The sequence below is a fragment of the Imperialibacter sp. genome (genome assembly GCF_040222815.1).
Taxonomy (GTDB): Bacteria; Bacteroidota; Bacteroidia; order Cytophagales; family Cyclobacteriaceae; genus Imperialibacter.
Map to the genome: position 1 here is coordinate 288,358 of NZ_JAVKCH010000040.1, position 230,686 is coordinate 519,043.

The window sequence follows — 230,686 nt, forward strand, 5'->3', positions numbered from 1 at the left end:
CCCTGCCTAGTAATATTTCCCCCACCGCATTTTTGGTTAGTGATTGTAACAATATCTATATCAGCGGCTGGGGTGGTAGCTCCATCAATCAAAGCAGTAGCTACAATCAGGGAAATACTTTCGGCATGCCACTCACACCAGATGCATTTCAATCTACCACAGACGGGGGCGATTTTTACCTGATTGTTTTCGAGCCGGATGCAGCCGATGTTTTGTATGCCACCTACTTTGGTGGAAACCCCGGCAGAGATCACGTAGACGGAGGTACCAGCCGCTTCGATAAACGTGGAGTGGTTCATCATGCGGTTTGTGCCAGTTGCAAATTGCCAAATAGCGCCGCACATGGCATCTTCCCAACTACAGAAGGCGCCTGGTCGGAAACCAACAACAGCGACAACTGCAACCTTGGCGTTTTCAAATTTGACCTCTCCACTCTTTCGGCAAGCTTTGTTACCAACACACCCGACCTGCAAAACCCGGACATCAAAGAAGGGTGTGCTCCTTTTGAGTTTCTGTTCACTAACGAAAGTGTGGGAGGCGAAACTTATTTCTGGGATTTGGGAGACGGTGCCACATCAACCAATAGCGACACCGTGCGGCACACCTATCAGTCCGCAGGTGAGTACACGATCACCCTTACTGTTACCAACCCAAATACCTGCAAAAACCTTGATGTGACAACCAGGCAGCTGGTGCTCACGCAGGGAACGTACACATTGAGTCCCTCAGCAACTATTTGCTATGGCGAATCGATTCAACTGGAAGCCACCGGAGGTACTTCCTATTATTGGACGCCAGGCACGAGGGGGTTGAGCTCCACCGACATTGGCAGCCCGACGGCCAGTCCCAATGCCACTACCACCTATTTTGTGGAGATTTACAACGACCAAAACAAATGCACTTTCATTGACTCTCTTACCGTCAATGTGCTTGAAGAAATCACTATCAGTTCAGAAATAGAGGCCATCTACAATTGCTCCGGCGTATCGGAATACAACTTTACAGGAAACGTACAGGGCACAGACTTAGCCTACTGGGATTTTGGCGACGGGACACAATCTTCAGTGTTGGTTGGCACCCATCAGTATGCAACGGAAGGAACCTTCGCCACACGACTTATTGCTCCCAACGAGCTTTGCGTGGAGGAAGTGGCTGACGTTGTCAAAGTAGGTGAGCTCATGGTTCCCAACGCCTTCTCTCCCAATGGAGATGGTGTGAACGACAGGTTTGAAATTCAGTACATACAACCGATGCCGGTTACCATAGTAGACCGGACGGGTAAGGTGGTTTACCAAAACAATGAATACACCAACCAGTGGGATGGCGATAACCTGCCAACGGGCATCTACTACTATGATGTGGTGCTACCCGATTTCACCACCTGCAACGGATGGGTACATTTGCTGAGGTAAGGGTTTTAGAACCTTTCCTCGTAAACAGTTTCACTCGAATTGGCCAACTTCACATTGGCCACCTGCCCGGCTCCCTCAAAAGCAAATCGTATACCTATAATATCTCCTATTGAGCCAGACTGATTCTCGGTAAGCAAGGATGTTCCGTTGAGCAAAACTTCAAATTTATCTCCCGTTCTTGATACGTTTAATGTTTGCCATTGCGAAAAATCGCAACCAAATGCACTCAAGTCTTCTGTCTTCCCGTCGATCCACCTGTTCCCGGTTAGCAGCCCCAGATTGGACACACAGCCCTTGTCGGACAAAGGAATAATCACAGCGCTTTCGGTGGCCAGCAAATAAACGATCACATTGCGGCAAACAGACTCTTCGACAGTGGAAGTATTTCTCAAACTTGCTTCAAAGACGAAGTCTGTCCCGTTAACCCCTTCAAATTCTCTTACGTTGTGAAACGTAGCCCATGTCTCATTAAAAACGGCAGCACCTGATTTTTCCCTGAAAACCTTTGATGAAATACCCATCCATCCTTTCCCTTTTATTTCGTCAGGGTGCAGATACACCGGTACCGGCGACTTATCGACCATGGCCTTCCAGCCAAGTGATTTGATGAATACATTGTCCATCGCTTTCACTTCACCGTCGACAATAAGCCGGGCACCAAAATAGCCCGGGTAGTAGTAGATAGAGGTGTGGTAATTGCCTTTTTCATCTACTTTCTCTCTCCGTTCCGGATCCCAGTTCTGCTGGATGTAAACATCCTCCGACTCGTACTGAGCGACGTCATAGTGGAAAATGACGGAGTTGGGCAGGTCGTCGGAAGTTTTCTTGCTTTCGAACAAGGGCTTGGGAAGCTCCTTCTTCTCCGGTGTTTCAGGCTTCTTTTCTTCCTTGCCCATCATCAAAAATGAGGCGATAACCAATGCAATCACACCTACCGGCGCAATCAGCAGCAAGCCATTTTTCTTTTTGTTTTTTTTCGGGCCAATAATTCTATCGGAGTTAATGGAAGCCTGATTGACAGTAGCACCCGTTGGTGTCACCGGAATACCTCCTTTTTGGCGAAACTGCCTCCAATTGTCATATCCAACAAACTGAGCCAAAGCATTTAGCGTGGCCACGTTAGGCGAACTTTCATATTTAACCTTGCCCCAAATACGCTTTAGCGTAGTCACGCTCAGTCTCACCTGTGTTTTCTCGAATATTTTTTCGCTGAGAATTTCAAAGTCTTCACTAGTCCACAAACTGGCATTTCCCCAGCCAAGCTGTGACTCAATTAATTTTCTGCAGTGAGCTATCAAATATTCCATTCTCGTTGAAGATACAATTTTATACGAAAAAGTCGGCTAAGGGTACGGAGTGCTTGTGTGAATGATCTTGAACAAACTTGAACTGCGGTTGGACTTGACCTCATCCGACTGTTAACGACCTTGTTGGCATTGTCAAACAAAACTCAAAACAAATGAAAAGATTGAATCCATTGACATTGCTATGTATCGCTTTGTTTTTTAGCCAATTAGCCGTGGGGCAATCCTACGATCTTCAACAATTGCTAAAGAGTGATGGTCTTACGGTCATCGACCGCAAAGTGACACCACTCAATGACGGCGGAAAAAAGGCGGTTTCCTTTTCCGACAAAAGCGATGCAGGTGGCTATGCCCTGATCAAGGGGTTGGAATTCAGCGAAGGGACGATTGAAGTTGACATCAAAGGAAAAGACGTTCAGGGCAAGAACTTTGTTGGCGTTGCTTTTCACGCTGTACCTGAAGACGGCAAGGAGACTGCCGCCGATATCGTTTATTTCCGTCCTTTCAATTTTAAATCAGGCGAACAAATTCGTCGCAGCCACTCGGTACAGTATGTAAGCCCACCCCAGTGGGACTGGAGCGAGCTGAGGGAGAAGTATACCGGAAAATACGAAAATGAAATCCCCTCTCCACCTGATCCGAACGGCTGGTTTCATGCCCGCATAGAAGTAAAAGGCAAAGAAATCACTGTCTACGTCGACGACGCAAAAGAGCCTTGTTTAAAAGTGACCAAACTCAACGACAGAACCACGGGCAGCGTGGGCATATGGGTGGGTTACGCCACCAATGGTGACTTTGCAAATCTGACAGTCAAAAAGGCAAAATAAACCGGAAAGGCGTTACCCTGGAAAAATAACTGTTCGAAATATTTTAATCCTGGCTATTGACACAGTCAGGGTTACTTCTATATATTTACGTAAGCACTTACGTAATTTAAATCATTTATGGATTTTTATCAAATAGCTGGCAAAATGGCCGTAGGCAGCAGACTACGAAAACTCAGTGACACACTCACTGAAAACGCCGCCAAGGTATACGATGTTTATCAGGTTGATCTGGAGCCCAGGTGGTTCCCGGTATTCTACACCCTGGCGAAAACCGAGGGCCTTGGCGTAATGGAAATTGCACAGAGTATAGGGCAAAGTCATGCCTCAGTCAGCCAGATAATCAAGAAGATGAAAAAGAAAGGGCTGATTGCCGAGGTCAAAGACGAAGCCGATGGCCGGAGAAGTGTGGTAGAGCTTTCAGCAAAAGGCAAAGAAGTGAGTGCAAAGCTGGAACAGCAAATGGTAGACGTCAAGAGCGCATCGGAAGAGTTGCTATCGGAAATGCAATACGATATGTGGAAATCCATCGAGGAAATGGAATTCCTGCTGGAACAGAGAAGCCTTTTCGACAGAGTAATGGCTAAAAGGAAAGAAAGAGAGGTGCAAAAAGTGAAAATCTTCGACTACGATGCTCAATATCAAAACGACTTTAAGCAGTTGAATATCGAATGGATCGAGGCTTACTTCAAGGTCGAGAAAACGGATCTCCTTTATCTGGACAACCCCAAATCATACATCATCGACAAGGGTGGGCATATTTTTTTCGCTGAATACGACGGAGAAATCGTCGGGACGTGTGCCCTGGCAAAGATGGACAATGAAACTTTTGAACTGGCAAAGATGGGAGTAAGCCCCAAGGCCCAGGGTAAAAAGATAGGCTGGCTGCTCGGTCAGGCCTGTATCGATAAAGCCAAAGCCTTAGGCGCAAAGCGTATATTTCTTGAGAGCAATACCCGGCTGGTGCCAGCTATCAATCTTTATCATAAATTGGGTTTCCAAAAGGTGACCGGACCTCCGTCGCCTTATGAGAGAGCCAACATACAAATGGAATTGATTTTATGAGCAGCATTGTCTTTACCACGCCGACCTCTGACGATGATCTACAGCAGATTCTTGATGTCCAGGAGAGAAATCAGCCCCATAATATAACACCGGAGCAGCTGGCCAAAGAAGGCTTTGTAACAGTGCGGCACAACCTGGATTTGCTTCGTTCAATGAATGAATCTGCGCCTCAGGTCATCGCCAAAGATGGTGGTAAAGTGGTGGGCTACGCCCTGGTCATGCTCCAGTCATTTCAGGGTCTGATACCCGTATTAAAACCGATGTTTGTAACGCTTGAATCGCTCAGTTACCGGAACAGGCCTATGCAGTCATACAACTATTACGTGATAGGCCAGGTGTGTGTAGCTGAAGGATACCGTGGAAAGGGTGTTTTTGATGGAATGTACCAACAGCACAAAGCGTTGTATGCCAATCAATTCGACATGTGCATCACGGAGATTGCCTCTAGAAACCCCCGGTCTCTCAGAGCTCACCAGCGGGTTGGGTTCCAAACCATACACACCTTTACCGATGCTACTGACACCTGGGATATCGTTGCCTGGGACTGGAGATAAGACAGATTAAAGAGATAAAGTAATCTATTTGAGATTATCTTATATTGGCTGTTGATAACATCCAACTACCTATGAGACTTTATACACTTGTTTTCTTTTTTACACTGCTCTTATTTGCCTCCTGCGAAAAAGAGGCAACGAAAACATCCAAAAAGCTACGTTTCAACACGCCCGCCAAAGTATTCGAAGAAGCCATGCCCATCGGCAACGGTCGCCTTGGTGCAATGATGTACGGCGGTGTTGCCAAAGAAAAGTTCTCATTGAATGAAGAAACACTTTGGTCAGGTGGGCCTGTCGATGCCAACATGAACCCGGGGGCATACAAGCATCTCCCAGCGGTAAGAGCAGCCCTTTTCAACGAAAACTACCAGCTGGCTGATAGCCTCGTCCGCAATATGCAGGGCTCCTTCTCACAGGCTTATGAACCCATGGGCTTTCTTACCATTAATTTCGACCATGCTGGCGACCCAACTAAGTATAACAGGTCGCTTGACTTAAGCCGGGGCATCGCAACTGTTGACTATGAAATAAATGGCACAGCTTTTCATAGAGAAAGCTTTGTGTCATTCCCTGATCAGGTAATGCTGGTGAGGCTTTCTGCTGAAGGAAATGACAAGCTAAATTTTGAATTGGGCCTCAATAGTAAACTTCCGTTTTCCACTGTAGCAGAGGGAGCACAGGTGACCATGAAAGGCTTCTCTCCCATCAAGTCGGAGCCAAGCTATCGGGGCGATATGCCCGATGCGGTGAGGTATGATAGCTTGAAGAGCATGCGTTTCTGCACCATTGCCAAGGTGCTGTCGACCGACGGAACCTCCACTACCACCGACGATCAAGTAAAAGTGTCGGGGGCCTCGTATGCCATCATTGCACTTTCCGGTGGCACCAGCTTCAATGGATTCGACAAGCAACCTGGCACACAGGGAAAAGACGAGATTGCCGCCGCCATACAGTATCTCACCAAAGCTGAAGGCTCCGATTACGACATTTTATTGACAAGGCACAAAGAAGACTTTGGTAAACTATTCGATAGGGTGTCCATTGACCTTGGGCACTCGGCGGCCGATACGTTACCCACACCTGAACGCCTCAAGCGCTTTACGGCAGGTGAAGCAGACCCTGACCTTGCGGCTCTTTACTTCCAATACGGACGCTATCTGCTCATCAGCAGCTCAAGACCCGGCGGCATCCCCGCCAACCTACAGGGTATCTGGAACGAGCATGTGCGTCCGCCCTGGAGCAGCAATTACACCACCAACATCAATGTGGAAATGAACTACTGGCCGGTGGAGGTGGCTAACCTGTCGGAACTGCATGAGCCGCTTCTACAATTCGTCGGAAAGCTGGCGCAAACTGGCAAAGTCACTGCCAAAAACTTCTACGATGCAGACGGATGGGCGCTTCATCACAACTCAGATATTTGGGCAATGACCAACCCCGTAGGTGATTTTGGGAATGGTTATCCCGGCTGGGCCAACTGGAGCATGGGTGGCCCATGGATCAGCACCCACCTTTGGGAGCACTTCGCCTTTTCCAGAGACACAGTCTTTCTTGAAAACCACGCCTATGACTTGATGAAAGGAGCCGCTCAGTTCTGCCTCGATTACCTGGTAGAAGGGCCCGATGGTTACCTGGTCTCCGCCCCGTCCACCTCGCCCGAAAACGACTACATCACCGACAAAGGATACGTAGGCGCCACCTTCTATGGCGGAACGGCAGACCATGCCATGATCCGGGAGTTGTTTATCGACCTTATTGAGGCAACGAAGGTACTTAACAGGGATGAAGATTTGAGGAAGGAGCTGGAAAGCACATTGGACAAGCTGTACCCCTATCAGGTGGGCCAGAAAGGAAACCTACAGGAGTGGTACCACGACTGGGAGGACAAAGACCCTCACCACAGGCATATTTCCCATTTGTTCAGCATTTACCCTGGGCACTCTATCACCACAAACAGCACACCGGATTTGATGAAGGCGGCCCGTCGTTCACTTGAACTGCGCACCAACAATGGCACCGGCTGGTCTATTTCATGGAAAATCTCTTTGTGGGCCCGGTTGCTGGATGGAGATATGGCGCTGGATGCCATCAAAAAGCTTTTCAATTACATCGGTACAGAGGAAGGCGTGCAATACCAGGGCGGCGGCACCTACCCTAACCTGATGGACGCCCACCCACCTTTTCAGATTGACGGAAACTTCGGAGGCACAGCCGGCATTGCCGAAATGCTACTGCAAAGCCATGAAGGAGTCATCCATTTACTACCAGCGTTGCCTTCTGAGTGGAAATCCGGAAAAATCACCGGGTTGCGTGCACGTGGTGCCGTAACCGTCGATATAGAGTGGAAAGACGGGAAGCTGGTATCGGCAGTCATCAGTCCTGACTATGACGGGGAATACACGATCAGATTCGGAGATAAAATGCAGACTATAGCGGCGAAAAAAGGAAGTAGGCAATCGATAAAATTCTAACAATATGGCGTACGATGAGCACCTCGCTGAGCGAATTGGCCAAAGCCTGAAATCACTCAAGGTTTCGTTTGAAGCCAAAAAGATGATGGGAGGGCTTTGCTACCTCGTCGATGGGAAAATGACCGTGGGTATTGTGAAAAATCAATTGATGGCCCGCATTGACCCTGATATCTACGAGAAAGCACTACAACGAAAAGGAGCCAAGGAGATGGACTTCACTGGCCGACCAATGAAAGGTTATGTGTTCGTGTCACCTGAAGGCATGGATTTGGACGATGACCTGGACTATTGGGTCAGGTTGGCAGTTGAATTTAACCCCAAGGCCAAGGCAAGTAAAAAGAAGGGTGCTTAAAAAATCTCTTTCACCCTCAAATTAAAACCAACAAGCACGTTAGACTGAATTTCGTCCTCCCCAATAAACCGATTTCGAAGTTCGAATTTTCCATTATCACCCAGCACAAAAATTTCGACAATCTCCTCACCTGGATACACTATCCAATATTCCCTAACACCGCTTTCTTCGTACAGGCTGTATTTGTTTTTCAGATCCTTCGCTGCTGTAAAGGGAGAAAGTATTTCCACGACCAGGTCAGGAGCACCTATGCATCCTTTGTCGTCTAATTTGTTCTGGTCACAAATCACCACGATATCCGGTTGAACGACATTGAATATTTCTTTGTCTTCGCTACCTTTCTTGGCTGGGAGTCGGACATCAAAAGGTGCCATGTAAACCTCACATCTCTGACCCTGAAGGAAGTTGTAAACTCTGGCACCTAGGTCAATACTTACCTTTTGATGCTTGCGGTTAGGGCCAGGCGACATATGAAAAATCTTACCTTTGATCAGTTCCACACGGTCTTCAAAAGTCCACCGTAAGTAATCGGCATAGGAATAGACTGCTCCCGAATCAAGAAGCGTAATGTCGTCGATATTTTCCTCTGGTATGTTATATTTTACTGGCATTATATAAATATAAAGACTTAACGCCTCTTTCTAAACAAAAACCCCAACCACTTTGAATGATTGGGGTCAGTATATGTTTAGTAGACTTGCAATTAGCTCACATTCATGTTCGGGTCGAACTCAGCCTTCCAGGCCAAAATTCCACCGGCCAGGTTATAGGCATTATCAAGCCCCTTTCTTTCGAGAAACTCCACAACCGTACCGCTTCTTCTTCCGCTTCTACAGTACACCACCACCTGCTTGCCTTTCTCCACTTTATCGATGTTGTCGGCCATGTTGCCCATAGGTATGTGCAGCCCACCAATATTGGCCTGAGCCACTTCATTGGGCTCTCTTACGTCAATTAGCTGAAAGTCAGCTCCTGAATCCATCAGTTTTTTCAGTTCGTTTACACTTATTTCCTTCATGGCTATTCCCGTTCTTTAATCTTCGAAGATCAAATTAAGTCCTTCAAAAAACAACAATTAAATGCTTAATCAGTATTTAAAGCCACTAATTTTTTTGAAAAGTTCCAAATAAGCCTTCACTTTGTCGCCTTCAATTTTGTAGTTACAGCATATGAGCAGCAAAAAACATTTCGAAACCAACGCCATCCGTATACAGGCAGAACGTTCTTCACAACGAGAACACAGTGTGCCCATCTACGCCACGTCTAGTTTCGTATTCGATAATGCTGAGCAAGCCCGTGCGTTATTTGCCAATGAGGAGCAAGGCAACATATACAGCCGGTTTTCTAACCCCAATAATGATGAATTTATCGAGAAGCTGTGTCTGTTAGAAGGAACAGAGGACGGTATGGCCATGGCCTCGGGTATGGCAGCCATGTTCACCAGCATGGCGGCTTTTCTGAACAGCGGCGACCATATCATCGCTTCCCGTTCTGTCTTCGGCTCCACCCACCAGATCCTGACACAGCTTTTCCCTCGCTGGGGTATCACACATACTTACGTAGACCTGAGCGACCCCGCTGAAGTATGGGAAAAAGCTGTAACACCCAATACAAAAATGGTATTTGCAGAAACTCCCTCTAACCCAGCGCTCGACTTGATAGACCTGGAGTGGTTAGGGAAGTTCGGTAAAAAGCACAACCTGATTGTCAATATCGACAACTGCTTTGCTACCCCTTACCTGCAAAACCCAGCCAAATACGGTGTGCACATCGTTACCCACTCAGCCACTAAGTTTATCGACGGCCAGGGAAGAGCGATTGGCGGTGCTGTGCTCGGCAGCAAAGAGCATATCGAAAAAGTAAGGTTCTTCGCCCGACACACTGGCCCTGCCATGTCTCCATTTAATGGTTGGATTCTCTCCAAGAGCCTGGAAACACTGGCGGTGAGAATGGAAAAACACTGTGACAATGCACTAAAACTAGCCACTCACCTGGAAAGCCACCCCGAGGTGGTTTGGGTGAAATATCCTTTCCTTCCTTCTCACCCGCAACAGGCGTTGGCAAAAAAACAAATGACCCTTGGCGGCGGCCTGGTCACCTTCGAGCTGGGTGGTGGAGTAGAAAGAGGCAAGAGATTCCTCAATGCACTGAAAATGATCTCTTTCTCAGCCAATTTGGGCGACACACGTACCATTGCCACTCACCCTGCCTCCACTACTCACTCGAAGCTCAACGCAGAAGAGAAAAAAGTGGTGGGCATCACCGATGGACTCATCAGGGTGTCAGTAGGCCTGGAGCACCTTGATGACGTAATTGCCGACTTAGAGCAGGCAATTGAGGCATCGAAATAGCAATCAAATACTGGTGGCAATAAAGCATCAACCCCAGCTATCAGTTGATGCAAGATAACTGAGCTGAGGCTGATGACAACTTTGCCGTAAGTGACTTTATATTTTAAAGAACCACGAGCAATTGGGCAGCGGAAAGGAGTACACATCTCCATCTTGAAATACCGTTACGCCAGCCAATGCAATTTGGAAAGCCCTCCCTTCCCTATGCTGAAATCTTACTCCGGGCATCAAAACCAACGCTGAGAATCTTTCATAACCAGACTCATCCGAGATTCTTACCGAAGTAAGCATTCCATTGCTGTCGTAGTTCTCGTGCCATCCGCTGTTTTTGCGGTATTGGCTGGCGACAAAAAACATTGAGTCAAATATGAAGCTTGACTTACTACCTACCGGTGTTACACCGGCAATCGAGAACGACGGCGCCTTTGCCATCCCGTTTTTTTCTGATCGGTAGGGAATGTTGGGGTAGTAGTATCCTCCAGATTCGTCGGCAGTAACAGGGTAAACGCCGGGCTCAGAATAATAGCTTTCCCCACCTAGCTTTATGTACAAATACCCGGCCGAAAAGGTAATATTGCTCCTTCGGTCTCCGAAAGTCACCATCCCCCAGTGGAGGCCTCCTGCACCTTTAAAGCTGTTGAGATAACCGGACGAGCCAAGAAGTGTCCCGACACCAAAACTAACTTTCTCATTCCGTGTCGGAATGGATAACTTGAACACTCCGACGAATGGGCTGGCTATCCAGGTAGACATGATGCCCGCAGAAAAGTTGTCGGCCAGGGAGAAATGAACTTCAGGCCCGTAAAGGTTGAGCATGCCATAGTCCTCCCCTTTCCTGATCGGCAATGCATTGGTAGTGAAATAGTACCTTGTACTAAACGGATCATTGCTCTGGTACTCTCCCGTTAGGGCAATGCGATCCGACTCGGCGAAGGGCCTGATAGTTTTGACATCGCTCTTGGGTATATAAATTTTCCCAAGGTTCTCCGTTTCAAGAAGTATTTCTCTCCCATCATCGCTCACAATAACGCCTACTCTTACAATACCATCGTGAGTAGTGACAACCACCCTTTCTGCCAAGCCATTGGCAGCTGGTTCCTGTGCACATGCTGCAAATGAAATAACAAGAGCAGCCACAAATGAAAAAATCAGTTTTGCTTTCATGGTACGAATCGTTTAAAAAATGATACTGGCCTTATAAAAAATCTTAAGTTCAACACGTGAATTCCAGGTCGGGCAAGCACTATCAGCTATAGCCTCCGCCTTTAAAAAAAAACTCGCATAAGGATGCTGAGCAATAACACGGGATCAAAAAGTAGCGATAGCATGCTACCCGCTATGGTAGGTTCTGCAAAAAGTCGGCCAATTCCTATTTATTGAAAGTCGCTAAACGATCAAAAAGTACTATTCCCATCCCAGTGAACATCAAGGCAATAACCTTCGCCAGGCTATTCCGTCACCCTAATATTATATTCTGGAGCGGATCATATACTGTCCCTTGCCAAATATTACTACTTTTGCAGCTTCCGAATAAACAGCAAAAAAGAATGGATTCTGCAGAATTGAAAAAAGTTGCCCTCAACGATGTTCACGTGGCCCTGGGTGGCAAAATGGTGCCTTTCGCAGGCTACAATATGCCTGTTCGCTACTCCTCTGACCTGGACGAACACCATACAGTTAGAAATGCCGTAGGTGTCTTCGATGTGTCGCACATGGGAGAGTTTATGGTAGAGGGCCCGGGTGCCCTGCCCCTCATCCAAAGCGTGACATCCAACGATGCTTCGAAACTAGTAGACGGACAGGCGCAGTACTCCTGCCTGCCCAACGACAAGGGCGGCATTGTTGACGACCTGCTGGTATATAAAATGGCTGACGAGAAATACCTGCTAGTGGTCAACGCCTCCAATATCGACAAAGACTGGAACTGGATCAGCAGCCACAATTCCTTCGGAGCGAAAATGACCAATATCTCCGACGCCACGTCACTTTTTGCGGTGCAAGGCCCCAAGGCGGTAGGAGTCCTTCAAAAGCTCACCAGCGTCGATCTTTCAGCTATTGGCTACTACCACTTCACTGTAGGCGAAATGGGCGGCATCAAAGACGTCATCATTTCCGCTACTGGCTACACCGGCGCTGGCGGTTTTGAGCTGTACGTGAAAAATGAGGACGCTAAAAAGCTCTGGGACAAAGTATTTGAAGCAGGCGCATCGGCAGGCATCAAACCCATAGGCCTTGGCGCCAGAGACACCCTACGCCTGGAAATGGGTTTCTGTCTCTATGGCAACGACATTGACGACACCACCTCTCCCATCGAAGCTGGCCTCGGCTGGATCACCAAGTTTACCAAAGAATTCACTAACTCCGCAGCCATCAAGACCCAAAAAGAAGCTGGTATCAGCAAAAAGCTGGTTGGCTTCGAGCTGGTTGACAGGGGCATTCCACGAGCCCACTATGAGTTATTCAATGCCTCTGAAGAAAAAATCGGCGAAGTAACCTCCGGCTCACAATCTCCCACTCTCGGCATAGGCATAGGCATGGGTTATGTCAACAAAGAATACAGCCAGCCAGACACGGAAATATTTGTGGGAGTAAGGGGCAAGTTCCTAAAGGCCAAAGTGGTAAAAGTGCCTTTTCTAAAAAAGTAAACTGATGAGGAATATTGACGTCTGCCTTTCTCCGGAACTAATCCATCAATACGAGTTAAAAGGCAAAATTGTGGTGGTGGTGGACATACTCAGGGCCACCTCCTGCATGGTGTCGGGCCTGGCTACCGGAGTAGCCGCCATCAAACCATTGGCCGATGTGGACATCTGCAAAGGGCTTAAGCAGGAAGGCTACTATACGGCAGGTGAACGCAACGGCAGCAAGGTGGAAGGCTTCGACATGGGCAACTCCCCTTTCGAATACATGGAGCCTCACCTGAAAGGACAGAAAGTGGCCGTTACCACCACCAATGGTACCCTTGCCATCGAAAAGTCAAAGTCGGCGGAACAAATCATCATCGGGGCCTTCCTCAACCTGACCGCCGTTGCAAAATACATCCAGCAGCAAGACAAAGATGTGGTAGTAGTTTGTGCGGCCTGGAAAGGAAAAGTGAATCTTGAGGACAGCCTGTTTGCCGGCGCCCTGGTTGAAAGGCTGGCCACTTCGCACCAACCTGAGTGCGATGTCCCCCGAATGATGGTAAAGCTATACCAGGTCGAAAAAAATGACCTCTTCACATTTGTGAAGGCATCGTCGCATGCCCGTCGGCTGAACAAGCTGGAGGTATTTAAGGACATCGAATTTTGCGTGCAGGAAGATCGGTTTGATGTTGTTCCTGTGCTGAGAGAGGGACATCTCGTTTTGCCAGGTTAAAATAGTGCCGACGGGCAACCCCACCGGCACTACATCCTTAGGCTACTCACTCCGCAACGTCTGCACAGGGTTGACGCTGGTAGCTTTAGTCACCTGACTTGCCACCGTCACAGCTGTTGTCACCAGCACAATGCCCATCGCCAGAATAAATGGGAGCGCCGTGGTTTCCTTGGGGTCTGGATAAATAGCGTTGATCATTTGAGTGATAAGAAAAGCACCTGCCGGCGCACCCAAAAGGAAGGCAATAAGAATCGTCCAAAAGTATTGTTTACTGGCAATTCTGATAATCTGTAGCGCATCAGCTCCCAATACCTTTCGTATGCCAAACTCCTTTTTTCTGCTTTGGATGCTAAAGCCAAGCAAGCCGAACAGGCCCAGACAAGCCAGCACAATAGCTAAGCCAGAGATGAAGCTTATGATTACAATATTTCCCTGATTCTCCTTGAAGAAGTAGTCAAAAACATCTACCTGATACTTGCTGTTGTAAGGGTCGTTAGGGGCAATTCCTGTCCATGCTGATGCAAAATATTCGTCCAGCTCTTTTTCATTCCCCGCAGCGGTTTTCACTACGAAATAATTAAAATCCTCCTCGGGAGCAGCAGTGAAAACAGATGGTAGCATTTCATCATAAAAAGCATTGCACATAAAGTTTTCCACTACCCCCACTACCGTGTACCGTGTGCTATCGTAAGTCACCTGTTGACCTATGGCATCGCCCCAACCGGCCTTTTCCACAAACATTTCTGTTACAATGATACTTCCTGATTGGTCAGCTGCTTTGCTGTCTCCAAAGAACCGCCCTTCCTTCAGGCGGAAGCCCATCGTTTCCATATAGTTTTCGCCCACATGAAAGGCATAGGTTTTGACCTCCTTATCAAGCACCTCGGCTTTGGTGAGCTTATTGGCCCTGGCTACATGGTAGTTACTCCCGGCATAGCTCAAAACAGAGGTATTCTTGTTAGCCGCATCCCTCAAGGCCTGAAAGTCCGACGCCTCCCCCAGTGGCATTGAAATGATTCCTTTGGGGTTGTATCCCCAGTCTTTTTCTGCCTGATAAATGGCATTGTCAGTAAAAACAAAGCAAGCGATGATGGTGCTTATGGCAAAGAAAAACTGGAAGCCCAGCAATATTTTGCTAAAGACGTTCTTCGAACCGAGCTTCTCATTTCCTCTGAAAATACTGGTTGGTTGAAACTTCGACACATAGAAGGCCGGGTAGGCACCGGACACCAGACCAATAAATAGCAGCAGTCCAGCAAAAAAGGCAATCAGCATTGGAAAACTTGAAAATTCAAAAGGAATAGTAATTGGGATCATTGTGTTTAGTCCAGGCAAAAAGAAATAATAGCTCATTACGGTACCCAAAGCCAAAGCGAAAGTGCACAGAATGATGTTTTCCAAAATGAATTGGTAAATAATCTGTCGCCGGTTGCCTCCAATCACCTTCCTCATGGCTATTTCCTTCAAACGTCTTGTGGCAGCTGTGACGGAAATGTTCATATAATTAAAACAAGCCAGCAAAACCAACATAGATGCTACCACAGAAAGCCCGATACGCCCGGCTGGGTGCCCAGCTCCACTTATCGAACCATCTATTTCAAATGACCTCAGCGCTAGTTGACTCAATGGCACCATTTCAAATTGTTCGATAGGCCATTTGCTACTTGTCTGATTCTGCAGAGCCACAAATCCATTAAAAGTCTCCTCTAACTCCTGCGACTGATGACCATCTTTCATTTCAATAAAAATAGCGTCAGTGGCATATGACCAGTCGTAGTGATCTTCGAGCTTTAAATCAAAGAAGTTGTCAATAGGCACCATGATTTCAAATGAAAAGCTCGCTTTATCCGGCGTCTTTTCCATTACCGCCCCCACCGTATAGTTCTGAATCAAACCGTTGGAATACTTGATGGAAACGTCCTTGCCCATTGGGTTTTCCTGTCCGAAATATTTCTCTGCGGTATTTTTATCAATCACCACATAGCTCTTATTCTCCAGCGCATTTACATCTCCATACTTGATGGGAAAATCAAACACTTTCAGCAGAGCCGGGTCAACAAACGATACCAACTCACTAAAAACATTGTCACCAAACCGCATATTGCCGTACTGGAATTCGACACGCACCACATTGTCAACTCCAGCGTGCTTGTCCACCAAATCCGGCCCTATCAGCAAGGGAGCATCCGCCCACATCGCAGTGCTGTTCTCGGTTTTCACATGATTGATCAATTGGTAAATATTCTTCTTGTTGGAATGGAAGTCGTCCATATGCGTCTGCATATCCACAAAAATGAAAATGGCGATGCCCATGCCTATCGCTACTGACAAGCCGAGGATATTGATGAGCGATATGCCCCAGTTTTTGGATAGGTTTCTGAAACCTACCGTAAAGTAATTTTTGATGAGTCCCATTTGATTAGTCTTATAATTTGAGTTTGTCCTTTTAATGTTCGCCCACCTAAAAAATCGAAGTACATTCCAAATAAACCTCCGCCTGGCCTTTCGGGTGTCAGCAGCAGCCTCCCTCTCAAAAATCTCATAGATATCCCCTTCGATCTCCTCCAGGAGATCGGGATTGCAATACCACCTCAGGAATTTATCAGCCCATTCAGGCGGCGATAGCTGCTTCATAGTGAAAAGTTGAAGGCCATTTTTGGTATCCTTTTGTACAGCTCGTTCCTGAAGGCAAAAGACTCATCCAGCGCCTTTTTGCCAACAGCCGTCAAAGTGAAGTACCGCTTGCGTCGCCCGCCTCTTTCGTTGGTGGCTCCTCCCATCCGTGACGTTACATAGCCCTTCTCTTCCAGCCTCCGCAACACAGCATGGGCCGCACTTACATTCATGCTTCTTCCAGTCTGCTTTTCTATTTCATCCATTACAGCCACGCCATAGGCCTCATCAAACAATGCCCCAACTGTCAGCAGTATAAGTTCTTCCAATTCACCCAAATACGAGCCTTTCATAGTCACTATTAGTTATACAAACATAAAAGTAATGCATTATGTTGTCTTTTTGTAGAAGAAATAAAATAAAAAGAGCCGGGAGGTTATCCCGGCTCCTGGCCCTATTCATCAATCACTTATGGTTTTTTATATCTCGCCCACGTTTCATCTATGTATACGGAGTCAATTTCTTGTCCTTGTTTCACTGTCTTTTCCGCAAAAAGTGTCCATCTGTTGGCGTTAACAACACCACCAAATGTAATGGTAGCCCCCGTTAGAGTGTGACCAGACGGGTGAATCATTGCCACATTCTCGGTGTACGTCTTCCCGTCATAGATAATTGATCCTGTGCCTGTTCCTGAAATATAGTCCCCGTCATCATTGTATTGAATCCAAACAAAATGTGAAGGAGTCACAAGCTTCATATACTTCACAAAGCCAGGGTAGCTCATTTCAGGGCCTCCTTCCTTTTCGTGATAGGAAACCAGCTCCCAGGTTCCGACGAGAGAAGTGTCGTTTTTTGCCACCGCAGGCACCTTCCTCCACATTTCCTCAATGCGAGACGAATCCACGACAACTGTTTCAGCACTTTCGACATCAAACTCAAAATCTTTCACGAAACCTCTATGATGCCATTCACCGTCAACAAAGTCAGCCGTGAAATTGATTTTTTGCCCGAGGATGCTACTGGTGGCTGGTAGAAAAAATTCAATGTTTTCAACATAATTCTCACCATCGTAGGTATAAGTTCCGCCTCCCATCCCCACCAGTTGATCATTATCTTTCTGATAGCTTATCCAGGTAAAATGGGTCGGGGTCAAGTGCTTTTGGTATAGAATATTGGAGGGGTGATTTATCCATGCCTTTCCACCACTGGAGTCGCTCATGTAAGACACCAACTCCCATGTTCCCACAAGGCTTTTGGGGGCTTCCGTTGATTCCTTACCAGAATCGTTTGAGCAGCCGCTGATAAGCACATATATACTGACAATAAAAAAGATCGAAATATTTTTCATGGCTTGACTATTTTGGGTTGGTTTCTTCATCCTTATATGATCCTCATAAAATATAAGCAATATTTCTGAGGATGTCCGAATTTTCTGCCGCTTAATATCTGCAGCATTGACAAAATCACCATCCATCGCAGGTTGACCTCACATATCGGTCACTTATAATCACTAACTTTCCAACCGATTTCATAAGTTTGCGGCTTAATAAAGAACCATGTCCTCCCATCCCTCTATTATTCTTAAAGCAGGAAAAGAACGCTCCATCCAGCGTTTCCACCCATGGGTATTTTCAGGGGCTATCCAACATACTCCAAAGGAGTTAAATGAAGGCGACCTGGTGCAGGTGCTGGACAGCAGAAAGAAGTTTCTGGGAATTGGCCACTACCAAATTGGCTCCATCACCGTGCGCATGGTGGCTTTCTCCGATGTCACAATCGATCAAGCCTTCTGGAAAGCCAAAATTGAAAAAGCAGTTGAAGCTCGCAGGGCAGTTGGTTTAACAAAAAAAGATAACCTCAATGTTTTCCGCCTGATACACGGGGAAGGCGACGGCTTACCCGGCCTGATCATGGACTACTACAACGGAACGGTGGTTTTTCAAGCGCACTCTGTTGGCATGTATCTGCTGAAAGACACTTTTGCTACTATCCTCGAAGAACTTGAGCTTCCCGTCGCCGCCTGCTACAACAAAAGCGCCGGCACCATTCCCTTTAAAGCGCCTATTCAAGCTGAAGACGGATTTATCTTTGGGGAAGGCGACACCGTGGAGGTGAACGAATACGGAAGCAAGTTCACCATCAATGTGGTAGAAGGCCAGAAAACAGGCTTTTTTATCGACCAGCGGGAAAGCAGACGACTGCTGGAGGAGTTTAGCAAGGGGAAGAAAGTGCTTAACACGTTCTGCTACACAGGCGGCTTTTCAGTTTCTGCGCTCAAGGCCGGTGCCACAGAAGTGGTAAGTGTCGATAGTTCGCAAAAAGCCATTGACCTGACGGAGCAAATCATTGATTTGAATTTCGGGAAAACGGAAAAACATACGTCCATTTGTACGGATGCTTTTGACTATCTCGCAAAGATGCCCGACGATTTTGATGTGATTGTGCTCGATCCACCCGCCTTTGCCAAGCATGTAAGGGTGCTTGAAAACGGGCTCAAGGGCTATCGCACGATTAACGAAAAGGCCATTAAAAAAATAAAGCCGGGAGGAATTCTGTTTACGTTTTCATGCTCTCAGGTGGTGTCACCGCAAGATTTTCGTACGGCTGTATTTTCAGCTGCCGCTGCCACAGGGCGGGAGGTTCGCATCCTGTACCAAGTCCACCAGCCAGCCGATCACCCTGTAAGCATTTACCACCCAGAGGGGGAGTATTTGAAGGGATTGGTTTTGCATATAAGTTAACTTTGGCCCTACTTCAGCTTTTCATTACCCTTGTGGCGGTTCTTGTCTCTGCTGGTCTTTTTCTCCAGGTTCTTTTGAAATGCCTCTGTTAAGTTAACTCCCGTTTGGTTGGCAAGACAAATCAACACCCATAGTACGTCGGCCATTTCATCACCTAAGTCTCTGCCCTTGTCTGATTCCTTGAACGACTGCTCACCATAAGTCCTGGCCATAATACGGGCCAATTCTCCTACCTCTTCTGTGAGTATCGTCATGTTGGTCAGCTCATTAAAATAGCGGACACCAACAGTTTTGATCCACTGATCTACCTGCTCCTGTGCTTGTTCTATCGTCATATGGAAGGATTTAAGCTTTGTTCTTAGTATCAATAATGATCGTAACAGGCCCATCGTTTACAAGCGCCACTTTCATATCGGCGCCAAACTCACCCGTCTCAATTTCACGTTGCAAGTCTGTCTGTAGCTGGGCAACCATTTTTTCATAAAGAGGTATGGCCACATCCGGCCTGGCAGCTTTGATGTAGGAAGGCCTGTTACCCTTTTTTGTGCTCGCATGTAGTGTAAACTGGCTGATAAGCAGTATGTCGCCTGCCACCTCCACAAGGCTTCGGTTCATCACGCCGTCATCGTCATTAAAAATCCGCAGGTTGACAATCTTCCTGCTCAGCCACTCGACATCTTCCTGCGTATCCGCCTCCTCAATACCCAGAAGCAACATAATACCAGTTCCAATTTTTCCTTCGACGGCGCCGTTAATTGTTACCGATGCTTCCGACACTCTTTGAACCACTCCTATCATTACTCTTATTTATCCTGCAAAAAAAACTATCAGCTTCAAAGTACGATTAATGATCAATCCGGGCTAATCCTTTGTGGCGGTAATTTTTTCAATTTGTCGGGAGGGGAAAACATGGAGGCCTGGTAGCCCCTTTTTGGCTGTGACCACCATTCCTTTTGCCACCCTGCTGGCCTCAATAGCAAAAAGCTTTCTACTCGATCCTATCATAAAAAAGGAGAATAGGTTGGAAAAAAACTTGGCAATTTCTTCGAAAGGGCGACGCTCATTCCTTTCACCCAAAAGAAGCGAAGGTTGGTAAATATACAGCGAAGGGAGGCTCAGTTTTTTCAATGCATCCTCCAGCATTCCTTTCACCTTGTTGTAATAAATGACCGACTCAGCATTGGCTCCCAGCGCAGTAACCACATGAAATTGCTCACATGTGGCAGTTTTAGCGGCCACTTGAGCCAGATTGAAACAGTAGGTATAATCCACTTTGAAAAACGCTTCCTTCGATCCGGCCTTTTTTAAAGTAGTGCCCAGGCAGCAAAAAAAATGCTGGGCCTGAATGTCAGCGGAAAGGCTCTCCAAATTCTCAAAATCTGTTATAACAACACGGACTTTGCTGCTTTCAGATAGAAGTTCTCTTCGTGTGAGGACTACAATTTTATCGTAATAATCATCGCCAACCAGCTGATCCAGCAACGATGTACCAACCAGACCAGTGGCGCCAGCTATAAGTGCAGTCTTACCCATATCATTGAAGTTTAATTGTCGGCAACTCTATCTAAAGGCTAGTTAAAACCATTGACGGATACCGCCACTGCGGCCACTCTTTCCACAGACCTTTTTTCTGGCTGGTGCTGGCTGAGAAAAAACACTTACCCGCTTATCTAAATATTAATTGCTGGCATTAAACGGTAAGTCGTTTAAGATAAAGTTATTTCCATCTTGCTTAAGTACAAAATATCCTTTGGAAATTTAATCAAGGTATATGCTGCCCACTATCGGCCAACCCTTTTTAAATCGAAAAATTATCCCTTTCCCATAAAAGATACTCGTCAATATCCTGCTTTAAGCTGCGGTAAATAAAAGCAATCATTGAGATATCATCGATAAGACCCAGCGCTGGGATAAAATCAGGAATAAGGTCAATGGGGGTAATGAAATAAATAAGACCTGCAACCAGGAGGACGATACTTTTCCAGGGCATCACACGGTAATTACCAGAAATATAGTTCTTCACCATTCTGGAAATGACCTTGATCCGGCCAACAAAACCACTGAGTCTCTCACTGCTTTGGGTAATCTCGCCTAGCTTTGTGGACACACTCCCAATTATTTTATCCACACGATCACCATCCCGAAGTACCCGCTCGGCTTTCCTTTCATACGACGACAGTGCTTTCTTTTCCTTGTTCTCCTCCATATGACCTAAAACACCTTTCTGATTTCATCTTTCATAAAACTCAAGGCCTGCTCTACCGGATCACGCTCCTCTTGCATGGCCCTTTGAATAACGGCCTTTGCCAACTCAATGCTCTTCGATTCAGGATTCACTTCCGTAATCGCCTGATTAACTATCATAATCACACTTTCCATGGCACTTTTTATAGACCTCCAGGCGTCGTCTGACATGTACAACTGCTGCGACAAATTATGGTTAAACTCATCCCGAATCTCCTTGAGAAGCACATGCTGCAGTTCTTTAGAAGTGAGGTTGCCGGTGCTCAGCCTGGCAAGCAGGTTACTTGGCGATATCCGTTCCAGAAAAAGGCACATTCTCTCATAGGCCTGGAGCCTGATCGGAAGAATGCTCTCCGTATTCTTCATTTTTAGCTCAAGCATTCGTTTTTCCAACTCTTTGTTCAGAAACGACCGCACCATCAGGTACATAGCATAAAGTACCAGACCAGCCGGAATAATAATTTTCGCAAGATCAACTAAGGGCTCCATTTACCAGGGTTTTGATTTGAAGTTAGAATTATTTTAACGGACTTACCGTTTTCAAAATAAATAAATTTAAATCCCCGAATTGCACCAACTTTGCCGGGGTTCAGGAAAAATTAGCGAATACAGATGAATATACACCCTGTAAGCATTAGCGAGAAAGCGCTGGGGGAGATCAAAGAGATCATTGCCAAGAAGAAGATACCGGAAGGCTATGGGCTGCGCATTGGCATCAGAGGAGCCGGCTGTGCAGGTGTTTCCTACATGCTTGGTTTCGATAAGAAAAAGGAGGGTGACATTGAGTACTCAATAGCGGGAATTTCCGTGTTTATTGAGAAAAAGCACACCATGTACCTGATCGGTTTGGAAGTAGATTTTTACGATGGCGCCGATGCCCGTGGTTTTTCCTTTGTCAACCCCGACCTACCTGTGCCTGACCAGGCTCACTGACGACTCCTCGCACCTGCCCTCCAGCGGTGGCAATATCTTAGCCACGGTTATCTCAAGTATCTTCACCTCGGTGTATGCTTCAAAAAGCTTCTCTGATATTTTATAGGCCAGGTGCTCAAGTAAGTTAACCGGAACCTCCATGATTTCAGCCACTATCTGATACACCTCTTCATAGTCGAGTGTGTCAGCCAGTTTATCTGACAAAGCGGCTTTTGAAATGTCTGTTTGGAAAACCAGGTCAATGCGAAAATCATTGCCCCTTTCACGTTCAAAGCTATGAACGCCATGAAAAGAGTGAAATATCAGCCCCTTCAGTGCAATTTTTCCCTGCATCAATTCAGCTCATCAAAAAATGAGCCTGTCGAGCTGATTTCCTCCAGGCTGTACTCCTCACCTGCTACCTTGATCACCTTTCTGGATTCAGTCACGGTCTTCGCCTTGCTTTCTTCTTTTGCCGGAGCTTTTTGAGCTGGTTTTACTTCAGCTTCCACGGAGAGTTTTCTGACCTCAGTAGGCGACTCAAGCTTCACATCCTCATCCGAAAAAATCTCTTTTTTCACACGGGAGAGTGCCTTTACCTTTTTCAATTGCTCATCAAAGGTTTTTCCGCTTCTGTTCTTTTCGATGCGATCCACCTTCTCCATGATATCGCTGGACGACATCCTCAGGCTATTGATCAAATTGTCACGGTGGTTCTCAATAGACTTATAGGTTTGCTCCAGGGTTTTCACTTCCTCATGCAAATCTTCAATAATTTCTCTTGAATGATCTTCAGCCCTCTCAATCATCGCACGGGCCTTATTTTTTGCCTCACTCATAAGGGCCTCCGCCTTCATTTGCGTCTCCTTCATATGAAGTTCAGCGGCTTTGCTTGCCTGCTCAATGAGGTTAGCAGCAGTATCGTCAGCAGTTTTGAGGGTTTTGAACAGCGAACTTTCAACTTCACGAAGCTTGGCAACTTCTTTTTCGGCGGCCTCCAGTTTGTAGCGCAGCTCCTTGTGCTCATCTTGCATCCTCTCCCACTCTTGTGAAAGCGTCAGCAAAAATGCATTCACTTCATCTTTGTCGAGGCCTCTAAAAGCCTTTTCAAAAGCCTTTTGCCTTATTTCTAATGGAGTAATTTTCATCTGATAGTATATCTTCCTTTCGACGGCGGTATCGCCAAGGGGTTAACTAATAAACCGAAAATGAAGTTGCAGGTGAGCTAAAATAGGGAGGAAAGGTAGGTAAAATCTATTGTCATTCAAAGTGAGAGGGGTTGAAATTCAAATCCCACACTGATATGGACCTATCGTCGCTGGCAGAAACAAGCTGGTCTTTGTAAGACGTCCACAGCATTTTATTCACCGAAGTACCGTGTCCGGCATGGCGTGCTTTATCGATGACCTTTATCAGCTGTAGTGTAAGGGCATCCCACACCTTGATGCTTTTGTCCATGCTACACGTTACAAAATGGCTGCCTGAAGGACTATAGGCAATATGATTGATGGCATACATATGAGCGACTATGGACTCATAAGTCACATAATCCTTCTCCACGTCCCATACCTTCAAATGCGCATCCCTACCACCACTTAGCAACCACTTGAAGTCAGGTGAGTAGCAAACGGAAAACACGGAATTGGTGTGAGAATCGATGGTATGAACCACATCGTAAGTTTGAAGATCGATCACTCTTATGGTAGCGTCGCTATAGCCCACCGCCAGGTGCCTGTCTACCGGGTTAACTGCAATCGTTCTGGCGCTTTTGTCGCTGAATTTAAGCCTTCGAACAATTTTTACGTTTGGCCAGTCAATGATGATTACCTCGCCACTACCGGTGGCTACAAATAATAAATCCCTGTAATACTGAATATCAAATATGGCGGCGTCGGTCAACTTCAGGGAAGCTTTTTCTTTGCCTTTGGCGGTATCAATGAAATGAATGCCGTCGTAGTTATGTCCGGCAACCAAAAAACCAGCCTCACGAATATAACAAAGCGCATAAATTGAATTATCCAGCTTAGCCACCAGCCTCCCATTTTCCGGTGCCTCCAAATCCCAGCTAGCCACCATACCATCGCCGGCGGCGGAATAAAACAGTTGGTTGGTATCTCCAGGAGCTAACGTGTAAATACAGTCCTTGTGCCCGGTAATGGCAGCTAATTTTTTCACCTCCACTTTTGACATTGCACTATCTCTCTTTAGTTTCGATCAACGGATTACAAACATACAAAAGATGCCAGTGGTTCTGACGAAACGTATTAGTGAGGACGAAATTCTGGCGATTTGGGAAATCACCGAGTCGTATGAGGAATTTGAAGAGCGCCTTCACAGAACCCCCTGGATCGACAATGGACAGGAAGGAACCATACACCCCATCAAGAGACTGGAGTACCTTGCCTGCCGTTTTGCTACCGAACACCTGACCGAAGCCATCAACATACCGTTTCACGGAGTTTATAAAGACTTCCACGGCAAGCCTCATCCGAAAGGAGATGAGTTTTTCCTTTCATGGTCGCATGCCTATCCGTATGCGGTAAGCTGTATCCATCTCAAAAAGCCTGTTGGCATAGATATTGAAAGACCAAGGGAACAACTCGTGAGAGCCAGCAGGAAATATGTGAATGACGAGGAATTATCTTTGATTGAAGGAAACAACCTCGATCAGCTATGCCTCATTTGGGCCGCCAAGGAAGCTATTTTCAAAATGAACGGCAGAAGCGGTTTGTCGCTGAAGGACGACATAACAATAGAGAGCATAGAAAATACCAAAAAAAAGGTATTGTCTAAGGCGAGTATTAATGGTAGCATTAAAAAAATATCTCTCGATTTCTTTCGAATGAAAGAAAACTGGGTGGTATATACCCGATAAATAGCTATATTTATATAAAATATTTTATATTTTATCTTCTTAAAAGAATATTAGAATTGAAAAAGACTGCTTGTGTATTTTTTTTAGTTGCCTGCTTACTTCAAACTACTGCGCCGGTTTATAGCCAAACTATCTCGGGCGATATCAACCTGCAGGACGTTTCGTCAGGAAAATCCTTTAGTTTTTCAAGTTTGTCCGGAGCTAAAGGTATTGTCGTGTTTTTTACGAGTGAACACTGCCCTTATGCCAAGCTCTACGAAAAGCGAATAGTCTCGCTGGCAGCTGAACTCAAAGGACTTGGCATTCACACAGTGTTGGTGAATCCCAACGACGGCATACTAAGCCCCGATGATGCTGTGGAAAAGATGAAAGGAAAAAGCTATCCTTTTCCCTATCTGGCCGACAAACAGCAGCAGTGCGTGAAAATGTTCAACGCCCAAAAAACACCAGAAGTGTTCCTTATCAAAGCTTCAGGAAGTAATTATGAATTGGTCTATCAGGGAGCATTCGACGACAATCCCATGTCGGAGGAAGAGGTGACCGAAACGTACCTGGCAAATGCTGCCCGAGCCCTGGCTGCCGGGAAAGCTGTAGCCAAAAAAACCACCAGGCCAACTGGGTGCATGATTAAGAGCCGTCAATAAATCTCCTCATCACCCAGCACCTTCAACAGTATCTTTATTTCATCGGTGCGGTGGTAGTCGCCCAGCTTATCGAAAGAAACGATGAGGTTTCTCATGATACGCCTTATGATTTCGAGGTTAGAGCATGGCTGATAATAAGACTCCTGAGGAACGAGGTGTAAATGCTCAATATAGTTGTTGATGTCCTCTTTACTGAAAACTAACCCTTTGTTGAATACATTGATGTAAAACTGAAGCTTCTCCGTTTTGTGAGTAAGTATAAACAGATTGGGGAGGTTCACGCCTTTCACAGGCATATCGAGCTTCTGCGCTATCAGCATGTAAACCACACACAAAGAGATAGGATTGCCTTTTCTTGACTCCAACACCGTATTAATCATTGAATTGGCCGGGGAATGAAAATGCTTGGTATTGGCGCTGAACTTCAGTTTCCCGAAGATGGCGCTGTTCAACATCTTGACCTGATCAAATGGGCTCAACTCAGGGTTGTGTTCCGTCCAAACGTCCACAAAAAGCTGTTCAAAGTCTCTTACCAGTTTGCTGAGCTCCAGGTCGGGGTATTGGTAGGTCGCTATCAACCACAAGCCTTCAAGCAGGTTGTCTTCCCTATCATTCATCCACGCCTTCAACCGCTCCTGCAAAAGATCGAACTGGAGCGTATGGATCATGTCCTCCAGTCTTCGCTGAACAGTTGGATTGAAGCTTTTTTCCCATTCGCCCTCCAAAAACGGGATAATGGTTGTGCCCAGCGACATTATTTTTCCCTCCACATGAGTGCTAATCTCTGTGTCGTCGTCGTCGAGCAACGACACCAAAGCTTTTAGCTCCCCCTCATTGATCACCTCTACACTCATTTATTCTGAATAACTTTAGTTCTGTTAGTAGAGAAATTTCTCTTCAAAATGCCTCAAAAAAATAAGTAATCAAAAGAGAGTTTCAAATTAATACCTGACCCTGGCGCCTGTTATGTTTGAATAATTCCCACATTGAACTGGCGGGTAACTGGCGCATGATTGGCAGCCTCAATACCCATGGAAATTACTTTCCTGGTCTCCGATGGGTCGATGATGCCGTCTACCCAAAGTTGTGATGCTGCGTAGTAAGGACTGAGCTTCTGATTGTAGCTTTCCTCAATTTCGTCCAGGAGTTCTTTTTCTGCCTCTGGCGTTATTTCTTTTCCCTGCCCTTTGAGCGTTGATACTTTGATTTGCAAGAGAACTTTGGCCGCTGAGCTGCCACTCATCACGGCTATCTGCGCTGTTGGCCAGGCATAAATCAACCTCGGGTCATAAGCCTTGCCACACATGGCATAATTGCCGGCGCCATACGAATTGCCAAGAATGAAAGTAAACTTGGGCACCACCGAATTCGCCACGGCATTGACCATCTTTGCTCCATCTTTTATAATACCGCCATGCTCAGCCCGGCTCCCAACCATGAACCCGCTCACATCGTGAAGAAACACGAGCGGTATTTTCCTCTGGTTGCAATTCATGATAAAACGGGCTGCTTTATCAGCCGAATCGCTATAAATCACCCCGCCCATTTGCATTTCTGAAGCTGCTCCTGAGCCTTTTTTGGCTTTTACTATTTTCCGCTGGTTGGCCACTATACCCACGGCCCATCCGTCCACTCTTCCATGCCCACAAATGAGCGTCTTTCCGTATTCAGGTTTGTACTCATCAAATTCGGATTTGTCTACCATGCACTTGATCACTTCCAGCATGTCGTAGGGCTTGACCCTATCTACAGGAAAGAGGCCATGCAGCTTTTCTTCATCACGTGGTAGTTCGGCCTTTACCCGGTCAAAGCCGGCATTCTCCGGAGCCCCTATCTTGTCAAAAATCTTCCTTATCGCATCAAGGCATGCTTCGTCGTTCGGGTATCTATTATCCGTAACCCCGGATATTTCGCAGTGGGTTGAGGCCCCGCCAAGTGTCTCGCTATCCACATCCTCACCAACAGCTGCTTTTACCAAATAGCTGCCAGCGAGAAAAATAGAACCTGTTCCATCCACAATCAGCGCCTCGTCGGACATGATCGGCAAATAGGCACCGCCCGCCACACAGCTCCCCATAATGGCAGCCACCTGCACAATTCCCATGCTCGACATAAGGGCGTTGTTGCGAAACTGCCGCCCAAAGTGCTCCTTGTCAGGAAATATTTCATCCTGCATTGGTAGAAAAACACCAGCGCTGTCGACGAGGTAAATGATAGGGAGTTTGTTTTCAATAGCGATTTCCTGCGCCCGTAGGTTCTTCTTTGCTGTGATGGGGAACCATGCACCTGCCTTTACCGTGGCGTCGTTGGCCACTATCACACACTGGCGTTTGCTTACGTAGCCGATGCCAACAACAACACCTCCGGACGGGCAACCGCCATGCTCTTCATACATGCCGTCGCCCACAAGAGCACCGACTTCGAGAAACTCCGATTCCGGGTCAATCAGGTGGTGTATCCTTTCCCTGGCAGTTAGCTTCCCTTTGGCATGTAGGGCGTCTATTTTTTTAGTGCCACCACCTTTTTTTACTTCAGCAAGCTTTTGATTGAGTTCACTAACGAGGAGTCTTAGTGTATCTTCATTTTTGTTGAATTCCAGATTCATATAGGCTTTTGGGTTAATAGCTAATACTGACGTGCCTCCATCGCATCGACTCAGGTGAAACCCAAATTACCTCAAAAGGATCAATTTTTGTCCCTCGCCAGGTCTTTTTCGATTTTCTTCCTGCTTTTGCCCAGCGGAGCAAAGAAATGCTTGGGATATGCATTGATGTGAACCACGAGGCTGTCAAGATCCTCGATGGTTTTGTTCAGATTAGAATAGATCGAGTCTTCTTTCAGCAATCTTCCCACTGTGCCCTCACCTTTATTGAACATGTCGAGTGTGGTATTGACATGCGAAAGGAGCTCCTGCGTCTCATCCAGGGTAGCCTGTAGCTCCAGCGCATTTACTTTTTCAATGGCTCCATTGGCGTTGACTAAAATTGGGTCAATCCGCCTAATGGTTTGGCTAAGCTGAGCAGCCAGCTCCTGAAACGAAATCATGACATTGTTGAGTTCTTCCTTATTCTCGCCAATAATACCATTCACCTGGTGGGCCATCACCTGAAGCTCACCAATAGTACTATTGATCTTTTCACCACTGCCCTGAAGCCCAAGAAGTATTTCATTAATTCTTCTTATTGTAATCCCAAGGTTGTCGGCAACCGGTGCGGCACTTTCTTTCAGAAAATCAGTAATGCCTTTGTCTATTTCGGAAATAAGGGTGTCACCGTCTTCTATTGGCATTCCTACATCGTCGATGCTAAGCTCTATGGCCTTGCTCCCGAGAAAGTCGACATTGTACAGCTTTGCCCGTGTAGAGTCGGTCAGAATAATATCCTCATCGATGGTCATTTCTACCAAAACCTGATTATCCCTGTCCTGCAGGATGCGGATTCTACTGATCCTTCCAACAGAGTAACCGTTGACTATGACCGAGTTAGCTACCTTTAAGCCATCAATAGTCTCGTAAAGTGCATAGTACTTGCTGGTATTGGAAAAAAAGTCGGTTCCCTTCAAAAAATTGAAGCCGTAGTATAGCAGTGCTCCAGATACAATAGTAAATAAGCCTACTTTAAATTCTTTAGAAAATCTCACGTAGTCTGGTTTAGTTCATTGACTCAATCTCATCCTTGTAATCTCTGAATGCCCGAAAGATGCCAGAAGCTATATACGATTGTTGCAAGGGATCGTTGAGCTCTTTTTCTTCCTGCTCATTGCTAAGATACCCTGTTTCAATCAAAACACTAGGCATAGAAGTCTCCCAAAGCACCCAAAAACCGGCCATTTTCACTCCCCGGCTATGTTTACCCACCCTTGTTTTGAACTGATGCTCAATTTTTGATGCCAAATTAAGGCTGTTTTGCTGGTAAGCGCTTTGGGTTAAACTAAACAAAATATACGATTCAGGAGAGTTGGGATCAAAGCCTTCGTACACTTCGGAGTTTTCTTCCTGAAGGATAACGGCGTTTTCTCTTTTAGCCACATCAAAGTTAGCATCACTCTTGTGAAGGCCCATTACATAGGTTTCGGTGCCTTGAACTGTTGGATTGGCCACCCAATTGCAATGTATCGAAATAAAAAGATCAGCGTTGTTTCGATTAGCAAAAAGTGCCCTGTCATGCAACGACGGGAAAGAATCATCATTTCTGGAGTAGAGGACTTCTACATCAGGAAGGTATTTCTTGATGGTTTGCCCCAATTCCAGGGCTATTTTCAATGCTATATCCTTCTCTTTGGATATCTTTCCGTGTGTTCCAGGATCCTTGCCGCCATGTCCGGCATCAATCACAACCTTCCTTACCCGATAGTCGTGAACCCCAATAGGGGAATAGGATGCAGCAACCAGAAGCAGTGAAAATGAAAGTAATAAGACAATATTTTTCACAACATTTCGGTTGTTAACCTTAAACGAAATAATTTTACGCAAAATTGAAAATTTTTATCAGAAACTGAAATCTGGTCGTTCATTTCAAATAACCATTTCTTAATTGTCCCAATTTTAAATGCTCTCAATAAAAAATGCCTTACTACTTGCTATCGGCATCATTATATCCACATGGGGGCATGGGCAAAATTTAGGCCAGAAATCGGGACAAGATAGCGTAGCCATCGAAGAGCAACTCCCCATTTTGAAAGGAGATACACTGGTGCCCAAACCAGAGCAACGGTTTTTGGGCAGCGACACATTGAGTTTGCCAGGGAGTGATTTCTTTCAAAATCTGGATGTCGATTCACTGGTTAACAAGCAGTTAGCCGCAGACACTTTGAAACCAGATTCGGCTGACGTGGCCAAAGAAATTCCTAAAAGCGATATCGAAACTGCTATTAAATACGAGGCCGCAGATTCCATTTTTTTGGACGTAAACACCCAAAGAGTGATGCTTTATGGTGGGGGCAAAATCAATTACGGCAAAATCGAGCTTCAGGGAAACAGGATAGACATTGACTGGCCTACCAATACGATCAAAGCCAACTATACGACAGATTCCTTGGGAAAGAAAGTTGGTGTGCCGGTATTCACAGAGGGTGATGAGAGCTACAATGCTCAGGACATGACTTACAACTTCAAAACCAGGAAGGCGCTTGTGAACGGGATTGTCACCCAGCAAGGCGATGCCTATATGCATGGTGAAAAGGTAAAGATGAATGCCAGCAGCGAGCTTTTTATCAGGAATGCCAAATACACCACTTGTAACCTGGAAGATCCCCACTTTCATATAGCCTCCAGTAAACTGAAAGTGATCCCAGGCAATAAGGTGGTTTCGGGGCCTTTCAATCTTCATTTCAGGTCTATCCCAACACCCCTGGGTTTTGCTTTTGGCATGTTTCCGCAGCCTAAAAAGAAAGTGTCGGGTGTACTGGTGCCCAAGTACGGTGAAGAGCGGCGGAGGGGTTTCTTTTTAAAAGACGGCGGCTACTACTTCGCCATCAACGACTACATGGATCTCGCTCTCACTGCCCAGGTTTTCTCAAAAGGAAGCTACGGTGCTACCTCTGACTTCCGATACAAAAAACGCTATGCATTCAATGGCAATATGAACCTGTCGTATAACCGGAATAAAGGAGAAAAGGAAGAAGACAGCCTGTCGACCAAAGACTACTGGATCAGGTGGAGCCACACACCAGAGACGAAAGGAACTTTCCGGATTTCGTCGTCAGTGAACGCAGGTAGCTCCACCTATAGCCAAAATAACTACCAGAGTGTACAGTTCAATACCAACTCGCAGTTCAACTCCAGTGTTAGTATGAGCAAAACGTTCACAGGCACGCCGTTCAATGCCTCGCTCAACTTCAGGCAGAGCCAGAACGTGCAAACCAAATCGATGACCATTTCGGCGCCAGAGTTTACACTGAACACTAACCGGTTTTTTCCGCTGGCCTGGATTACCTCCGGAAATGCCTCTGTGCTCGATAAGTTGAGCGTTTCGCACAATTTTAGCCTTAAAAACGAATTCAACAACACCAACCCAAACTACAATGCCACGGTAGAGGGATCGGAACAATACCTACCCGTCAACTCCGACAATCTGCCCGGCATGCTTCGCAACTCCAAAAACGGAGGGCGGCATTCGGTGCCTATTTCAACCACATTCAACGTATTCAAATTTATCAGCGTCAGCCCCAGCTTTAACTATACCGAATGGTGGTACCTGAAAGAGCTCAACAGGCGATGGGACGATGAGCAAAAAGAGGTAGTGGCTGACACGATCCGTGGTTTCAGCCGGGCCGGATCTTATAGTTTCGGAACGGGTTTTTCCACCAGACTCTATGGCATGGTGTTCGTGAAAGGTGAAAAAATAGAAGCCATTCGACATGTGATTACACCTACTGTCTCTCTCTCCTACTCTCCCGACTTTTCAGAAGAAAAGTATGGCATTTATCAAAACGTACAAAGTGACTCGCTGGGGGCCACAAAGTTGTATTCAAAATACGACGGCTTTGTGTTTAGCGGCCCTGGCCAGGGAAAATCAGGCAGCATCGGTTTTTCGCTTAACAACAACTTTGAGATGAAAGTGAGAGACAGAAAGGACAGCACCCAGGAGTTCAAAAAAGTGAAACTGCTCGACAACCTTTCAATCAGCTCCGGTTATAACCTGCTGGCCGATTCCTTTAATTTGAGCACAATAGGCTTCACAACGAGAACTCTGCTGTTCAACAAGCTGGATATCAACTATAGAATGACGCTTGATCCCTATTTGTATGTGCTCGATAGCACCACCAACACCGGCGGCGTACGTAAGGTATATCAAACAAAAGTGGATGAGTTCACCTGGAATCACGGCCAGGGATTGGGAAACTTAAGTAATGCGAGCATTGCGCTGAGCACCAGCCTTAATCCAAAGGCGCAAAAAGAGCAAAATAAGGACAAAGAAAGTGAGTTTGGCACCGAAGAAGAAAAAGACTACATCCGCACACACCCCGATCAATACGTAGATTTTAATATTCCATGGGATTTACGACTGAGTTACAATGTTGACTTTAGAAAAACAGGGTTTGCTGACCCAGTAGTTACGCAGTCGTTCACAATGAATGGCAATACGTCCATCACCGAAAACACCAAGATCACCTTCAGCTCTGGCTACGACTTTAAAAACAAAGAAATAACGCAAACAAGGCTGGGAATCATCAGAGACATCCACTGTTGGGAGCTGTCCGTCGACTGGACACCCTTCGGGCGCTTCACGTCCTACTCTGTAACTTTGAGAGCCAAGTCGTCACTTCTGCAAGATTTGAAGCTTAGCAAACAGAGAAGCTTCTTCGATTCGTTTTAAAGAGCCGCTGCCCAGCTACGTCTAGGGTTTAAACAACGGGTCGGCAATCTCCATGAAGTTCATAGCCAGCAGCCCTAAAACTCCAATTACCAACAAATAGTAAATAGTAGGGATGATCGTCTTCCTCAAAATGAGACCTTCCTGCCCTAAAAACCCCACAGTAGCTGACGCCGCCACAATATTGTGTATCGCTATCATGTTTCCTGCAGCTGCCCCTACCGCCTGCAATGCCACCATAAGCGTGCCCGGCATCAACAATCTCTCAGCCACTCCAAACTGGAAAAAACTGAACATTAGGTTACTGACAGTATTACTGCCGGCAATGAAGGCTCCCAGCGCACCAATGGAAGGGGCAAATAGCGGGTAAATACTTCCGACGTTAGACGCTACCCATTCGGCCATAACAATAGGCATTCCGGGGATGTTTCCAGGATTGACCCCTGAATTGATATAAATTCTCACCATAGGGACGGTGAATATCAACACAAAGCCTGCTCCCAAAATCATTTTACTGCTGTCGGAAAACGCCTGTTTGACTTTCGCCAGTTCCATTTTGTGCAAAAAAACGGTTAAAAGACCGGCGACGATCAGGATTGTGCCAGGCAGGTAAAACGGGGTGCTGCTGGCTGAGGTATCTGTCCCCAGAATTTGGTTGTAGCTCACTGCGATGCTGGTAAGTATGCCTTTAAAAGGAAGCTGCGGAAGGCGGCTGAGTACCAGAAGCGCCGCCACCAACAGGTAGGGAGCCCAGGCAACTGCCAGCGAAAATGGAGCCTTTTCCTGTTTGTTGTCCGGCCGCACTTCGAGGCTTCCCATCCATAGTTTAGGCCAGCTCTCCCGGGGCGGGAAGTCCCAGCCGGTCTTCGGTACCAGAAACCCATTTTTGGCAGCTGCCACTATGATAACAAGGCCAACGAGGGACCCAAACAGGGAAGGAAACTCCGGCCCCAGCACAAAGCCAGTAATCACATAAGGAATAGTGAACGCCAATCCGCCGAGGATAGCGAATGGAATCATGGCAAAGCCTTCCCGCCAGCTTTTGTTGGCTCCAAAAAAACGGGTCATCATGCAAATCATAAACAGGGGCATCAAAACTCCGGCAATGGCGTGCAACACCACCACTTGACTGGTCACTATGTGCAGGTAGTCGAGGAAACTAATATTGGCGGCGGACAGCTGGCTTTCAAAGTCAACGCCCTGCAGGCCCCCTCTTAACCCCACCAGCACAGGCGTGCCCACTGCACCAAAGGTAACTGCTGTGCTTTGCACCATCATGCCGAGCATAACAGCCGCCATGGATGGGAAACCCATGGCTACCAGTAGCGGCGCCACAATAGCGGCGGGTGTGCCAAAGCCGGCAGCACCTTCAATAAAAGATCCAAACAGCCAAACGATGATCACTACCTGCACTCGCCTGTCGGTGCTGATGTCAGAAAAGCCACGCCGGATGACTGTGATAGCTCCAGAGTAGTTCAAAAGCGTGAGCATCAGAATGGCACCAAAAATGATATATAAGATATCGAACGTAATAAACAGCCCCTGGATAGTAGACGCCAGAATATTAGCCAGTGGGAAGTCCCACGCTAGAAAAGCCACGATTGCTGTAAGCAAAAAGCCTATCGGCATCGAAATTCGGGCTGAAAGCCGGAAGCCCGCCAACATGATAGCGACAACCAGAATGGGAAAAAGCGCAAGAAATGAAAGTAGTGACAAAGACATAGGTATGGTGTTTATAAAGTCGCCCCAGCGGGCTTACCGAAAAGGCACAAGCATGCTTTGAATACTCAATTCAAGTGCCTGATTTGAAGATAGATCAATTCAAAATGTTTAACCAGCCACTCACAACAATTGGTAGGCATCAAGGGTAAGAAAGTCTTTAAAGTCCTTTTCTCGTACCAGCCTGTCAAACAATTCGGCTGCCATCTTCAGCTTGCCTGTGGCTAGTCATCGTTCTCCGAAGAAAAGTAGTATTGAATATTTTCCCTTTCAGCTTTCAAATGATTTTCGCATGTTTAGCCTGTCGTTAGTTTCAACTGCTCACTTTTTGAGCCTGCCTGGTTGGAGCTTCCGAAGCGCTTTATTATTGCACTAATCACTTTTTAAAAAACTATAGCTATGAAAAATGTAACAAAAAAACTGTTTTTGCCACTCATCGTATTATCACTTCTCGCCGGCTGCGGAGGTAAAGACGACGAAGGCGTATCGTCTTCCCTAATTGGCACATGGAAATACAGCTCAGTAGACGTGATAGAACTGTCAATCAATGGACAAGACGTGGTTGCGTACCTTGTAGCGGAATTCGAGTTGAGCGAAGCAGAGGCACAGGAAATTGCCGATGGGTTTTCTATTAACGCCGAGGAAGAGTCCGACATAACCAATGTTACCATTGAATTTAAGGCCGATAATACCTATGTCAGCAGTCAGCCCGGTGAAGATGAAGAGACCGGCACCTGGTCGTTAAGCGAAGATGAAAAAACGCTGACAATTGACGACCAGACTTTTGAAGTTCAAACATTGACTTCAAGCAAGCTCGTAGGTCGCATTAGCCAGCAGGAATCAACTGAAGTTGGAACAATGAAAATCGTGATTGAATTTAGTTTCACAAAGTCCTGATAGCATATCGTCAGGCCATGGCATACTGCGGTGGTCTGACGATATAGTCTCGTATGAAAGACGAAGAGTATTAGTTCAAGGTAGCCCCCTCGGCTCAGCTATTTACCGTTTACCAATTTGCATTACAGAAAGCTTCGCCGTTGGACTGCTTCCGCCATAGGTAGCGAAGTACATGTTTTCCGGCTGCTTCATAGTGTCTGTTTGGAAATAGTGCGTATTCATCATATGCTTCTCCTCTTCATTCACGTAGAAATGGTAAAAGGCTCCAAGCTTCAACATTGAAAACCTTAGAGGAATTTCTGGTAAAATCTTTTCAGCACAGAACGAATAAGTCATCCAATCCAATTGGCCAACGTGGCTAACAGAAAACTCTCCCGTTTCCGGAATCAAAGAGATGGTAAGTCCATTCAGTCCAAATCCATACATGTCGTTGACTGAATCATACTCAAGTGTAAGAAGATAATCGTCAACCCTATTATTGAACGGTAGTGTAGTATTTATACCATAGTACTTTGCTTGCGAGCTCGCATACAGCAACGAATCATCCATTCTAGCCACAGTATCAATCGCCTTCAGCTCTGCAATATCCCGAACCCAGTACCAGCCAGGTAACTGTACGTCTGCATCAAACAGCTCATCGATGTAGTAAGAGCGCCACGACTCACTGTAAATATCAGCCACGCAAGTGTTCTCTCCACCCTCCTTCATGATACTGGCGCATTCACCTAGTAGCAAAGTTTCATTCTTATGTTTGCGGCCCAGAACACAGTGACCCAACTCATGAAAAACAAGCATTTCTCTCTGTCTGTCATTCATTTGCTTCCAAATGAGAGGAGCTAGCTTGATATGGTTGCCGAAAAAAGTGGATTTGGAACTCCCGCCTTTGTTGTCTGGCAGGTCGGTAAATTCGACGGTCAAATTTCGACGGACATCTGAGAAATCATGGCCCAGTAGTTCAGCCTCATGAATAAACGAGTCGACGTAAACACTAACATCGTCAGGTACATTCGTATGGCACCCCGTTAAAGCAAACATCCCAACCAAGCCCAACACTTTTAAAAAGCTGGATTCAGTTGGGATGCTATTTCTTTTCATTGGTTTATTTCAAAGCAGCCTCTATCCAGGCCTTCACCTCTTCGATGGTTGGATTAGTAACGTCGTTCAGCTTCAGTTTCTTGCGCATGCCGCAAACGTCGTTGAAAAGCTTGCTGTCTTTACTATCAGCAATGGCCTCTTTGGTAGACATGTTGAGTTTTTGAAGTATCGGGATCAGCTCGGCCCTCACTCCCAGCTTCTCGTAGTCTTTTTCCATTAGCTCAGCCACTTTCTTTTCCGGCCTCATTTGAGGGAAGAAAAGCACCTCCTGAATGGATGGCGAGTTGGTCATGATCATGCTCAGCCTGTCGATACCAACACCCAGCCCGGCGGTTGGAGGCATACCGTACTCAAGTGCCCTAAGGAAGTCCTCGTCGAGCATCATGGCCTCATCGTCACCCCTCTTCCCAAGCTCAAGCTGCTCTTCAAAGCGCTTGCGTTGGTCAATCGGGTCGTTCAGCTCAGAGAAGGCATTGCAAATCTCTTTGCCATTACAGATCGCTTCGAAACGCTCCACAAGTCCTTCCTTGCTGCGGTGCTTCTTCGCCAGCGGCGACATCTCCACCGGATAGTCCGTAATGAAAGTCGGTTGAATTAGCTTGTGTTCGCAGTGCTCGCCAAAGATCTCATCGATCAGTTTGCCTTTGCCCATGGAGTCGTCAATCGGGACTTCCAATTTTTTGGCAGTAGCTCTGAGCTCTGTCTCATCCATGCTACTGATGTCAATACCAGTAAAATGTTCGATGGCCTCAAACATGGTGAAGCGCTTCCAGGGACGCTGGAAGTCGATAACGTTCTCTCCAACTTGTACCTGCGTGGTGTCATGGAGGTCAAGAGCAATTTTCTCGATCATTTCCTCCACCGTGTCCATCATCCAGTTGTAGTCCTTGTAGGCTACGTACAATTCCACTTGGGTAAACTCAGGATTGTGGAAGCGAGACATACCCTCATTCCTGAAATCCTTTGAAAACTCATACACGCCATCAAATCCACCAACGATCAGCCTCTTCAGGTACAACTCGTTGGCAATGCGCAGGTAGAGCGTCATGTCCAGGGTGTTGTGGTGGGTTTTGAACGGACGGGCAGCAGCTCCGCCATACAGCGGCTGAAGGATGGGCGTTTCCACCTCCAGATAGCTTTTATTGTTCAGGTATTCCCTGATGGAGTTAACCAGCTTAGTACGCTTGATGAAGGTATCCTTCACATGAGGATTCACCACCAGGTCGACATAACGCTGCCGATAGCGTTGCTCCGGATCGGTGAAGGCATCATGAAGTACTTTGTTGCCATGCTCGTCTTCTGTTTCTTTTACAATAGGAAGCGGCTTCAGTGCTTTTGTAAGCAATTTAAACTCCGTTACGTGCACAGATATTTCACCGGTTTGTGTCGTGAACACAAACCCTTTGATGCCCACGATATCACCAATACCTATTTTCTTTTTGAAAACGTCGTTGTAAAGCGTCTTGTCTTCTCCGGGGCAGATGTCATCCCTGCGAACATAAATCTGCATACGTCCCGTAGAATCCTGCAACTCAGCAAAGGAGGCCGAGCCCATGATACGGCGGCTCATGATACGGCCGGCCATGGAGATATTTTTATAATCAGTCTTTCGCTTTTCGTAGAACTCGTGGATTTCGTCTGAAGTGACGCTCACTTCAAATGTTTCGGACGGGTAGGGATTGATACCCGCAGCTATGAGTTCTTCTCTCTCTTTCCGGCGCAAAATTTCCTGCTCGCTTAAATGCATCGACGTTCGTAAGGTTTAATCAGTATCAGCCAGTTAGCTGATTTCAAATGAGGGGCAAAGTTAACTGAATGTGGAAAAAAAGCATGGCTGAGTCCATTATTAGTTGGACGCTTTCTATTAAGCAGATTTCAAACCGCTTCTTCTGTCCAACTCCTTCTTAATAAAGTTAAATTCCCTACCCGTCTGCCCAGCTACCGACGTATTCTCCTCTGCCCGCCTGATCAGATAGGGCATCACCTTTTCCAGCGGGCCGTAAGGCACGTACTTTGCTACGTTGTAGCCTTCCTTGGATAGCTTGAACGAAATATTGTCGCTCATGCCATAGAGCTGTGCAAAAAACACCCCCTGATCATCCTTGGCTATGCCATATTGTTGCATCAGCGAGGTGAGCAAGGCATTCGACTGCTCATTATGGCTTCCCGAGCAGAAAGCAATCCGCTTGTGGTTAGCTGCGCAGAAGTCAAGTGCCCTGTTGTAGTCAATATCTGTGGCTTGCTTCGTCGGTTGAATGGGATCCTTGTAGCCCATCTCCTCCGCTCGCTCACGCTCGTTCTCCATATAAGCACCACGCACCAGCTTCACACCCAGGTAAAACCCTTCTGTTTTCCCTTTTTCGTGCAAACCAACCAGCTTGTCGTAAGCATCCCAACGGTAAAATTGCAGCGTAGTGTAAACAATCGCCCTCTCTTTGTTGTATTTCCGCATCATTTCCAGCGCCAAACCGTCTATCACCCCCTGGTAAGCATAGTCTTCTGCGTCAATAAATATTCTGACATTTAATTCGTGGGATTTGCTGCAAAGCTCTTCAACCCGACGGTGAATATTGTCAAATGCCTTCTGCTCTTTACCATTCAGTTGTTTGCCATCCTGCGATTTCGTCATCAACTCTTCTGAGCCCAAACCTGATACTTTCATCACGGCAAAAGGAATGTGGGCACTGGTCGCAGCGTTCATCACTGTCTGCAGTATTTCCTCCTTATTGGCCTCAAATCCGGCCTCCGTTTTCTCCCCCTCCGCAGAGTAATCGAGTATGGTACCGATGCCTGAAGCACCGAGCTCAGAAATCGTTTGTTTGCACTCCTGGATCGTCTCACCACCACAAAAATGCCCGAAAACAGTACTTTTTATGAGTTTTTTGATGGGCAATTTCATTTTTAGTGCTAATATTACGCCCTGTGTTCCAAAGCGCACTAAAAAGTTACTGTTCATAGCGGCGAAAAGCCAATACATCTTCTTCAATTCCCGGTCCGACTTAGAAGCAAAAGCTACTTCGGTATCTTCGAAGGTAAAGGGATGGGTAACGGGCATGGTTAATGTGTTTAATTGGAGTGCAATAATAAGTAAAAGACTAGTTTGATCGTTTTTAGTTTATAAAAAATAAGTGAGGTGGGTATGGAGCTTACTATTGACAAATTTGAATCCTGGTCTCCGGTAAAAGAAAGACCATTGATTATTTCAGGGCCTTGTAGCGCTGAATCAGAAGAGCAACTCATGGACACCTGTACCCAACTGTATAAGGAAGGTATCAGAGTGATGAGAGCTGGTGTGTGGAAACCAAGAACTCGTCCGGGTGGATTTGAAGGCATAGGCAAAGAAGCACTTGGCTGGATCCAGAACGTGAAGAAAGAGTTGGGTGTCAAGTTTGCTGTTGAAGTAGCCAACCCCGACCACGTAGAAGCTTGCCTTGCTGCTGGCATCGACATCCTTTGGGTAGGTGCCCGCTCTACAGTGAACCCTTTCACTGTGCAGGAAATTGCCGACTCTCTTGTAGGCGTTGATGTACCTGTTCTTATCAAAAACCCTATCAACCCCGATCTTGCATTGTGGCTGGGGGCTATCGAAAGAATTAACAAGGCGGGTATCACTAAAATTGGTGCTATCCACCGTGGTTTTTCTTCTTTCCAGAAGACAAAATACCGCAATGTGCCAGCCTGGCAATTCCCTATCGAACTAAAAAGAGAGTTCCCTGAGATGCCTTTGTTTGGTGATCCTAGCCATATCTGCGGCAACAGAGAAATGCTTTTAGACGTAGCTCAAAAAGGGCTGGATTTGAACTACGACGGTCTCATGATTGAGTCGCACAGAGATCCGGACAACGCATGGAGTGATGCCAAGCAGCAGGTGACACCTGCCCGCCTGGGTGAAATGGTAAGAGAACTGAAACCAAAAAGCGCTCATTCGACAGACGCCACTTTCAATCATTTCATGGATCAAATGCGTGATCAGATTGACAACGCTGACCGTGAAATCCTTGAAGCTTTGGCCAACAGAATGCGTCTGGTCGAGAAAATGGGAGAATTCAAGCGTGACAACAACGTCACTATCTTCCAGGTAGATCGTTGGAACGAAATTTACAAAAGCAGAGCTGAGTGGGGCAAGTCACTTTCCCTTTCTCCTGACTTTGTAGAAGAAACCTACAAGCTTATCCACGTTGCTTCTATCAAGCAGCAAACTGAGATCATGGCGAAAGTACCTGCAGGCGGAGAAAAGTAAAAATGATTCTCGGTAACGTAGAAATAACGAACAACCTCCCCGAGTCATTGGGGAGGTTTTTTTCAGCCCAATCCTATTCTAAGGTGGCTGTGCTGGTGGACGAAAACACCAGGCAGCATTGCTATCCAAAAGTAGTGGCTCACCTTCCCGGGCACTCGGTGATTGAAATAAAAAGCGGTGAGGAAGAGAAAACGCTGCGCACTTGTGAGCACATCTGGAACGAGCTAACCAGGCTGGAATGCGACCGAAAGGCGCTGCTTGTCAACCTTGGTGGAGGTGTGATAGGCGACATGGGCGGCTTCTGCGCTGCCACCTACAAGCGAGGCATCAAATTCCTCAATCTGCCCACCACCCTTTTGGCTCAGGTAGATGCCAGCGTGGGCGGCAAGCTCGGCATCGACTTCCACGGCCTGAAAAACCACATCGGCGTTTTTCAGGAGCCGGAAAGTGTCATCGTATCTTCTGGCTTTTTGGCCACATTGCCGGAAAGAGAGCTCAGATCGGGCTTTGCAGAGGTGCTAAAGCACGCCCTGATAGCAGATGCCAGCTACTGGAAGACCCTCACTGCTAAGCCATTTGAAGAGCAGCCCTGGAACGACCATATCCAGCATTCTATTGAAGTCAAAAGCGGTGTGGTGGATAAAGACCCAAAGGAAAATGGGCTGAGAAAAATCCTGAACTTTGGGCATACCATTGGCCATGCCATAGAAACTGCCCTGCTTGATTCCGGCAATAGGTTGCTTCACGGCGAGGCAATTGCTATCGGGATGATTGCTGAAGCCAACCTGTCGACCAAAAAGACAGGACTTCCGCAAGGAAGCTACGAAGAGATTACGCAATACCTGCTGGCGACGTATCATCCGGCGCAGGTAAGTGAGGCAACGATTAAAAAAGCCGAAAGCTTGATATTACAGGATAAGAAAAATGAAAAAGCTACCATTAAGGGTAGCTTGTTGAGTGCCATTGGTCAATCAGAATACGATGTGATTATTACTTTAGGGGAAGTTAGGGAAGCCTTGGCTGAGTTCAACTCAGTGGTAAATCTTTCTTCTGCTAAATAAAAAAATGATCGTCTTCGTCCCTCTGTTTCACGGGTGTGGTTTTTGTCGATTTTGATACACGAGCTTTGTTAACCATTCCCTTGATAGGAGCAACGCCGAATACTGTAATTGCACCAATAACTGCACCGGCGAGGATGGAAGTTATGGTTTTTGATCTGTTCATAATGAAAAAGGGTTTAAAGCATTTAATCACAACAACGATGCCAGACTGCTGAAGGTTTTAAAAATTCTCTTAAATCACTCTCGTCTGGCTAACATAAAGACAACTAAATCGGGTATTTCCACTAAGCATACCATGAATAAAATTTCAATTAACACCTCCGCCGCTATTCCCGCAGCATCCACCATCAACCTGAGTGCTTCCAAAAGTGAAAGTAACAGGGCCTTGATTATACAGGCACTTTCTGATGAGAAAATTGACCTCAACAACCTTTCTGATGCCCGTGACACCCAAACGATGATGCGCTTACTGGCCTCAAAAGACAAAACGTGGGACGTGTTGGACGCTGGAACAACCATGCGATTTTTAACAGCATTCCTGGCACTAACAGGGGAAAACCAAACAATCACTGGGTCGGAGCGGATGCAACAACGGCCCATCAAATTGCTGGTGGACGCCCTGAGAGAACTAGGAGCCAACATCGACTACCTGAAGAACGACGGCTATCCCCCGCTTAAAGTCTCAAAATTAACTCAGCAAAAAACGGACTCCCTGAAAATACAAGGCAACATCAGCAGCCAGTACATTTCAGCCTTGCTAATGATCGCCCCTATGCTACCTAACGGTCTTACCATCGAACTGGTGGGAGATGTGTTCAGCAGACCCTACATAGAAATGACACTCGGCCTCATGCAGCAGTTTGGGGTAAAGAACGAGTGGAATGGAAATACCATCGCAATTGCACCACAGAAATACACCGCTAATTCCTATACCATTGAGTCGGACTGGTCAGGTGCCAGCTACTGGCTAAGCATGGTATCGCTGTCTAAAAACAGCAAGGTAAACCTCACGGGGTTAAGGGAAAACTCTTACCAGGGCGACATCCGCATCAGGGAAATCATGCACGGCCTGGGGCTTACCACGAGGTTCAGCGGAGAAGAGTTTCTGATCGAGAAAAAGAACAGCGTTTCGCCAATGGTCATCGACTTTAAGACATGCCCCGATTTGGCCCAGACAGTAATGGTGGTAGCCACAGGACTCAAAAGCCCCATTTCGATGACCGGGCTTGAAAGCCTGCGCATTAAGGAAACAGACAGGCTGGCTGCGATGCAAACTGAGTTGGCAAAGTTTGGCGCTACACTAGTAGAGGAAACACCCGGTTTTTGGGAATTGGAACCCCCGACCGCACTTCCTGAAGGCCCTGTAACTATTAGCACCTACGAAGACCACCGCATGGCCATGGCCTTCGCTCCACTAGCTCAAAAAGTGCCTTTGATTATAGAAGAACCGGAGGTGGTGAATAAGTCCTACCCTGGTTTTTGGGAGGACTGCAAAAAATACGGACTGGACTTCAAAGAACTATAATCCATGGACATCATCTATCAGCAAGAGCAGGATTTAACCGTGAAGGACTTCACGGAGCTGCTTATTAGTTCTACCCTCGGTGAGCGGCGTCCCGTGAACGAGCCTGAGCGCATAGAAGAGATGCTCAGGCATGCCAATCTCACCATTACCGCAAGGCACAATGGAAAACTAGTTGGGGTAAGCCGCAGCCTCACCGACTGGGTGTATGCCACCTACCTGAGCGACCTGGCGGTGCACATCGAATATCAGCATAAAGGAATTGGCAAGGAACTCATTCGCCAGACCAAGGTGTTAGCGCCCAAGTCTAACGTGATACTGCTGTCGGCTCCGGCAGCGGTCGACTATTACCCTAAAATCGGGATGACTCACCATGCACATGCTTTTTGGCTGAGGGATTTGAAGGAGCTGAAGTAACAGAACGAAGCCAACTCCTCATTTTTTCACAAAGCTGGACTCCATCAACACCCATGAATGAGGATCAAGGACAATCTTTTCCGGCATTACCTCAAACGGCAATGTAAAAACATTCGTTTTTTCATTCACCTGCAAAGTATTGATCACGGGCCTGGACTGTCCCGGCAGAAAAACACCCACCTGCACGGGCATTTTGAACAAACTGCCATCCGTCTGCACCTGATCAAGTGTGATATTTACTTCCTTCGTTTTCTTATCATAGCTCCAGGATCCCCGATAGACTAGATGGCCCGGCTGGTACAGCCATTGGTCAAAGAATTGCTTTAAATCCAGACCGGACGCTTCTTCCATCTCCCGCCTGAAGTCCGCAGTCGTCGCATTCAGGTTTTGGTATTTCTTGTAATAAGACTGAATCCCTTTCCAAAAGGCGTCTGTACCCATCACGCCTCGCAACATATGCAATATCCAGCTCCCCTTCTGATAGGTTTGCGAGCTGGTCACCTTGCTCATGTCGCTAAGGTTATCATGCACAATGCGATAGGCCGGATTTTCAGCGTAGAAGGCATCAACTCGCTTTTTGCTTGAAGCAAGACCCTCCATGAAGGCGTCGTGCCCGTACTCATGCTCGATAAATAGCAGTGTGAAATAAGTGGCAAACCCCTCACTCAACCACACATCGTCCCAATCATATTCAGTCACGGAATTGCCAAACCATTGATGCGCAATTTCATGAATGACCACATTGCGCCAGCGCTCATTCTTGTCGCCTACTACAGAGTTCTCGCTGTACAGAATGGCAGACGCCGCCTCCATTCCCCCGCTGACGCTGTTCGACTGTATGTTGGCTAATTTTTCATAGGCAAAGGGCCCAATGTAATCGCTGTAAAATGCCAACGCTTTTTTCGTAGGTTCTGCAAAGTCTTCGAATCCCGCTTCCCTGTCCTGGTAGTAAACCCATGTTTCGATCGACTTATGATCAAATTCATCCACGTATTGCATGGCAAAGCGGGCCACCCCCAGCACATACAACCACGAGGCAATCGGAACAGATTGCTTCCAATGGGTTAACCTGCGGCCAGGTGCCACATCGGACACTTCTACCCTCAGTCCGTTTGATACCACCTGATAGTGCGCTGGAGCTGTCACAACAAACTCACATGTAGCTTTGTCGTACGGATGATCCACAACAGCCAGCCAATTCCTCCCCTTGTCAGGCCAGTTGTCGCTGAAAAAGGTTCGGTCTCCGTACTTGTTGTTGCCAATTTTTAACCCCGATGCTGGAGTGCCCACATAGGTGATGGTGTACTGCTGTCGCTCATTGGCCCTTGAGGCAAACGGCAGCTTTATCTTCAGCTCCTCATTTTCATGAGTAAAAACCACTGCTCTCCCATTGGAAACCACGCCAGACACCCGCATTCCTTTATTTTGAAGTGCCGCACTTGCTTTCACTAAATCAAGCCTCAGCCATTCTACCCCATCGGCGAGGTACCTGACGTCTACAGTTTCTTCACATTTGATTTCGTCTGTATCGTCCGAAAGTTCAATTCGAAAAGTATAGTGAAGTACATCGATGTTGGGGTTTTTAGGATAGGTGTCTCCAAAGCACAGAGAGGAAATAAAAATGAAGGCGAAGATTAACAGAATGCTTTTCATAGGGGATATTTAACAGGCAATGGATATCTTGTTACGTTATTTCTTAAGCGGTAATTCAACTGGGGGCAGAAAGTCAATAAGCCCTTTCTCTTTAATCGTCCGTTCCACATCTTCGATGCGGGAAGGAACAAAGTCACTCATATTTTCAACACCGGTTTCTGTGACCAGGGCCATGTCCTCAATGCGAATGTAAAGCCTCTCCTCGTCAATCCAGATCATTGGGTCGATGGTGAACACCATGCCAGGTTGGAGCGGAATGCCATGCACCCGGCCCACATCGTGTACAGCCATGCCAACAGGGTGCTGAAAATGACCCCGAAAAGTCAGCCCTTCCTGTACAGCTTTCAGGTGAGCGGGTTTTACAAATTTTTTACCGACCAGGTACTGTTTCATATCGGCAGCGGCCCCATCGAGCACATCGTTCGAGGTCACTCCCGGCTTAATGTACTTAAAAAGCGCATCCCTGTAAGCCACTATAAAGTTGTATAGCTCCTTCTGTTCCTCATTGAATTTGCCGTTGACAGGCCAAATACGAGTCACATCACTCGTGTAGTTGTTGTAGTCCGGTGCATAGTCCATGAGCACCAAGTCCCCCGCCTTCAATTCATCGGTTTTGTGAAAATAGTGCCCCATGTAGGCATTGGTACCTCCTCCTATAATGGACGGATAACCATCGCCCTGCGCACCGTGCAGGTAGTAAACGTACTTGGCAGCGGCATCAAGCTGGTATTCGTAAACCCCGGGTTTGGTAGACTTCATTGCCTCAATAATCCCCAGACCTGCCATTTGCGTCGCCCGGCGAATTAGTTCGATTTCCTTTGGGCTTTTCACCACCCTCATAGCATCCAGCAAGGGCGACAAATCCTTTATTTCAAATTGCGGTACCCTTTCTTGTAGCTTTTGAATAAAGAGGGATTGCCTCGTCGGCTGCCCGTCCCAGGGGTCAGCAGAAGTCCTTGCCTGAGCAAAGAGCAATTCATCTCGGCTGTCGTTGCCGATTTCAGTAGGGCTGAACTCCGTGTAAAGCAAAGGGGCTGGTGGCCTGATCAAGCCGGTGCCTACTAAATCCGCCGACAAAAACTCTATGCCCTTTACCTGCTCAATGCCTGTGAGCGCTTGAACCAATGCAGCATCCTCAGCCGACAAAACTTTCCCTTGCCCCCTCTCCATGCCTTCGTCACGATGAGGAAGGTAAATGGTTGATGTCTTATTCCTTCCGTTGATCAGCAAATAGGCATGCGGAGATTCAAGCCCGGTGAGGTAGTAGTAAGTATTTGACTGCCTGAAAACGGCAAAACCAGGAATGCCTGCTGCACCCTGCACAAGGGCAATGGCATTATTGCCAATGGTTTCTATTATCTTCTCTCTTCGCTGGCCAAATTCTTCTTTTGAGAAGTCAGTTTGATAGCGGTGTTTGTCTTGAGCAAGGGACAAATGGACTAAACACAAAAGCACTGCAACATGACTGATTCTTCTTTTCATAGGATAGCTTTTTCGACGGTATTAAAGGTAATAGTTTTAATCAATTGGCCATCGCTGCCGCTACTTTACTGTCTGGTTAAGAAGTAATCAGAAGAATCTCACGCTACGGAGTTACCATGATGCCTTATTAGTCCATATTTTTAGCATTTGACGGTCTATCGGCATGGTATTAAAGTTATAGATTTTGACTATAACCATATAGAAAATATAGATTTATACTATCGATCAGAATATTGTAGATTTGAATATCGAACAAAATAAATCTATAACTATGGAAAATAAAACACACGCAGGAGGCGCCTACGATGTAAACGGAGCGGAAATGTGCCCGTTTCTGAATGGCGAACTCAATCAAACCGCAGGTGGTGGCACGTCCAACCGTGACTGGTGGCCTAATCAACTGAAAGTTAACATTCTTCGCCAGCATTCTTCCCTGTCTGATCCGATGGGAGAAAGCTTCAACTACGCTGAGGAGTTCAAGAGCCTCGACCTAAAGGCTTTAAAGAAGGACCTCACTGCCCTGATGACCGACTCACAAGACTGGTGGCCAGCCGACTTTGGTCATTACGGTGGTTTGTTCATTCGTATGGCGTGGCACAGTGCCGGCACATACCGTATTGCCGATGGGCGTGGTGGTGCGGGAGGAGGGCAGCAAAGATTTGCTCCTCTTAATAGCTGGCCCGACAATACCAGCCTCGACAAGGCCCGCAGACTTCTTTGGCCAATCAAGCAAAAGTATGGACGCAAAATCTCATGGGCTGACCTGATGGTTTTAACCGGCAACGTGGCACTGGAATCAATGGGCTTCAAAACCTTTGGCTTTGCCGGTGGTCGTGCCGACGTTTGGGAACCAGAGTTGGACGTATACTGGGGTGCTGAAGACACATGGCTAGGTGACAAGCGCTACTCAGGCGAGAGGGACCTTGAAAACCCACTGGCTGCAGTGCAGATGGGCCTGATTTACGTAAACCCTGAAGGGCCAAACGGCAAGCCTGATCCTCTTGCAGCTGCCAAAGATATCCGTGAGACGTTCGGTCGAATGGCAATGAATGACTACGAAACTGTGGCCCTGATTGCGGGTGGCCACACGTTTGGTAAAACCCATGGCGCAGGCGATGCAGCAAACGTTGGCCCTGAGCCTGAAGCTGCTGGTATCGAAGAGCAAGGTCTTGGCTGGAGAAGCAGCTACGGCTCAGGTATAGCCGGTGACGCAATTACCAGTGGTTTGGAAGTGATCTGGACAACCACGCCAACCAAGTGGAGCAATAACTTCTTCGAGAACTTGTTTGGCTACGAATGGGAATTGACCAAGAGCCCGGCAGGTGCGAACCAGTGGAAGCCAAAGGGTGACGCAGGTGCAGGTACAGTACCCGATCCTTTCGATCCATCGAAGCGCAGGTCACCATCCATGCTTACCACCGACCTGGCACTAAGGGTAGATCCTGCCTACGAAAAGATTTCAAGGAACTTCCTTGAGAACCCTGATGAATTCGCAGATGCTTTTGCCAAAGCATGGTTCAAACTTACTCACCGTGACATGGGCCCTCGTGCCCGTTACCTAGGCCCTGAAGTGCCAAAAGAAGAGCTGATCTGGCAGGACCCGATCCCGGCTGCGACACACAAACTAGACGATAAAGACATTGCTGCGCTGAAAGCCAAAGTACTTGCTTCAGGACTATCGGCATCAGAGCTAGTATCCACTGCCTGGGCCTCTGCTTCTACCTTCCGTGGCTCCGATAAGCGTGGTGGTGCGAATGGTGCACGCATTCGCCTGGCACCGCAGAAGAACTGGAAAGTAAACAATCCGGCTCAACTGGGTAAAGTATTGGGTAAGCTGGAAGAAATCCAAAAGGGTTTTGGTAAGCCGGTATCATTGGCTGACCTCATTGTATTGGCGGGTTGTGCGGGTGTTGAACAAGCAGCGAAGAATGCTGGGCAGGCTGTCACTGTTCCCTTCACGCCAGGACGTGCCGATGCCTCAGCTGAGCAAACTGATGTCGAATCGTTCGCCGCCCTTGAGCCACAGGCTGATGGCTTCCGCAACTACGTGAAGAAAAAATTCAGCATATCTGCCGAAGAGCTGCTGATCGACAAGGCCCAGTTGCTAACGCTGACTGCGCCAGAAATGACTGTGCTGATAGGTGGCATGCGTGTGCTTGGCACCAACTTCGACGGGTCCAAGCATGGAGTGTTTACCAATCGTGTCGGTTCATTGAGCAACGACTTCTTTGTGAACCTGCTCGACATGAGCACTACATGGAAAGCTGTTTCGGCGGATGGGGACCTATTCGAAGGACATGACGCTAAGACTGGCAAAGTAAAATATACAGCCACTCGTGCCGACTTGATCTTTGGCTCCAACTCTGAGCTTCGTGCCCTGGCTGAAGTATATGGCTGCGGCGACTCTCAGCAGAAGTTCATCAAGGACTTTGTGAAAGCCTGGGACAAGGTGATGAACCTTGATCGCTTTGATCTGGCCTAATTATAGTATAACCGTTTGAAGTAAAAGGTGGTCTGGAAACAGGCCACCTTTTTTACTGGCCCACCTATTTTTCGCACACTGAATTCTTCCCTCACAGGTCTTATAAGGACATCAGCACGCAATTAGGGGCTATCTATTCATTGGCAATGTAAATTTGAAATCACTTCCATCTCCCTCCCGGCTTTCAAGCCAAATATCGCCGCCGAGCTTTTTTACAAATTCCTTACAAAGGGCTAACCCTAAGCCAGAACCTTTTTCGTTTGCAGTGCCCAACGAAGATGTGTTTGCAGACATCTCGAACAACTTCTTACTAACTTCCGCATTTATCCCAAGTCCATTGTCAGCCACAGAAAATTGAACCTTGTTTTTCTCCAAGACAACCGATACGATGATGCTGCCTCCGGATTTGGTAAACTTGATAGCATTAGAAATAAGGTTTCTCAATATGGTTTTCAACATCCTTTCATCGGTATAGACTTCAATTTCCTCTGATGCTGTCTGACGCAGAGATATGTTTTTCGCTTTCGCTATCGGACTTGACAGCTCAAATACCTCACGAATAACAGACGGCAAGTCTATTCTTTCTGGTTTATAACTGATCTCTCCAGTTTGCGATTTTGCCCAATTCAGTAAGTTATCCAGTAAGGTCAGTGTGTTTTTAACCGAGGCGACTACGAGCGCCAAATACTCCTCAGATTTTGCTGTTTTAGATTTTTTTACCGATTCGATCAACAGTTCTGAAAGCCCTAAAATATTATTTAACGGGGCTCTTAAATCATGGCCCATTATAGAAAAAAGTTTGTCTTTGGTAGCATTCAGTTCTCTTAATTGCATTTCACTTTTCTTTAGTGCTTGCTCGGCTTTTTTACTAGCAGTGATGTCCCGAACTACACCAACAAGAAATCTTTTTCCGCTGGCATCAACATAGCGTGACTTTCTGGTGGAAATGATCATCGTCTCGGCTCCCCTCAGTGTAAGTGTTTCTTCATTTATGTTTTCCTTTCCATCAGCAAGAACCTGTCTGTCAATTTTCAAAAAACTCTCCCGCTCATCAGGAGGAACATGTTCGGCAAGGGTGTTACCCATAATTTCTTCACGAGGAAGTCCAAACATTTCACAAAAGGCGTCATTAACCAGCACCAACCTACTTTGATCATCCTTTACAAATACGGAGTCACCCATGTTGTCAAGGATAGTACGGATGTAAGCATCAGCCACACTATTTCGCTCTACTAAAGATTCTTTTTGTCTTTTTTTCTGCTGGTTTTGAGGCGAAAGCTGCAATCGCAAAATTTCATTTTGCCTTTTAAGTTCAGCAACCTGGTTTTCCAGTTCCAAGCGGGTTGGTTTGTCGGTCATTTTTTGGGTGGCAGCAGGTGGCAACACAAATGCAATTTTTCATCCTTCACACAGCTGAACTGCTCTTGTTAGCCTCATAGCAAATTAACTCTTGTGGCGGAGATTCCAAGCTTCATGACCTATTTCGTACTCAATGCACGTTGGTCATTACGGTCTTTATGAGCACTATGGGACAAGGTAGTGCACACTAACTGCTTCGATTTGGCGCTACCAGGCGGTCGAAAGGCTAAACATGGCTATCAAAGTAAAAAAGGTGGCCTGAAACAGACTACCCTTTTTTGTTTATAGCACGGTCATGAGTGATTCAAATGAGCACTTCTTGCGCACTGCCTCACCCAACAAAAAGTCTTTCTCAGATACCTGTCAACGGAATTACTCTGCCCCTGCCGTCTCAGTGTTTACAACTGGCCAAACACCCGGTGACGGCACGCTCACTCCTTTGGTTTCTCCTCCAATGCTATTAAGTTAAGAGCATTTTACCCTTAATCCCTAAAGGGCTCTGCTAATGACAATTCACTCGCCCTTCAGGGTCAGGGGTAAAAATAGAATTGGTACAAGGAACCTCTTAACTTAATAGCATTGGTTTCTCCTCGCTGGGTATCTTGACCGAAGTAGTGCAATGCCCATCCCTTGTAAGTAAGCTGGCTTTCACCAAAAACGTCGATTGAACCAAAATCGCTTTTGCTGGCAGCAGAAACAACAGCTTTAAGTTCTTTGGCATACACGGGCCAAATGGTATTGTTAGAAAAATCGGATCAAGCAATAAATCTGGGGAGTAAAACTCAAAAATAGAGTTATCCTATTCAGCAATTGGAGATCATAAAGAAGCAAAAGGTCCAAGCGGGACGCATTGAACCAGTTTTGCTTCTTTATGTAAAGACAAAATACCCTTGTCAAGAAAATCAATCCCCAGAAATGTCGCTTGATCCGAAAAATCGCTGGCAGTGAAAGTATTAACGTCTTTTGAGTCGTTGGAAAGGCATACAGCGTCCTGCTCCTGTATAAATTTTTGGGCATAGCGTTACTGGCATTCTTTTTTCAAATTCAGGTTAACGTACCAGCTTTGGGCAATAATTTAGTTCAGTTGAAAAGTTCTTGAGACATTAAAACCGAAGTGAATTTCGCCTTTGAAAAAATTGTTGGTCGTTTCTGATACGAAGCCCTTCGGCACCATAGAGGTGGCATTGGTGAACTGAAGCTGGAACACGTGTCCGCCCGTTTCAATATCGACCCCTATGGCCAGCGCATTCTGTGTGTTTTCATTGAGGTGTTGAAACTGATAATAATATTCGGCACAAAGCGCCACCCGCTGCGAAAGCTTGATGCGTCCGCCAACACCCAGTGCTAAGATGTCATTGTTCAGATCCGTTTCGCCAATCAGATTCCGGTGCACCCAGGTAGGCATCAGTTGGAGCGAAAGGCCATTGTTAAACTTTCTGGCCAGCAAAAGCTGATGCGTAAAAGCAAGCTTGTCGGTAAACTGTAGATCGTACGTCGGATCCTTCAGGGTCTTCAATGCCATAGAGCTCAGCCACGTGGCAGACAGCGGAACACTCCCTTTGCCTGTCGACTGACGAAGCAGGCGGTATTTGACAAACCCATCATAGGTCTTTTCAAAAGAGCTCCTGCCGACTCCCACATAGAGCCTGTCAGTGAGGGCATACTCCAGCCCGATGCGTACCAGGGCGTTGTCCAGCCCAAAAAGCTCATAGGCTCCACCGTCGATAGTACCAAACCGGTGCGCTATGATAAAATCCATCACACCTTGTTTTCTGGTTTCAATGGAATGACCGTTGATGAGTCTGGTGCCTTTGAAGGTGGCATCCACCAGGGTTTTCTGATCGGCCTGTTCTGCTTCCAGGCCAGCAAGAAGATCATCCTGGGCCAGCAGCGGCATAGCCAATGCCAGCGAGATGAGGGTTGAAGTGATCTGCTTTACCATCATTTTGGACGTGAGAAATTAAAAAATGCCTTTACTTCGACTACCTCCGCAATGTTCTTGAACACAATGGTGGGTATCTCGATATCGAAATCAGCCACCGCCAGATCGAATTCTGTGTTGACTTTCATGTCTTTAGAAGAAACGTCAAATTTGACCATCGTTTTGAGTGGCTTCTTCACTCCGTGGATTTCTATTTCCCCATCGGCTTCTGCTTCAAAGCTCCCGCTTTTCGAAAAGTCGAGTGCTGCGAAGTTGCTGATAACACCCTTGAATGTCGCTCTCGGAAATTTGTCCGACTCAACATAGTTTTCGTTGAAGTGCTCCTCCATCAGGCTCTTGTCAAAGTGGAACCCCTTCATAAGCATCGACACTGCCAATGTTCCTTTTTCAAGGTCTATTGCACCCAGCACCTCCTTGTTAGTGGCTTCAATGTTTTCCAGCGGTGCTTCAGAAAAGAAGGTGGCGGTTCCGCTGCGGTCCACCATAGGGCCCTGCGCCATCGCCAGGCCTGCTGTGATCAAGCCAAGAATGATTGTTAATACTTCACGTTTCATATTTCTTCTGTCTTTACTTTCAACTGTTAAAAAATGGGAGCTACACGATTTTCTCGCATGCCGCTTGTTGGTTATTGATACTGCTGTCATTTATTAATCAATTTTGTAGTGCGCCATCATCCACCCAGCAGGCAATGGCATCTTTTTGCGCCTGAGTAAGTGTCGACCCTCTGGGCATTGATCCACTCGCTGTTCTTGCTTTGATGGAGCCGGCCCTGGCTTGAATAGTGGCGAAAGACCTGAGATCAGGCGAGATGCTGCCGTTGTGGCAACCCGAAACCGCACAGCTGCTTTCAATAATGTTTTTGACAGAGTTCTCGTAGCTGGCGCCCGCCAACACCTCCACACTCTCTATGATCTCACAACCCAGCTGGTCTGTTATTTTCACGGTATAAGTACCCCTGGTCAGGCCAGAAAAAGTCCTCCCCGTCTGAGGCTGGCCTTCGTTGATACTGTAGAGGTAGGGCTCCACGCCCCCGGAGGCCACCACCTCAATTTTTCCCTCTGTTGACCCACATCCCGACTCCTCCACCACAATCTCCTGTAGGTTCACTCCCTCCTGGTTTTGAATCGCAATAGCTACCTCACTTGCGCAGCCTTTTGCATCAGTCACTACCACCACATAGTTTCCCGCCTCCAGACTACTAAATACACCATCCGCATTTGTGCCAGCTTCTGAGGTATATACATAAGGAGGCTCACCGCCAGTCGCACTCACTCTGAAGCTTCCAATGGCGGCACCACATTCAGTTGCAACGCTTTCCAACACGTCTATTTCCACTGGCGACACGGAGCAGTCTACCTGTGGTTCCGCCTGATCCCAGGTACAGGACACGGTGGTGAGAAAAAATAGCACGCTAACAGTGCCAAGAGTTAACTTTGTTGTCATCAGTAAAAAATGTTTTTGCTAGCATCCTCTGTCGAGTTTTTAAAAAAGAAGGATAACCAAAAGTTGCTTTGGCCATTTACCTTCATCTCCAACGTAAACCAAAAACCCGCTGGCAGCACCTAGGAGTAATGCTTCTAGTATTATTTGATGACAAAATTAGATATAACCAATAGGGTGTGGCTAGCACAATACCGCCAATTGTGTTAACATTTCCGACATGGGGTATAACAAAACCGACAAAACATGACAGTTCCGATGCTGATAATCAGCGGCTTAGTAGTAAAAGATCCGAAGGGCTTGATCCAAACTCTTTTTTGAAACATTTAGAAAAATAGGACGGATTGGCAAAGCCTGTTTTAAAAGCCGCTTCTGCAATCCCAAACTCACTACCCATGAGCAGCTCCTTCGCACGGTGCAACCGCACAGAAGTAATTAGCTGATTGGGCGACTTATTGGTCACCGCCTTCAGCTTGCGCTGGAGTTGGCGCTCGCTGATGCCAATTTCCCTACAGAGCATTTCCACACCAAAGTGCTCGTTGGCCAAATGAGTATCGATACTCTGAAGCACGTTTTCCAGGAAGGAGTCATTTTGCAACACCTTCTTCGGCGAAATTTGTCCCGCTTTTTCATCAGCACTGAGCGGATCGGTTACACTGAACAGCAGAAACGACTCGCCGGAAAGTGTTTCGTACACCGCTTTGTACTGCGTAAAACTCACCCCCGCTCCCGATAGGAGGCTTTTCACAGTTTGTGTGACAAGGATCTGGCTGGGTTTCGCTAGCTGAAGCATGGCATCGACAAAGCCCTCGGTTTCGCCACTGATGAAGTGAGCCTCATCTACCGCCCCTTCTCTGATGTGAATACCGATGGCCAGCCGGGCCGGCATGGTCCGAATGGCATCTACGAGATCGATACTACAATGAACGGCCTTGCTTGGCCCTTCAAAAATGGCGATAAATGTCTGGCGATTGTATTGAATCACCTTACCCCGATATTGTTCCACAAATTGGCGAATCAGCTCCTCGGGATTGGTGTCGATATTTTCTAAAGAAACAATGCGGGCGGCAACTATGGTGAAAAGCTGCTCCTGGTAGTTTCGGATCGGCTTCACTCCTAAGATAAAGGTCTTCATCGTTTCCAGCACCTCCTTTGTATTACCTACCCAAAAAAGATGATCCCTTCCGCCAAACTCAACGAACCTGGCTCCCTGAATACGTTCAGCAATGAACCGCCCTTCTTCAATTTTCACATCAATATCGTGGGTGCGCTGCATGAGTAGCGTGGGCACTTTGATGGTGCCCAGAATGTCAATAATATCTACCTCAGTATTCATTTTGGTAAGCACCATTGCGGCACTGGGGCTGGCCCCCGAACGAAAGTAGCTGGCCAGCCAATCCATGAAAACCTGATCATTGGCTTTGGAGGGAGCGAGTGACTCCAGCCCCATGTCTCCACCGCCCCAATTGTTTTCGATCATGTCATACACCACCTGGCGCTCCTCGTCGGTGGGTGCCCAGGGGTAGTCGGGCGCATAGCGGCGCTTGGCAAATACGCCAAAGGTGATAAGGGAAATGGTGCGGTTGGGGTAGGTAGCAGCAAAGAGTGCCGACACGGAGCCGCCCTCTGAATGTCCAAACAAAACGGCTTTTTGCGACCCAACGGCGTCCATTACGGCACGGATGTCGTCCATCCGCTCTTCCAGCGTGGAAAGCTCCACCACACGATCCGACAAGCCGGTACCTCGTTTATCAAACAGGATGACCCTGGCGATCTTGCCCAGTTCCTGTAGAAAGTCGACCAGCTCAGGGCAGGCCCACATCCAGTCAATGTTGGACACCCATCCCGGAATATAAACCAGGTCGATGGAACCTGAGCCAAAAACCTGGTAAGCAATATTGATACGGCCGCTTTTTGTATACTGAGTGGCTGGCTTCATAGCTATTTGAAACTTTGTAACAGTTAAGATTACAATTATAGTAGAAATTAGGCCAAGGACAGAGCCTCGCATTTCCCATTTAGGCCTCTAATGAATTAGTCAGAAGTGTCCAAACATCACCGATAATTACATATTGGTCAGTTATCAACGAAAAAAGGGCAGGTTAAATACTAACCTGCCCTGGAGTCTGATGGTGAAAAAATACAGAAAAATAGTTGAAAAAATAATTCGATCTACCCACAGGATGGGCTCTTTCTTTAAATAGCTTGTTGCGTTTTTGTGGGTACAAAGGTAGTGGGCAGGCAGATGAGGCAACTACAAAAAATCCGGCTAATCCATTCACTTTTCCGACAACGGTGTGGTAAAAAGCCGACGTATTGGAAAATTTCCGGCGCCAACAACTTAAAGAATAAGTAAGGCCGGCCTTTCAGAAGGAGTTGATCAGATCCAAAGTGGCATACTCAGGGTGAATGTGAATAAGCTGCGAAGCGGAAAACACAACTGTCGTCTTTGCACCTTCCTCAATTGTCTTCGTTGGCAGCATACCTCGTCTATCACTTAATCAGCAGCACCCTGGGATTGATCGGGTACAGCCATTCGACGCCTCTGGCAGTAATGATGGCATCATCTTCCAGCGCCACCCGCAACTTCTTACCACCCCACTCGGGCACTTTGGTGTAAGCGAAAAACTCAATAGAAAGCAGGTTGGAGGGCTTGATCTCGTACCCCAACTGCACCGGATTGAAAAAAGCAATGGACGGCCCGATGCCGTGCCCCCAGTTGCCCACAGAGTGGCAACCGATAATCACGTCTGTTTTATCAAGCTCCGTTGGCTTGTTGAACCCGGCCATCTTATTGAAGCCAGCCGCAGTTAGTGCATCATAAACGGCATCTTCTGCTTTTTGTGCCGTCACTCCTGGTTTGATCGTTTTCTTTACTACGTCCCGCACTTTCACGGCCTGTTCGAAGGCGTTTTGGATGCCTGGAGGCACGGCAGTCTCGCCTTCTTTTAGCACATAGGCCATCCGCTTCATGTCGGTGTACATGTTCATAAGCCCTACCCCCCAATCTATAAAAAGCACATCACCTCTCTGGATGATACGGTCGGTAGAAGTTGCGGCTATGCCATCAGGGCCGGTCACATATACCGACGGCATGCCAAACGATGACTCCAGGTTGTTTTTGAAAAGCTGCTCCTTCATCCACCAGGCCACATCTTCCAATGTAGTTACGCCTGGGGTGATTACCTCATTGGACAAGGCCCTTTCCGCAAGGGTATACGACAGTTCGCCAGCCTCGCCATAAATCGCTATTTCGCTGGCCACCCGCCTCGACCGGAAGTCGGACGCCAGCTTCTCTGCCGACACAAACCGCTGCTCGTACTTCTTGCCCAGCACTTCCGCCAGCTCCAGGTAGCCTGAATGACTGAGGCCATCGGCACCACCGATGTTTTTTGACATATTGAGGCCAATCTTTTTAGGATCTCTTGCCTCCACAAAAGCCTTGAGCTCGCTGGCCGACCCGAAGTAATCGTAAGCACCACCTTCTTCCAGCAGATAGCCGTCGATGCCCAGTACGGATCGCTCGATACGCTCGCCCCCACGATCGGTGAAAATGTAGTAGCCCACGCTACCCACATAGCCTTCACCCATATCGGGATACAACGGATCGAAATTTCCCTCCCGGTTCATGATGATCCACATATCGATATTATTTTCTCTCATAGCCTCGGGCAGTACCAGGTCAAACTTATCGTTTCTTACCTGGTTCATTTTGCGCCAGCGGCGCATGGCTTCCTGGCTGAAAGAGCTGGTGCTGAGAAGCAGCATAAAAAAGGCGAGCAGTATTCTCATGGTTGAATGGCTGTTTACGAGTACGGTGCTAATTAGCAATTTCTCGGTTTGTGTGCTAGAAGGAAGTGATGTGTGGGGGATTAGGATCGCTCGCTTCGGAAAGCTACCGGCTAAAATTTTGGCCAGTGGCTTAGCTTCTTCGTCTTATTTGGTTCAAAATGGCACTAGCTTTAACCCCTGCGTTGTCGATTTCTTTGATTATTTCATTTATTTCTGATTCTTTCCAAACCATGTCTGAAAAAGGCTTTGAAGGCTTTGTTTGATATACGAGAATCTGGCTGCCATCTATGTCTGTAGCAGGATGAGCGTGAATTAATGCATTTCTCTTTGCTATCAAGCTTTCAAATTCCTGCTGACATAGTTCAATTTCAGCTTTCGTGACGTTAGACTCTGGAAAGTCAAATCCATTTATGATTTCTTTCAATTTCTGGTTAACCGCACCAGATGTTAAAGGACTCTTACTTGGTCTACTGTATTGCGCAACAAACCCGCTTTCATAAAAAGCGATTATATAAATTATTGTCCATTCGTAGTAGGCAAAAATATAAACAGCCTTTCCCAAAATGGCTGCATATTTATCATCGACAGGAATTGCCGTTGTCGTGTGATGGTTTACATTCATCTTCCAATTAAAGTATTCTATTCTCTACAGAAACAAGGTAAAAAAAACAAAGTTTGTATTTAAATCCGAACTAAGCCATGATCTCACCTCTGTCCCCTAGTAACTTCTGAAGAACGTTTAGAACTCTTTTACTCGACCTCAAAACTGTTCCTATCAATAAGATGTGATACTAAATTAGCCGATTTAACATAGACATTCCGTAGTTGGAGAATTCCGAATTTGCCAACTTTTTCGTTGAGAAGTTCCTCATAAGTGAGATTCATTGAGTACATATCTTCGAACTTTCTAATTTCATAACATATGTCCGAAACCTCATTACTTACTTGATTTTGAATATGGAGGGAATGAAAACCTGTCAACCTTTCAAGGGTATCTCTCAATTTCATGAGCCTTCGGTGCTCATGTGTTACTAATTCATGCTGTTTTGCACTCTCAACCTCCGACAGATCAAGAACAGCACGTTCAAATTTGGCCAATGTAAGCGCATCAAGCAAGTTAGGCCGAAGCAAGGCAACAAATTCCCTTTTTCCTTTCAAGAATATTGCAACACCTTCACCATCCTGTCTTATCCCCTCAGGAATTCTTGACAGGAATTCACATAGCTCAAAGACAATAAACGAGGTTTTGCTATTGATAAACCTGAGGTTCTTCTTTTCAATACCTCTAATAGTAAAATATGGGATCACCCAAACGCTAATAACTATTCCTATAATGAAATATGGAATTGCATTAATCTGCTCTTCCCAAAAAGAAGTCCAGTTAATTTTGTCAATAAGCTCCTCAAGTGCGCTCAAAGTTATTTGTCTTGTCTGCTAAAGTAGAGAGAGAAAAGCCATCGCTTTTCTTTAATATACGAAAATCTGGCAGGAAAGGGCATATTCTTACCAACTCAAAGAAAAAACCGATATTGTAGGTAAGTTCAACAGCTCACAACGCCATTTTACCATGATCAAACTCGTACCTACACTTTCGCTGGTTGTTTTCATTATCCTATTCAGCTGCCAAAGCTCTTCTGAAAAACAAGACTGGCAGATCCTGTTCAATGGCGAAGACCTGACTGGCTGGGACACCTACCTGGGCCAGGAATGGACGCAAGTCAATGATTCCACTTTTCGACCTGCGGGGGAGCCTGTGGGCCTGAACAAAGATCCTAAGGGCATCTTCAGCGTAGCAAAAGTTGACCAGCAAAACGTCATTCGTATATCGGGCGAGCAGTGGGGAGGGGTTTCAACCACCAGCGAATTCAGCAACTATCACCTGAAGCTGCAATTCAAATGGGGAGAGGCCAAGCACCGACCGAAGGCTAACGCCAAGCGGGACAGCGGCTTGCTGTACCACGCCGTAGGTGCACATGGAGCTGACGGCGGCTTCTGGATGCGCTCACAGGAGTTTCAGGTGCAGGAAGGTGACACTGGCGACTACTGGGGTGTGGCTGGCGGCGTGATGGACGTGCCTACCCGTCAGGAGGGCGAAAACTACATTTATGATGCTGCCGCCACAATGCGAGTCTTTAGCGAGAAAAGTGATATTGGCAGGCACGCCACCAAACATCCCGATGCTGAAAAGCCAACAGGTGAGTGGAATACACTGGAGTTGATTTGCTTTGGCGACACAGCCATCCACATCGTGAATGGCCAGGTGGTGATGGCGCTGTACCACTCCCGCCAGCTCACTGACGCTGGCGAGCAGCCTCTGAAGAAGGGAAAGATCCAGCTTCAGTCGGAAGGCGCTGAGCTATTTTACAAGGACATTATGATCAAGCCGATTAGCGAGGTGCCAGAGGGGGTAAATTAAAGAGGTTACTCTCTGCGCTTATGCACATAGTAACCTCTTTAATTGTTAGCACCCCAATCGTCCTCGTTTGCAACGAGGACGGGCGGGATTTGCGTTTCTAACGCATCAAACAACGGTCTTCTTTTCTTCCTGATTTTATGCACTACAAGTGCATGTCTCGCTCACCCTCGTTTCAAACGAGGGAGATTAAAGAGGTTACTTTCTACGCTTCCGCAGAAAGAAGAAATTAAAGAGGTTACTATCTGCGCTCATGCATATAGTAACCTCTTTAATTATTACTTGATATACCTGAAATCGTGCCCAGCAGGAAGCTGCACAAGAAAATCGTGCATGAGCTTGATCACGTTTTCCACGTCGTCTTTGTGGGCGGTTTCTACCGTGGTGTGCATGTATTTCAACGGCAAAGAAATAAGTGCCGAGGCCACACCTTCCGCCGAATAAGCAAAAGCATCGGTGTCGGTACCCGTCGCCCTGCTGGCTGAGGCCCGCTGGAAGGCTATTTTGTTTTTATCGGCCACATCAATCACCATCTTCAGGAGGTTGTTCTGCACTGCCGGCCCATAAGTCAACACCGGTCCCTTACCCGCTTTCAGGTCACCCTGCTGTTTTTTGTCGTACATAGGCGCATGGGTATCGTGGCACACGTCGGTAATGATGGCTACATCCGGCTTGATGCGCCTGGAAATCATTTCAGCCCCTCTCAGGCCAATTTCTTCTTGCACGGCGTTCACCACATACAAGCCAAACGGCAGCTTCACCTTCGACACCGCAATTCTTCTGGCGGTTTCAGCAATCATAAAACCACCCACTCTGTTGTCGAGCGCTCTTCCGCACAGGTAATGCTCGCCCAGCTCGATCAGCTCATCTTCGAACGTCATCACACTGCCTACATGCACGCCCGCCTTTTCCACTTCGTCTTTTGAGGTAGCTCCAATGTCCACAAAGATGTTCTTCAGCGTAGGGCTCTCTTCCTTGGCTGAGTCTCTTACGTGTATGGCCGGCCAGCCAAACACTCCTTTTACAACCCCTTTATCGGTATGGATGTTGACCCTTTTGGAAGGTGCAATCTGGTGATCGGATCCACCGTTTCTTCTCACATAGATATAGCCATCATCGGTAATATAGTTCACAAACCAGGCGATCTCGTCAGCATGTGCCTCAATCACCACCTTGTAAGGCGCATCGGGATTGATCACACCCACCACTGTTCCGTAGGTGTCGGAAATGTAGGTATCGATATAAGGCTTCATGTACTCCAGCCATATATGCTGGCCCGACGACTCAAAACCAGTCGGTGATGCATTATTTAAATATTTGAATAGAAAATCTCTGCTCTTCTTGTCCATTGTCAATTGCTTATCTCTTGTTTTTGTTATTTATATCCAGCAAGTATTCCTGCATACTAAAGCGGAATATTGCCGTGTTTCTTTCTTGGAAGTGTGTCTACTTTGTTCTTCAGCATCTCAAAGGCCTTCATCACTTTGATTCTTGTTTCGTGCGGCATGATCACTTCATCAATATACCCCCTGGCAGCAGCTTCGTACGGATTCGCAAATCGGTTGGTGTATTCCGCCACTTTCTCGTCGAGCTTGGCAGCGGGGTCAGATGCTTTGGCGATTTCACCCTTGAAAATGATCTCAGCGGCACCTTTCGCCCCCATCACAGCTATTTCCGCTGTCGGCCAGGCAAAGTTCATGTCGGCACCAATATGCTTGCTGTTCATCACGTCGTAGGCACCACCATAAGCCTTTCTGGTGATAACCGTAACTCTTGGCACGGTGGCCTCCGAAAACGCATACAGCAGCTTGGCTCCATGGTTGATGATGCCATGCCACTCCTGGTCGGTGCCTGGCAAAAAGCCCGGAACGTCCACCAGCACCAGCAGTGGGATATTGAAGCAGTCGCAAAACCGCACAAACCTGGCAGCCTTGGTAGAGGAGTTGATGTCGAGCACGCCCGCCAGCGACGCCGGCTGGTTGCCTACAATACCAATGCTGCGGCCACCGACCCTGGCAAACCCAACGATAATGTTTTCAGCATAATTCTTATGCACCTCCATAAAACTGTCCTCGTCAGCTATTTCAGCCACCACCTCCCGCATATCATAAGGCTGGTTGGGGTTATCAGGCAGTATCTTGTCCAGTGCGGGCCGCTTCTCATCGGACGACTGGTAGTTAACTGCCGGAGCCTCATCCTCGCAGTTTTGTGGCATGTACGACAGCAGCTGCTTGATATTGTTGATGCACTCCACTTCATTGGCACAGGAGAAATGCGTCACACCACTTTTGGTTGAGTGAGTGCTTGCGCCACCAAGCTCTTCCGAGGTCACGTCTTCCTGGGTCACCGTTTTCACCACGTTAGGTCCTGTCACGAACATGTAGGAAGTGTCCTCCACCATCAAAATGAAGTCGGTGATAGCTGGTGAATACACTGCACCGCCGGCACAGGGCCCCATGATGGCCGAAATCTGTGGTACCACGCCAGAAGCCCTGGTGTTTCGGTAGAAAATATCTGCATAACCTGCGAGCGACACCACGCCTTCCTGTATCCTGGCACCGCCTGAGTCGTTGAGCCCGATCACGGGTGCACCATTCTTCATGGCCAAATCCATGATCTTTACGATCTTCTCTGCAAATGTTTCGGACAGCGACCCACCAAACACTGTGAAGTCCTGACTGAATACATACACCAGCCTGCCGTTCACATTGCCATACCCGGTGACAACCCCGTCACCGAGGTATTTCTCTTTATCCAGCCCAAAATCCGAAGATCGGTGCACCACCAGCTTGCCAATTTCCTCGAAGGTTCCTTCATCCATCAGGAGCTCAACTCTTTCCCTGGCAGTCAGCTTTCCCTTTTCATGCTGCCTGGCTATCCTGCCTTCACCCCCGCCCAGCAATGCCTGCTCGTTCAACTCCTGAAGTCTGCTAAATTTTTCGTCGGTGGTAGCTAAATGAAATTTGGGAGGTCGCTGTTCCATTATGTAGGGGTTAATTGCCAAAGATATTGTGGAATACGCTAAAAACGAACTCAAACGAACGGTATATGACCCACCGGTTAAATTTTGACGGTATATGCTTAGTGGTACGATAAAGTGTTATCTTGCGCCAATTTTTAGCACAGCTGAGGGACTAAATCATGAAAGTCGGAATCATTGACATGGGTACGAATACCTTTCACCTGCTCGTTGCGGAAGTGAGAGATCATGATTTCACCATCCTTTTTAAAGAGAAGCTGCTGGTAAGAATTGGCGAAGGTGGTATTTCACATGGTCTGATTACGGAGGAAGCCACGCAAAGGGCGCTGAAAGCGCTGGAAAGATTCAACGAAGTGCTAAAGGCTGAAAAAGTAGATGAAGTTTTTGCCACAGCCACGAGTGCCATCCGAAATGCAAAGAACGGTGCAGAGTTTGCTGACAGGGTTCAGCGTGAGTTGGGCATCGAAGTCCGGATTATCTCTGGGGACGAAGAAGCCGAAACAATCTATTACGGCGTAAAAAAGGCCATTCCTATGAGCGATGAGCCTGTGCTCATCATGGACATTGGCGGTGGCAGCATTGAGTTCATCATCGGCAATCAGTCGGAGATCTTCTGGAAGCGAAGCTTTGAAATAGGCGGCCAGCGCCTCATTGACCAGTTCCACAGCCACGACCCCATTCTGCCAGAAGAGGTGATACGGCTACAGAGCTACCTGGCCATGAACCTCGAGCCGCTCTTCGAAGCATGCCAAACATACAAACCACAAACCCTTGTGGGCTCATCAGGCACCTTCGATACACTGAGCGACATTTACATGCTCGATAATAAAATCGAAAAGAATCCACTCGACACCGAATTTCCCTTTACGTTAGATGCATTCGAGGGCATTTATGAGAAGATGATCACTTTCAACAGACAGGAAAGAATGAACGTACCTGGCATGATCGAGATGCGGGTCGACATGATTGTGGTAGCGAGCATCCTCATTCACTTTGTTAACCAAAAGCTCGACATCAAAAACATCCGGGTTTCTGCCTATGCTTTGAAAGAAGGCGTCCTTCTGAAGACCATCCATTCTCTCTACAAAAAGAGGGTATAATCCAACGTAGTTTAGTTAAGAGGTTTGGAATCCCATTTCCATTTTTACCCCGGCCTAAAGGGAGACTAAATGATGATTAGCATCCCTTTAGGGAAGAGAAGGGTAGAATGCTCTTAACTAAACGACGTTGAGTTAAAATTCCTTAGAAATTTCCTGGTCAAATATTCTGTTTCTGATTGGGTAGCACCTCTTCTATCTCTATTTTTACCCCCCAGAAATCAGACCACATGTTTACATATCAGCATTTACTTTCCTTCACAGAAAACATACTTCTTGCCATCGGGCATTCTAAGAAAGACGCCACCCTCGGAGCTAAAGTACTCCTCAGTGCCGACCTCCGAGGAGTTGACTCCCATGGTGTAGCCCGTCTTTCAGGCTATGTGAGGCTTTGGGAGGCCAAAAGAGTGAACGCCACCCCAAACATTAAGATCGTGCACGAAACACCTTCAACGGCAGTTGTAGACGGCGACGGCGGTCTGGGTTTGGTAGTGGCTCCCTTTGCCATGAAAGTGGCCATTGAAAAAGCAGAGAAAGTTGGAACCGGCTGGGTATCAGTGAAAGGATCCAACCATTTTGGCATTGCCGGCTACCACAGCATGATGGCCCTGGAAAAAGACATGATTGGCATTTCAATGACCAATGCCAGCCCGCTGGTTGCTCCAACATTTAGCACTACCAGGCTGCTGGGCACTAACCCAATTTCGGTGGCCATTCCTGCCAAAACACAACCTCCATTTGTTGCCGACATGGCAACTACCACCGCTGCCAATGGCAAGCTGGAAATTCTGCAAAGAAAGAACCTTGAGGCTCCTCTCGGCTGGGTGCAGGAAAAAGACGGCACACCCACCACCAATGCCAACGGCGTGAAAGACGGCGGTGCGCTGCTTCCACTCGGCGGTGACCGGGAGCATGGTTCTCACAAAGGTTACTCACTTGGAGCCATTGTCGATATCTTCTCTGCGGTACTATCGGGCGCCAACTATGGCCCCTGGGTGCCTCCATTTGTAGCATTCCTCTCCCCTCCTGCCGATCCAGTGGGCGAAGGCATCGGGCACTTCTTTGGTGCCATGCGAGTCGACGCTTTCCGTCCGGCTGATGAGTTCAAGGAGCATATGGATAATTGGATCAGCACGTTCAGAAAAGCGGAAACGGTAAAAGGTCAGGAAAAAGTGCTGATACCCGGCGACCCGGAAAGAGAAATGGAAAAGGAAAGAATGGAAAGTGGTATTCCTCTTCTGCCACCCGTTGAAAAAGACCTGAGAGAGCTGGGCGAAAAACTTGGCGTGGCCTTTTAGAAGGTAAAGCCAACCCGTAATACTATGGGGCTGTTGTAAGGAGATCGGATGTCGTCGTATAACAGATTGTATAGTGCGCTTATCATAAAGCCACCGCCACTTCTTCCTATTGGCTGAAAAAGCCCACCGCCAGCAAACAAACCAGGCACCCACTGCCTTACTACATCGTCATTGGCATTGTAAAACTGTAGGTTGAGGTTTTCAAATTCACCATGTACAAAGAACTGGCGACCAATATTCCTTCTTACAAAGGTGCGCCATCCATAGTTTGAATAAGAAGCATTATAGTACTTGAAGTTGATGTACTGGTAGGTAACACCCAGCCCTCCTGAAAGCTTCGGTGTAATCATGTAGCCTGCCAGCGGAGAAAGGTCGACAAACGTCACAGAACCAAACTGAGCCCCAAAGTTGCCGCCGAGGTATACCCTGTCAAAGAAACTGCTGTTCTCCTGATCGTATTCCTTTTGGGCAAACGATGAAAACGAAATGAAAAATAGAATGAAAGCTGCGATTAATGATTTCATGCGGTAAACAACGTTGTATTCCGTAATAACACCTGTCTACTCTTCCGCCACTATGATGTATAAGTCCTCGGTGGGCTTTTTCATCATGTAGCGCTCTCTGGCAAACTTCTCGAGCAGGTCACTATCGCTAAGCAGCTCGTGCCTGTCTTGCCTTACTTCTTCAATTTTTTCCAGATAATACTCCTTCTGAGCCTCCAGGTCACTCAACTTCCGGCTCAGGCGTAGCTGGGTAAAAACATCGTTGGAGTCCAGGAAAAGCATCCAAATAAGGAAAAAGAAGGTGAAGAGGAAATAGAAGTTCCTCGTATAGGGGGGCAGATTCTTGAAAAACCTCGAAATCATACTGGAAATGTAGTCTATTTCCCAAAAATAAAAAAATCCCGGCAACATGCGAAGCGCACGACAGCCGGGATTTTATGCAATGGTCTTAATTATTTTTTAACAGGGAAATAAGCTGTTTCTCCCAATTCCTCTTCGATTCTAAGCAACTGATTGTACTTAGCCATCCTGTCGGAACGTGAAAGAGAACCAGTCTTGATCTGCCCGGCATTGGTAGCCACGGCAATATCAGCGATGGTAGCATCTTCCGTTTCACCCGAGCGGTGAGAAATAACAGCTGTCCAGCCAGCTTTGTGTGCCATTTCAATAGCTGCAAGTGTTTCTGTCAAAGAACCGATTTGGTTGACTTTGATAAGAATGGAGTTGCCACACTTCTCGTTGATCGCTCTTTCAAGGAACTTCACGTTGGTCACCAAAAGGTCGTCACCAACGATCTGGCACTTATGTCCGATTTTCTCGGTCAAAAGTCTCCAGCCTTCCCAGTCGTTTTCAGCACAACCATCTTCTATACTGTCAACAGGATATTTCTCAACAAGCTCAGCAAGGTATTCAACCTGCTCAGCGGTTGTTCTTACTTTGCCAGAGTCACCTTCAAATTTCTTGTAGTTGTATTTGCCGTCCTCATAGAACTCAGATGCAGCGCAGTCAAACGCAATCATTACGTCTTTTCCAGCCTTGTATCCGGCTTTCTCAATCGCCTTCAAAATATCGGCAAGGCCTTCTTCTGTTCCACCTGAAAGGTTAGGAGCAAACCCACCTTCGTCTCCTACGGCAGTGCTCAGCCCTTTGTCGTGAAGAATCTTCTTAAGGGCATGGAAAATCTCAGCACCCATTCTAAGCGCCTCGCTATAAGTAGGGGCACCTACAGGGCGGATCATAAATTCCTGGAATGCGATGGGCGCATCTGAGTGAGAACCACCATTGATGATGTTCATCATTGGCACAGGCAATGTGCTTGCGTTGGGTCCGCCTAGGTATCTGAATAGAGACTGTCCTGACTCTTGTGCTGCTGCCTTTGCAACTGCCAGAGAAACACCAAGAATAGCGTTAGCACCCAGTTTTCCTTTGTTTGGCGTGCCGTCAAGCTCAATCATTATCTTGTCGATAAGCTTCTGGTCGAAAACACTAAGGCCAATCAGTTCGCCGGCTATTTTCTCGTTCACGTTTTCGACAGCCTTTAGCACACCTTTTCCAAGGTATTTCGACTTGTCACCGTCTCTAAGCTCCACGGCCTCGTGTGTGCCTGTAGAAGCACCAGAGGGCACCGCCGCTCTGCCCATAATTCCATTTTCGGTGTAGACATCTACCTCAATGGTAGGATTGCCCCTGGAGTCAAGAATCTGCCTTGCGTGAATTCCTTCAATTAAACTCATTATGTTTTTAGTTTAGATGTTCAACGAACTGATCAAATAAATACCTGGAGTCGTGCGGCCCCGGAGAAGATTCCGGATGGTACTGCACAGAAAATACTTTCTTGCCTTTCAATTTCATGCCAGCCACTGAGCTGTCGTTCAAATGTATGTGCGTTAGCTCAGCAACGGAAGAGCTTTTCAGCTCGTCCATGTTTACTGCAAACCCATGGTTTTGCGAAGTAATCTCGCTCTTCCCTGACACCAGGTTCTTCACTGGGTGATTAAGTCCTCTATGGCCATGGTGCATCTTAAAGGTGCTGATACCACAAGCAAGCGCTAAAATCTGATGACCAAGACATATACCGAACAACGGTTTGTCCGCTGCAAGAATTTCTTTTACTGTGGTGACGGCGTAGTCCATCACTGAAGGGTCGCCAGGGCCGTTTGATACAAAATACCCTGTTGGCTGCCATGCCTCCATTTCCTTGAAGGTGGTTTGCGCAGGAAACACTTTACAATATATGCCTCGGGCTGCCATGTTCTTGAGAATCGATTGCTTAATCCCGAGATCAAGCACCGCTACTTTCATTTTGCTATTTTCATCACCGTAGGTATAGGCTTCCTTCGTAGTCACTTTAGAAGACAATTCAAGCTTTTCCATTGACGGCACCTGCTTAAGCTTAGCCATCAATTCTGCCTTGTCAAAAATCTCGGAAGAGATTATCGCATTCATGGCTCCCTTGCTCCTTATGTGCCTGACGAGGCTCCTGCTGTCAAGTCCCGAAATACCGACCGTGTTGTTTTTAATGAAATAGTTGTTCAAACTCGAATCAGCCGTTTTGCGGCTAAACAACTTCGAAAACTCATTCACAACCACCCCGCTGATTTTAGGTGTAGCCGATTCCTGTTCATCCACATTCACTCCATAGTTCCCAATGTGAGAAGTGGTGTTCACCACAATCTGGCCGAAGTATGACGGATCAGTATAAATCTCCTGATAGCCGGTCATGCCTGTGTTAAAGCAAATCTCCCCTCCGCTCGTTCCAATTTTACCGATAGCGTCGCCCTCGTACAAGGTTCCGTCTTCCAGAAGTAAAACAGCACGTGGATTCGGTGTGTATTTCATGTGTATGCAGCGTTTACCTTTGTATAACTAGTGTGATTTATTTGACAGCTTACCAGCTTTCAAAACTAATTAGCCAGCTTGACATTAGAGGCGAATAAGCAGGCACAAAAATAGAAAGAATTTTCTAAGACCCACCGCTTCAAAACAAAAAAGGGTTGACAAAAGCCAACCCTTTCAATTGAAATATTCTATTTTCTAATTATTTCTTCTCTTCTTCGGTTGAGTCGTCAGCGCTGGCCTCATCAGTACCTTCTTCAGGTGCTTCGGCAGCTGCTTCTTCAGTAGTTTCAGCAGCAACTTCTTCAACAGCCGCTTCGGCCACCGGAGCTTCTTCCACAACTACTGCATCCGTAGCAGACGCTTTAGCTTCGTCAGCACCAGCAGCAGCCTTGCTACGACGTGTTCTCTTAGCCTTAGGCTTCGCTGTAGCTTCTCCAATCAGCAATTCATTGAAGTCAACAAGCTCCATCATACAAATTTCTGCATTATCACCAAGCCTGCTACCCAAACGGATAATCCTTGTGTAGCCACCGGGGCGGCTCGCAGTTTTTTCTGCCACGGGGCCAAAAAGCTCCTGCACAGAATACTTATTTTGTAGATAAGAGAAAACAATTCTTCTGTTGTGAGTAGAATCGTCTTTTGTCTTTGTGATCAATGGCTCAACATACTTTCTAAGTGCCTTGGCCTTAGCTACAGTTGTTGTTATGCGCTTATGAAGAATCAGCGAAGACGCCATGTTAGAAAGGAGCGCCTTTCTGTGGCTTGCTGTCCTACCTAAGTGATTTATTTTTTTACCGTGTCTCATGATAAATTAATCCTCCTCTAATTTGTACTTACCCAGGTCCATACCAAAAGTAAGCCCTTTCTCCTGTACAAGTTGTTCCAACTCAGCAAGCGACTTCTTACCGAAGTTTCTGAATTTCATCATATCAGAAATTTCAAGTCTTACAAGATCTCCCAATGACTTAACATCAGCAGCCTTCAGACAGTTGTAAGCTCTAACAGATAGATCCAGGTCGTTCAGCGCCGTCTTCAAAAGCTTGCGCATGTGAAGCAGTTCCTCATCAACGGCATCTGGCTCCTTAGCATCAGCTGTTTCAAGCACCATGCTCTGATCAGAAAACAACATGAAATGTTGGATAAGTATGTTTGCTGCTCCCTTAAGAGCTGCTTCAGGGTGAATAGAACCATCAGTTTCTATGTCAAGAATCAACTGCTCATAGTCAGTCTTTTGCTCAACCCTGGTATTCTCTACGCTATATTTTACGTTCTTAATAGGAGTAAAAACAGAGTCAATCGGAATATACCCGAAAACCTGATCGCCTGATGGCTTGTTCTCATCAGCGGCTACATAGCCTCTACCCTTTTCGATTGTAACTTCTATCTCGAATTGTGCACTCTGATCAAGGTTACAGATAACCAACTCAGGGTTCAATACTTCGAATGAAGAAGTGAACTTGCCGATGTCGCCAGCTGTAAACTTAGCTTGCTTCGATATAGAGACAGTGACTTTATTGTCTACCATGTCAGCAATCTTCTTGAACCTAACCATTTTGAGGTTCAGAATGATCTCTGTTACGTCTTCCATAACTCCCTCAATTGTAGAGAATTCATGCAAAACTCCTGGTATTTTTATTGCTGTAATTGCATAGCCTTCAAGAGAGGAAAGAAGTATTCTTCTCAGTGCGTTACCAATGGTAACTCCGTATCCTTTCTCGAGCGGTTTAAAGGTGAAAAGCCCATGAAAATCATCGGCCTTTTCCATAACCACTTTCTCGGGCATTTGAAATGCTAGTATTGACATAGCAATAGAAAGTGTTTAATTGATAAAATTATTTTGAATACAATTCGACGATAAGCTGCTCCTTGATGTTTTCAGGAACTTCATCTCTCGATGGAGCTTGAATAAACTTACCAGTCATTTGTGAACCGTCCCACTCTAGCCAGCCAAATTTATTGGAAGAACGTGCTGCAAGACTCTCCGTGATAGCCAATAAAGACTTAGATTTTTCACGAACGCCTACAGTATCTCCAGCTGTAAGAGAATAACTTGGGATATTTACTACTTCACCATTTACAGTGATATGCTTGTGAAGGACTAACTGACGTGCTCCTCTTCTCGTTGGAGCAATACCCAAACGGTAAACAGTGTTGTCCAGTCTGCTTTCAAGAAGCTTCAACAGGTTCTCACCAGTGATGCCGTCCTTGCGTTGAGCAGTATTGAATGTCTTAGCAAATTGTCTCTCCAACAATCCGTAGAGGTACTTAGCCTTCTGCTTCTCCAATAGCTGGATCGCATATTCAGACTGCTTACGACGACGGCTTCTGCCGTGCTGTCCCGGAGGATAAGCCTTCTTCTGAAGGGCTTTGCCACCACCCAAAACGGGCTCTCCAAATTTTCTCGAAATCTTGGTTTTTGGACCAGTATATCTTGCCATTTCTTTCTACAGTCTTTAATTAAACTCTACGTCTTTTAGGCGGGCGACATCCGTTGTGAGGAAGCGGGGTCACATCTTTAATCACAGTGACTTCAATGCCAGCATTTTGAATAGTCCTGATAGCAGACTCTCTGCCTGATCCAGGGCCTTTCACAAATACTTCCACCTTGCGGAGTCCTTGATCATATGCCTTAGCTGCACAGTCTTGTGCTGCTACTTGTGCTGCGTATGGTGTGTTCTTCTTCGAACCCCTGAAGCCCATCTTACCTGCTGAAGCCCAAGAAATAACTTGTCCGTTATTATTGGTCATCGCAATGATGATGTTGTTGAATGAAGCCCTTATATGTGCTTGTCCAACTGCTTCAACAGCTACAACACGCTTTTTCGCCTTGTCTTTTCTCTTCTGAGCCATTGCTAAAAGTTATTATTTAGTAGCTTTCTTCTTGTTAGCCACTGTTTTCCTCTTACCTTTTCTAGTACGGCTATTGTTTTTGGTACGCTGACCTCTAACAGGTAACCCTTTTCTGTGACGTAGTCCTCTGTAACATCCAATATCAAGTAAACGCTTGATGCTCAATTGAATTTCAGATTTCAGTACACCCTCAACCTTAATGTTCTCAGTGATGATCAAACGAACTGCGTTCGCTTCCTCCTCAGTCCACTCCGACACTTTCTTGTCCCAGTTGATCCCAGCCTCAGCAAGTATTTTCTGAGCCGTTCTACGACCAATTCCGAAGATGTAGGTCAAACCTATCTCTCCTCTTTTATTATCGGGAATATCAACTCCAGCTATACGAGCCATAATTAACCTTGTCTTTGTTTAAACCTAGGATTCTTCTTATTGATAACGTACACCTTACCATTACGGCGGATTATCTTGCAGTCTACGCTACGTTTCTTTACAGATGCCTTTACTTTCATGACTACTTATTTATATCTGTATACTATTCTTCCTTTTGTCAAATCATAGGGCGACATCTCCATTTTTACTTTATCGCCTGGCAAAATCTTGATGTAATTCATCCTCATTTTACCTGAAATGTGGGCTACTACCTGATGCCCATTCTCTAACTCCACTCTGAACATCGCATTGGATAGTGCTTCTACTATCGTACCGTCCTGTTCTATAGATGATTGTTTCGCCATATTATAAATTACGCTACAGCTACGTTTTGAGATCTGCCTTTTAATCTACCCGACTTCATCATACCCTCATAGTGTCTCATAAGAAGGTAGCTTTCTATTTGCTGTAAAGTATCTAAAATAACCCCCACCATGATCAACAGCGATGTTCCGCCGTAGAACTGGGAAAACTCTCTTGTCACACCTGCCATACTCGCAAATGCTGGCATAATAGCTACCAATGCAAGAAACAAAGATCCTGGCAGCGTAATTCTTGTAAGCACTCCATCTATAAATTCAGACGTTGCCTTTCCTGGCTTAATGCCTGGTATAAAACCTCCGTTTCTCTTCATATCATCACCAATCTGATTAGGATTAATAGTGATAGCTGTATAAAAGAAGGTAAAGATTATGATCAACGATGCAAACAATGCATTGTATTGCCACGACTGAAAGTCAGAAAACGTTGTTCCAATATATTGAGCGATATCGCTAGTGTCGGCCCAGATGCTTGCAATAAGCGCAGGGAGAAACATAAGCGACTGAGCAAAAATGATTGGCATTACACCAGCTGCATTCACTTTTAGTGGAATGTACTGACGCTGACCGCCATATACCTTATTTCCCACTACCTGCTTCGCATATTGAACAGGTATTCTTCGAACAGCCTGTGTCAACATAACAACCGCCATTACTACAAAGAACAGTGCAACTATCTCAAGCACAAGGATAAGCCCCTGACTCATGCCTCTCGACAGAGATTCAGCAATGATTGCTGCGGGGAACCTGGACACGATGCCGATCATGATAAGCATTGATATTCCATTACCTATGCCCTTGTCAGTAATTTTCTCACCCAACCACATACAGAAAATGGTACCTGCTGTAAGAATGACAATTGAGCTACCTGTAAAGAAAGTCCTGTTGGCCATCACAATAGCCTCTGCGGGAATAGTGGCAGTTAAATATCCGATTCCCTGAGCCAGCGTGATAAATATGGTCAATACTCTGGTATACTGATTAATCTTCTTTCTACCACTATCGCCCTCCTTTTGCAATCTTTGAAAATAAGGAACAGCCACCGTTAATAGCTGCAAAACGATAGAAGCTGAAATGTATGGCATAATGCCCAATCCAAATATGGAGGCATTACTAAACGCACCACCTAAGAAGGTATCAAGCAGACCAAATATCCCCTGGGCTTCGCCAGCAAGTTTAGATGGATCAATACCTGGAAGAACTATATAAGATCCCAATCTAAAGATCAGTAGAAATCCAACCGTGTTCAAAATTCGAATACGGAGATCCTCTATGCTAAAGATATTCCTTATGGTGCTAATAAATCGCTTCATTCTATTAAAGTACGGTTACCTTACCACCTGCCTTTTCAATTGCTTCCTGAGCAACTTTTGAAAAAGAACTTGCAGATACATCTACTTTTGCTTTCAACTCACCTCTGCCCAATACCTTAACAGTATCGTTCTTAGAAGCCAATCCATGCTCAATAAGCGTGTCAAGAGTTACCTCTTTTACTTTATAAGTATCGACAAGCGTTTGAAGCACGTCAAGGTTGATTGGTTTTGAAATAACCTTGTTTCTATTCTTGAAACCAAACTTCGGCACACGGCGCTGAAGTGGCATTTGACCACCCTCAAATCCTTTTTTCTTGCTATAGCCAGACCTGGATTGAGCACCTTTGTGACCACGAGTGGAAGTACCGCCCATTCCTGAGCCCTGCCCTCTTCCTATTCTCTTTCTACTCTGGGTAGACCCCTTTGCAGGTTTTAGTGTACTTAAGTCCATAATCTTAAAGAGCTTTAACTTCAACTAAATGAGTAACCTTAGCAATCATTCCTGCGATTTGAGGAGTAAGTTCCTTTTCGACAGAACGATTTATTTTTGCAAGGCCCAAAGCCTTAATTGTCGCCTTTTGAACTGCAGGACGACCTATTGTGCTTCTTATCTGTGTAATCTGAACTTTTGCCATCAGAATTATCCTTTGTAAACTTTTTCTAGTTCGACACCTCTTTGGTCAGCCACGGTGAACGCATCACGCATTTTTGTCAGAGCGTCAAAAGTTGCTTTTACCACGTTGTGTGGGTTTGACGAACCTTTTGACTTAGCCAAACAATCGTGAACGCCTGCACTCTCCAATACCGCACGCATCGCACCACCGGCAATTACACCTGTACCAGGTGCAGCTGGCTTAATCAAAACCCTGCCACCGCTGAACTTACCGTTCGATTCGTGTGGAAGCGTTCCTTTCAATATCGGAACCTTAACAAGGTTCTTTTTAGCATCGTCGATACCTTTAGTGATTGCATCGGTTACTTCATTGGCTTTACCCAATCCGTAGCCTACTACTCCATTGCCATCACCTACTACTACGATAGCTGAAAAGCTAAAACGACGTCCACCCTTCACTACTTTCGCTACCCTGTTAATGGCAACTACTCGTTCTTTAAGATCTATTTCGGACGCTTTTACCGATTTTACGTTTGACTGTGTCATGTTCAATTAGAATTTAAGACCACCTTCTCTGGCTCCTTCAGCAAGTGCTTTTACACGTCCGTGGTATGGGTAACCACCACGATCAAAAACACAAGTTGCCAAGCCGCTTTCCTTAGCCTTTTCAGCAATTTTCTTCCCAACCAATTTAGAAACATCATTGTTGATCTTTCCCTTCTGGCCTACATCCTCCGAAGAAGACGCTGCGAGTGTGTGACCACTCAGGTCATCAATTAGTTGAGCATATATTCCCTTGTTGCTTTTGAAAACCGAAAGCCTGGGTCTGTCAGAAGTTCCGCTAATCTTGTTACGGATTCCTCTTTTTATTCTTAATCTTCTGTCTCCTTTACTGGTGGCCATCTTAATTATTTTTTAGCAGCAGTTTTACCAGCTTTTCTACGAACTTGCTCTCCCACAAAGCGAACACCTTTACCTTTGTAAGGCTCTACTTTTCTTAGTGATCTGATCTTGGCAGCAACTTGTCCAATAAGCTGTTTATCGATACTTTCTAGACTTATCGTTGGGTTCTTACCTTTTGGAGTTTCAGTGTTCAACTTAACTTCATCTGGCAGAGCCAAAAATATATTGTGAGAGTAGCCAAGGTTTAACTCAAGAACGTTTCCCTGATGTGAGGCTTTGTAACCTACACCTACCAGCTCCAGCTCCGCTTTGTAACCATTACTTACTCCCTCAACCATATTAGCGATCAAAGACCTGTACAAACCGTGCATAGCTTTATGACGCTTTTGTTCAGTTGGTCTTTCAACAACCAATTCTGATCCCTCCAATTTAACCTGGATGTCAGGATCTATATCTTGTGTTAACTGGCCTTTAGGTCCTTTAACCGTAACAACAGTTTTATCTATTGAGATGGTTACTCCGGCAGGTACAGTTACTGGTTTTTTTCCTATTCTTGACATGACATCAATATCTTAATAAACGTAACAAAGTACTTCTCCACCAATATTCTGTGTCCTGGCCTCTTTGTCTGTCATTACACCTCTTGAGGTTGAAATGATAGCTACACCTAAGCCATTAAGAACACGAGGAATTTTTTCAACGTGAGCATACTTACGCAAACCAGGCTTACTTATTCTTTCAAGAGATAAAATGGCGTTTTTCTTCGTAACAGCGTTGTATTTCAACGCTATCTTGATAACACCTTGCTTATCATCTTCAACGAACTTGAAGTTCTGGATATATCCCTTATCCATTAGAACCTTGGTGATCTCCTTCTTGATGTTAGAAGCAGGAACCTCAACGATTCTGTGATTTGCTTTTATTGCATTTCTAACTCGTGTTAGATAATCTGCTATAGGATCTGTAACCATACAGTAAAATAATTAAGCCCTTTTTAACAGGGCTGCAAAGGTATAAATTATTTTCTTTCTTAACAATATGCCTTGGGCAAATAATTACCAGCTTGACTTGGTCACGCCTGGTATTTTACCATCAGAAGCCATCTCACGAAATGTTACACGAGAAATACCAAACTTCCTCATATATCCTTTTGGACGCCCCGTCAATTTACAACGGTTGTGAAGACGTACCGGAGAAGCGTTTTTCGGCAACTTATCTAAACCGATGTAATCACCTGCTTCTTTAAGTGCCTTTCTTTTAGCAGCATACTTTGCTACCAAATGCTCTCTTTTTCTCTCCCGTGCTTTAACTGATTCTTTAGCCATGTTATTTATTTTTTGATGCGAATGGCATTCCAAATGCCTTCAGCAATTCATAACTCTCCTCATCACTATTTGCAGTAGTAACAAACGTGATATCCATACCAGATATCTTGTTGATTTTGTCAATACTGATTTCAGGGAAAATGATCTGCTCCTTCACCCCTAATGTGTAGTTCCCTCTGCCGTCGAACCCACTGTCCTTAATTCCTTTGAAGTCACGAACCCTTGGAAGAGCAATTGACATCAAACGGTCAAGAAATTCGTACATCTTGTCACCACGAAGCGTTACTCTCGCTCCAATTGGCATACCTTCACGCAATTTGAAGTTAGATATAGATGTTTTTGCTTTGGTAGGAACTGCCTTCTGGCCAGTGATAGTAGTAAGTTCTTCAACTCCCACATCCACAAGCTTTTTGTCAGCTACAGCTGCACCAATACCCTTGTTTACCGTGATTTTGGTTAGCTTAGGAACCTGCATGATAGACTTGTACTGGAATTTCTCCATCAAGGCTTTCATGATCTCCTCCTGGTATTTCGTTTTTAATCTAGGACTAGCCATTGTTAATTACCTCCCCAGTTTTCTTTGCGTATCTTTGAAGTTTGCCCTTCTTGTCTTCTTTTCTCCCAACTCTTGTTGCATTACCAGTAGATGGGTCTACCACCATCAGGTTGCTCAAGTGAATAGGAGCCTCTTTCTTTTCGATCCCGCCATTTGGGTTCTGCGCAGAAGGCTTTACGTGCTTCGTAATAATATTACATCCTTCAATAAAGGCCTTGCTATCGCCAGGTACTACTTCCAGCACCTTGCCAGTTTTTCCTCTACTGTTGCCGGCAATCACTTTAACAGTGTCGCCCTTGCGGACATGAAGCTTATTAGGCTTTGAATTAGTTTTCATATGTTATAGTACTTCAGGCGCCAATGAAACGATTTTCATGAATTGCTTTTCACGAAGCTCTCTGGCAACAGGTCCGAAAATACGAGTTCCTCTTGGTTCGTCATTACCTGTCAATAACACAGCTGCGTTATCTTCAAATCTGATGTATGAACCATCTTTTCTTCTGATTTCCTTCTTGGTGCGTACAATGACGGCCTTGGAAACAGTACCCTTCTTCAAACTGCTTGAAGAAATGGACGACTTAACGCTCACCACAATCTTATCTCCGATTGAAGCGTAACGCTTACCCGTTCCACCTAGCACACGTATACAAAGTACCTCTTTGGCACCGCTATTATCTGCAACAGATAACCTGGATTCCTGCTGTATCATCTTATTTTGCTCTTTCGATAATTTCTACCAATCTCCAACGCTTCCTTTTACTTAAAGGTCTCGTTTCTGCTATGCGTACAGTATCACCAATACCACACTCGTCCTTCTCATCGTGTGCCAAAAACTTGGTTGTTTTACCTATGAACTTTCCATAGATAGGGTGCTTCACCTTACGAGAAACTGCCACAGTGATAGACTTATTCATCTTATCACTAACAACCTTTCCTGTTTTCTCTTTACGTAGATTTCTGGTCTCCATACTCCAATTATTTTGATAGCTCTCTTGAGTGTAGCTCGGTTTGAATCCTGGCTACAACTCTACGGTTGTGACGGATTCTCATCGGATTTTCAACAGGAGTAACAGCATGGGCGAACTTCAACTTTTGAAGGCTCTCTTTCTCTGCTGCGAGTCGTGCGTTTAGCTCCTCTACAGAAAGCGACTTTAGCTCTGAATTTTTCATTGTATTGCAGCGTAATCTCTTCTGACAATAAATTTAGTTTTTATAGGAAGCTTCTGAGCCGCTAATCTTAGCGCTTCTTTAGCTGTTTCAATGGGTACACCACCTGCTTCGAACATAATAGTTCCCGGCTTTACAATGGCTACCCAATACTCAGGCGCACCTTTACCTTTACCCATACGTACTTCTGCGGGCTTTTTGGTAATAGGCTTGTCGGGGAATATGCGGATCCAAACCTGACCCTCCCTTTTCATTGCCCTTGTAACGGCGATCCTCGATGCTTCAATCTGGCGTGAGGTAATAAAACCAGATTCCAATGACTTCAATCCAAAAGTTCCGAAAGAAAGTGTATGACCCCTTTGGGCAATACCTTTTACTCTTCCTTTTTGTTGCTTCCTGAATTTAGTTCTTTTAGGCTGTAACATTTGTCAGCTAATTAACTAGTTATTATTTTCTTTTACGTTTAGGAGCGCCGTCGCCGGGTCCACCTCTTCTTCTACCACCTCCATCACGTCTGTTGCCAGGGCCTCCACCAGAGTTACCACTGTTGGCGTCGTTTGTTATTCCTACGTTAGGGGAAAGGTCTCTTTTACCAAACACCTCACCTTTGAATATCCAAACCTTGATACCAATCTTACCGTAAACAGTCTGCGCTTCAGAAATTGCGTAGTCAATATCAGCACGAAGTGTGTGTAGAGGAATTCTACCCTCCTTGTACATTTCAGTACGTGCCATTTCAGCACCGCCCAAACGTCCTGATACCTTTATCTTAATTCCCTGAGCTCCCACTCTCATTGCAGAAGCAATCGCTTGCTTCATGGCTCTTCTGTAAGAAATACGAGCCTGCAACTGTTGAGCAATTGACTCACCTACTAAAAGCGAATCAAGCTCTGGTCTTTTAATTTCGAATATATTTATCTGGATATCTTTTCCAGTTATCTTCTTCAGCTCTTCTTTGATCTTGTCGACTTCAGAACCACCTTTTCCAATAACAACGCCAGGACGAGCAGTGTGGATAGTAAGTGTTATCCGCTTAAGCGTACGCTCAATAACTATCTTAGCAATTCCACCTTTGGGAATCCTTGCAGTTATGTATTTTCTGATTTTGGTGTCTTCAACCAATTTGTCAGCAAATGTTTTGCCTCCAAACCAGCTTGAATCCCATCCTTTAATGACTCCGAGTCTAAAACCGACTGGGTTTACCTTCTGTCCCATGCGTTTTACTTTTCTGTGTTTTCGGTTGCTTTTGTTTCAGGCGCAGCTGCCGCAGGTGCCAGGCTGTCTACAATCAGCGTTACGTGGTTCGAACGCTTTCTGATCCTGTGTGCTCTACCCTGTGGTGCTGGTCTCAGTCTTTTCAACATACGACCTGAATCAACAGATATGGCCTTCACGTACAAATCAGCTTCCTCAAGTTTGGCATCTTCGTTGCCCTGCTGCCAGTTGGCAATAGCAGACAGCAACAGTTTCTCCAAACGTGCAGCAGGATGCTTTGATTCATGCTTAAGTATAGTCAAAGCCTTATTTACACGTACGCCTCTGATAAGATCAACAACCAATCTCATTTTTCGTGGAGAGGTAGGAACGTTCTTCAACTTAGCTACTGCTTCCATATCCTTATCTTTTACCTTTATCTTTTTTGGCGATGTGACCCCTGAAATTCCTGGTTGGTGCAAATTCACCTAGCTTGTGACCCACCATGTTTTCAGTAACATACACTGGTATAAACTTATTTCCGTTGTGAACCGCAAAGGTGTGTCCAACGAAATCCGGTGAGATCATCGATCTTCTTGACCATGTTTTGATTACCGACTTCTTGCCAGCCTCATTCATGGTTTCCACCTTGTTCTCCAGTCTGAAATCTATATATGGGCCTTTCTTAAGAGATCTAGCCATTACTTATTTCTTTTTATTAGAGATGATTAACTTATCAGAATACTTGTTAGGGCGACGTGTCTTCTTTCCTTTCGCCAACAGACCATTTCTAGATCTTGGATGACCACCAGAAGCTCTACCTTCACCACCACCCATTGGGTGATCGACAGGGTTCATTACAACACCACGAACTCTTGGGCGTCTTCCCAACCATCTGTTACGTCCAGCCTTACCAAGCACCACGTTCATGTGTTCGCCGTTAGATGCAGTTCCAACTGTTGCCATGCAGACTGCCAAGACCATTCTCATCTCACCAGAAGGCAATTTGATAGTGGCATACTTTCCTTCACGAGCCAATAGTTGCCCGTAAGCCCCAGCACTTCTCGCCATTGCTGCTCCCTTACCAGGCTTCAATTCGATGGCGTGAATGATTGTACCAAGAGGAATTTTAGACATTGGCAATGCATTGCCAACTTCCGGAGCTACTGACTCCCCTGAAAACAAGGTTTGTCCTACCTGAATACCTTCAGGTGCCAGGATGTATCTTTTTTCGCCATCAGCGTAAGCCAACAAAGATATGAAAGCTGTTCTGTTTGGATCGTATTCGATTGACTTTACGGTAGCAGGAATATCATGCTTATCACGCTTGAAATCAACCATACGGTACTTCTGCTTATGACCACCACCTAAATAGCGCATAGTCATGCGACCTCCGGCGTTTCTGCCACCACTCTTCTTTCTGCTTGCCACCAATGACTTTTCAGGCACATTGGTTGTAATCATAGAATAGTCAGGCGCCATTCTGAAACGCTGGCCTGGTGTAATCGGTCTTAATTTTTTTACTGCCATTTTCCCGTTCCTTTATATTCCTGCGTAAAAATCAATTACTTCACCTTCGGCAACGGTCACAATGGCCTTCTTGTAGGCATCGGTTCTGCCTTCAAGCACACGTGACTTTGTATACCTGGTTTTTCTCTTTCCCTGATAGACCATGGTGTTGATATTTTCAACCTTCACACCATACATTTTCTCTATCTCCTTCTTTATCTCTACCTTATTGGCACCCTTCTTCACAACAAAGCCATACTTGCCTTTCTCGTTCATAGAAGACACCTTTTCAGTAACCAAGGGTTTTACTAATACGCTCATGGTCTTTAATTAAGAGTGTTTTCAACTGTTTGAATAGAGCTCTCAACGAAAACTACATGATCAGCATGAAGCAGATCGTAGGTAGTAACGTCAGCTGCAAGGGCGACCTTTGATCTCTCCAGGTTCCTGCCCGACAAAACGATGTTCTTGTCTACAGCAGGCAACACCACAAGGGTCTTCTTATCAGCAAGTGCCAAAACTTCAAGCATCTTTATGAAGTCCTTAGTTTTAGGAGCGCTGAAAGTGAAATCCTCTATGACAGAAATCGATTCGCCTTTGGCCTTGTAAGTCAATGCAGACTTACGGGCAAGTGCTTTTACTTTCTTGTTAAGCTTAAATCCGTAAGTTCTTGGTCTCGGTCCGAATATACGACCACCACCAACAAAGACCGGCGACTTGATGCTACCCGCACGGGCAGTACCTGTTCCCTTTTGCTTCTTTATCTTTCTGGTTGAGCCAGAAACTTCGTTACGTTCTTTAGACTTGTGAGTACCCTGTCTCTGGTGAGCTAGAAACTGCTTTACATCTAAATAGATAGCATGGTCATTAGGCTCGATTGCAAATACAGCATCTGAGAGACTAACTTTCCTTCCGGTGTCTTCACCGGTATATTTTTTTACAACTAGTTCCATGTTACTTCTCTAGGATTACGTATGAGTTCTTAGCACCTGGAACGGAGCCACTGACTACAATTAAATTTTTCTCCGGCATGATCTTCATGATCTGAAGGTTAATCACCTTCACTCTGTCACCACCTGTTCTTCCGGCCATTCTAATGCCTTTGAAAACTCTTGATGGAAACGAACATGCACCGATGGAACCGGGAGCACGAAGTCTGTTGTGCTGACCGTGAGTTGCCTCGCCAACACCAGCGAAACCGTGGCGTTTAACAACACCCTGGAAGCCTTTTCCTTTTGATGTTCCGATCGCATCAAGAAACTCGGCCTCTTTGAACACTTCGCCCACCATGATCTTGTCCCCTATCTTCACCTGGCCTTCGAATTCCTCACGGAAATCACGAAACTCAACTACCTTCTTTTTAGGGGTAGTTTTAGCCTTAGCAAAGTGGCCTTTAAGGGCCTTAGGAGTGTTCTTATCCTTCCGCTCGTCATAAGACAACTGGATAGCTTTGTAGCCATCAGTAGCCTCATTCTTCACTTGGGTAACAACGCAGGGACCAGCCTCTATCACCGTGCATGCAACGTTACGTCCATCGGCACCGTAGATACTAGTCATTCCAATTTTCTTTCCAATAATTCCTGACATCGTATTGGTTATAAGTTCTTTATTAACGTTTTCGGCGTTTATCCGCCAAAAAGGACTGCAAAGATAGTAATTTGCTCTGTCCTACAAAACTGTTAACTCTAAATTTTTAAAATATCTATGCACAAAAAAAGAACCAATAACTCTTATCATTATTGGTTCTTTACGAAACAATACTATTTAAGGTCAGACCTTAATTTCAACGTCGACTCCACTTGGCAATTCAAGCTTCATCAGGGCGTCTACTGTTTTTGTACTGTTTGAATAAATGTCTACCAGGCGCTTGTAAGTACAAAGCTGAAACTGCTCTCTCGACTTCTTGTTCACGTGGGGCGAGCGAAGTACAGTAAAGATTTCCTTCTCTGTAGGCAAAGGAATCGGTCCGCTAACTATAGCGCCGGTTGTCTTCACGGCTCTTACGATCTTTTCAGATGATTTGTCAACCAAATTATGGTCGTAAGACTTAAGTTTGATTCTTATTTTCTGTGTCATGATTTTCTTATTTGGCAGCTACACCTTTTGTTTTTGTGATCACGGCATCAGCGATATTCTGAGGCACCTGATCATAATGAGCAAATGTCAAAGAGGCAGTTGCTCTACCTGAACTCATTGTACGAAGGTCGGTTACATAGCCGAACAATTCCGAAAGAGGAACATCTGCTTTGATTACAGACGAAGTACCTTTTGTATCCATGCCCTTCATGATACCTCTTCTTCTGTTCAAGTCACCCGTCAAAGGACCTGTATATTCGTCAGGAGTAACTACTTCAACAGCCATTATCGGCTCAAGCAACACTGGCTTTGCCTTTCTTGCAGCCTCTCTGAAACCAATTCTTGCTGCCATTTCAAATGAAAGGGCATCCGAATCCACATCGTGGAATGAACCATGGAACAGCCTTACTTTCATTGTATCTATAGGGTAGCCAGCAAGAGGTCCATTCTTCATCGAATCGGCAAAGCCTTTCTGAACAGCAGGAATAAATTCTCTTGGGATTACACCACCAACAATACCGTTTACAAACTGTAGACCTTCAGCTGCGTGATCCTCATCTTTCGGCCCAAGCTCAAACACGATATCGGCGAATTTACCACGACCACCGGTTTGCTTCTTGTAAACTTCCTTGTGTTCAACAGTCGAACGAAGTGCTTCTTTGTAAGCCACCTGAGGAGCTCCCTGATTGATTTCAACCTTGAATTCCCTCTTAAGACGATCAATGATAATCTCAAGGTGAAGCTCTCCCATACCTCTAAGGATTGTTTGACCTGTTTCCTCATCGGTATTTACCTGAAGAGTTGGGTCTTCCTCAATAAGTTTGGCAATAGCCATTCCCAGTTTATCAACGTCTGCCTGAGTTTTGGGCTCAATAGCATAGCCGATAACCGGCTCAGGAAACACCATAGACTCAAGCACTATCTTGTGCTTCTCATCACAAAGCGTGTCACCGGTCTTAATATCTTTGAATCCAACTACAGCTCCAATATCACCAGCATGAAGCCTTTCGATTTGGTTCTGCTTATTGGCGTGCATTTGGAATATCCTAGAAATCCTCTCTTTGTTGCCTGATCTTGTATTGTAAACATAAGAACCAGACTCAAGCATGCCTGAGTAAGACCTTACGAAACAAAGGCGGCCTACAAAAGGGTCAGTAGCAATTTTAAATGCCAGGCCTGCAAAAGGCTCAGAAACAGAAGGCTTTCTCGAAATCTCAGCATCAGTATCAGGGTTGATACCTTTAATGCTTTCTCTGTCCATCGGTGAAGGAAGAAGTTCCATCACGTAGTTAAGCATTGTTTGAACACCCTTATTCTTGAACGCCGATCCGCAAAGCATTGGCACAAAAGCCAGGTCTACAGTAGCAGCTCTAAGCGCCTTTACAACTTCGTCTCTTGTAATAGACTCAGGGTCTTCAAAGTACTTCTCCAACAAAGATTCGTCGTACTCAGCAACTGCCTCAAGCAGATGCTCTCTGTACTCCTTCACTTCGTCCTTCATATCTTCAGGAATAGGAACTTCGCTGAAAGTCATGCCGAAGTCATCTTCATTCCATACCATGGCGATGTTTTCAACTAAGTCAACAACACCTTTGAATTTTTCCTCTGATCCGATAGGCAACTGTAACGGAACAGCTTTAGTACCCAATCTTTCTTTCACTTGCTTACATACTGCAAGGAAGTCGGCACCGGAGCGATCCATTTTGTTTACGAATCCAAGACGAGCAACCTTATAGTTGTCAGCCAAGCGCCAGTTAGTTTCTGATTGAGGCTCAACGCCGTCAACAGCACTGAACAAAAACACAAGACCATCTAATACCCTCAGAGACCTGTTTACTTCCACAGTGAAATCCACGTGGCCAGGAGTATCGATAATATTAATGTGGTAATCGTTGTCTTTATATTTCCAGAAAACAGTTGTGGCAGCGGATGTAATAGTAATACCCCTCTCCTGCTCTTGCTCCATCCAGTCCATAGTGGCTGCGCCATCATGAACTTCTCCTATTTTATGATTAACACCTGTATAAAATAGTATACGCTCAGTTGTTGTTGTTTTACCAGCATCAATGTGAGCCGCAATACCAATGTTACGGGTGAATTTAAGATCTCTTGCCATTACGCCTTTTCAATTAAAATCTAAAGTGGGAGAAAGCTTTATTTGCATCAGCCATACGGTGCGTGTCATCCTTTTTCTTCACAGCGGCGCCTTCGCCTTTGGAAGCAGCGATGATTTCGCCGGCCAATTTATCAGTCATTGTTTTTTCACCACGAGTTCTGGCGTATTTAATCAGCCATTTGATTCCCAAGGAAACCTTTCTCTCGGGACGTACCTCCAAAGGAACCTGAAAAGTAGCACCACCTACACGGCGGCTTTTTACTTCAACAGCAGGAGTTACATTGTTAAGCGCCTTTTTCCACACTTCAAGACCATCTTCGCTTGTCTTCTTACTAACAGCCTCAATGGCGTCGTAGAAAATGGAATAAGAAACGCTTTTCTTCCCGCTAAGCATTAAATTATTCACAAATTTGGTTACCAAAGTATCCCCAAACTTAGGGTCAGGGAGGATGTATCTTTTCTTAGGTTTTGCCTTTCTCATTGCGATTAATTATTTCTTTTTAGGTCTCTTAGCACCATACTTAGAACGACTCTGAAGTCTTCCTGTTACTCCAGCAGTATCAAGGGCACCTCTAACGATGTGATACCTTACACCAGGAAGGTCTTTCACCCTACCACCTCTGATAAGCACAATTGAGTGCTCCTGAAGGTTGTGACCTTCACCAGGTATGTAGGCGTTCACTTCCTTACTGTTGGTAAGACGAACCCTGGCTACTTTACGCATGGCAGAGTTTGGCTTTTTAGGAGTGGTAGTGTAAACCCTTGTGCACACGCCTCTTCTTTGAGGACATGAATCAAGAGCTGGTGACTTGGATTTCCATGTCACGGCCGTTCTACCTTTTCTTACTAATTGCTGTATAGTGGGCATTTAGACTGTATTTTTCTGTGTTCCAAAAAATGGAACGCAAAGATATGGATTTATAATTTTTAGTGCAAAGAATTGATGGCGAATAATTATTCAACTATGCTTCACCGACTGTGCCCCCAAAATTCATTGGAAACTTGGGTAACTCATTGGTTGTTTTAATTGTGCCAAAGGTATCTTCGTATTTTCGGACATTTTCCTCCAAAGCCGCCAGGAGTCGCCTGGCATGCTCTGGAGTAATGACAATTCTCGATTTAACCTTTGCCTTTGGTACACCGGGCATCAGTCTTATAAAATCAATAACGAATTCACTGTTTGAGTGAGCAATCATGGCTAGGTTAGCATATACGCCTTCAGCAATTTCTTCTGAAAGCTCTATGTTAATCTGATTAGGATTCTTTTTAGGGTCCTTTTCTTCTTTTGCCATAGCTACTTACTTGCTGACCTCGAAAGATCTTTCCTCAGTTTGTTGCTCTCTGTCTCTATCCCTTGCAGTCAGTGCCTCGTATTCTTCCTTGGAACCAACAACGTCCCTTTGGAAATTACGCCTTCCTGTACCAGCCGGAATCAGATGACCTACGATTACGTTTTCCTTAAGCCCCTTCAGGTGATCGGCCTTGCCACGAATAGAGGCTTCGCTCAACACCTTGGTAGTCTCCTGGAACGAAGCAGCAGATATGAAACTCTCCGTGTCCAACGACGCTTGGGTAATTCCCTGAAGCGACGGCTTGGAAACAGCTGGTTCAGCGCTGCGCACCTCTACGATCTTAAGGTCACGCCTCTTAAGGCTGGAATTCTCATCTCTCAGCCTGCGAGAAGAAATGATTTGACCTGGCTTAAGATTCTCCGAATCACCGGCGTCCATCACTACTTTCTTGTCGAGAATATTATCGTTCTCCTCACGGAAAGCAAACTTGTCGCAAGTTTGTCCAGGTAGGAAACTAGTGTCTCCCGGATCCAGAATCACAACTTTCTGCATCATTTGGCTCACAATGGCCTCAATATGCTTATCGTTGATCTTCACACCCTGCAAACGGTATACTTCCTGTATCTCATTTACAAGGTACTCCTGAACAGCTGTAGGCCCTTTGATAGAAAGAATATCTGCAGGTGTAATAGCACCATCAGACAAGGCATCGCCAGCTCTCACAAAGTCGTTGTCCTGAACAAGGATGTGCTTAGAAAGTGAAACCAGGTAACGCTTCTTCACTCCGTCCTTAGACTCGATGTAGATTTCACGGTTACCACGCTTAATGCCTCCATAAGTAACCACACCGTCGATCTCACTCACCACAGCCGGGTTGGAAGGGTTACGTGCTTCGAACAATTCTGTTACCCTTGGCAGACCACCGGTAATATCTCTCGACTTAGAAGTCATACGAGGTATCTTCGACAGGATTTGCCCGGCTTTCACCTTCTGGCCTTTTTCAACCGCCAAGTGAGCGCCCACCGGAATGTTATAACCTTTCGACTCGTCTCCCTTTCCATTGACAACAATGGCAGGGTTCTTCGTCTTATCCTTTGTATCAATAATTACTTTCTCTCTGTGACCTGTTTGCTCATCAGACTCCTCTTTGAAAGTAATGCCTTCTTCAATTGCATCGAAATCGATAGTACCATCGAATTCTGAAAGAATTACGGCGTTATAGGGATCCCAGAAACACAGTTCCTGTCCTTTCTCTATCTTCTCTCCATCTTTCACCTTCAGGAATGCGCCGTAAGGAACGTGATTACTGATAAATATTTTATCAGACTTCGCATCCTTTATTTTTATCTCGCCAGAACGTCCCATTACCACATTGATGCTTTCTCCTTCATCATTGGTAGTTTTAACAGAGCGTAGACCTTCGAATTCAACAATTCCATCAAACTTGGCACGAATGCTGGCATCTACTGCGATGTTCGATGCAGTACCACCAACGTGGAACGTACGAAGTGTCAACTGAGTACCTGGCTCACCGATCGACTGCGCAGCAATAACACCAACAGCCTCCCCTATCTCCACCATACGGCCAGAGGCAAGGTTACGACCATAACACTTGGCACAAGCTCCCAGGCGGGTTTCGCACGTAAGTACTGAGCGAATTTCCACTTCCTCAATGCTGGTAGCATCAATTCTGGCTGCAAGCTCCTCAGTTACTTCATCACCTGCTGAAACGATAAGTTCGTCAGTGATCGGATCAAATACATCATGTACCGTCACCCTACCAAGAATTCTCTCAGATAAAGGCTCCACTACATCTTCGTTATCTTTCAAGGCCGTAACAACGATACCTCTCAGTGTACCGCAGTCATCTTCGTTGATAACAACGTCCTGCGCTACGTCCACCAAACGACGGGTAAGATAACCCGCATCCGCCGTTTTAAGGGCAGTATCGGCAAGACCTTTACGAGCACCGTGGGTAGAGATAAAGTACTCGATTACGTCCAGGCCTTCTTTGAAGTTAGAAAGGATCGGGTTTTCGATGATTTCACCAACAGAACCCTGAAGGTTCTTCTGAGGCTTGGCCATCAAACCACGCATGCCACCCAGCTGACGAATCTGCTCACGAGATCCACGAGCACCCGAGTGCATCATCATGTAGATCGAGTTGAATCCCTGATCGTCCTCTTCCAGTTGCTTAAGCAGTGTGCCGGTCAACTGAGAGTTGATACGAGTCCAGATGTCAATTACCTGATTGTAACGTTCGTTATCTGTAATAAGACCCATCAGGTAGTTATTCCAAACCACGTCTACTTCTGCTTTCGCAGTTTCAATCATCGTTTCCTTCTCCTCAGGAATCTTAATATCATTCAATCCAATAGAAAGACCACCGATATAAGCAGACTTAAACCCAAGCTCTTTGATATCATCAAGGAACTTAGCAGTTCTTGCCATACCAGTGATTTTGAACACGGTACCGATAATCAACTGTAGTTTCTTCTTGGTCAAAAGCTCATCCACATAACCCACTTCCTCGGGAACGTTCTGGTTGAAAATAACTCTTCCAGCTACTGTCTCGATGATTTTGGTCTCAAGCTCATTGTTCTCGTTAAGAACTTTCGTTCTCACTTTGATATGAGCATGCTTTGAAAGTCTGTCCTCATTAATAGCGATAATAACTTCTTCCGCATTATAGAAGGTTCTACCCTCTCCCACTACAGGATGATCTTTTGTAGACTTCCGGCCTTTGGTGATGTAGTACAGACCCAATACCATGTCCTGAGAAGGTACAGCAATAGGAGCACCGTTCGCAGGGTTCATAATATTGTGAGAAGCAAGCATCAGCGTTGAAGCCTCAAGAATTGCTTCGTGGCCAAGCGGCACGTGAACGGCCATTTGGTCACCGTCAAAGTCAGCGTTGAAGGCAGTACAAACAAGCGGGTGAAGCTGGATTGCTTTTCCTTCGATCAGCTTAGGCTGGAACGCCTGGATACCTAACCTGTGTAGTGTTGGAGCACGGTTAAGGAGTACAGGGTGTCCTTTCAATACGTTTTCAAGAATATCCCAAACTACAGGATCCTTACGATCAACGATTTTCTTGGCAGACTTAACAGTCTTTACAATACCTCTTTCAATCAGCTTTCTGATAATGAACGGTTTGAAAAGCTCAGCGGCCATGTCCTTAGGCAGACCGCATTCGTGCATCTTAAGCTCCGGCCCTACCACAATTACTGAACGACCAGAGTAGTCAACCCTTTTACCTAGAAGGTTTTGACGGAAACGGCCCTGCTTTCCTTTCAGCATGTCTGAAAGCGATTTTAAAGCTCTGTTACCATCCGAACGCACGGCGTTCACTTTTCTTGAGTTGTCAAATAATGAGTCAACCGCTTCCTGAAGCATTCTTTTCTCGTTACGAAGAATTACTTCCGGTGCTTTGATATCAATAAGTCTCTTCAGACGATTGTTTCTGATGATTACCCTTCTGTACAAGTCGTTCAAGTCAGAAGTAGCGAATCTACCACCGTCCAACGGAACCAATGGACGCAATTCAGGTGGAATAACGGGCACCATACGGATCACCATCCACTCGGGACGGTTTTCAATACGGGTACGAGCATCTCTAAATGCTTCAACCACTTTCAGCCTCTTCAAGGCTTCCGCCTTACGCTGCTGAGAAGTATCGGTTGACGCCTGATGGCGAAGATCGTATGAAAGTGAGTCAAGCTCAATTCTCGAAAGAAGCATTTCTAATCCTTCCGCACCCATCTTAGCGATGAACTTGTTAGGGTCAGAGTCGTCAAGGCTTTGGTTCTCTCTAGGAATTTTATCGAGAATATCGAGGTATTCGTCTTCCGTAAGGAAGTCGAGGTAGTTGATACCATCCTCGGCTTTCAAGCCTGGCTGAATAACTACATATCTCTCATAGTAGATGATCTGGTCAAGCTTTTTGGTTGGAAGGCCAAGAAGGTAACCGATCTTATTAGGAAGAGAACGGAAATACCAGATATGAGCAACAGGCACCACCAGTTCGATATGGCCCATGCGCTCACGGCGTACCTTCTTTTCTGTCACCTCTACACCGCAACGGTCACAGATAATCCCTTTATAACGTATTCTTTTATATTTACCACAGTGACATTCCCAGTCTTTTACAGGTCCGAAAATTCTTTCGCAGAAAAGACCACCCATTTCAGGCTTATAGGTTCTATAGTTGATGGTTTCAGGCTGTGTAACCTCACCATGCGAGCTCTCCAGAATAGATTCAGGAGACGCCAAACTAATAGTAACCTTAGAGAAGTCGCTTGTAATTTTCTTATTTTTTCTGAACGCCATAATGTTATTTATATATGGTTGAGGGGCCTAAGCCCCTTGGGATTTTTTAGTCAAGAGTGATTTCAAGTGCCAAACCACGGAGTTCGTGAACCAATACATTGAATGATTCCGGAATTCCAGGCTTCTGCATGTTCTCACCTTTCACTATCGCCTCATATGCTTTGGCACGGCCAACAACATCATCGGACTTAATGGTAAGGATTTCCTGAAGGATGTTGGATGCACCGAATGCTTCAAGTGCCCAAACTTCCATTTCACCAAATCGCTGACCACCAAACTGCGCCTTACCACCAAGCGGCTGCTGTGTAATAAGAGAGTAAGGTCCGATTGAACGAGCGTGCATTTTGTCATCAACCAGGTGACCAAGTTTCAGTACATAAATCACACCGACTGTAACAGGCTGATCGAAACGAACACCAGTAAGGCCATCGGTCAGGTAAGTTCTACCAAAATCGGGCAAACCTGCTTCCTTCAACTCTGCTGCTACCTGCTCCATGGAAGCACCATCAAAGATTGGTGTGGCATACTTGCGACCCAACTTCAAACCTGCCCAACCAAGTACAGTTTCGTATATCTGACCAATGTTCATACGAGAAGGTACACCCAGTGGGTTGAGAACAACATCCACCGGATTTCCATCCTCAGTGAACGGCATATCCTCTTCACGCACGATCTTTGCAACCACACCTTTGTTACCGTGACGACCGGCCATTTTATCACCTACTTTCAGTTTACGCTTCTTAGCCACGTAAACCTTCGCAAGCTGAACGATGCCAGCAGGCAATTCATCACCTACTTCAAGCGTGAATCTTGCTCTCTTGAAATCACCGGCAACTTCATTCCTTGCCTTCATGTAGTTCTTGACCATCTTCACGATGTTCTCATTCACATGAGCATCGGTTGTCCAATTGTCAAGATTTACATCAGAAATCAGGTTGGCCTCCTCCGGAACGTTGTAGTTACTTTCGTCTCTGTAAACGTTCTTAGGTGGGAACAGATTCTCATCGATGTTACGGCCATTGAACTTCACTCCTTTAGAGATCAATTCGTCACCGAACTTATGCTTAACACCCTGCGAGGTCTTGCCTTCAAGTAGCGTAGTCAGCTTCTTCACCATTCGGTTGCGAAGCTCAAGAAGCTGGTTGGAATACTTACTCTTAAGTACTTCCACTTCCTTCTTAGACTTACTTCTAAGGTCTTTATCCTTCTTGGGGCGAGAGAATAGCTTGGTGTCAATAACAACACCTCTGAGTGATGGTGAAGCTTTCAAAGAAGCATCTTTCACATCCCCAGCCTTGTCACCGAAGATTGCTCTGAGGAGTTTCTCTTCAGGAGTTGGATCTGTTTCTCCCTTAGGTGTGATCTTACCAATAAGGATATCGCCTTCTTTTACGTCTGCACCAATCCTGATGATTCCGTTCTCGTCGAGGTTTTTAACAGCCTCTTCGCTAACGTTAGGGATTTCAGAAGTAAGTTCTTCTTCACCACGCTTCGTGTCTCTTACTTCAAGTTCAAACTCTTCGATGTGAATTGAAGTAAAGATATCGTCACGAACTACTTTCTCAGAAATAACGATCGCATCCTCGAAGTTGTATCCCTGCCATGGCATGAATGCCACCTGGAGGTTACGGCCAAGGGCCAATTCGCCTTGTTCGGTAGCAAATCCTTCACACAGTATCTGACCAGTTACCACTTTCTGCCCTTTGAAAACAATAGGCTTCAGGTTGATACAAGTGTCCTGGTTAGTTCTTCTGAACTTAATAAGGTTGTATTCTACGTTTTCGTTATCGAAGCTGATTAGTTCACCTTCGTCGTCTCTATCGTATCTGACAACTATTTTCTTAGCATCTACAAAAACGACCTCGCCATTTCCTTCAGCTGTTACCAGGGTTCTTGAATCTTTTGCAATTCTTCCTTCGAGGCCGGTACCAACGATTGGCGCCTGCGGACGAAGAAGTGGAACTGCCTGGCGTTGCATGTTCGATCCCATCAGAGCACGGTTGGCATCATCATGCTCAAGGAATGGAATCATTGACGCCGCCACAGAAACAATCTGGTTAGGAGCAATGTCCATGTACTTAAGGGTAGGCGGCTCCACAACCGGGAAGTCACCTTCAAAGCGAGCCTTCACTTTGTCGTTCAGATACTTACCCTTGTCATCAATTGGCGCATTGGCCTGGGCAATATAATGCGTATCTTCTTCCTCGGCTGTAAGGTAGAACACGTCGTTTCCGACGATGCCCCCCTCTACCATGCGGTAAGGCGTCTCGATGAATCCCATGCTGTTTACTTTCGCATGCACACACAAGGAAGAGATAAGACCAATGTTTGGCCCTTCCGGTGTTTCAATGGTGCAAAGGCGACCGTAGTGAGTATAGTGTACGTCACGAACCTCGAAACCGGCACGCTCTCTTGACAAACCACCTGGCCCGAGGGCAGACATCCTTCTTTTGTGAGTGATCTCAGCAAGAGGATTGGTTTGATCCATAAACTGCGAAAGCTGGTTGGTACCAAAGAACGAGTTGATAACTGAAGACAGCGTTCTGGCGTTGATCAAGTCAACAGGCTTGAAGTCCTCATTGTCACGCACGTTCATTCTTTCTTTGATGGTACGAGCCATGCGGGCCAGACCAACAGAGAACTGACTGTACAACTGCTCACCTACCGTTCTAACACGGCGATTAGAAAGGTGGTCAATATCATCAACTACCGCTTTCGAGTTGATCAACCCGATGAGGTATTTCACAATTCGAACGATGTCCTCGGTGGTTAACACCCGAACGTCGAAAGATATGTCAAGACCTAATTTCTTGTTAATCCTGTAACGGCCTACTTCACCCAGGTCGTAACGCTTGTCACTGAAGAACAGGCTCTGGATAATATCCCTGGCAGTTTGTTCATCAGGAGCTTCGGTATTTCTAAGCTGACGGTAGATTTGCTCCACCGCTTCTTTTTCAGAGTTAGAATTATCCTTCTGAAGGGTGTTATATATAATAGCGTAGTCTGTTACGTTCACATCTTCCCTGTGCAGGATGATCGACTTAGTGCCAGACTCCAATATTGTGTCAAGATCTTCCTCTCCTATGATTGAATCTCTTTCGAGAACAATCTCATTTCTGTCGATAGAAACAACCTCACCTGTATCTTCATCCACAAAGTCCTCCGTCCAGGTACGTAGCACCCTGGCGGCCAACTTTCTGCCTACAATTTTCTTCAGGTTCTTCTGGTTGGCTTCAACTTCTTCTGACAAACCGAATAGATCCAGAATGTCCTTGTCAGTACCGTATCCAATAGCTCTCAGAAGAGTGGTTACCGGAAACTTCTTCTTCCTATCGATGTAGGAGTACATGACGTTGTTCACGTCAGTGGCAAACTCTATCCAGGAGCCTTTAAAAGGTATGATCCTTGCAGAATAAAGCTTGGTACCATTTGTATGCTTACTTTGAGCAAAGAAAACGCCTGGTGATCTGTGAAGCTGAGAAACGATTACCCGCTCAGCACCATTGATCACGAAAGACCCCTTCTCAGTCATGTAAGGAATATTCCCAAGGAAAACCTCTTGCTCGATAGTCTCGAAGTCTTCGTTGTCTGCATCGTTGCAGGAAAGTCTTAATTTCGCTTTAAGCGGAACCGAGTAAGTAAGACCTCTGTCGATACTCTCATCTACAGAATACTTTGGAGGATCTACAGTATAGTCAATGAATTCAAGAACGAAGTTCTCTCTTGAGTCAGAAATAGGGAAGTTTTCAGCAAACACTTTGAAAAGTCCCTCCTGGATTCTCTTTTCTGCGGGCGTCTCCAATTGGAAAAAGTCTTTGAAAGACTGGAGTTGCACGTCAAGAAAATCAGGATAATCTATAACTGGCTTAATGGAAGAGAAATTGATTCTTTCGGATGTCTTTTTATTAGCCAAAGCTTTAAAGATTTAGTTCTTAATAGAAGGATAAACCCTGTTGTAAATTTCTTCCTGTAGCTAAATTAGCACAAACAGGAAAAGACCTGACGCACTAGCCAGGTCTATTATCTTGGAGCCACCACCTAAAAGTGGCAAAGTAAATTATTTCAATTCTACTTCAGCTCCAGCTTCTTCCAGCTGCTTTTTAAGGGCTTCAGCCTCATCTTTAGCAACGCCTTCTTTCACTGCTTTAGGAGCACCGTCAACTAGTTCTTTAGCTTCTTTCAAGCCAAGTCCAGTAAGGTCCTTCACAAGCTTAACAACTGCAAGCTTAGCAGCTCCCGCTGACTTAAGGATAACATCAAATGAGTTTTTCTCTTCTGCAGCGGCGTCTCCACCACCTGCAGCAGCACCACCTGCAACTGCTACCGGAGCTGCAGCAGCGGCTGGCTCAATGCCATACTCATCTTTAAGAATTGCCGCAAGTTCGTTAACTTCTTTTACAGAAAGATTAACCAGTTGCTCTGCGAATGCTTTCAAATCTGCCATTTTTGAAAATAATTAAATTGTTTCTACGTTCGTTTATGATTCTTTTTCTGACAGGGTCTTTACGATACCTGCCAGTTTGTGCTGACCACTCTGAAGAGCGCCGATCACGTTTTTGGCCGGAGATTGGAGCAATCCAATTACCTCTCCGATCAGTTCGGACTTAGACTTCAAGCTAATAAGCATATCCAGATGCTGTTCACCGATGAATAAATCCTTTTCTATGGAAGCAGCCTTTAATTTAGGTCGACTTTCTTTATCAGCTTTTTTGAAGTCTTTGATAAGTTTCGCAGGAGCCTTTGCGTCTTCTTTTGAGAAGAGAACGCCTGAAAATCCTTTCAAAGCTGTGTCATTGAGTGGTGAGAAATCACCATCAAGTGACTCAAGTGCCTTTCTGATAAGTGAGTTCTTGATTACACGGTATTCAACTCCGCTATCAAAGCACTTACCTCTGAAGTTGTTTACTTCAGCAACAGAAAGACCGGAAGCATCAGTAATATAGAAGTGACCATTGTTGGAAAACTTCTCTTTCAGCTCTTCAATGAGCACTGCCTTATCTTCTCTTGTCATGATTAAATCCCTCCTATCGTATTTTTATCAATAGTGATGCCTGCACTCATGGTGCTAGAAAGGTGGATACTTTTGAAGTACGTGCCTTTAGAAGAACTTGGCTTCAGACGAGCAATGGTCTGGATCATTTCCATCGCATTGTCCCTGATCTGATCAGCCGGGAAAGACACCTTGCCAATACTGGCATGGATGATACCGGTTTTGTCAACTTTAAAGTCGATTTTACCAGCTTTTACTTCTTTTACAGCTTTTCCAACATCCAAAGTAACAGTACCTGATTTAGGGTTAGGCATCAAACCACGTGGCCCCAGCACTCTTCCCAACTTACCCACTTTAGCCATCACGGTTGGCATGGTAACGATCACATCGATATCCGTCCAACCACCTTCAATTTTCTTAATATAGTCATCAAGACCAACGAAGTCGGCACCTGCGTCTTTTGCTTCCTGCTCTTTGTCAGGTGTGCAAAGCACTAATACCTTCACCTCTTTACCGATACCATGAGGCAGGGCAACAACGCCTCTTACCATTTGGTCAGCCTTACGGGGATCCACTCCAAGTCTGATGTCAAGATCAACAGAAGCATCGAACTTAGTGAAGGTAATGTCCTTCACCAGTTTAGCGGCGTCATCAACACCGTACTCCTTGCTGATATCTATTTTGGCCGCAATGGCCTTTTGATTCTTAGTAAGCTTTGCCATTTCTCTCTGATTAATTATCCCAAGGAGCAGCTCCTGTCACCCTAACACCCATGCTTCTTGCAGTACCGGCCACCATTTTCATAGCAGACTCTACGGTAAATGCGTTCAGGTCAGGCATCTTAGTTTCAGCAATTTGCTTCACCTGATCCCATGTAACTGATCCTACTTTGTCCCTGTTGGGTTCAGCAGACCCCTTTTTAACCTTTGAAGCCTCCATTATCAACACTGGCGCAGGAGGCGTCTTGATTACAAAGTCAAAAGATTTGTCGGTATAGATGGTTACTAATACCGGAAGAACCATACCTTGCTTTTCCTGCGTTCTAGCGTTAAACTGCTTGCAGAACTCCATTATGTTAAGACCCTTGCTACCTAAAGCCGGACCAATCGGGGGTGCAGGGTTGGCTTGTCCACCACGCACTTGAAGTTTCAAGTACCCGCTAATTTCTTTAGCCATTTTATTAATCCTGTTTTTCTACCTGGAAATAATTCAATTCAACTGGTGTGTTCCTGCCAAATATTTTCACCATCACGTTGAGCTTTCTTCTTTCCTCGAATACTTCCTCAACCGTTCCTGTGAAACCACTAAATGGCCCATCCATCACCTTCACTATTTCACCTACTATAAAAGGTGTATCTAATTTCTCTTCGGCCTCATCCATCTCGTCTACTTTTCCAAGTATCCGGTTCACTTCATTCTGCCTAAGAGGTACTGGTGCTTTCGTTTTGTCTCTGGAACCCAGAAACCCTATTACACCAGGGATATTCGTTATTGTGTGAAGTATTTCTCCATGCGACAGGTCGGCAGCGATGATGATGTAACCCGGAAAAAAGTTACGCTCTCTTACACGCTTTTTACCATTACGCATTTCGTATACTTTCTCGGACGGAATTAAAACCTGAGGAATAGTTTCCTCCAGATTTTGTCTGGTAATCTCAGTCTCCAGGTAGGTCTTTACTTTCTTCTCCTGCCCGCTTACCGCTCTTACCACGTACCAATTAATTTCTCCCATCCTTCACTATATTTATACTGCCTATTAAAAGGCGTTATAAAACCATTTCAAAGCGTTTTCAAACGCCAAATCTACAACACCGATGAACAAAGCAAATATTAGTGATGCCACCAACACTAGCACGGAGCTACCCTGAAGTTCAGAGTATTTAGGCCAAGTTACCTTGGTTCTCATCTCGTCATAAGACTCCTTTACGAACGCAACCAGTTTATTCATATATTCTTCCGGTTTTTATAGCACGGGTGGAGAGATTCGAACTCCCATCAACGGTTTTGGAGACCGCTATTCTACCCTTGAACTACACCCGTTTAACGAATGCAGCCCGAAAAACGGACTGCAAAGGTATGATAATGTTTTATTATATGCAAATGCGTTTCACCATTAAGATGAAACGCATTTAGCTATTTAAAAACTTAGTCAAGAATTTCAGTCACCTGACCAGAACCAACGGTTCTGCCACCTTCTCTGATGGCGAATCTTAGACCTTTCTCAAGAGCAACCGGGTTAAGCAGTTTTACCTCGATAGTGATGTTATCACCAGGCATTACCATTTCTACGTTTGCAGGAAGAGTAATCTCACCAGTTACGTCAGTAGTTCTCAAGTAGAACTGAGGTCTGTATCTGTTGAAGAAAGGAGTGTGACGTCCACCTTCTTCTTTAGAAAGAACGTAAACTTCAGCCTTGAAGTGAGCGTGAGGCTTCACAGAACCTGGCTTACAGATGATCATACCACGACGGATTTGAGACTTCTCAATACCTCTAAGCAGCAGACCTACGTTGTCACCAGCTTCACCTCTATCCAAAATCTTACGGAACATCTCAACACCAGTGATGGTAGACTTAAGACCTTCAGCACCCATACCGATGATATCAACAGCATCACCTGTGTTGGTTACGCCTCTTTCAATTCTACCAGTGGCAACTGTACCACGACCAGTAATTGAGAACACGTCTTCAACAGGCATAAGGAAATCCTTGTCGATCGCTCTTTCAGGAAGTGGAATATGCTCATCAACGGCGGTCATAAGCTCTTCTACTTTAGCTACCCATTTAGCTTCACCGTTAAGTGCGCCTAGAGCCGATCCCTGAATAACAGGAATAGTATCACCTGGGAAGTCATAGTAAGTAAGAAGCTCTCTGATTTCCATTTCAACAAGCTCAAGAAGTTCTGGATCATCTACCAAATCGACTTTGTTCATGAAAACCACAAGCGCAGGAACACCTACCTGACGAGAAAGAAGGATATGCTCTCTAGTTTGAGGCATTGGTCCGTCAGTCGCAGCAACTACGATGATCGCTCCGTCCATTTGAGCAGCACCAGTAACCATGTTCTTCACATAGTCAGCGTGACCAGGACAATCCACGTGAGCGTAGTGTCTCTTTTCAGTTTGGTACTCGATGTGCGAAGTATTGATAGTAATACCTCTTTCTTTTTCTTCTGGAGCGTTATCGATCGCTGAGAAGTCTTTAATTTCGGCCAGTCCTTTACCCGCAAGAACTGCAGAAATAGCAGCCGTCAAAGTGGTTTTACCGTGGTCAACGTGACCGATGGTGCCAATATTTACGTGCGGTTTAGAACGATCAAAGTTTGCTTTTGCCATATTTGATAATCCTCGATTTAGTTATTAATATATCAGTTAATAGATGTTCAAAATACAGAGAGCCGTTGACGGGAATTGAACCCGTGACCTCTTCCTTACCAAGGAAGTGCTCTACCTCTGAGCTACAACGGCATAAAAGACTTTGGCTTCCACCACCAAGGCCCGACCCGCTGAGCTGCTACCTGAACCAGAAATTATCAGCGTCACAGGTATCCTAGCACTACGGTTCATAAATTAAACAAGAACATAAATGATGAATGACTCCACCTCTTATGTTCTTTGTCTAGAGCGGGCGACCAGGTTCGAACCGGCGACCTACAGCTTGGAAGGCTGTCGCTCTACCAACTGAGCTACGCCCGCATAATGTACTAAGTTTGACGTCCCTCGCTCAGAGGGCGTGCAAGTTATACAATTACACGTCCTAAACAAAGAACTTTCGCTGTGGGGGAAAGAGGATTCGAACCTCTGAAGACATAAGTCAGCAGATTTACAGTCTGCCCCAGTTGGCCGCTTTGGTATTCCCCCAAATCAAACAAAATGACTAAGAACAACCGTTAAAAAAGGCCTGTTGAGGGCCTGTTTCTAAAAGGAAGTGCAAAATTATACGCTTTTTGGTTTTATTCAAATAATTGATTTAAAAAGTAGAAAATATTCCTGACGAACTTCAACTTCTTTAGTTGCCTTCAGCGGCAAGTAAGCTGTTCATAATAGCCTTGGCTCTCTGATCTTCCTCCTTTGCAGCGATTGAGGCAAGTATCTTCCTGTTTTCGGGGGTCTCAGGGATCACCAATGTCATCGACTGGAAAGCGGCAATTCTATTATAATATTCGTTGTCGTTGGTGGCAATATAAGTGAGCACCTTGGCCGTTGACTCATCCTTGTAGAGATCTGTTAACACAACGTACTCAATATAGTACTGCAAAAACATCCAGCGATCCATGCCATGAAAGCTAAGCAAGTTCTTATTGTACCATTTAAGATGTCCCTCTTTCACCTGCTGATTGTAGTAACCTGCAATAGGTGCTGCTATATTAAGGTGTGTCAAGCCAAGAAACTCCCTGAGCCAAATAGGGTCTTCCACGTAATCTTGCAGCAGCACCTCCAGGCCAGCCCCTATCACACTATAAGAAGAATCAGCAAGCGCCTTCTTCATCACCTCATCGATATCGTTCGATTGAGTTTCGCTGTAAGCACTGAAAGCTGCTGCCCTCACTAGCGAACGGCTGTCCGATGTGAGTTTTTGCACAGCCCTTGCAATGTCATTGTTAGTCAGGTGGCCCCGGCCAATCAAATTGTCCAGCGTCATCTCTCTCAAGCGTGGGGATGGGTCTGCCAATCCGAGCAATGCGGCCTTGCCTATCGTAGTAGAGTCCCCTTCAGAAAAGAGTGTTTCCAACGCCTCTCTTCGAAGAGCAAAGGAACTTCCATTGGAAAAGGCCATCAGCAACTCCTGACTTGTTTTGGGCTGATAAATTTCGGCCAGCAAAACTCTTTCCGGATCCACCTCCACCAGCGTTGGCTCCTTCGGCAGCGGCAAAGTCATGGTAATCTCAGGAGCGTCGACTAGCAATTCATGGGTTGTGCTGGTGGTGCCTTCCCAAATTTGAATATCCAAAGGAAAAACAAAGAGTCCAATCGAATCGGACACCTGCAATTGGTTGATGTTGATAGTGAGGCTATCATTGGCATAAGACGTAGATACCTCCAAAACCGGATGCCCCGGCAGTTCAAACCACTGCTCGAAGAACCATTGCAAATCTTCACCTGTGACAGCCTCAAAAGATTTTCGCAGATCATCAATTTCGACTGACTGATAGGCATTTGCCTTTAAGTAATGGTTGAGTGAAGCATAGAAAGCCTCATTCCCTGTATAGTTGCGAAGCATGTGCAGCACAAGGCCGGCCTTTGAATAGCGGTGGCTATCAAACAGGTCGTCGGGATTTTCGTAGAAATAGTTAATGATGGGGTCGACCTTGCCGTCGGCTACCTCGGCCAGGTAATTGTCTTTCTCGATCCATAAATTATAGTCCGCTTCTTCCTTTCCGTACTTGTGCTCGTTCCACATGTATTCGCTGTAATTGGCAAAGCCTTCATTCAGCGCCAGGTTGGCCCATGACTCGCAGGTGACCAGGTCGCCAAACCACTGATGAAAAAGTTCATGCGCAATAATGCCATCCCAATGATCGTCCAATAGCTCCCTCCTGCTCACCTGGAGGTTCTCCATAAAAACGGATGCCGTTGTATTCTCCATGGCCCCAGACACATAGTCTCTGACAACTATCTGGTCGTACTTAGCCCACGGGTATGGATAATCCAACACCTGCGAAAAGTAAGCGATCATTTCTGGCGTGTTCCCAAAAATATCTTTTGCATACTTTTCAAAAGCTGGCTCGACATAGTAAGACAGCTGGAGTGAATCGGCCCAATCGTCAACCTTTGCAAAGTTGCCAACGGCAATCATAGCCAGGTAAGGTGCATGTGGCTTATCAAGTTTCCAGTGGTCTTTCTTAAGGCCGTTTCCCAAATAGCCGGTCGATTGAAGCACGCCATTGGATAACGTGGTTAGCGAAGAGTCAACGGTCAGGAAAATCTCCTGAGTAAACCTTTCATTAGGCGCATCTATGGTGGGAAACCAACGGGAATTGAATTGAGTTTCCCCTTGCGTCCATAATTGCCTCGGCTTCAATGTATCAGCACCAGTCGGGTTGACAAAGAACAACCCCCGGTCGGAAGTTACTGCCTGCCCGGTTTGCGCTGCCCGGTCGTATGGCTTGGCGATGTACTTCATTCTGATTGACAGTGTGTCCGATCTCTTGTAGTCCTTTTCCAAATTAATATAAATGGCCTCACCGTCGTACTGGAACTCCAAAGGAACCGTGGCTGAATTCTTCACTAAATCACAGCCAATTATTTCGAAGCTTTTCGCATCCAGCATCAGTTGGTTCTGAGGATAGAAGTAGGGCTTTATGGTGATATCGGCCTGGCCGATCACCCATTTGTTTCCCCAATCGAACTCCAGGTCAAGCCGGGTGTGCAGGATATCGAAAAATCTGGGACTGGCGGGTTGGTAGGGGGGCAAGTCTATCTCAACAATGGCGTCTTCAGCGCCAGTGGCGTTTGACGAAGTCTGATAGGAAGACCTGCAGCCAACCATTGTCAATAATAATATACATGCGACTGAGAGCAATGCTGTTCCCGACCCAAGCTTTCCTTCTAAAGTGTTCCTGCCCATATCATCACAAAATATTATGTCGTATTTTGCCAAAAAAGAATTCATGGCGAAGGTACTTATAAAAGGTCAAAAAGAAATCGACGTTGACTACCGAACAAATGGGGAGGTCTACCTGAATGGCGGCTTATTTAATCATGAGGTAGTTGAGGTGAAGCCAAACCACTATCACGTAATAAAGAGTGGGAAGGCTTTTGAGGTAGAAATAGTTGGCACCGACAAGGCTTCGAAAATGGTTTCGTTGTTGGTAAACGGAAAAAAGGTGGAGGTAGCCGTCAAAGACAAGATGGATATTTTACTTGAAAAACTGGGCATCTCAAATACCACGGCAAAAAAAGCTAACGACCTGAAAGCGCCTATGCCCGGGCTTATCCACGAAATAAAGGTGAGCGAGGGCCAGGAGGTTCATCAGGGCGACCCCATCTTGATTCTGGAAGCTATGAAAATGGAAAATGTACTTAAATCGCCTGGTGACGGAATTATCAAGGCCATCTCTGTTGAAAAAGGGCAAAGCGTTGAAAAAAATCAGGTACTAATTACATTTTCCTAAGGCATAGTCGAAGGCTTTCATTTATATTTGCCTGATTTAACCATTCTTTTACCCCATACAAAAGCACGGAAGACCGGCTCTATGAAATACAAACGAATATTACTAAAACTAAGCGGCGAGGCACTCATGGGTGGTCAGAAATATGGCATTGACCCCGCACAACTTGAACAATATGCCCAGGAAATAAGAAAAGTTAAAGATGAGGGCCTTGAGGTCGCCATTGTTATTGGTGGTGGTAATATCTTCCGTGGCGTACAATCATCTACTATTGGGATTGACAGGGTTCAAGGCGACTATATGGGCATGCTGGCAACAGTGATTAATGCTATGGCACTGCAAAGTGCACTTGAGGCCCATGGCATGTTTACCCGCCTTATGTCAGGTATAAAAATGGAGCAAGTTTGTGAGCCTTTTATCAGGAGAAGAGCCATCAGGCATCTCGAAAAGGGAAGGATCGTGATTTTTGGAGCGGGCATAGGCAATCCCTACTTCACAACGGACTCGACGGCCAGTTTGAGAGCCATTGAAATTGAAGCCGACGTTGTACTAAAAGGCACCCGAGTTGACGGCGTTTACTCAGCTGACCCCGAAAAAGATCCAAATGCCACCAGATACGCTCAGATTTCTTTTCAGGAAGTTTATGAAAAAGGATTGAACGTAATGGACATGACCGCCTTCACGCTATGCCAGGAAAACAACCTACCGATTATTGTATTTGATATGAACAAGCCCGGCAACCTTATCAATGTTGTGAAAGGCGAGGAAGTGGGCACTCTGATAAATTAACGTTTTTAAGAATGAACGAGGAGATACAACTATTTCTAGAGGAAGCAAAAGATTTGATGGACAAGGCGATTGTCCATTTTTCGGCAGAGCTTGCAAAAATAAGGGCTGGAAAAGCGATGCCCAACATGCTTGATGGTATCATGGTCGATTACTATGGCGCCATGACTCCCATACAGCAAGTTGCCTCTGTTAATACGCCCGATGCCAGAACACTTGCCATCAAGCCCTGGGAAAAGAACATGATCTCAGAAATTGAAAAATCGATCATCAATAGCGACCTGGGCCTAAACCCCCAAAACAACGGGGAGATGGTAATGATCAATGTTCCGCCCTTAACAGAGGAAAGAAGAAAAAACCTTGTCAAACAAGTAAAAGCGGAGGCAGAAACTGCCAAAGTGAGTGTGAGAAATATCAGGAAGGATGCCAACGAATCGATCAGAAAGCTGATGAAAGAGGGGGCTGCTGAAGACGATGTGAAAAGGGCTGAGGATGAAGTGCAAAAGCTTACCGATTCGCACTCAGTAAAAATCGACAAACTTGTAGATGCCAAAGAGGTGGAGATTATGACGGTGTAGCACCGCCCGACAATACTCAATCATTGGGGAGCTGTGGTATTCAAGCACAGCTCTTTTTTTGCATTATAAATAAAGCTTCTTCTGTCCTATCATTTCATTTACGCTGTCGGGGATAAGGTACTTGACAGACTTGCCCATCTTTATTTGTTTCCGAATGAACGTGGCCGATATGTCCAGTAAAGGGGCATCAACAATTTTTACGTTTGGATTATCTCTGAGATCGGACGGATTCGACTGGGGCCGTGGGTACACAAGCAGCCCGTGGTTTTCTAAAATGACATCAAAGTTTTTCCATTTAGGAAAAGAAGCGAGGTTGTCCTCCCCTATTATCAGCTTGAATTTATGCTGAGGGTGCTTGTCCGTTAAATATGCAAGGGTATCCACCGTATAGCTGGGTTTGGGCATGTGAAACTCGACATCAGTAACTTTGAAATGATAATTGTCGTGAATAGCGGCCTGCACCAGGTCGAACCTGTCAAACTCATGCTCCAGGTTGCTTCGTCTCTTCAATGGGTTCTGAGGGCTTACAACAAACCACACCTCTTCAATTTCGGTATTCTCCAACATAGTGTTGGCAATAATGAGGTGCCCAACATGGATAGGATTAAATGAACCAAAATACAGACCGATATCCAATAGATTGATGTTTTGTTCCTGGCAGTACCTCGTCACACGCCAGCGAAGGTGATTCGAAAGGCTAAGCTAAAAAATCTTTCACAATTTGTAGAGACATGTCTTTCGCCTTCTGCAAGTCGTCATTGAGCACTGTCACGTCCAGTCGTTTTTCGAAGGTCATTTCATATTTAGCCTTCTGAAGGCGTTTTTCGAGTGTGTCTGCAGTTTCAGTATCACGCTTTTGAAGTCTTTCCTGAAGTGTGTTCAAATCAGGCACTCTGACAAATACCGCCAGGGCATCGTCTCCAAAGTATTTCTTAAGGTTCAGCGCACCGTGCACTTCCACATCAAAAATAACATCTTTCCCCAAAGCCCATATTCTGTCTATCTCTTCTTTGAGTGTGCCGTAAAAAGATCCGTTGTAGACCTCTTCCCATTCTATAAATTCGTCTCTTTCAATTTTACTCTGAAAATCGCTAAACGAAAGGAAGTAATAGTCTTTTCCGTTCACCTCCTGGTTTCGAGGCTTCCTTGTTGTGGCCGAAATGGAAAAGGCAAGAGAAGGAATATGATCTAAAAGATGTTTTACCAGTGTTGTTTTACCAGAACCTGACGGAGCAGTAAAAATAATTGCTTTGCGCATTAACCTTCAGGGGCAAGAGAAACAGAAATTTTCGATTTTATTGAGTTGAGCAAATCTGCAGGGACTTCACGCTTTTCAAGCTTAGTACGCAAGATGTTTCGAATCTCCGTTTCAACTTTGTAGTTTTTTAAACAGGGCAGGCAGCTATCGAGGTGACTCCGCAAATAATCTTCCTGAGTTGGCGACGCCTCATTGTCAAGTAGCAGATGCAAAATTTCAATACATTTCACTGACTCCTTGCAGCCTTCCTTTGCAGAACTTTGTTCCATTCTCTGTCAATTTCAATCACGAAAATTACGAAAAAAATTATTTGTAGCCCATTGTCTGAGCATATGATTTTAGCTTCTCCTTGAGTAGATTTCTAGCTCTGTGCAATCTCGATCTCACGGTACCTATTGGAATGTCGAGAATCTTCGCCATCTCTTCGTAGGTAAAACCTTCCAGGTCACAAAGTATGATTACAGTTCTGAAATCGACATCCAGCGCATTCAGCGCATTGGAGACCTCATCACCAATCATGTTTTGTAAAGCGTCTACTCTCAGGTCGACCGTTATATGTTCATCAACATCATCCGAGTTGTAATAAGTTTCAACTTCCTGATAATCAACTTTAGCAGGCTCCTTGCTTTTCTTCCTGAAGTCGTTGATGAAGCTATTCTTCAAGATTCGGAACAACCACGCCTTGGCGTTGGTTCCTTCCTGAAATGAATCTATAAATCGAAATGCTTTGAAATAAGTTTCCTGCACAAGATCCTTTGCCTCATCGTCGTCAAAAGTAAGACGATAAGCAAAATTGTACATCGAGTCAATATGCGGCAAAAATTCCCCGTTAAAGATTTTCATCTTCTTTGAGTCACTATAGCTGTGCCGCTTTGGCCCTTCCATGGTTTCTGTTACGGTTGTTGACATGTCAATGAATTCAGCAAATTCCTTGCCCAACTGGCGGGCTATTTAGAATCAATCTCTTTTTACATAATACGACAAATCACCCGGGTTTGTTAACCAGCCCAATTTGCGAAATACGGACTGTTTTCACCTACTTTCGTTCAAAATATTAAAAAAAGGCCCTTTTTGGGGGCCTTTTCTCTGTCATGAAATTATGTCAGTAATTTTAGTAACGGTAATAATCAGGCTTGTATGGGCCTTCAAGAGAAACGCCTATGTATTCGGCCTGATCGGGGCTAAGTGTATCAAGTTCGCAACCAATCTTAGCCAGGTGCAGTCTCGCTACCTTCTCGTCGAGGTGCTTGGGCAATGTGTACACCGCATTTTCGTACTTGTCAGTGTTTGTCCAAAGCTCCAATTGCGCTAAAACCTGATTGGTAAAGCTATTTGACATCACAAAAGATGGGTGCCCAGTGGCACAGCCAAGGTTTACCAACCGGCCTTCAGCCAACACAAGTATTTCTGATCCTTCGATATTGTAAAGATCTACCTGCGGCTTGATGACAACTTTAGTCTGACCGTAGTTCCCATTTAACCATGCCATATCAATTTCATTGTCAAAGTGGCCAATGTTACAAACAATAGCCTTGTCCTTCATGCTTCTGAAGTGCTCTTCTTTGATGATGTCCTTGTTGCCTGTAGCGGTTACAATGATATCAGCTTCTTTAACGGCAGTAGCCATTTTCTTCACTTCGTATCCTTCCATCGCCGCCTGCAAAGCGCAGATAGGGTCGATCTCAGACACAATCACCCTCACACCACAGCTCTTAAGCGACTCAGCAGAACCTTTTCCTACGTCACCAAATCCAGCAACAACGGCCACTTTACCAGCCATCATTACGTCGGTAGCTCTGCGAATGGCATCCACCAACGACTCACGGCAACCATATTTATTGTCAAACTTCGACTTGGTCACAGAGTCGTTCACGTTGATAGCAGGCATTGGTAAGGTGCCCTTTTTCATCCGCTCGTACAAACGGTGAACGCCGGTAGTTGTTTCCTCAGAGAGACCTTTGATGCCAGGTACCATCTCAGGGTATTTATCCAATACCATATTAGTAAGGTCGCCACCATCGTCAAGGATCATATTGAGAGGCTTGCGATCATCGCCAAAAAATAGAGTCTGCTCTATGCACCAGTCAAACTCTTCTGCATTCATGCCTTTCCATGCGAACACCGGGATGCCAGCCTCGGCAATTGCAGCTGCGGCATGATCCTGTGTAGAAAATATATTGCAAGAAGACCAGGTAACATCCGCACCCAGTTCAACCAGCGTTTCAATAAGCACGGCTGTTTGAATAGTCATGTGCAAACAACCCGCAATACGGGCTCCTTTAAGAGGCTTGGAAACACCATATTCTTCCCGGAGTGCCATCAAACCAGGCATTTCGGCTTCTGCCAGACGGATTTCTTTCCTGCCCCAATCGGCCAGTGAAATGTCTTTTACTTTGTAATTAAGACTTGTTTCAATCATTTTATGATAATATTGATTTATAAATCGATACAAAAGTAGCGCATAACTTTTTGTAAGCCAAACGGAAGAAGTTTTTAAGAAGTAGTTACTCCCACAGAAACTCTATCTCTTTCAAGTCATACTCCTTCACTCCCTCTCCCCGCTCAACCCTAAGCTTTCCAAGCGCCGAAACTCCAAGAATTTCTGCTTCAAACGTTTCCTCTTTGTCACGATACAATCTGCGTTCTCCCCACCCAATCATGGACTTCAAATAGTCTGATTGTAGTTTCTCAGAAGCACCACCTTTGAGCTGAAGATATAAAGACTCAATATTCCGGGACAACTTCTCCAGCACAAGCTCCTTGTCCAGGTCTTTTCCCATTTCAAGCGCCATTGAGGTTGCTTTTTCTGAGGTAAATACCAATTGATTCACGTTTAAGCCTACTCCCACAACTGAAGTTTCGATCATGCTTCCCTTCAACGTGCTTTCAATCAGGATGCCGGTAATCTTCTTGTTGCCTGCATATATATCGTTGGGCCATTTGACTTTTACATTCTCAAGTCCAAATTCGCTTAGTGTCTTTTTAACTGCAATTGACACAATGATGTTTAAAAAAAACTGCTGCGAGGGTTTTAAGAAAGTGGGCTTCAGCACCACAGACATCATGATATTTTTACCTGGCTCCGATTCCCAGGTGTTGCCTCTTTGGCCCCGGCCTGCCAATTGCTCGTCGGCGATCACAACTGTACCTTCGTTGACATGCTCAATTTCGGCCAATTGTGTAGCCACAGAGTTGGTTGAGTGACATTTTGGCAGGTAAACCACCTTTTTGCCTATAAAGAGATTTTTGGAGAAAATTTTGTGCAATCTTTTTTCGTAGTTTTGTAGACAAAGTAAAATGTTTTGAATGACAGTAAAAAAGGGCAAAATGCCAGTTGAACCTAAAACGGTTGAACTCAATGATTTGGTGGTGCAGGGAATGGCAGAAAAGAAAGCCCACGACATAGTAGTTTTGGATTTGAGAAATGTAAAAAATGCGGTAGCTGATTATTTCATTATCTGTTCTGGCAACTCGGACACTCAAATAGATGCCATTTGTGATTCTGTAGAAGAATTCGTTTATAAAGCTTCAAAACAGTCCCCCTGGAAAAAAGAAGGCAAACAAAACAAGGAGTGGATCCTTTTGGATTACATAGATGTGGTAGCCCACATATTCAAAAAAGATAAGCGTGATTTCTATTCGCTGGAAGAGCTTTGGGGAGATGCGGTGATCACTCCGGTGGAAAGCTCGCACAACTAAGGAACATTAGCGATAGAAAAGCGTTTTATCAATCTGTACAATGATTTAGATTTAGAAAGATTAAAGAATGGCAAATCAAGATAGACCGAGGAAAAACCTGATTCCAAAGCCTCCGCAGAGACCCAATTATCAAATTTGGGTGATTCTAACTCTTCTGGCGGTAGTGCTGGGAATTACTTATTTCAACAATAGTTCTTCATCAGTAACCATTTCGCAAAAGAGGTTTGAGCAAATGCTGCTTAGCAATGATGTGAAAGGAGTGGTGTTGTTAAGAACGCAAAACCTTGTTGAGGTAACACTAAAGGAAGAAGCACTCAATAACAGTAAGTACAAAGTAGAGTTGGAGCAGAGGAATCCTTTTTCGCTAAGCCAGGGGCCACATTACAAATTCAAGATCATTTCGGCCGACAACTTCGATGAGAAGTTTCGAGAGATTGAGAAAGGGCTACCTGACAATCAGAGGATTGAGTACAAAATCGAGGAAGGATCTGACATCACCAACATTTTCTTTAATTGGGGATTCTTGTTTCTGATCCTGTTCGGTTTCTGGTTTTTGATGCGCCGGATGACTGGTGGCGGCGGACCTGGCGGACAGATTTTCAATATTGGGAAATCAAGAGCAGCTCTGTTTGATGCAGAAAACAAGGTAAAGATCACCTTCGTGGATGTGGCAGGACTTGACGAAGCCAAAGAAGAAGTAAAAGAGATCGTAGACTTTCTTAAGAACCCAGCCAAGTTTACTAAGCTGGGTGGTAAAATACCTAAGGGTGCCTTGCTGGTAGGCCCTCCGGGCACAGGTAAAACACTTCTGGCAAAAGCGGTAGCCGGTGAAGCTGCTGTGCCTTTCTTCTCACTTTCGGGTTCCGACTTTGTGGAAATGTTTGTGGGTGTAGGTGCTGCAAGGGTACGTGACCTGTTTAAGCAAGCGAAAGAGAAAGCACCATGTATTGTGTTCATAGATGAAATTGACGCTATTGGTCGGTCAAGAGGCAGAGGCCAGGTGCCCGGCTCCAATGATGAAAGAGAGAATACGCTGAACTCGCTGCTGGTTGAAATGGATGGCTTTGCTACCGACTCGGGTGTGATCATCCTGGCGGCTACTAACCGCCCTGACGTGCTTGACAGTGCGCTGCTTAGACCGGGCAGGTTCGACAGGCAAATCAGCATTGACAAGCCAGACGTAATTGGCAGAGAGGCTATTTTCAAAGTGCATTTGAAGCCTATCAAGATGTCGAAAGACGTGGACGTGAAGAAACTAGCTGCACAAACTCCGGGCTTTGCCGGTGCTGAAATTGCCAACGTGTGTAACGAGGCAGCGCTTATCGCAGCCAGAAGGGACAAAGAGGCCGTTGACATGCAGGACTTCCAGGATGCGATTGATAGAGTAATCGGTGGTCTGGAGAAGAAAACGAAAATCATTTCGCCCGAAGAGAAGAAAATTGTTGCCTACCACGAAGCTGGTCACGCAGTAGCGGGTTGGTTCCTTGAGCACGCCGATCCTTTGGTGAAAGTATCCATTGTTCCCCGTGGTATTGCTGCGCTTGGTTATGCACAGTACTTGCCAAAGGAGCAGTTTTTGTATCAAACTGAGCAGTTGCTGGATGAAATGAGTATGGCTCTGGGTGGTCGTGCCGCTGAGGAGATTATTTTTGGTAAAATATCGACAGGCGCTCTAAGCGACTTGGAGAGGGTAACCAAGATGGCCTACAGCATTGTGACGATCTATGGCATGAATGATAAAATTGGCAACGTGTCTTTCTATGACTCAAAGCAGTCAGAATATGCCTTCAATAAGCCCTATTCGGAATCAACTGCTGAAACCATAGACTCAGAAGTGAGAAGCATAATTTCTACTGCCTATGAGCGCACTAAGAAAATGCTAACCAAGCATAAGAAAGAGCTTGAGGTTATAGCCAAAGAGCTTCTGGAGAAGGAAATCATTTTCCAGAATGATTTGGAAAGACTGATAGGCAAACGTCCTTTTGAAAAGCAAACGACTTACCAGGCTTTTACGAATAACACCACCAACGGAGAAACAGTAGAAGCGCTGACCGAAGAAGCAGAAAAAACAGATGACGAAGTCGAAGCTTTGAAAAAATCGGTAGCAGAAGAGGTTACAAATGAAGAGACCTCAGACGTAGTTGAGGATACAACCAAAAAGTAATCTTCAATAAATAATATTTGATTCAAAGATCAGGTTAACGCCTGATCTTTTTATTTTGTACCCATATGCAGTTTGACAACGGTACCGTCCCGGATGGGAAATTGATCTATTTTGCGAGTGATTTTCACCTTGGAGCTCCCAACCAAACAAAGAGCCGGGAAAGGGAGAACAAAGTGGTAAAATGGCTGGGAAGTATCGAAGACTCCGCGGCCGCCATCTTTCTTGTTGGTGATATTTTTGATTTCTGGTTTGAGTACAACCACGTAATCCCCAAAGGCTTTGCCCGGTTTCAGGGAAAAATTGCTGAGCTGGTCGACAAGGGTATTCCAATCATCTTTTTCTCTGGCAACCACGATATGTGGATGGCCAACTACTTTACTGACGAGTTTGGAATACCGGTATATCACGAAAACAAACGCTACGTCGTCAATGGTGTAAAGCTGCTGGTGGGACACGGCGATGGTCTTGGGCCTGGCGACTACCGATATAAATTTCTCAAGAAGATATTCAGGAACAAGCTTTGTCAGTGGGCATTCAAATGGCTGCACCCCAATGTGGGAATGGCCATCGCTCACAAATGGTCCAGCAACAGCAGGATCAGTAACCTGAAGTATGACGAGGCTTTTCTGGGTGATGACGAATGGCTTTGGACGTATTGCAAAGAAATCGAAGCCCAAAACCACCACGACTATTATATTTTTGGGCACAGGCACCTTCCGCTTGACCTGGAAGTTGGGAAAAGCAGCAGATACATTAACTTAGGAGAGTGGATCAACCACTGTACTTATGCTGTATTTGATGGTGAAAAAGTTGAGCTCAGGACGTTTGAATAAGGCAACTAGGGCATGTCTGGCTCTACTCTTATCTGCTGTAGTATGCCAGGCGCAGCTAGCTGTAGAGAAAAATGTGCCGGGGCCTGTAGTCACGGCTCAGTCGGTTGACAGAAGAGGCGATTTCTATCTTGCATTCAAGAACGGGACGGTGGCCAAATACGACACCACGGGCAGACAAATTGTGAACTACTCTCCCAAAAGGCTGGGGCAGGTCACGCTAATCGATTCCTGGAACCCACTAAAGACCTTTCTGTTTTACGAAGAATTTCAGTCTATTGTGATACTTGACAGGTTTATGTCTCCCACTATCGAGTATGACCTCACTGGCAAGTCTCAGAGCTTTATACGCCTCGCCTGCCCCTCTCAAGACAACTCGTTCTGGTTGATTGATGAGTCATACAACGGCTTGATTAAGTTTGACCCTATCGATCAAAAAATCCAGTCGAAAATCCCCTTCAACGCATCAATACCTGTTGATGGTAAGATTCTTTTCATCAGGGAATATCAGAATGTGCTATTTGCCTCTCTGGATAGTGGTGGCATTATTTACTTTGACAATCTGGGGAATTATCAAGGTGTAATTGACAGCCCTGCTTGCGGCTTCTTTTGCTTTTCAAAGAACCAGCTGTACCTGACAAGTAGCGGCAGTGTTTTTATCCAGGATTTATACAGCAATGAGAAAAATGAAATCAGTTTACCTGACACGTATTTAAATGCCCTGTTGATTGGCCCTCGTAAGGTTGGGACAAAAAAAGAAGGAGGCTTTGACCTCCTTCGATGACTTACGTTATTCTTTTGCGATTCCCCGGTAAATATCGAGGATTTTTTTTCGAAAAATGATGCTGTATTTAGCATTCACCAGCTGAATTTCCGCTCGGTTTTTGTTGTTCAAACTTTCCAAATACGTGTAAAAGTCGGTGTTGCCTGAATTATACCTGGTCTCCGAGAAATTATAAGACTGAGTCAGCGCATCCATATTTTCCTGTGCTGATTGAAAGGTACTTTGCGCAGCACTTAAATCAAGGTATACCCGCTGAATTGTATTAACAATTGTTTGCCTTGCCTCCGTAACATCTAATTCTGAATTGTACATTGCTACCTTAGCTGCCTGAACGTTGGCATTAGTTTGTAATCTGGTAAAAATTGGAATCCCCAAATTGAATCCGAGATACCTGTACTCATTCCACCTTAGCTGCTCATTGAAAGTAGCATTCGGGTCCGGCTCCTGTGTCTCCGGATTGTAGGCACCATTAGAAGAGTAGTTTGAACCCAACTGGCCAACTGCGGTAATTCTTGGATAGCGACTAGACCTGACCTGCTTCATTTGGTATGTAGAAGCTCTGAAGGTCAAATTCGACCTTTTAAGTGAGGGTGAATAGGCCAAACTTGCCGCCAGAACATCTTCATAGGGATCTGCCTCCAAAAGAATCTCGTCATCGCTCAGGTCGATCGTTTCGATCTCATAAGGCTGGGTTGCATCCAACTGCAGTAGCTGAACCAAGGCCAGCATATCGCTTTTATAAGTGTTTTCCGCCTGAACTCTTACCAATCTCTCGCTGGCTAGCTGAGACCTGAAATTGTAAACAGTTTCAGGATTGCTCACACCAACAGACACACGCCTTTCTTCTCTCTCAAGCTGTGCCTGCAGAAGAGTAATCCGTTGATCGGAAATTTTTATGTTTTCCCGGTCAAGTATTACATTCAGGAAAGCCCCCAATACATCGGCTCTAACCTGAAGTTTTGATGCCTGGACGGATTCTTCAGCGGCATCAAACTCACTTGCTCGCCTCTGCAAGCCATATGTGTTCGAAAGTCCGTTGAACAGCACCACATTGCTTGTCAGCCGTGGACTCATTTGGGAGGTGGTTGTTGTTACAAGTCTGGCAGCCGTTTGATCAAAGGTATTTCCCTGAAAAAAATCGTAGCCAAGGCCAGCGTTCAAATCTGGGAGATAGTTGGCCATAGCTTGTATTTTGTTTGCTCTGGCGGAAATAGCGTTGTTTTGTGCTCTTTTGATTCCAATATTATTCTCAAGAGCAATACTTATGCAATTATCCAAAGTTAGTATCTGTGCTTGTTCCTGAGCAGAAACAGTACCAGTAATCGTCAGCCCCGCTAGTAAAGTGAGCAAGTACCTCAATTTTCCCCTTCCATTATTCATATTCATTCTTTTCAAGTCCACTTCCAGATTACCAATGAATATGCCATTTATTTAAAAATCTGATTATCAGCTAATTAACATAGATGATTTTTTAGCACAGTGTACGGATACAGTACAGTTGTGTTCAGATTTGAACCGGAGCAGTCGAAAGACGGTCGAGATTCCAGAAGACAATATTTTTGAGGTAAAAGAGCGAAAAAAAAAGGCCACCTTTTGGGCAGCCTCTTCATTAATCAGGGTGTAATTTAAGTAGAAAAGGTATTATCCTAGTCTCTTTGAGTAGATGTAGTTGATCTTTTCTTCTACCATCTCCGTTACTTTCTCTTTGCTGAGCTTAGATTTTTTACTCAACTGCTCAACAAACTCGTCCATTGTAATGTCGTGAAGGTTCAGGTCACTCATTTTTATGTTGGCGAAAGTATCTTTCAATTCAGTTTCAATATCTGCTACAACTGTGTGATTAAGGTGTCGTTCCATATCAATCAATATTTGGGTTAATTCCTATTTCCTCATCAATTATAAGCAGAAGGATTATTATTTCATACAACGGCCTGTTACTCAGTATTTTACAAACAGTCCTTCCCTTGGTTATTTTTTAACCTAAAAAGAGAGGATTTGCAGAAATCAAAATTTTAGAGGGTTGAAATATGCCCGGGTGGTTTGGTGTTGGAATAAATCACGAGGATAGTAAGGGTCAAAAACAGCTGAAAAAAAACTTTTTTTGGACGTGAAAAAATTTCATTTCTTCAGAGAAATTGAAAATTCCCTCAGTTTGGGGGATTACAAACCTCCAAAGCCTGACCATCTTGCTCTCGGTTTTCGATTGATTGTGACCTTCCCTCAACACACACTTAGGTAGTAGAATCCTCTTCACAGTGTTAGGGAAGGTTCTTTTTTTGCTGACACAAAGACTCAACCAGCCCAGAACATGGGCACGGGCCTGTCGGTACTACAGCATTAAGGAACAAGGAGCCAATTGGACGAGTAGTGCCATGGAATTGCTAAGGCACTATGAAGAACCAGCTACTTTGCAATCTTACGCTCGTTCACTATCCGAAATATGAGATTGGCCGCTAGTTTCGCTGTTCGATTGTCCTGATCGAATGCCGGGTTCATTTCTGCAACGTCGCAGGTGAGTACTTTACCAGTGCTCATAATGATGCGCACCAACTCTGCTACCTGCTGCGGTGCCAACCCCATCACAGCCGGAGCACTCACCCCAGGCGCAAATGCGCCATCCATTACATCGAGACATATGGTGAGGTAAATATGATCGAGGGGTTTGGTGAACTTATGAATCACCTTTTCTATCTCAGCCGTAGACAACTGAAAGAGCGTTCCTGCTTCCAGGTATTTTACTTTCTTCTGGTGGGCAGTTTTGTAAAGTGCTGCCGTGTTGCCAGACGGCTGAATGCCTAGGCACATATAGTCGAAAGGCTTTGCTTCCTGACCGAGGAAGTTAGCTATCTGCAAAAATGGCGTGCCTGATGTGGGCGCATGGGGGTCGTTTCGCAGATCGAAATGAGCATCAAGATTGATGATACCGATCTTCTTATCCGGGCAATGCGCAAAAGCTCCGAGAAAGTGCCCATAGGCGATTTCATGTCCGCCTCCCAGTAGAATAGGGAAATAGCCAGTGTCTAGTAATGTTGCCACTTTTTGCCCTAACAGCTTTTGAACCGTTTCCAGATTGCCGTTTGGACAGAGAACATCACCAGCGTCGAAAAGGGAAACAGATGGTTGACTATGCCATGGCAAATTAGCTGCCATTTTTCTGATTGTATAGGGCCCTTCAGAAGCCCCTCTCCTGCCAAAGTTCTTTCTTACGCCCTCGTCGGAACAAAAGCCGAGCAGCGCAAATTTCCGTTGACCAGGAGCTGAAGCAATCGGCCTCGACAGATCGAGCATTTGAATGACATGGTGCCAGCGAGCTCCGTCTGGCCCATCGTATTTGTCAGTTCTTCCTCGCCAAATGTTTCTATCAGGTGATCTGTACATGCCATTCAATCAGAAAGTCAATCGTTTTTTCTGTGGGGCGAAGTTAAAAGATTTAATGAAGGCTTCGATACTGAATATGGTAAGGGATTAAGCAAATAATGTAAATGGGTGGTTGATCGATAAGCATTTAGTCAACTAGTCGCCCATTTTTCCATACTGCCACTGGCTTCACTTTTCCCTGGTGATATAGCACCTCCCGGTAGTCCCCTGTTTCAAAAGCAATAAAATCCGCCAAATTACCATGCACAAGGGTTCCTCTGTCGTCCAAATCAAGGGCCTTCGCTGCCCGGAAGGTAATACCAGCCCAGGTTTCAGCCATGGAGAGTTTTTGCGAAGCACCAAGTACAGCCGCTTGCATGAGCAGATCGCCCATAGGAGCGCTGCCGGGGTTCCAGTCGGTGGCAATGGCGAGACAGCCTCCGTAGTCGAGCAGTTTTCTGGCAGGAGCAAATGGCAAGCCCAAGCCCATAGAAGCTCCTGGCAAAACCACACCAATGGTGTCGCTCCCGGCCAGGTACTTGATATCTGCATCGGTGGAGGCTTCGAGGTGGTCGGCGCTGAGAGCGCCCATGTCTACTGCCAGTTTACTGCCGCCAGAGCTGAACTGGTCGGCGTGCACAGTCAGTTGGAAGCCCATTTCCCTTGCCCTTGTCAGGTACTTTCTGCTTAGTGCGACATCGAAGGCTCCTTCTTCCACGAAAATATCGACCCTGTTGGAAAGGCCTTCCTGTTTTACTTGCGGCAATAGGTCATTCATCAGGAAATCAAGGTATTCGTCAGCCTTGTCAAATTCACCTGGCTTGACATGAGCTGCCAGACAAGTTGGGATAAGGTGGAGCAAATATTCCTTTGACGTGCGACTGATGGCTTCCAGCATCTTAAGCTCGTCGGCCACATTGAGGCCATATCCACTTTTCACTTCAATGGTGGTCACTCCTTCGGTGAGGTGCCGTGTGGCCCGTCCGGCAACCAGTTCTTCTAATTCTGTCAGAGTAGCTGCTCTTGTCTTTTGTACCGTGTCGTGGATACCACCTCCGCCTTTGAGTATCTCCTGATAGCCTGCACCTCCCACCTTCAGCTGGTAGTCTTTTGCCCGAGAGCCCGCAAAGCAGATATGGGTATGGCAGTCGATGAGGCCAGGAAGAGCCACATAGTCGCCTTCCATTTCGAAAACATTCTTGTGCTTTTTCGTTCCTTCTTCGAAATTGACTACTTCTACAATCCGATCGCCTTGGAGCACGATACCCGCATTGGGTACGATTTGGAGTTGGTCGTCAGTCAATGGCCCTTTGGTTGGCAGGTTGGCCATGGTGACGATTTGCCTGAATGGGCCGATAAGTTGCTGGGTGTACATTTTTATGCTGAAATATGTCTTTCCGGTAATTAGCCGCTTTGTCATCATTTTTGCGAAAAGGCAAAAATGATGACAAAGCTCTATTCTATTTGCTTATAGCGATGGGTTTAAACCCATCGCTATAAGATACCGCCCCTACAGGGCTAGCATGTTCTCCTAAATTTAACCTTTACGGTACTACGAACTAGAATTTTAAATGGTGGGTGGCTGCGACGTCGCTGGCAAGTTCGTAACCAGCATCCATGTGTCGGAAGACACCCATGGCTGGGTCATTGAAGAGCACCCGGCGAAGGCACCTTTCTGCTCTTTCGGTGCCATCGGCCAATACCACCATGCCAGCATGCTGGGAGTAGCCCATGCCCACACCACCACCATGATGGAATGACACCCAGGTGGCACCGCCGGCTGTATTCCCCATGAGATTAAGTAACGGCCAATCGGAAACGGCATCGGATCCGTCGAGCATGCCTTCCGTTTCTCTGTTGGGCGATGCCACGGAGCCGCAGTCGAGGTGGTCACGGCCAATGACGATGGGTGCTTTTACTTTGCCTGTTTTCACCAGGTCGTTAAAGATCAGACCGGCCTTTTCCCGCTCTCCCATGCCCAGCCAGCAAATACGGCAAGGCAGACCTTGAAAGGCTATTTTTTCTCTGGCTTGTTGCAACCAATTGATGAGGTGAGTGTTTTCTGGAAAAGCGTCCATTAAGGCCCTATCGGTAGTGTAAATATCTTCAGGATCACCAGACAGTGCAGCCCAGCGAAAAGGGCCTTTGCCTTCACAAAACAGCGGGCGAATGTAAGCCGGGACAAAACCGGGGAAATCAAAAGCGTTGGCCTCACCGCCCTGCCGGGCAAATTCCCGGAGGTTGTTGCCATAGTCAAATACCTGGCTTCCACGTTTCTTCATTTCGAGCATAAAGCCTACATGGCGGGCCATGCTTTTCAGTGACCGCTCCTTGTATTTCACTGGGTTCTTCATTCGAAGAATTTCTGCATCGGTCAGCGATAGCCCATTTGGCACATAGCCAAAGACAGGGTCGTGTGCAGATGTCTGGTCGGTGAGCACGTCAGGCGTAATATTGTCTTTCAAAAGCATTTCCAGCACATCGCCAATGTCGCCCACCAAGCCGACCGAGATGCTTTCCTTCTTTTCTTTGGCTTCCAGCACCCATTTCACCGCTTCGTCATAAGAGTCGGTCATTTTATCAATGTACCGGGTGTGCAGGCGTTTCCTGATTCTTTCGGGGTCAATATCGACACCCAGGAAAGTAGCTCCTGCCATGGTCGCTGCCAGTGGTTGAGCACCGCCCATGCCACCAAGACCGCCTGAAACCAACAGCTTTCCCCTGAGGCCTCCTCCAAAGTGCTGCTTGCCACATTCCACAAAGGTTTCGTAGGTTCCCTGAAGGATGCCCTGAGAACCAATGTAAATCCAACTGCCAGCCGTCATCTGGCCGTACATCATCAGTCCCCGCTCCTTCAGCTCCTGAAAATGCTCCCAATTGGCCCACGCTGGTACCAGATTGCTGTTAGCTATGAGCACTCTTGGAGCTTCTGGATGCGTTCGAAGCACACCGACTGGCTTGCCAGACTGAATGAGCAGGCTATGCTCGTCATCCAACTGAAGGAGCATCTCAATGATTTTCCTGGCCGACTCCACATTTCTGGCTGCCTGACCAGTGCCGCCGTACACTACCAGCTCAGCTGGGTTTTCAGCGACTTCAGCGTCGAGGTTGTTGAGGAACATCCGCAATGGTGCTTCAGTTTGCCACGACCTGGCGTTCAGGGTTGATCCAGTGGGCGCTTTGTAGGTTGGGTGGCTAGCGTAAGTATCAAGAAAGGCTGAAAGATTCATACAGGTCTCCTTTTAAGTTGATATTGTTTGATTGGGCAACCTCAAGTGCGGCACTGGTGAGTTCCCCCGATGCAACTATCTCCCTTGCTACAGCGATGTCATCGCCAAATATCCTGTCTTCCTCTGCGTGGTCTATCTTTTGTCGCACCAGCTCATGACAGGCGTCCAGGATCACCCCCGACTTCATCGGCTTTCGGTAATCGAAGGCCTGGGCGGCACACACCAGCTCTACGGCCAGTATATTCTCCAGGTTATCCAGCACGGTGTTCAGCTTTCTGCCACTGATTGAGCCCATGCTCACATGATCCTCCTGACCGAGTGACGTAGGAATACTGTCGGCACTGGCAGGGAAACAAAGACTTTTGTTTTCGCTCACCAGAGCAGCAGAGGTGTATTGGGGAATCATGAAACCGGAATTAATGCCGGTATTGCGCATCAGCAGCTTCGGCAGACCTTCAACATCCCCTTCTAACAATTGGTACGTACGTCTGTCTGAAATACTACCAATTTCGGCAGAAGCCAGCGTGGCGTAGTCTAACGGCATGGCCAGCAACTGCCCATGGAAGTTACCTCCGCTGATGGTTTTCCCTGCGCTAAAGATGACGGGATTATCGGTGACGCTGTTGATTTCTATTTCGGTCAGTTCTTTAAGATGGAGCCATGCGTTGCGGGAAGCACCATGCACCTGAGGCATACAACGGAAGCTGTATGGATCCTGCACACGCCCACAGTTGGCATGTGAAGCGACCATCTCGGAGTTTTGCAGCATTATTCTGAGTCTGTGGGCCACATGCATTGAGCCCTGAAAAGCCCGAAGCCGGTGCAGTGCCGGGTCGAACGGGCTGGCAGAACCGAGCACTCCTTCGAGGCTCATGGCTCCTATGATGTCGGCCGTTTCCAGCAGGTTGTGTAGTCTGTACAACCCCAGAACGGCAAAGGAGGCAATGAACTGCGTGCCATTGATAAGTGCAAGGCCTTCTTTTGCGCCAAGCTCAATAGGCTTGATGCCCTCTTTTTGGAAGATAGCACCAGTTTCAACCCAGTTGTTTCCATCCCACACCTTGCCAAGCCCAATCAACGGAAGAAACATGTGAGCCAATGGTGCCAGGTCACCCGACGCCCCGACGGATCCCTGAGACGGCACATACGGTAGATAACCTGTTGTCAGATGCCAGATCATGCGTTCCAACACTTCCGTGGAAATGCCGGAATAGCCCTGACTCAGCGACTGCAGCTTGGTGATGAGCATCAAACGGACGATGTCCAAAGGAACGGGTGCCCCTACCCCCACACTGTGGCTGCGTAGTATATTGTCCTGTAACTTTCGGGTGTCGCTGGCGGCTATCTGGGTATTGCACAAAGGTCCAAAGCCGGTATTGATGCCATAAACAACCTTATTGCTTTCTACAATTTGGTCAACATGGCTTCGACTTTGTTCAATCTTTTCTCTGGCGGCTCGGGTGATCTCAACACCAACCTCCTGCTGGCAAACCCTCATGAGAAGACCGACAGATAGCCGGTCTTCTCCAGGGTGAAAATTCACTGACGTGGGCATAATTTGGGTTAAAGTTGCCTATCCGGAACGAACTGACCCCTAGACCTATGAAAATCAATCAGTTCTAACCGATGTAAGCATTTCTCAAATCTACTCACTACCTTTAATTACTAAAAATACCTTTTATATCAACAACTAATGCCTATAAGTAATCAGTTAGAGCTTCGCCATTTTAAGTATTTTCTGGAAGTGGCAGAGGAGCTTCATTTCAGGAAAGCGGCCGAAAAGCTGTTTATCACCCAGCCGGGGCTCAGCCGCCAGATACAGCAGCTGGAAGAAGAGCTGGACGTAAAGTTGTTTGTCAGAAATAAGAGGAACGTAGCATTGACGGCTCCTGGAAAATACCTTCAACAAGAGCTCAAGGGTGTTATCAATAACCTCGATTTCATTGTCAAGCAGCTCAAGATGATTGAGGCCGGAGACGACGGTGAGGTACGGATAGGCTTTGTTGGATCGGCTATGCAAAGAGTCATTCCGAAGGTATTGCTGGAGATCAATGAAAAGTATCCTTCGATCCATACTACATTGACCGAAATGGCTAACCAGGAACAGCTGGAAGGGCTTATGCACGACAAACTGGATATTGGATTTGTGAGACTAGAGCATGTACCACAGGAAATGCAATTGGTGACGGTTTTCGAGGATACTTTTTCGCTGGCGCTACCTCAGGATCACCCAATGAACGAAGACAGCTTTGTGGATCTGCATCAGTTAAAGGAGGAAAACTTTATCCTGTTTTCGAGCGACTATAGCGTCGATTATTTTAATCAGTTCATGAATATATTTGAAGCCAGTGGCTTTCGTCCGAAGGTTTCACATCGCTCTGTGCACGCCAGTACAATCTTCAGGCTTGTAGAGAATAAGCTTGGGATTGCCATAGTGCCGACTACTCTTAAAGAAGGCTTCAGCCTGAAGGTGAAGTTTATCGAGTTGAAAAATGGAAAGCAAACGGCCCGGTTGTCGGCGATGTGGAAAAGGGACAACGAGAATCCGGCGTTAAGGAAGTTTTTGGAGGTGATGTTGGGGGATTGCGGTTAAAGCACAGGGTTGAAACCCAACGCTAAAAACAATAGAATTGATGGAGATTGGATCGCTTGGAATGCAACGAAAATGCGTCGGGTTGAAACCCAGCGCCGAAAAAACCGCCTCGATAGGGCTTGGAACTCCCTGAAACAGCGTCGGGTTGAAACCCAACGCTAAAGAAAATCGCCCCGATGGGGCTTCGGGATGCTCTGAAAATGCGCCGGGTTGAAACCTGCGCTGAAAAAGATCGCCCCGATGGGGCTTGGAACGCACTGAAACAGGATCAAGCGGAAAATCTGGGGGTTGCCCTGTAAATCCAATATCCCAAGTGGTCATAAAAAAGCAAAAGGTCCAAGCCCATCCGACTGGAGAAGCCCGGCCGGGCGAGACGCATTGAACCAATTTTGCTTTTTTATTTAACCACAAACGAAACATTCGATCCCCAGAAATACACATTGATCCCTGAAACAGCGTCGGGTTGAAACCCAACGCTAAAGAATATCGCCCCGATGGGGCTTCGGGATGCTCTGAAAATGCGCCGGGTTGAAACCCAACGCTGAAAAAAATCGCCCCGATGGGGCTTTGAAGTGCCCAAACCAATTACCTTTTTTTGATGCGTGGTTGCCAGCCTGGAAGGACAGGGATGATATCCTTAAATCGCAATCAATCGAAGTTCCAGCTTTCACGTTCGGCTTCGATTTTGGCTACTTTCTCTGCGTATGCTCTTTCGAAGGCTTTGTATTCTTCGGATGGAAGCAGGTCGAGGAGTTGGATCACTCCATTTTCAGCATAGTTTTGGAAACCCATGTCGAGTGCCAGCCAAATGTATTTCCTGATCACTTCCGGGTTGTAGGGATTCGCCTCTATGTTGGCCACAAGCACGTCGTAGGCCGCTTCGTCCTCTTTCATTTCCCGCAGAAAATCGGCAGCAGCCATTGCCAGGGTGGCATTGAACGGATTGGTGACAATTGCTACCTTTAAAGCAGTTGCATTGTTCACCTTCACAGCCTGCGCAGCATTTACCCACACCTGGCCATACTTTGGAGGCAGGCTATTGATCAAATCAGTGCTGTCCAGTTTTGACAGCCCACCCTCTTTGATCGCCAGTTCCAATTCCAAAATTGTCATTTCAGGTTGTGCCCAGTCGTTTAGCAATGGATTGTCTATCAGCTGCTGTGCGGCTTGTGCGTCTCCGGCGTTGAAATAAGCCTGTGCGAGACAAACCAAGGCCGCTTTCTTCATGCTTTCACTTTCGAAAGCGACAAGGAGGTCATTTTGCTGCGTTTCATTCAGTCGCCGTCCAAACCAACGAAGGTACTGGTATCGTTGTTGGTCAGTGGTCAGATCGCTCAAGTCTTTGGTCTCCGACAACTTGAGCATAGATTCAGCAAGTGTTGACGTGCCCTCATGGGTTTCCAACAAAATCCATTTCAAAGTGGCCTGCTCCCAGTTTCCTGCCTCAGACAAGGCAATCGCCTGGTTGATATCAGCATCGGGGTAGTTTTCAGCCGAGGCACTTTCAAAATACTCCGCTGCTTTCATTGCCGCCCCCTGATCAAGCGCCATCACGCTCATTAAATGGAAGCAATAGCCCCTGTAGGTGGGAAACCCTTGCTGCACCCGGTTGAGGATCTGAATGGCTTGGGAAGCCTTGCCTTCGTAGTAAAGATGCAGCGCATGTGCAATGGACAACGGGCCGTAAAAACCCGCATTCGAAGAAGCACCAACCATTGCAGGCAGTCTGTCGGTCAGTGTTCCCCCGGTCTGCCCAAGATCTACCAAGGCACTGTTGTAAACGAAAGGGAAAGTGAAGCCGGATAGCGTTGAGTCGGGTAGAAAAGGCTCCACCACTTCCGGGAGTTGCTTCGTGCCATTTTTAGCCATAGTGGCCAATGCATTGGTCAGGAAGCCAAAAGGTAGCTTGTCCTTCACTACCTCCTCTATTTCATCGGCACCCATTTGCTGGCCAGCCTTGAACGACACATATCCAAGATTGGCATTAGCAGCACGGCGGGAAAATTCCTCTCCGAGGCCCTGCTGTAAATAAAATGCTGCGGAGTCCAGAATATTGGTTGAAGAATAAAGCACGCCCAGGTTGTTGCCGATGTAGCCATTGGAAGGAAATTTGCTCTTCCCTTTCTGCAAAGCGAAAATGCCTTTAAAGAATTGGTCGGTATTTTGATATTGGTTGCTCAGGTTGACAAAAGCGTGGGGGGACGGGTTTTTGGCAGCTGCCAGCTCAAATCTATACAAGGCTTCCCCCAGCTTTTCTTTGCTGTTGGCGATGAAGCCTAGCTGATAGTTAGATTTGTGGTTTTGGTAACCATACAATGCCCCCTGAAGATAGTACTGTTCGCTAAGCAACTGCTCATTTCGTACTTTGTACAAATCGCCCAATGAGTTGTAGTACCCTGCAATTGACTGATTGAGGGCGACACGATTGGACAGCAAAAACAAAGCGGTCACAGCAATGGTACCCGCCAGGCGGTAAGTTGGATAAGGCAGGGTACCTTCTTTGAATACCACCCGGTAGACCGGCAGGTTGCGCATCAACGGAGTGACAAAATTGACGATAATGTACAGGAGAAACATGACTCCAAAACCAAGTTGACTGAAAAGAATGGCATCTTCGAACGCCTCCAGCACAGGGTCGTTGCCCTGCAACAGTTGGTAGCCAATGGTGGTGAAGCTAATGCCGCACAGCGCAATGTAGAAAACAGCGGCGATGGGATAAAAAGGAGCTGTGCCTTCGTACCTGGCCTCTCTGGCTTTCAAACCCCAGAGACCTAAGACGGCTGCAAGGCCGAGCATCAGAAATTCGTTAAGATAGAGAATGTCCCACGTGAGATAGCGGGCGTTATGTGCATAGGCCAAGCCCACATTGACGAGGTAGAATATACTGAACGTGAAAAAGTGCACCCAGTTTTTTGAGCCCGCCTGCGCTTTACCACTGGTGATCATTCGTAAGATGAAATAGACAACCTCGTGGCCTACCAACAAAGCAAACGCCACGACAATAATGACCGGAGCTGTGAAATTGTATTGAGCGAGTGTATAGAAAGGAGTTTCAATTTGCGAGCCAAAGTAGATAACTGCCGCAAGAAGTATGAATGATCCTGTGAAGGCAAAAAACCTTTTGACGAGAGGAATATGGCTTTTGAAGGCATGGAAATAGTAACTCAGCGGCAGAAAAAGCAATATTCCAATTGCCAGAGGCTTGTAGTCGTACCAACCGAAAAGAAGGAGCTGCTCCAGGCGCATCGAAATCAGCAGGGCTATGAAAACCACAGAGGCCACCATGTACCAAAACCTGGGGAGGTAAGTAGAAACGGCCAACAGAAGGCTGTAAAAAAGAGAGATAAGACCAAGATAAACGACACCGGCCCACGGGCGGATGATCCAGGTACTGCCCTCGAAATGCTGCTTGACCAGGTATACATCTGCTGGTATTTCCAGGTCGAAAAGGCCAACTGAAACACGATCCAACGCAAGTTTGACAGTCTCTGTTTCGGAGGTGAGGTACCAGTCAAGCACAAGGTGATGGCCAGCGATTTCGAAACCCAAAACGGTTAGAATGAGAAGGCTGGCGATGGCTGCTATGGCAACAAAAAGCCGCCTGAGTTCGAAAGGCCACTCCTTCCAGAAAGCCCGGCTTTCGTTCATATTATTCGATTACCTTAGGTACGATGAAGAACTTGTCGTCGTGCTGAGGGGCATTGGCAAGACCTTCCTCCCGTGGAAGCTCTTCCGTTACTTTGTCCTCTCTGAAGGCGTTCAATTCATAAGACATGCTTACCAGGGGATCCACATCCTTTGTGTCCAGCTCGTTGAGTTTTTCCACCCAGGTCAGGATTTCGCTCAGGCTGTTGAGCATTTCCTTTTCGTTGGAAGGATCCAACTCAAGCCTGGCCAGGTGGGCCAGTTTGTGTAAAGTGTCTTTATCTATCTTCATGTAGTTTCTTTTGCAAATTCCTCAGGAAAACGACTCCTGAGTTCTTCATCTATCACCTTAAAACACTCATCCTTCAGTTCGTTCACCCTGTCGATTGTCATTCCTTTGGTGTCGATGGGCTCATGAAGCACAATTTTAGGGCGTTTGAAACGAATGACAAAACGATTATCGTCGGGTAAAATTATCCAATTGTATGGAATGGTCACTGGAACAATAGGAATTTGTTTCTCAATGGCCATGCGAAAGGCACCATCCTTGAATGGCGTCATCTTCGGCGAATGCAACACTTTGATACCTCCTTCAGGGAAAATGATCACAGATTTTCCTTCGTCCAAAGCAATGGCAGCCCTTTTGTACACCTCTGCCCTGCTTCTGGCCCTCTCTCTGTCGACCATGATGTGTAACTTCCTAAACATAAAGCCAAACAACGGCACTTTGGCAATGCTGCTTTTGCCTACGAAAACGCAAGGAGAATGCACAAACCCCATCACGGGGATGTCCAGGTAGGAAAAATGGTTTGAGCAGAAGATGTAGTTTTGGCGGCCGTCCCGTTTGAAGCGCCACTCCTCACCAATAGGCAGGCCAATAAGGAAGAAGTACACAATCGCCCACCAGTAGTTTACTTTTAGCACCACTCTGGATGTCGACGGGTAATAGATGCCCAGCAGAAACCACGGGAAAAGAATCAAAAACGTAATAGAAAATATCAGCAGGGCGTATCCTACATACAGCCGGTTGAAGAATAGCTTCATGGGGCAAAAGTAGGGGAAATTTTAGAAAGCCCATGCCCTGACGACATCGCAACACGCCGGCTCCACTTCGCTACGATATAGCCAAGTAAACGACCATATCGGTAGCGACGAAGCGGTTAACTAAACAGGCATTACTTTCTCTTTCTTACCCGAAGCAATTGACTTATAGATCGCTTCTACGACCAGCAAGTCCTTCAATCCTTCGTAGCCGTTGACGGGTGATTCTTTGTTTTCTTTCACACAGCGGCTGAAGTCGTCCATTTGCAGGGCCTGGTGGACAGTGTGGGGAATGTCCATTTCGCCTTTGTTGGTTTTGCCTTTGATGGGGCCATAACCAAAAGCAGGGCGCAGTTCAGCCCAGCCTTTTTCGTAAGCCACATAAAGCCTTTCAGTCGATGCAGCGTAGGTGGTTGTGCAGGTAGCCACTGCACCGCTCGAAAATTCCATTTGCCAGGTAATGGTTTCGTCCACTTCCTTGAATTTGACAGGATCGGTTTTGTACTCCTGGGCAGTAACGGCTATAGGCTGCTCGCCAGTGGCGTAACGTGCGCCATTGATGCAGTACACACCCACGTCATACATGGCCCCACCACCTGCCAGGGCTTTCTTCAGTCTCCACTGGGTAGGGTCGCCAATACGGAAACCGTCAGCCGCTTCAATCAACTTGACAGCCCCAAGGTCTTTTTCTCTTGCCAGGCGCATAATTTCCTGCGTATGCGGCTCTGAGTGCAGTCGGTAGCCAATGGCCAGTTTCACCTTCGCCTTGTCGCAGGCAGCGATCATTTCCCGGCATTCGGCGGGATTGAGGGCCATGGGCTTCTCGCAAATCACATGCTTGCCAGCTTTGGCAGCACGAATGGTGTATTCCTTGTGCATGCTGTTGGGCAGCACCACATAAATGATATCAATATCAGGGTTGTCCTTGATCTTGTCGAACGTGTCGTAGCTGTAAACATTCTTGTCGGCAATATTGTACTTCTCTTTCCATTCAGGAATTTTCGACTGCGTGCCGGTGACGATGCCTGCCAGGTAGCAGTCTTCGGTTTTCTCCAAAGCAGGCGCCAGCAGGTTTTTGGCATAGTAACCAAGGCCTACCAGAGCGATCCCAAGTTTCTTTCCCTGCTTTCTGCGAGGGAATGAGGACACAGAAGCCAAAGCAGTGGCAGATGGAAAAGTGAGAAGAGAAGCTCCTAGTGCTGCACCAGCACCGAGTTTCATTGTATCTAAAAATTTGCGGCGTGAGTAGGTAGACATTGACTATTAGTTTTTTGAACAATCAAGATAGTGAGAATATCAGGTTTTAGGCAACGATGTTGCGTAATAGGCAATTAAAGTAGGAGGCAAAGTTAATCAATTGATTGGCTTTGCCGTCCTCTCACACCACCGTATGTACTTGCGTGTACGGCGGTTTCTTTAGAGTGATTTACGGTGCAAGGTTTGATAGTTGTGATATAGGCTGTAGTAATTTTGTTCACTAAACCATTGGTTGTTCATTCCGATATTAAGAGCCGGGCTGTTAGATAAACGCCACCAGCTTTTACCACTGAGGGCTACTCGCCAGCTTAAGGTTTCTTCTACTCCCAGTTGCTTTAACCATCGTACTATTCCAATGACTCGTTTACATTGCTTGAGCCTAAAACATCGAAGTTTCCGCTTTATCCATCCGTCCAAACGTTCCACCTTCCTGCTCATCATTGCATAGCGAAAGTAACCTAACCAACCTTGCAGGTACTTGTTCAGTTCACTGATGATCTGACTCAAGCTAATCCCTCGTCTTCGACGGGTGATCTGCTTCACTTTCAGCTTCATTCGCTCTGCACTCCTGCGACTCAGTCCAAGACTACCATCCTTCAGAATGCTGTGACCTAGAAAGTTTAGCTCATGACCCCGGCATATCCGACTTTTCTCGTTGTTTACCTTCAACAGCAACTTGTCTTCAATGAAGCTGGTGATGCTCTGCTTAACCCGGTGTGCGGATAACTCGCTTTTCACAAAAATCTTCTCATCATCCGCATACCTCACATAAGAATGGCCTCGCCTTTCCAGTTCTTTATCCAGCTCGTCTAATACAATATTGGACAACAACGGGCTTAACGGGCCTCCCTGTGGGGTACCTTTGATGCGATGACTCATCAGACCTCCCTTCAGTAAACCTGCCTGTAGAAAACGGTGTATTAGGCCTAGTAGCCTAACATCTCCTATGCGACTACTCAACAACCACATCAACCGGTGGTGATTTACTTCGTCGAAGAATTTCTCTAAATCGAGGTCTATTACATATCTTCCCCCTTCTACCACATACTTTCCAGCTTGTTTTAATGCCTGGTGTGCACTGCGGTGCGGGCGAAATCCGTAACTCCTCTCCGAGAATATCTTCTCATACCGAATATTCAACACCTGATGGATGGCTTGTTGGACCAGCCGGTCTCGTACTGTGGGAATGCCTAACTGTCTGTAGCCTCCTTGTGGCTTCGGGATTTCTACTCCTCTCACAAGGTCTGGGCGGTATTGGCCATTCAGTAGTTCTTCTCTTAAGCTGTTAAAGTGATCTCTTAACCATTTGCCTAATTCTTTTACTTCCATGCCATCTACCCCTCCCTTACCTGCATTGGAGCAGACTTTCCTATATGCCTTTTCAAGATTCAATGGATCGGCTACCTTCTCCATTAATCCTACCGTCAGGTTATGTTCTTCTTCGCATGCATAAAGCCATAAAGGGCTTACCTTACCGCTTTTGTCTCGGTATACGACCGCTTCGCCTTCGGTAAGGCTGAATTTGCATTCTACTTGTCCCGCAAGTTTCATCTGCCTATTCATTTCTCTGCCCTTAAGAGTGTCTCCCTCTTGCTTTTTTTTTCCGGCTTTTAATACTCTAAAGAAAACTCCCCCGCTCTAAAGATTCGGTCGGGGGCGCCTAGCCCTTCGCTCCTCTTCCATTACAGAAGATTCTCTGCTACTATAGCCTCTGCTGACTTCTGTGACTACCTTGCTCGGGCATTCGCTCATACCTTGCGCCTCCGCAGCACAGATCTCCCATGGTAAGCTCACTATTCCTTCTTTGAAAACCGCAGGATTTACTACCACTGGTTACGTTTAGCTATTGGGCTTCGCAATCCAATGCTCGCTTGCCCTCAGTGTAAGCCTTTTATCCTGTTTCTGTTCGTCGGCTCCCAAATTTGTCCGCCGCTTCCTTCAGATTCCTCCTCACGGACGACACCCTTGCTTTGGACTAACAGTTCCCGCTAAATGGCCTGTTCGGGACTTTCACCCCAGAGAATAATGGCATGCATGGCGCACACAAAAAACCCCGCCAGCGGCAGGGTCTTTCGTAATGATCACGGTTGTTGTGGACTATCTTGCGATAATCAGTCTTTGTTTAATCCTCTTTCCGGTTGATAGTTCCAGCTCCACGATAACCACGCCAGGCACAAGGTGCGACAGATCGATACTTTCCCGTGTTCGATAATTGTTCACCGTCAGCACCCTGTTACCCGCCAGGTCAAATAAGCGCACAGTATTTATGGTAGTAGCATTGAATGAAATGGTTTGGCTGGCAGGGTTCGGATAGGCAATGATCCCCTGATCAAAAAGGTCGTCACCCACTCCTGTTTCCAGTTCGATGCTTACCTGAGCGGTAGCTTCGCAGCCATTTGCGTCTTTCACTGTGATGGTGTAATCACCCGGTGTTAGGTCAAATAAATTGCTTTCCTGAAAGTCGGTGCCATTGCTGGAGTAAGTGTAGGGTGAAGTTCCTCCTTCGGCGGTAGCTGCTACGGCACCACCTATTTCACTTAGTGAAAGCGATAATACCGAAGGAGAAGAAATAACCGCAGTCGTTTCCACTGTGCATCCTGACCCATTTTTAACAGTGAAAGCGTAGTCACCCGCCGCCAGTCCGTCGAATGTAGCAGCCTCCTGAAAGCTTTCGCCATCCAGGCTGTAACTATAAGAGGCATTTTCAGGGCCAGTAACCTGCAAGCTTACCGAGCCGTCGGTCAGGCCAGAGCAGGTGACATCGGCGGCAGTCGCCTGCACGGAAAATCCCTCCGGCGCTGTGATGACCACAGCTACTTCTACTACGCAGCCATTAGCATCTTTTACCGCTACTGCGTAGTCGCCAGCGGCAAGTCCAGAAAAACTACTGCTTTCCTGAAAATCGGCCCCATCGATGCTATAGCTGTATGGTGCTGTTCCACCCGTCGCTGTGATGGCGATGCTTCCATCGGCTCCATTGGTGCAGGTCGGGGAAATTGATCCAGCCTCGACTGTAAGGACATTTGGCTGCGTGACAACAGCCTCAGAGATAGCCGTACAGCCATTTGCATCTTTCACTGTAAGGGAATAGGCGCCAGCTGCAAGGCCGGTAAATTCGCTGCCTGCTGCAAAGTTGATTCCATCTATGCTGTATTCATAGGGAGCTGCGCCTCCGCTGGGTGAGAGGCTAATAGCACCAGTTGAAGTACCATGACAGGCTACGTTAGTGACTGTGGCCGTTGGGGTAATAACTACAGTAGCACCGACATTTATGTCTGTCAAAGTTGGGCCGCAGCCATTGGCATCTGACACGGCCACTGTATAGGTGCCCGGGTTGAGCTGATCAAACACATTGCTCGTCTGAACTGCTCCACTATTGAGACTAAACGACACCGGAGCCACACCATTAGTGACCTCGATCGTGACAGAGCCATTCAGGCTTCCCATGCAGCTGGCGTTAGTGGCTGTTGCCATAGCTGTTACTTGGTCGGGCTGCGACAAAGTAACATCAGCTGTGGCAGAACATGCGTTGTCGTCTTTTACAGTAACCGTGTAGTCGCCCGCCGACAAACCCGTGAACTCATGAGACGGTTGGTAATTTACTCCATCGATACTGTAGGTGAGGGTGCCGGTGCCCCCCGAGGCGGAGCCAGCAATCGCTCCGCTGCCGTTCTGGTAGCAAGTGAGGTTCGAAGCGTTCAGCGACAACGCCAATGCCGATGGCTCAGAAATGGTGACGGAGGTGGAAGTTCCCGTACATTCGTTGACGTCCTCCGCAGTAACAATATAAGTTCCGGGGACCAGATTGTTGAACGAGAAAGTGCTGGTAACCGGCGTGGCGTCCAACACTGTGCCATTTAGTTTCAACACGAAGCTGCCAGTGCCGCCGACTATTGTCCCGGAAATAGTACCGTCGTTGAGCCCATTGCAACTGATATCGGTGGAACCACTTATCGTTACCGTTACGGCAGCAGGCTCATTGATTATAAACGGCTGGCTAGTTTTACAACCATTGGCATCTTTCGCATATATAGTGTAGCTGCCTGCCGAAAGGCCGCTGATGGTTGGGCTGCTTGCATAGGTGACGTCGTCCAGGCTGTAGGTGATCGGTGTAAAATCACTCAGGGCAGTGACCGTTACCTCTCCTCCATTGGAACCGTTGCACTCTGGGTCAGTAGTGCTGACCTGCGAAATGGTAGTTTTGAGGTGCAGCGCCTGCTCAATCGCTCCAAGGTCAATCAGGTCATTAAATATCCTGGTATTGCCAAGTGCCTCTGTAGGTGAAAATGCTGGCAGCCCTGCTGTGATGCCTGCATCAATTGCAGGAGAGCAATAGTTGAGTGAAAAATCATCGTTTCCTTCGTCTGTGAATTGCGGGTCAAAATCGAACAGGCTATTATTTGTAGTAGGTGTTCCGGAATCGGTTGACTTAAAACCGGCAGCACCCCCCTGCACCAAATTGGTGCTGATCGTCAGTCCCGATGCGAAGCGAAACCATAGCTGGTAGCTGTCCCGGGGTGATGTGTTGCCCCAGAAAATATTGTTTTCCACCACCGGCTTTACGGCAGGCAATCGATAGATAAAAGCCCCAGAGTAAAAAAGGAAGTCAGCCGCAGTGGCGTGATTGGCGCCTGTTTCGCTGTTGTTTGCCAGGGTATTATTATAGAAATCGGTTGTGTACTTATCTGAAAGGTAAACAGCCGAGGCTGAGCTAATTGCTTCGTTTTCATAGAACAAACAGTTGGCAATGGTAGATCGATCGGCGCTTGTTACTGTACCAAGTTCCAAAAACGCTATGGCACCGCCTTGATTGGCCACATTGTGATGAAAAATGCACGAAATAAAATCAGGATTAGAGTTACCGGCATTCCTCACCGCCCCGCCAACACCATTGAAACCAGAAAAACCGGGTGCTGAAGGGAGTTTGGCATTGGTATTATTTCTGAAAGTAGTGTTTCGTACCGTAGGGCTTGCATGGATGTTCTTCATGGCTGCTCCACCATCGGTACTTACACCAGTATCGAAATAGCCCTGCTCAACGACAAATCCATCCAAAACAGCTAACTTAGTGAGTGGTTGAGCAGGAGCGTAATCGTTCAGAATGATATGGTTGGAATTGTCGGTGTTGCTGCCAGCACTTCCAATATTACCCGAAAGAATAGTTTCATTCGTTCGCCAGTCTCTTTGAGAAAGCAATGTCTCCGTACCCGCAAACCCGCCATACAGCTCTACATTTGGCTTCATCACAAAAGATGCACTGCGATCTGTAGCTGCCTGAGAACCTGTCGGATAATAAGAGCCTTGCTTTACCCATACCTGACTGGGCATGGTGCTGGAGGCGCTGGCTTCGGCTGCGTTGATCGCCTCCTGCAAGGTAGTATAGGCGTCAGCCCAGCTGGAACCATCACCTGAGCCCACTGCTGTATTGCTAACAAAGAAGACTCTTTTCCCTTCATTGGTGATGAAAAAACGCTCGACTTTCGTGCAGTTGTTTCCGTCTTTTAAATAGGCCGTGAAACTATTCCCGCTACCCAAAGGAAAAGTGTTTCCTGATTGATAGGTCGTTCCATTCAGGCTATAAAGAAGAGGGGTTAACCCCCCTGATCCGTTAATGGTCACTTCCAGATTGGCGGGTTGTTGCGTGATCGTCAGGCCTATGGCCAATTGATCAGGCTGGGCCACGTCGTAGCTATCACTTATCACACAATCATTGGCGGCATCCTTTATGTAAACGTTGTAACTTCCTGTACTAAGATTTTCGAATAAGCCAGCCGATTGAAAATTAATGCCGTCAATGCTATAAGTGAGAGGACCACCTGTCCCTCCTCCCCCATTTACACTAATCTGCCCATTTGCCTCGCCAAAACACACTGCATCTCCCACTTCCACAGCAGAAAAAAACAGCAGCGTTATCTGATTTTCATAAGCGCCTAGGTCGATGGTTCCGTTAAATATCCTACTGTTACCCGCAAGATCGGTTGTCAATGAAGCGGGGAGGATAGAATTGTCACCCTGATCCACCGCATTAGAGCAATTAGTGATACTAAAATCACCATTGGCTGCATCGGTGAACTGAGGGTCGGTGGTGATGGTGTTACTTCCAAATGTAAAGGCATCCTGCACAAGGTTATTAGTTGCAGTGACGTTCTCGGAAGCATTCCCTTGAACAGTAATGTCCGTTCCGGTATTCTGCCAAAAAATATTGTTGTGAATAGAGCTGGTAATGGGAGTTCCCTGGCTTTGTAAAAACAATCCATTGCCACTGTTATCGGCAAAAGTAGAATTTGACACAGTCACAGTTCCCAGCTGAATGTAGATAGAATGGACGTTTCCGGTGAAAAGTGAATTATACACTTCTACAGCACTTGTGGACCAAACGGCTGTTCCAAAATTGTCCAGAAACTTGCAGGAGTAAAACCTGGCTGAAGGCGATCCATAACCTAGAACGGAGCCAAATCCTACCTCATTATTGGAAAACGTGCAATTGCTAAATGTTACACTAGTGGGAGTTGCCCCCGACTCAGGGGTGATGATTCCAAAGGTGGAGACGTTGGATGGGTCGTAGGCATTTTCTATCACAAATCCATCAAAAACAATCGGGCCGTTTACATTCGCATCTATCAAGAACAATCCCTGCGAATTGTCTGTCCTATCATTTAAAACTCCGATATCCCCTGATATTACCGTTGGGTTTTTACCAATATCCCGCTGACTCAAGGAAGATTCGCTACCATCAAAACCTCCGTACATCTCCACATAATTCTTGATTTCGAATCTAATTGTCCGGTCCGTGCCCGTCGTTGGTTTGTAGGTGTCAGCCCTCACCCAAACCTGTATAGGGTTTGACGAGGTGGCTACAGTGGCAGCCAGGTCAATGGCCGACTGAAGGTCCGTAACTGCATTGGCCCAACTGGCACCATCTCCGCTTCCTGTGGCGTTTCGATCTACGTGAACTTTTTGGGCCCATGCTCCCGAACAAACCACTAACAGCGTGATGACTACCATGACCCGCTTAAGTGCTGCATTTCTTTGCGAATAGGTCTGCGAAAAAGTGTCCATGATGTTTGCCTTTTTTCTTTGAAAGTGGCAAATGTTTCACGGGATAGTACCAGTAATTGATGAGCAGTTGTTGCGGTTTGACGGAGACAGTGTTTCGTTTGACGGGCTACTGCTGCAGCTTCTGCAGAATACCTTTCAGCAGCTCCGGCGCAATAGAAATTGGGAGCGTTTCGTCGCTTTTCATACGAACTTCGCCACGTGACCTGTCTATCTTCTTGATATTATAGATATTGAGAATATAGGATCGGTGTACCCTTTCAAATCCCTGGTCTTCAAGCTGTCGCTCATAGGTTTTCAGGTGCTTGGAAACAACTATCTGGCTGCCGTCTTTCATCTTGAATTCAGTATAGCTGCCATTGGCATGGCACCAAAGGATGTCTGGGATATCCAGGATATGAAGGCCATCCATATCAGATAACACAATCTTTTTGATACTAGCTCCGGGTGTGAGGTTATGAATCAACGTAGTGAGTTGCTTGTGAATCAGGTCTTTTCCAATATTGTCTGTCGCTTTTTTTACTGCCTCCATCAATTCGTCCGGATCAACGGGCTTCAGCAAGTAGTCCACGGCACTCAGCTTGAAAGCATCGACAGCGTATTGATTGTGGGCTGTGACAAAAATGACCTGAGTGTCTTTGTTGCCAAAGTCACTGAGGATTTCGAGACCTGTCTTTTCGTCTATCTGTATGTCGAGAAAAACGATTTGCGGTTGCAGTGTCCTGATAAGCTCCAAAGCTTCGGTTGACCGCTTGGCTGTGCCTACCACCTCTACCTGAGGGCAGTGGACATCAAGGAGGCCTTTCAGGTCATTGATTACCCGTTCTTCGTCATCGATTATTGCTGCTGTAAACATCTAATACACTTCTTTTAATAATGGTAGCTGGTAGGCCACCAATGTTCCCTTGCCGCCCTGCGCCCCAAGGTCTGATACGTCGAATGACAGCTTCATTTTCAGCTGCCTGCCAAGCAACTCCATCCGGTCTCTGAATATTTGAATGGCCCTCGACTCATGGTCTTTGGGCACCTGCATGTGGTCAACACCAATCCCGTTGTCCTGAATCCTGAATACCAGTTTGTCATCCTCTATCAGGCATTTGATAATGACTTTACCACCACCCTCAACACCACGAAAACCGTGCTCAATGGCGTTCTCAATAAATGGCTGAGCCAGCAAAGGAGGCACAAATATTTCGTTTTGATCCAGCTCCGGTTGTATGTCTACCTCAAACTCGAACTTCTGATCAAACCGAAGTTGTTGAATTTCGAGATAAAGCTCCAGGGCTTTGATTTCTTCAGCCAGCGTCACCCATTCCTTGGCGCTTAGATCCAGCACGGTGCGCATCAATCGGGCAAACTTACCCAGATAGCGGATGGCTTCTTTCACGTTTTTCTCTTCAAACAGAAACCCCCGAATGGAAGCCAGGGCATTGAAGATAAAGTGTGGGTTGATTTGTGACCTCAGGAGCTGCTGCCTGTGAATGGCGGTTTGCTCCCGCTGCTTACTCAGCCGCTGCTTATAGTAAAAATAAATGCCTAGCACCAGCAAAATAAGCAGCGCAATCCCTACGCTGAAGTAGAGCATTTGCTGCCTCCCCTGAAGTTCTTGAATCTCATTTTGCTGAGTCAGGTTGGCGATCTGTAGCTCCTTTTTTTCAGTTTCGTACTTCTTTTCCAAATCGTTAATGGCTTCGTGCTTTTCAAGCGCCAGCAGGCTATCCTCTGCTAAGCGTAGTTGTTCCAGTGCTTCCAGTGCCTGCCGCAGTTGCCCTGTATTCTTGAAAGCTTCATACCGGCTTTCAGCAATGATCATTCGGTAGTAGCCTGAGCCGAGCTCTTCATTCAGTATCACTGCCGAGTCGAGATAGCTTATTCCCTTTTCCGATTGGCCCAATCCTGCATATCCATCGGCATACCGCAGATTGGCCTGGATCAGTGTTTCCGCCGGAGCAAAATCCTCATACTGAAAAATAGAATCACAATAGCTGATGCATGCCCCGAAATCTTTGCGAAGAAAATAGATGGCGGACTTGACACTGAACAACTGTGCCACGTTGGTATGGAAACCGTTTGTGCGAGCCACCGCCAAGCCTTCGTCGGCTATTGACAATGCTGAATCAAGGTAGGCAGGCTCCATAACACCTATTTCGGCATATTGCGAGGCACTGGCAGTGTAAATGTTGGCCTTTATCTGATCATCCACCACCTGCCCTAACATTGTCAGTACCTTGCCTGTGTATTCCTTCACCTTGTCGGTTTGCTCCTGCTGGCCAAAAATGGAGACAGTATTCATGTAGGCTTTGGCGGTGCCATCCATATCGCCAATCGACTCGTATTGCCGAGCTGACTTCAGGAAATAGTCGATGGCAGCGTCATGCTGATCGAGACGGTCGTAGACATAGCCTAAAGCATTGTATACACTGGCCAAAACCGTCTGGTTTGCACAAGCTGCACAAACTTGCACCGCCGTCTCAAGCAGAGGTACCGCTTCATCGTAGTTGCGCACCCTGGCCAGTGTATTCCCGTTCGACTCAAGTGCGGCACATTTCAAAGTGAGTAGATGCAGCCCGTCGGCCAGTTCAACAGCCTCCTCCGCATAATAGATAGCTGAATCATATTCCCTGGTGACCAGCTTGTGGTGATTGGCAAGGGCAAGGTATAACTCAACCCTGATCGAATCGCTGGCGCCCGAGAGCCTTGTCGTCAGGCTGTCCAATTCATCCTGCCCACTAGCGTTGAGGGAAATTCCAAAAAACAAAAAGGTACACAACCTGACCATTCCGAAGCGGGTAAGCAGTTTGAAAATTACAGTATTACTCCAATAAGGAAAACTAATACCTTGTTTTCTAAAAGTCCCAGCCGATTGACCAAACCGCCGATCCGATTAACCAATACCTTGTTTGAATTGACGAAACCTACCTAAACATCACCTCCGCCATCACCGGCAGGTGGTCGCTGGGGTACCTTTTCTCTATGGCATCCGACAGCACGGCATATTTTCTCACCAGCACTTTTTCGTTGACAAAGACGTAATCGATGCGGCGGCTGAGGTCGGCGTTGTGGTCGAAGCCGTTCCAGGTACCGTAGGGGCCATACGGCGGGTTTTCGCTCAGGTTGCGGGCGTCGGTCAGGCCTTCTGTAAGCGTTTCGTAGGCCTTTGTTTCAGGCTCCGAGTTGAAGTCGCCGGTCAGGATTACCGGCAGGTTGCCAGCTATTTCTTTGACCTTCTCAATGATCAGCTTTGAAGAATTTGTTCTGGCCTCCACGCCAATGTGGTCATAATGCGTGTTGAAAATATAAAAGTCCTTTCCCAAGTGTCGGTTCTTCATTTTTGCCCAGGTGCACACCCTTACAATGGCGGCATCCCATCCTTTGGAGGGAACGTCGGGAGTATCTGACAACCAGAAGGTGCCTGAATCAAGCACGCTGAAAAGGTGTTTGTTGTAAAGAATGGCAGAAAATTCGCCCTTGGCGATGCCATCATCTCTGCCCACACCCAGCCATTTGTGGTCAGGCAGCCTTTCTTCAAGGTCTTTGAGCTGGTGAAGCAAAGCCTCTTGCACACCCACTATTTCGGCTTCATGGAATTTGACGAGGTCAGCAACGGCGTCTTTTCTATTGGGCCAGGCATTGATGCTGTCATTGGGCGTGTCGTATCGGAGGTTGAACGACATCACATTGAAAGAAGGTATTTCTTTCTTTTTGCAGCCTGTGGCTACTATCGCTAACAGTAAGGCAATGGCTAAAATATTTTTCATCAGTATACGGCGGTGTGTTAACAATGCTAGAAACAGCAAGGTGCAAAATTCATTGACGATGCCCAAGAAATGTAATCCGACTTTTTAGAGCGGGAAGAGGATGGCAATCTTGCGTGGCAAGGACTTTGACACGGTGTTGGCGTGAGGTTGCTTCGACTACTGACCCCAGCCCTCTCCTCCAATGCTATTAAGTTAAGAGCATTTTACCCTTAATCCCTAAGCCGGGCACCCCTAAAGGGCCTGCTAATAGTAATACATACGCCCTTTAGGGTTTGGGGTAAAAATAGAATTGGGATACGGAACCTCTTAACTTAATAGCATTGCCCTCTCCTCACTGGAGAGGGGGGTAGCTGCAAGCAGCTTCCTAATAAGAGATTTACTTCCCATTCGGAAACAACGGCCTTGGAATCACCATGAGCTCTTTTTGCCTGCCATCAATGTAGCGGAAGCCCGTTTCGTCAAAATAGCCGTCTTCTTCCAGCATGATCCTGATCTCTTTGTTCCATTCCTTGATGAACACGCTAGCGTTGAGCTCGATGGAATAGGCTGTATTGTGGTACAAAGGATAGTCTCCGTTGAAAGGTACGCCGTCCTGCTGGTCCCACATGCCAATGGTGGGGCCGCTGGCATGCCCATAGTAGCCAATGGGATGCGTGTAAATCGACGGCTTGAGCCCGGCGGCTTTGGACTGCTCCAATGCTGCCTTTAAGATTTCATTGCCGCTTTTGCCCACCACAAAGTTGCTGGTGAGGGCATCCTGCACTTTGTTGCCCTGGGAAAAAGCCTCCTGCAAAAACTTAGGTGGCTCGGTTTCTCCGGGCTTCAGGATATAGGCATGCTGCTGGGTATCTGTATTGAGGCGAAGGTAGGTGATGCCAAAGTCGGTGTGAATAAGGTCGCCGGGTAAAATGACTTGCTCACCTGGCCTCTCCGAGAAGCTGCGCAAGTGATCGAAGGATTCAGGATCCTGGCGCTGGATGGAGACTGAGGGGTGGAACCAGGTGTCGAGCTTTAGCTCTTTGATGCGCTCCCGCATCCACCACACCACATCGTCGGTGGAGGTAATGCCGGGCTGGATTACCTTGTCGGAGAAAGCCTCCTGAATGATCTGGTGGGCGATGCGCACAATCTGCTGGTACACGATCATTTCGCTTTCGGTGCGGGTTTCCAGCCAGCCGATGGCCAGCTTTTCGGCCGACACTACCTTTTGCTGGAAGTTCTTCGGTAGCACGTTCATCAGCTGGTCGTACTCATTGGAGGTGATGCCATCTGTTTGCGCAAAATGCTCCGATTTGTTGATGCCTATTTTCTTTGGGTTCTTTTCCTGGATGAGCCTGCTCAATGCCTTGAACTGATCGGGCTGAATGGCGGGGTTCCAGGCCATTTTAAAGGCGCTGCCCACATTGTAGCGGGCAATGGCGTAGGTTTCCAGCTCTTTTCCTTCCCCCGGATCATATACTACCAAAATGGTGCGGCGACGGGCGGCCAGCCAGGTGGCAGGCAGCATGGTGCGGATCACAGGGTCTTCGTTGTATTCACGGGCGATGATCAGCCACATATCGAGGCCTTCCCGGCGCATCAGATCGGGAAGCAAATATTTAATGCGCTCTTCCAGCCAGCGGTCGATCACTTCGGCCTGCTCTCTTTGGGTGAGGATTTTGGGGACGGACATGTCCTGCGCCACTAGCTGGCCACAGATCACAATCGAAAAAAGGAGGGTAAGTATTTTCTGCATATTTCATCGTTTTGCGAAAGCTGATGAAAAAGTGCAAATGAGGCAAAAGAAATTGTGTGGGTGGGGCGGGGGGTGGTCAATACTTCACCCATTTCGAAATGCGTCCAAGCTAGTAGTTCGTCGCCAGCGGGGTATCGCGTCACATGATTTTACAGATACTGTCTACGCTTTTTCTGAGCTTTGCCATTTACCAATTCTTGTTTTTCAGTTCCTTTTCTGTTTTTTCTATTTTTTTGATAAAGTCTTTCTCTACTTGTGAAAGTTCGTTTTGATGGATCTCTTTGAATTTCTCGTATTCAGCATGTGCTTTATCCAATGCCTTTTGATGGCTCACTTTTCCGGCATGGGGAGTATTATATTTGGATCATAGTCAATACTCGTTGCATAAATATCAAGCACTTTTCTCCAAAAGATTTTTTCAGAAGAGTTAATATCCCGGATACAGGCGAGCAATTCATCAAAGTAATTGCCACCACCGGATTCTTTGAGCAACTCATCGTTCATGGCGAAACCTTTCACAATGTACTCACGCAAGCGAGCAGTTGCCCATTGTCTGAACTTGGTGCCTTGCAGGCTTTTCACCCGGTAACCGACAGATATAGTGACATCCAGATTATAAAAATTTGTGGTTTTGGTAGAAAAATCGGAAATCCCGATTTTTCTCATGGATGTTTCCCGGGTTAGTTCACCTTCTTTGTAAATATTCAGGATATGCTCGTTAATGGTCGATTTGCCTTTTTGGAAAAGTTCGGCCATTTGCTCAAGAGTTAACCAAACTGTTTCATTCTCCAAGCGAGTTTGAATGCTAGTCCTGCCATCTTCAGTTTGATATATGATGATCTCTGAACTCATTAAGCTCCTATTTTTTTAAGTTCTGATTCTTTCACTGCTTGAAAGTACTTTTTCTTTTCTCTAAAAATACCATTTACAATTCCCAATGCTGAACGATAATAAATGGTTTCACTTTCAGTATGCCTATGCTTTGGAAAGAAACACCTAATTGTCCCTGATCCTTTTTTTGATTACCACTGACGTTTATGATGCCTGCCGTGGTAGGCAGGTGCCATTTTTTCTTCATGGCATAACTACTTCTGCTTGTTTTAGCGTCGGGTTGAAACCCAACGCTGAAGAAAATCACCCCGATGGGGTTTTGCGATGCCCTTCGGAACATGTGGAACAGGGGGAATACCGCCAAAACTGTCTTTTGCTTGTTTTAGCGTCGGGTTGAAACCCAACGCTGAAAAAAATCGCCCCGATGGGGCTTTGGGGCGCCCTCACAATTTTCATTCGGTTGCCCGTCTAAGCGTTTCTCGCTAAGCGATGGCCTTTGGGACATATGGAACAGCAGGAATAACCGGTTTAGTCAGCCTTAAATGCAATCTCGCACCTTTCTTTTTCCAGAAGCGACATCACGTTTTCCAGCTGAAAAACCTTTTTGGTTGCCTGCATCCGTTCGGCGGCTTCTTTTTTCAGGTCTTTCCTGTGAATGGCTTCCACAAACCGCCTCACCTCCTCTTTGTCTGAAAGAATGAGGGCCGGCACTGTGGTGAGCTTATCGTTCTCGTCTTTGGCTACCATGGTAAAGTAGCTGTTGTTGGTATGCTTCACCACGCCCTCCTTCACGTTTTCGGCTACTACATGAATGCCTACTACCATGGAGGAATTGCCCACGTAGTTGATCGACGCCTTCAGCGAAACGAGGTCGCCTACCTCCACTGGCTGAAGGAAGTCGACCGTGTCCACCGACACCGTCACGCAATAGGCGCCGGAATGCTTGGTGGCACAGGCATAGGCTACTTTGTCCATGAGGGATAGCAGGATGCCCCCGTGGATTTTGCCTCCGAAGTTGGCGTATGAAGGGATCATCAGTTCGGTGATGGTCACCTGAGAGTAAGCAACGGTTCTGGGATGTACGGCCATTTTGTGAAAGTCTGATTTGAGAATGCCCAGTGTCTTAGAAGCTACCGTTGGCACTCAACTTTTCACCCAAATTAACCAATATTCCTTCCGTAAAAAATAATTCACTGCGTCGCAAATCAACGGATCAGGCAATCGCATATCTTTCCGCATTTATACACCATCAACCATTGACCCTCGATGAAAAAGCTTGCTCTTCACTGGCAGATTATTATTGGAATGATTGCCGGAGTTCTGGCAGGACTTTTGGCCGGATCTCTTGGCACCTCTGCCTTTATCAAAGTCTGGATAAGCCCCTTCGGTACCATTTTCATCAACCTGCTGAAGCTGATCGCCGTGCCTTTGGTGCTGGTGAGCCTCATTGTGGGCATGAGCAACCTGAAAGACATCAGCAGGCTCAGCAGAATGGGAACCAAGACCTTTGTCCTTTTTCTTCTTACCACCATCCTGGCCATCACTATTGGTTTGGCCACGGTCAACATCGTCAACCCCGGCCTGTCGTTCTCTCCAGAAAAGCGGGAGGAGCTCAAGTCGATGTACTCTTCCAAAGTAGAGGAGCGAAGTGCCATGGCACAGGATTTTCAGACGAAAGGGCCTCTGCAGTTTGTGGTAGACGCCGTGCCGGAAAACCTGTTTATGTCGCTGGGCGATAACAAAAGAATGCTACAGGTGATTTTCTTTGCCTTGCTTTTTGGCGTAGCCATGGTGATGCTGCCGGAAAAGCAGACTGATACTGTCCGTAAGTTTTTTCTGGAAGCCAATGACATTGTGCTGAAAATTGTGGACATCATCATGAAGTTTGCTCCCTATGGTGTGTTTGCCCTAATGGCAGGCATGGTGGCAGACTTCTCAAGCGGCGGCGGGGTGCTTGAGCTTTTTCAGGCACTGGGGCTTTATTCTTTTGCTGTGATTTTTGGGCTTTTCATGATGCTGCTTCTCGTGTACCCATTGATGCTCAAAATTTTCACTAAAATCCCGGTGAAGAAGCTTTATCAGGATATTCTTCCTGCTCAGATGCTGGGCTTTAGTACCAGTTCCAGCGCAGCTGCCCTGCCAGTGACCATGAAGTGCAGCGAAGAAAAGCTGGGGCTGAGGGAAGAGGTGACGAGCTTCTGCCTGCCCATTGGCGCTACGGTAAACATGGACGGCACGAGCCTTTACCAGGCAGTGGCGGCGGTCTTCATCGCTCAGGCATTTGGGGTTGACCTCAGTCTTGGCCAGCAGCTGACGATAGTGGTGATGGCTACGCTTGCATCCATTGGTGCCGCCCCTGTGCCAGGCGCTGGCATGGTGATGTTGATCGTGATTTTACAGAGTGTAGGGCTCAATGCCGAGGGACTGGGGCTTATTTTCGCAGTTGACAGGATACTCGACATGTTTCGCACAGTCGTAAACATCACCAGCAATGTGACGGTGGCCGCCATCGTTGACCGAATGGAATACAAGCAAACCTAAACATCATTTGTTATGTTTGAGGAAGTATTGGCATTACTTTCGAAAACAGTAAAAATGACGCTCAAAAAATACCTTACCATTCTCCAGCTGGTGTACATTTCTCTCATGTCTACCCTGGCCCTTTTCACGGCGGTTTCCTTCTTTGTTTTTTTCACCGGCGAGGGATCAACGATCATTCCCACGGGGCTGCCCAAATATGCCATCCTCGCTGTGGCGCTGGCGGCACTGGCCGGGTGGACTTTCACAGGAAAGCTGCTGAAGACTGATCCCAACATCCCTTTGCAGCAAAGGCTACAGTCGTGGTACAACTACAAGGTGATCAGAGGGGCTGTGCTGGAAACAGTTGGGCTGATTGGCGTGGTGGGCTCTATCGTTACCTACGATGCAATGTATTTTCTGGCTCCTGTCTTCATTTTTGGTATTTTATTCACTGTTTTGCCTTCAGAGCGACGCATTCAAATCGACCTCGGGTTAAGTGAGGAAGAAATGGAAGAGTTGAAAAAACTGAATCAATAAAAGCTTATTGTGGCGGGCAAAGACCATCTGTATTTTATCATTCATAAGCCTTACGGCGTGCTGAGCCAGTTCACCGACGAGGACAGCAACCCGGGTCTGGGCACCATATTCAAGCTGCCAAAGGACGTGTATCCCGTTGGTCGCCTCGATACCGACAGCGAGGGTTTGTTAATACTTACTAACGACAAATCGCTTAATGCAAGGTTGCTCCACCCGAGCAATGAGCACAAGCGCACTTATTGGGTGGAAGTGGAAGGAACTGTGCAGCACAAGGCCTTAGAAGACCTGGCTGAAGGCCCAACGATTCGAATTAAAGGCAAGGAACATCGTAGCCTGCCTGTGGAAGCCAAGATTGTGGACGCATCCGATAAGCTGGCTGACAGAAACCCTCCTGTTAATCACAAAAAATACACAGAGACCACGTGGCTGGAGTTGAAACTTACTGAAGGGAAGAACCGGCAGGTGCGGCGCTTGACGGCGGCAGTTGGGCATCCTACGCTCAGGCTGGTGAGAGTGGCTATTGAGGAGTTGAGTCTTTTTCCGTTGAAATCGGGAGAAATAACGCAGGTGTCGGGGAGTGTGTTGATGAGAAAGTTACATTTGGGGTGATATGAAAAAGTCAGCCCTTCATTCAAAGGCTTTTTTTTGTAAATTTGTTTTGAATGAAAACGATCACTCTAAATAATATACCGGACGATATCGATGAAAAAGAGGTATCGATGATTGTGGCTGCGAAGCTTTTTGATGAAGGGAAGCTATCATCAGGACAGGCAGCGGCACTTGTCGGCATATCTAAAAGGGAATTCATTGAAAAAGTCGGTCAATATGGTGTATCCATATTTCAGCAATCACCTGAAGATTTGCTAAGAGATTTTGAAAATGCCAGCAAGCGCTAGAATCATTATCGCTGATACAAGTTGCCTCATTGCTCTCTCAAAAATCGACCTGCTCCACATCATTCAACAGCTTTTTGAGACAGTATCAATTACTCCTGAGGTTCAGAAAGAGTATGGAGCGAACCTCCCGGACTGGATCATTATTCAAAAAGTAGCGGATTTCTCATTGAAAGCCAAGCTAGACAAAGTCCTCGATTCAGGCGAAGCCAGCTCAATTGCCTTAGCTCTTGAAGTAAGTGATTCTATGGTCGCATTGGACGAATCTAAAGGAAGAAAAGTTGCCGAAGCCTATAATGTTCCAATTATTGGCACGCTGGCCATCCTCCTTCTTGGCAAAGAAAAAGGTCTCCTAAATACAATAAAACCATACGTGACTGCTCTGGTAGAAAATGGCTTTAGACTATCTCCAAAATTGATTGCTACCATTCTGAAAGCCGCAAATGAAAACTAACTTCCCCGCATCATTTTCAAACAGGTTGCAAGCACAAATGGGAGCCGAGGCGTCGTTGCTGCTTGATGCTTTGTCTACCACCTCCCCTACCTCTATTCGTATTAATCCCACCAAGTTTCATGCGCCGGTGCTGCTGGAAAGAGTGCCCTGGTCGTCCCATGGCTACTACCTGGAAGAAAGACCTTCTTTCACGCTCGATCCACTAATGCATGCCGGGGCCTACTATGTGCAGGAAGCAAGCTCCATGTTTCTGGAAGAGGTAGTCAGGCAGTCGGTTGATCTTGAGCAGCCGCTCAGGGTGCTCGACCTCTGTGCAGCCCCCGGTGGCAAATCGACGCTGCTGGCATCGCTGCTCAGTAGGGAATCTTTGCTTGTATCCAACGAGGTAATCAAAAGTCGGGCGGAGATACTGGCGGAGAACCTGACCAAGTGGGGTGCTCCGAATGTAGTGGTGAGCAACAACGACCCCAGGGACTTCGACAGGCTGGAAGGCTTTTTTGATGTGATAGTCGTGGATGCGCCCTGCTCCGGCGAAGGGCTGTTTCGCAAAGACCCCAATGCCATCAACGAGTGGTCGCCTGACAATGCCCACCTCTGCTCCGACCGGCAACGGCGGATTTTGATGGATGTGTGGCCTGCTCTGAAACCAGGCGGCGTGCTGATATACAGTACATGCACCTATAATCCGGCAGAAAACGAAAAGAATATCCAATGGCTTTCAGAACAAACGCAGCTGGAAGCGCTGCCTCTGGAGGTAGATCCTGCCCTGCAAATCAAAGAAGTAGAAGCCGCCAACAACATTGCTGGCTATCAATTCATGCCTCACCTGACCAAAGGAGAAGGCTTCTTTGTCTGCGCTGTGAGGAAGCTGGATGGCGAGGAATGGCAAGCTCCGAGAAAAGACAAGTTTCCGCTGGCCCCGACCGGGAAGAAAGAACAAGCGGAAGTCGCTCCCTGGCTGACCGATGAAAGGGATTATTTTCAGCACTATGAAAATATCCTGGCGCTGCCGACAGGCGATAATGAATCCTGGGGTGCAGTGATCAGAGAGTTGAGGATCGTGCAAGCGGGTGTGCTGGTAGCTGAGATCAAGAAAAAGAACCTGGTGCCTGCTCCTGCTCTTGCGCTCTCAATAATTTTCAAAAAAGACGCTTTCCCAGCCTGGGAGCTCGACCTGAGACAGGCCCTGCAATACCTCCGCAAAGAGGAATGGCCCATCGATAGAGAAAAAGACGGCTGGCACCTGATGTGCTATGAGCAGTTGCCCCTGGGTTGGATCAAACGAATTGCTACCAGGTTTAACAACTATTATCCGCTGCATTGGCGAATCAGGATGGAGCTGCCGGGGGAGTTGCCTGGAACTGGATTATTGTGAAATGCGAACTGGTTGTCCTTTAAGGATAAACTGTCCAACAAACATTAAAAATGCATACCTTTTAATGTCTACCCTGGTTTTGGCATTAAAAAGAAGGTTGGCACCTGATGTGCTACCAGCAGTTGCCCCTGGGTTGGACAAAACAGATTGCCACCAGGTTCAACAACTACTATCCGCTGCATTGGCGGATACGGATGGAGCTACCGGGGGAGTTGCCGCAGTTTGGTTTGTTGGACGTGGGTAACTGAGGAAGGTGAGAATTTGCCGACTTGAGGGCAAGGCCCTGTGTGAAGACACACATGAAAACCGCTATGAAAACACACATAAAAACGGCTTCGGCAGGAAAAATGGACTGCTGGAAGCACTTTGGCTACCAGCAACCAAAAACCGAACAACTATTTGATTGAATCGCCTTTGTAGACAGTCATTTCCAATAGCTCATATTGCTTGCCTATTTCTTCAGGATCAGGGCCTGGTAAGTGCCTTAAATGTCTGTCGAAAAATGAGGTGGTTAGCTTAGTGACAATTTCCATTCCCTGATAGGGATCGATATCGCCGGTGCCCGCAAGAGATTGAACGGGGATCATAAAAGGTATATCCATGAAGTTTGGATGCCCTGATTTCAGGAGCTTGCTTTCGTAGAAGTAGTCGGTACTCTTGTTGAGGTAAATATGTGAGTTAACATCTTCATGTTCCGCTGGCCAATCAGCGGAAACATAGAGGAAAGGGATACGGTAGGTGCTATCGATCGTGTTGCCCCATGAAATGCCATCCAAATTTGCGGCTGCCTTTATCCGGCTGTCTGTAGTGGCCACTACCCCGGATGCCCCACCTCCTACTGAATGCCCAAAAACGCCTATTTGATTCAGATTCAGTTTACCTTTAAGTGCACCTTCAGCGTTCCACTTTTCCAGCAGATCCAACGTATACATCATGTCTTCAGCCCATCGATCATTTACTCCGGCCATGAAATAATTCTTTGACGCCTCCCGCACAATAGGATGCCTTTCCTCATAAGTAAGGTCACTTTTGAAGGCTTCGATCAGTGGCTCCACCACTGGCTGGGATCCAGCGGAAATTTCGTTCTGGAAGTCATAGTCAAAGTATTTTATTCTGCCATCCGGAAAAGTAGCCCCAAGGCTTTCGTAGGTATGGTTCATGTTAATAATCACATAGCCCTGGCTGGCCACCTCGGTCAACAAGGCATAGTATCCCGTTGCTTTTGACCCATACCCATGAGAAAAAATCAACACAGGGAAGGGCCCATCCGCTACCGGAATATTCGGATAGACGTATGTTTTTACCCGATCAAGGTAATTGAGCGCTGAAGGTGGCAGGCCATACTTAACAGAGAAGCCAGCCCGGCTTCCTTCATCTACATACCTCTCGCCTTTCAGCGATGAGACTTCCACATCGCTTGGATACCAGATTTTATACATTAGTTCTCGCTTATCGGTAGCATCTTTGGTGGTGATCTCATCCCGCTCAGTTTGTACGTGAACCAATTCTGCGCCCACGCTGTAAGGGCCCCGTGGTTCGGGCAAGGAGAAAACAGGGAGGAGCTTTGGAAGCGCCCAACCAGGCAGTAGCAAAACAATCAACCCCAAATATCCGACTACCCTAACAAAGGACACCCGGGGAGATTCGGTAGCATCTGCAACTTTCACCCTCCATCCCACAATAAGCGTGAGCAGGTAAGCAGGAAACATCTGCCAGCGCCAGCCTTCTACAATCAGGTGCAGGGCCAGCAAAACCCCGAGGAATACTAAAACGTAGTTAGCCCGAACGTGCCGGACAAGCGGTCTCTTTACAAAAGGCAGTATGGATACAACCAGCAAAAGGATAATCTCGAAAGTTCTCATGCACCAGTTAAGTTTTGTAGGACAAAAATGTTTTTAGCAAAACTAGGGCGAGGGTGGTTCAGATGCGATGTTAAATCCGTGTGCAAACTCGTTATCTGTCGACCAAACCTAACATCTATATCAGCTGTCGCCGAAAAATGGGATTTTGCTGGCCCGGTAAAAAGAGTTTTGGCATTGAGAAAAAGGTTGGCACCTGATGTGCAGCAGCAGCTGCCCCCTGGATGAACCAAACCGATTGCCACCCGTTTTAACAACTATTTTCCGCTACTTTTGAGGATAAGTATTGAGCTGCCGGAACATTTAACTCACTCATTTTTAAACTACCATGCTTAAAAAAATCAACTTCAAGTTTGCTGCACACGCCATGATAGTCACGCTATCGCTTGTTTTGGTGTACCACCTCACCATCATCACAGGACTGATACCCTACGAGGCCACCTGGGGCGGAAGACTTCAATCCAGAGAACAAATGCTGCGGTTTGAAACTGTCAGCATTGTGGTGAACCTGTTTATTCTTACCGTCATTCTGATCAAAGGAGGCTATTTGAAACTGAAACTGCCAGCAATAGTGCTGAAGGTCTTGCTTTGGGCGTTTGCTGTGCTTTTCGCTCTCAACACCGTAGGGAACCTGGCCTCCACCAGCGTGCTTGAACTTATCATTTTCACCCCACTGACAGCGGTTTCGGCAGTCTTTTGTGCGAGGTTGGCGGTGGAGTAGTGAGTGGGTAGAACCCAATTGTGCCTTAGACAAGCAAAGTGGCAGTTTGTCACGGCCACCTGCGAAGCAATGAACTCACCTTGTTAGAAAATGTTCCCGGGCGTGAAGACACGCCCGAGAACATAATTTAATCAGTAGTCCCTCTTTCTTGCCGCCTTGAACTCGCTCCCATCGTACCATTTGGGGAAGTAGTCTTCGTTCGACAGCTTCAGACCGACCTCAAACATCAGCTGCGCATCAAACTGCACGCCGGTCAAATTCGTAGTCGCAGGGTCGTATTCATCGGAGGGCTGGTGGTACCTGTAAGTTTCGTAGTGATCCGCCATTTCTTTGATCTGCTCCACGCTGTAGTCGAAGCCCTCGTAAGTACCCGAGGCATACAAAGCAGGAATGCCGATTTTGGCGAAATTGAAGTGGTCGGAGCGGAAGAAGTAGCCTTTTTCCTTGTTGGGATCGGGTATCACATAACGCCCTTGCTTTTCAGCGGCGGCAGTGGCGTACTCATCCATTTCGGAATGGCCAAAACCGGTAATGGTCAGGTCTTTCATCCGCCCGGGGCTGGAAAGGGCATCCATATTGATATTGGCCACCGTCTTCTCCGGATCATAAATGGGATGCTCAGAGTAATAAGCAGATCCAAGTAAGCCCTGTTCTTCACCAGTCACGGCTATGAACACAATCGACCTCTTCGCAGGAGCCTCTTTTTTGAATGCCTCAGCAATGGCCAGCAAACAAGCAGTTCCCGAGGCATTGTCGACGGCGCCATTATAAATAGAATCGCCATCGATGGGGCGACCTACACCAAAATGGTCCCAGTGGCCAGAATAGATGATGTACTCATCCTTTTGGTCAGTGCCTGGCAGCAGTGCGACCACGTTTTTCGACATGTCTCTTTTGATGCTATTAGTGACTTTTACCGAGGCTGTGAAACCCAGCGGAACAGGCTTGAAGTCCTTTGACCTGGCCAGTTGGTTATAGTCTTTATTCTCCAAAGTAGTAGCGGCAAATAGTTCGTCGGCTGCCTGGGTTGTGATCCACCCCTGCACGTCAGCCACAGGCCGGTCGCTCTCCAGGTTAAGCTGTGGGCCTGTCCAGCCCGACTGTATCACGTTCCAGCCGTAAGAGGCCTTCTCTGTTTCGTGGATAATGATGACGCCAGCAGCACCTTGTCGACCTGCTTCTTCGTATTTGTAGGTCCAGCGGCCATAATAGGTCATCTCGTCGCCTTTGAACAAGGTAGAATCTCCCGATTTGAACCCAGGATCGTTGACCAGCACCACAGCGGTTTTGCCCGCCCAGTCGATACCTTCATAGTCGTTCCAGCCATATTCCGGCGCCACAATACCGTAGCCGGCAAACACCAGGTCAGAATTTTCAAGGCTTACCTCAGGTGTGGGCTTGAGGGTGAGTGCGACAAAATCCTTTAGGTAGCCCAGTTCCATCGTCTTGCCGGGGCCGACGAGCGTCATGGTGCCTGATGGTGTACCAGTGATTTCCACCATGGGCACCTCCTGAAAATAGCTATCGCCATTGCCTGGCTGGAGGCCGAGCTTTGCAAACTCGTCTTTTAGGTAGTTGACTGTTTTGGTTTCTCCTTCGGTAAAAGGCATCCTTCCCAGAAATTCATCGGACGCCAGCTGGCCGATATGCTGACCAATGGTGGCCTCTTCCACTGTGGCGGGAGCGGCAGTTTGTTTTGTTTCAGGACTACAGGCAGCCAGTACGGCTAGCAGTGCCAGGAAGGTGTACTTTTTCATTGTGATCAGGTTCATGTTTGGTTTTAAAGGTTTCGGGGTGAATGTAGCAAATTATCGTGGAGTGTCTTACCAACTGGACAAACCGGATCAGAGATCCTACGATATGCCTTCGGGTTTCTCGCTTAGCAATTACAAATCCAGTGGAGCAGCGGTATTAACCGTTAAGTATACCCGTTTCAAATCCATCGATACTCGCCGTGTTTCTATTCTTCCAGTAATCTTCAATTCCTTCAGTTCCCTGCTTTGCCGACCAATCGTTTAAAGTGGTTCGCTCTTCCTTGAAATCCATATATGGCACGGCAAAGCCACAAGATGTTTGCACCAAATCGACATGCATTTCAATCACTTGTCTGGAGCCTGTGTTTTCAGGAAAATGGCCAATGTATACCCTGAATTCGCTGTCTCGCTTATGATAGATTTTGGCGGTTCCATAAAGCCTCAGAATCAAAGGCTTCCCTTCAAAGGCGCAGAACATCACCGTCATTCGATCATTCTTAATCAAATGAGCAGCTGTTTCGTTTCCGCTCCCTGTTAGGTTGAGCCAGATAATTCTGTTCCCCTCCAGCACCCGAAAAGCGTCGGTACCCTTGGGGGATATGTTCACCCGGCCTTCCTCGGCCGCAGTCCCCACAAAAAATATTTTTTGATCCTCAATGAATGCTTTCAATTCAGGCGTGATAGCATCTAATCTCTTTCCCATTCTTTTCTAATTATTGCCGCAAGCACATGCTTCTATCTGGTTATGAAGGTATTGATTTCTGGGAAATTTCTGGGCTGAAGCTGGGTCGTTTTAGGGTGAGGACGTCCTACCTTTTGGATCGAGACACCCTAGAGAACTTAGGAGAAACCCCCAGGCGTTCAGGCGCCGTACTAGCTTTCACCTCTGAATTGTTTTCCGCAACATGGGCAATGCACTACCGATGCTGGTCAATCAAAATCACATTGCCATCGGGGTCGGTTATCATCATGCTGGCCGGGCCGGACGTTTTGGGGTCAATTTCCTTCCCCGTTTCAATGCCCTTACCTTTCAGGTGTTGCTGGATTTCTCTAATGTCATCGAAGCTTGCTATGTCTTTGCCATTTTCGTCCCAACCTGGGTTAAATGTCATAATATTGCCTTCAAACATGCCCTGAAATAGCCCGATCAGTGCATTCTCATTTTTCATGATGAGGTAGTTTTTATCCATACCGCCTCCCAAGACGGTAAATCCGAGTTTTTCGTAAAACTGCTTTGAAGTTTTTAGATCCTTCACGCTAAGACTGATAGAAAATGCACCTAGTTCCATATTTTCAAAATTTTTAAGTTATCACCTCAACCGCTCCAGTTTACCTTTTCGCTTGACGATGTTTTTATAGTCCCACTGAATATTTCTCGACTTTCCGAGCCATCGCTGCAATTTCTTTACATCGATTTCTTCAACAGATTCGTAAAAAATAGAAGCGTCTTTGAACTTCTTACCTCTAACAGCTAAATCCTCTTCTTCAAAATCAGCTCCACTCCAAAACATCAGGCGCAGCCCCTTCTTTTGCCTGCTGTACCCCACAATCGGATTGCCTTCCAAAAACCAAACAGGATGGGCATGCCAGATTTTGCTTTCGGCCTCAGTCAAAACGCTGTCGATTGTGGTGGCAAGCAAGTCGCAGATTTCCTTGTCAACTGCCTCTTGGCTTTCGTTATATGGTTTTATCCCTGCATTCATACTTTCAAAAAATTCGATTTGGCGAGCATTCGTCTCCTTCCTGGAAGCACAACATACCACAAGGGGTTTTTTGAACCCCAGCTCTACATAAACATATCTCTTAACAACAGCAATTCCAAGATCTAAGATCAAGGTCGGGACAGCAGCTATGTAAGATGACGATCAGCAAAAACAAACGCACAGCAGTGTAACGCCAGTCACATACTTCCTTCTCTCCCCTGCCGACATTTAGGTAAAACATACCTGACATGGCAAAGATCGTTGTACTCGTGGCCGGTATCTGTGACCATACCGTTACTGCTCTCTCATTGTCATTGACACAAAAACATGCCACCTCAACCTCAAATCACTTGGCAATAGCCAACGAAAATTGTTATACTCACAAAATTTTAGGCGGACAAGGATGCAGCATGTGAGCGTGGAAAACAATATAGAAAATGCGTTTAGACTAGACCCCTTTTTTGAATTATCACCCTATTTGCTCTGCATTGCCGGATACGACGGCTACTTCAGAAGAATAAATCCTGCCGTGTGCAAGCTGCTAGGCTACAGCCAGGAGGAACTGCTGCAAAAGCCTATCAGTGATTTCATCTACCACGACGACAAACATCTTACCAAAGTCCATCGGGACTCCCTCATAAGAAATGTGCCCCTGCTGGATTTCGAGAATCGATATGTGACCAAAGGCGGGGAAGTAGTTTGGCTTTCATGGAATTCTATGCCCTATGACTCGGAACAGTTGGTATATGCCATTGCAAAAAATATTACCCACAAAAAAAGGATTGAAGAAGGAAGAGAAGCATTGCTGGCCGACCTGGCTGAGGCAAACAAAGACCTGAAGCAGCTAAATTATACTACCTCGCATGACTTAAGATCCCCCGTCAACAATCTCCTTACAATAGTTGAATTGCTGGACAACTCAAATATTCAAAGCAAAGTCGCACTTGAGCTAATTCCTATCCTTAAAGCCGCTACGGAAAATCTCAATCAAACGCTGAATGACTACCTGAACATAATCAGCCAAAAAGAGAGCCAGACTGCACCCACCGAAGAACTTGACCTGAAGGAAGTGTTGAGTACCGTAGTCAATTCTATCAATTCTTTGGCGAAAAATGCCAATGTTCAGTTTGAAATCGACTTTTCGGAAGTAACACATATCAAATTCAACAGGGCCTATCTGGAGAGCGTGTTCCTGAACCTGATCACCAATTCGATCAAGTACCGGAGACTTGATGTGGAACCGGTAATCTCTATTTCGACTACCAGATCGCACAACACAAACCAACTTGTCTTTTCAGACAACGGGCTTGGGTTTGACATGAACAAGGTAAAAGGAAAGATATTCGGGCTTCACCAGCGTTTTCATAACCATAGCGACAGTAAAGGCATAGGCCTTTACTTGGTTCACAGCCATGTAACCAGCCTTGGCGGAAACATCGAAGTCGAAAGTGAGGTCAATAAGGGGACTAAGTTTACCATTTCATTCAACGAGTGAAATGGTAGCAATCACCTCGCCTCCATCTCAAATGGTATCCACGGCCACTTTGTAGGTGGGATCCTCCATAACATTCACATCGATAAGCTGATCAGCATTTTGCAGCAGTTGTTTGCAGTCGGGGCTTAAGTGTTTCAGGTGAAGTTTCTTACCTACCTTCTGGTAACGTTCTGTGATCTTATTCAAAGCTTCTATGGCTGACATGTCTACCACCCGGCTCTCCGCAAAGTCGATAATGACCTCGTCAGGGTCATTGGATACATCAAATTTTTCATTGAACGCAGCCACCGAGCCGAAAAAAAGTGGCCCATATATTTCATAGTGTTTTATGCCATTCGCATCGATGCTTTTTCTTGCCCTGATCCTTTTAGCGTTATCCCAGGCAAAGACCAATGCGGCGATAATGACACCAACCAGTACAGCTAAAGCCAGGTTGTGCAGAAACACGGTGACCAGCGTTACCATTACCATCACGAAGATGTCGGACTTCGGCATTTTGTTGAACGTTCTCAAACTCGCCCATTCAAACGTACCAATGGCCACCATGATCATCAAGCCAGTAAGTGCGGCCATAGGCAATCTTTCAACGAGCCCGGCACCAAACATGATAAATACCAGCAACATCACAGCCGCCACAATGCCCGACAGCCTGGCCCTGGCACCAGAAGAAACGTTGATAAGACTTTGGCCAATCATGGCGCAACCACCCATGCCTGAAAACAAACCCGACAGGATGTTGGCCGTGCCCTGAGCTACCGCCTCTTTGTTGCCCCGTCCCCTTGTTTCGGTAATTTCATCGACGATGTTGAGCGTAAGGAGGCTTTCGATCAGCCCCACCCCGGCCACTATGGCAGCATAGGGAAAAATGATGGCCAGCGTTTCGAGTGAAAAGGGAACTGATGGCAAGTGAAACGGAGGAAAACCGCCTTGTATAGAGGCTATGTCACCCACCGTTTTAGTATCAATACCAAAGATGGCCACGATACCAAAGACCACGAGGATAGCCGTAAGTGCTGCGGGAATAGCCTTTGTAATTTTCGGCAAGCCCCAAATGATCAGCATGGTTAACAACACAAAACCTAACAGAATATACAAAGATGGGCCGGTCAGCCAGTGACCTGAAGCATCTTTAAACTGATCGAGCTGCGACATGAAAATGATAATGGCCAGCCCATTCACAAAACCAAAAATAACCGGGTGTGGCACCAGGCGCATGAATTTTCCCAGGCGCAGAAAACCAGCCGCCAGCTGAATAATACCAGCGAGGATCACAGTGGCAAAAACGTATTCTACCCCATGCGACACCACCAGCGAAACAATCACTACCGCAACGGCTCCTGTAGCCCCGGAAATCATACCGGGCCTTCCACCGAAAATGGACGTAATCAAGCCCATGACAAATGCTGCGTAAAGCCCTGTGAGAGGAGACAACCCGGCTATTAAAGCAAAAGCCACTGCCTCTGGCACAAGAGCCATGGCTACTGTAAGACCTGATAAAACTTCAGTTTTGTAATTGACCTTTTGGGAGAGGTCGAATAGGTTAAAATACTTCTTCATTAAAGTTTGGTAAATGGCTCCTCACCCCGGGAAATAGTCACCCAGGGATGAAATCAATATATTGTATTAGGAATTTATGGCTGGGCGTTAAGCAGGTAGTAGGTTTGCCCTCTATCATTTTCGGACTGCAAAGGTAGGGATAATCCTTTTCATTCGAATCATTGACCAAGAAAATCGGAGGGCAAACGCATTTAAAACTATTTAACTTTGAAATTCTTCTTTTTTACCCTAACCCTAAAGGGAAAGAAGAATTTCAAAGCTGTTTCACCCTTAAGGGCCGTGGTAGAAAAACAGCTTTGAAAATAATTTATCTAATTTGTTTTAAATGCGTTTGCCCTGAAGAAAATCGGTCGCTCACCATTTGTCCACAGCCTTGTCGGTGTAGAACAGGCGCTTTTCGTATATTGAACCTTCGTCTAACACAACCGAGCAACCATGAATGTTACCCACCTGAAGCTACTCCTTTTTGTCTGCGTTATCACCATCTTACCTGCCTGTCAGAGCCACAAACCCCAAACCTGGGTTTTCATCATGGCAGGGCAGTCGAATATGGCAGGGCGTGGTATAGTTGAGCCTCAGGATACAGTGACCAATCCAAGAATACTTACTATTGACTCTCTTGGGAAGGTAATCAAAGCCAAAGAGCCACTGCATTTTTACGAACCGAGCAGGGTGGGCCTCGACTGCGGCTTGTCGTTTGCCAAAACTCTTCTGCCTCAACTTCCTGAAAATGACACCATCATGATCATACCAACTGCCGTTGGTGGCAGCGCCATGTCGCAATGGCTGGGTGATTCGCTTTACCGAAATGTGAAGCTGCTTTCTAACTTCAAAGAAAAGGTAGCGATTGGAAAGCAGCATGGAGAAATAAAGGCCATTCTCTGGCATCAGGGAGAAAGCGACGCCAACGAAAGGTCAATAGAAGCCTATCCGAGCAAAATCCCTCAGTTGTTGGCCACTTTCCGGTCTATTGTGCAAAACGACTCATTGCCAGTGCTGATGGGAGAGCTGGGAAGCTATTCTAATAACAACGATTATTGGCAAATGGTGAATACGGCGATCCGTGAATATGCCGCCACCGACCAAAATGTGTCGGTGATTGGCACCCAGGACTTGATTCACAAAGGAGACACCGTACATTTCAATTCCGCCGGGCAAAGGGAAATTGGGAAGAGGTTTGCAGAGGCATATTGGGGGAATGATTGAATGAGGCGCTAATCTTTCCCTAAGGTTTTGACTTGACCGTTTCTAAAACACTATACTCTGGGTTTTTCAACTAGCCAACGCAGGTTTTTGCATAAAATTTTCTCCTGTTCGGATAAGGAAGTAACTGATAGGGATAGTCTTTCAAGCTCTAGTTCTCAAAAGCCGTAAAATCAAGAAAATTCTAGTGATGAGAAAGACGTTACTCCTGACGGGTTTCATAGGGACAATAGTTTCCTTTGGGCTTTTTGCCCAGGACAATGCTGGTTCGGTGGCCTTTACCATTCCTGAAAATGATCTTCTACCTGAGAGTATTGCTTACGATCCTGGCACGGACGTGTTTTATGTTGGCAGCACCCGCCGAGGAAAAATTATCAAAATAGAGAAGGATGGCTCTCAATCCACCTTTGTAGAAGGTGGGCAATTTGGGCAGTGGATGGTGATTGGGATCAAGATTGACCCAAAGAGAAATGAATTGTGGTTCTGTAGTTCGGGAGGTACAAACCTTATTGGATACGATAAGCAGGACGACAAAGAGGGCCGTCCGGCCGGAATCTTCAGAGTTAACCTTAGCTCTGGCGAGCTCATCAAAAAGTATACTTTGGAGGAGAATGGAGAGGTTCATTTTTTCAACGACCTGGTCATTCATGAAAATGGAGATGTGTATGCAAGTCATATGTTCAATGATCAGGCCGTCTACAAAATAGATCGAGACAAGGATCAATTGGAACCATATGTTCAAAGTGAACTCATAAAATATCCGAACGGGATGGACATCTCCGATGATGGAAAAACGCTTTTCGTTGCTCACTCTGAGGGTATTGCAAAGGTCTCATTAGCCTCAGGAAAAGTAGAAAACCTGGCTGTGGCAAACAGCATTAAGGTCAGCCATCGTGAAAGCATCGACGGTCTATATGTCTACAAAAACTCGCTGATCGGGATTCAGTCGGACCTCAATCGTGTGACTCAATTTGATTTAAGCGTGCCTCAAGGTGCTATCGTACGAGAAAAAATACTTCAGGAGAATGATTCAAGGATGGATCACCCTACCACGGGGGTGCTGGTGGGTGATGTATTTTACTATGTGGCGAATGCTCAATTTCAAAAGGTCAACGAGAATGGATCGGTTGACCAGCCTTTAAGCGACCCAACCATCCTAAAACTCAAATTAAAATGAAGATCACTTTCACCTTACTCCTAACCTTAGCATTTACCTGGCCAGCAAACGCACAGGACACGCCAACTCTGAAACAACTGTTGAATAAAGTAGTCGGCGGCGTGTGGGTATCAACCAACGAAAAAAACACAAAGAGTCCGGAAGACTTTGAGACCTTTTTTATGTCTTTCAGAAATTGGGCAGACAGTGAGTCGGTAACAGGAAATATTTATGGAATTACCAATGCAGGTGACACCAGCCAGCTAATGGAGGTATGGAACTTCGTTGATCTGGCAAACAATAACATTTTTCTTGTCCAGCGAAATGCATGGGGCGGAAAAAGCATTGGATTCATTACTCCCCTTGAAGGACAACACCTGGACATCCAGTTTAAAACAACCGTTCCTGACGGCAGATCTTATTTCACCCGTGATATCCATTACTTCCAGGGTGAAGGTAAAATGAAGGCCGTTACCTATCATAAAGCTAAGGAAGAAGATGCCTGGGAAGAAGCAGGCCATTCTGAGTGGATTCTTAAAAATAAAGCACAAAGCCATGAATAAAATCTCAAGAAGAAAAGTGTTGACAGGTTCCGCAATGGGAATCATCGGTTTGTCCCTGCCCCTTACCTCTCATGCTGCATCAGCTTTTGAAGCACCGTCAATCGCAGGTAAGCCGCATGCATCGTACCCATCGATTGAGCATGAATTAGTTTCAGAGGTCGTTGGTAAATCGCATTCCGATTTAGACAGAGTGAAGGAATTGGTCGACCAAAGGCCAGAGCTTGCCAGGGCCACGATTGACTGGGGGTTCGCAGATTTCGAGTCTGCCATTGGCGCAGCTTCTCACGTGGGAAGACGTGATATTGTACAGTATCTGCTAGGCAAAGGGGCCAGGCCCAATATCTTCACCTATGCGACACTGGGAGCATACGAGGCCGTCAAAAGTATGATTGACTATACGCCAGGGATTCAAACAACCTATGGGCCTCACGGCATAAGCTTGCTCGCTCACGCCTCGGCGGGACTTAGAATGGAAAAAACGATGACAGCCCAGGAGGTTGATAATTGTAAAAAACTTATCGACTACCTGGAATCGCTTGGCAATGCCAATGGTCAAAAGTTTGAGGATATCCCTGATGAGAAAAAACCAAAATATTTAGGTGACTATAAATACGGTCAGGCTAAAGATGAGGGCTTCTCAGTACAGCTAAATATGAGGAAGATGCTTTCGCTGGGAGTCATTGGCCAATTTGGCGGCGCCCTTTATCAAACTGGTGACAATGAATTTATATACAATGGAGCCCCATCTGTGAAAATATCATTCCAGTTTGAAAATAATGAGATCAAGTCTTTAACTGTGAAAGAACCGGGCCAATCAATTGTAGCCGCCAAAATCTCCTAACGAAGAAGCCTGGTGGTCATTTTGCGATCAGATATTACGCTTGAAACTTTGCCAGCACCCTGATAAGTGCTTCTCTGTGGTTTCCGCCAACCGGAATTTCCGTTTCCCCGACTTCAAGATCCTGACTTGTGTAGGATTTGATCTTAGTCAGGTTGACGATGTACGACCTGTGTGATCTAAAGAAAACGTCCTCAGGTAATATCTCTTCCAGATGGCTTAACTTCTGATAGGTAATCAACGTTCGCTTTTCGCAGAAGACCCGCACGTAATTGCTGAGCCCCTGGATATATAAAATCTCGTCAAGAAAAACCTGAACCATTTTCATGTCGACTTTCAGGTAGACATACAACGGGGATTTTTCGGGGTGCGTTGGCTTAGTAAGTACCCTATTGACAGCCTTCAGGAATCGCTCTTGAGAAATCGGTTTTAACAAGTAGTCTACAACATTCAGCTCATAGCCTTCAAGTGCATACTCTCTATTTGCCGTGGTAATGATAACCTTCGGTGGGTGCTCTAAACTCTTTACAAACGACAATCCATCAAGGTAAGGCATTTCGATGTCCAGGAATATGAGGTCCACCGCCTGCTGCTGGATCAGCTGACTTGCTTCAATTGCATTGAGGCATTTACCAACCAGATTGATTTGATCAAATGGCTCAATATAGCGCTCCAAAATTTCCTGAGCGATTGGCTCATCATCAACTATCAGGCAATTGAGTCTCATATCGTTTTGTGAATAGTTATGTGAACTGTAAAAATGTCACCGAGTTTCTTACAGCTTAGCGTATGACTTCCCGGATAAAGCAAGTTGAGCCTCCTTTTTACATTGGCGATTCCTAATCCATTCTTCCCCTCTTTTTTCTGAGTCTCATCAAATACTTTGTTTTGGATGATAAATTCTAATCCACCATCAGAACTCGTAATTCGAATTGATATCCACCCATCTTTTGAGCTTTTATTTACTCCGTGCTTAAAGCTGTTTTCAACAAACGGCAGCAAAATTAGAGGTGGTATTTGGCAAAGCTCTACATCTCCGTTTACCTCAATGTCCGTTTCAAATCTGTTCTCATAGCGTATCTGCTCTAACTCAATATACCTTTCTATCTGATCAATTTCCTTCGACAGAGGCACCAATTCCTTGTCAGCTTCATAAAGAATATAGCTCATAAGTTCAGACAGTTGCATGACCACCTCGGGCGTTCGATCTGACTTTTTAAGTGCCAATCCATACAAAGTATTAAGTGTGTTAAAGAAAAAGTGCGGGTTGATCTGAGACCGCAGATACCCCAATTCCGCTTTTATCTTTTCGCTTTCCAACAACTGGGCCCGGCGCTCAGAAGACACCCACCGCCTCATTACCACCAGGCCAATCAGAAAGATCATTGGAGATGTGATGATCATTGACGACTGGAGGAACTTATAGGCTTGAAAAAAATCGCCCTGGCTCCAACCCGGAAAAATGATAGCGTTCAGATAGTAGTAGAAAAAAAGTCGATTGAGCAGGCTGGCCAATAGAATAGTGGCGACAGAATAGAAAAGGTAAGTAGTAATTCTCTTTTTCAGCAAAAACTGTGGCAGGAGCCAGAAATAGTTTAAATAAACCACAACCAGCCGAAAAGGAAGGTAGCCGAGCTCCATATAGAATGCCTGATCAAACTTATTGTTATACCCACCCTCTACGAACGTGAATATGGCCATGTAAGTGACCCAGAAAAGGAGGTGGAAGTAAACTTCTTTCTTCAAGCTTTTTGATTCAAAAGTAACAAACTCAATCTTTTCTATCCTTTGTGCAGAGAGCCTATACGTAAGATAAATCGGGTTCTGGATTAGGCTAGAGTCAAATCACATAACAACCTGCGCAATTCGAATAATATTTAAAATTCCATCCAGATGAAAAGGTAATTTGAGGTAATGGAAAATAACATCGTGTTGATTCATGCCGGCATAGCTGTTCTCTTCGCACTATACCTCTTACTGCGACTCACTATCTCACTTTTTGGACTTAAGAGCCCAGAATACCAGGCAATTATGCGGAGAAAATTTCGCATTGCTGACTATTGTTTTGTCGGACTCATTTTGGTTTCAGGACTTTATCCCATCATCATCCTTGGCAAGATTGAGCTCTATCATGCGTTAAAAATAATACTGTTGGGTTTGGTGTTTTGGGCTAGTCGAATTTCTACCATGAATTATGTCGGAGCCTCCTTGTTAGGTCTCCTGTTACTGGCAGCGGCCGGGTATACCTCCTTCACTGATAGTCCAGTTTTTCCAAAAGCCGGGAGCACATTTGAAAAGGATCATCCTGAAGTAGCCACACTATCAAATACTGAAAAAGGACGAGCTATCTTTTCTTCGATCTGTGCAGAATGCCATGGTAACGATGGCAAAAAGGGACTTTTTCATGCCGCTGACCTCACTCTATCAAAGCTTACAACAGAGCAAAAGATTGAAATTGTCAAAGAAGGAAGCCCACTCACGGTCATGCGATCTTTTTCGAAGGAATTATCAGCTAAAGAGATTGAAGCAGTAGTGACATATGTAGAAAAATATATGGTTGAAAATTGAAAGCTTAGAAAGCAAGCAGTAGCCATTTGTAAACCGCCCCGGAGGAATAGGCCATTGGAATGGTGAGGATCCCAAATCATCATGCCAATAGTTGCTCCGGTTACATATTTCCCCTTTTTACTCTGAGGCGTTTGTGTTTTATTTATCGAAAGGACACTAAGCACCCTGCCTTTGTCCTGAAAAATTCTACAACCAATGAACTACAGGCAACTCGGCAAAACTAACTTCAAGATCTCAGAAATCTCCCTTGGCACCTGGCAGGTAGGCGGCAAATGGGGCTCGCCTTTTAACGACGCTGAAGCAGATAAAATCATCAACACGGCTATCGATCAAGGAGTGAACTTCATCGACACAGCCGATGTGTACGAAAACGGCCTGAGTGAAATAGCTGTAGGGCGGGTAGTTCGCTCCCGACCGGAGCGTATCTGCCTAGCCACCAAATGCGGCAGACAGATCAGCCCACACACCAGCGAAGGCTATCAACCTAAAGTGCTCCAGAAGTTTGTGGAAGATAGCCTGAGACGAACAAGATTGGAGGCGCTGGATTTGATCCAGCTGCATTGTCCTCCTGCTGAGGTCTACTATCGCCCGGAAATATTTGAGCTGTTTGACCGGATGAAAGAGCAGGGTAAAATTCTTAACCTGGGAGTGAGCGTTGAAAAAGTAGAAGAGGCATTAAAAGCAATTGAGTACGACAATGTGGCTACAGTGCAGATCATCTTCAATCTGTTTCGTCAACGGCCTTCAGAGCTGTTTTTCAAAGAAGCCAGGCGAAAGAATGTCGGTATCATCGTTCGGGTACCACTGGCCAGCGGCTTACTTACCGGCACCTACCATGCAAAAACAACTTTCGATTCGGGAGACCACAGAAACTTCAACAGAAATGGTGAAAGGTTCGACAAAGGAGAGACCTTTTCGGGCATTGACTATGACCTTGGCCTGAAAGCTGTTGACGAGCTGAAGGCTCTGTTTCCCGGCGTGAGCAACCTGGCACCTGTAGCGCTTAGGTGGATCCTCGGCTTTGAGGAAGTAAGCTGCATCATTCCCGGCGCATCGAAGGTAGAGCAGGTGTTGTCTAATTTATCCACCTACGACACGCCGCCGCTTACAACAGCGCAGGTAATGGCGATGAACAAAATTTATGAAGCATACATCAAAAAAGAGGTGCACCATTTGTGGTGAATACCGTTACCGCCCATTGATAGCCCAGATTTAAACCCTGGGATATCAATGGGCTAACTACCAACTTACTTCCAAAAACTCTTCAGAATAACTAACCATTCAATGAGATCTTTCTATACCTGTTCTCTCGCCCTATTGTTAATCGTGGCAAGCTGTTCGAGCCCAAAACCGACTGAGCCACAAGGCGCCAACCCCGCCATCGACAGCCTCTTCGATGCTTACAACCAATTCAAGCTGCGCATTAACCCCATAGAAGCCACCAAGGCAGGTGAATCGGAGTACAACGACAAGGTAGCCAACTTCATTGCCGACGACTACCAGGCAGACCTTTTAGAGAACTACACCAATTTTCTGGAGGCACTTGATCAATACGATTCCACCATGGTAAGTCCGTCGCAATGGATGAGCATGCAGGTGATGGCCTGGGACTGTGACATTAAGCGGGAAGGCCTTACCAACAGAATTGCGACCATGGCATCACCCATCTACAACCTGCCCAACTTCGAGCTAATGCCCATCCTTCAAATCCAGTCGCTGCACCTTTACTTTTCGCAGCTGGCTGGGGCACAAAGCGTTCAGCCGTTTAACACAGTGCAGGACTATGACAACTGGCTTAGGCGGATCGATGCGTACCTGCCCTTCCTGGATACCGCCATGGTGAAAATGAAAGAGGGAATAGCCACAGGCGTTGTACCTCCGAAAGCGCTTATCGAGAAGACGATTCCTCAGTTGGATGGCTTTATCAACGCCGCTCTCGGGGAGCACCTTTATTATGCACCCATCCGAATGATGCCGGAAAGCTTTTCGCCTGAAGACAAAGAGAGGTTGACAACGGCTTACAATAAAATGATAACCGGAAAGCTAGCCCCGAAGTACAAAGAGCTGCAGGATTTTCTGATCGACACCTATTTACCTGCGGGAACAGCGACATCCGGTCTTGGTGCTTTACCCAATGGGTCAGCAACCTATAATTACTTGCTCCGCCTGCACACCACTACTAACATGACTGCCAACGAAATCCATGAGCTCGGCAAAAGTGAGGTGCAAAGGATTTTGGCTGAAATGGAGAAAGCCAAAGCCGCTACCGGCTTTGAAGGCGACATGAAGGCCTTTTTTGAACATGTGCGCACCAGCAAAAATCAAATGCCATATACTGATCCTGAGCAAGTCATTGCCAACTTCAATACGATAAGAACACGTGTTGAAGCCAGACTGGGTGAGGTATTTGATCTGAAACCCAAAGCCACCTTTGAAGTGCGCAGAACGGAAGCTTTTCGGGAAGCGTCGGCCAGCGCAGAATATGTGCCAGGCAGCAAAGATGCGACGAGACCAGGTACTTTTTATGTGCCTATTCCGGACGTAACAGCTTACAACAAGTTCTCCGACGAGGCCCTGTTTCTGCACGAGGCAGTTCCCGGCCACCACTACCAGCTTTCGCTACAGCAGGAAAACACCAGTCTGCCTGAATTTCTACACCCCGAAAGCCTCGGTGTATTTGTAGAGGGATGGGCCTTGTACGCCGAATCGCTGGGCAAAGAGCTGGGCTTGTATGACGACCCGTATCAGTACTTCGGCATGCTGAGCATGGAAATGCACCGGGCCATCCGGCTGGTGGTCGACACGGGCATTCATGCCAAAGGCTGGACGAGGGAAGAAGCGATCCAGTATTCGCTCGACAATGAAGCGGAGTCCGAAGCCTCCATCATTGCGTCCATTGAGCGGTACATGGCTACCCCGGGGCAGGCCGTTTCCTACAAAATAGGCCAGTTGAAGATTCAGGAGTTGAGAAAAAAAGCTGAGGCTTCTCTTGGCGATAAGTTCAGCATCAGAGAGTTTCACAACCAGGCATTGAACTCGGGGAGCTTGCCATTGGTGTTGCTGGAAAAGAAAATCAATTCGTGGATAGCAGCAAGTAAATAGTCAGCTGAGCAATGGTCAGTCTGCTTAAACCCCTTTTATTGAGTCATTTACTGCTGCTCGGTCACACAAACCAAGTTGAATTTCTCTCGCCCGTGAACACAACCAACAGACGGATGGTAAGTCAAATTACGCTAACCGACATTGGTGAATTCGGTCTGATGAGGAAGGAAAGACCTGGCATTCCGGCTCACTATCACACTGGTATCGATATCAAACGGCCCACCAGAAATTACTTTGATGAGCCGATCTTTCCAGTCAAAGACGGCCTTGTTATCAGCAAGCGAACAGACGGGCCTTACGCTCAACTAATTATTGAACACCAGGATGGAATGGGCAAGTTTTGGACGCTCTACGAACACATTGCTGGTATTGAGGTAGAGTTGCATCAGCCGGTAAGCCCCGATAGGCCAATCGCAAGGTTCATGAACAAGAAGGAACTGGACGAATATGGCTGGCAGTTCGACCACTTTCACTTTGAAGTATTAAAGACCCGGCCATTAGCTTTGAAGCCGGATAGTACTAAACCAGAAAGACATTTCTCTTCCTACACGCTGACGTGTTACACGAGGGACGATTTAAGAAAGTATTTTCATCACCCAATGGAGTTTTTGAAAGAGCGGCTGTAACCCAACGCCAGTAGCATCGCACTAATTTGCTCCTACGACTTGAACAGTGGGTTAACCATTGAACAATCTGGAGCCGAAAAGTCCATCATTTTTGCTAGTTTTAATCAGCACCCAAAATCAAGCAGCTCTCAACGATGACAAAGCATACCTCTCTACTGCTATTCTTTTTTGTTTTTTGTTTCAACATCAATACCCGTACTGAATCACATCCCCGGCATTCCGACCCCGTGCTGGCTGAGCTAAACGATTACCTCATGGCCATACAACTCTTGAGGATTGACGACCCTGCTGCGGCAAGGTTATTCAACATCTGGGATGAACTTAGGGTAGCATCGTGGAAGATCCGTGAACTGACTGACGAGCAAAACTTGCTAATGGTAGACAGTAAGGTAATGAAGCAAATAGGCGTAACCAGAGCTAAACAAAGGCAGCTTTTGGAAGAGTGTCGAGCCTACTTTGCCGGCATGGCCCGTAAAGGCCCTTCGTTAAATGTGGTGCTAGACCAATCGATCAAAAGCTCGTCGGAAGCACCAGTAGTAAATGTGCAAGTTGGGCATTTCAAAGTAGTGGTTATCGAAATTGAAAATCGACGAAGCGTGGCCACAGAACTAGTCATGAAAGCCGATTTGAGCGATGAGGTATTGTTTTGGAATAAGACCATCGCCCTGGCTCCGGAGTCAATTGGCTACACCTTTGCCGTTTGCACGCCGCTCACTGAGAAGGCATTGACTCAAACCATCCAAATGAGCGACAGTCTTGGAAACAAGGCGTCAGCCACCATACGGATGCAGGGTATCCCCATGCAGGATCCTCCATTTTGGCTGCTCCCTGCCAACAATGCGTACAAGGTAGTGCTGCCAGCGCCTGGGCGGTCACCCGCCAAAAATGATGCTCCATTTAAACAAGGGATCAAATTCAACGTTACCGACAAACTCACCGGCAAACCCCTTGCTTCCCGCATAGAGGTGAAAGATGCGGCGAACAAAAGCTATTGGGCACCCATTAAAGGGCCCTCCTATGCCGTAGGCAGGAACGAAAACGATGGTTGGAGATCCATTTTTTGGGACTATCAGCCAGGCCCTTACTTCTATATCGATGGCAAAGCGGAATTGGGAGTAAGCGCTGTTGGCAAAACAGCTACTATCTATCATGGATTTGAGTACAAACCTGTTACGGTGAAGGTTCCCGAAAATGGCGTTGTAGATGTGGCCATGGAGCGATGGATCAACATGCCAGCGCTGGGTTGGTACTCCGGCCAAACGCATATCCATACCACCGACGTGGGCATACCGGTTCAGTTCAGCCAATACTGGCCTTTGATTTCCAAAAGCGAAGACCTCAATGTATCGGCTATCCTCACTTTGAAAGGTGAATGGGAAACGCACGCCATTTATGCCAACGAATTTCCCATGGGCGAAAGAAAGGCTTTTAGTACATCAGAGCATTTGATCACCTATGGAGAAGAGTTTCGAAACAACCCCTATGGTCATCTCGCCTTTCTGGGGCTGAATGAGCTGATACAACCCATTAGCTCCGGTGCTGTAGGTGAGCTGGGTGGCCCCGACTACCCACCCAATTCTTATATTTTGGATGAGGCCATTGAACAGGGCGCTACTACCATCGCTGCCCATTTTGGAAACTTCAAAGGCACAGACCAAATCAAAACGCCATGGCCTTCTTCAGGTTTCGAGATGCCCGTTGACATTGCACTGGGCAAGATCCAAATGGCCGAAATAGCCGGCAACGGTGGGCAGCTGGACATCTGGTACGACATCCTCAATTGTGGCTTCAGGATACCCGCCACCGCCGGCCCCGATTGGATCATTAAAGATACACCAAGGGTGTATGTGAACCTGGAAGACAAGCCTTTTACATTAGACAACTGGCGAAAAGGGCTACAACAGGGAAAAAGCTTCATTACTAACGGGCCTATGCTCTTTTTCACAGTAAACGGCCAGCAGCCGGGGAGTGTGTTGAAAGCTGGGAGCCAGCCCGCAACATTTGAGGTTATGGCAGAGGCGCTCACTCCCAAAGGAAAGGTGCCCGTGGAGATTATCTTCAACGGCAAAATGATTACCAGCACTACTGATAAGCTTACTGAGATTACGCTGGAAGACTCAGGCTGGTTGGCCATCAGGTGTGGAGGAGCTCACTCAAATCCGGTGTATGTAGACTTTGAAGGCAGGCCCGCTGGCTACGCCGAACCAGCACAAAGATTCATTGCCATCATCGACCGGCTTTCCGAATGGGTAGAAACAAAAGGACTTTTTTATGAAGCCGACCAAAAGAAGCTTGTGCTCGAAGAGCTCAATAAGGGAAAGGCAGTATATGTGAAAATAATTGAGCAGGCGGAGAGGCTGGGAAGGAAGATAGAGTAGGCACCAGCCTGAGGAACACAAGTTTGCGCTTACCAGGGATGACCTACAAACGCATCACTAAGCCGTTGAGAAGTTGGGCGATACGCTCGCAGGGAACGTACACGAAAGCTTCATTGTGTATCCTCTCAAATAATTCTAAGTCCTCGCTATTTATCAAAAGGGGGCTGATAGCGCCAAACCCATTTAATATTTGATATCTGGGAGGGTCTGATGATGGATAAACCAATTAAAAAACCAAAATTAAGGTCTTGAAACAAATTATACTCTCATGAAAAGAAGACTCTTTCTCAAAAATACAGCGTTAGCTGCCTCCTCTATCGCTTTCTTATCCTCATCGGCCTGGGCAAGGGTAAAAGCAGACCGACTAAGAACTGCCCATATCGGCGTAGGAGGCATGGGAGGCGAAGACCTCAAGTCCATCTCCTCACACAAGTTGGTCGACGTAACTGCCCTTTGCGATGTAGACGCCAACAACCTGGCGGCGGCCAATAAACTCCATAAAGGGGCCAAAGTATTTACGGACTACCGAAAGCTGTTTGACGAAATAGGCAAAAGTATCGATGCGGTGATCGTGTCAACGCCTGACCATACCCATGCGCCCGCCTCCATACTGGCCATGCAAATGGGCAAGCCCGTGTATTGCCAAAAGCCGTTGACTCACCACGTGTCTGAGGCCAGGGCCATGCGAAAAATGGCGGAAGACAACAAGCTGATCACCCAAATGGGTATTCAGATTCACTCATGGAACCAGTACCGGGGCACTGTTGACCTGATCCAGTCAGGCATTATTGGGAAAGTGCAGACCGTGAGGGCATGGTCCAACAAAAACTGGGGCTTCGACGGCCCTGCACCTACAGGTAGCGACCCTGTGCCAACCACACTGGACTGGAATCTGTGGCTGGGAACGGCGCCTGAAAGAGCTTACAAAGAGGGCTATTATCACCCTGGCAACTGGAGAAAAATACTTGACTTTGGCTGCGGCACCCTGGGCGACATGGGCGTTCACATTTTCGACACCCCTTACACCGCACTGGCGCTCGACGTGCCTAAGACCATTACCACAAGTTGCAGAAAGCCAACAGGCTTTGGCCATCCCGAAAAGAACGTGGTTACCTACGAATTTCCAGCCACCAAATTCACCACCGACAACTTCAAGTGGGTATGGTACGACGGCGTAGATGCGCCTGACAGTCATGAAGAGCTGGCGATGCCGGGTGCCGATAAACTTCCGGATCAGGGTGCCATGTTTATTGGCGAAAAGGGAAGACTACTTCTGCCGCATATCGATTATCCAAAACTGATTGTTGACGGTAAATATGAAATGGTGGACTTCCCCGATCTGCCGAAAGCCGATCACTATCACCAGTTTGTTGATGCCTGCCTGGGCAAGGACAAAACCAGTGCACCATTCTCATATGCGGCCCGATTAACGGAGGCCATCCTTTTGGGTGTTGTTGCCAATCGATTCCCAAATGAGACCTTGCATTGGAACAATGGAACGCAGCAATTCGATGAAGCAAGGGCCAATAAGCTGCTGGAAGCACCTTACAGGAAGTTTTAGGTTGTGACAATTTTGGCAAGTCCATCCTTGTGACCCAACTGTCATGAGGATGGATTTTTAGTTTTATCTTTCGCACACAATTTCATGATGGAAGTCAGCCAGCAAGAACCCTGATTCTTTGATATAAGGACTTATTTGTCGCAATGCAAATAAGATCCTCCTCTCTATGACTACCTTTTTAACTCCCCTAAGACAAATCGTTCATCGAAACGATCTTCAAATCCTTCCTCCCCAGCTGCTTTAGCGGTGCGTTTTTGCCTCGATCATACGCATAGCCTTTCTCTCCCAGCGGCCATAGCATCGGTGCCAAAAACAATAAACTGGCTTTGTACCCCTGCATAATGGCACCTTCATTGCCAGTGGCTTTGGAGAGCTTAGCCTCATTTTCCATCTCATAGGGGCCACTAAATCCCCTTTCATTCAGCACATCCACAAACTTCCGCCAGTCCATCGAGTCCGAGCCGCCAAAGCCCGGCATCATGGCTTCATAGTTATGCCTGTCCCAGCTGTGGCCTGGAACAGGAACCCCAGCCCTGGCAGCAAGTTCTTTGTTCACAGCCTGCATCGGATACATCGCCCCCCAATGCGTACGGGTGGCATTGTCAAGGTTTCTGGTAGCTTTTACATGGAGGCGATGAAGCCGGGTGATGTCCATCGCTTTGATTACTTCTGTAGGGACAATGTTCTGCCACACGTCATGCGAGGGGTCATAGATTTCGCCATGCGCTTTGCTGGGAATCAGCTCGTACATCAACTTGCGGGCCGCAAGTACGCCCGGGAGATTGTTGAACGTCCCTGTGAAGCCTTCAGATCGCCACCCTTCCATGGGGCAGTTTTCGTAGAGGATGGTCACTCCCAGGTCTTCAGCGTATTTCACAATTGGAGTGAAAACTCGAGAATACTCATCCAGGTTTTTCTGGAAGCCACCTTCAGTATTCCCCATCTCGTGGTTATAGCCAACGAAGGTGCCCACCTTCACATCGTTTTCATCACCTCCAAGCAAATGGGCTATTCGGATCAATTTGAGAAGGTGATTTTGGTTATTCACCCTTTCTGCTTCGTCTCCTCCTATCAGGTTTTCAAAAGCTCCGATAGACAGCTTCAATTGATGGGTATTGAACAGGTCAATGATGCGGCTGGCTTCCTCAGTCCCAAAGTTTTCGTAGTCCAAATGAGTAGCCACATGGTCCTGGCGGGTGCCGTCTCTTCGAAACACGCAGAGGTCGAGGCCCTGCACGCCTACTTCTTTAGCTCTTTCAATGATTTGCTCCAGCTTCAGGTAATCGAAAGCGGACGTCATAAACCAGAGTTGATTGTTCATACCGGGTGGAGTTATTCGTTACAGACTAAAAGTAACCAACGTACCAACAAATCAAAAGTCATTCTCCACCCGACGGCAATCACTCATGACTTAACACATTGGGTCCAACCAGCTTACTTCCTAAAAACAGTTCCTCAGTCAATCTCCTTTTTCTGATATACGATTTCCTCCTCTTCCTTTGTCATTTTAAGCTGCTTGCTGATCCGCCGCATTTCCGGCCTTACCTGCGCAAAAATAATCAGCATGCCCAGGTAAAGCAGTACGAAGAATGTCATCCGGGTAAGGTACAGACCAGCTACAGCCATGATGGTGGCCGCTTCCATGCAGCTATACTGAACAACGGATGCATGAAGAAACAAGTCGAGCCTGTCACGAAGCGAGGTCAGTGACTTCAGAGGCTGGATTTCCTGCTTGTAAAGCCGCATCCCCAGTACCACATTGCCGAAAGCAAACACCGCCAGTATAGCCGTGATTGTCGCATTCAGCTCCGCACCAAGCGGGGGTGTTAGTTCGCCTTCCTGCATTTGGAGGTATACAATAATAAACGGCACCATTGGAACCGCTGCAAGCAAGTAAAAAATGAGCGACAGCTTGAAGTAATACTGGTCGGCGGTTTTATAACTAAAGGGCTTAATCCGTGGAAGGTTCATAATCATGATTTGGCTGCAAAGGTAAAACAGGTATCCGAAATGTCTATTCCAGCAGAAACTTTGAACGGCAAGCGAGAAAAGTAAACCCACCTGCTCAAAACAACCCTAATTTCTCATCAACTAATCCCTATATTGAAAGTTGCTAATCACCGACCTATGAAGCGTAACTTCCCGCATCCCATTATGATCATGCTCTTGTTCATTGCTGCGGCCACCGCAATGACCTGGCTCGTTCCCGCTGGCGAATACGACCGGGTAATGGATGATACTACAGGCAGAGAGGTGGTGGTACAGGGAAGTTATCATAACATAGAAAATCAACCTGTCGCTTTCTTCGACATGCTGGTGGCCATCCCCAAAGGCATTGTGAGCAGCGCCGATGTCATTGCCTTCATACTTATTTTGGGTGGCAGCTTTTATGTGATTGAAAAAACAGGGGCCTTCAATGAAGCCCTGGGCTGGCTGGTGACCAAATTTAAGAATGCCGAAATGGCCCTGATGGTATTTGTTGGTGTCGTTTTTTGTATTGGAGGCGTGCTGAACGGCCTTGCAGAAGAAGTGATCGCCATGATGCCCATCATATTGTTGCTCACTGCCAAGACCGGCTACACCAAAGAAGCCGCTGTGGCGATAAGCTTCGGAAGCGCCAATATTGGGGGATCCTTTGGCCCGTCCAATCCTTTCGTTGTGTTAATTGCCCAGAAGGTAGCTGGTGTGGAGCCATTTTCTGATAGCCTGTTCCGTATCGCTTTTACAGTCATTGCACTGGCTATCTGGATTTTCTTTGTTCTGAAGTACGGGAAATCAAAGGCAGGCAGCACGATGAACTCGGCATCCCCATCTCCCAAATTGTCGCTCAGGTCTGTGGCTATCTTGTCCCTTCTGCTGGTAACCTTTGGGATCATGATCTATGGGGCAGTAAAGCTGGAATGGGACTTTCTGCAAATGGCAGCTCCGTTCTTTGCCCTGGGAATCACTGCCGGTGTCATTGGGAAGTTAGGCTTCAACGGCACCGGGGAAGCTTACACTGCTGGCTTCAGAGACATGGTATTCGCCTGTGTAGTAGTTGGATTTGCCAGGGCCATTTTTCTGATTATGCAGGAGGGCCTGATTGTAGACACCATCGTGCATGCCCTGTTCTCGCCGCTGGATGGTCTCCCACAAATGATCACAGCTATTGGCATGATGATCTCTCACGTCATCATACACATTCCTGTTCCCAGCACTTCCGGGCAGGCGATGCTTACCATGCCACTACTGGCACCCATTGCTGACCTCACCGGCATGTCACGCCAAATTGTGGTGCTGGCCTACCAGTATGGCGCCAGCCTCACCGATCTTATCACCCCCACTAACGGCACACTCATGGCAGTGATTGCTGCGGCCGGCGTCGCCTACGACGACTGGTTCAGGTTTATCTGGAAGGCTCTGCTGACAATTTTTGGTGTGGCTGCTGTTGCCTTAATAATGGCCCTGCTGTTCAATATTTAGCCTGTCGGAGCTGATTTTTCAGCCCTTCCCTCACTTCGCTTCGCAAGAATTATTTAACCTAGATGCAACCATTCTAAAACTTTGTCGTATATTGATATCAAATTAATATCATATTAAATCATTCTGATATGGACACTGAAAAGATTAACAAACCTACATCCGGCTATCCTATGATCGCATTATTCCTGATTTTTCTCATCGGTGGCATCCTTGGGCTGGCTGTAGCCCGCATGCCTTTGTCAGCCATTTTTGTCGTGCTGGCTATTATGATGACTCCCGGTTTCTTTTTTGTGAACCCCAACGAGTCGAGAGTGCTTACCCTGTTTGGTGAATACAAGGGTACGGTGAAGAACAATGGTTTCTTTTTTGTTAACCCACTGTATCAAAAGCAGAAGATCTCTCTGCGTGCCCGCAACTTCGACAGCGAAAGACTGAAAGTGAACGACAAGCTGGGCAACCCAGTCATGATCAGTGTGATCCTTGTTTGGAAAGTGAAAGAGACTTTCAAAGCTGCCTTTGAGGTAGATGATTATGTGAGCTTCGTGCGGGTGCAGACAGATGCGGCAGTGAGAAAGCTGGCCGGTCGCTATCCTTACGACAATTTCGACGACCATGAAGAGGAAGTTTCGCTCAGGTCAGGCCTTGAGGAAGTGAATCACAACCTCGAAAAAGAGCTGGAAGAAAGGCTTGACATTGCTGGCATTGAAGTACTCGAAGCGAGAATTGGCTACCTGGCCTATGCAGAAGAAATTGCCCAGGCGATGCTAAAGCGCCAACAAGCGACAGCTATTGTTGCTGCCAGATTCAAAATCGTGGAAGGAGCTGTGGGCATGGTGGAGGCGGCACTTGCAGAACTGTCTAAAAAACAGATCATTGACCTGGATGAAGACAAAAAGGCTGCAATGGTCAGCAACCTCATGGTTGTGCTTTGTTCCGACAAAGACACCAGCCCGGTTATCAATACAGGAACCTTAAATCATTAAACCATGGAAAAGTATAAATTCTTAAAAAAAGGTGGTTTGGAAAGCCTGGAAAAGTTTGAAAGGAAATTGAATGAAATGGTGATGACAGGCTGGAGAGTAGTCAATTTCACTAATGATCATGGAGGGATTGTGGTGTTGCTTGAAAGGATACGGTAATGACTGAGTTTAGAGAAACGCAAAGAATAGACAAAGGGCTACTTGTTTTTTTGGCCCTTATGTCTATTGGTGCCATTGTCGGCCCCCTGGTTTTGACTTATCAGGAAGCTCTGAAAGCAACCGGAGGTGATGGAAATGACATTACTGTAAAATATCTACTCATCGCAACGGGGGCCTTTGTTTTCACTGCATTGGTCTTCAGTTTAGTAGCCAGCCAACGATTAGAAATTGACATCAATAAATACAGGTTTCGCTTCAGGATGCCTCCGTTCGTCAAGTGGAAGGAAATTGCTCCCGAAGAAATAGAAAGCTTTCGGGTGGAAAAAGCAAAATGGTTTCAAAAGATGAGAAAAAGCCGCATGCACTACAATCCCTTTACGAAAAAGGCGTCGTACATGATGGCAAGGAAATATTTTGTAGAATTGAAGCTTATCAACGGAAAAACCATTTTGCTGTCAACTAATATGCCTGACGAGATGCTCAATGCTTTGACAGATTTTAAGTTGAACGGGAAATAATTTGTGATGGGGAAGAAAAAAGCATTTGTGATTCGAATTGACGAAGAGATGCTCAAATCTATTGAGAAGTGGGCTGCTGACGAATTTCGCAGCACCAATGGGCAGATAGAATGGATCATCAACAAAGCCCTGAAAGATTCGGGAAGGGGAAAGAAGGATTAAACTTTCTTAACATAGCTCTTTCACCTTGCTTTCCCGCTAATTCATGGCCTATTTGGCATCTGACAATTCATTATTTTTACGCTATGAAAGCTGCACTTCTCCTCACTCAAGCCATTTTTGCATCTACCCTATCTTTTGCCCAGGTAATTCCCCTGCCCAATGCCCATGCTCACAACGACTACGAGCATGACAGACCGCTCTTCGATGCACTTTCGAACGGGTTCACCAGTGTAGAAGCCGACATTTTCCTTATCAAAGACGAGCTTTATGTGACGCACAACAAGCCTGTTTCGTTGAAGAACACGAAGACCTTGACAGAACTCTACCTCCAGCCTCTCAACGATGTTGTTAAGGGCAATAATGGACAGGTGTATCCGGGTTATAGTGGCTCATTTTTCCTCATGATCGATTTCAAAAACGATGCTGAGGGCACCTACACCAAACTCATTGATCAGTTACAGCCATACAAACATCTGCTCAAAACAAAAACGCAGGACGGCCCGCTTACCATCTTCATCTCAGGTGAAAGACCTATTGGCGCAATATTAAACGACCCCGAGAACCTGATCAGCCTTGATGGCCGACCCAACGACCTTGGCCAGGGCATAACTGCTGATAAAATGCCTGTAGTAAGCACCTCCTTCAAGTCGCTTGGCTTCTGGAACGGCAACGGCGAAATTCCATTCGACATCCGGCTTAAGATCAGGCAGCTGAGCGATGCTGCCCATAAGGAAGGCAAAAAATTAAGACTTTGGGCTACACCTGATGACCCGGCCTCGTGGCAAGTGTTGCTTGACAACGGCGTTGATTTGCTTAACGCCGACAATTTAACGGAACTAAAAACCTTTCTACTGTCGAGATAATGACATCCAAATTGATAAGGCTTATTTTTGCCAGCCTCATTTTTCTTAGCCTTTCTTTCTCTCCGTTTGTGGCCAGCAGCCAAATTAAGCCAACAGGTATTGGCCATGGCTACGATTTCGAGGGAAACGGAAAAGACGATACAGCCGCCACATTGCCTCTGCTTTACACTAAAAAAGAAAGCTGGGAAGGGTTTCGGCAGGCGCTTGCGCACAGCGACTCGGCCCTGATCGCCTCTCTAAAAAACCAGTACCGATACCTCTTTTTGAAGGATCCCGATCAAAAGTACAACCTCGAAAACCTGAAACCGACCAACGAAAAGCTTCGAAATACATTGAGGGAGTTGATCCAAATGATCGAAAATCCAACAACTGCATCCTCGTTCAATCTGTACCAGATCAAAGGTGAGGACGGCAAAGGCAATGTGCATTTTACTGCCTACTTTACCCCGGTGTTGGATGCCAGCCCAATAGCTACTGAGAAATACAAATACCCGATATACAAAAAGCCTTCGGACTCCGGCCAAAAGCCCCTTACCCGAAAGCAAATAGACGGCCAGGGTGCTTTGAAAAACAAAGACCTTGAAGTCGCCTGGACGTCCAGTCTCCTCGAAAATTACTTTCTGCAAGTGCAGGGCTCTGGTTATGCGGCCTTTCCCGACGGCTCACTACAGTTTTTGGCTTTTAATGGGCAAAACGGACTACCCTATTCCAGCCTGGGCAAGTACATGATTGCACAGGGACATATTTCAGAAAGCGACATTTCGTTGCAGAGTATCAGGAATTGGTTTGAACAAAACCCCGACAGCCTTGAGACTATTCTTTACAAGAACCAGTCTTACACTTTCCTGGCACCTTTCAAAGAAGAGCCAAAAGGTGCCTATGGCTTCCCTCTTACCCCGGAGCATTCCATTGCCGTCGACACGCAGTTTATTCCGCTGGGCGCTGTTTTGCTGGCCCGCTTGCCGGTGCTGGACGAAAGCGGCAAGCTATTGAGGCACGACTTCACCATTGTGACAGCCCAGGACAGGGGCGGCGCCATTAAAGGCCCCGGCCATGTAGACGTGTATATGGGAGTGGGCGATGAAGCGCTCAAAAAAGCCAGTGCCATGCATCATTATGGCAATTTGTGGCTGATACTCGCTGATTAGAGACTACAAAAGTTTCTTCAGAGGTGCTCCCTTTCGCAACAATCCTACGCCAGAAGCAATGCTGACCTTTCCTCTTCCTACCAAACTTTTGTAGTCTTTGAAGTCAAACAAAATCACGCATCAGCCTGATCAGCTGGGCCCGGCTCTTCACATCGGTCTTTTGGTAAATCCTCGAGGTGTGGTCTTTGATTGTCTGCAACGTTACAAACAGCGTATCGGCTATCTCCTGGTTGGTCTTGCCACTGTATATCTCGCCAATAATTTCTGACTCTCTTGATGTGAGCCCAAACCTGTTGATAAATGCCTCTTGCGAGGGCAGCTCGGTTCTTGGGACTGATTCGTGCTTTACTGTATACACAAAGTAGACGGCCAGAAAAGTATTGCCAAAAAAGAAAAAGAAATGACCTATCGATTTAAACAAAATACCTTCCGAACCTAGCAGGTACTGTACTGCGTAGAAGACGACCAAGGCCGCATTTGCCAGCACAAGCACCCATCGGCTCTGCCCCAACAACAAGGCAGTTTGTTTAGCGGCCAAAAGGATAAGTGAAAAAAGCGACGCAACAAAACCAAAGACAGCATAGGAATTTGGAAGCGCTGTCAGGCTACCCCATTCCAATGATCGATATTCCACAACAATGAAGGCCACAGCTCCGACGAGAAGTGCAGGAACAATGGCCCGGTTCACCGTTTTGTCGTACATGCATTTGCACCAGTACATTTGCTGCGCCGCACTGAAGATGATAAACGGAATGCCCAGCACAGTCAGCACCTTTGAAAAGGGTTTTACCTGTTCCGCAAAGGGCATAAAGGCGATGAAAGACTCACTCCAAAGGCTGTAGAAGCCAAAGGTGTACAACAAAATCAAAAAATACTGCAGGTGTTGGAAAGCTGGCAGCGTCTTCAGTTTAGTAAACCTGAAAATCACCATAATGCCTCCTGCCGTCAGCGCCAGGCAAAAAATAAAGCTTATCCAGAATACCAGTCCTTCTATAGTCATCAAATAGTCAGTCGGTTACTTTGGCTAAAGTATACACCACTACCAAAGTAGCTTCAATACTAAAGTAGTGAAAGTAAAAACACTACTTTGGTAGTTAAAGGATGGCGGGCACTCCTCCTACATTTGAGTCATCAACAAAATTATATCTCAATGTCAAACTCAAATGATTTCGCAACAACAACTCCCGGCGTAGGAAAGGCTTTGTCCTCTGGCTGGGAAACAATGAAAGTCAACTTCCTGTATTTCTTTCTTATCATCATTTTGCTAAGCCTTCTTGATGGACTGATGGAACTATTTGGACGTGGCATCACCGGCGAAGGTAATTTCGTTAAATCGCTTTTTAGTCTCGACTTCGAGCAAGGCATAACCCCAGGGATTATTTTTGCGGAGTTCCTCGCCGCCGCTCATTTTCTCCTGGTGATGCCGGTATTTGACTATGGCGCTGACCTGATTTTCGTGCAGGGAGTAAGGCGACAAAAACTGGACTTTAAGGATTTCATTAATGGTGTTAATAATTACCTGACCATAATTCTTAATCACCTGCTGATAGTGGGACTAGTGGGCATGGCGTTGGTGGCTTTTATTATACCCGGCATTATCGTCGGCTGCAGATTGGCCTTCTCCTCCTACCTGGTGATGGACAAAGGACTTGACCCCATCAGCGCCGTAGAAACCAGCTGGAAGCTGACCAGGGGCCATGGCTGGAAGATCTTTGGTCTGGGCTTTTTATCCATCTTTATTTTCATCCTCGGATTTATCTGCTTCTTTGTTGGCGTGTTCCCCGCCGTGATGTGGATCAAAGCGTCGTTTGCTTCATTGTATCAATCGGTGCTGGATGAAAAGGGTGAGGATTTCTTTCCTGCGAGTGAAGAGGCAGTTTGATCACTCGGTTAAAATGAGAGACAAAGCCTAACAAAAAGCTTTTGCTATGTAGCAAGGGCTTTTTGTTGCTAGTGGCACCAGCCAAAGGCATCCCACCAAGGTTCGGTGCAGGAATAGAATTTAGCTACTCAAGTCACGTATTTTTTTAACTTAGAGGCTTCGTAAATATTTAATTTCCTAACGAATGGAAGAGTTCGTATTAAAAGCTAAACACTATCAGATTTTTCTGTCACTTTCGATTCCTTCTTTGATCGCTGGCTTTGTGCCTAATTTTGACCCTACCATTCAACTTGTCAAAATTATTTTTGTTGGTCTGGCATTTACAGTGTGGATTTTTACACTAGGGAGAGCTTTAAATAATTGTATCCCAACACGGCATCAATTAAGTGAGACTTTCCTCATTATTAACTTCTTTGCCTTTGCCATAATATTTGCCCTAATAGCCATTCTTTTAGACTATCAGCTTCGCTTCTTTGGCTGGGCAGTGCTGATTCCCCTCTACATGCTGTTCAGCTTTGTTTACTTGTACTATTTTGCTTCCAAAGCCTTAACAACTGCTGAAAAAAGAAAACGAACCTCGTTTGGAGAACATGTTGGTGAGATGATACTCTTGATGACAGGTTATGTGGGCATATGGTTTATACAACCACGCATTAACCAAATTTATGAGCAAAATAAGTCCAAAATACTATTGGAGGATACAGAAAATATCTCCTAAGCCGCCGCCGCTGGTGCGACCCTGCGCCTCGTACCCGTTAAGTTACCACCTTCTGGAAATTGGTGCAGCCAAGCCGTATGAACCAAGAAGCTGCACGCTTCAATAAAAAAGCCACAAGCCTGCACGGCCCGGTTCGCAATCGCTAAACTTGCGGCAGAGGCGAAGATTTGCTTCATTGTGGGGGTGTTCCCTGCTGTTATGTGGATCAAGGCTTCATTTGCCTCCTTGTACCAATCGGTGCGGAATGAAAAAGGAGAGGATTTCTTTCCTGCGAGTGAAGAGGCCGTTTGATCTCGCTTGGAATAAGTGCGGCTAAGCCGAAGATACAATGCCAGGGTTTGATACTCTTTGCCAGGAGCAAACTGCTTGATAGTTTCAAGCAACCACATTTTCCTGGTGAACAGAAGACAGCATGGCAGTTTTTAAAAAGCCACGCAAGCTGAGATCCTCATCGAGTGCCGCCCAATAAACCCCAGTTCTGCTTATTTCATATTGCTCTAGTTGTTCCAGAGTGGCAACCTTCAGAAGTCGAAACTTGCTAATTGACTCCTTGAGCACTTTCTTATTGTTCAAAACCACCAGCATTAAGTCCAAATCAAGGTCAAAGAACAGCTTTTGTATTCTAAGGCCTTCCTGAAAAATCATGCTGTCTATTGGATCAAACTTCTTTTTACTTGTTTGAGAAGTACTCATACCATTTTGCTTTTTTGCAGTATTACAATTTCTCTCACGTAATCACCAACCTTAAACAGGAGGTAAACCGAAATAACAACATACACCAATGCAATTATCACGAATAAAATTACCTCCACGCTTTTAACTTCTTGGGCAAGAATTTCCCCTGCTCTTTTCTTGAAGAACCTCAGATACCCTACGACAAAAACTACAAGCCCTAAGGATAGACTAACATGCAAAGGAATAACTATATGAAAATACTTTGCGGCTAAGTAGCTTATTAATGTCCAAATATTTATTCCATGAAATAAGAACGTTATAAAGAACGAATGCTCCTTGGCCCCAATACCCTCTCTTTCAGCCCGGTTTGAGTAAATGGTTCTATCCAGAATATGATACCAACCAAAAAAAACAATTGCAGATAGATTCATAATTTTTCGTTTGTCGCTTTGGCTTGTTGGTATTCCAAGGGACTCAAGCATCCATTCCATTGTTTCAAGAGTATATCTTCCAGGCTGTGAGACATCATTTGCTATTTCATTGAGATGCTTTTGACCTAATTAATCTCCCCGGTGCCGGCCTGCGGCTCGTATCCGTAAACCCAAATCTATCCCCAATCTCCACTTGCAACCCCTGTAATCAATGGCACTACTAGATTTCCAACTCTCCAGGCTTTAACCCCCACAAGTGCTTACTGCTCGAATAAACCTGGCTGCTCGGACTACGGGGAAAACGACCACTGATCCTGCCATATTGATATTTATTTCCTTCTCCTAATAGAGTTCTCTTTCCTCAACAAGGCTTCAGCACTATCGAGCGCTAAACAACAAATATTCCCGTACGAATCTTCCCCTGTTTTATAAATATGATAAGCATTGACAAAATTGTAATACGCCTTAATCGCAGTCTTGCTATTTTTTGCCCTGATAAAGGTGCTAAATGCACTTGATCGCAGGTCTTCTCTAAAAAAGTCATTAACATATTCCCTTAGCTGTTCGTCGGGAATGCAGATCTCTGGATCAAGTTTCTCAGACATCTCTTTGCTGCCCTCTTTCGCTCTTTTGGAGTCAAATAAATCACGAAGAATTCCTTGCCTCCACGCATCATAGTCTTTTTGCAATCTATCCGGTTGGGCCATCAGGGAATTCCCTTTTTCATCTGCAGGATACAGCAATAGCTTTTCCCTAAAGGACTTTTTTTCTTTTCTGGGAAGTCGAAATTTCTTCATGACTTCTCCACTCTTAATTGTATAGCCTCAGCTACTAAATTGTTTAAAGAGGTCTTGGTCTCCATGGCTAACAAGGCTGCTTTCTGGTGCAGATTGGCGGATATCCTTACATTGAAACTCCCCTTGAATGGTTTCTCAGGCATCTTTCCCTGGGACTTGCAATCACTCAGGTACGTGTCGATAGCGTCCTTAAAATCCTCTTCAAGCAACTTGCCGGTTTCTCCTTCAAAGGAAAGCAACCCTCTTACTCCTAACACTTTACCATAGAGCAAATTATCCTCAGGACTGTACTCTATACTGCCTGTATAACCCTTGTATTCGAGGTATTTCATAACTCTAATATTTCTTTTACTTGTCGCATTTGGTATTGCTTCATAAGACCGCTTGGGTGTGGTTTGTGAAGCATGATTGGAACGCCTTCGCCATTTTCGAATTTTACTCTTGATCCAGCCGTTTTCCCCTTCTTAACTTCTACAAAACCGAAGTATCCAAGCAGTTTCACCATCTCATCATAATGAAAATCAGATGGCATGCTTACAAATCTTGCAATAAGCTTTTCCTTTCTGGACACAACCAAAAGTAACTATATTTAGTTGCATATCGCAAGTTTTTATGCCGTCAACTTGCCAGAAGAGTCAAAGAAACACCCTTTTTGTAGAAGTAGACCTGGGCTTCTATGTGAAAAAAGAAGAGAAGGTACGCCTGGCTCGCATTAATGCGCCTGAGCTTACAGCAGATGCCCTGGCCGGGTCGCATCCTACCAGCTGCGGCTTGGCCGGGGGCGCCTAACCGGCCCTGCCCGGGCCAAGGCGAAGAAGTTTTGCCCAGAAGGCTCTCAGGTTACTACACAAACACAGAAGGAAAGACGGGATAGGTATGCCCGCTACCTGGCTGAGGTGGTGCATGATGGTGAAAACCTTTCTGATTACTTATTGGAGATTGGTGCTGCTAAGCCCTGGAAGTAAAAAAGCCCAGCGGTTAGGCAAGGGCCCTTCTTTCTTTGTTGCTAATGATACGAGTCAAAGCTTCCCCAATCGGGCTCGCACCAGCGTTCAGTGCTATTGGCTGGCTTTGCTGCTCGGACTCGGGGAAGGCAGGGACTGGCTGGCGACTTACATGCTGCCCCGGCTGGATAGCACGCCGCTTTACCTGTGGGGTGAAGGCCATAAGCCGAACGAAGCGTAGGGTATTTCGGAGCGGAGTTGTGGGTTTATTATGCCTTAAACTGCTTTGGGTCTTTTCGATTAGGTCTAAAGCTCACAACTTCTATATAATCATCTTTGATGCGGTAATAAATACTTGTCTGTTTACTAAAGGCACATTTTCTCAGCCCTTTTTGCTTATTGGATGCACGATACATCTCTGGCATTTTCGAGACCTGGGCAGGCACTCTTTCTATCCGATCATAAATCTCTTTTGCTTTTTTTCGTCCAAACTTCTGAATAATGTATTCCAGTAACTCTATTTCCTCATATCTGGCACGAAGAGAATAGCGAACTTCTAAAGCCAATTCTAGAAGTTAAAGCGGCTTTTGATTTCTTCACGGACAGACTGATGGGATACATATTGCCCTTTATCCAGCTGCTCCAACCCTTCGTTAATTGCCGCTTGGTCTTCCGGACTCAGCTCATCCCAAAAATCCACTTCGTCTTCAATGTTCAAAAGGGATTTGACAGCGTTCAAAATCTGGTCATCGTTGCTGCTAATGATTTCTGATATGATCTTGTACTTTACTGCAATGTCCATTCGATTCATGTTTTTATACTCTAAAGTTAACGATTTGCTTTCATTATTGATTTATCCGAACGGATGAAACTTGTTAGCGCCCTCCTTCAGTCATTCCGCAAAGCTTAACAAGACACACTTCTGGTAGAAGCTACCTGGGTAGTGTGTAAAGGAAGCAAGGTAGGTGCGCCAGGCCCGCATAAACACCCCGGAGCTAACTGCAGACGCCCTGGCCGGGTCGCATCCTACCAGCTGCACCTTGGCCGGGGGCTCCCAGCCAAGAGTCCTGACCGGCCGTGCCCGAGCCAAGGCCGAAAAGTTCTGCCCGGAAGGCTAGCAAGTGGTTTTACAGACTCAGAAGGAAAAACGAGACCGCTACGCCCGCTACCTGGCAGAAGTGCTACACGAGGGCAAGAACCTCTCTGATTACCTGCTGGGAATAGGCGCCGCTAAGCCGTGGAAGTAGAAGAGCCCCGCATTGCTGCAAGGGCTCTTTGTAATTGTGGCTATTGGTACGAGACGCAGTCTCGCACCAATGTTCAGTGCTATTGGATGGCACTACTGCTCGGACTAGCGGGGCGTGCCGCCTCAAGCGGCAAAAGAGCGTTGGGATTGTGGGAACTGGGTGGAGTTTGCGGTGGGGTTACCAAGCTACCGTTTCCAGTTCCTTGATGTGACTAAAGTGTTGATCAGCTGTAACCAATGCAATATCATGCTCTATTGCCAGTGCAGCAATCCAGAGATCGTTTTCAGGAATGGGTTTACCCAAAGATTTGAGCTGTGACTTGATGCCACCATAGTGATGAGCAGTCGTTTCACTTACTTCAAGCACTGGATAATTATCTAAAAAATAGGCTATCTCTTTCAAGCGTTTTTTCTTATTGGCAACTACTCCTGAAGCATAAGCCCCAAAATACAACTCGCCGATCACGATAGAAGGCAGAAAAATCTCTCCTTCTGCAAGTTTCATTCTAATCGTCTGATCACCTTTGAAAAAATCAACTACGACATTAGTATCTACCAAAAACCTACCACTCACTTGTGTCGATTTTTTCACAACCATCTTCTATTACCTTTTTAACATCTTCTGCTTCTTCATTTGTCCATGAACCCGACAGGGTATCCAGCATAGCCTTCCTTTCTTCAAAAGTGGGCTTGGGAAGCACAAGAGATTCTATTTGATTGATTTTACCAATATCTTTCATTGAGCTAAAAGCTTCGATAATCCGCAGTTTTCTGGCTTCTATATTCATATCTGTATTCCTCCTTCCCACAAAATAACGATTTATTTGCATGATTTGATCCGTTTAGAGTGGATGATGTTAATAATTTGCTCTTTCAGTCCCTCCATGCCCAACGCTGGTGCGAGCCTGTGGCTCGTATCCTATCTAAACCAAATCTATCTCAATTACTCCTTTCCCTCCACTGTAATCAATCGCACTGCTATATTTCCAATGATGTGGTTCTGAGACGAAGCCAGCAACTACTGGGTTATTATGAATGTAGTCGACTTTTTGATCGATTACATGAGCACTCCAAAGTTCAATAGGCTTATTATTTTGTTGCCATAGCTGTCTTTGCTTTACATTGCTATTTTTCTGGCCTGCCCTTTCCATCATCCACAATAACCACTCTTTCCTGCTTTCTTTTGGGTTGAGCTCAATCGCTTCCTGCAGTTTCTTTGAAGTATAGGATTTAAATTGACCAAGGAGTCTACCAGGATTGTTGTTCTTATCCCGGAAAATAAGGTGCACGTGACTCGGCATAATGCACCAGCAGTAAATTTCCATCCCTTTTTCTGTTCTACAGAAACCTAGGTTTTCAAAAAGTATTTGAAAATACTCCTCTCTGGTAAAGACATCGAGCCAATAAACTGTAGCGAAGCTTACAAAGTACAGCCCTTCCTTATTATAAAATTTGTATTTCCTGCTCAATAACTTTTTTACACAAAATAGCAGTAAATGGCTACAAAAGCCACCTTACGGGCAGATTGCTGAGCCGCAAATTTGTGGAAGTAGAAAAGTCCCCGGGCGGGTCTTTGTGTTTATGGCTAATGGTATGAGCCGACCTGGAAGGGCACAGACTCAAACCAGCGTTCAGCGCTATCGGCAGGCTAGCTGCTCGGACTAGGGGCCCCCGAGCGGGAAGCCGCATTGCTGCAAGGGCTCTTTGTGCTTGTGGCTAGTGGGCCGCTAAGCCCTGGAAGTGAAAAGCCCCTGCTAAAGGGCTTCTGTTGTTGTTTATGGTACGAGCCAAAAGGCTCGCACCAGCGTTCGCTGCTATTGGCTGGGCTTGCTGCTCGGACTAGCGGGGGAGCATATTGGGGCCAAAGCAAAGAAGTAGTGCCCGGAGGCCCTTTTATTACCCTACAGATATAGAAGCAGCGGCGGGATCGATATGCTCGGTATTAGCCGAAGTACTGCACGAGGGCAACAAGGGACTCACTTAACCCTGTCAATAAAAGAACTCAGTTTCATAAGACTCCATTTTCACAAGAGAAAGGAGATAGTCCACTATTTTCAGAATCTCTTCCCCCTTCGGCAAGTCACATGCTACCGGAGACCATCGTAAGATCTGGTTCTCATTTTTTCCTTGCTTTATCTTTACCAAGTAAGTGGTACCATCTGCACCTTCGCAGTCCATCTTGTCGTTCGATAGTTTCCAAAATGAACTATAATTAAGTAATGCTCGGAGGGAATCGGTAGTTTGAATGGCTTGTTCTGGCCAAAGCAGCCTCTCAAATGACAACACAATTTCTTTTTCATTCACAATTGAAAACTTCACCCGCATGCTAGAATCATTCCCTAGCAGGCTATACACAAAGTAAGTTCCGACCGATGCATGTACTATTACCATTTGGGCATTTAGCTCCACGGAGCCAACTTGAAGTTCTCCGGCACTATACTTGGACAAGAGGCTGTCATATGTAAGGAATGCATCTGAATACTCTAAGGTCTCCTTGTGAATAGAAGGAGATACGTCTTCCTTTAAAGTATTATTTTCTTTCCCTTGAGAACAGCCTAGGGACGTTACTGCGAGTAAAAAGTACAAAAGCTTGTTCATTGAAATCTCTTTTTTCGATCGAAAACAATATCGTTTTGCCCCTTATTATATAGATATACATTACTTGGGGTTACTACAGCATTTCGGTAACCTCTTTTTGCTTCATGGTTCCTGTCGTTCATTTGCCCGTCCTTGCTTGGAGGATCCTGCAAAGCGCCTCCTCGTCTATTATCTCGCCGTCCACTATTCGGGTGAGTATGATAGTACCCCACATAATCATCACTTTCATTTTTACCTGAGAAAATTATCGTAGCTGGCCCCCCAGGAAAATCCTCATCTCCAATTCGCACTTCTCCACTACTCTCATACAAAAAGGAGCCATGCTCGGATGACAGGCCATCATACCATTCCCCTCCCGTACCATTATCTTTATCACCTTTTGTGCCTTCGAATCTTGATTCTAAGCCATCTAGCATGTATGAGGTCCCAAAGCTCCTCAAATCCGAGGATTGTTCATTCATTAGGTCTTTAATCAAGGTCTTGAAAAACTCTCCTTTATTTTCATCGTTGACCACAGTAACGGCATTTTCTAACCCATCATGTGACATATAAAGCAGAGCTCCTGCGTTATCATAATATGCCGTGGAATCGCCATTAATATCCACAAAAAGCATGGGGTTATTTCTCCCATATTGATAGGGCGACAGGTCGTTGTAGTTCTCAGCAAACCTATCCTGATTAAAAAACCTTCCTAGTGTGGCATCGTAGTTCCTGGCCCCGTAGTCATACCAGTTCAGGTCAAGCTCATCCTGCAGCTCCTTCCCATTGTACAGATAGTCATTTTTCAGCCCCGATTGATAGGAGTTAAAAGCGAGGCCAAATGGGTAATAGTCACTTCCAGGTAATTGGCCAGGAAGCACCCCCAATTCAATTCTCCAACACCTTAAACTCCACCCTCCTGTTTGTCTGCCTGTTTTCGGCAGAGGTGTTTGGCACTTCTGGCTGGCTTTCGCCGTAACCAAGAGCGGTGATGCGGTTGGCGTCGATGCCGTTGTCTACCACGTACTGGCGCACGGCCTCTGCCCTGCCCTGCGACAAATTCTTGTTGTAATCGTCGCTGCCCACATCGTCGGTATGCCCGCCTATTTCGATGGTAATAGTCGGGTTCTCGTTCATAAAATCTACCACCTTGTCCAGCTCTTCAAAAGACTCTGGTCGTAAAATAGTCTTGTTAGTATCAAAGAATACCTTTTCCAGGCGAACCTTAGTACCTACTTCAATCGGATCGAGGTAAAAGGGCTTGTCGTAGTACCTTTCCAACCCATCATACGCCACATCAATCTCGTCGTTCGCTGAAAGAAAGCCCTCAGCCTTTACTTCCAGTTTGAAGTTGCCCTCATGCGGCAGCTCTACCTCATAAAAACCATCTCCCTCTCCGCTTTCTACAAACCCGTCGTCGGATTGCGCAGACTGATACCCAACCACTGCACCCGAAATGGGCGTCCGGTCTTTGCTCGACATGACAATGCCAGTAAGCATGATGATTGGCTCAGGTTCTGGTTCCGGCTCAGGTTCCGGTTCGGCCTTGGCAGGCACCAGGCCGAAAATATCCAGACTTCCCCCATCCTGAGTGGTATAAGACCTTGTGGTAAAAGCATTCTGCCCATCACCGCTAATCGAGAAGTAAGCATCAAAACCTTTGGTATTCACCGGTTCGCCGAGGTTGACCGGCTTCGACCATTTCATCCAGGTGTCATCCAGGCGTTTGGCCATGTAAATGTCGGTGCTGCCAAATCCCCCCGGTCTGTTGCTCGCAAAGTATAAGGTAACGCCATCAGCTGCCAGAAAAGGCCCAAACTCATCGTACACAGTGTTGATCCCTTCAGGCATTTTTGCAGGTGGCGTCCACTTGCCGCCTTTGTCAAAACTGATGTACAGGTCACTGTATTTGCCTTTTACTCTTTCAGTAAAATACATGATCACCACTTTGGCGTCGTTGCTCATGAAGCTGCCCGAAAACAAGCCCTTGTTCATGCCATCGTAGTTGGGAATATTCACTTGCGTAGGTGCCGACCAACTATTTCCAGACCGGCGGACAATGGAAAACCCAGGCTCGTTCTTTCTGGCTCCGCCATTAAGCATGAGTGTGTTGCCGTCGGTGGTAATTCCCAGCACCTTATTGAACTTATGGATATTGAAAGGAGCGCCAGCGTGCACAGCCTGCGTCCAGTTTCCATCTGCGTCCCTGGTCGAGTACCAAATGTCCTGTGAGCCGTCTTCTCCGTAGGTGTTTTCAGGGCTGTTAGACACCACCCAGTAAAGCGTATTGCCATCAGGAGAAATAATCGGGCCGGACTCATGGTGTCCCGTATTCAATTCTTTTCCTAACTTTTCGAGGTCAAATTTCGGCGCTTCGTCTTCTTCTTGTGCCTGCCCAAAATGGGCGATAGAAAGAAATTTAATGCATAAAAAAATACTCAGTAGAGTGGCTGGTTTCTTCATTTGACTATCAATTAAGCTGCAAAATAATGATAGTGTGACATTTAGCCAATCTCAGGAAACTTTATTGACTTTTGAGAAGATCAAATAGTACCAAAAATGCCTGCTACGGCTTGAAGAAGATACCCACACTCCAGGCCGGCCTGGCCAGCACGTTTTTTCCTGACAAGGCATAGTCGACAGCAACACTTGCACCCATTTTTCCTCCTTTGTGTAGGTAGGCGACCTGAGGGCCATAGGCAAAGTATTCCGTATTGTTTGAAAAAATACCATTCACAGCATCAGGCGCATCTCCGTTAAAAAAGGAAGAAACATTCCTGATCATGGCAGAGACAAGTACCCGTTCTTTGATGGTACAACCAATCTCTGCATTGTAATGAAGTTCTTCCGAGAAACCTTTCGTCCGGTTGTTAAAACCCACGCCAAAAGTGGCATAAGCCGGTATCGGATGCAGCGAAACACCTCCTTCAAGCCTCAGCAGCTGATTAAATTCCCCATCTCCGGTTTGCAAAAGCATGGTATTTCCGCCACCCGGGTTACCAGTCGGCAACCCGAAATACACTCCCGCTGCCAGCACAAAAGCCTTGTCTTGAATGATACCGTACTTAGCGCCCACCAGCATGTCGCCCAGTGAAGTAACTGCATCGCCGGGTTCGGTGCGGCCACTCAGGGTGAACTGGCGCTCGTTCAGGACATTTCTGGCAATCAACGGCACGGTACCAATGATATCAATACGGTCTGTTATGCCATACTCTCCGTAAAAGTTGGTGAGGTAAATAGACGAGGTCGTAATCGGCACTATATTGCCCTCCTTGTCAAAAAACTGGTTGGCAATGATCCAGCGCTCTTCCAGCTTAAAGTAGCCGTGTCCTTTTTTAGATGTCCAACCTCCGCCCGCCAGACAATTGGCAGACAAAGCAAGTCCGATAATCAACGAGAGGAGGTATTTCATATTTATTAATTCAGCTCAGCCAAACCGAAGACAACATTGAACGGCTTGCACAGTATGATCACATATTTGTAGTCGTCGATAGCAACGCCGTCGGCCCGGTAGCTGCTGGGCCCAGTGGTGCTAGCCAACGCAGCCAACTCTTTTCCACCGGCCACCGAGTTGTCCTGATTAGACAGGTATACAAACAAGCCTGGGCCATTATTGGAATTGAAATTATCTTGCAAGCTCACCTGCAAGGCGTTGCTGTCGAGGATGCTCACTCTCACATCGCCACTCACATTGTAGCCGCCTTTGCCTATAAAGCTGCCGGTTCGCACGCCAAATTCCCCACCGACGATTATTTGATAAGGCTCACTGTTGACGCCATCTGCTGAGGCAATAATATTTGTTGTGCCGTCAGCCACGCCCAGCACCAGCCCCTCATTGTCAATGGAAGCGATAGCTGGATCAGTAGATGACCAGGTCACCTCTATATCATCGATGGTAACGTCAGCCGAATTGTAAACAAAAGCATTCAGGTCAACAGATTCACCAGGTTCCACCCGCATAGCCTCACCGGTTATTTTGATGTAGGCCACCTCGTTGGCCAAATCAATAATATTGAGCTGCAGACCTTTCGATGCCTGCCCCCCGTAACTGGCGGTAATTGTCACCTGCCCCCTGGCAACACCAAAAACAATCCCATTCACGTCAACAGTAGCCACAGCCGGGTCAGACGACTGCCAGGTAGTCGGCACATCGAATCGGTCTCCGAATTCATTCACTCCGTTAGAAGTCATCTGAAGACTTTCATTGACGTTAAGAAACGCCTGAGGCGAAAAGATTTCGACACTGCTTACGGTGTCTTCAACCAGATCAGTGCCTATGCACGAAATCATCAATGCGGAGAGGGTACTGAACACAATAAAGCACTTGATCAATGACATCTTTATTCACTTTAGGTGGAAAGATACTAAGGATGCGAAATCAAGAATGTCTCGAAATGGACAAAGGCTGGATTTACATCCAATAGCCCAGCACCAACCCCATTAACGGGTAGGCTACAAGGCAGTATCCAACAGAAATGAGATAGAAGCGTATTGGGCGGGTTTCGTACACAAAATTGATGGCTTGCGCAACTGCCACAAAGGCGGCAGCCAGAAACCCAAGGAGCACCCCTTCAAAAGCGCTGGTACCATGCTCTGCATGAATAAGTATGGACAAAAGAAATGAAGTACATATGCTAAGAAGGAAGCCTGTTAAAAAACCGTACTTTTTATCACGTGAAGCAACCCCTTCTGCACCAAGCCCAATGTCTTTGGCCCAAAAATACCCGAAAAGCCCTCGGCTAAACCACAGCAACTCCAAACTCTGGCCAATCAAAACGGCAAAAAAAATAGCTATGTAGTTGAGTTCGGAAATAACGTCCATTTATAGGTGTTTGTTGATTAAGGCAAATTTATAACAAATTAGCTTATACGCAGTATACAATTCCGCCAGCGTAACACCACAGCTAAAATTTACGGTCAGCCCGATCAAAGTGGTCGATCAGATCCCCCAGTTAATGAGCCTGAAACCTCTCGGCTTGGTCTTACGCAACCGTTCCTTTATTTTGGGCAGGTACATTGTGTTGTATCGCAGTCGGCTGATGTAGTTGGGGTTCTCATGATCCCCGTTCCAACAATGCTCAGCCCGGTCACCGTAGTCTACCTCCCCGCCATAATATGGGTCAGTGGTGCTCTCCAGAAACTCCTCTGTCAAATAAACAGCGTTATTCAGATAGTAGTTGTCCATGTCTCCGCAGTAGATATGCACTTTGCCTTCGAGCTTTTTGCCAATCTTAGCCCAGTCCCTTTTCATAATATGACTGAGGTCATAATTCTCTTTCCAATAGTTAGCCACCTCTTTGTCAATCACGCCAGTCATTTTGTCCCAAATCGGGCGGGGATATCCATTGGCACCTGTTGGCGAATAAACTGCCTGCCAAATGTCCCACTGGTCACCCGACCGGCTCTCCCTGCCTCCAATCACGAGCTCCTTGTGGTTCGACTCCTGAATGGTACTTTGCACATGCCCAAGATAATCCCGGTGCCCAGGCCTCGGCGTTTTATTGTAATCATTATCAAGGTAGTAGGCGTTCTCATCTTCATACAAATTGACTACAGTGTAAGCACGAAAGTCGATAGGATCGGGACATGCGGCAAAACACCCATTGTACTCATCGGGGTAGAAAACCTGGGCAGCAAGCGCCTCCCAACCACCAGTGGAGCCGCCATACAGGAATCTTCCCCAACCTTCGCCTATCCCATTAAACTGCTCTTCGATATAGGGAAGCAGTTCATAGGTAATGGCGTCGCCATAGGGCCCCAAATTGGCTGAGTTCACAGCATAGGAGTCATCGTAGTATGGGTTTTGGTGCTGAATTTCAATAGCAATATACCGGGGAAATCTCGGCCCGGTCCATTGCTTGTAGAGATCGTATGCTTCCTGCTGCACAATCTTGTTGTACCCCTCTATTTTAAATCTTTCGCTGTAGTCAGCCTTCAGATTAGGATCAGGAGGTGTCTCACTAAACCCACCAAAAGTATAGGGAAAATGCCCATGAAATACCATCAGCGGATATCTAGCATCGGGCTGCTTGTCCCAGTCATGCGGCAGTAGAATATTGGCCCCCAGATACATTGGTCTACCCCAAAATTCAGACAGTAGCTTGCTCTCAATCTTCACGTGCTTGATATACTTTGTGTCGACCGGGTCTGGAATGGGAGGTATCTCATTTGTAAGCGAAATTTTAAAATTGCCTCCAGTGGCGGGATTAATGGTCACCTTTTGCGGCGTGCTGAAAAGATTTTTTGGCGACGAAGCCCATTGCTGCCCTTCCCCCTGATCCATGTGAAGCTTCACGGTATGCCCGTTGGCCAGATTGAAGGTGGTGTACTTATTCAAAAAACCCTGAATATAATAGTCGCCCGGGGGGATGTTCTTGATACTTTGAACGGGATATCCAAAAACAGCTGAGTCAACAACGACCTCCGTCCCGGCCTGGAGTTGATCCACCGTGATGCCAAAAATCATTTGAGAAGAGGGCCCATCCGAGATTTGGAACCGTGGTTCGGGGTCATTTGTCTTGGCAATGACCAGCAGTATTCTGCCGTCAAAGGGCCCGTCAGTAAACTTCTTGTCTATAGAAATTCCAAAATTGAGCACAGGCTTAGGCGGAGGAGTATTCGCCTGCTCTTTGTCAGAGCAACTGCTGACAGCAAAAACAAAAATGAGCAGAAATAAAGGAGAAAGATTATCCAGGCAGCGCTTCAATTGCATACGGTTCAGGTTTCTAAGGAGGAATGTAGCCTTAAAATCTCAAAGGTGCAAAGGGGTTTCTGTGAGCGTTATTCAAGAGAGAAGGAAAACAAAGTATCAACAATTTAAATGATGTGATGATCGGTTAATAACTTATTTAAAGGGGTTTAATAACTTACGAGATTCATTTTTGTCGAAAATAACGCTGCGTAGAACAGTATTTTTCACCTTTCAGCGACGCACACCATCATTTGTCGGTTTAAATGGTATTTTATGGTTATGATCGGTTGTTATCCTATTTCAATCACCACATCGTTTGTTGTAGGATGCCCTACACAACAAAGAACATACCCTTCTCCTTTTTCAGAGGCTGAAAGTCCATCGTCCTCATCCATCTTCACCTCCCCGGAAAGCAACTTACCCCGGCAGGCAGTGCACAAACCACTTTGGCAAGAATATGGCATGTCAATGTCGAGGCTAAGACCAGTCTCCAAAATCGTTTTGCCTGATGGAACGTCAAATGTGTGCTCCTGTCCGTCGAGAATGATTTTAACGGGCAAGCTTTGCCCTGATTGATCGACAATCTCCGCCGGAGATGTCTCTCCGGCTGTAAAGCTTTCTCTTTTGATGGTGTCAGCTGCAACGCCCAATTTCACCAATCCATCCACAGCGATATCCATCATTGGCGCCGGCCCACACGTGAAAAATTCAGCTTCTTTGAAATCAAACGCAGGCAGGTTGTTTAGGATTTGCTCCACTTTTTCAACGGTAAGTAGCCCCTCAAGACTTTCAACATCCGCTGACGGCTTTTCCAATACGTGTATCACTTTCAGCCGTTCCCCATATGCAGCCCCCATTTCCTCCAGCTCGGCCTTAAAAATGATCGAGTCTTTATCACGATTGCAGTAAACTAGCCAAACTGTGGAAAGAGGTTCTTTGAACAAAACCGATTTTGCGATGGACATCAGTGGCGTGATGCCGCTGCCTCCTCCAATCATCACCAAATGGCGCTTTCTGTTTTCATCAATAGGGGTCACAAAATGCCCCATTGGCTCCATAACCTCTATTTCATCGCCAACCCTGGTCACAGTATTGACATAAGTAGACATGCTGCCTCCCTCTACTTTCTTCACTGTAACGGCGGGCAGTTCATCCAAAAACGGACTACTGCAAAGAGAATAAGCCCTCCGAATCTTCTTCCCGTCAATAGTAAGTATGAGCGTCACAAATTGGCCTGCCTGGTAATTCAACCCGCCTTCCGGGTTTTCAAAAACAAGACTCACCGCATCGTTAGTTTCCCTTCGAACCTGATGGACTTTAAGTGTCAGGTACCTGCTATCCTTTTTTTTCTCTTTTGACGACTTCTTAAAAAAACTAAATGCCATTGCTACAAATGCTGAAAATTCTAAAACAATAGTTGATGGGAAATATGATGAGCTAAGTGCTGCAAAACTAATCCTAAAACCATTCCCTACCAATCAAATCAACGCTACTTTAAAAGGTGCCATTTTTTTCCTTACTTCTCCTCTCAAATCCCCCTTGTAATGAAACAATCCTTTCTCGGTTTAGTGCTCGTTTACATCTTTTATTGTTGCAGCCCTATTGAAAACCCGCAACAGGTAAATAAGTTCGAAAGTGAGCTAGATGCCATTTTTGCAGAATTCCAAAACGACGCATCACCAGGCTGTGCTGTCGCTGTTTTTCAGGGCGACAAGGTTGTTTTTCAAAAAGGCTATGGCCTCGCCAATATCGAAAACAATGTTCCCATCACCACATCAACTACCTTCGACATAGCGTCAGTCTCCAAGCAATTTACAGCCTATGCTGCGGCACTATTGCTGGAACAGGGAAAGATCGCACTCACCGACGACATAAAAGCGTACTTTCCTGAATTGAATGACTTTCCCCACCAAATTACCATCGACCAGCTCATTCATCACACCAGTGGCCTTAGAGACTGGCCACAAACACTGGCTGTGGCGGGCTGGAGCATGGAGGATGAGCTTACCTACGAACAAATATTGCGAATGGCTTTTGCCCAAAAAGACCTCAACTATGAACCAGGCACCGAATATTCATATACCAACACAGGTTATGTGTTGCTGGCGGAATTAGTAAGCAGGGTCGCTGAGGAACCGTTTCATTCATATATAAACAAGGTGGTTTTCGAGCCTCTTGGCATGAAAAACAGCCTGTTCAACCACGACATCCACAGCGTTATTGCTGGAAAGGCCCAAAGCTACTACAAAGTCGATTCGGCCACCTATGGCAGCTATGCCAACACCACCACTGCTATGGGCTCTTCGAGCATGGTTTCCACTGTCGAAGACCTGGCCAAATGGTTGATGTCTCTATCGGAAAACCCGGCAAATAGCCCAGCGGTTAATCGGCTCCACGAAAGAGGTGTACTAACCAATGGCGACAGCATTCACTACGCTTACGGCGTTTGGTTCGAAGAGTCGGGTGACCTGCCGGTGATTACGCATACAGGGTCGTGGGCAGGCTTCAGAGCGATGACGATGCGCTTCCCTACAAAAGATTTTGGCCTGGTTATTTTAAGTAATTACGCCGGGTTCGACAGATATGGATATGCCGAAAAGGTGGCAAAAGCCTTTTTAACAGATGATTATCATCTTTCTGATGAAAAGACTGACGAACTACCACTCTCGGACAGTTATCAGCACCTGGCCGGAGCCTATGTTTCGTCCCCCGCACGGATTTACGAACTTGGGAGTGATGATAACCCTATGAAATTATCCATTGATGGGGCCTTTGAATACACCATGGTGGCGGCAGATTCAGAAGGAGAGTTTTTCGCCAGCGAAGATCCAACACTCTTGCTAAAACAAAAGGGAACAACATTGTCGATAAATGGGCAGCCACTGGAGAAAATTAAGACGGAGCGACTTCCGCTGGGCGACTACACTGGCACCTATTTCAGCGACGAACTCCAGATGATGTATGAAGTAGTTGTGAAAGACGAACAGCTTTTCATGAGTTGCCTCAGGCACGGCCCGGTTACTTTGCAGCCCATTGCGGGCAACTTGTTTGCAGGTGGTGAGTGGTTTCTGGGGAGGATATTGTTTACCACCACGGTCGACGGCATTTCTGGTTTTCAGGTGTTTGGCGGCAGGGTGAGAAGGCTACATTTCAGAAAGGTGCAATCATGGTAGACCAGGCGAGCATTTTTGACAGCCTACTCCGAATAAAAGCACTTTCGCAGATTGGACTGAATTTTAGGAATTCGGAGTACGACCGTGAACGATACAAGGAGATTGTTTCCATAGTAGACCAGCTTATTGCAGGCATATCTGACATGCCCATCGAGAGAATAACGGTTCTCCATGCAAATGAAGAAAGCTATATCACCCCCAAAGTGGATGTAAGAACAATAGTTCTGAAGAACGACCAGGTTTTGCTTATCCAGGAAAAAGCAGACGGACGCTGGGCGCTTCCCGGAGGCTGGGCCGACATTGGCTACACACCATCGGCAGTAGCAGTGAAGGAGGTAAGAGAGGAAACGGGATTGGATGTGAAAATTGAAAGACTGCTGGCGGTTTTTGACAACTCCCTGCACCAACACCCCCCATCGCCTTTCTATGTGTACAAGCTCTTCTTTCTGGGAACGGTCACAGGAGGCTCATTCGATCTAAAAGGTCACGAGTCATTAGAGGTCGGGTTCTTTTCTTTACAAGAACTTCCGCCACTGTCAGAAGAAAGAAACACCTACGAGGAAATACATAAACTAACGACAATTGCTGTTCAAGGCAGCAACGGACAGACCTTGTTTGACTAAATGACAACAAATATCAGCGTGGACTCAAAGGTATTTCAGATTGAGTCATATTTACCCTATATTCAGTGAGCTTTGATACAACGACTCTCTTTTTTTTGGAATAGATGGACGAATATTACCAAAGATCTCTTGATAAATTCTGTGCCGTTTCGGTATCCGACCCGGAAAGTATTATCTCATCGGTTAATGACTTCTTCTGTCGTGTGTCAGGTTATGAGAGAAACGAATTAATCGGGAGGTCTTACAATATTCTGAAGTCAGCAACTCATGGTGAAGATTTCTACAAAGACTTGTGGAACACCGTCAGCAAAGGCAAGGTTTGGAAAGGGGAAATATGCAATTTATCGAAAGACAGCACGCACTATTGGCTGGACACCACCATAGTACCCGACCTCACAGCAACTGGTGAGATCATCCGGTATATTACCTATCAGGTGCCAATCAATGACCCGATCCAAAAAAAGCAGACAGCTAGCGATACAAACAGGCAAAGTTCAGATGAAAGCGACGACCTGTATCATTCTCTGGTTAATAATCTACCCATCAGCGTATGGAGAAAAAACAAGGAAGGAAAAATAACCTATGTAAATAAGACCCTGGTTCAAAATGTAAAGATGGAAGAGTCAGAGCTACTGGGAAAAACGAACCACGACCTGTACCCAAAGGAGCTTGCTGACAAATACGAAAAAGATGACAAGGAGGTGATCTCAAGCGGCGTCGCCCTGCATTCAGTTGAGCCCAATATTGATCTAAAAACAGGAGAGCACATCTACATTGAAACAATCAAAATCCCCATCAAAGGAAGGGATGGAAGCATTGAGGGTCTTCAGGGAGTGTTTTGGAATATCACAGAGTCGATAGAAACTCAAAAGCGCCTCGAAATCCAAAACGAACAATTGACAGAGATCGCCTGGTTGCATTCACACAAAATAAGAGGCCCGGTGGCTACAATTATGGGCTTGATGAATATTTTCGATTGGACCAATATGAATGATCCTCAAAATTTAGACATAGTGAGAAAGGTCGACACGGTAAGTAAGCAACTCGACGAAATTATTCATGACGTCGTGAAGAAAACAGGCGATCTCTATAAAAAAGAAGATTGAAGGCGCCCTGATGCCCAATTATCCTACCCTGCCTGACATGGCTACAGCAACGCAAATAACAACTGATGAGGCAGCTTAATGCCAGGCGCCAGGTATGTAGCCGGAAATAGCCAGCGAGACCATCCAGTAACCTCCATTGATAATGATATACTTAAAGGATCTCTGCTCGTACATCGCATTAACGCCAATGCCCATGGCAACAAAGCCAAAGCCTGTCAAAAAACCGTACAAGGCGCCATCGGTGGCTCCAATTTCGGTCCCGAACATCATGGCCATGTTGAATATGAGGATAAAGCTCATGACAAAAGCTGAACCAAACACTTTACCCATATTACCGCTTTTCGCTTTCTCTTCGGTCATACCCGACTCCTTCATCCAGGCTGCACCAAATACTTTTGGGTTGTACCAAACAAAACCAACAACAAAGGTTACAACCGTGGCTGCCACAATTGCTAACCAGTTCAATGCAGAAATGTCCATAAAATTAGTTTATGTTAGTGAACAAGAAATATAGTGAATTTGTATTCCTTTCAATTTCACATCTCGTCCAGCTATTCCAGTCATCATTTGTAAAGGCTCTTACAAACTGGCTTTATTAACATTTATGCGTCAACGACAAGAGGATACAGATGCCTTCTAAAACTAACCTAACTGTAACGAATTCAAGCCCGCTTGCGGGGTTTTGGGAGTGGGATATTCGCAGTCGTCAGGAAAATATAAGTAAAAACCTTGCCGAAGCATTCTCCCTACAATACCCGTTTAGCAGGGAGGAGGGCGAGTTTTGGAAAACAATACTTTCGGCTACTGACTTTCAGTCCTTTATTGAACTGCGAACAGAAGTCAGTCGAAAAAAGCAGGGCGCAATAATGACTACGGTGCTCCAGGGTATCACGGCTCTGGGGGAGGTCACTACGTTCGAAATTCAAATGGAGACAGTGGCCTGGAACGACTCAGGAGAAGCTGAAAAAATGATCGGCCATGTAGCGATTAACAAGCCTGACCTGGGCGGTTCAAGCAATCGGTTGCTCAGGAATCTTACAGAACACGTCCCCGGAGTCGTTTATCAATACCAATACCTGGACAACGGTCTCTCCAGGTTCCCTTACGCCAGTGATGGAATTTGGGATATCTTCGAACATACTCCCGAGGAAGTAAAAGCTGATGCGGCCAGCGTGTTTGACAGGATACACGCTGACGACCTCGACGCATTCATTCAATCGATGCTTCATTCGTACACAAGCCTGAACCCCTGGAAAATGGACTTTAGGGTGGTGCTGCCCTCAAAAGGCAAAAGGTGGATCAACGGGAGCGCCACGCCCGAGAAGCAAGACGACGAAAGTGTGATTTGGCACGGGTACATGGCTGACGTAACCGACCGAAAGAAAATCGAACAAGAGCTACTCAAGACAAATAAGGATCTTCAGGGTATTTTAAATGCTGGTAGCCAAATATCAATCATCAGCACAAGGGTTGACGGCCTCATATCACATTTTAGCAAGGGCTCCGAGAACTTGCTGGGGTATAAAGCCGACGAGGTGGTGGGCAAAGAAAACCTGGCTATCTTCCATGTGAGGGAAGAAATTGAATTGCGTGAGAAGCAATTAACAGCCCGCCTTGGAAAGGAAGTAGAAGGCTTCGATGTGCTTGTAGAAATGGCCAAAAAAGGAAAACACGACACCCGGGAGTGGACCTATACAAAGAAGGACGGCACCACTTTTCCGGTACAACTTGTTGTAACGGCCATTACTGACGAAAACAGCAAAATAGTTGGGTTTTTGTGTGTTGCCACCGACATCAGTCAGATGAAAAAAGCCCGGCTTGCATTGGCTGAAAGTGAGGAGAGATGGCAGTTTGCCCTGGAAGGAGCAGGCGATGGAGCCTGGGACTGGGACTTGACAAAAGGCTCCATTTTCATTTCGCCAAAATCTAAGAAAATGCTGGGATACGCTAGCCACGAGGTAAGAAACGCCCCCGAAGGTTGGGCGAAGCTGATCCACGCCGATGATGTTCCAACGTATCAAAAGAACCTGGACGAACACCTACAGGGGAATGCTGAAACCTACTCCACCGAGTACCGGGTACTGTGCAAAAACGGAGAGTACAAGTGGGTGCTTGACAGAGGAAAAGTAACCAGGAGAGACGAAGGTGGCAGGCCTTTAAGAATCATCGGTACACACTCCGATATTTCCCAGGCCAAAGAGAAAGAAGAAGCATTAAAAAGCACAATTGACATTATTGGTGAACAAAACAGAAGGCTGCTCAACTTTGCGCACATCGTATCACACAATCTCAGGTCACATTCAGGCAACTTTGAAATGATGTTCAAGATGTACGATGTCGCTGAGGATGACGACGAACGGAAGGAAATGCTTGCCCACATCAGAACGATATCAGAGAAACTAAGCGAAACCATCCACCACCTCAACGAAGTGGTGATGGTTCAAACCTCCATCGACCTCCAACGGCAAAATATCAACCTGCACAGCTATGCGGAGAAAACAAGAGAGGTATTGACAGCAAACATTTCCTCAAAAAATGCCCACATAGTAAATAACATCCCCAGGGACATTGTAATAAATTACAATGCAGCGTATATGGAGAGCATTCTTTTAAATTTGCTGTCCAATGCTATTAAATACAGCCATCCGGACCGTACGCCGGAAGTGCGTCTAACGGCCTACCGTGAAAAAAATTATACAGTTCTGGAGGTAGCCGACAATGGTCTTGGCATCAATCTACACCTCCACAGAGACAAGCTTTTTGGTATGTACAAAACCTTCCACCCCAACAAGGATGCCAAGGGAATTGGTCTCTTCATTACCCGCAACCAGATCGAGGCCATGGGTGGAAGAATAGAGGTAGAAAGCGAAGAAAATAAGGGCTCAGTATTTAAAGTCCATTTTTTGTAACAACACCTCTTCAGGGCATTCAATGCCTGCTTCGGCACTTCATTAGTTGCTTATCTGCCTGAAAATGATTAACTTCTGTTACATCAAAAAGCACAGCTATGGTAAAGAGCTTCAGAGGTGAAATAGAGGAAAAGCCAAAGCGAAGAGAAATGCACCCCGTGCTGGTGGCCGACTACATGGCAACCCGGCTCGTGACTTTCCATCCAGACCAGTCCATTTATGAGGTCGTTCACATCCTCCTTGCCAGGAAAATTTCCGGCGGGCCGGTAGTTAATGCCGAAAATGAACTAGTGGGTGTGATTTCTGAAGGAGACTGCCTGAAAGAGGTGGTCAGGGGAAAGTACCACGACATGCCTGTGCTGTCAGGAAAGGTGGCCGATCACATGGCTACAGAAGTGGTAAGTATTGCCCCTTCGGTGACCATTTTTGACGTAGCCAAGCTGTTTCTCGAACGTCGGCTCCGTAGATTTCCAGTGGTACTTGAAGGGAAGCTGGTGGGCCAAATCAGTCAGAAAGATGTGATGAAAGCCGTGTTGAAAATAAAGGGCTAAGAGCACCTCTTTCAACAACTCTCAACGCCCAGCTTTCGATTGAAGCTGAGCCAAAAACTAATGCCCCCATGTGACCAAATGTGTAATATCTAGTCTAACTAAAATCATGCTGCATTTACACAAGAAATACTAAATGGAAATCACCGAGTGGTTTGAAACTAACTGGAATGTAAGCCCCGAAACTCAACTGAAGATTGCCTACTCGGTGCTTTCTATTTTAATCCTCGCCTTGCTAAGGGTCGTTTTGTTTAAGATTCTTTTTAATAAAATCACTGATCCAAAAGAAAGATACTATTGGAAGAACGTTATTAAGAACTCTTACTACGCATTAGTTTTGCTGGTAATTGGATCCATTTGGATCGATAAGCTTGGTTCGTTGGCCACTTTTTTTGGCCTGGTCACTGCTGGTCTTGCCATTGCTCTCCAGGATCCCATCGTCAACCTGGCTGGTTGGCTATTTATACTCCTGAGGAAGCCGTTCGAGGTGGGTGACCGGGTGGAAATATCAGGTGTGGCAGGCGATGTGATTGATATTCGCTTTTTTCAGTTCACGCTAAATGAAATTAAGAATTGGGTTGACGCCGACCAAAGCACCGGGCGAATTGTCCATATACCCAATGGCAAGGTATTCAAAGAAGTTCAGGCCAACTACAATCAAGGTTTCAGCCATATCTGGAATGAAATTGGTGTGCTTGTGACCTTTGAAAGCAACTGGGAGAAGGCCAAGTCTATCCTTGAGGCTATTTTATCCAAAAAAACTGACAATTTATCTCAACAAGCCGAGCGCAAGCTGATCGAGGCCTCGAAGAAATTTATGATTTTGTACACCACACTCACTCCTGTAGTGTACGTAGCTGTAAAAGACAGTGGAGTAATGCTCTCCATGAGATACCTGGTGAACCCTAAGAATCGACGAGATTCTGAGCATAAAATTTGGCTGGATGTCCTTAGGCAATTCTCCGAGTCAAATGACATCGATTTTGCGTACCCTACACAGAGAGTTTATTTCAATCCGAGAGAGGGCAAGCCGCAGACCGGAAAGTCCCACTAAGAGTCATTGGGAAAACTAAGATCGTCGACTTCGCTTACATTACTACTACCGATACCTCCTCCACATGTTCGATAAGCGCAAGTTTGTCGAGCATCGGCTTGCTATAGTGTTGGCCAATTGCAAGGTATCGAATGGTGATCTGCTGAATCCCATTCTCCAGCTTCGATGATTTTAGCTGAACACCGGCTCCTGATGCTGTCCACATGTCGTTCAGGATAATTTCTTTCACTTTTAAGATCGGAGACGGCGAGCCCATATTAGTTTTTATAACAATATCAGAATAAGCCTGTGATTCTGCCTGAAATGACCCGAGCCCTACTCCACCACTCCTCTTCCATCCAGCTCTCGTTAAGCTATTCCAAATACCTGCTACCCTGGCTCTGATGTCTGAAACTTTCATAAAACACTCCTCTCTTTCAGATACCGGACAATGAATGGAAGAATATAGGGGTCTATCATATACACCCCGGTCGCTTTTTCCACCACTACTCCAGACCTGATTAACGACAGCAACAAGCTCTTTATATGGGCGCTGTCCCAGCCGGTAATCCTTGCCACTTTTTCGTTGTCCAGCCTTTTATGAAGAATGAACTGATTCAAAAGCATTAACCACTCATCATCGAGTTCTTTCAGAAAAGAGACCGAAATCTTGGCTGGCGTGGAAATCCTGATTTCGTCGCTCGTAACCGCCATTATATTTGCTAGCCATCCGTTCAGGGCCGTGCCTGGATTTCCCTTGCTATAATCAAAATACTTGCCGAATAACCTTGCCAGTTGTATCTCACTAAGGTTAACCTCTCCCTTTTTGAACGTAAGCGACAATCCACTCGATTTGTGGCGTTTCATTACCACCTCTTTAATCATTTCAGCATCAAATGCCTCCATGCTTATTATTTCTATGAACTTCTGAGAGAATCCAGAGAGCTCATCTATCAATCGAAAAGTGTGGGGATTTACATTAACTACAAACAAACACTTACTACCGAACTCGTCAATCAAGTTACCAAGAAGGTTTACAATGCTCATACCCCCGGAGTGCCTCTCCCAAAAGAGCTCCAGGTCGTTGATGGAAATGATACTTCCTGCGGGTAGCTGGCTCATAATTTCGTTTGTGTTCCCCTGCAGAAGGGTGGCACGCTGAAGGGATCGCTCAAACTCCAGCGGATCCAGGGTGCCTTGCAACGGCGGAAATACTGAGTAGAAATTCTTGTCGTAGCCAAGCTGACCTGCGGCATGCTTCACAAAGGCGGTCTTTCCTTCATTTCGCTCGCCAATTAGCAGAATACCTCCAAAATATCCCGATTTGTGGCGACTGACAGCCTGCTTGAAAAGCGCCTCCTCCCTTACCCTCGGCACCCAAAAGTCCTTGCCTATACTGGATCTGCCGTTGAAAAGGCTCACATAATAGCCAGGGAGGTCTCTCAGAGCGTTAGTGCTAGGACAAACTCTTTCTTTGAAATCCAGCATACGCCCGGCAAGCGAATGCACCTCTTGCTCTTTAGAAAGTTTTCTAGCGAAAAGAACTCCTTCGCTCCGGCTGTACAACAACTTGCTAACACCTTTGGATGCCAGTTCTGCGAGATTGCCGAAATACCTGGAGGCGAGCGTAGCCAGTTTCCGGCTTTGGAGGCTTTTGAAACCGTACCCGAAATCTGACGCTGATACTTCAATATTATAGGAACTCAGAGGCTCAAAGGCTTCGGAAAAGCATTTGGAGGACTCAATTACAAATTGCTTTACGATATCCCCTATTTTGTTTCTTTCGCTTTGCACCCTGGACGAAAAATCGTTTAGGATCACTTCCGCAGAGTAGCCTTCCCCAGAGTTTTCTGCGTTATCCAATTTGAATCTTAGCAGGTTTCCAGCCTCCTTGATAGCATATACACTTCGCTTCACACCATCTATCGCCTTCCCGTGCTGTTCTTCCAGCACAGAAATTAACTTCGTCTTAAGATAATATTCAGCCATTTTTCCCACAGGGATTTCCATTGACTCACTCTGTAGCCTCGCTGCGCTCGTTCTTACTTTCAGCACCTCAAGCGTATCGGGCATTTCTGAGGCAGCATCCAAAAATCTTTCGGTCACATGGTCAAGCGTTTCTTGCAGTTCGAGCTCCCAATCTGTTTCCAGTTCAAACGCAACCTCCCGGGAAGATTGAACCGGCACCTGCAGGTGCTTGTCGATTCTCTTAACCACCCTGGACTCAATCACCTGCTCAAACCTCTGATTTAAAGAGCTGTGAAGTATTCCAATTCTGCTTTTCACTCTGTTGATTTCCTGCTCCATGAGCACTTTATTCAGAACTGTTCTCAAATCCGAGTCAATTGACTCAAGCAATACTTCAATCCCTTCATTTTTGGCTTGAATGTATTTGGCGGTAGATGACCTTCTCCAGGTATTCTTCATAGGGAATAGTTCGCCAAGGGCATGACTCATCCTCTGATTGTTTTGGATGTGCTCCAGCAGCAGCCTTGCTTCAAAAAGCTCAGCTTCTCTTTTTTGTCCGACCAAAAGCTCCGAAAGACGTGCGATTTCAGCCTCTATAGTTTCAATTCTTTTGCTGTCATCTTCGTCAAAAACGGTATTGAAAGTGTTGATGATGCTCCGGCACTCTGAATAAAAGTCAAAGGTGCTGTCGGAGTACTTTCCTAAATAGCCGTGGAGAAAAGAAAGCCGCCCTCCCCACTGAAAATATTTTGCCAGCTCCCTGAAAACAACTTTGTGCTTTACAGGATAACCAAAGACGAAATGTCTCGCTCTCATCAACCCCTTGTAGAATGAAGCTGTGCCAGAATGGGCGGTTGCCTCTCCGAAAGCCTCTTGGGAATAATTTACTGAGAGGAACTTTGGATAAAGTTTGTAATCTTCCTCGAGCTGCTCTGTGTATTCCCCAATGACCTGCTTAAGCTGTGCAACCTGCGTGGGTACGTAGTTCTGAGCAACCTTGTCTTTGAAAAGCTGAGTTAGCCTGAAAGAAGCGTCATTTCGAGCCTTATCCAATGCTTTTGCTCTCTTGTAAGACTCCTTAACTTTCTGAATGGATCTTAATTCCTTTTCTGCCGACTTGAGGAGGGAAAGCAGTTCTCCCAAAATAAGTTCATGATTTTCAAATGACTTTCTGAACCCCTTTTTGAATAAAAGATCAAGCAGCTTTCTTCCATTTTGGTCTATCTTCTGAATGTTTACAGCCACCTCTGGAAACTTTGATGCCTCAATTTTTGGTAAGGCTTTCAGTAAGTTTTTAGAGGCCTGCGGTACTGCCTCCTTCACTCTCTCTGCAATCTCGAAACTCTCAAAGTAGTCGGATGAACTAACAATAAGTGTGGTGCCCAGCACATCCAACACCTCATTCACACCATCATAATATTTGTCAATGTTCTCAAGGGCAGTTGTGTCCATACCGATAAAAACGAGATCTGTTTCGCCTGACTCCCTCCTCATTATTTCCTTTCTCTCGTCCTGTCCTTTGATCACCTTGACTTCTATATCTATTCTCGCATTTTCAAGCACAGCCCTGGCCTCTTTATAGATAGCCTCCTGGTTCTCCCCAAACTCATCAATAATCAGCAGCCTGATCCTGGCCAGTTTCCACAGGCTGGAAGCCACCAGGTTTCTAACCAGTGCCAGAGAAAAGCTCAGATTGGGGCCCTTGCCCCCCCACCAAATATCAATGGTGCTGAGCTGACCAAATTTCCTGTCTTCGTGATAGTCAATGAAGATGTTGTTGTACCCCCCTCGCTTGAAACCTCTGAGTGCTTTGGCAAACTGCTCTTTGTTTTTAGGAGCCCGGCTCCAACCCATTAGAATAGTATTGGGCTCGACCCCTGAAAACCCATAAACCCTTGCCACCTCGTCCATGCCAGAGTAAATGTCCTTGCAAGCAAATTTGTAGGAAAAATACTCACCCTCGTTGTCTGTAGTGGCCAGCATCGACTCAGCCTTTGCAAGGTCTTTTTCTGACGACTCAACAAGCTCGAAAGCTGACAAAATGCCAAGGTTACCGGCAATGGCCCTTCCCATATCAGCTATATGCTTCCGCATAGTCGGGCTCCCACTGAACATAATAATATTCGGTCTCCAGTTTCTCTTATGAATTTTTTCACTTTTGAGCCTGGTAAGACCCTTTTTTACGAGCGATGCCCAAACACCGCTCCATGCATCTCCTGAATCAAGGGTTAGCTGCCTTCTCTTTAGGAACAAAAACAGCAGTCCGAGCAGAAGAACTGCCGCAATCATGGCAACGAAGTCAAGCTGAATCATGACTAAAATACAGGCAATAGCCCCTATAAGGCTTATCCAACCCGAAACCTTAAACTCTGGACGAAAATCGGAGCTTGTCCATGACTCAAAGGCTGCACTAATGTTCAGAAAGCCATAGGTGGTGATAAAGAAAATAGATACTACTCTGGCTATCACGTCGAGCTCTCCAATTAAAATTCCGGCTTCGGCTATCAGGAATGTCAGTAAAAGAGCATTGCGAGGCTCATTTGCTTTGCCATAGCCCCTGCCAAAGAAACGTGGCGTTATTTTATCTGTGGAAATGGCCTGTAGTATTCTGGGAGCTCCAAGGATGCTGCCCAGTGCTGACGATAATGTGGCTCCCCAAATTCCTGCTATGACCAGTTCCGGCACCCAGGAGATATTCAGGAGGATGTTGGAGTCGCTGGCGAGCACTCTTGCGTCTACAGTAAAATACAGGTAACACGCAAATCCTACATACACCAGAAACCCGACTACAATGGCAAGAATAGAGCCGGTGGGAATTGACTTTTTAGGGTCCTTGAGATCACCCGACATGGATACTCCCGCCTCGAACCCAGTTACTGCAGGAAAAAAAATACCAAAAAGCACCATCACTGAGACAGCAGATGTAGAAATGCCCTCTGTAATATCGGACGGCCCGAGGTCATGCGAGCCCATAAATATGGAAACAAGGGAAAGGACTATGGCAGCCATGATAAAATACTGGGTCTTAATTGCCATCGATGTGCTGATAAATGTGAGCGTTGTGACGGCCACCAGCACAGCAGTGCCTGCTATTCTTATATTGTTGATTGAACCTTCAAAGCCCCAGTAGCTGAGAAAGCTTTCAGAAAATCCGATTAGGTACAGACTCACGCTGAAAGAGAGACCCACAAATAATGCAAGACCAAGGGTGCCTCCAATAGGCAAACCAAGGCTTCTGCTTATCATGTAGTAGGTGCCCCCCGCCTCCACCTTTTTGTCCGTGGCAATGGAGGAAACACTCAACCCTGTGGTGACGGAAATGATGTGGGCGACCAAAATAATGCCCAGGGTAGTAAAAAGACCCACCTCCCCAACAATCATGGGCAACCTCAAATACATGATAACGCCAAGAATAGTTAGGATGGAGGGTGTGAATACCCCACCAAAAGTTCCGAACTTGTTGCTTTTAGCCATGAATCAGTCGATTTAAGTATTATTCTTGCACTTGAGACTAACAACTTACCGTTTCGTCACAATATTTACTAACTAATTTGGTGACCTTCCGGGAAAATGCAAGTCTACATATAAACGCCTTGATATGGATATATTAAATGCCTACAGTGAAACAATTGCCATTTCACTGATAATAATTTTGTCCTACTTTTTTAATCAGTTTTCCAAGAAAACTAATATTCCAAGCGTGCTCCTCTTAATTGCACTTGGAGTAGGGGTTCAGCAGCTTCTGGCCTATTACCAAATCAACCTTGCGGGCGGCATTATGGAAGCGTTGGAGCTTTTGGGAGTAGTAGGGCTTATCATGATTGTGCTCGAAGCGGCGCTTGACTTAAAACTAACCAAAAAAAAACGACCACTGCTCATCAAGTCCTTCACTGTGGCATTGCTGTCTCTGCTCATCACCTCCCTCGGCATTGCCTATTTATTTCAGCACTTCTTCTTCGACTCGTTCTACACTTCGTTGATCTATGCCATACCACTTTCAATCTTAAGCAGTGCCATAATCATACCCAGTGTGGGAAATCTTTCTGACTCAAAAAAGGAGTTCATGATATATGAAAGTACCTTTTCTGATATCCTGGGCATCATGTTTTTCTATTTCCTAATAGGCAGTGCGGACACCACAACAACTTCAGAAGTGGTCTGGGAGGTTTCCAGCAGCATCCTGATCACCATTGCCCTTTCTATCATTATCAGCTACTCATTGGTGCTTCTCTTGCAAAAGCTTACAACAAAGGTCAAACTGTTCTTCCTCATAGCGGTGTTGGTCCTCTTATACTCCACGGGAAAAATGTTTCATCTTTCCTCGCTTCTCATCATCATGGTGTTTGGATTGGTGCTAAGCAACCACACCATCTTCTTTAGGGGAAAGCTCAAAAAGCTAATAGATGAAACTGCCTTGAAGAATATTCTGGAGGATTTTCATGTTGTGACCATGGAATCGGCCTTTGTTGTACGAACCTTCTTCTTCGTTATTTTTGGCATGACACTAGATTTTTCAGGACTCACCGAAGTGTCTTCCCTCATTATATCGCTCGCTATACTCGTGTTGACTTACGTTGTCAGATATATCCTGCTCAAATCAGTTGTCATCAAAAACATTAGCCCACAGCTATGGATAGCGCCCAGGGGGCTGATTACTGTACTTCTCTTTTTCTCCATACCTGCCGAATATCAGGGCAGCGCCTTCAACGATGCTATTCTCCTCATAGTCATCATTGCCACCAGTGTAGTGATGACTATCGGGCTGGTATTCAAAAAAGAAGATTTCGACGAAAAGGAAGAACTTGAGTTCAGCAACTGGGAAAAGTTGGACAGTGAGATCGAAGAGCTTTCAAAAACCAAATAGGGTCTGCTCCCGACATGAACCACGGAGCTCAAATGGCAAATAATCATTAAATGAGTGGAAATGTGCTAACCGTACTTGATTTAAAGAATGTGCCCGATGAAATCGTGGTTGAGAAGATACTGTCCACCCGCAACTCCAAGTTATTTGAGGTCATATATGATAGGTATGCCGACAGAATTTACAATAAATGCCTCAGCTTTTCGCACGATTCGACTGTTGCTTAAGATCTTACCCACGAGGTACTGGTTAAAATCTACATGAAGCTGGCAACTTTCAATGGCAAATCGAGCTTTTCTACCTGGACGTTCTCCATAACATACAACCATTGTGCTGATTTTTACAAAAGACAGACAAGACAACGGGAAGAAAAGGAGGCCCTTTCCGTTGAGCTCAAAGAGCTTGCCAGTTCATCGGATCAGGAGTTGTTTGAGATCAAGATAAATCGGTTAAGTACTCTCCTTAATAAGTTGGAACCCGATGAGAGGATGATACTATTGATGAAGTACCAGGATGATGTCTCGATTAAGGAACTTTCGAGAATACTTGAGCTCAACGATAGCGCTGTGAAAATGCGCTTAAGCCGGGCAAGGCAAAAAATCATTGACCTCAACAAAGCACTGTTTTCTGAGAATATTTATTAGCAAGCGAACACTACAGATGTCCAACAATAAATCAAATAATCCATTCAAGGAACTCGCAAACAAGGAAGAGGCTCCCGCAAAACTTAAGCAAAAAGTGATGCATAGCATCCAATTAGCGGAAACCTTAAAGGATTTCGCCGAATTGTTTACGGTAAACATGGTTACCACTGCAGCAAAGTTGATTGATAATCAAGCGGCTGATGGTAAAAAAGACGGTAATAAAAGTGACCAGTCAGAGAAACCCGAGTCTCAATAGAGAACAAAAACCAATTACTATCACTTGCTCCACTTGCCGATGCCTGAATTTGTAGAACTGCAGCCCTTGGCAGCAGGCCTTTCACTACAGCTTCCCGCATTTTGCTAAGTCAGGCAATTAACCAAACCGTTTTATCATGGAAAAGATTACAGACTGGACACAAATCGCCCTAGGGTCGCTGCTGGCACTAAGCCAAAAGCTAATGACTGAATTACCCCGGATTTTTGGGGCCGTTCTCCTCATTATCATTGGATGGGCCATTGCAAAAATTGTTTCATTTGCAATCAAGAAAGCGCTTACAGCTATAAAATTTGACAAGCTGACAGAAAAGATCAATGCTGATGAAATGCTGGCGAAGGCAAAAATTACCATTACCCCTTCTGCTGTCGTGTCCAAATTTGTCTACTGGATTATCCTTCTGCTGTTCTTTGTTACTGCCTCAGACACGTTGGGCTGGATTGTAGTTTCACAGTCTATCGGCGACCTGATTGCTTATCTCCCCAAACTATTCAGTGGCATCATCATCTTCCTTATAGGGTTGTACATCGCCAATTTTATCCGCAAAGGGCTGAAAGGGATATTCGATTCCTTCTCTGTGGCTTCGGGCAGCATTGTTAGTGGTTTTGCCTTCTACGTCATTCTTGTCATTATTACTCTCACGGCACTTAGCCAGGCAGGGATTGACACCACCATTATTACTTCCAACGTCACTTTGATCCTCGGAGGCATCATGTTGTCTTTCGCCCTTTCTTTTGGGCTTGGTTCAAGAGATGTGCTTGCCAATATTCTTTCTTCCTACTATACCAAAAATAATTTTGAAGCTGGTCAAAGTATTCGCATCGGAACCAGCGAAGGAGAGATCGAAAAGATAGATAACATCTCCTGTGTGTTGAAAACAAAAACTGGCAAGGTGGTTATCCCTGTCAAAAGGCTCATCAGCGAAGAAGTTGTTATTGTAGGGTAACTAGATAGAAAAATACACCAGCTAGGGAGTCTTTGGTGCTCATTGGCATTCATTCAAAATGTTTATTATTTGATCAGGTTTTATGTTAACGTTGCATCAAAACTTAGCTCCGAAATGATGCAAACAAATACTAAAATACGAGTAAGTACCCAGCTAAAATTTGCCTTACTCATTACGCTGCTTGTGGGCCTTTCATTCGACGAGGCCTACTCGCAGTACAACCCCACCATTCGCAGTGCCAGGCCTGGTCAGTCGGTTGGGCCTTTTACCACAGGGAAAAATGTTTTTCAGGTGCAAACCGGAGGTACCTACAACGGGTACTCGGTAGACAACGCCGATGTTACCGGCACCAACTACACCTACCTGGCGTCGTTGCGATACGGAATTCTTGAAAAACTGGAAATCAGATCTGCTTTTGCCCTCCGTCATGACAAAATCAATGTCTCGGATGTGACCTACGGGGGTCTTGGAATGTGGAATGCCGGTGTCCGATACAACTTGCTTGATGGCCACGGAGAAAAGCCTTCTCTTGGCATCCAGGCCGATGCCCGCTTCACAGCTGTGGATGAGGACTACAAAGCTGCTAACCTTGCGCCAAGAATTATGCTTATTCATGGGCAGAGGCTCACCGACAAACTGGGGCTTACTACCAACTGGGCTGTGGCATGGACAGGAAACAACACCGATCCGGCGTTCAACTACACAGTGAATCTTTCTTTTCCTCTGGCTGAAAAGGTGGGAAGCTTTATCGAAAACTATGGCACCGTATTCAACGGTGATTTCGACAACAGGTGGGATACCGGTCTCTCCTATCTTGTCAACAACGACTTCCTTCTCGACATGTCAGTCGGTTACGGGAAAAATGACGGTGTCAGCGACTGGTTTGTTGATGCAGGTGTGTCGTGGCGGATCAAATTCAAATAAATCCAGCATTGGGAATCAAACGACTTTTCTTTTTTGCACTGGTGGCCCTGTCATTTGCGACAGCGAAGGGCCAAATGTTGTTTCCTGAAAGCTACGCCATCATTCTCGACACTACCCGCCATTTTAAAGGGTCGGTAGCCCCGTCAGTTCAGCTCCGAAGGCAGAAAAACAACTACACCGAAATATCGAATACGGCCGATCTGGTCTACAGATTCAAAAGTCATGCAATTACCGTTGCCAATAAGTTTGAGCTCACCAAAGACGGCGACGACGTAGTGCTCAGCGGCGGCTTTGTATATGCCAGGTACAAAACATTCTACGACAATCCTGTGGTAATGGAGTACTACGCACAATACCACTGGGCCGACGTGAGGGGACTTCAGGAAAAGTATGCCGCAGGTGCCAATGTGCGGTATAAGTTTTATAAGAATATGAAGGGAGGGTTGTTTGCCGGAGTGGGGCCGTTTTTAGAAAGGGAAAAGTGGAACTTTGAAGGTGTTAGAGATGAAGATTTGCCACCCGACACTTCCCCCGTTGAAACTGATGCACTCAAGTTCAACATATATGTGAGCTCGATAAGGTGCATCACTGAAAAAATTGAAGTCCAGAATGCCGTTTATCTGCAAAATAAGTTCACTAATGCAATGAACCAACCACGATTGGCTGCCAGCATCGGATTACTGCTATCAATAACTGAGTATATTGGAGTAGGTTTTCAGTTTCAAACCATCTATGACTTTCAACCCATCGTTCCAATTGATAAGTTTTATTACAACACTTTCACTCAGTTAGAAGTTACCTTTTAGCCGAGGTTTCTTAAATGAAAGTTCATTCAAGAGTGCCCTTATGTTCTCTCCTTTTCAACCGGGCATGCTGATTTATAGTAACTTTGAAAAAATTAAAGCGACTCATATGAGACTCAAATTGTGCTTAGTACTTGCGATGTCTTTGACTATCCTGCTTCACGCCAATGGAAGGCAGGCCGACACACTTTCAGTCAAGCCTGATTCCGTTAAAAAAGCACTTCGAGACCAATTCGTGCGTGACTCAATCGCTAATCAATTGGAAGAGTATACCAATCAGGTTAGGCGAAGCGAACAAAAAAGGATCGATGACTCAGTAAAAAAGGCTGAGCTGCTACAGCAAATCACCCTGCTCAAGGAAAATGATAAGCTGAAACAAGCTGACCTCCTAAGGCAAATCCAGTCCATTGAACAGCAAGACTCTATCAGAAAGGCAGAGCAGCTTCAAAGAATCAGCCAACTGAAGAAAACGGCCACTGGCTACCCAGTAGCGCCATTTGAGGACACTCTTTTTATGGTCTTCACCAAGCTCGGCCCGGTAATGCCCAGAGAAAGAGCAATCAATATCAGCCGAAAAATAGAGTTGCTTTATGACGACGACAGCTTTGAAGCCGACTCCCTTTTCGTAACTCTGAACGAGTCAACTGCTGATATCACTTTTGGTGAAATGATATTGATGAGCGTTACCGATACCGACGCACTTTGGATAGGAAAAGAAAAGGATAAACTGGCAAACGAATATGCTGTAGCTATTTCAGAAGCCATCACTACCGAAAGAAGTAACAATAGCTGGAAGAACATTTTGCTCCGGATTTTTCTCACAGCGCTCATTATCGCAGGCACCTACGGCGTCATCTATCTGCTAAACAAGCTCTTCCGACAGCTAAATTTATGGTTGATCAACAAGAAGGATGTACTTTTTCATGGCCTGAGGTTCAGAGATTACGAGTTTTTGCCTCCAAAAAGAGAACTTGATCTTTCGCTACAGCTCGGCAACCTGCTCAAATGGGCCGTGTTTGGCATCATTATGTATTTCTCGTTGCCCCTGCTTTTCAGTGTTTTTCCTTTTACCAGAGGCTGGGCAACGACACTTTTTAGCTGGGTTTGGGAACCTGCCAAAAGCATCATAATGTCGATACTCAGGTACCTGCCGAACATATTCTCGATTGCCGTGATCTACATGGCCACACAATATTCCATCAAGTTTATCAAATTCCTGGCGATGGAGATTGAAGCTGAAAGGCTCAAATTCACCGGCTTCTACGCCGACTGGGCAATGCCTACCTTCAACATCATCAAGGTATTGCTCTACGCCTTTATGTTTGTGGTAATTTTCCCTTACCTGCCAGGCTCCGACTCTAAAATCTTTCAGGGGGTTTCTGTTTTTCTTGGTGTGCTGTTTTCTCTTGGTTCCTCCACTGCTATTGCCAACGCAGTGGCCGGCCTTGTCATTACCTACATGCGCCCTTTCAAGATCGGTGATCGGGTAAAAATTGACGATATTGTTGGTGACGTAATTGAGAAATCCCTTCTGGTGACTCGTATCCGCACACCAAAAAATGAGGACATTACCGTCCCCAATGCGTCGATACTTGGGGGCAAAACAGTTAATTATTCCACATCGAGCAAAGAACTGGGGCTTATTCTTCACACCACCGTAACAATTGGGTACGACGTGCCCTGGAAACAAGTTCATGAATTACTGATTGCCGCTGCGCTGGCTACCGATGGCGTCAATAATGATCATCAGCCTTTTGTGCTGCAAACCAGCCTGGATGACTACTATGTATCCTACCAGCTCAATGCCTATACCTCCGAGCCCAATAAAATGCCAAGGACTTATTCCGACCTGCACCAGAATATCCAGGACAAATTCAATGAAGGTGGGGTAGAAATATTGTCGCCACATTACCGTGCACTTAGGGACGGTAATATGGTAACTATTCCGGCCGACTATCTGCCAAAGGACTATCAGGCACCGGCATTCAATGTGAATAGTAAGCAGAGCAGCCCAGATTCTAAAAAGTAAGCCATGGAAGATTTCGCAAAAGAGTACCTCTACAATCCCACCGTCGGGAAACTGGTGACAGTGTTTATCGGTATTGCAGTTATTTGGGCCATTACCCAATTCATTGGGAAAACGTTTTCCGGAAAAATTGAAGACACTAAAATAAGGTACAAATCAAAAAAGGCGATTTCGTTTTTTGGGTACTTTCTCGTAGTAGTGCTAATAACGGTCGTTTTTAGCGATAAGCTGGGCGGGTTTACAGTGGCGCTCGGCGTGGCCGGTGCAGGCATAGCTTTTGCACTACAGGAAGTGATAGCCAGTGTTGCAGGGTGGATGGCCATTGTCTTCGGTGGTTTTTACAAAACCGGAGACCGGGTACAACTGGGAGGCATAAAGGGGGATGTCATTGATATTGGTGTTTTGCGGACTACGCTGATGGAAATAGGCCAGTGGGTAAACGGAGACCTCTACAATGGTCGAATAGTGAGAATTGCCAACAGCTTTGTCTTCAAAGAACCGGTTTTTAACTACTCCACCGACTTTCCCTTTCTTTGGGACGAGATCAAACTGCCCGTTCAATTTGGCAGCGACTATCAACAGATGAAAAATATGTTGAACACTGTAGCAGCCGACATTGTGGGAAATTATACGTCAAACGCTCATCAAGAATGGGCCGGAATGGTGAAAAAGTACATGATAGAAGATGCTTCCACAGAGCCAACGGTCACCCTTGCTGCTAACGATAATTGGGTGGAGTTTACCCTTCGATATACCGTCGATTACAAAAAAAGGAGGAGTACCAAGGACTTGCTCTTCACAAGAATTCTGGATGAAGTAGATAAAAGCAAAGGCAAAATCAAGTTTGCTTCCGCTACCTTCCAGCTGGTAGAAGGTTCGCATATAAGAGTGGCGCTGGACAAATAGCATACCATGCGATCGGCGGTATTTACCTGTGATGGCACAAAAGGACAGGTTTAAAACAGCGTGTGCCAGTGGTTCAACCGATATTGCTATCTTTCGGATTCGGCCTACGCCAACAGGTGCCGATTGATTAGGTTCAACTAACCACCTAAGCCTACTTATGTTTACCTTGTTTTACTACTGCTTTATCAAGCCGATTTCTCTATTGCCCTCCTGGCTGCTCTACGGCATTTCTGACTCCCTCTCATTTATCCTGTTCCATGGCGGCCTCTATCGAAAGTCGGTTGTTGTCAAACAAATAACGGCCTCGTTCCCGGAAAAGTCACCAAACGAGGTGCTGGAAATTACCCGGAAGTTCTATTCGCACTTTTGTGACCTGATGGTAGAGTCTTTGATGATTTTCAGCATTTCCAGGGAAGAAGCCATTCAAAGATGCAGGATTACTGGCGAGCAGGTGTTTACGGATCTGTTTGCAGAAAATAAGAATATCATCATCGCCGGGGGGCACTACAACAACTGGGAAATGCTGGCTGTGGCTATCGATGAGCAAATCCCACACCAAGCCATGGCCCTGTACACAACACTTGCCAACCAAAGCATAAACAGGTTGATGAAAGAGTCCCGTAGTAAATATGGACTGCAGATGTACCCAAAGAAACGTTTCTGGGAGATTTTTGAAGCAAAAGATGGCCCACTGTTTGCTGCCGTGTTTGGTGCTGACCAGTTCCCGACCAAGAGTAAGAACGTTTTTTGGACCACTTTCCTCAACCAGGAAACCTGCGTGGCTTTCGGAACAGAAAAATATGCTGTCGAGCAAGACTGTGCTGTCGTGTTTGGCAGAATCATCAAAGTCAAAAGAGGTTGTTATCAAATGGATTTCGAATTGATAACAAAGGACGCTACCAAAGAACCCTTTGGCGCCATCACAAAAAAACACGTAGCGCTGCTGGAAGCTGACATCAAAAAACATCCGGAGTTTTGGCTATGGACGCACAGGCGTTGGAAGAGGAGCCGACCTGTCGATCAGCCAATCCACTAAGCCATCGGTTGATTTTGACCGGTGGAGTGCAAAAGTTCAAAGGTCTTTTTACATTCGACTTGGTCAAACGATTAAAGCCGCCGCATTGCTTATGAAAAAACTACTCTGTCTCTCATTCATTATTCTGTACTTTGGTGACGCCATAGCACAAGAAAAGGAAAGTGAAAAACCAACCGGGCCGATCCCAGAAGGTGAAGTGGCCACCACCAAACAAACGGTAAAAATTAATGGTGCCACCATAGAACTGACTGCCAAAGCTGGCACTGTTCAGCTTCGGGACGAGAACAATGAGCCTATTGCCCTTTTTGGCTTTACAAGCTACGTAAAGGAAGGTGCCCCGTCTACCAGACCCATCGTTTTCTCCTACAACGGCGGGCCTGGTTCTTCCTCTTTCTGGTTGCACATGGGCGTAATGGGCCCGAAACGTATTGTTGTCAACGATCCAAACTTCAATAATGCCGCACCTTATCAGCTGGTGAATAACGATTACTCCATTCTGGATATAGCCGACCTGGTGATGATTGATCCGGTGGGCACTGGGCTAAGCGTGCCGGTAGGCAAGGCCAAGTTCGAAGATTTCTGGGGTGTGGATCAGGATATTCGCAGCATTAGTCTTTTTATCACACAGTACCTGATTGACAACAGCCGCATGAACTCACCCAAGTTTTTGCTGGGAGAGAGTTATGGCACCTTCAGAAACGCCGGAGTGATGAACAGCCTGCTGGATCAGGGCATTGCGATGAATGGTGTGATCATGGTGTCTGCTGTTTTTGACCTGAGAACCCTGCTCTTTCCCCCCAACGACGACCTTCCTTATATCGTACACTTCCCAACCTACGCCGCAACGGCCTGGTACCACAACAAAGTGACCAACAAACCAGCCACAGTGGAAGCTTACATGGCCACAGTGCGAAAATTTACTGAAGAAGAATACACTCCAGCCCTTTTTAAAGGCGACCAGCTTTCAGCATCAGAGAAATCGGCCATGGCGGCAAAGCTAAGTGCACTATCAGGTGTTTCATCCGACTATTGGCTCAAAGCCGACCTCAGGGTGCAGGCCGATGAGTTTTTTCAGGAGCTGCTAAGAGACGAAGGGAATACCGTAGGTCGGCTAGACTCCAGGTACAAAGGCATCAGCCAGGATGGCATCGGCCAGTTTGCCGACTACGACCCGCAAAGCGCTGCGATTTCGCCCGCCTATATCCAAGGCTTTCTCCACTATTTTCACAACGATCTGAAGGTGAATAAAAAATTAACCTACACGGTAACAGCGGGTAGAAGAGATGGCTTCAAGTGGGACTGGAAGCACAAGGGCAACTTTGCCTGGGGAGCAACCGCCGCTATTAATACGGGCATCGACATGGCCGAAGCCATGAGCAAAGCACCCAATATGAAAGTATTAATCCTCAACGGCTACTACGATATTGCCACTGTCTTTTATGGTGTCGAGCACAGCATTAACCACCTTGGGCTGACCAAAGAAGTGAAGGACAATATTATCATGAAGTATTACGAGGCAGGCCATATGATGTATACCCACCAACCTTCGTTGGAGAAGTTCAAGGAAGATGTCGGGTCGTTCATTACTGAAAATGCCAAATAGGAGTCGATCACCGAAAGCTCCACCCATTAAGGTAGCCCATTTGTTTCGCCCACTCGACGAGGCCTTGATGAAGCTGCTGGCCTCATTGAATGACGATGACTGGCAAAAGTCGACGCCTGCGAAGCATTGGACGGTAAAGGATGTTGCAGCCCATTTGCTGGACGGCAACCTGAGAACTTTGTCTATCCAACGTGATGGCTACTTTGGTGAGGTGCCTCCACCAATCAATGACTACGAAGATCTTGTTGGCTGGCTCAATTTGCTCAACGCTGATTGGGTAAAAGCCAGCAAAAGACTGAGTCCCGGTGTTCTTCAACTCCTCCATCAGGCAACCGGATCACTGACGTCGGCCTATTATGAGTCACTGGCCCCATGGGACGAAGCCATTTTTGCCGTGGACTGGGCGGGTGAATCGAAAAGCTACAACTGGATGCACCTGGCCAGGGAGTACACAGAAAAATGGCACCATCAGCAGCAGATACGGGAGGCCGTTGACAAGCCCGGCATCATGACAAGAGACTTTTTCTTTCCTATGATAGCCACTTATTTCATGGCCTTGCCTCATACGTTCAGAGACATTACCGCTCCGGACGGAAAGCTGGTTACTACCATTGTAAGTGGAAAGGTTGGTGGCGAGTGGCATTTGGAAAGGCAAAATTCAAGCTGGGTACTGGTTGACAAGCCCGGGCGGGTGCCGGATGCAGCTGTGGAAATAGCCCCCGAACTAGCCTGGAAGCTGTTTTCGAAAAACATCAGGCCCGATGACGTCAAAGACCGGCTTAAAGTAGAGGGTGATAAACTTCTGGCAGCTCAGGTACTCCAAATGGTGTCAGTAATGGCGTGAAGCAAATGAGCCAAACTCCCCCCAAAGCCGGCGCTATCCTCCCCATCATTGTCTTGGCCCAATTTGCCTGTACGTCGTTGTGGTTTGCAGGCAACGCTGTTTCCAGGGATCTCGTGGCTACTTACCAGCTAGGCGACGGCACGCTAGGACACTTAACAAGCGCCGTGCAGTTGGGCTTCATTACCGGCACACTGGTGTTTGCGCTCCTCGGTATCTCGGATCGTTTCTCTCCTTCCAGGGTCTTTATGGTCTGTGCATTGCTGGGAGCAACAGCTAACCTGTTAGTGCTTTTGCCAAATCAGGGGCTTACTTCTTTGTTGATCATTAGGTTCGGAACCGGCTTTTTCCTGGCTGGCATTTATCCCGTGGGGATGAAAATCGCTTCAGATTATCATGAAAAAGGGCTTGGGAAAGCGCTTGGCTTTCTTGTTGGCGCCCTGGTGCTTGGCACTGCCTTTCCTCATTTGATCAAGAGCATTGGACAAGGACTTAGCTGGCAGGCAGTTTTTATCTGTACTTCCGCCATTTCAGCTTTAGGAGGCATTTTCTTGTTTCTCGCAGTACCTGACGGGCCATTCAGAAAGCCCAGCAGTAAAATCGATCTCGGTGTTTCTCTGATGGTGTTCAAAAAAAATGACTTCCGACAGGCTGCTTTCGGCTATTTTGGCCATATGTGGGAGCTCTATGCCTTCTGGGCCTTTGTTCCTGTTGTGCTTACGCTCTATCAGGAAGGGCATCCATTGATCCAATTGAATACTTCCTTGTTCTCGTTTATCATCATTGGAGCAGGCGCCTTTTCTTGTATTGCAGGTGGCTATCTTTCAGCAGCAAGAGGAAGTGGGTTTGTTGCCAGAGTGGCACTGACTATTTCCGGGTTGTGCTGCGCTTTGTCTCCATTTGGTTACCAACTACCCTTTGGTCTTTTTATAGCATTTCTGCTTGTTTGGGGCACTTCGGTTATTGCCGATTCGCCGCAGTTCTCAACGCTGGTTGCTCAGTCGGCACCGAAAGAGAATACGGGCACAGCCCTTACAATTGTTAACTGCATAGGCTTTTCCATCACCATTGTAAGCATAGAAGTGCTGCAGTGGCTCATGCATCATGGTTCGCCCAACTTAGCCCTCCTGGCCCTTGCCCCAGGCCCTTTTTTAGGCGTATTGGCTACTGTCAGGAAGAGTTAGCCATATTCAATAAAATAGGTCACCGCCTTTTCTAATTGGTATTATCCGCCTAAATTATAAATCGTAACTGTGGGCCAACCTACAGGCCATTGAGCATTATTATGAAAGATCGATTTTCTGACAAAGCCAGCGGCTATGCCGCCTTCAGACCTAAGTACCCTGAGACTCTTTTCAATCATCTCTACACACATACAAAGGCGTTCGACGCTGCCTGGGATGCCGGCACTGGCAATGGACAAGTGGCGGCCGTATTGGCCGGTAAATTCAACAGAGTGTATGCAACGGATATCAGCATAAAACAACTGATGAAGGTGCCAAACATGCCCAACCTAAGCAGTTTTGTGGCAGACGAAGCAGCTCCACAAATTTCAGACACCTCCATCGATTTGATCACTGTAGCGCAGGCCATTCACTGGTTTCAGGTAGACAAATTCTGTGATGAGGTAACCAGAGTAGCCAAGCCTGGGGCTTTGTTGGCCACCTGGGGCTACGGCCTTATGCAGCTCCCCCCCGCCTATCAGCCAGCGGTCGATCATTTCTACAGCAAGGTAGTTGGCCCCTATTGGGATGCTGAAAGAAAACACATCGACAATAGCTATGCCGATATCTCTATTCCTTTCAGAGAACTGAGGCTCTCCGAAAATATGCAGATGACTTACGAATGGGATATAAATATCCTTGAGGGATACCTTAACACCTGGTCGTCGGTGGGTAATTACATCAAAGAAAGGGGCGAGAACCCTGTCACACCATTTATCAACGAACTAAAAGCTAAAGACCTTCCCGGCAGCGTTCCCGTCTCTTTTCCACTTTTTACTCGCCTTTTCAGGCTCTAAAGCGGATTTATCGTGTATACAAACTTTAACTGAATGATGTGGTCGGTGAAATAAAACTGCTCGGCCTTCAACGTTCTGCCCCATTGCAACATATAGTAGGCATCGACTCTTACGGTCGGAGAAAGGCTATTGCTTACCCCGAAATAGAGCCGCTCTGTATTAAAGAACTGATCCCTTAAATGACCTGAGTTAGTGGTCAAAAAAGGTTCGTACTGAAGTGCCAGCTGAGCACTTTTTCCATTCTCGTCTCTTTCCTTCAATGGATAGTTTAGCCCCAACCTGTATCGAAGTCGCAGATTCTGATAGTTTTTAGTGTCTCTCTGATAAAACATCCTTTCCTCAGCCCTGAAATAGTGCTGCAAGTCCACTTTCCAAAACAAATGATGCGTGTACTGCAAACCAGCCCAATACCGGATTTCATTTCTCGGCTGCAACTCATGGTCTTTTTGCCTGAACCACCCAACGCCTCCCAGCACTGTTACCTTCTTAGAGATAGTATGACTGATACCTGGTCTCAAAACAGTTTGCTTCCAGCCTACGTCGTTGAGCCTGGTTCGATAGTACACATCGCTAGAAAATCGGGTTTTGGTAGAAAGGTTATAATTGACCGTGGGGTCTATCCAAAGTTGAAAGTTGGTGTTACTCTGCAAGGACTGCGCACCAACATACTGCAGATTCACCAGCAAGAGAGTGCCAAAAAGGAAAAATCGCATCAAACGACAAATTTAATGCAAGTAGGTAAATAGCAATGATTTATTTAGCGCCCTTAGAAAAAACCTTTTGTCGTTAGACAATCTTGAAAACCCATGGGTATTATCTGCCGATCAGCGATGAAGGGAAAACAACCAGGCTTTCGTTTCCATCCTTGCCAACGGCCGCCACTCCGAACAGGTAATTGTCGATAACGAATCCCTCCAGGGTAAATTCATTCACTTTACCGACAAACCGGCTGCTTTCCCATTGTGGTACGGTGGTATCCCTCCAGTAAATTCGGTACCCAGCCAGGTTCGGGTCATCCACAGAAGACCAGGCAAGCTTAGTGGCAGGCTGAACGGCACCTCCAATTTTTACCTCAGCAGGTGCTTTGGGTGCCCAGGCCAGGCTGGCAAGGTTAATGGCATTGACAGCAGTCAGCTTGGCAGCGTAGTCAAAGTTGACACCTTCGACCACGTCGCCGTAAGGAATGCCATCTTCAACCCTGATGTCCTGATGCTGGCGTGGGTAGTATTCGTGGGCTTCCATGATCCTGATACCGGCATAGCCCACATCATTAAAAGGCCGGTGATGTCCACCTCTTCCAAAACGATCCAGCCGGTAAACCATCATAGGGTTCATCTCAGGCATGTAAGTGGAAACAGTCTTGTGCACATAACGAGCGAGCTGGCGGCTAATCCCATCCACTTCTCCACCATAAAATCGGCGGCGCCCTCTCTCCTGATCGGTTTCTGTTACAGGGGTAGGTTCGGAAAAGATCCGGAAAGTGCGGTTATCAATCACTCCATCCACACCTTCTATGTTGCCAATCATGTCATTGTTCATCACGCCTATGATATCCCAGCCTTGTTCTTTGGCCATTTCAGCCATATAGGTGCCACCCACAAGGCCTTGCTCCTCACCTGAAAGCCCCACGTAAATGATGCTGTTCGGGAACTTGTACTTGCTTAGCACCCTCGCAGCTTCAATGGCTCCTGCCATGCCCGAAGCGTTGTCGTTCGCACCCGGGGCGTCTATTTGCCCATCCATCACATCTGAGGCTCTTGAGTCAATATCGGCCGACATAATGATGTAGCTATTTGGATTCACTGTTCCTTTTTGAATCGCAATGACATTAGTAACGACAGTTGGCTGTTTGATGCGGGCAAACTTGTCAGCAGGCACCATGTTGTGCTGATACGTGACTGCAAGGCAGCCTCCGCAATCTTTGGATATCTTATCGAACTCAGCTTTTATCCATCTCCTGGCAGCACCAATGCCCCTTGTAGCTGACACTGTATCTGAAAGCGTGCTTCTGGTGCCAAACCCTGCCAAAGTCCTGACGTCTTTTTCTATTCTTGCGGAAGAAACGGCCTTTGCGATGTCATACATGCGCAGGTCTTGTGCTGGTGGCACTTGTGTGGGCTGGGCGTTGGTAACCTGTGCGACCACGACAAAAGCAATAGCAATAAGAAGATAGTAAAGCTTAAATTTCATAGTGTTCCGATTGATCAGGTCAGGAAGGTAAGAAAAACTATATTGGGGTTCGGGCAAAAATCTATGGACAGGGGTATAACGATTACTAGTGGCTGAGCCATCTACATTTACCGCTTCCACTTCCAAAAAAAGATTGCTTTTTACCTCTACAAACGTATCCGAATGCCCAGGCTTGCACCCAGCCCATAGGGCCGTACATTCACAGGTGTCGCCAACCGTTCGCCCATGTAAAGCGAATAATTGAAGGTGGGTTGAAGAAAGAAGGTCGCCCTGGGCTTCCACGGGTACTCGGCTCTGTAAAACAGATTGGCAAAGGAATAGTATCCAGCAGATCCTTCCTGACTCACAAGGTGATCGAAGGTGATATTCCTCTTCAGGCCCTTGTGCATTTCTGCGCTCACACCCACCCATTGCCTTATTTTGCCATCATTTAGCCTAAACTGTACGCCAACCGATAGGCCCAGGTTCAGTATATCAACTGACATATTAAGGGTGTCACTCGTGTAAACCGGAGTCAGGCTATAGCTGTCAGCCTTTGTTGAAACAATGACAGAATCGACTTTTCCAACAATCAGGTTAGCCTCCTGATTCCGACTATACATCATCACCCCGGTTTGTATGTGTATCTTTCGGTTAATCGCATACTCTACGCCTACCTCACCTCTCACACCAAGCCTCTCCAGCGAAAATCCGGGTACTTGTTGCACGTTAGTAATCAAGATTTCATCCGTGGTGTTTACCTCAAAAATATTGTAACTAAAGAAGGGCATTGCTTCTGCATAAACAGACCATCTTCTTTCTCGCTCTGGCTTTACCACAACAGGCTGACCTTCATTTGTGGAACCAATGTGAGGAACAAATTGAAAGCCAGCCGCCGGAGGAACTAGTGATTTGTATACCCATTGTTGTGGCACTGGCCTGAGAGCGAAGTTTACGCCATTTCTGTCAGCAGTGTCATCTACTCTCACACCTTTTGCTTCTCTATCCTTACTTACCAGCGATTTATCCCCGACAATGAGCTCAGCCTCCTTTTCCCCCGACATTTCCTTCTCATAGCTTCTATCACTAACAAGAGCATCAAAACCGCTGTAATCAACGCCGCCGTCAGCCTGTTCGCTCACATTGTCTGCGTCGTCTACCATGCGGGTTTCCTTGTCAACATTCATTTCCTCCAAAGTCTCCGTCGCCTTGTTAGCGGAAGCCTGCCCCAACTCCTCCTCAATGGCCTGACCATCGTGCAAGCCAACTGTCTCCACCGAATCGGCTGCAACAGGCACCGGCGTTTCCTTCATCCACCAGTAACTTGCGCCTGCCGTGAGCAAGAGCACCGTTGAAGCGGCAGCGACGTAGCGGTACAACACAAGGCGCTTCGTTGCGGCTACTCCCTCCAGTATCTTATCAAAAGAGCCATGTTTCGGGTCTTGCTCAAACCCGGAGAGTCTGTCCCCTATTAGCTTATCCAACTCGTCGTCATGCATAATTGGTCAGGCTTTTTATTCCTTTTTTTTCTAATAGAGTCCTCAGCATTGCCTTGGCTCTGCTCAGTTGCGACTTGGAAGTATTTTCTGAAATCTTCAGTTTCTCTGCTATTTCCGGATGCGTGTAACCCTCCACTACGTAGAGATTAAATACCATTTTATACCCCGCAGGCAGCGTATTCACCAGCTCCACCAGTGTATTGTTGTCTATTTGCTGTACCAGCATTCTATGGTCGTCGCTAGCTGTTTCTACTATCCCTTCCAGGTCGGTATCGTATTTGTGCTTTTTCGTTTTATGAAAGTGGTTAATCGCCGTTGTCACCGCCACCTGCTTTACCCAGGCGGGCAATGCAACGACGTCTCTCACTTTTTTCAAATGAAGAAATATCTTCACAAAGGCATCCTGGAAAATATCCTTTGCCTCCTCCTCATCTACTGCATAGCGGACACACACTCCCATGACCTGCCTTTTAAAGTGGTCAAAAAAGGCCTCCTGCGCCTTTCTGTCACTCTTGATACACTTTTTAACTAGTTCTTCCGTCACCAGACTTTTACAGTGAAAGGCCGGGAGTAAGCACTCCCAGCCTTTTAGTTTCCAAAAAGTTGCTTCGTCTAGTTCTCTCTCTGTATTAGCACAGTGGCTTCGCTGCAAACCTCAAAACCATCGCACAACTTGTACCTTAAGCTATCAAGCTGTTCCAGAGACGAAAAGTCACTATACACCAGGTGATTGTTCTGATCGATCAAAGCAGAACCGTGCTGCGGCTCCATCACTATCACGGGCATAAGGTCTTCGCTGCAAAGTTCATCGTTGAAAAGAATCTCAATAATGGCCTCATCGGCGTCTACATGCAGGGTGTCTGAGATGTAAAAATGATCATCCCTTGCTGCTATCATGCATTCACTCCTGGTGAGGTAAACATCCGCTGAGTAGCATTGATTATCTGTATCGCAAACTTTATAGGTGAATTTATCCTCACCTGCAAAGTCGCCTGATACCAGCTTGTAGGTTACCACACCACTGTCCGGTTGATGAATGGTGGCGACACCAAACTCCGGCTGCTGCGTGATGCTGAAAGACCCGATGTTGGATAACTCGCACAAGGTGTCGTTCTCAAACACATTGATGAGCGTCGTTCCCCCGACTCCCTGCGTTAACTCCACCTGGTCATCGCTCAAGCTAATGTCGCACGAGCTGGCTGTGTCACCCAACTCGAGGTAAACTACGCCCCATGCACAAACAGGAGCACTTCCTGCGGAGCACACTTTGTAAATAACGGTATCAACTTTGGCAGTGATCGACGGCTGCTTTGTAAAAGTGAATCCCCTTTCGGTAACGCTGATTGTTCCATATTCAGGCATGTGAACAACAGATATAGGAGGGTTTGCCAACGTAAGCGAAGAGCATACAAAATCATTGCTCAGCACGTCAATCTGAACAGGGCTTTCGGTTGTGATCCTGCGAAAGTCGTCGGCTGCAATAATTGTACAAGGCAACCCCAGTGAATCTTGAGCATTGCTGGCGGCCTTCACCTCAAAACTGATCGTATCAAGGCGCTGCGTTGAACTGCCACTAAAGGTTGTTTTGAATACTGTCCTGTCTTTGCCTGGCGATGCAAAGCCCGGAACGTACCTGAATAATTGCCCTCCCAATGACTCCAGCGTGCCTGACGATGGACCAAGTGCTATTTGCGAAGTAGCGTCGGAGGTGGGTTTCACTATATCAGACAGCGAAAAGACGATGGCACCTCCAGGTAAAGTCACTAACTCTGTAGAAGCCGTAGCGGCTGGTTCAGGCAGAGAATCGACGTCCAGGGTATCGCAACCAAAGGCTACGACAAGGGCCAGTAAAAAAATTGAAGCGTGTGTTTTTATCTGATTCATACTAAAAGTTTATTTATGTATCCGGAGGACAGGGCAATTAGAAAAAGGGTTGCGTGATCTGGGCTGAGAAGGCGAAAATTTTTATCTTGATTTCAAAAGCACACAATGAATATCAATGGGTTAAACAAAATTTTGCACCTGCTTTCAATTCCTCTGGTAGCTTTTCTTATCCTTTATCCGTCCTGGATGTATGGTGAATTGCCAGAGAGAATTCCTGTACATTTTAACCTGGCCGGAGAGGCTGATCGCTGGGGTGGTAAAGGGCACCTGTTTGTCCTCCCCGGCATTGGGATCGGCCTTTATTTGCTGCTGCTTTTTCTGGCAAAAAGTGGCTGGCTGGAGCAGCAATCTGAAGACAACGCCACCCATCTCCCACCTTCAATGGTTGGCTATATGAAGCTTTATCTACTGTGGTCCAGTCTCACTACCCTGGCACTATTTGCCACCATCAGTTTCCAGTCTATCAATGTTGCGCTGGGTGTTTCCGATACATTGGCTGCCTCCGATCTGCCAGCATACTTAACTGCCGTATTGCTTCCTCTCCCATTTATTATCTATAAAAACAACCGGGATATCAAAAGGTATAAAACGCTTGCGCCTAACAAAGACTGATAACATTCAGCCAAATCAATCTATTTTCCTATTTTTCAGGGCTTATATAAAAACACCTGCTTAAACCACTTTGCATGAAGACCAATCGCTACCTGCTTGTTAGTTCTGTTGTGGCCGCCCTTGGGGGGCTTTTGTTTGGGTTTGATACCGTTGTGATCTCCGGCGCCGACCAGCAGCTCCAGGCGCTTTGGGGCACTTCTGATCTTTTCCACGGCTCCGTAGTCATGTCGATGGCTCTGTGGGGCACGGTCATCGGTGCTCTGTTTGGTGGCTACCCAACCGACAAGTTTGGAAGAAAAAAAACCTTGTTTTGGATCGGTGTTCTTTACTTTGTGTCAGCAATGGGGTCTGCCTTCGCCTGGGATCCCTGGTCATTTGCTATTTTCAGGCTCATAGGTGGTTTGGGTATAGGTATTTCCACAGTAGCAGCTCCTGCATACATTTCAGAAATAGCACCTGCCGACCAGCGTGGCAAACTGGTGGCTTTGTATCAGTTTAATATTGTCTTTGGCATCCTTCTGGCTTTCGTTTCCAACTATTTGCTAAAAGACATCGGCGAAAACGCCTGGCGCTGGATGGTAGGTATGGAAGCGCTCCCCGCCTTCATCTACCTGGCATCCACTTTTTCTCTGCCCGAAAGCCCTAGATGGTTATATGTGCACAAAGGTGATAGGGAAGCAGCCGTGGCCATCTTGAAAAAAATTGGGACAGACGAAAAGGAGCTGGTAATGGCCACAAAGGACGAGGCTGCACAGCATGCAAGCGAGTCTATTTTTCAAGGCAAGTACAGGTTTCCTCTGATGCTCGCTTTCTTCATCGCTTTCTTTAACCAAATGTCGGGGATCAATGCCTTCCTCTACTATGCCCCAAGGATATTTGAAGCAGCAGGCCTTGGTGCCAGCTCTGCACTTTTAAGCAGTATTGGGATCGGTATCACCAATATGGTCTTTACTTTGCTCGGCCTGTATCTCATAGACAAAGTGGGACGGAAGGTACTGATGTATATTTGCTCTTTTGGCTATATTATCTCTTTGAGTCTGGTAGGTATAGCATTTTACCAACAATGGGAAGGCATGGCCGTTCCCATCTTCCTGTTCCTTTTCATTGCTTCCCACGCTATAGGTCAGGGCACCGTTATCTGGGTATTTATCTCGGAGGTATTCCCTACCCATTTGCGGGCTTTTGGTCAGTCGTTTGGCAGCTCCACCCACTGGGTGCTGGCAGCACTGGTGACCTTGTTTATGCCGGCCTTACTTAGCGGCTTCAGCAGCCCGGGCATGGTATTCTTTATTTTTGCCTTTATGATGGTGCTGCAGCTTGTGTTTGTGATTTTCATGATGCCAGAAACGAAAGGGCGATCGTTGGAGGAAATTCAGCAGGACTTTGGAATAACAAAATAGTCGTTTGATATGATGGCTTCCAATGTCCAAATTGCGTAATGGATTTCCTATTCATCGTGGGCATTGCGCAGGCGTTCTTTTTTGCCTTGCTTTTGGGTAGAAAAAAAGATAAGTCCGTCGCAGACAACATTCTCCTGATTTGGCTAATTTTTATCGGACTTCACCTCCTTGGCTTCTATTGGGACTACTCTGGCTTTTCCAGTCAACATCCTCATCTCCTTGGCTTCAGCTGGTTTATGCCCATAGCAGAAGGGCCATTTTTGTGGATTTACGCTGCTGCCCTGCTTTCTGGTGCCAAGCGATTCAATCCCTGGTGGTTGATCCATTTTGTGCCATTTGTACTTATGAATGTCTCCATCTATGACTTTTACCTAAGTCCTCCTGAGGAGAAAGCTCAATTTGCCTCTACCTTGTGGCAAAACCCACCATGGCAGGCAGTGCTTGGTAATTTTCTCACACTGTATACAAGCCCCGTCTATGTCGTTCTTCTTCTTGTTCGACTGAAGCGATTCAGAAGTGGTCTCAGGGACTTCTTTTCTTCCACCGAGAGAATTAACTTACTATGGCTACAGCGGCTTTCCTGGGGCCTTGGTGCTATCTGGGCCGTAGTACTGGGCACTTACGCCTACTGCCGAATTGCTGACACTCATTTACCCGACAACAACAACTACTACATTTTTGTTACGGTAAGTTTATTTGTGCTTTTTCTAGGCTACCATGGTTTGAAGTATGAAAACATTCTTGTGAATTATACCTCAACAGGCGAGGTCAGCGAAGAGGCTGTCGCAGTAGAGAGGTATAAAAAGT

General features: G+C 46.4%; 232 protein-coding genes, 4 tRNA genes and 1 pseudogene (2 of these 237 running past the window's edge). 86 read left to right on the forward strand and 151 right to left on the reverse strand.

Annotation, left to right across the window (positions count from 1 at the left end; genetic code table 11):
* Positions 1-1,412, forward strand: the 3' portion of a protein-coding gene (locus tag RIF36_RS20915; protein ID WP_350122544.1) for a DUF7948 domain-containing protein. 1,825 nt of this gene lie to the left of the window's left edge; 1,412 of the gene's 3,237 nt are visible here — the last part of the coding sequence; its start codon lies off the left edge, out of view; it ends in the stop codon at positions 1,410-1,412.
* A gap of 5 nt (positions 1,413-1,417) precedes the next feature.
* On the opposite strand, the gene RIF36_RS20920 is transcribed toward RIF36_RS20915, so the two are convergent.
* Complete coding sequence (locus RIF36_RS20920; protein WP_350122546.1) at positions 1,418-2,719, reverse strand: hypothetical protein; 1,302 nt, start codon at positions 2,717-2,719, stop codon at positions 1,418-1,420.
* A 152-nt stretch (positions 2,720-2,871) separates the two neighbouring features.
* Between RIF36_RS20920 and RIF36_RS20925 the strand changes: the two genes are divergently transcribed.
* From RIF36_RS20925 to RIF36_RS20945, 5 genes are all read left to right on the forward strand, one after another.
* Complete coding sequence (locus RIF36_RS20925; RefSeq protein WP_350122548.1) at positions 2,872-3,543, forward strand: hypothetical protein; 672 nt, start codon at positions 2,872-2,874, stop codon at positions 3,541-3,543.
* Between the two features lie 117 nt (positions 3,544-3,660).
* Positions 3,661-4,605, forward strand: coding sequence for a bifunctional helix-turn-helix transcriptional regulator/GNAT family N-acetyltransferase (locus RIF36_RS20930; protein ID WP_350122550.1), 945 nt, complete (start codon positions 3,661-3,663; stop codon positions 4,603-4,605).
* Entirely contained in the window at positions 4,602-5,159 is a 558-nt protein-coding gene (locus tag RIF36_RS20935; protein WP_350097978.1) for a GNAT family N-acetyltransferase, read from the forward strand. Before RIF36_RS20930 ends, RIF36_RS20935 begins: the two co-directional genes overlap by 4 nt.
* 71 nt (positions 5,160-5,230) lie before the next feature.
* On the forward strand, positions 5,231-7,630 hold the full coding sequence (locus tag RIF36_RS20940) for a glycoside hydrolase family 95 protein (protein ID WP_350122552.1): 2,400 nt from the start codon (positions 5,231-5,233) through the stop codon (positions 7,628-7,630).
* Positions 7,631-7,634: 4 nt separating this feature from the next.
* Positions 7,635-7,982, forward strand: coding sequence for a TfoX/Sxy family protein (locus RIF36_RS20945; protein ID WP_350097974.1), 348 nt, complete (start codon positions 7,635-7,637; stop codon positions 7,980-7,982).
* Here the strand turns inward: RIF36_RS20945 and RIF36_RS20950 are convergent.
* Both RIF36_RS20950 and RIF36_RS20955 read right to left on the reverse strand, forming a co-directional pair.
* On the reverse strand, positions 7,979-8,593 hold the full coding sequence (locus RIF36_RS20950) for a Uma2 family endonuclease (RefSeq protein WP_350122554.1): 615 nt from the start codon (positions 8,591-8,593) through the stop codon (positions 7,979-7,981). The genes RIF36_RS20945 and RIF36_RS20950 overlap by 4 nt on opposite strands.
* Before the next feature lie 92 nt (positions 8,594-8,685).
* Entirely contained in the window at positions 8,686-9,000 is a 315-nt protein-coding gene (locus RIF36_RS20955) for a rhodanese-like domain-containing protein (RefSeq protein WP_350097970.1), read from the reverse strand.
* Positions 9,001-9,151: 151 nt separating this feature from the next.
* Here RIF36_RS20955 and RIF36_RS20960 point away from each other — a divergent pair, with 151 nt between their 5' ends.
* On the forward strand, positions 9,152-10,333 hold the full coding sequence (locus tag RIF36_RS20960; protein ID WP_350097968.1) for a trans-sulfuration enzyme family protein: 1,182 nt from the start codon (positions 9,152-9,154) through the stop codon (positions 10,331-10,333).
* A gap of 96 nt (positions 10,334-10,429) precedes the next feature.
* Here the strand turns inward: RIF36_RS20960 and RIF36_RS20965 are convergent, their stop codons facing one another.
* Positions 10,430-11,497 carry a hypothetical protein gene (locus RIF36_RS20965; RefSeq protein ID WP_350097966.1) on the reverse strand — a complete coding sequence of 356 codons (1,068 nt, stop codon included), beginning with the start codon at positions 11,495-11,497 and terminating at the stop codon, positions 10,430-10,432.
* Positions 11,498-11,880: 383 nt separating this feature from the next.
* Here RIF36_RS20965 and gcvT point away from each other — a divergent pair, with 383 nt between their 5' ends.
* Together gcvT and RIF36_RS20975 are read left to right on the forward strand one after the other, a co-directional pair.
* Positions 11,881-12,978, forward strand: coding sequence for a glycine cleavage system aminomethyltransferase GcvT (gene gcvT, locus RIF36_RS20970; RefSeq protein WP_350122556.1), 1,098 nt, complete (start codon positions 11,881-11,883; stop codon positions 12,976-12,978).
* Positions 12,979-12,982: 4 nt separating this feature from the next.
* A complete protein-coding gene (locus RIF36_RS20975; protein ID WP_350122558.1) occupies positions 12,983-13,690 on the forward strand; it encodes a 2-phosphosulfolactate phosphatase in 708 nt (235 codons plus the stop codon).
* 42 nt (positions 13,691-13,732) lie between these two features.
* On the opposite strand, the gene RIF36_RS20980 is transcribed toward RIF36_RS20975, so the two are convergent.
* From RIF36_RS20980 to RIF36_RS20990, 3 genes are all read right to left on the reverse strand, one after another.
* A complete protein-coding gene (locus RIF36_RS20980; RefSeq protein ID WP_350122560.1) occupies positions 13,733-16,324 on the reverse strand; it encodes an ABC transporter permease in 2,592 nt (863 codons plus the stop codon).
* On the reverse strand, positions 16,321-16,656 hold the full coding sequence (locus tag RIF36_RS20985) for a PadR family transcriptional regulator (RefSeq protein ID WP_317487903.1): 336 nt from the start codon (positions 16,654-16,656) through the stop codon (positions 16,321-16,323). Before RIF36_RS20985 ends, RIF36_RS20980 begins: the two co-directional genes overlap by 4 nt.
* A 116-nt stretch (positions 16,657-16,772) precedes the next feature.
* Entirely contained in the window at positions 16,773-17,651 is an 879-nt protein-coding gene (locus RIF36_RS20990; RefSeq protein ID WP_350122562.1) for a hypothetical protein, read from the reverse strand.
* Between the two features lie 208 nt (positions 17,652-17,859).
* On the opposite strand from RIF36_RS20990, the gene RIF36_RS20995 reads away from it, so the two are divergent.
* Positions 17,860-19,044: a class I SAM-dependent rRNA methyltransferase gene (locus RIF36_RS20995; RefSeq protein ID WP_350122564.1), complete on the forward strand. Its 1,185-nt coding sequence runs from the start codon at positions 17,860-17,862 to the stop codon at positions 19,042-19,044.
* A gap of 8 nt (positions 19,045-19,052) precedes the next feature.
* Here RIF36_RS20995 and RIF36_RS21000 read toward each other — a convergent pair whose 3' ends face one another.
* From RIF36_RS21000 to RIF36_RS21020, 5 genes are all read right to left on the reverse strand, one after another.
* Positions 19,053-19,379, reverse strand: coding sequence for a nucleotide pyrophosphohydrolase (locus RIF36_RS21000; protein WP_350122566.1), 327 nt, complete (start codon positions 19,377-19,379; stop codon positions 19,053-19,055).
* Positions 19,380-19,389: 10 nt separating this feature from the next.
* A complete protein-coding gene (gene dtd, locus RIF36_RS21005) occupies positions 19,390-19,842 on the reverse strand; it encodes a D-aminoacyl-tRNA deacylase (RefSeq protein ID WP_350122568.1) in 453 nt (150 codons plus the stop codon).
* Between the two features lie 63 nt (positions 19,843-19,905).
* Entirely contained in the window at positions 19,906-20,577 is a 672-nt protein-coding gene (locus tag RIF36_RS21010; protein ID WP_350122570.1) for an NAD-dependent epimerase/dehydratase family protein, read from the reverse strand.
* 265 nt (positions 20,578-20,842) lie between these two features.
* Positions 20,843-21,250 (reverse strand): YkvA family protein, encoded by a 408-nt coding sequence (locus RIF36_RS21015; protein ID WP_350097946.1) that lies wholly within the window; start codon positions 21,248-21,250, stop codon positions 20,843-20,845.
* A 5-nt stretch (positions 21,251-21,255) separates the two neighbouring features.
* A complete protein-coding gene (locus RIF36_RS21020) occupies positions 21,256-21,777 on the reverse strand; it encodes a DUF7935 family protein (RefSeq protein ID WP_151998023.1) in 522 nt (173 codons plus the stop codon).
* Between the two features lie 123 nt (positions 21,778-21,900).
* On the opposite strand from RIF36_RS21020, the gene RIF36_RS21025 reads away from it, so the two are divergent.
* On the forward strand, positions 21,901-22,221 hold the full coding sequence (locus RIF36_RS21025) for a HesB/IscA family protein (RefSeq protein ID WP_339792958.1): 321 nt from the start codon (positions 21,901-21,903) through the stop codon (positions 22,219-22,221).
* On the opposite strand, the gene folB is transcribed toward RIF36_RS21025, so the two are convergent.
* The 3 genes from folB to RIF36_RS21040 form a co-directional block, all read right to left on the reverse strand.
* Positions 22,195-22,554 carry a dihydroneopterin aldolase gene (folB, locus tag RIF36_RS21030; protein ID WP_350122572.1) on the reverse strand — a complete coding sequence of 120 codons (360 nt, stop codon included), beginning with the start codon at positions 22,552-22,554 and terminating at the stop codon, positions 22,195-22,197. The two genes, RIF36_RS21025 and folB, sit on opposite strands and share 27 nt — an antisense overlap.
* Positions 22,554-23,348, reverse strand: a complete 795-nt coding sequence (locus tag RIF36_RS21035) for a DivIVA domain-containing protein (RefSeq protein WP_350097942.1) — start codon at positions 23,346-23,348, stop codon at positions 22,554-22,556. Before RIF36_RS21035 ends, folB begins: the two co-directional genes overlap by 1 nt.
* A 112-nt stretch (positions 23,349-23,460) precedes the next feature.
* Positions 23,461-24,390, reverse strand: a complete 930-nt coding sequence (locus RIF36_RS21040; RefSeq protein ID WP_350122574.1) for a WD40 repeat domain-containing protein — start codon at positions 24,388-24,390, stop codon at positions 23,461-23,463.
* Positions 24,391-24,439: 49 nt separating this feature from the next.
* Here RIF36_RS21040 and RIF36_RS21045 point away from each other — a divergent pair, with 49 nt between their 5' ends.
* Entirely contained in the window at positions 24,440-25,075 is a 636-nt protein-coding gene (locus RIF36_RS21045; protein WP_350122576.1) for a 4'-phosphopantetheinyl transferase family protein, read from the forward strand.
* Between the two features lie 56 nt (positions 25,076-25,131).
* Positions 25,132-25,719 (forward strand): redoxin domain-containing protein, encoded by a 588-nt coding sequence (locus RIF36_RS21050; protein ID WP_350097936.1) that lies wholly within the window; start codon positions 25,132-25,134, stop codon positions 25,717-25,719.
* Here the strand turns inward: RIF36_RS21050 and RIF36_RS21055 are convergent.
* From RIF36_RS21055 to RIF36_RS21070, 4 genes are all read right to left on the reverse strand, one after another.
* Entirely contained in the window at positions 25,713-26,573 is an 861-nt protein-coding gene (locus RIF36_RS21055) for a transglutaminase-like domain-containing protein (RefSeq protein ID WP_350122578.1), read from the reverse strand. The two genes, RIF36_RS21050 and RIF36_RS21055, sit on opposite strands and share 7 nt — an antisense overlap.
* A gap of 110 nt (positions 26,574-26,683) precedes the next feature.
* The gene (locus RIF36_RS21060; protein ID WP_350122580.1) at positions 26,684-28,324 is read right to left on the reverse strand and encodes an acyl-CoA carboxylase subunit beta; all 1,641 of its coding nucleotides are present in this window, start codon (positions 28,322-28,324) and stop codon (positions 26,684-26,686) included.
* An 80-nt stretch (positions 28,325-28,404) separates the two neighbouring features.
* Complete coding sequence (locus RIF36_RS21065; RefSeq protein WP_350122582.1) at positions 28,405-29,358, reverse strand: MlaD family protein; 954 nt, start codon at positions 29,356-29,358, stop codon at positions 28,405-28,407.
* A 10-nt stretch (positions 29,359-29,368) separates the two neighbouring features.
* Positions 29,369-30,148 carry an N-acetylmuramoyl-L-alanine amidase family protein gene (locus RIF36_RS21070; protein WP_350122584.1) on the reverse strand — a complete coding sequence of 260 codons (780 nt, stop codon included), beginning with the start codon at positions 30,146-30,148 and terminating at the stop codon, positions 29,369-29,371.
* A 118-nt stretch (positions 30,149-30,266) separates the two neighbouring features.
* On the opposite strand from RIF36_RS21070, the gene RIF36_RS21075 reads away from it, so the two are divergent.
* A complete protein-coding gene (locus RIF36_RS21075) occupies positions 30,267-33,035 on the forward strand; it encodes a putative LPS assembly protein LptD (RefSeq protein WP_350122586.1) in 2,769 nt (922 codons plus the stop codon).
* 21 nt (positions 33,036-33,056) lie between these two features.
* Here the strand turns inward: RIF36_RS21075 and RIF36_RS21080 are convergent, their stop codons facing one another.
* Entirely contained in the window at positions 33,057-34,754 is a 1,698-nt protein-coding gene (locus RIF36_RS21080) for an L-lactate permease (protein ID WP_350122588.1), read from the reverse strand.
* Between the two features lie 396 nt (positions 34,755-35,150).
* Between RIF36_RS21080 and RIF36_RS21085 the strand changes: the two genes are divergently transcribed.
* Positions 35,151-35,648 carry a lipocalin family protein gene (locus RIF36_RS21085; protein ID WP_350122590.1) on the forward strand — a complete coding sequence of 166 codons (498 nt, stop codon included), beginning with the start codon at positions 35,151-35,153 and terminating at the stop codon, positions 35,646-35,648.
* Positions 35,649-35,750: 102 nt separating this feature from the next.
* On the opposite strand, the gene RIF36_RS21090 is transcribed toward RIF36_RS21085, so the two are convergent.
* From RIF36_RS21090 to RIF36_RS21100, 3 genes are all read right to left on the reverse strand, one after another.
* A complete protein-coding gene (locus RIF36_RS21090) occupies positions 35,751-36,743 on the reverse strand; it encodes a hypothetical protein (RefSeq protein ID WP_350122592.1) in 993 nt (330 codons plus the stop codon).
* A 4-nt stretch (positions 36,744-36,747) separates the two neighbouring features.
* Positions 36,748-38,490, reverse strand: coding sequence for a lysine--tRNA ligase (lysS, locus tag RIF36_RS21095; protein ID WP_350122594.1), 1,743 nt, complete (start codon positions 38,488-38,490; stop codon positions 36,748-36,750).
* A gap of 117 nt (positions 38,491-38,607) precedes the next feature.
* A complete protein-coding gene (locus RIF36_RS21100) occupies positions 38,608-39,798 on the reverse strand; it encodes a proline dehydrogenase family protein (protein WP_350122596.1) in 1,191 nt (396 codons plus the stop codon).
* An 84-nt stretch (positions 39,799-39,882) separates the two neighbouring features.
* Here RIF36_RS21100 and RIF36_RS21105 point away from each other — a divergent pair, with 84 nt between their 5' ends.
* Positions 39,883-40,983: a chorismate mutase gene (locus tag RIF36_RS21105; RefSeq protein ID WP_350121975.1), complete on the forward strand. Its 1,101-nt coding sequence runs from the start codon at positions 39,883-39,885 to the stop codon at positions 40,981-40,983.
* 2 nt (positions 40,984-40,985) lie between these two features.
* On the forward strand, positions 40,986-42,044 hold the full coding sequence (gene aroB, locus RIF36_RS21110) for a 3-dehydroquinate synthase (protein ID WP_350122598.1): 1,059 nt from the start codon (positions 40,986-40,988) through the stop codon (positions 42,042-42,044).
* On the opposite strand, the gene RIF36_RS21115 is transcribed toward aroB, so the two are convergent.
* Positions 42,037-42,207 (reverse strand): hypothetical protein, encoded by a 171-nt coding sequence (locus RIF36_RS21115; RefSeq protein WP_350085601.1) that lies wholly within the window; start codon positions 42,205-42,207, stop codon positions 42,037-42,039. The genes aroB and RIF36_RS21115 overlap by 8 nt on opposite strands.
* A 132-nt stretch (positions 42,208-42,339) precedes the next feature.
* Here RIF36_RS21115 and aroA point away from each other — a divergent pair, with 132 nt between their 5' ends.
* On the forward strand, positions 42,340-43,569 hold the full coding sequence (aroA, locus tag RIF36_RS21120; protein WP_350122600.1) for a 3-phosphoshikimate 1-carboxyvinyltransferase: 1,230 nt from the start codon (positions 42,340-42,342) through the stop codon (positions 43,567-43,569).
* Positions 43,570-43,572: 3 nt separating this feature from the next.
* Positions 43,573-43,983: a GNAT family N-acetyltransferase gene (locus tag RIF36_RS21125; RefSeq protein WP_350122602.1), complete on the forward strand. Its 411-nt coding sequence runs from the start codon at positions 43,573-43,575 to the stop codon at positions 43,981-43,983.
* 18 nt (positions 43,984-44,001) lie between these two features.
* Here the strand turns inward: RIF36_RS21125 and RIF36_RS21130 are convergent, their stop codons facing one another.
* Together RIF36_RS21130 and RIF36_RS21135 are read right to left on the reverse strand one after the other, a co-directional pair.
* Entirely contained in the window at positions 44,002-45,636 is a 1,635-nt protein-coding gene (locus RIF36_RS21130) for a M1 family metallopeptidase (protein WP_350122604.1), read from the reverse strand.
* A gap of 36 nt (positions 45,637-45,672) precedes the next feature.
* The gene (locus RIF36_RS21135; RefSeq protein WP_350122606.1) at positions 45,673-47,118 is read right to left on the reverse strand and encodes an aminopeptidase P N-terminal domain-containing protein; all 1,446 of its coding nucleotides are present in this window, start codon (positions 47,116-47,118) and stop codon (positions 45,673-45,675) included.
* Between the two features lie 271 nt (positions 47,119-47,389).
* Here RIF36_RS21135 and katG point away from each other — a divergent pair, with 271 nt between their 5' ends.
* The gene (katG, locus tag RIF36_RS21140) at positions 47,390-49,600 is read left to right on the forward strand and encodes a catalase/peroxidase HPI (protein WP_350122608.1); all 2,211 of its coding nucleotides are present in this window, start codon (positions 47,390-47,392) and stop codon (positions 49,598-49,600) included.
* A 129-nt stretch (positions 49,601-49,729) separates the two neighbouring features.
* On the opposite strand, the gene RIF36_RS21145 is transcribed toward katG, so the two are convergent.
* The 8 genes from RIF36_RS21145 to RIF36_RS21180 all read right to left on the reverse strand — a co-directional run bounded on the left by RIF36_RS21145 (position 49,730) and on the right by RIF36_RS21180 (position 59,549).
* Positions 49,730-50,959 (reverse strand): PAS domain-containing sensor histidine kinase, encoded by a 1,230-nt coding sequence (locus RIF36_RS21145; RefSeq protein ID WP_350122610.1) that lies wholly within the window; start codon positions 50,957-50,959, stop codon positions 49,730-49,732.
* Positions 50,960-52,034: 1,075 nt separating this feature from the next.
* Positions 52,035-52,904, reverse strand: a complete 870-nt coding sequence (locus RIF36_RS21150; RefSeq protein WP_350122612.1) for a DUF5777 family beta-barrel protein — start codon at positions 52,902-52,904, stop codon at positions 52,035-52,037.
* Complete coding sequence (locus RIF36_RS21155) at positions 52,901-53,545, reverse strand: YceI family protein (RefSeq protein WP_350122614.1); 645 nt, start codon at positions 53,543-53,545, stop codon at positions 52,901-52,903. Before RIF36_RS21155 ends, RIF36_RS21150 begins: the two co-directional genes overlap by 4 nt.
* A 7-nt stretch (positions 53,546-53,552) precedes the next feature.
* A complete protein-coding gene (locus RIF36_RS21160; protein ID WP_350122616.1) occupies positions 53,553-54,344 on the reverse strand; it encodes a hypothetical protein in 792 nt (263 codons plus the stop codon).
* A 265-nt stretch (positions 54,345-54,609) separates the two neighbouring features.
* Positions 54,610-56,280, reverse strand: a complete 1,671-nt coding sequence (locus RIF36_RS21165) for an alpha/beta fold hydrolase (protein ID WP_350077498.1) — start codon at positions 56,278-56,280, stop codon at positions 54,610-54,612.
* Between the two features lie 554 nt (positions 56,281-56,834).
* The gene (locus RIF36_RS21170; RefSeq protein ID WP_350122618.1) at positions 56,835-58,133 is read right to left on the reverse strand and encodes a M24 family metallopeptidase; all 1,299 of its coding nucleotides are present in this window, start codon (positions 58,131-58,133) and stop codon (positions 56,835-56,837) included.
* A gap of 130 nt (positions 58,134-58,263) precedes the next feature.
* Positions 58,264-58,755: a hypothetical protein gene (locus tag RIF36_RS21175; protein ID WP_350122620.1), complete on the reverse strand. Its 492-nt coding sequence runs from the start codon at positions 58,753-58,755 to the stop codon at positions 58,264-58,266.
* A 128-nt stretch (positions 58,756-58,883) separates the two neighbouring features.
* On the reverse strand, positions 58,884-59,549 hold the full coding sequence (locus tag RIF36_RS21180; protein ID WP_350122622.1) for a hypothetical protein: 666 nt from the start codon (positions 59,547-59,549) through the stop codon (positions 58,884-58,886).
* A 151-nt stretch (positions 59,550-59,700) separates the two neighbouring features.
* Between RIF36_RS21180 and RIF36_RS21185 the strand changes: the two genes are divergently transcribed.
* Positions 59,701-60,549: a 3-keto-disaccharide hydrolase gene (locus RIF36_RS21185; protein WP_350122624.1), complete on the forward strand. Its 849-nt coding sequence runs from the start codon at positions 59,701-59,703 to the stop codon at positions 60,547-60,549.
* A 275-nt stretch (positions 60,550-60,824) separates the two neighbouring features.
* Here RIF36_RS21185 and RIF36_RS21190 read toward each other — a convergent pair whose 3' ends face one another.
* Together RIF36_RS21190 and RIF36_RS21195 are read right to left on the reverse strand one after the other, a co-directional pair.
* A complete protein-coding gene (locus tag RIF36_RS21190) occupies positions 60,825-61,895 on the reverse strand; it encodes a M42 family metallopeptidase (RefSeq protein WP_350122626.1) in 1,071 nt (356 codons plus the stop codon).
* A gap of 56 nt (positions 61,896-61,951) precedes the next feature.
* Positions 61,952-63,529, reverse strand: coding sequence for an acyl-CoA carboxylase subunit beta (locus tag RIF36_RS21195; protein WP_350122627.1), 1,578 nt, complete (start codon positions 63,527-63,529; stop codon positions 61,952-61,954).
* Between the two features lie 158 nt (positions 63,530-63,687).
* Between RIF36_RS21195 and RIF36_RS21200 the strand changes: the two genes are divergently transcribed.
* On the forward strand, positions 63,688-64,626 hold the full coding sequence (locus RIF36_RS21200; RefSeq protein ID WP_350095181.1) for a Ppx/GppA phosphatase family protein: 939 nt from the start codon (positions 63,688-63,690) through the stop codon (positions 64,624-64,626).
* 227 nt (positions 64,627-64,853) lie between these two features.
* Positions 64,854-65,921, forward strand: coding sequence for an Ldh family oxidoreductase (locus tag RIF36_RS21205; RefSeq protein ID WP_350122629.1), 1,068 nt, complete (start codon positions 64,854-64,856; stop codon positions 65,919-65,921).
* On the opposite strand, the gene RIF36_RS21210 is transcribed toward RIF36_RS21205, so the two are convergent.
* The 51 genes from RIF36_RS21210 to RIF36_RS21460 all read right to left on the reverse strand — a co-directional run bounded on the left by RIF36_RS21210 (position 65,918) and on the right by RIF36_RS21460 (position 102,809).
* On the reverse strand, positions 65,918-66,445 hold the full coding sequence (locus RIF36_RS21210; protein ID WP_350122631.1) for a hypothetical protein: 528 nt from the start codon (positions 66,443-66,445) through the stop codon (positions 65,918-65,920). The two genes, RIF36_RS21205 and RIF36_RS21210, sit on opposite strands and share 4 nt — an antisense overlap.
* A 36-nt stretch (positions 66,446-66,481) precedes the next feature.
* Positions 66,482-66,787 carry an FtsB family cell division protein gene (locus tag RIF36_RS21215; RefSeq protein ID WP_151997971.1) on the reverse strand — a complete coding sequence of 102 codons (306 nt, stop codon included), beginning with the start codon at positions 66,785-66,787 and terminating at the stop codon, positions 66,482-66,484.
* 89 nt (positions 66,788-66,876) lie between these two features.
* Complete coding sequence (eno, locus tag RIF36_RS21220; RefSeq protein WP_350077483.1) at positions 66,877-68,157, reverse strand: phosphopyruvate hydratase; 1,281 nt, start codon at positions 68,155-68,157, stop codon at positions 66,877-66,879.
* 7 nt (positions 68,158-68,164) lie between these two features.
* Positions 68,165-69,262 carry a glutamine-hydrolyzing carbamoyl-phosphate synthase small subunit gene (gene carA, locus RIF36_RS21225; RefSeq protein ID WP_350122633.1) on the reverse strand — a complete coding sequence of 366 codons (1,098 nt, stop codon included), beginning with the start codon at positions 69,260-69,262 and terminating at the stop codon, positions 68,165-68,167.
* Positions 69,263-69,461: 199 nt separating this feature from the next.
* Positions 69,462-70,067: a 50S ribosomal protein L17 gene (rplQ, locus tag RIF36_RS21230; protein ID WP_350095172.1), complete on the reverse strand. Its 606-nt coding sequence runs from the start codon at positions 70,065-70,067 to the stop codon at positions 69,462-69,464.
* A gap of 6 nt (positions 70,068-70,073) precedes the next feature.
* Entirely contained in the window at positions 70,074-71,066 is a 993-nt protein-coding gene (locus RIF36_RS21235) for a DNA-directed RNA polymerase subunit alpha (protein WP_317487960.1), read from the reverse strand.
* 28 nt (positions 71,067-71,094) lie between these two features.
* A complete protein-coding gene (gene rpsD / locus RIF36_RS21240; protein WP_350077477.1) occupies positions 71,095-71,700 on the reverse strand; it encodes a 30S ribosomal protein S4 in 606 nt (201 codons plus the stop codon).
* A 19-nt stretch (positions 71,701-71,719) separates the two neighbouring features.
* Positions 71,720-72,112 (reverse strand): 30S ribosomal protein S11, encoded by a 393-nt coding sequence (gene rpsK, locus RIF36_RS21245; RefSeq protein WP_151997965.1) that lies wholly within the window; start codon positions 72,110-72,112, stop codon positions 71,720-71,722.
* A 12-nt stretch (positions 72,113-72,124) separates the two neighbouring features.
* Positions 72,125-72,502, reverse strand: a complete 378-nt coding sequence (gene rpsM / locus RIF36_RS21250; protein ID WP_151997964.1) for a 30S ribosomal protein S13 — start codon at positions 72,500-72,502, stop codon at positions 72,125-72,127.
* Between the two features lie 2 nt (positions 72,503-72,504).
* A complete protein-coding gene (gene rpmJ, locus RIF36_RS21255) occupies positions 72,505-72,621 on the reverse strand; it encodes a 50S ribosomal protein L36 (protein ID WP_151997963.1) in 117 nt (38 codons plus the stop codon).
* Positions 72,622-72,627: 6 nt separating this feature from the next.
* Positions 72,628-72,846 carry a translation initiation factor IF-1 gene (infA, locus tag RIF36_RS21260; RefSeq protein WP_151997962.1) on the reverse strand — a complete coding sequence of 73 codons (219 nt, stop codon included), beginning with the start codon at positions 72,844-72,846 and terminating at the stop codon, positions 72,628-72,630.
* Positions 72,847-72,854: 8 nt separating this feature from the next.
* Positions 72,855-74,174 carry a preprotein translocase subunit SecY gene (gene secY, locus RIF36_RS21265; protein WP_350077474.1) on the reverse strand — a complete coding sequence of 440 codons (1,320 nt, stop codon included), beginning with the start codon at positions 74,172-74,174 and terminating at the stop codon, positions 72,855-72,857.
* A 4-nt stretch (positions 74,175-74,178) separates the two neighbouring features.
* Entirely contained in the window at positions 74,179-74,625 is a 447-nt protein-coding gene (gene rplO / locus RIF36_RS21270) for a 50S ribosomal protein L15 (protein ID WP_151997960.1), read from the reverse strand.
* A gap of 4 nt (positions 74,626-74,629) precedes the next feature.
* Positions 74,630-74,809 carry a 50S ribosomal protein L30 gene (rpmD, locus tag RIF36_RS21275; protein WP_151997959.1) on the reverse strand — a complete coding sequence of 60 codons (180 nt, stop codon included), beginning with the start codon at positions 74,807-74,809 and terminating at the stop codon, positions 74,630-74,632.
* Positions 74,810-74,814: 5 nt separating this feature from the next.
* Positions 74,815-75,333, reverse strand: coding sequence for a 30S ribosomal protein S5 (gene rpsE / locus RIF36_RS21280; RefSeq protein ID WP_151997958.1), 519 nt, complete (start codon positions 75,331-75,333; stop codon positions 74,815-74,817).
* A gap of 6 nt (positions 75,334-75,339) precedes the next feature.
* Positions 75,340-75,690 carry a 50S ribosomal protein L18 gene (rplR, locus tag RIF36_RS21285; RefSeq protein WP_151997957.1) on the reverse strand — a complete coding sequence of 117 codons (351 nt, stop codon included), beginning with the start codon at positions 75,688-75,690 and terminating at the stop codon, positions 75,340-75,342.
* A 5-nt stretch (positions 75,691-75,695) separates the two neighbouring features.
* Positions 75,696-76,250 (reverse strand): 50S ribosomal protein L6, encoded by a 555-nt coding sequence (gene rplF / locus RIF36_RS21290; protein WP_151997956.1) that lies wholly within the window; start codon positions 76,248-76,250, stop codon positions 75,696-75,698.
* A gap of 12 nt (positions 76,251-76,262) precedes the next feature.
* Entirely contained in the window at positions 76,263-76,661 is a 399-nt protein-coding gene (rpsH, locus tag RIF36_RS21295; RefSeq protein ID WP_151997955.1) for a 30S ribosomal protein S8, read from the reverse strand.
* An 84-nt stretch (positions 76,662-76,745) separates the two neighbouring features.
* Positions 76,746-77,015, reverse strand: a complete 270-nt coding sequence (rpsN, locus tag RIF36_RS21300; RefSeq protein ID WP_151997954.1) for a 30S ribosomal protein S14 — start codon at positions 77,013-77,015, stop codon at positions 76,746-76,748.
* 1 nt (position 77,016) lies between these two features.
* Positions 77,017-77,571: a 50S ribosomal protein L5 gene (gene rplE, locus RIF36_RS21305; RefSeq protein ID WP_151997953.1), complete on the reverse strand. Its 555-nt coding sequence runs from the start codon at positions 77,569-77,571 to the stop codon at positions 77,017-77,019.
* Positions 77,564-77,908, reverse strand: coding sequence for a 50S ribosomal protein L24 (gene rplX / locus RIF36_RS21310; protein WP_151997952.1), 345 nt, complete (start codon positions 77,906-77,908; stop codon positions 77,564-77,566). Before rplX ends, rplE begins: the two co-directional genes overlap by 8 nt.
* A gap of 3 nt (positions 77,909-77,911) precedes the next feature.
* Positions 77,912-78,280: a 50S ribosomal protein L14 gene (gene rplN / locus RIF36_RS21315; protein WP_151997951.1), complete on the reverse strand. Its 369-nt coding sequence runs from the start codon at positions 78,278-78,280 to the stop codon at positions 77,912-77,914.
* A 1-nt stretch (position 78,281) separates the two neighbouring features.
* Positions 78,282-78,539, reverse strand: a complete 258-nt coding sequence (rpsQ, locus tag RIF36_RS21320) for a 30S ribosomal protein S17 (RefSeq protein WP_151997950.1) — start codon at positions 78,537-78,539, stop codon at positions 78,282-78,284.
* 7 nt (positions 78,540-78,546) lie between these two features.
* Positions 78,547-78,741 carry a 50S ribosomal protein L29 gene (gene rpmC, locus RIF36_RS21325; protein WP_151997949.1) on the reverse strand — a complete coding sequence of 65 codons (195 nt, stop codon included), beginning with the start codon at positions 78,739-78,741 and terminating at the stop codon, positions 78,547-78,549.
* Complete coding sequence (rplP, locus tag RIF36_RS21330; RefSeq protein ID WP_151997948.1) at positions 78,738-79,163, reverse strand: 50S ribosomal protein L16; 426 nt, start codon at positions 79,161-79,163, stop codon at positions 78,738-78,740. Before rplP ends, rpmC begins: the two co-directional genes overlap by 4 nt.
* A gap of 22 nt (positions 79,164-79,185) precedes the next feature.
* Positions 79,186-79,953 carry a 30S ribosomal protein S3 gene (gene rpsC / locus RIF36_RS21335; protein ID WP_151997947.1) on the reverse strand — a complete coding sequence of 256 codons (768 nt, stop codon included), beginning with the start codon at positions 79,951-79,953 and terminating at the stop codon, positions 79,186-79,188.
* Positions 79,954-79,958: 5 nt separating this feature from the next.
* On the reverse strand, positions 79,959-80,351 hold the full coding sequence (gene rplV, locus RIF36_RS21340) for a 50S ribosomal protein L22 (RefSeq protein ID WP_350077468.1): 393 nt from the start codon (positions 80,349-80,351) through the stop codon (positions 79,959-79,961).
* 4 nt (positions 80,352-80,355) lie between these two features.
* Positions 80,356-80,634, reverse strand: a complete 279-nt coding sequence (gene rpsS, locus RIF36_RS21345; RefSeq protein WP_151997945.1) for a 30S ribosomal protein S19 — start codon at positions 80,632-80,634, stop codon at positions 80,356-80,358.
* Positions 80,635-80,637: 3 nt separating this feature from the next.
* Complete coding sequence (gene rplB / locus RIF36_RS21350; RefSeq protein ID WP_350122636.1) at positions 80,638-81,462, reverse strand: 50S ribosomal protein L2; 825 nt, start codon at positions 81,460-81,462, stop codon at positions 80,638-80,640.
* 12 nt (positions 81,463-81,474) lie between these two features.
* Positions 81,475-81,762 (reverse strand): 50S ribosomal protein L23, encoded by a 288-nt coding sequence (rplW, locus tag RIF36_RS21355; protein ID WP_317487968.1) that lies wholly within the window; start codon positions 81,760-81,762, stop codon positions 81,475-81,477.
* A 5-nt stretch (positions 81,763-81,767) separates the two neighbouring features.
* The gene (rplD, locus tag RIF36_RS21360; RefSeq protein ID WP_350077464.1) at positions 81,768-82,394 is read right to left on the reverse strand and encodes a 50S ribosomal protein L4; all 627 of its coding nucleotides are present in this window, start codon (positions 82,392-82,394) and stop codon (positions 81,768-81,770) included.
* Position 82,395: 1 nt separating this feature from the next.
* Positions 82,396-83,028 (reverse strand): 50S ribosomal protein L3, encoded by a 633-nt coding sequence (rplC, locus tag RIF36_RS21365; protein ID WP_151997941.1) that lies wholly within the window; start codon positions 83,026-83,028, stop codon positions 82,396-82,398.
* Positions 83,029-83,211: 183 nt separating this feature from the next.
* Complete coding sequence (rpsJ, locus tag RIF36_RS21370; RefSeq protein WP_151997940.1) at positions 83,212-83,517, reverse strand: 30S ribosomal protein S10; 306 nt, start codon at positions 83,515-83,517, stop codon at positions 83,212-83,214.
* A 7-nt stretch (positions 83,518-83,524) separates the two neighbouring features.
* Positions 83,525-85,633 (reverse strand): elongation factor G, encoded by a 2,109-nt coding sequence (gene fusA / locus RIF36_RS21375; protein WP_151997939.1) that lies wholly within the window; start codon positions 85,631-85,633, stop codon positions 83,525-83,527.
* A 13-nt stretch (positions 85,634-85,646) separates the two neighbouring features.
* Positions 85,647-86,114 carry a 30S ribosomal protein S7 gene (gene rpsG / locus RIF36_RS21380; protein ID WP_151997938.1) on the reverse strand — a complete coding sequence of 156 codons (468 nt, stop codon included), beginning with the start codon at positions 86,112-86,114 and terminating at the stop codon, positions 85,647-85,649.
* A 9-nt stretch (positions 86,115-86,123) separates the two neighbouring features.
* Complete coding sequence (gene rpsL, locus RIF36_RS21385; RefSeq protein WP_151997937.1) at positions 86,124-86,501, reverse strand: 30S ribosomal protein S12; 378 nt, start codon at positions 86,499-86,501, stop codon at positions 86,124-86,126.
* Between the two features lie 94 nt (positions 86,502-86,595).
* Positions 86,596-86,925, reverse strand: coding sequence for a DUF3467 domain-containing protein (locus RIF36_RS21390; RefSeq protein WP_151997936.1), 330 nt, complete (start codon positions 86,923-86,925; stop codon positions 86,596-86,598).
* A 6-nt stretch (positions 86,926-86,931) separates the two neighbouring features.
* A complete protein-coding gene (rpoC, locus tag RIF36_RS21395) occupies positions 86,932-91,254 on the reverse strand; it encodes a DNA-directed RNA polymerase subunit beta' (RefSeq protein WP_350077459.1) in 4,323 nt (1,440 codons plus the stop codon).
* A gap of 46 nt (positions 91,255-91,300) precedes the next feature.
* Positions 91,301-95,167, reverse strand: coding sequence for a DNA-directed RNA polymerase subunit beta (gene rpoB, locus RIF36_RS21400; protein WP_151997934.1), 3,867 nt, complete (start codon positions 95,165-95,167; stop codon positions 91,301-91,303).
* Between the two features lie 144 nt (positions 95,168-95,311).
* On the reverse strand, positions 95,312-95,698 hold the full coding sequence (rplL, locus tag RIF36_RS21405) for a 50S ribosomal protein L7/L12 (protein WP_151997933.1): 387 nt from the start codon (positions 95,696-95,698) through the stop codon (positions 95,312-95,314).
* Positions 95,699-95,731: 33 nt separating this feature from the next.
* Positions 95,732-96,265 carry a 50S ribosomal protein L10 gene (rplJ, locus tag RIF36_RS21410; protein WP_151997932.1) on the reverse strand — a complete coding sequence of 178 codons (534 nt, stop codon included), beginning with the start codon at positions 96,263-96,265 and terminating at the stop codon, positions 95,732-95,734.
* Between the two features lie 2 nt (positions 96,266-96,267).
* Complete coding sequence (rplA, locus tag RIF36_RS21415; protein ID WP_151997931.1) at positions 96,268-96,966, reverse strand: 50S ribosomal protein L1; 699 nt, start codon at positions 96,964-96,966, stop codon at positions 96,268-96,270.
* A 10-nt stretch (positions 96,967-96,976) separates the two neighbouring features.
* The gene (rplK, locus tag RIF36_RS21420) at positions 96,977-97,420 is read right to left on the reverse strand and encodes a 50S ribosomal protein L11 (RefSeq protein ID WP_151997930.1); all 444 of its coding nucleotides are present in this window, start codon (positions 97,418-97,420) and stop codon (positions 96,977-96,979) included.
* A 4-nt stretch (positions 97,421-97,424) separates the two neighbouring features.
* The gene (nusG, locus tag RIF36_RS21425; RefSeq protein ID WP_151997929.1) at positions 97,425-97,976 is read right to left on the reverse strand and encodes a transcription termination/antitermination protein NusG; all 552 of its coding nucleotides are present in this window, start codon (positions 97,974-97,976) and stop codon (positions 97,425-97,427) included.
* 24 nt (positions 97,977-98,000) lie between these two features.
* A complete protein-coding gene (secE, locus tag RIF36_RS21430) occupies positions 98,001-98,192 on the reverse strand; it encodes a preprotein translocase subunit SecE (RefSeq protein ID WP_151997928.1) in 192 nt (63 codons plus the stop codon).
* A 21-nt stretch (positions 98,193-98,213) separates the two neighbouring features.
* Positions 98,214-98,284 (reverse strand) — tRNA-Trp (locus RIF36_RS21435).
* Between the two features lie 105 nt (positions 98,285-98,389).
* On the reverse strand, positions 98,390-99,577 hold the full coding sequence (gene tuf, locus RIF36_RS21440; RefSeq protein WP_151997927.1) for an elongation factor Tu: 1,188 nt from the start codon (positions 99,575-99,577) through the stop codon (positions 98,390-98,392).
* A gap of 60 nt (positions 99,578-99,637) precedes the next feature.
* Positions 99,638-99,709 (reverse strand) — tRNA-Thr (locus RIF36_RS21445).
* A 155-nt stretch (positions 99,710-99,864) separates the two neighbouring features.
* Positions 99,865-99,937 (reverse strand) — tRNA-Gly (locus tag RIF36_RS21450).
* An 82-nt stretch (positions 99,938-100,019) separates the two neighbouring features.
* Positions 100,020-100,102 (reverse strand) — tRNA-Tyr (locus tag RIF36_RS21455).
* Positions 100,103-100,250: 148 nt separating this feature from the next.
* Positions 100,251-102,809 carry a M1 family metallopeptidase gene (locus tag RIF36_RS21460; protein ID WP_350149602.1) on the reverse strand — a complete coding sequence of 853 codons (2,559 nt, stop codon included), beginning with the start codon at positions 102,807-102,809 and terminating at the stop codon, positions 100,251-100,253.
* Between the two features lie 43 nt (positions 102,810-102,852).
* Between RIF36_RS21460 and RIF36_RS21465 the strand changes: the two genes are divergently transcribed.
* From RIF36_RS21465 to frr, 3 genes are all read left to right on the forward strand, one after another.
* Positions 102,853-103,356 (forward strand): biotin/lipoyl-containing protein, encoded by a 504-nt coding sequence (locus tag RIF36_RS21465; RefSeq protein ID WP_350122640.1) that lies wholly within the window; start codon positions 102,853-102,855, stop codon positions 103,354-103,356.
* Between the two features lie 81 nt (positions 103,357-103,437).
* Positions 103,438-104,142: a UMP kinase gene (gene pyrH / locus RIF36_RS21470; protein ID WP_151997924.1), complete on the forward strand. Its 705-nt coding sequence runs from the start codon at positions 103,438-103,440 to the stop codon at positions 104,140-104,142.
* Between the two features lie 11 nt (positions 104,143-104,153).
* A complete protein-coding gene (frr, locus tag RIF36_RS21475) occupies positions 104,154-104,717 on the forward strand; it encodes a ribosome recycling factor (RefSeq protein ID WP_151997923.1) in 564 nt (187 codons plus the stop codon).
* 63 nt (positions 104,718-104,780) lie between these two features.
* Here frr and nadD read toward each other — a convergent pair whose 3' ends face one another.
* The 6 genes from nadD to RIF36_RS21505 all read right to left on the reverse strand — a co-directional run bounded on the left by nadD (position 104,781) and on the right by RIF36_RS21505 (position 109,241).
* Positions 104,781-105,353: a nicotinate (nicotinamide) nucleotide adenylyltransferase gene (gene nadD, locus RIF36_RS21480; RefSeq protein WP_350122642.1), complete on the reverse strand. Its 573-nt coding sequence runs from the start codon at positions 105,351-105,353 to the stop codon at positions 104,781-104,783.
* Positions 105,354-105,414: 61 nt separating this feature from the next.
* Entirely contained in the window at positions 105,415-105,975 is a 561-nt protein-coding gene (gene gmk / locus RIF36_RS21485; RefSeq protein ID WP_350122644.1) for a guanylate kinase, read from the reverse strand.
* Positions 105,975-106,244 carry a zf-HC2 domain-containing protein gene (locus RIF36_RS21490; RefSeq protein WP_339787116.1) on the reverse strand — a complete coding sequence of 90 codons (270 nt, stop codon included), beginning with the start codon at positions 106,242-106,244 and terminating at the stop codon, positions 105,975-105,977. Before RIF36_RS21490 ends, gmk begins: the two co-directional genes overlap by 1 nt.
* A gap of 37 nt (positions 106,245-106,281) precedes the next feature.
* Positions 106,282-106,860, reverse strand: coding sequence for a sigma-70 family RNA polymerase sigma factor (locus tag RIF36_RS21495; RefSeq protein ID WP_151998053.1), 579 nt, complete (start codon positions 106,858-106,860; stop codon positions 106,282-106,284).
* Between the two features lie 226 nt (positions 106,861-107,086).
* The gene (ahcY, locus tag RIF36_RS21500) at positions 107,087-108,394 is read right to left on the reverse strand and encodes an adenosylhomocysteinase (protein ID WP_350077449.1); all 1,308 of its coding nucleotides are present in this window, start codon (positions 108,392-108,394) and stop codon (positions 107,087-107,089) included.
* An 85-nt stretch (positions 108,395-108,479) separates the two neighbouring features.
* Positions 108,480-109,241: a biotin--[acetyl-CoA-carboxylase] ligase gene (locus tag RIF36_RS21505; protein WP_350149604.1), complete on the reverse strand. Its 762-nt coding sequence runs from the start codon at positions 109,239-109,241 to the stop codon at positions 108,480-108,482.
* A gap of 40 nt (positions 109,242-109,281) precedes the next feature.
* Between RIF36_RS21505 and rsfS the strand changes: the two genes are divergently transcribed.
* The 4 genes from rsfS (at position 109,282) to RIF36_RS21525 (ending at position 113,452) form a co-directional block, all read left to right on the forward strand.
* Positions 109,282-109,674, forward strand: coding sequence for a ribosome silencing factor (rsfS, locus tag RIF36_RS21510; protein ID WP_350077445.1), 393 nt, complete (start codon positions 109,282-109,284; stop codon positions 109,672-109,674).
* A 67-nt stretch (positions 109,675-109,741) separates the two neighbouring features.
* Complete coding sequence (gene ftsH / locus RIF36_RS21515; RefSeq protein ID WP_151997918.1) at positions 109,742-111,838, forward strand: ATP-dependent zinc metalloprotease FtsH; 2,097 nt, start codon at positions 109,742-109,744, stop codon at positions 111,836-111,838.
* A gap of 65 nt (positions 111,839-111,903) precedes the next feature.
* Entirely contained in the window at positions 111,904-112,671 is a 768-nt protein-coding gene (locus RIF36_RS21520; protein ID WP_350122648.1) for a UDP-2,3-diacylglucosamine diphosphatase, read from the forward strand.
* Entirely contained in the window at positions 112,664-113,452 is a 789-nt protein-coding gene (locus RIF36_RS21525) for a hypothetical protein (RefSeq protein ID WP_350122650.1), read from the forward strand. Before RIF36_RS21520 ends, RIF36_RS21525 begins: the two co-directional genes overlap by 8 nt.
* A gap of 6 nt (positions 113,453-113,458) precedes the next feature.
* Here the strand turns inward: RIF36_RS21525 and RIF36_RS21530 are convergent, their stop codons facing one another.
* From RIF36_RS21530 to hutH, 6 genes are all read right to left on the reverse strand, one after another.
* Entirely contained in the window at positions 113,459-114,832 is a 1,374-nt protein-coding gene (locus RIF36_RS21530) for a TolC family protein (RefSeq protein ID WP_350122652.1), read from the reverse strand.
* Positions 114,833-115,093: 261 nt separating this feature from the next.
* Entirely contained in the window at positions 115,094-115,309 is a 216-nt protein-coding gene (locus RIF36_RS21535; protein ID WP_350122654.1) for a hypothetical protein, read from the reverse strand.
* Positions 115,310-115,855: 546 nt separating this feature from the next.
* Positions 115,856-116,830, reverse strand: a complete 975-nt coding sequence (hutG, locus tag RIF36_RS21540) for a formimidoylglutamase (protein WP_350122656.1) — start codon at positions 116,828-116,830, stop codon at positions 115,856-115,858.
* Between the two features lie 127 nt (positions 116,831-116,957).
* Positions 116,958-118,232 carry an imidazolonepropionase gene (gene hutI, locus RIF36_RS21545; RefSeq protein ID WP_350122658.1) on the reverse strand — a complete coding sequence of 425 codons (1,275 nt, stop codon included), beginning with the start codon at positions 118,230-118,232 and terminating at the stop codon, positions 116,958-116,960.
* A 136-nt stretch (positions 118,233-118,368) separates the two neighbouring features.
* Positions 118,369-120,039, reverse strand: coding sequence for a urocanate hydratase (gene hutU / locus RIF36_RS21550; RefSeq protein WP_350122660.1), 1,671 nt, complete (start codon positions 120,037-120,039; stop codon positions 118,369-118,371).
* Positions 120,017-121,594, reverse strand: a complete 1,578-nt coding sequence (gene hutH / locus RIF36_RS21555; protein ID WP_350122661.1) for a histidine ammonia-lyase — start codon at positions 121,592-121,594, stop codon at positions 120,017-120,019. The genes hutU and hutH overlap by 23 nt, the downstream gene beginning before the upstream one ends.
* 138 nt (positions 121,595-121,732) lie before the next feature.
* Between hutH and RIF36_RS21560 the strand changes: the two genes are divergently transcribed.
* Positions 121,733-122,632, forward strand: coding sequence for a LysR family transcriptional regulator (locus RIF36_RS21560; RefSeq protein ID WP_350122663.1), 900 nt, complete (start codon positions 121,733-121,735; stop codon positions 122,630-122,632).
* Here the strand turns inward: RIF36_RS21560 and RIF36_RS21565 are convergent.
* From RIF36_RS21565 to RIF36_RS21630, 14 genes are all read right to left on the reverse strand, one after another.
* Positions 122,591-123,217 (reverse strand): hypothetical protein, encoded by a 627-nt coding sequence (locus RIF36_RS21565; protein WP_350122665.1) that lies wholly within the window; start codon positions 123,215-123,217, stop codon positions 122,591-122,593. The two genes, RIF36_RS21560 and RIF36_RS21565, sit on opposite strands and share 42 nt — an antisense overlap.
* A 63-nt stretch (positions 123,218-123,280) precedes the next feature.
* A complete protein-coding gene (locus RIF36_RS21570; protein ID WP_350122667.1) occupies positions 123,281-126,280 on the reverse strand; it encodes a tetratricopeptide repeat protein in 3,000 nt (999 codons plus the stop codon).
* Position 126,281: 1 nt separating this feature from the next.
* Positions 126,282-126,569 carry an Asp-tRNA(Asn)/Glu-tRNA(Gln) amidotransferase subunit GatC gene (gene gatC / locus RIF36_RS21575; protein WP_339787149.1) on the reverse strand — a complete coding sequence of 96 codons (288 nt, stop codon included), beginning with the start codon at positions 126,567-126,569 and terminating at the stop codon, positions 126,282-126,284.
* Positions 126,566-127,321 (reverse strand): lysophospholipid acyltransferase family protein, encoded by a 756-nt coding sequence (locus RIF36_RS21580; RefSeq protein ID WP_350122669.1) that lies wholly within the window; start codon positions 127,319-127,321, stop codon positions 126,566-126,568. Before RIF36_RS21580 ends, gatC begins: the two co-directional genes overlap by 4 nt.
* Positions 127,322-127,441: 120 nt before the next feature.
* Positions 127,442-128,575: a Gfo/Idh/MocA family protein gene (locus tag RIF36_RS21585; RefSeq protein ID WP_350122671.1), complete on the reverse strand. Its 1,134-nt coding sequence runs from the start codon at positions 128,573-128,575 to the stop codon at positions 127,442-127,444.
* 159 nt (positions 128,576-128,734) lie between these two features.
* Complete coding sequence (gene ltrA, locus RIF36_RS21590; RefSeq protein WP_350122673.1) at positions 128,735-130,126, reverse strand: group II intron reverse transcriptase/maturase; 1,392 nt, start codon at positions 130,124-130,126, stop codon at positions 128,735-128,737.
* Between the two features lie 546 nt (positions 130,127-130,672).
* Positions 130,673-135,634, reverse strand: coding sequence for a T9SS type A sorting domain-containing protein (locus RIF36_RS21595; protein WP_350122675.1), 4,962 nt, complete (start codon positions 135,632-135,634; stop codon positions 130,673-130,675).
* 106 nt (positions 135,635-135,740) lie between these two features.
* Positions 135,741-136,487 (reverse strand): LytR/AlgR family response regulator transcription factor, encoded by a 747-nt coding sequence (locus RIF36_RS21600; protein ID WP_350122677.1) that lies wholly within the window; start codon positions 136,485-136,487, stop codon positions 135,741-135,743.
* Positions 136,488-138,410, reverse strand: coding sequence for a histidine kinase (locus RIF36_RS21605; protein WP_350122679.1), 1,923 nt, complete (start codon positions 138,408-138,410; stop codon positions 136,488-136,490). It lies immediately after the preceding gene.
* A gap of 136 nt (positions 138,411-138,546) precedes the next feature.
* A complete protein-coding gene (locus tag RIF36_RS21610) occupies positions 138,547-139,389 on the reverse strand; it encodes an endonuclease/exonuclease/phosphatase family protein (RefSeq protein WP_350122681.1) in 843 nt (280 codons plus the stop codon).
* 376 nt (positions 139,390-139,765) lie between these two features.
* Entirely contained in the window at positions 139,766-141,124 is a 1,359-nt protein-coding gene (locus RIF36_RS21615; RefSeq protein WP_350122683.1) for a M24 family metallopeptidase, read from the reverse strand.
* Positions 141,125-141,454: 330 nt separating this feature from the next.
* Positions 141,455-141,880, reverse strand: a complete 426-nt coding sequence (rhuM, locus tag RIF36_RS21620) for a RhuM family protein (protein ID WP_350122685.1) — start codon at positions 141,878-141,880, stop codon at positions 141,455-141,457.
* Positions 141,881-142,049: 169 nt separating this feature from the next.
* Positions 142,050-142,319 (reverse strand): hypothetical protein, encoded by a 270-nt coding sequence (locus RIF36_RS21625; RefSeq protein ID WP_350122687.1) that lies wholly within the window; start codon positions 142,317-142,319, stop codon positions 142,050-142,052.
* A gap of 164 nt (positions 142,320-142,483) precedes the next feature.
* Positions 142,484-143,044: an acyl-CoA thioesterase gene (locus tag RIF36_RS21630; RefSeq protein WP_350122689.1), complete on the reverse strand. Its 561-nt coding sequence runs from the start codon at positions 143,042-143,044 to the stop codon at positions 142,484-142,486.
* A 177-nt stretch (positions 143,045-143,221) separates the two neighbouring features.
* Between RIF36_RS21630 and RIF36_RS21635 the strand changes: the two genes are divergently transcribed.
* The 7 genes from RIF36_RS21635 (at position 143,222) to RIF36_RS21665 (ending at position 147,982) form a co-directional block, all read left to right on the forward strand.
* Positions 143,222-144,496: a dicarboxylate/amino acid:cation symporter gene (locus RIF36_RS21635; RefSeq protein WP_350122691.1), complete on the forward strand. Its 1,275-nt coding sequence runs from the start codon at positions 143,222-143,224 to the stop codon at positions 144,494-144,496.
* A 12-nt stretch (positions 144,497-144,508) separates the two neighbouring features.
* A complete protein-coding gene (locus tag RIF36_RS21640) occupies positions 144,509-145,012 on the forward strand; it encodes a hypothetical protein (protein WP_350122693.1) in 504 nt (167 codons plus the stop codon).
* A gap of 9 nt (positions 145,013-145,021) precedes the next feature.
* Positions 145,022-145,621 carry a pseudouridine synthase gene (locus RIF36_RS21645; RefSeq protein ID WP_350122695.1) on the forward strand — a complete coding sequence of 200 codons (600 nt, stop codon included), beginning with the start codon at positions 145,022-145,024 and terminating at the stop codon, positions 145,619-145,621.
* 53 nt (positions 145,622-145,674) lie between these two features.
* Complete coding sequence (locus RIF36_RS21650; protein ID WP_350122697.1) at positions 145,675-145,908, forward strand: UPF0175 family protein; 234 nt, start codon at positions 145,675-145,677, stop codon at positions 145,906-145,908.
* A complete protein-coding gene (locus RIF36_RS21655) occupies positions 145,892-146,359 on the forward strand; it encodes a PIN domain-containing protein (RefSeq protein ID WP_350122925.1) in 468 nt (155 codons plus the stop codon). The genes RIF36_RS21650 and RIF36_RS21655 overlap by 17 nt, the downstream gene beginning before the upstream one ends.
* Entirely contained in the window at positions 146,349-147,734 is a 1,386-nt protein-coding gene (locus RIF36_RS21660) for a methyltransferase RsmF C-terminal domain-like protein (RefSeq protein WP_350122699.1), read from the forward strand. The genes RIF36_RS21655 and RIF36_RS21660 overlap by 11 nt, the downstream gene beginning before the upstream one ends.
* A gap of 104 nt (positions 147,735-147,838) precedes the next feature.
* The gene (locus RIF36_RS21665) at positions 147,839-147,982 is read left to right on the forward strand and encodes a methyltransferase RsmF C-terminal domain-like protein (RefSeq protein ID WP_350122927.1); all 144 of its coding nucleotides are present in this window, start codon (positions 147,839-147,841) and stop codon (positions 147,980-147,982) included.
* Between the two features lie 147 nt (positions 147,983-148,129).
* Here RIF36_RS21665 and RIF36_RS21670 read toward each other — a convergent pair whose 3' ends face one another.
* Complete coding sequence (locus tag RIF36_RS21670; RefSeq protein WP_350122701.1) at positions 148,130-149,596, reverse strand: alpha/beta hydrolase family protein; 1,467 nt, start codon at positions 149,594-149,596, stop codon at positions 148,130-148,132.
* 325 nt (positions 149,597-149,921) lie between these two features.
* Between RIF36_RS21670 and RIF36_RS21675 the strand changes: the two genes are divergently transcribed.
* Complete coding sequence (locus RIF36_RS21675; protein ID WP_350122703.1) at positions 149,922-150,314, forward strand: hypothetical protein; 393 nt, start codon at positions 149,922-149,924, stop codon at positions 150,312-150,314.
* A 131-nt stretch (positions 150,315-150,445) separates the two neighbouring features.
* Here the strand turns inward: RIF36_RS21675 and RIF36_RS21680 are convergent, their stop codons facing one another.
* From RIF36_RS21680 to RIF36_RS21695, 4 genes are all read right to left on the reverse strand, one after another.
* Entirely contained in the window at positions 150,446-152,086 is a 1,641-nt protein-coding gene (locus tag RIF36_RS21680) for a M28 family metallopeptidase (protein WP_350122705.1), read from the reverse strand.
* A 139-nt stretch (positions 152,087-152,225) separates the two neighbouring features.
* Positions 152,226-152,771 carry a pyridoxamine 5'-phosphate oxidase family protein gene (locus RIF36_RS21685; protein ID WP_350122707.1) on the reverse strand — a complete coding sequence of 182 codons (546 nt, stop codon included), beginning with the start codon at positions 152,769-152,771 and terminating at the stop codon, positions 152,226-152,228.
* Positions 152,772-152,985: 214 nt separating this feature from the next.
* Entirely contained in the window at positions 152,986-153,357 is a 372-nt protein-coding gene (locus RIF36_RS21690) for a VOC family protein (RefSeq protein WP_350077387.1), read from the reverse strand.
* Between the two features lie 21 nt (positions 153,358-153,378).
* Entirely contained in the window at positions 153,379-153,771 is a 393-nt protein-coding gene (locus RIF36_RS21695) for a DUF1801 domain-containing protein (RefSeq protein ID WP_350122709.1), read from the reverse strand.
* Positions 153,772-154,174: 403 nt separating this feature from the next.
* On the opposite strand from RIF36_RS21695, the gene RIF36_RS21700 reads away from it, so the two are divergent.
* Positions 154,175-155,266 carry a PAS domain-containing sensor histidine kinase gene (locus RIF36_RS21700; RefSeq protein ID WP_350122712.1) on the forward strand — a complete coding sequence of 364 codons (1,092 nt, stop codon included), beginning with the start codon at positions 154,175-154,177 and terminating at the stop codon, positions 155,264-155,266.
* Positions 155,267-155,293: 27 nt separating this feature from the next.
* Here RIF36_RS21700 and RIF36_RS21705 read toward each other — a convergent pair whose 3' ends face one another.
* Positions 155,294-156,823: a SulP family inorganic anion transporter gene (locus tag RIF36_RS21705; protein WP_350122716.1), complete on the reverse strand. Its 1,530-nt coding sequence runs from the start codon at positions 156,821-156,823 to the stop codon at positions 155,294-155,296.
* A 435-nt stretch (positions 156,824-157,258) separates the two neighbouring features.
* Here RIF36_RS21705 and RIF36_RS21710 point away from each other — a divergent pair, with 435 nt between their 5' ends.
* The 4 genes from RIF36_RS21710 to RIF36_RS21725 all read left to right on the forward strand — a co-directional run bounded on the left by RIF36_RS21710 (position 157,259) and on the right by RIF36_RS21725 (position 160,586).
* Positions 157,259-158,029 carry a sialate O-acetylesterase gene (locus RIF36_RS21710; protein ID WP_350122719.1) on the forward strand — a complete coding sequence of 257 codons (771 nt, stop codon included), beginning with the start codon at positions 157,259-157,261 and terminating at the stop codon, positions 158,027-158,029.
* A gap of 187 nt (positions 158,030-158,216) precedes the next feature.
* Entirely contained in the window at positions 158,217-159,203 is a 987-nt protein-coding gene (locus RIF36_RS21715) for an SMP-30/gluconolactonase/LRE family protein (protein WP_350122722.1), read from the forward strand.
* Complete coding sequence (locus RIF36_RS21720) at positions 159,200-159,745, forward strand: hypothetical protein (protein WP_350122725.1); 546 nt, start codon at positions 159,200-159,202, stop codon at positions 159,743-159,745. The genes RIF36_RS21715 and RIF36_RS21720 overlap by 4 nt, the downstream gene beginning before the upstream one ends.
* Complete coding sequence (locus tag RIF36_RS21725) at positions 159,738-160,586, forward strand: ankyrin repeat domain-containing protein (RefSeq protein WP_350122728.1); 849 nt, start codon at positions 159,738-159,740, stop codon at positions 160,584-160,586. Before RIF36_RS21720 ends, RIF36_RS21725 begins: the two co-directional genes overlap by 8 nt.
* A gap of 34 nt (positions 160,587-160,620) precedes the next feature.
* Here RIF36_RS21725 and RIF36_RS21730 read toward each other — a convergent pair whose 3' ends face one another.
* On the reverse strand, positions 160,621-161,310 hold the full coding sequence (locus tag RIF36_RS21730) for a LytR/AlgR family response regulator transcription factor (RefSeq protein WP_350122731.1): 690 nt from the start codon (positions 161,308-161,310) through the stop codon (positions 160,621-160,623).
* Positions 161,307-162,329 carry a sensor histidine kinase gene (locus tag RIF36_RS21735; RefSeq protein ID WP_350122734.1) on the reverse strand — a complete coding sequence of 341 codons (1,023 nt, stop codon included), beginning with the start codon at positions 162,327-162,329 and terminating at the stop codon, positions 161,307-161,309. The genes RIF36_RS21730 and RIF36_RS21735 overlap by 4 nt, the downstream gene beginning before the upstream one ends.
* Positions 162,330-162,497: 168 nt before the next feature.
* Between RIF36_RS21735 and RIF36_RS21740 the strand changes: the two genes are divergently transcribed.
* From RIF36_RS21740 to RIF36_RS21765, 6 genes are all read left to right on the forward strand, one after another.
* The gene (locus RIF36_RS21740) at positions 162,498-163,151 is read left to right on the forward strand and encodes a c-type cytochrome (RefSeq protein WP_350122737.1); all 654 of its coding nucleotides are present in this window, start codon (positions 162,498-162,500) and stop codon (positions 163,149-163,151) included.
* A 195-nt stretch (positions 163,152-163,346) separates the two neighbouring features.
* Positions 163,347-164,333: an aldo/keto reductase gene (locus tag RIF36_RS21745; protein ID WP_350122740.1), complete on the forward strand. Its 987-nt coding sequence runs from the start codon at positions 163,347-163,349 to the stop codon at positions 164,331-164,333.
* 102 nt (positions 164,334-164,435) lie between these two features.
* Positions 164,436-166,253 (forward strand): DUF885 domain-containing protein, encoded by a 1,818-nt coding sequence (locus tag RIF36_RS21750; RefSeq protein ID WP_350122743.1) that lies wholly within the window; start codon positions 164,436-164,438, stop codon positions 166,251-166,253.
* Between the two features lie 113 nt (positions 166,254-166,366).
* The gene (locus tag RIF36_RS21755) at positions 166,367-166,879 is read left to right on the forward strand and encodes a M23 family metallopeptidase (RefSeq protein WP_350122746.1); all 513 of its coding nucleotides are present in this window, start codon (positions 166,367-166,369) and stop codon (positions 166,877-166,879) included.
* A 134-nt stretch (positions 166,880-167,013) separates the two neighbouring features.
* The gene (locus RIF36_RS21760) at positions 167,014-169,257 is read left to right on the forward strand and encodes a CehA/McbA family metallohydrolase (protein WP_350122749.1); all 2,244 of its coding nucleotides are present in this window, start codon (positions 167,014-167,016) and stop codon (positions 169,255-169,257) included.
* 268 nt (positions 169,258-169,525) lie between these two features.
* A complete protein-coding gene (locus tag RIF36_RS21765; protein ID WP_350122752.1) occupies positions 169,526-170,818 on the forward strand; it encodes a Gfo/Idh/MocA family protein in 1,293 nt (430 codons plus the stop codon).
* Between the two features lie 187 nt (positions 170,819-171,005).
* On the opposite strand, the gene RIF36_RS21770 is transcribed toward RIF36_RS21765, so the two are convergent.
* Positions 171,006-172,139, reverse strand: a complete 1,134-nt coding sequence (locus tag RIF36_RS21770; RefSeq protein WP_350122755.1) for a sugar phosphate isomerase/epimerase family protein — start codon at positions 172,137-172,139, stop codon at positions 171,006-171,008.
* Positions 172,140-172,273: 134 nt separating this feature from the next.
* Positions 172,274-172,789, reverse strand: a complete 516-nt coding sequence (locus RIF36_RS21775; RefSeq protein WP_350122758.1) for a hypothetical protein — start codon at positions 172,787-172,789, stop codon at positions 172,274-172,276.
* Between the two features lie 156 nt (positions 172,790-172,945).
* Between RIF36_RS21775 and RIF36_RS21780 the strand changes: the two genes are divergently transcribed.
* From RIF36_RS21780 to mltA, 7 genes are all read left to right on the forward strand, one after another.
* Positions 172,946-174,280 (forward strand): YfcC family protein, encoded by a 1,335-nt coding sequence (locus RIF36_RS21780; protein WP_350122761.1) that lies wholly within the window; start codon positions 172,946-172,948, stop codon positions 174,278-174,280.
* A 128-nt stretch (positions 174,281-174,408) separates the two neighbouring features.
* Positions 174,409-175,263, forward strand: coding sequence for an SPFH domain-containing protein (locus tag RIF36_RS21785; protein WP_350077360.1), 855 nt, complete (start codon positions 174,409-174,411; stop codon positions 175,261-175,263).
* Between the two features lie 3 nt (positions 175,264-175,266).
* Positions 175,267-175,419 carry a hypothetical protein gene (locus RIF36_RS21790; protein ID WP_350077358.1) on the forward strand — a complete coding sequence of 51 codons (153 nt, stop codon included), beginning with the start codon at positions 175,267-175,269 and terminating at the stop codon, positions 175,417-175,419.
* Positions 175,419-175,937, forward strand: a complete 519-nt coding sequence (locus RIF36_RS21795) for a hypothetical protein (protein WP_350122764.1) — start codon at positions 175,419-175,421, stop codon at positions 175,935-175,937. Before RIF36_RS21790 ends, RIF36_RS21795 begins: the two co-directional genes overlap by 1 nt.
* Positions 175,938-175,943: 6 nt before the next feature.
* On the forward strand, positions 175,944-176,099 hold the full coding sequence (locus RIF36_RS21800) for a type II toxin-antitoxin system antitoxin (RefSeq protein WP_151997859.1): 156 nt from the start codon (positions 175,944-175,946) through the stop codon (positions 176,097-176,099).
* 83 nt (positions 176,100-176,182) lie between these two features.
* On the forward strand, positions 176,183-176,962 hold the full coding sequence (locus RIF36_RS21805) for a phosphatidylinositol-specific phospholipase C/glycerophosphodiester phosphodiesterase family protein (RefSeq protein ID WP_350122767.1): 780 nt from the start codon (positions 176,183-176,185) through the stop codon (positions 176,960-176,962).
* Positions 176,962-178,110: a murein transglycosylase A gene (gene mltA / locus RIF36_RS21810; RefSeq protein ID WP_350122770.1), complete on the forward strand. Its 1,149-nt coding sequence runs from the start codon at positions 176,962-176,964 to the stop codon at positions 178,108-178,110. Before RIF36_RS21805 ends, mltA begins: the two co-directional genes overlap by 1 nt.
* 103 nt (positions 178,111-178,213) lie before the next feature.
* Here mltA and RIF36_RS21815 read toward each other — a convergent pair whose 3' ends face one another.
* Positions 178,214-179,110, reverse strand: a complete 897-nt coding sequence (locus RIF36_RS21815) for a response regulator transcription factor (protein ID WP_350122773.1) — start codon at positions 179,108-179,110, stop codon at positions 178,214-178,216.
* 150 nt (positions 179,111-179,260) lie between these two features.
* On the opposite strand from RIF36_RS21815, the gene RIF36_RS21820 reads away from it, so the two are divergent.
* Positions 179,261-179,992 (forward strand): hypothetical protein, encoded by a 732-nt coding sequence (locus tag RIF36_RS21820; RefSeq protein WP_350077350.1) that lies wholly within the window; start codon positions 179,261-179,263, stop codon positions 179,990-179,992.
* A 184-nt stretch (positions 179,993-180,176) separates the two neighbouring features.
* The gene (locus tag RIF36_RS21825; RefSeq protein WP_350077348.1) at positions 180,177-180,710 is read left to right on the forward strand and encodes a hypothetical protein; all 534 of its coding nucleotides are present in this window, start codon (positions 180,177-180,179) and stop codon (positions 180,708-180,710) included.
* On the opposite strand, the gene RIF36_RS21830 is transcribed toward RIF36_RS21825, so the two are convergent.
* The 6 genes from RIF36_RS21830 to RIF36_RS21855 form a co-directional block, all read right to left on the reverse strand.
* Positions 180,707-181,099 carry a hypothetical protein gene (locus tag RIF36_RS21830; protein WP_350077346.1) on the reverse strand — a complete coding sequence of 131 codons (393 nt, stop codon included), beginning with the start codon at positions 181,097-181,099 and terminating at the stop codon, positions 180,707-180,709. The genes RIF36_RS21825 and RIF36_RS21830 overlap by 4 nt on opposite strands.
* On the reverse strand, positions 181,086-181,403 hold the full coding sequence (locus RIF36_RS21835; protein ID WP_350122776.1) for a DUF2442 domain-containing protein: 318 nt from the start codon (positions 181,401-181,403) through the stop codon (positions 181,086-181,088). The genes RIF36_RS21830 and RIF36_RS21835 overlap by 14 nt, the downstream gene beginning before the upstream one ends.
* The gene (locus RIF36_RS21840; RefSeq protein ID WP_350122779.1) at positions 181,400-181,876 is read right to left on the reverse strand and encodes a hypothetical protein; all 477 of its coding nucleotides are present in this window, start codon (positions 181,874-181,876) and stop codon (positions 181,400-181,402) included. The genes RIF36_RS21835 and RIF36_RS21840 overlap by 4 nt, the downstream gene beginning before the upstream one ends.
* Before the next feature lie 269 nt (positions 181,877-182,145).
* A complete protein-coding gene (locus RIF36_RS21845) occupies positions 182,146-182,613 on the reverse strand; it encodes a hypothetical protein (RefSeq protein WP_350122782.1) in 468 nt (155 codons plus the stop codon).
* Positions 182,610-182,945, reverse strand: a complete 336-nt coding sequence (locus RIF36_RS21850; RefSeq protein WP_350097577.1) for a type II toxin-antitoxin system HicB family antitoxin — start codon at positions 182,943-182,945, stop codon at positions 182,610-182,612. The genes RIF36_RS21845 and RIF36_RS21850 overlap by 4 nt, the downstream gene beginning before the upstream one ends.
* Complete coding sequence (locus tag RIF36_RS21855) at positions 182,942-183,184, reverse strand: type II toxin-antitoxin system HicA family toxin (protein WP_151997851.1); 243 nt, start codon at positions 183,182-183,184, stop codon at positions 182,942-182,944. The genes RIF36_RS21850 and RIF36_RS21855 overlap by 4 nt, the downstream gene beginning before the upstream one ends.
* Positions 183,185-183,225: 41 nt before the next feature.
* On the opposite strand from RIF36_RS21855, the gene RIF36_RS21860 reads away from it, so the two are divergent.
* The 3 genes from RIF36_RS21860 to RIF36_RS21870 are packed head-to-tail and all read left to right on the forward strand — an operon-like array spanning position 183,226 to position 183,798.
* A complete protein-coding gene (locus tag RIF36_RS21860) occupies positions 183,226-183,402 on the forward strand; it encodes a hypothetical protein (RefSeq protein WP_350122788.1) in 177 nt (58 codons plus the stop codon).
* Positions 183,378-183,578, forward strand: a complete 201-nt coding sequence (locus tag RIF36_RS21865; protein WP_350122930.1) for a thermonuclease family protein — start codon at positions 183,378-183,380, stop codon at positions 183,576-183,578. The genes RIF36_RS21860 and RIF36_RS21865 overlap by 25 nt, the downstream gene beginning before the upstream one ends.
* The gene (locus RIF36_RS21870) at positions 183,490-183,798 is read left to right on the forward strand and encodes a hypothetical protein (RefSeq protein ID WP_350122791.1); all 309 of its coding nucleotides are present in this window, start codon (positions 183,490-183,492) and stop codon (positions 183,796-183,798) included. The genes RIF36_RS21865 and RIF36_RS21870 overlap by 89 nt, the downstream gene beginning before the upstream one ends.
* Before the next feature lie 28 nt (positions 183,799-183,826).
* Here the strand turns inward: RIF36_RS21870 and RIF36_RS21875 are convergent, their stop codons facing one another.
* Both RIF36_RS21875 and RIF36_RS21880 read right to left on the reverse strand, forming a co-directional pair.
* Positions 183,827-184,123, reverse strand: a complete 297-nt coding sequence (locus RIF36_RS21875) for a type II toxin-antitoxin system RelE/ParE family toxin (protein WP_350122794.1) — start codon at positions 184,121-184,123, stop codon at positions 183,827-183,829.
* Between the two features lie 2 nt (positions 184,124-184,125).
* Positions 184,126-184,359, reverse strand: coding sequence for a hypothetical protein (locus tag RIF36_RS21880; protein WP_350077332.1), 234 nt, complete (start codon positions 184,357-184,359; stop codon positions 184,126-184,128).
* A 319-nt stretch (positions 184,360-184,678) separates the two neighbouring features.
* Between RIF36_RS21880 and RIF36_RS21885 the strand changes: the two genes are divergently transcribed.
* Positions 184,679-184,804, forward strand: coding sequence for a hypothetical protein (locus RIF36_RS21885; protein ID WP_350089904.1), 126 nt, complete (start codon positions 184,679-184,681; stop codon positions 184,802-184,804).
* A gap of 177 nt (positions 184,805-184,981) precedes the next feature.
* Here RIF36_RS21885 and RIF36_RS21890 read toward each other — a convergent pair whose 3' ends face one another.
* The 11 genes from RIF36_RS21890 to RIF36_RS21940 all read right to left on the reverse strand — a co-directional run bounded on the left by RIF36_RS21890 (position 184,982) and on the right by RIF36_RS21940 (position 195,456).
* A complete protein-coding gene (locus RIF36_RS21890) occupies positions 184,982-185,395 on the reverse strand; it encodes a type II toxin-antitoxin system VapC family toxin (protein WP_350122796.1) in 414 nt (137 codons plus the stop codon).
* A complete protein-coding gene (locus RIF36_RS21895) occupies positions 185,367-185,633 on the reverse strand; it encodes a hypothetical protein (RefSeq protein WP_350122799.1) in 267 nt (88 codons plus the stop codon). Before RIF36_RS21895 ends, RIF36_RS21890 begins: the two co-directional genes overlap by 29 nt.
* Positions 185,634-185,726: 93 nt before the next feature.
* The gene (locus RIF36_RS21900) at positions 185,727-186,272 is read right to left on the reverse strand and encodes an REP-associated tyrosine transposase (RefSeq protein WP_350077324.1); all 546 of its coding nucleotides are present in this window, start codon (positions 186,270-186,272) and stop codon (positions 185,727-185,729) included.
* Between the two features lie 520 nt (positions 186,273-186,792).
* Complete coding sequence (locus RIF36_RS21905; protein ID WP_350122802.1) at positions 186,793-187,401, reverse strand: hypothetical protein; 609 nt, start codon at positions 187,399-187,401, stop codon at positions 186,793-186,795.
* Positions 187,398-188,261, reverse strand: coding sequence for an RHS repeat-associated core domain-containing protein (locus tag RIF36_RS21910; protein ID WP_350122805.1), 864 nt, complete (start codon positions 188,259-188,261; stop codon positions 187,398-187,400). Before RIF36_RS21910 ends, RIF36_RS21905 begins: the two co-directional genes overlap by 4 nt.
* Before the next feature lie 7 nt (positions 188,262-188,268).
* A complete protein-coding gene (locus RIF36_RS21915) occupies positions 188,269-189,843 on the reverse strand; it encodes an OmpA family protein (protein WP_350122808.1) in 1,575 nt (524 codons plus the stop codon).
* 103 nt (positions 189,844-189,946) lie between these two features.
* Complete coding sequence (locus tag RIF36_RS21920; protein WP_350122811.1) at positions 189,947-190,792, reverse strand: transporter; 846 nt, start codon at positions 190,790-190,792, stop codon at positions 189,947-189,949.
* A gap of 5 nt (positions 190,793-190,797) precedes the next feature.
* On the reverse strand, positions 190,798-191,718 hold the full coding sequence (locus tag RIF36_RS21925) for a DM13 domain-containing protein (RefSeq protein ID WP_350122814.1): 921 nt from the start codon (positions 191,716-191,718) through the stop codon (positions 190,798-190,800).
* 73 nt (positions 191,719-191,791) lie between these two features.
* Positions 191,792-192,202, reverse strand: a complete 411-nt coding sequence (locus RIF36_RS21930) for a DUF1761 domain-containing protein (protein WP_350089880.1) — start codon at positions 192,200-192,202, stop codon at positions 191,792-191,794.
* Positions 192,203-192,319: 117 nt separating this feature from the next.
* Positions 192,320-194,092: an alpha/beta hydrolase-fold protein gene (locus RIF36_RS21935; RefSeq protein ID WP_350089877.1), complete on the reverse strand. Its 1,773-nt coding sequence runs from the start codon at positions 194,090-194,092 to the stop codon at positions 192,320-192,322.
* Between the two features lie 269 nt (positions 194,093-194,361).
* The gene (locus RIF36_RS21940; protein WP_350122817.1) at positions 194,362-195,456 is read right to left on the reverse strand and encodes a 2Fe-2S iron-sulfur cluster-binding protein; all 1,095 of its coding nucleotides are present in this window, start codon (positions 195,454-195,456) and stop codon (positions 194,362-194,364) included.
* A 159-nt stretch (positions 195,457-195,615) separates the two neighbouring features.
* Here RIF36_RS21940 and RIF36_RS21945 point away from each other — a divergent pair, with 159 nt between their 5' ends.
* The 3 genes from RIF36_RS21945 to RIF36_RS21955 all read left to right on the forward strand — a co-directional run bounded on the left by RIF36_RS21945 (position 195,616) and on the right by RIF36_RS21955 (position 198,973).
* Entirely contained in the window at positions 195,616-197,244 is a 1,629-nt protein-coding gene (locus RIF36_RS21945) for a serine hydrolase domain-containing protein (protein WP_350122820.1), read from the forward strand.
* On the forward strand, positions 197,238-197,867 hold the full coding sequence (locus RIF36_RS21950; RefSeq protein ID WP_350122823.1) for an NUDIX hydrolase: 630 nt from the start codon (positions 197,238-197,240) through the stop codon (positions 197,865-197,867). Before RIF36_RS21945 ends, RIF36_RS21950 begins: the two co-directional genes overlap by 7 nt.
* A gap of 104 nt (positions 197,868-197,971) precedes the next feature.
* Complete coding sequence (locus RIF36_RS21955) at positions 197,972-198,973, forward strand: PAS domain-containing protein (RefSeq protein WP_350122826.1); 1,002 nt, start codon at positions 197,972-197,974, stop codon at positions 198,971-198,973.
* Positions 198,974-199,048: 75 nt separating this feature from the next.
* Here the strand turns inward: RIF36_RS21955 and RIF36_RS21960 are convergent, their stop codons facing one another.
* Entirely contained in the window at positions 199,049-199,453 is a 405-nt protein-coding gene (locus tag RIF36_RS21960) for a DUF1761 domain-containing protein (protein WP_350122829.1), read from the reverse strand.
* A gap of 149 nt (positions 199,454-199,602) precedes the next feature.
* Here RIF36_RS21960 and RIF36_RS21965 point away from each other — a divergent pair, with 149 nt between their 5' ends.
* From RIF36_RS21965 to RIF36_RS21975, 3 genes are all read left to right on the forward strand, one after another.
* Positions 199,603-201,882, forward strand: a complete 2,280-nt coding sequence (locus RIF36_RS21965; protein ID WP_350122832.1) for a PAS domain-containing sensor histidine kinase — start codon at positions 199,603-199,605, stop codon at positions 201,880-201,882.
* A 98-nt stretch (positions 201,883-201,980) separates the two neighbouring features.
* A complete protein-coding gene (locus RIF36_RS21970) occupies positions 201,981-202,433 on the forward strand; it encodes a CBS domain-containing protein (protein ID WP_151997832.1) in 453 nt (150 codons plus the stop codon).
* 133 nt (positions 202,434-202,566) lie between these two features.
* Positions 202,567-203,484, forward strand: coding sequence for a mechanosensitive ion channel family protein (locus RIF36_RS21975; protein WP_350077296.1), 918 nt, complete (start codon positions 202,567-202,569; stop codon positions 203,482-203,484).
* Positions 203,485-203,518: 34 nt separating this feature from the next.
* On the opposite strand, the gene RIF36_RS21980 is transcribed toward RIF36_RS21975, so the two are convergent.
* On the reverse strand, positions 203,519-203,884 hold the full coding sequence (locus RIF36_RS21980) for a hypothetical protein (protein ID WP_350122835.1): 366 nt from the start codon (positions 203,882-203,884) through the stop codon (positions 203,519-203,521).
* Entirely contained in the window at positions 203,881-208,905 is a 5,025-nt protein-coding gene (locus RIF36_RS21985; protein ID WP_350122838.1) for an APC family permease, read from the reverse strand. The genes RIF36_RS21980 and RIF36_RS21985 overlap by 4 nt, the downstream gene beginning before the upstream one ends.
* A gap of 124 nt (positions 208,906-209,029) precedes the next feature.
* Between RIF36_RS21985 and RIF36_RS21990 the strand changes: the two genes are divergently transcribed.
* The 14 genes and pseudogenes from RIF36_RS21990 (at position 209,030) to RIF36_RS22055 (ending at position 222,315) form a co-directional block, all read left to right on the forward strand.
* Positions 209,030-210,295 carry a cation:proton antiporter domain-containing protein gene (locus tag RIF36_RS21990; RefSeq protein WP_350122841.1) on the forward strand — a complete coding sequence of 422 codons (1,266 nt, stop codon included), beginning with the start codon at positions 209,030-209,032 and terminating at the stop codon, positions 210,293-210,295.
* Positions 210,296-210,345: 50 nt separating this feature from the next.
* Positions 210,346-210,519, forward strand: coding sequence for a hypothetical protein (locus RIF36_RS21995; RefSeq protein WP_350122844.1), 174 nt, complete (start codon positions 210,346-210,348; stop codon positions 210,517-210,519).
* 12 nt (positions 210,520-210,531) lie between these two features.
* A pseudogene (locus RIF36_RS22000) lies at positions 210,532-210,936 on the forward strand (RNA polymerase sigma factor); the annotation flags it as partial.
* Between the two features lie 16 nt (positions 210,937-210,952).
* Complete coding sequence (locus RIF36_RS22005; RefSeq protein ID WP_350077286.1) at positions 210,953-211,192, forward strand: hypothetical protein; 240 nt, start codon at positions 210,953-210,955, stop codon at positions 211,190-211,192.
* A 136-nt stretch (positions 211,193-211,328) separates the two neighbouring features.
* Positions 211,329-212,156, forward strand: a complete 828-nt coding sequence (locus tag RIF36_RS22010) for a mechanosensitive ion channel family protein (protein WP_350122847.1) — start codon at positions 211,329-211,331, stop codon at positions 212,154-212,156.
* Positions 212,157-212,270: 114 nt separating this feature from the next.
* Entirely contained in the window at positions 212,271-213,080 is an 810-nt protein-coding gene (locus RIF36_RS22015) for a transporter (RefSeq protein WP_350122850.1), read from the forward strand.
* An 8-nt stretch (positions 213,081-213,088) separates the two neighbouring features.
* Positions 213,089-213,886 (forward strand): DUF481 domain-containing protein, encoded by a 798-nt coding sequence (locus RIF36_RS22020; RefSeq protein WP_350089658.1) that lies wholly within the window; start codon positions 213,089-213,091, stop codon positions 213,884-213,886.
* Between the two features lie 106 nt (positions 213,887-213,992).
* Positions 213,993-215,912 (forward strand): DUF8459 domain-containing protein, encoded by a 1,920-nt coding sequence (locus RIF36_RS22025; protein WP_350122853.1) that lies wholly within the window; start codon positions 213,993-213,995, stop codon positions 215,910-215,912.
* Positions 215,913-215,915: 3 nt separating this feature from the next.
* Positions 215,916-216,815: a mechanosensitive ion channel family protein gene (locus RIF36_RS22030; protein WP_350077276.1), complete on the forward strand. Its 900-nt coding sequence runs from the start codon at positions 215,916-215,918 to the stop codon at positions 216,813-216,815.
* Between the two features lie 157 nt (positions 216,816-216,972).
* Complete coding sequence (locus tag RIF36_RS22035) at positions 216,973-217,851, forward strand: lysophospholipid acyltransferase family protein (RefSeq protein ID WP_350122856.1); 879 nt, start codon at positions 216,973-216,975, stop codon at positions 217,849-217,851.
* A 91-nt stretch (positions 217,852-217,942) separates the two neighbouring features.
* Positions 217,943-219,454: a S10 family peptidase gene (locus tag RIF36_RS22040; protein WP_350122859.1), complete on the forward strand. Its 1,512-nt coding sequence runs from the start codon at positions 217,943-217,945 to the stop codon at positions 219,452-219,454.
* Complete coding sequence (locus RIF36_RS22045) at positions 219,444-220,298, forward strand: maleylpyruvate isomerase N-terminal domain-containing protein (RefSeq protein WP_350122862.1); 855 nt, start codon at positions 219,444-219,446, stop codon at positions 220,296-220,298. The genes RIF36_RS22040 and RIF36_RS22045 overlap by 11 nt, the downstream gene beginning before the upstream one ends.
* A gap of 5 nt (positions 220,299-220,303) precedes the next feature.
* Positions 220,304-221,479 (forward strand): MFS transporter, encoded by a 1,176-nt coding sequence (locus tag RIF36_RS22050; protein WP_350122865.1) that lies wholly within the window; start codon positions 220,304-220,306, stop codon positions 221,477-221,479.
* Between the two features lie 89 nt (positions 221,480-221,568).
* Positions 221,569-222,315 (forward strand): class I SAM-dependent methyltransferase, encoded by a 747-nt coding sequence (locus RIF36_RS22055; protein ID WP_350122868.1) that lies wholly within the window; start codon positions 221,569-221,571, stop codon positions 222,313-222,315.
* Here the strand turns inward: RIF36_RS22055 and RIF36_RS22060 are convergent.
* The 5 genes from RIF36_RS22060 to RIF36_RS22080 all read right to left on the reverse strand — a co-directional run bounded on the left by RIF36_RS22060 (position 222,312) and on the right by RIF36_RS22080 (position 227,867).
* On the reverse strand, positions 222,312-223,028 hold the full coding sequence (locus RIF36_RS22060; protein ID WP_350122871.1) for a DUF2490 domain-containing protein: 717 nt from the start codon (positions 223,026-223,028) through the stop codon (positions 222,312-222,314). The genes RIF36_RS22055 and RIF36_RS22060 overlap by 4 nt on opposite strands.
* 100 nt (positions 223,029-223,128) lie before the next feature.
* The gene (locus tag RIF36_RS22065; RefSeq protein ID WP_350122874.1) at positions 223,129-224,505 is read right to left on the reverse strand and encodes a M20/M25/M40 family metallo-hydrolase; all 1,377 of its coding nucleotides are present in this window, start codon (positions 224,503-224,505) and stop codon (positions 223,129-223,131) included.
* A 146-nt stretch (positions 224,506-224,651) separates the two neighbouring features.
* A complete protein-coding gene (locus RIF36_RS22070) occupies positions 224,652-225,983 on the reverse strand; it encodes a hypothetical protein (protein ID WP_350122875.1) in 1,332 nt (443 codons plus the stop codon).
* On the reverse strand, positions 225,976-226,527 hold the full coding sequence (locus RIF36_RS22075; RefSeq protein ID WP_350122877.1) for an RNA polymerase sigma factor: 552 nt from the start codon (positions 226,525-226,527) through the stop codon (positions 225,976-225,978). The genes RIF36_RS22070 and RIF36_RS22075 overlap by 8 nt, the downstream gene beginning before the upstream one ends.
* Positions 226,528-226,595: 68 nt before the next feature.
* Positions 226,596-227,867 (reverse strand): Ig-like domain-containing protein, encoded by a 1,272-nt coding sequence (locus RIF36_RS22080; protein ID WP_350122880.1) that lies wholly within the window; start codon positions 227,865-227,867, stop codon positions 226,596-226,598.
* 105 nt (positions 227,868-227,972) lie between these two features.
* Between RIF36_RS22080 and RIF36_RS22085 the strand changes: the two genes are divergently transcribed.
* The 3 genes from RIF36_RS22085 to RIF36_RS22095 form a co-directional block, all read left to right on the forward strand.
* Positions 227,973-228,479: a DUF1648 domain-containing protein gene (locus RIF36_RS22085; RefSeq protein ID WP_350122883.1), complete on the forward strand. Its 507-nt coding sequence runs from the start codon at positions 227,973-227,975 to the stop codon at positions 228,477-228,479.
* A gap of 74 nt (positions 228,480-228,553) precedes the next feature.
* Complete coding sequence (locus RIF36_RS22090; RefSeq protein ID WP_350122886.1) at positions 228,554-229,879, forward strand: sugar porter family MFS transporter; 1,326 nt, start codon at positions 228,554-228,556, stop codon at positions 229,877-229,879.
* Positions 229,880-229,917: 38 nt separating this feature from the next.
* Positions 229,918-230,686, forward strand: partial view of a helix-turn-helix domain-containing protein gene (locus RIF36_RS22095; protein ID WP_350122889.1) — the 5' portion only. The gene runs 374 nt beyond the window's last position; only the first 769 of its 1,143 coding nucleotides appear in the window; it begins with the start codon at positions 229,918-229,920; its stop codon lies off the right edge, out of view.

Coding starts and splice junctions, on each gene's coding strand:
- RIF36_RS20920 (WP_350122546.1), bottom strand. CDS start 2,719: ATGGAATATTTGATAGCTCACTGCAGAAAATTAATTGAGTCACAGCTT.
- RIF36_RS20925 (WP_350122548.1), top strand. CDS start 2,872: ATGAAAAGATTGAATCCATTGACATTGCTATGTATCGCTTTGTTTTTT.
- RIF36_RS20930 (WP_350122550.1), top strand. CDS start 3,661: ATGGATTTTTATCAAATAGCTGGCAAAATGGCCGTAGGCAGCAGACTA.
- RIF36_RS20935 (WP_350097978.1), top strand. CDS start 4,602: ATGAGCAGCATTGTCTTTACCACGCCGACCTCTGACGATGATCTACAG.
- RIF36_RS20940 (WP_350122552.1), top strand. CDS start 5,231: ATGAGACTTTATACACTTGTTTTCTTTTTTACACTGCTCTTATTTGCC.
- RIF36_RS20945 (WP_350097974.1), top strand. CDS start 7,635: ATGGCGTACGATGAGCACCTCGCTGAGCGAATTGGCCAAAGCCTGAAA.
- RIF36_RS20950 (WP_350122554.1), bottom strand. CDS start 8,593: ATGCCAGTAAAATATAACATACCAGAGGAAAATATCGACGACATTACG.
- RIF36_RS20955 (WP_350097970.1), bottom strand. CDS start 9,000: ATGAAGGAAATAAGTGTAAACGAACTGAAAAAACTGATGGATTCAGGA.
- RIF36_RS20960 (WP_350097968.1), top strand. CDS start 9,152: ATGAGCAGCAAAAAACATTTCGAAACCAACGCCATCCGTATACAGGCA.
- RIF36_RS20965 (WP_350097966.1), bottom strand. CDS start 11,497: ATGAAAGCAAAACTGATTTTTTCATTTGTGGCTGCTCTTGTTATTTCA.
- gcvT (WP_350122556.1), top strand. CDS start 11,881: ATGGATTCTGCAGAATTGAAAAAAGTTGCCCTCAACGATGTTCACGTG.
- RIF36_RS20975 (WP_350122558.1), top strand. CDS start 12,983: ATGAGGAATATTGACGTCTGCCTTTCTCCGGAACTAATCCATCAATAC.
- RIF36_RS20980 (WP_350122560.1), bottom strand. CDS start 16,324: ATGAAGCAGCTATCGCCGCCTGAATGGGCTGATAAATTCCTGAGGTGG.
- RIF36_RS20985 (WP_317487903.1), bottom strand. CDS start 16,656: ATGAAAGGCTCGTATTTGGGTGAATTGGAAGAACTTATACTGCTGACA.
- RIF36_RS20990 (WP_350122562.1), bottom strand. CDS start 17,651: ATGAAAAATATTTCGATCTTTTTTATTGTCAGTATATATGTGCTTATC.
- RIF36_RS20995 (WP_350122564.1), top strand. CDS start 17,860: ATGTCCTCCCATCCCTCTATTATTCTTAAAGCAGGAAAAGAACGCTCC.
- RIF36_RS21000 (WP_350122566.1), bottom strand. CDS start 19,379: ATGACGATAGAACAAGCACAGGAGCAGGTAGATCAGTGGATCAAAACT.
- dtd (WP_350122568.1), bottom strand. CDS start 19,842: ATGATAGGAGTGGTTCAAAGAGTGTCGGAAGCATCGGTAACAATTAAC.
- RIF36_RS21010 (WP_350122570.1), bottom strand. CDS start 20,577: ATGGGTAAGACTGCACTTATAGCTGGCGCCACTGGTCTGGTTGGTACA.
- RIF36_RS21015 (WP_350097946.1), bottom strand. CDS start 21,250: ATGGAGGAGAACAAGGAAAAGAAAGCACTGTCGTCGTATGAAAGGAAA.
- RIF36_RS21020 (WP_151998023.1), bottom strand. CDS start 21,777: ATGGAGCCCTTAGTTGATCTTGCGAAAATTATTATTCCGGCTGGTCTG.
- RIF36_RS21025 (WP_339792958.1), top strand. CDS start 21,901: ATGAATATACACCCTGTAAGCATTAGCGAGAAAGCGCTGGGGGAGATC.
- folB (WP_350122572.1), bottom strand. CDS start 22,554: ATGCAGGGAAAAATTGCACTGAAGGGGCTGATATTTCACTCTTTTCAT.
- RIF36_RS21035 (WP_350097942.1), bottom strand. CDS start 23,348: ATGAAAATTACTCCATTAGAAATAAGGCAAAAGGCTTTTGAAAAGGCT.
- RIF36_RS21040 (WP_350122574.1), bottom strand. CDS start 24,390: ATGTCAAAAGTGGAGGTGAAAAAATTAGCTGCCATTACCGGGCACAAG.
- RIF36_RS21045 (WP_350122576.1), top strand. CDS start 24,440: ATGCCAGTGGTTCTGACGAAACGTATTAGTGAGGACGAAATTCTGGCG.
- RIF36_RS21055 (WP_350122578.1), bottom strand. CDS start 26,573: ATGAGTGTAGAGGTGATCAATGAGGGGGAGCTAAAAGCTTTGGTGTCG.
- RIF36_RS21060 (WP_350122580.1), bottom strand. CDS start 28,324: ATGAATCTGGAATTCAACAAAAATGAAGATACACTAAGACTCCTCGTT.
- RIF36_RS21075 (WP_350122586.1), top strand. CDS start 30,267: ATGCTCTCAATAAAAAATGCCTTACTACTTGCTATCGGCATCATTATA.
- RIF36_RS21080 (WP_350122588.1), bottom strand. CDS start 34,754: ATGTCTTTGTCACTACTTTCATTTCTTGCGCTTTTTCCCATTCTGGTT.
- RIF36_RS21085 (WP_350122590.1), top strand. CDS start 35,151: ATGAAAAATGTAACAAAAAAACTGTTTTTGCCACTCATCGTATTATCA.
- RIF36_RS21090 (WP_350122592.1), bottom strand. CDS start 36,743: ATGAAAAGAAATAGCATCCCAACTGAATCCAGCTTTTTAAAAGTGTTG.
- lysS (WP_350122594.1), bottom strand. CDS start 38,490: ATGCATTTAAGCGAGCAGGAAATTTTGCGCCGGAAAGAGAGAGAAGAA.
- RIF36_RS21100 (WP_350122596.1), bottom strand. CDS start 39,798: ATGCCCGTTACCCATCCCTTTACCTTCGAAGATACCGAAGTAGCTTTT.
- RIF36_RS21105 (WP_350121975.1), top strand. CDS start 39,883: ATGGAGCTTACTATTGACAAATTTGAATCCTGGTCTCCGGTAAAAGAA.
- aroB (WP_350122598.1), top strand. CDS start 40,986: ATGATTCTCGGTAACGTAGAAATAACGAACAACCTCCCCGAGTCATTG.
- RIF36_RS21115 (WP_350085601.1), bottom strand. CDS start 42,207: ATGAACAGATCAAAAACCATAACTTCCATCCTCGCCGGTGCAGTTATT.
- aroA (WP_350122600.1), top strand. CDS start 42,340: ATGAATAAAATTTCAATTAACACCTCCGCCGCTATTCCCGCAGCATCC.
- RIF36_RS21125 (WP_350122602.1), top strand. CDS start 43,573: ATGGACATCATCTATCAGCAAGAGCAGGATTTAACCGTGAAGGACTTC.
- RIF36_RS21130 (WP_350122604.1), bottom strand. CDS start 45,636: ATGAAAAGCATTCTGTTAATCTTCGCCTTCATTTTTATTTCCTCTCTG.
- RIF36_RS21135 (WP_350122606.1), bottom strand. CDS start 47,118: ATGAAAAGAAGAATCAGTCATGTTGCAGTGCTTTTGTGTTTAGTCCAT.
- katG (WP_350122608.1), top strand. CDS start 47,390: ATGGAAAATAAAACACACGCAGGAGGCGCCTACGATGTAAACGGAGCG.
- RIF36_RS21145 (WP_350122610.1), bottom strand. CDS start 50,959: ATGACCGACAAACCAACCCGCTTGGAACTGGAAAACCAGGTTGCTGAA.
- RIF36_RS21150 (WP_350122612.1), bottom strand. CDS start 52,904: ATGATGGTAAAGCAGATCACTTCAACCCTCATCTCGCTGGCATTGGCT.
- RIF36_RS21155 (WP_350122614.1), bottom strand. CDS start 53,545: ATGACAGCAGTATCAATAACCAACAAGCGGCATGCGAGAAAATCGTGT.
- RIF36_RS21160 (WP_350122616.1), bottom strand. CDS start 54,344: ATGACAACAAAGTTAACTCTTGGCACTGTTAGCGTGCTATTTTTTCTC.
- RIF36_RS21165 (WP_350077498.1), bottom strand. CDS start 56,280: ATGAAGCCAGCCACTCAGTATACAAAAAGCGGCCGTATCAATATTGCT.
- RIF36_RS21170 (WP_350122618.1), bottom strand. CDS start 58,133: ATGAGAATACTGCTCGCCTTTTTTATGCTGCTTCTCAGCACCAGCTCT.
- RIF36_RS21175 (WP_350122620.1), bottom strand. CDS start 58,755: ATGAATGTAAACCATCACACGACAACGGCAATTCCTGTCGATGATAAA.
- RIF36_RS21185 (WP_350122624.1), top strand. CDS start 59,701: ATGATCAAACTCGTACCTACACTTTCGCTGGTTGTTTTCATTATCCTA.
- RIF36_RS21190 (WP_350122626.1), bottom strand. CDS start 61,895: ATGGACAAGAAGAGCAGAGATTTTCTATTCAAATATTTAAATAATGCA.
- RIF36_RS21195 (WP_350122627.1), bottom strand. CDS start 63,529: ATGGAACAGCGACCTCCCAAATTTCATTTAGCTACCACCGACGAAAAA.
- RIF36_RS21200 (WP_350095181.1), top strand. CDS start 63,688: ATGAAAGTCGGAATCATTGACATGGGTACGAATACCTTTCACCTGCTC.
- RIF36_RS21205 (WP_350122629.1), top strand. CDS start 64,854: ATGTTTACATATCAGCATTTACTTTCCTTCACAGAAAACATACTTCTT.
- RIF36_RS21210 (WP_350122631.1), bottom strand. CDS start 66,445: ATGAAATCATTAATCGCAGCTTTCATTCTATTTTTCATTTCGTTTTCA.
- RIF36_RS21215 (WP_151997971.1), bottom strand. CDS start 66,787: ATGATTTCGAGGTTTTTCAAGAATCTGCCCCCCTATACGAGGAACTTC.
- eno (WP_350077483.1), bottom strand. CDS start 68,157: ATGAGTTTAATTGAAGGAATTCACGCAAGGCAGATTCTTGACTCCAGG.
- carA (WP_350122633.1), bottom strand. CDS start 69,262: ATGAAATACACACCGAATCCACGTGCTGTTTTACTTCTGGAAGACGGA.
- rplQ (WP_350095172.1), bottom strand. CDS start 70,067: ATGAGACACGGTAAAAAAATAAATCACTTAGGTAGGACAGCAAGCCAC.
- RIF36_RS21235 (WP_317487960.1), bottom strand. CDS start 71,066: ATGTCAATACTAGCATTTCAAATGCCCGAGAAAGTGGTTATGGAAAAG.
- rpsD (WP_350077477.1), bottom strand. CDS start 71,700: ATGGCAAGATATACTGGTCCAAAAACCAAGATTTCGAGAAAATTTGGA.
- rpsK (WP_151997965.1), bottom strand. CDS start 72,112: ATGGCTCAGAAGAGAAAAGACAAGGCGAAAAAGCGTGTTGTAGCTGTT.
- rpsM (WP_151997964.1), bottom strand. CDS start 72,502: ATGGCTCGTATAGCTGGAGTTGATATTCCCGATAATAAAAGAGGAGAG.
- rpmJ (WP_151997963.1), bottom strand. CDS start 72,621: ATGAAAGTAAAGGCATCTGTAAAGAAACGTAGCGTAGACTGCAAGATA.
- infA (WP_151997962.1), bottom strand. CDS start 72,846: ATGGCGAAACAATCATCTATAGAACAGGACGGTACGATAGTAGAAGCA.
- secY (WP_350077474.1), bottom strand. CDS start 74,174: ATGAAGCGATTTATTAGCACCATAAGGAATATCTTTAGCATAGAGGAT.
- rplO (WP_151997960.1), bottom strand. CDS start 74,625: ATGGACTTAAGTACACTAAAACCTGCAAAGGGGTCTACCCAGAGTAGA.
- rpmD (WP_151997959.1), bottom strand. CDS start 74,809: ATGGCAAAAGTTCAGATTACACAGATAAGAAGCACAATAGGTCGTCCT.
- rpsE (WP_151997958.1), bottom strand. CDS start 75,333: ATGACACAGTCAAACGTAAAATCGGTAAAAGCGTCCGAAATAGATCTT.
- rplR (WP_151997957.1), bottom strand. CDS start 75,690: ATGGCCACCAGTAAAGGAGACAGAAGATTAAGAATAAAAAGAGGAATC.
- rplF (WP_151997956.1), bottom strand. CDS start 76,250: ATGTCAAGAATAGGAAAAAAACCAGTAACTGTACCTGCCGGAGTAACC.
- rpsH (WP_151997955.1), bottom strand. CDS start 76,661: ATGGTTACAGATCCTATAGCAGATTATCTAACACGAGTTAGAAATGCA.
- rpsN (WP_151997954.1), bottom strand. CDS start 77,015: ATGGCTAAAGAATCAGTTAAAGCACGGGAGAGAAAAAGAGAGCATTTG.
- rplE (WP_151997953.1), bottom strand. CDS start 77,571: ATGGCTAGTCCTAGATTAAAAACGAAATACCAGGAGGAGATCATGAAA.
- rplX (WP_151997952.1), bottom strand. CDS start 77,908: ATGAAAACTAATTCAAAGCCTAATAAGCTTCATGTCCGCAAGGGCGAC.
- rplN (WP_151997951.1), bottom strand. CDS start 78,280: ATGATACAGCAGGAATCCAGGTTATCTGTTGCAGATAATAGCGGTGCC.
- rpsQ (WP_151997950.1), bottom strand. CDS start 78,539: ATGGAGACCAGAAATCTACGTAAAGAGAAAACAGGAAAGGTTGTTAGT.
- rpmC (WP_151997949.1), bottom strand. CDS start 78,741: ATGAAAAATTCAGAGCTAAAGTCGCTTTCTGTAGAGGAGCTAAACGCA.
- rplP (WP_151997948.1), bottom strand. CDS start 79,163: ATGTTACAGCCTAAAAGAACTAAATTCAGGAAGCAACAAAAAGGAAGA.
- rpsC (WP_151997947.1), bottom strand. CDS start 79,953: ATGGGACAGAAGGTAAACCCAGTCGGTTTTAGACTCGGAGTCATTAAA.
- rplV (WP_350077468.1), bottom strand. CDS start 80,351: ATGGAAGCAGTAGCTAAGTTGAAGAACGTTCCTACCTCTCCACGAAAA.
- rpsS (WP_151997945.1), bottom strand. CDS start 80,634: ATGGCTAGATCTCTTAAGAAAGGCCCATATATAGATTTCAGACTGGAG.
- rplB (WP_350122636.1), bottom strand. CDS start 81,462: ATGGCAGTAAAAAAATTAAGACCGATTACACCAGGCCAGCGTTTCAGA.
- rplW (WP_317487968.1), bottom strand. CDS start 81,762: ATGAGCGTATTAGTAAAACCCTTGGTTACTGAAAAGGTGTCTTCTATG.
- rplD (WP_350077464.1), bottom strand. CDS start 82,394: ATGGAACTAGTTGTAAAAAAATATACCGGTGAAGACACCGGAAGGAAA.
- rplC (WP_151997941.1), bottom strand. CDS start 83,028: ATGTCAGGAATTATTGGAAAGAAAATTGGAATGACTAGTATCTACGGT.
- rpsJ (WP_151997940.1), bottom strand. CDS start 83,517: ATGACACAGAAAATAAGAATCAAACTTAAGTCTTACGACCATAATTTG.
- fusA (WP_151997939.1), bottom strand. CDS start 85,633: ATGGCAAGAGATCTTAAATTCACCCGTAACATTGGTATTGCGGCTCAC.
- rpsG (WP_151997938.1), bottom strand. CDS start 86,114: ATGAGAAAGGCAAAACCTAAGAAAAGATACATCCTCCCTGACCCTAAG.
- rpsL (WP_151997937.1), bottom strand. CDS start 86,501: ATGCCCACTATACAGCAATTAGTAAGAAAAGGTAGAACGGCCGTGACA.
- RIF36_RS21390 (WP_151997936.1), bottom strand. CDS start 86,925: ATGGCAAAAGAAGAAAAGGACCCTAAAAAGAATCCTAATCAGATTAAC.
- rpoC (WP_350077459.1), bottom strand. CDS start 91,254: ATGGCGTTCAGAAAAAATAAGAAAATTACAAGCGACTTCTCTAAGGTT.
- rplL (WP_151997933.1), bottom strand. CDS start 95,698: ATGGCAGATTTGAAAGCATTCGCAGAGCAACTGGTTAATCTTTCTGTA.
- rplJ (WP_151997932.1), bottom strand. CDS start 96,265: ATGACAAGAGAAGATAAGGCAGTGCTCATTGAAGAGCTGAAAGAGAAG.
- rplA (WP_151997931.1), bottom strand. CDS start 96,966: ATGGCAAAGCTTACTAAGAATCAAAAGGCCATTGCGGCCAAAATAGAT.
- rplK (WP_151997930.1), bottom strand. CDS start 97,420: ATGGCTAAAGAAATTAGCGGGTACTTGAAACTTCAAGTGCGTGGTGGA.
- nusG (WP_151997929.1), bottom strand. CDS start 97,976: ATGGGAGAAATTAATTGGTACGTGGTAAGAGCGGTAAGCGGGCAGGAG.
- secE (WP_151997928.1), bottom strand. CDS start 98,192: ATGAATAAACTGGTTGCGTTCGTAAAGGAGTCTTATGACGAGATGAGA.
- tuf (WP_151997927.1), bottom strand. CDS start 99,577: ATGGCAAAAGCAAACTTTGATCGTTCTAAACCGCACGTAAATATTGGC.
- RIF36_RS21460 (WP_350149602.1), bottom strand. CDS start 102,809: ATGGGCAGGAACACTTTAGAAGGAAAGCTTGGGTCGGGAACAGCATTG.
- RIF36_RS21465 (WP_350122640.1), top strand. CDS start 102,853: ATGGCGAAGGTACTTATAAAAGGTCAAAAAGAAATCGACGTTGACTAC.
- pyrH (WP_151997924.1), top strand. CDS start 103,438: ATGAAATACAAACGAATATTACTAAAACTAAGCGGCGAGGCACTCATG.
- frr (WP_151997923.1), top strand. CDS start 104,154: ATGAACGAGGAGATACAACTATTTCTAGAGGAAGCAAAAGATTTGATG.
- gmk (WP_350122644.1), bottom strand. CDS start 105,975: ATGCGCAAAGCAATTATTTTTACTGCTCCGTCAGGTTCTGGTAAAACA.
- RIF36_RS21490 (WP_339787116.1), bottom strand. CDS start 106,244: ATGGAACAAAGTTCTGCAAAGGAAGGCTGCAAGGAGTCAGTGAAATGT.
- RIF36_RS21495 (WP_151998053.1), bottom strand. CDS start 106,860: ATGGAAGGGCCAAAGCGGCACAGCTATAGTGACTCAAAGAAGATGAAA.
- ahcY (WP_350077449.1), bottom strand. CDS start 108,394: ATGATTGAAACAAGTCTTAATTACAAAGTAAAAGACATTTCACTGGCC.
- rsfS (WP_350077445.1), top strand. CDS start 109,282: ATGACAGTAAAAAAGGGCAAAATGCCAGTTGAACCTAAAACGGTTGAA.
- ftsH (WP_151997918.1), top strand. CDS start 109,742: ATGGCAAATCAAGATAGACCGAGGAAAAACCTGATTCCAAAGCCTCCG.
- RIF36_RS21520 (WP_350122648.1), top strand. CDS start 111,904: ATGCAGTTTGACAACGGTACCGTCCCGGATGGGAAATTGATCTATTTT.
- RIF36_RS21530 (WP_350122652.1), bottom strand. CDS start 114,832: ATGAATAATGGAAGGGGAAAATTGAGGTACTTGCTCACTTTACTAGCG.
- RIF36_RS21535 (WP_350122654.1), bottom strand. CDS start 115,309: ATGGAACGACACCTTAATCACACAGTTGTAGCAGATATTGAAACTGAA.
- hutG (WP_350122656.1), bottom strand. CDS start 116,830: ATGTACAGATCACCTGATAGAAACATTTGGCGAGGAAGAACTGACAAA.
- hutI (WP_350122658.1), bottom strand. CDS start 118,232: ATGATGACAAAGCGGCTAATTACCGGAAAGACATATTTCAGCATAAAA.
- hutU (WP_350122660.1), bottom strand. CDS start 120,039: ATGAATCTTTCAGCCTTTCTTGATACTTACGCTAGCCACCCAACCTAC.
- hutH (WP_350122661.1), bottom strand. CDS start 121,594: ATGCCCACGTCAGTGAATTTTCACCCTGGAGAAGACCGGCTATCTGTC.
- RIF36_RS21560 (WP_350122663.1), top strand. CDS start 121,733: ATGCCTATAAGTAATCAGTTAGAGCTTCGCCATTTTAAGTATTTTCTG.
- RIF36_RS21570 (WP_350122667.1), bottom strand. CDS start 126,280: ATGAACGAAAGCCGGGCTTTCTGGAAGGAGTGGCCTTTCGAACTCAGG.
- gatC (WP_339787149.1), bottom strand. CDS start 126,569: ATGAAGATAGATAAAGACACTTTACACAAACTGGCCCACCTGGCCAGG.
- RIF36_RS21580 (WP_350122669.1), bottom strand. CDS start 127,321: ATGAAGCTATTCTTCAACCGGCTGTATGTAGGATACGCCCTGCTGATA.
- RIF36_RS21585 (WP_350122671.1), bottom strand. CDS start 128,575: ATGTCTACCTACTCACGCCGCAAATTTTTAGATACAATGAAACTCGGT.
- ltrA (WP_350122673.1), bottom strand. CDS start 130,126: ATGAAACTTGCGGGACAAGTAGAATGCAAATTCAGCCTTACCGAAGGC.
- RIF36_RS21595 (WP_350122675.1), bottom strand. CDS start 135,634: ATGGACACTTTTTCGCAGACCTATTCGCAAAGAAATGCAGCACTTAAG.
- RIF36_RS21600 (WP_350122677.1), bottom strand. CDS start 136,487: ATGTTTACAGCAGCAATAATCGATGACGAAGAACGGGTAATCAATGAC.
- RIF36_RS21605 (WP_350122679.1), bottom strand. CDS start 138,410: ATGGTCAGGTTGTGTACCTTTTTGTTTTTTGGAATTTCCCTCAACGCT.
- RIF36_RS21610 (WP_350122681.1), bottom strand. CDS start 139,389: ATGAAAAATATTTTAGCCATTGCCTTACTGTTAGCGATAGTAGCCACA.
- RIF36_RS21615 (WP_350122683.1), bottom strand. CDS start 141,124: ATGCAGAAAATACTTACCCTCCTTTTTTCGATTGTGATCTGTGGCCAG.
- rhuM (WP_350122685.1), bottom strand. CDS start 141,880: ATGGCCGAACTTTTCCAAAAAGGCAAATCGACCATTAACGAGCATATC.
- RIF36_RS21630 (WP_350122689.1), bottom strand. CDS start 143,044: ATGGCCGTACATCCCAGAACCGTTGCTTACTCTCAGGTGACCATCACC.
- RIF36_RS21635 (WP_350122691.1), top strand. CDS start 143,222: ATGAAAAAGCTTGCTCTTCACTGGCAGATTATTATTGGAATGATTGCC.
- RIF36_RS21640 (WP_350122693.1), top strand. CDS start 144,509: ATGTTTGAGGAAGTATTGGCATTACTTTCGAAAACAGTAAAAATGACG.
- RIF36_RS21650 (WP_350122697.1), top strand. CDS start 145,675: ATGAAAACGATCACTCTAAATAATATACCGGACGATATCGATGAAAAA.
- RIF36_RS21655 (WP_350122925.1), top strand. CDS start 145,892: ATGCCAGCAAGCGCTAGAATCATTATCGCTGATACAAGTTGCCTCATT.
- RIF36_RS21660 (WP_350122699.1), top strand. CDS start 146,349: ATGAAAACTAACTTCCCCGCATCATTTTCAAACAGGTTGCAAGCACAA.
- RIF36_RS21670 (WP_350122701.1), bottom strand. CDS start 149,596: ATGAGAACTTTCGAGATTATCCTTTTGCTGGTTGTATCCATACTGCCT.
- RIF36_RS21675 (WP_350122703.1), top strand. CDS start 149,922: ATGCTTAAAAAAATCAACTTCAAGTTTGCTGCACACGCCATGATAGTC.
- RIF36_RS21680 (WP_350122705.1), bottom strand. CDS start 152,086: ATGAACCTGATCACAATGAAAAAGTACACCTTCCTGGCACTGCTAGCC.
- RIF36_RS21685 (WP_350122707.1), bottom strand. CDS start 152,771: ATGGGAAAGAGATTAGATGCTATCACGCCTGAATTGAAAGCATTCATT.
- RIF36_RS21690 (WP_350077387.1), bottom strand. CDS start 153,357: ATGGAACTAGGTGCATTTTCTATCAGTCTTAGCGTGAAGGATCTAAAA.
- RIF36_RS21695 (WP_350122709.1), bottom strand. CDS start 153,771: ATGAATGCAGGGATAAAACCATATAACGAAAGCCAAGAGGCAGTTGAC.
- RIF36_RS21700 (WP_350122712.1), top strand. CDS start 154,175: ATGCAGCATGTGAGCGTGGAAAACAATATAGAAAATGCGTTTAGACTA.
- RIF36_RS21705 (WP_350122716.1), bottom strand. CDS start 156,823: ATGAAGAAGTATTTTAACCTATTCGACCTCTCCCAAAAGGTCAATTAC.
- RIF36_RS21710 (WP_350122719.1), top strand. CDS start 157,259: ATGAATGTTACCCACCTGAAGCTACTCCTTTTTGTCTGCGTTATCACC.
- RIF36_RS21715 (WP_350122722.1), top strand. CDS start 158,217: ATGAGAAAGACGTTACTCCTGACGGGTTTCATAGGGACAATAGTTTCC.
- RIF36_RS21720 (WP_350122725.1), top strand. CDS start 159,200: ATGAAGATCACTTTCACCTTACTCCTAACCTTAGCATTTACCTGGCCA.
- RIF36_RS21725 (WP_350122728.1), top strand. CDS start 159,738: ATGAATAAAATCTCAAGAAGAAAAGTGTTGACAGGTTCCGCAATGGGA.
- RIF36_RS21730 (WP_350122731.1), bottom strand. CDS start 161,310: ATGAGACTCAATTGCCTGATAGTTGATGATGAGCCAATCGCTCAGGAA.
- RIF36_RS21740 (WP_350122737.1), top strand. CDS start 162,498: ATGGAAAATAACATCGTGTTGATTCATGCCGGCATAGCTGTTCTCTTC.
- RIF36_RS21745 (WP_350122740.1), top strand. CDS start 163,347: ATGAACTACAGGCAACTCGGCAAAACTAACTTCAAGATCTCAGAAATC.
- RIF36_RS21750 (WP_350122743.1), top strand. CDS start 164,436: ATGAGATCTTTCTATACCTGTTCTCTCGCCCTATTGTTAATCGTGGCA.
- RIF36_RS21755 (WP_350122746.1), top strand. CDS start 166,367: ATGGTAAGTCAAATTACGCTAACCGACATTGGTGAATTCGGTCTGATG.
- RIF36_RS21760 (WP_350122749.1), top strand. CDS start 167,014: ATGACAAAGCATACCTCTCTACTGCTATTCTTTTTTGTTTTTTGTTTC.
- RIF36_RS21765 (WP_350122752.1), top strand. CDS start 169,526: ATGAAAAGAAGACTCTTTCTCAAAAATACAGCGTTAGCTGCCTCCTCT.
- RIF36_RS21770 (WP_350122755.1), bottom strand. CDS start 172,139: ATGAACAATCAACTCTGGTTTATGACGTCCGCTTTCGATTACCTGAAG.
- RIF36_RS21775 (WP_350122758.1), bottom strand. CDS start 172,789: ATGAACCTTCCACGGATTAAGCCCTTTAGTTATAAAACCGCCGACCAG.
- RIF36_RS21780 (WP_350122761.1), top strand. CDS start 172,946: ATGAAGCGTAACTTCCCGCATCCCATTATGATCATGCTCTTGTTCATT.
- RIF36_RS21785 (WP_350077360.1), top strand. CDS start 174,409: ATGGACACTGAAAAGATTAACAAACCTACATCCGGCTATCCTATGATC.
- RIF36_RS21790 (WP_350077358.1), top strand. CDS start 175,267: ATGGAAAAGTATAAATTCTTAAAAAAAGGTGGTTTGGAAAGCCTGGAA.
- RIF36_RS21795 (WP_350122764.1), top strand. CDS start 175,419: ATGACTGAGTTTAGAGAAACGCAAAGAATAGACAAAGGGCTACTTGTT.
- RIF36_RS21800 (WP_151997859.1), top strand. CDS start 175,944: ATGGGGAAGAAAAAAGCATTTGTGATTCGAATTGACGAAGAGATGCTC.
- RIF36_RS21805 (WP_350122767.1), top strand. CDS start 176,183: ATGAAAGCTGCACTTCTCCTCACTCAAGCCATTTTTGCATCTACCCTA.
- mltA (WP_350122770.1), top strand. CDS start 176,962: ATGACATCCAAATTGATAAGGCTTATTTTTGCCAGCCTCATTTTTCTT.
- RIF36_RS21815 (WP_350122773.1), bottom strand. CDS start 179,110: ATGACTATAGAAGGACTGGTATTCTGGATAAGCTTTATTTTTTGCCTG.
- RIF36_RS21820 (WP_350077350.1), top strand. CDS start 179,261: ATGTCAAACTCAAATGATTTCGCAACAACAACTCCCGGCGTAGGAAAG.
- RIF36_RS21825 (WP_350077348.1), top strand. CDS start 180,177: ATGGAAGAGTTCGTATTAAAAGCTAAACACTATCAGATTTTTCTGTCA.
- RIF36_RS21830 (WP_350077346.1), bottom strand. CDS start 181,099: ATGTGGTTGCTTGAAACTATCAAGCAGTTTGCTCCTGGCAAAGAGTAT.
- RIF36_RS21835 (WP_350122776.1), bottom strand. CDS start 181,403: ATGAGTACTTCTCAAACAAGTAAAAAGAAGTTTGATCCAATAGACAGC.
- RIF36_RS21840 (WP_350122779.1), bottom strand. CDS start 181,876: ATGGAATGGATGCTTGAGTCCCTTGGAATACCAACAAGCCAAAGCGAC.
- RIF36_RS21845 (WP_350122782.1), bottom strand. CDS start 182,613: ATGAAGAAATTTCGACTTCCCAGAAAAGAAAAAAAGTCCTTTAGGGAA.
- RIF36_RS21850 (WP_350097577.1), bottom strand. CDS start 182,945: ATGAAATACCTCGAATACAAGGGTTATACAGGCAGTATAGAGTACAGT.
- RIF36_RS21860 (WP_350122788.1), top strand. CDS start 183,226: ATGCCGTCAACTTGCCAGAAGAGTCAAAGAAACACCCTTTTTGTAGAA.
- RIF36_RS21870 (WP_350122791.1), top strand. CDS start 183,490: ATGCCCGCTACCTGGCTGAGGTGGTGCATGATGGTGAAAACCTTTCTG.
- RIF36_RS21880 (WP_350077332.1), bottom strand. CDS start 184,359: ATGGACATTGCAGTAAAGTACAAGATCATATCAGAAATCATTAGCAGC.
- RIF36_RS21895 (WP_350122799.1), bottom strand. CDS start 185,633: ATGCAAATAAATCGTTATTTTGTGGGAAGGAGGAATACAGATATGAAT.
- RIF36_RS21905 (WP_350122802.1), bottom strand. CDS start 187,401: ATGAACAAGCTTTTGTACTTTTTACTCGCAGTAACGTCCCTAGGCTGT.
- RIF36_RS21915 (WP_350122808.1), bottom strand. CDS start 189,843: ATGAAGAAACCAGCCACTCTACTGAGTATTTTTTTATGCATTAAATTT.
- RIF36_RS21920 (WP_350122811.1), bottom strand. CDS start 190,792: ATGAAATACCTCCTCTCGTTGATTATCGGACTTGCTTTGTCTGCCAAT.
- RIF36_RS21925 (WP_350122814.1), bottom strand. CDS start 191,718: ATGTCATTGATCAAGTGCTTTATTGTGTTCAGTACCCTCTCCGCATTG.
- RIF36_RS21930 (WP_350089880.1), bottom strand. CDS start 192,202: ATGGACGTTATTTCCGAACTCAACTACATAGCTATTTTTTTTGCCGTT.
- RIF36_RS21935 (WP_350089877.1), bottom strand. CDS start 194,092: ATGCAATTGAAGCGCTGCCTGGATAATCTTTCTCCTTTATTTCTGCTC.
- RIF36_RS21940 (WP_350122817.1), bottom strand. CDS start 195,456: ATGGCATTTAGTTTTTTTAAGAAGTCGTCAAAAGAGAAAAAAAAGGAT.
- RIF36_RS21945 (WP_350122820.1), top strand. CDS start 195,616: ATGAAACAATCCTTTCTCGGTTTAGTGCTCGTTTACATCTTTTATTGT.
- RIF36_RS21950 (WP_350122823.1), top strand. CDS start 197,238: ATGGTAGACCAGGCGAGCATTTTTGACAGCCTACTCCGAATAAAAGCA.
- RIF36_RS21955 (WP_350122826.1), top strand. CDS start 197,972: ATGGACGAATATTACCAAAGATCTCTTGATAAATTCTGTGCCGTTTCG.
- RIF36_RS21960 (WP_350122829.1), bottom strand. CDS start 199,453: ATGGACATTTCTGCATTGAACTGGTTAGCAATTGTGGCAGCCACGGTT.
- RIF36_RS21965 (WP_350122832.1), top strand. CDS start 199,603: ATGCCTTCTAAAACTAACCTAACTGTAACGAATTCAAGCCCGCTTGCG.
- RIF36_RS21970 (WP_151997832.1), top strand. CDS start 201,981: ATGGTAAAGAGCTTCAGAGGTGAAATAGAGGAAAAGCCAAAGCGAAGA.
- RIF36_RS21975 (WP_350077296.1), top strand. CDS start 202,567: ATGGAAATCACCGAGTGGTTTGAAACTAACTGGAATGTAAGCCCCGAA.
- RIF36_RS21980 (WP_350122835.1), bottom strand. CDS start 203,884: ATGAAAGTTTCAGACATCAGAGCCAGGGTAGCAGGTATTTGGAATAGC.
- RIF36_RS21985 (WP_350122838.1), bottom strand. CDS start 208,905: ATGGCTAAAAGCAACAAGTTCGGAACTTTTGGTGGGGTATTCACACCC.
- RIF36_RS21990 (WP_350122841.1), top strand. CDS start 209,030: ATGGATATATTAAATGCCTACAGTGAAACAATTGCCATTTCACTGATA.
- RIF36_RS21995 (WP_350122844.1), top strand. CDS start 210,346: ATGAGTGGAAATGTGCTAACCGTACTTGATTTAAAGAATGTGCCCGAT.
- RIF36_RS22005 (WP_350077286.1), top strand. CDS start 210,953: ATGTCCAACAATAAATCAAATAATCCATTCAAGGAACTCGCAAACAAG.
- RIF36_RS22010 (WP_350122847.1), top strand. CDS start 211,329: ATGGAAAAGATTACAGACTGGACACAAATCGCCCTAGGGTCGCTGCTG.
- RIF36_RS22015 (WP_350122850.1), top strand. CDS start 212,271: ATGATGCAAACAAATACTAAAATACGAGTAAGTACCCAGCTAAAATTT.
- RIF36_RS22025 (WP_350122853.1), top strand. CDS start 213,993: ATGAGACTCAAATTGTGCTTAGTACTTGCGATGTCTTTGACTATCCTG.
- RIF36_RS22030 (WP_350077276.1), top strand. CDS start 215,916: ATGGAAGATTTCGCAAAAGAGTACCTCTACAATCCCACCGTCGGGAAA.
- RIF36_RS22035 (WP_350122856.1), top strand. CDS start 216,973: ATGTTTACCTTGTTTTACTACTGCTTTATCAAGCCGATTTCTCTATTG.
- RIF36_RS22040 (WP_350122859.1), top strand. CDS start 217,943: ATGAAAAAACTACTCTGTCTCTCATTCATTATTCTGTACTTTGGTGAC.
- RIF36_RS22045 (WP_350122862.1), top strand. CDS start 219,444: ATGCCAAATAGGAGTCGATCACCGAAAGCTCCACCCATTAAGGTAGCC.
- RIF36_RS22050 (WP_350122865.1), top strand. CDS start 220,304: ATGAGCCAAACTCCCCCCAAAGCCGGCGCTATCCTCCCCATCATTGTC.
- RIF36_RS22060 (WP_350122871.1), bottom strand. CDS start 223,028: ATGCGATTTTTCCTTTTTGGCACTCTCTTGCTGGTGAATCTGCAGTAT.
- RIF36_RS22065 (WP_350122874.1), bottom strand. CDS start 224,505: ATGAAATTTAAGCTTTACTATCTTCTTATTGCTATTGCTTTTGTCGTG.
- RIF36_RS22070 (WP_350122875.1), bottom strand. CDS start 225,983: ATGCATGACGACGAGTTGGATAAGCTAATAGGGGACAGACTCTCCGGG.
- RIF36_RS22080 (WP_350122880.1), bottom strand. CDS start 227,867: ATGAATCAGATAAAAACACACGCTTCAATTTTTTTACTGGCCCTTGTC.
- RIF36_RS22085 (WP_350122883.1), top strand. CDS start 227,973: ATGAATATCAATGGGTTAAACAAAATTTTGCACCTGCTTTCAATTCCT.
- RIF36_RS22090 (WP_350122886.1), top strand. CDS start 228,554: ATGAAGACCAATCGCTACCTGCTTGTTAGTTCTGTTGTGGCCGCCCTT.